Source organism: Streptomyces sp. NPDC017993 (assembly GCF_044328065.1).
Lineage (GTDB): Bacteria > Actinomycetota > Actinomycetes > Streptomycetales > Streptomycetaceae > Streptomyces.
On the sequence record NZ_JBIRGO010000007.1, the window covers coordinates 1 to 230686 of the forward strand.

Annotated in this window: 196 protein-coding genes, 1 tRNA gene, 1 pseudogene and 2 riboswitches (1 of these 200 cut by a window edge); of the genes and pseudogenes, 126 read left to right on the plus strand and 72 right to left on the minus strand. The window is 71.8% G+C overall.

Annotated features, from left to right (window positions below):
* The 3 genes from ACH4FH_RS14140 to ACH4FH_RS14150 form a co-directional block, all read left to right on the plus strand.
* Positions 1-624, plus strand: a 624-nt coding sequence (locus tag ACH4FH_RS14140) for a cbb3-type cytochrome c oxidase subunit I (protein WP_398556084.1), incomplete at its 5' end; no start/stop codon positions are given.
* Positions 621-1019 carry a cytochrome c oxidase subunit 4 gene (locus ACH4FH_RS14145; RefSeq protein WP_398556085.1) on the plus strand — a complete coding sequence of 133 codons (399 nt, stop codon included), beginning with the start codon at positions 621-623 and terminating at the stop codon, positions 1017-1019. The genes ACH4FH_RS14140 and ACH4FH_RS14145, both read left to right, overlap by 4 nt.
* A gap of 135 nt (positions 1020-1154) precedes the next feature.
* Positions 1155-2417 (plus strand): Ig-like domain-containing protein, encoded by a 1263-nt coding sequence (locus ACH4FH_RS14150; protein WP_398556086.1) that lies wholly within the window; start codon positions 1155-1157, stop codon positions 2415-2417.
* 19 nt (positions 2418-2436) lie between these two features.
* On the opposite strand, the gene ACH4FH_RS14155 is transcribed toward ACH4FH_RS14150, so the two are convergent.
* Complete coding sequence (locus ACH4FH_RS14155) at positions 2437-2838, minus strand: hypothetical protein (protein WP_398556087.1); 402 nt, start codon at positions 2836-2838, stop codon at positions 2437-2439.
* A 280-nt stretch (positions 2839-3118) separates the two neighbouring features.
* Between ACH4FH_RS14155 and ACH4FH_RS14160 the strand changes: the two genes are divergently transcribed.
* The 6 genes from ACH4FH_RS14160 to ACH4FH_RS14185 all read left to right on the plus strand — a co-directional run bounded on the left by ACH4FH_RS14160 (position 3119) and on the right by ACH4FH_RS14185 (position 10277).
* Positions 3119-3739 carry a heme-copper oxidase subunit III gene (locus ACH4FH_RS14160; protein WP_393892223.1) on the plus strand — a complete coding sequence of 207 codons (621 nt, stop codon included), beginning with the start codon at positions 3119-3121 and terminating at the stop codon, positions 3737-3739.
* A gap of 74 nt (positions 3740-3813) precedes the next feature.
* The gene (locus tag ACH4FH_RS14165) at positions 3814-4623 is read left to right on the plus strand and encodes a c-type cytochrome (protein ID WP_398556088.1); all 810 of its coding nucleotides are present in this window, start codon (positions 3814-3816) and stop codon (positions 4621-4623) included.
* Entirely contained in the window at positions 4620-5684 is a 1065-nt protein-coding gene (locus tag ACH4FH_RS14170) for a Rieske 2Fe-2S domain-containing protein (protein ID WP_398556089.1), read from the plus strand. The genes ACH4FH_RS14165 and ACH4FH_RS14170 overlap by 4 nt, the downstream gene beginning before the upstream one ends.
* Entirely contained in the window at positions 5681-7318 is a 1638-nt protein-coding gene (locus ACH4FH_RS14175) for a cytochrome bc complex cytochrome b subunit (RefSeq protein WP_398556090.1), read from the plus strand. Before ACH4FH_RS14170 ends, ACH4FH_RS14175 begins: the two co-directional genes overlap by 4 nt.
* A gap of 138 nt (positions 7319-7456) precedes the next feature.
* The gene (gene trpD / locus ACH4FH_RS14180; protein WP_398556091.1) at positions 7457-8521 is read left to right on the plus strand and encodes an anthranilate phosphoribosyltransferase; all 1065 of its coding nucleotides are present in this window, start codon (positions 7457-7459) and stop codon (positions 8519-8521) included.
* Between the two features lie 85 nt (positions 8522-8606).
* Positions 8607-8724, plus strand: a riboswitch (SAM riboswitch).
* A gap of 170 nt (positions 8725-8894) precedes the next feature.
* Positions 8895-10277 carry an aminotransferase class V-fold PLP-dependent enzyme gene (locus tag ACH4FH_RS14185; RefSeq protein ID WP_398556092.1) on the plus strand — a complete coding sequence of 461 codons (1383 nt, stop codon included), beginning with the start codon at positions 8895-8897 and terminating at the stop codon, positions 10275-10277.
* A gap of 40 nt (positions 10278-10317) precedes the next feature.
* On the opposite strand, the gene ACH4FH_RS14190 is transcribed toward ACH4FH_RS14185, so the two are convergent.
* On the minus strand, positions 10318-10599 hold the full coding sequence (locus tag ACH4FH_RS14190) for an Lrp/AsnC family transcriptional regulator (protein WP_398556093.1): 282 nt from the start codon (positions 10597-10599) through the stop codon (positions 10318-10320).
* Positions 10596-11354, minus strand: a complete 759-nt coding sequence (locus ACH4FH_RS14195) for a rhomboid family intramembrane serine protease (protein WP_398556094.1) — start codon at positions 11352-11354, stop codon at positions 10596-10598. Before ACH4FH_RS14195 ends, ACH4FH_RS14190 begins: the two co-directional genes overlap by 4 nt.
* A gap of 195 nt (positions 11355-11549) precedes the next feature.
* On the opposite strand from ACH4FH_RS14195, the gene ACH4FH_RS14200 reads away from it, so the two are divergent.
* The 5 genes from ACH4FH_RS14200 (at position 11550) to ACH4FH_RS14220 (ending at position 17198) form a co-directional block, all read left to right on the plus strand.
* Positions 11550-11789, plus strand: a complete 240-nt coding sequence (locus ACH4FH_RS14200; protein ID WP_398556095.1) for a hypothetical protein — start codon at positions 11550-11552, stop codon at positions 11787-11789.
* Between the two features lie 18 nt (positions 11790-11807).
* Positions 11808-13181, plus strand: a complete 1374-nt coding sequence (locus ACH4FH_RS14205) for an NYN domain-containing protein (protein ID WP_398556096.1) — start codon at positions 11808-11810, stop codon at positions 13179-13181.
* Between the two features lie 292 nt (positions 13182-13473).
* Positions 13474-14499 (plus strand): NlpC/P60 family protein, encoded by a 1026-nt coding sequence (locus ACH4FH_RS14210; RefSeq protein ID WP_398556097.1) that lies wholly within the window; start codon positions 13474-13476, stop codon positions 14497-14499.
* Positions 14500-14720: 221 nt separating this feature from the next.
* Positions 14721-15761 (plus strand): NlpC/P60 family protein, encoded by a 1041-nt coding sequence (locus ACH4FH_RS14215; RefSeq protein WP_398556098.1) that lies wholly within the window; start codon positions 14721-14723, stop codon positions 15759-15761.
* Between the two features lie 51 nt (positions 15762-15812).
* Positions 15813-17198, plus strand: coding sequence for a hypothetical protein (locus ACH4FH_RS14220; RefSeq protein ID WP_398556099.1), 1386 nt, complete (start codon positions 15813-15815; stop codon positions 17196-17198).
* A 22-nt stretch (positions 17199-17220) separates the two neighbouring features.
* On the opposite strand, the gene ACH4FH_RS14225 is transcribed toward ACH4FH_RS14220, so the two are convergent.
* On the minus strand, positions 17221-18588 hold the full coding sequence (locus ACH4FH_RS14225) for a glycosyltransferase 87 family protein (RefSeq protein WP_398556400.1): 1368 nt from the start codon (positions 18586-18588) through the stop codon (positions 17221-17223).
* A 254-nt stretch (positions 18589-18842) separates the two neighbouring features.
* Between ACH4FH_RS14225 and ACH4FH_RS14230 the strand changes: the two genes are divergently transcribed.
* Entirely contained in the window at positions 18843-19985 is a 1143-nt protein-coding gene (locus tag ACH4FH_RS14230; protein WP_398556100.1) for a glycosyltransferase family 4 protein, read from the plus strand.
* Between the two features lie 64 nt (positions 19986-20049).
* On the opposite strand, the gene ACH4FH_RS14235 is transcribed toward ACH4FH_RS14230, so the two are convergent.
* Positions 20050-21846: an AMP-dependent synthetase/ligase gene (locus ACH4FH_RS14235; protein WP_398556101.1), complete on the minus strand. Its 1797-nt coding sequence runs from the start codon at positions 21844-21846 to the stop codon at positions 20050-20052.
* Positions 21847-22119: 273 nt separating this feature from the next.
* On the opposite strand from ACH4FH_RS14235, the gene ACH4FH_RS14240 reads away from it, so the two are divergent.
* The 6 genes from ACH4FH_RS14240 (at position 22120) to ACH4FH_RS14265 (ending at position 27160) form a co-directional block, all read left to right on the plus strand.
* A complete protein-coding gene (locus ACH4FH_RS14240) occupies positions 22120-22896 on the plus strand; it encodes a metallophosphoesterase (RefSeq protein WP_398556102.1) in 777 nt (258 codons plus the stop codon).
* A 188-nt stretch (positions 22897-23084) separates the two neighbouring features.
* Entirely contained in the window at positions 23085-23567 is a 483-nt protein-coding gene (locus tag ACH4FH_RS14245) for an SRPBCC family protein (protein WP_398556103.1), read from the plus strand.
* Positions 23568-23569: 2 nt separating this feature from the next.
* On the plus strand, positions 23570-24769 hold the full coding sequence (locus ACH4FH_RS14250; RefSeq protein ID WP_398556104.1) for an ArsA family ATPase: 1200 nt from the start codon (positions 23570-23572) through the stop codon (positions 24767-24769).
* A gap of 103 nt (positions 24770-24872) precedes the next feature.
* Positions 24873-25364, plus strand: coding sequence for a DUF5304 domain-containing protein (locus ACH4FH_RS14255; protein ID WP_398556105.1), 492 nt, complete (start codon positions 24873-24875; stop codon positions 25362-25364).
* Between the two features lie 90 nt (positions 25365-25454).
* Positions 25455-26396, plus strand: a complete 942-nt coding sequence (locus ACH4FH_RS14260) for an ROK family glucokinase (RefSeq protein WP_393892242.1) — start codon at positions 25455-25457, stop codon at positions 26394-26396.
* A gap of 5 nt (positions 26397-26401) precedes the next feature.
* Entirely contained in the window at positions 26402-27160 is a 759-nt protein-coding gene (locus tag ACH4FH_RS14265; protein ID WP_398556106.1) for an endonuclease/exonuclease/phosphatase family protein, read from the plus strand.
* Between the two features lie 20 nt (positions 27161-27180).
* Here the strand turns inward: ACH4FH_RS14265 and ACH4FH_RS14270 are convergent, their stop codons facing one another.
* Positions 27181-27921: a hypothetical protein gene (locus ACH4FH_RS14270; protein WP_398556107.1), complete on the minus strand. Its 741-nt coding sequence runs from the start codon at positions 27919-27921 to the stop codon at positions 27181-27183.
* Positions 27908-28705: an alpha/beta hydrolase gene (locus ACH4FH_RS14275; protein WP_398556108.1), complete on the minus strand. Its 798-nt coding sequence runs from the start codon at positions 28703-28705 to the stop codon at positions 27908-27910. Before ACH4FH_RS14275 ends, ACH4FH_RS14270 begins: the two co-directional genes overlap by 14 nt.
* Positions 28706-28924: 219 nt before the next feature.
* Here ACH4FH_RS14275 and ACH4FH_RS14280 point away from each other — a divergent pair, with 219 nt between their 5' ends.
* The 5 genes from ACH4FH_RS14280 (at position 28925) to ACH4FH_RS14300 (ending at position 34063) form a co-directional block, all read left to right on the plus strand.
* Positions 28925-29698, plus strand: a complete 774-nt coding sequence (locus ACH4FH_RS14280) for a lysophospholipid acyltransferase family protein (RefSeq protein WP_398556109.1) — start codon at positions 28925-28927, stop codon at positions 29696-29698.
* A gap of 30 nt (positions 29699-29728) precedes the next feature.
* Positions 29729-31030: a MacS family sensor histidine kinase gene (macS, locus tag ACH4FH_RS14285; protein ID WP_398556110.1), complete on the plus strand. Its 1302-nt coding sequence runs from the start codon at positions 29729-29731 to the stop codon at positions 31028-31030.
* A 23-nt stretch (positions 31031-31053) separates the two neighbouring features.
* On the plus strand, positions 31054-31698 hold the full coding sequence (locus tag ACH4FH_RS14290; RefSeq protein WP_398556401.1) for a response regulator: 645 nt from the start codon (positions 31054-31056) through the stop codon (positions 31696-31698).
* Between the two features lie 200 nt (positions 31699-31898).
* Positions 31899-32927 (plus strand): 6-phosphofructokinase, encoded by a 1029-nt coding sequence (locus ACH4FH_RS14295; RefSeq protein ID WP_398556111.1) that lies wholly within the window; start codon positions 31899-31901, stop codon positions 32925-32927.
* A 119-nt stretch (positions 32928-33046) separates the two neighbouring features.
* Positions 33047-34063, plus strand: a complete 1017-nt coding sequence (locus tag ACH4FH_RS14300) for a 2-hydroxyacid dehydrogenase (protein WP_398556112.1) — start codon at positions 33047-33049, stop codon at positions 34061-34063.
* Here ACH4FH_RS14300 and ACH4FH_RS14305 read toward each other — a convergent pair.
* Together ACH4FH_RS14305 and ACH4FH_RS14310 are read right to left on the minus strand one after the other, a co-directional pair.
* On the minus strand, positions 34029-35978 hold the full coding sequence (locus tag ACH4FH_RS14305; RefSeq protein ID WP_398556113.1) for an anthranilate synthase family protein: 1950 nt from the start codon (positions 35976-35978) through the stop codon (positions 34029-34031). The two genes, ACH4FH_RS14300 and ACH4FH_RS14305, sit on opposite strands and share 35 nt — an antisense overlap.
* Positions 35979-36215: 237 nt before the next feature.
* Positions 36216-37064: an alpha/beta fold hydrolase gene (locus ACH4FH_RS14310; RefSeq protein ID WP_398556402.1), complete on the minus strand. Its 849-nt coding sequence runs from the start codon at positions 37062-37064 to the stop codon at positions 36216-36218.
* A gap of 148 nt (positions 37065-37212) precedes the next feature.
* On the opposite strand from ACH4FH_RS14310, the gene ACH4FH_RS14315 reads away from it, so the two are divergent.
* The 3 genes from ACH4FH_RS14315 (at position 37213) to ACH4FH_RS14325 (ending at position 40573) form a co-directional block, all read left to right on the plus strand.
* On the plus strand, positions 37213-38655 hold the full coding sequence (locus ACH4FH_RS14315) for a PLP-dependent aminotransferase family protein (protein WP_398556114.1): 1443 nt from the start codon (positions 37213-37215) through the stop codon (positions 38653-38655).
* 140 nt (positions 38656-38795) lie between these two features.
* Complete coding sequence (locus ACH4FH_RS14320) at positions 38796-40145, plus strand: class II 3-deoxy-7-phosphoheptulonate synthase (protein ID WP_398556115.1); 1350 nt, start codon at positions 38796-38798, stop codon at positions 40143-40145.
* A 173-nt stretch (positions 40146-40318) separates the two neighbouring features.
* The gene (locus ACH4FH_RS14325) at positions 40319-40573 is read left to right on the plus strand and encodes a bacterioferritin-associated ferredoxin (protein WP_398556403.1); all 255 of its coding nucleotides are present in this window, start codon (positions 40319-40321) and stop codon (positions 40571-40573) included.
* Between the two features lie 49 nt (positions 40574-40622).
* On the opposite strand, the gene bfr is transcribed toward ACH4FH_RS14325, so the two are convergent.
* On the minus strand, positions 40623-41099 hold the full coding sequence (bfr, locus tag ACH4FH_RS14330) for a bacterioferritin (RefSeq protein WP_398556116.1): 477 nt from the start codon (positions 41097-41099) through the stop codon (positions 40623-40625).
* Between the two features lie 148 nt (positions 41100-41247).
* On the opposite strand from bfr, the gene ACH4FH_RS14335 reads away from it, so the two are divergent.
* Positions 41248-41880 carry a sulfite oxidase-like oxidoreductase gene (locus ACH4FH_RS14335; protein ID WP_398556117.1) on the plus strand — a complete coding sequence of 211 codons (633 nt, stop codon included), beginning with the start codon at positions 41248-41250 and terminating at the stop codon, positions 41878-41880.
* A 36-nt stretch (positions 41881-41916) separates the two neighbouring features.
* Here the strand turns inward: ACH4FH_RS14335 and ACH4FH_RS14340 are convergent, their stop codons facing one another.
* The 6 genes from ACH4FH_RS14340 to thiO form a co-directional block, all read right to left on the minus strand.
* Entirely contained in the window at positions 41917-42453 is a 537-nt protein-coding gene (locus tag ACH4FH_RS14340) for a DUF4396 domain-containing protein (RefSeq protein WP_398556118.1), read from the minus strand.
* 68 nt (positions 42454-42521) lie between these two features.
* Complete coding sequence (locus tag ACH4FH_RS14345) at positions 42522-43424, minus strand: deoxyribonuclease IV (protein ID WP_398556119.1); 903 nt, start codon at positions 43422-43424, stop codon at positions 42522-42524.
* Between the two features lie 82 nt (positions 43425-43506).
* Positions 43507-45480: a Stk1 family PASTA domain-containing Ser/Thr kinase gene (gene pknB / locus ACH4FH_RS14350; protein WP_398556120.1), complete on the minus strand. Its 1974-nt coding sequence runs from the start codon at positions 45478-45480 to the stop codon at positions 43507-43509.
* Positions 45481-45626: 146 nt separating this feature from the next.
* Positions 45627-46421, minus strand: a complete 795-nt coding sequence (locus ACH4FH_RS14355; protein ID WP_398556121.1) for a thiazole synthase — start codon at positions 46419-46421, stop codon at positions 45627-45629.
* A 9-nt stretch (positions 46422-46430) separates the two neighbouring features.
* Positions 46431-46646: a sulfur carrier protein ThiS gene (gene thiS / locus ACH4FH_RS14360; RefSeq protein WP_398556122.1), complete on the minus strand. Its 216-nt coding sequence runs from the start codon at positions 46644-46646 to the stop codon at positions 46431-46433.
* Positions 46643-47869, minus strand: coding sequence for a glycine oxidase ThiO (gene thiO / locus ACH4FH_RS14365; RefSeq protein WP_398556123.1), 1227 nt, complete (start codon positions 47867-47869; stop codon positions 46643-46645). Before thiO ends, thiS begins: the two co-directional genes overlap by 4 nt.
* Positions 47867-47979: riboswitch (TPP riboswitch) on the minus strand. It overlaps the preceding gene by 3 nt.
* 155 nt (positions 47980-48134) lie before the next feature.
* On the opposite strand from thiO, the gene ACH4FH_RS14370 reads away from it, so the two are divergent.
* The 5 genes from ACH4FH_RS14370 to ACH4FH_RS14390 all read left to right on the plus strand — a co-directional run bounded on the left by ACH4FH_RS14370 (position 48135) and on the right by ACH4FH_RS14390 (position 52968).
* On the plus strand, positions 48135-49376 hold the full coding sequence (locus tag ACH4FH_RS14370; protein WP_398556124.1) for an NAD(P)/FAD-dependent oxidoreductase: 1242 nt from the start codon (positions 48135-48137) through the stop codon (positions 49374-49376).
* A 146-nt stretch (positions 49377-49522) separates the two neighbouring features.
* A complete protein-coding gene (locus tag ACH4FH_RS14375; protein ID WP_398556125.1) occupies positions 49523-49888 on the plus strand; it encodes an Rv2175c family DNA-binding protein in 366 nt (121 codons plus the stop codon).
* A gap of 124 nt (positions 49889-50012) precedes the next feature.
* Positions 50013-50663 (plus strand): thiamine phosphate synthase, encoded by a 651-nt coding sequence (gene thiE, locus ACH4FH_RS14380; RefSeq protein ID WP_398556126.1) that lies wholly within the window; start codon positions 50013-50015, stop codon positions 50661-50663.
* Positions 50664-50838: 175 nt separating this feature from the next.
* Entirely contained in the window at positions 50839-51756 is a 918-nt protein-coding gene (gene metF / locus ACH4FH_RS14385; RefSeq protein ID WP_398556127.1) for a methylenetetrahydrofolate reductase [NAD(P)H], read from the plus strand.
* A gap of 36 nt (positions 51757-51792) precedes the next feature.
* On the plus strand, positions 51793-52968 hold the full coding sequence (locus tag ACH4FH_RS14390; RefSeq protein WP_398556128.1) for a hypothetical protein: 1176 nt from the start codon (positions 51793-51795) through the stop codon (positions 52966-52968).
* 285 nt (positions 52969-53253) lie between these two features.
* Here the strand turns inward: ACH4FH_RS14390 and ACH4FH_RS14395 are convergent, their stop codons facing one another.
* The 5 genes from ACH4FH_RS14395 to ACH4FH_RS14415 all read right to left on the minus strand — a co-directional run bounded on the left by ACH4FH_RS14395 (position 53254) and on the right by ACH4FH_RS14415 (position 59693).
* Entirely contained in the window at positions 53254-54777 is a 1524-nt protein-coding gene (locus ACH4FH_RS14395) for a phytoene desaturase family protein (protein ID WP_398556129.1), read from the minus strand.
* Positions 54778-54835: 58 nt separating this feature from the next.
* Positions 54836-55456 (minus strand): DUF4126 domain-containing protein, encoded by a 621-nt coding sequence (locus tag ACH4FH_RS14400; RefSeq protein WP_398556130.1) that lies wholly within the window; start codon positions 55454-55456, stop codon positions 54836-54838.
* Between the two features lie 358 nt (positions 55457-55814).
* Complete coding sequence (locus ACH4FH_RS14405) at positions 55815-56429, minus strand: TetR/AcrR family transcriptional regulator (protein ID WP_398556131.1); 615 nt, start codon at positions 56427-56429, stop codon at positions 55815-55817.
* A gap of 35 nt (positions 56430-56464) precedes the next feature.
* Positions 56465-58675 (minus strand): YhgE/Pip family protein, encoded by a 2211-nt coding sequence (locus tag ACH4FH_RS14410; protein WP_398556132.1) that lies wholly within the window; start codon positions 58673-58675, stop codon positions 56465-56467.
* Positions 58647-59693, minus strand: a complete 1047-nt coding sequence (locus ACH4FH_RS14415) for an ATP-binding cassette domain-containing protein (RefSeq protein WP_398556133.1) — start codon at positions 59691-59693, stop codon at positions 58647-58649. Before ACH4FH_RS14415 ends, ACH4FH_RS14410 begins: the two co-directional genes overlap by 29 nt.
* A 151-nt stretch (positions 59694-59844) precedes the next feature.
* Here ACH4FH_RS14415 and ACH4FH_RS14420 point away from each other — a divergent pair, with 151 nt between their 5' ends.
* From ACH4FH_RS14420 to ACH4FH_RS14430, 3 genes are all read left to right on the plus strand, one after another.
* Positions 59845-60330: an SAV_6107 family HEPN domain-containing protein gene (locus ACH4FH_RS14420; RefSeq protein ID WP_398556134.1), complete on the plus strand. Its 486-nt coding sequence runs from the start codon at positions 59845-59847 to the stop codon at positions 60328-60330.
* Between the two features lie 728 nt (positions 60331-61058).
* Positions 61059-61814: a methyltransferase gene (locus ACH4FH_RS14425; protein ID WP_398556135.1), complete on the plus strand. Its 756-nt coding sequence runs from the start codon at positions 61059-61061 to the stop codon at positions 61812-61814.
* A 258-nt stretch (positions 61815-62072) separates the two neighbouring features.
* Complete coding sequence (locus ACH4FH_RS14430) at positions 62073-62483, plus strand: DUF3040 domain-containing protein (RefSeq protein ID WP_398556136.1); 411 nt, start codon at positions 62073-62075, stop codon at positions 62481-62483.
* Positions 62484-63380: 897 nt separating this feature from the next.
* On the opposite strand, the gene ACH4FH_RS14435 is transcribed toward ACH4FH_RS14430, so the two are convergent.
* The 4 genes from ACH4FH_RS14435 to ACH4FH_RS14450 form a co-directional block, all read right to left on the minus strand.
* Positions 63381-65816: a DUF3488 and DUF4129 domain-containing transglutaminase family protein gene (locus ACH4FH_RS14435; RefSeq protein WP_398556137.1), complete on the minus strand. Its 2436-nt coding sequence runs from the start codon at positions 65814-65816 to the stop codon at positions 63381-63383.
* Positions 65813-67201 carry a DUF58 domain-containing protein gene (locus ACH4FH_RS14440; RefSeq protein WP_398556138.1) on the minus strand — a complete coding sequence of 463 codons (1389 nt, stop codon included), beginning with the start codon at positions 67199-67201 and terminating at the stop codon, positions 65813-65815. Before ACH4FH_RS14440 ends, ACH4FH_RS14435 begins: the two co-directional genes overlap by 4 nt.
* On the minus strand, positions 67201-68223 hold the full coding sequence (locus ACH4FH_RS14445; RefSeq protein ID WP_398556139.1) for an AAA family ATPase: 1023 nt from the start codon (positions 68221-68223) through the stop codon (positions 67201-67203). Before ACH4FH_RS14445 ends, ACH4FH_RS14440 begins: the two co-directional genes overlap by 1 nt.
* A 396-nt stretch (positions 68224-68619) precedes the next feature.
* Positions 68620-69180, minus strand: coding sequence for a beta-class carbonic anhydrase (locus ACH4FH_RS14450; RefSeq protein WP_398556140.1), 561 nt, complete (start codon positions 69178-69180; stop codon positions 68620-68622).
* 419 nt (positions 69181-69599) lie between these two features.
* Here ACH4FH_RS14450 and rsmH point away from each other — a divergent pair, with 419 nt between their 5' ends.
* From rsmH to ACH4FH_RS14535, 17 genes are all read left to right on the plus strand, one after another.
* Positions 69600-70559 (plus strand): 16S rRNA (cytosine(1402)-N(4))-methyltransferase RsmH, encoded by a 960-nt coding sequence (gene rsmH, locus ACH4FH_RS14455; protein ID WP_398556141.1) that lies wholly within the window; start codon positions 69600-69602, stop codon positions 70557-70559.
* Complete coding sequence (locus tag ACH4FH_RS14460) at positions 70556-71155, plus strand: septum formation initiator family protein (protein ID WP_398556142.1); 600 nt, start codon at positions 70556-70558, stop codon at positions 71153-71155. The genes rsmH and ACH4FH_RS14460 overlap by 4 nt, the downstream gene beginning before the upstream one ends.
* Positions 71156-71159: 4 nt before the next feature.
* On the plus strand, positions 71160-71297 hold the full coding sequence (locus ACH4FH_RS14465) for a hypothetical protein (RefSeq protein WP_398556143.1): 138 nt from the start codon (positions 71160-71162) through the stop codon (positions 71295-71297).
* Positions 71294-73345, plus strand: coding sequence for a peptidoglycan D,D-transpeptidase FtsI family protein (locus tag ACH4FH_RS14470; protein ID WP_398556144.1), 2052 nt, complete (start codon positions 71294-71296; stop codon positions 73343-73345). Before ACH4FH_RS14465 ends, ACH4FH_RS14470 begins: the two co-directional genes overlap by 4 nt.
* An 18-nt stretch (positions 73346-73363) precedes the next feature.
* The gene (locus tag ACH4FH_RS14475; RefSeq protein WP_398556145.1) at positions 73364-75106 is read left to right on the plus strand and encodes a UDP-N-acetylmuramoyl-L-alanyl-D-glutamate--2,6-diaminopimelate ligase; all 1743 of its coding nucleotides are present in this window, start codon (positions 73364-73366) and stop codon (positions 75104-75106) included.
* Positions 75107-75168: 62 nt separating this feature from the next.
* Positions 75169-76614 carry a UDP-N-acetylmuramoyl-tripeptide--D-alanyl-D-alanine ligase gene (gene murF, locus ACH4FH_RS14480; RefSeq protein WP_398556146.1) on the plus strand — a complete coding sequence of 482 codons (1446 nt, stop codon included), beginning with the start codon at positions 75169-75171 and terminating at the stop codon, positions 76612-76614.
* Between the two features lie 5 nt (positions 76615-76619).
* Positions 76620-77684, plus strand: coding sequence for a phospho-N-acetylmuramoyl-pentapeptide-transferase (gene mraY, locus ACH4FH_RS14485; RefSeq protein ID WP_393892378.1), 1065 nt, complete (start codon positions 76620-76622; stop codon positions 77682-77684).
* Positions 77681-79177 carry a UDP-N-acetylmuramoyl-L-alanine--D-glutamate ligase gene (murD, locus tag ACH4FH_RS14490; protein ID WP_398556147.1) on the plus strand — a complete coding sequence of 499 codons (1497 nt, stop codon included), beginning with the start codon at positions 77681-77683 and terminating at the stop codon, positions 79175-79177. Before mraY ends, murD begins: the two co-directional genes overlap by 4 nt.
* Before the next feature lie 64 nt (positions 79178-79241).
* Positions 79242-80591, plus strand: coding sequence for a putative lipid II flippase FtsW (gene ftsW, locus ACH4FH_RS14495; protein ID WP_398556148.1), 1350 nt, complete (start codon positions 79242-79244; stop codon positions 80589-80591).
* A 6-nt stretch (positions 80592-80597) separates the two neighbouring features.
* Complete coding sequence (murG, locus tag ACH4FH_RS14500; protein WP_398556149.1) at positions 80598-81689, plus strand: undecaprenyldiphospho-muramoylpentapeptide beta-N-acetylglucosaminyltransferase; 1092 nt, start codon at positions 80598-80600, stop codon at positions 81687-81689.
* A 21-nt stretch (positions 81690-81710) separates the two neighbouring features.
* A complete protein-coding gene (locus tag ACH4FH_RS14505; RefSeq protein WP_398556150.1) occupies positions 81711-82538 on the plus strand; it encodes a cell division protein FtsQ/DivIB in 828 nt (275 codons plus the stop codon).
* Between the two features lie 283 nt (positions 82539-82821).
* Positions 82822-84051 carry a cell division protein FtsZ gene (gene ftsZ / locus ACH4FH_RS14510; RefSeq protein WP_398556151.1) on the plus strand — a complete coding sequence of 410 codons (1230 nt, stop codon included), beginning with the start codon at positions 82822-82824 and terminating at the stop codon, positions 84049-84051.
* A 12-nt stretch (positions 84052-84063) separates the two neighbouring features.
* The gene (pgeF, locus tag ACH4FH_RS14515; protein ID WP_398556152.1) at positions 84064-84828 is read left to right on the plus strand and encodes a peptidoglycan editing factor PgeF; all 765 of its coding nucleotides are present in this window, start codon (positions 84064-84066) and stop codon (positions 84826-84828) included.
* Positions 84780-85550, plus strand: coding sequence for a YggS family pyridoxal phosphate-dependent enzyme (locus ACH4FH_RS14520; protein ID WP_398556153.1), 771 nt, complete (start codon positions 84780-84782; stop codon positions 85548-85550). The genes pgeF and ACH4FH_RS14520 overlap by 49 nt, the downstream gene beginning before the upstream one ends.
* A gap of 123 nt (positions 85551-85673) precedes the next feature.
* A complete protein-coding gene (sepF, locus tag ACH4FH_RS14525) occupies positions 85674-86294 on the plus strand; it encodes a cell division protein SepF (protein ID WP_393892292.1) in 621 nt (206 codons plus the stop codon).
* 67 nt (positions 86295-86361) lie between these two features.
* Positions 86362-86655: a YggT family protein gene (locus ACH4FH_RS14530; RefSeq protein WP_393892293.1), complete on the plus strand. Its 294-nt coding sequence runs from the start codon at positions 86362-86364 to the stop codon at positions 86653-86655.
* 49 nt (positions 86656-86704) lie between these two features.
* The gene (locus tag ACH4FH_RS14535; RefSeq protein WP_398556154.1) at positions 86705-87841 is read left to right on the plus strand and encodes a DivIVA domain-containing protein; all 1137 of its coding nucleotides are present in this window, start codon (positions 86705-86707) and stop codon (positions 87839-87841) included.
* 235 nt (positions 87842-88076) lie between these two features.
* Here ACH4FH_RS14535 and ileS read toward each other — a convergent pair whose 3' ends face one another.
* Positions 88077-91214 carry an isoleucine--tRNA ligase gene (ileS, locus tag ACH4FH_RS14540; RefSeq protein WP_398556155.1) on the minus strand — a complete coding sequence of 1046 codons (3138 nt, stop codon included), beginning with the start codon at positions 91212-91214 and terminating at the stop codon, positions 88077-88079.
* Between the two features lie 603 nt (positions 91215-91817).
* On the opposite strand from ileS, the gene ACH4FH_RS14545 reads away from it, so the two are divergent.
* The 5 genes from ACH4FH_RS14545 (at position 91818) to ACH4FH_RS14565 (ending at position 96662) form a co-directional block, all read left to right on the plus strand.
* Positions 91818-92678, plus strand: coding sequence for a TraR/DksA family transcriptional regulator (locus tag ACH4FH_RS14545; RefSeq protein WP_398556156.1), 861 nt, complete (start codon positions 91818-91820; stop codon positions 92676-92678).
* A 166-nt stretch (positions 92679-92844) separates the two neighbouring features.
* Entirely contained in the window at positions 92845-93450 is a 606-nt protein-coding gene (gene lspA, locus ACH4FH_RS14550; RefSeq protein ID WP_398556157.1) for a signal peptidase II, read from the plus strand.
* A gap of 100 nt (positions 93451-93550) precedes the next feature.
* Positions 93551-94492, plus strand: a complete 942-nt coding sequence (locus tag ACH4FH_RS14555; protein WP_398556158.1) for an RluA family pseudouridine synthase — start codon at positions 93551-93553, stop codon at positions 94490-94492.
* Positions 94493-94508: 16 nt separating this feature from the next.
* Entirely contained in the window at positions 94509-94994 is a 486-nt protein-coding gene (locus ACH4FH_RS14560) for a GNAT family N-acetyltransferase (RefSeq protein WP_398556159.1), read from the plus strand.
* Between the two features lie 72 nt (positions 94995-95066).
* Positions 95067-96662: a Na+/H+ antiporter gene (locus ACH4FH_RS14565; RefSeq protein ID WP_398556160.1), complete on the plus strand. Its 1596-nt coding sequence runs from the start codon at positions 95067-95069 to the stop codon at positions 96660-96662.
* A 27-nt stretch (positions 96663-96689) separates the two neighbouring features.
* On the opposite strand, the gene ACH4FH_RS14570 is transcribed toward ACH4FH_RS14565, so the two are convergent.
* A complete protein-coding gene (locus tag ACH4FH_RS14570) occupies positions 96690-97781 on the minus strand; it encodes a mechanosensitive ion channel family protein (protein ID WP_398556404.1) in 1092 nt (363 codons plus the stop codon).
* 123 nt (positions 97782-97904) lie between these two features.
* On the opposite strand from ACH4FH_RS14570, the gene ACH4FH_RS14575 reads away from it, so the two are divergent.
* Entirely contained in the window at positions 97905-98516 is a 612-nt protein-coding gene (locus ACH4FH_RS14575) for a dienelactone hydrolase family protein (RefSeq protein WP_398556161.1), read from the plus strand.
* Between the two features lie 43 nt (positions 98517-98559).
* On the opposite strand, the gene ACH4FH_RS14580 is transcribed toward ACH4FH_RS14575, so the two are convergent.
* From ACH4FH_RS14580 to ACH4FH_RS14605, 6 genes are all read right to left on the minus strand, one after another.
* Positions 98560-100203 (minus strand): alkaline phosphatase D family protein, encoded by a 1644-nt coding sequence (locus tag ACH4FH_RS14580; protein WP_398556162.1) that lies wholly within the window; start codon positions 100201-100203, stop codon positions 98560-98562.
* 114 nt (positions 100204-100317) lie between these two features.
* Positions 100318-101247 carry a thioredoxin domain-containing protein gene (locus ACH4FH_RS14585; RefSeq protein WP_398556163.1) on the minus strand — a complete coding sequence of 310 codons (930 nt, stop codon included), beginning with the start codon at positions 101245-101247 and terminating at the stop codon, positions 100318-100320.
* A 91-nt stretch (positions 101248-101338) separates the two neighbouring features.
* Complete coding sequence (locus ACH4FH_RS14590) at positions 101339-102049, minus strand: hypothetical protein (protein ID WP_398556164.1); 711 nt, start codon at positions 102047-102049, stop codon at positions 101339-101341.
* A gap of 144 nt (positions 102050-102193) precedes the next feature.
* Positions 102194-103036 carry a thioredoxin domain-containing protein gene (locus ACH4FH_RS14595; protein ID WP_398556165.1) on the minus strand — a complete coding sequence of 281 codons (843 nt, stop codon included), beginning with the start codon at positions 103034-103036 and terminating at the stop codon, positions 102194-102196.
* Between the two features lie 94 nt (positions 103037-103130).
* Positions 103131-103790 (minus strand): hypothetical protein, encoded by a 660-nt coding sequence (locus ACH4FH_RS14600; RefSeq protein ID WP_398556166.1) that lies wholly within the window; start codon positions 103788-103790, stop codon positions 103131-103133.
* Between the two features lie 110 nt (positions 103791-103900).
* Entirely contained in the window at positions 103901-105259 is a 1359-nt protein-coding gene (locus ACH4FH_RS14605; RefSeq protein WP_398556167.1) for a DUF2252 domain-containing protein, read from the minus strand.
* Between the two features lie 285 nt (positions 105260-105544).
* Here ACH4FH_RS14605 and dnaE point away from each other — a divergent pair, with 285 nt between their 5' ends.
* A complete protein-coding gene (dnaE, locus tag ACH4FH_RS14610; protein WP_398556168.1) occupies positions 105545-109087 on the plus strand; it encodes a DNA polymerase III subunit alpha in 3543 nt (1180 codons plus the stop codon).
* Positions 109088-109262: 175 nt separating this feature from the next.
* Here the strand turns inward: dnaE and ACH4FH_RS14615 are convergent, their stop codons facing one another.
* On the minus strand, positions 109263-109436 hold the full coding sequence (locus ACH4FH_RS14615; RefSeq protein ID WP_398556169.1) for a hypothetical protein: 174 nt from the start codon (positions 109434-109436) through the stop codon (positions 109263-109265).
* Positions 109437-109709: 273 nt separating this feature from the next.
* Here ACH4FH_RS14615 and ACH4FH_RS14620 point away from each other — a divergent pair, with 273 nt between their 5' ends.
* The 4 genes from ACH4FH_RS14620 to ACH4FH_RS14635 all read left to right on the plus strand — a co-directional run bounded on the left by ACH4FH_RS14620 (position 109710) and on the right by ACH4FH_RS14635 (position 113789).
* The gene (locus ACH4FH_RS14620; RefSeq protein WP_398556170.1) at positions 109710-111017 is read left to right on the plus strand and encodes an NYN domain-containing protein; all 1308 of its coding nucleotides are present in this window, start codon (positions 109710-109712) and stop codon (positions 111015-111017) included.
* Between the two features lie 132 nt (positions 111018-111149).
* Complete coding sequence (locus tag ACH4FH_RS14625) at positions 111150-112121, plus strand: ABC transporter ATP-binding protein (protein WP_398556405.1); 972 nt, start codon at positions 111150-111152, stop codon at positions 112119-112121.
* Between the two features lie 73 nt (positions 112122-112194).
* A complete protein-coding gene (locus tag ACH4FH_RS14630) occupies positions 112195-113025 on the plus strand; it encodes an ABC transporter permease (RefSeq protein ID WP_398556406.1) in 831 nt (276 codons plus the stop codon).
* A gap of 68 nt (positions 113026-113093) precedes the next feature.
* A complete protein-coding gene (locus ACH4FH_RS14635) occupies positions 113094-113789 on the plus strand; it encodes an ABC transporter permease (RefSeq protein ID WP_398556171.1) in 696 nt (231 codons plus the stop codon).
* Positions 113790-113857: 68 nt separating this feature from the next.
* On the opposite strand, the gene ybaK is transcribed toward ACH4FH_RS14635, so the two are convergent.
* From ybaK to ACH4FH_RS14650, 3 genes are all read right to left on the minus strand, one after another.
* Positions 113858-114373 (minus strand): Cys-tRNA(Pro) deacylase, encoded by a 516-nt coding sequence (gene ybaK / locus ACH4FH_RS14640; protein ID WP_398556172.1) that lies wholly within the window; start codon positions 114371-114373, stop codon positions 113858-113860.
* A 17-nt stretch (positions 114374-114390) separates the two neighbouring features.
* Positions 114391-115137, minus strand: a complete 747-nt coding sequence (locus ACH4FH_RS14645; RefSeq protein ID WP_398556173.1) for an LON peptidase substrate-binding domain-containing protein — start codon at positions 115135-115137, stop codon at positions 114391-114393.
* Positions 115138-115206: 69 nt separating this feature from the next.
* Entirely contained in the window at positions 115207-116808 is a 1602-nt protein-coding gene (locus ACH4FH_RS14650) for an oxidoreductase (RefSeq protein ID WP_398556174.1), read from the minus strand.
* A gap of 255 nt (positions 116809-117063) precedes the next feature.
* Between ACH4FH_RS14650 and hisD the strand changes: the two genes are divergently transcribed.
* The 8 genes from hisD to hisF all read left to right on the plus strand — a co-directional run bounded on the left by hisD (position 117064) and on the right by hisF (position 122948).
* A complete protein-coding gene (gene hisD / locus ACH4FH_RS14655; protein WP_398556175.1) occupies positions 117064-118386 on the plus strand; it encodes a histidinol dehydrogenase in 1323 nt (440 codons plus the stop codon).
* Positions 118383-119531, plus strand: coding sequence for a histidinol-phosphate transaminase (locus ACH4FH_RS14660; RefSeq protein ID WP_398556176.1), 1149 nt, complete (start codon positions 118383-118385; stop codon positions 119529-119531). The genes hisD and ACH4FH_RS14660 overlap by 4 nt, the downstream gene beginning before the upstream one ends.
* Positions 119532-119643: 112 nt before the next feature.
* The gene (gene hisB / locus ACH4FH_RS14665; protein WP_398556177.1) at positions 119644-120237 is read left to right on the plus strand and encodes an imidazoleglycerol-phosphate dehydratase HisB; all 594 of its coding nucleotides are present in this window, start codon (positions 119644-119646) and stop codon (positions 120235-120237) included.
* Positions 120234-120398 carry a hypothetical protein gene (locus ACH4FH_RS14670; RefSeq protein WP_393892317.1) on the plus strand — a complete coding sequence of 55 codons (165 nt, stop codon included), beginning with the start codon at positions 120234-120236 and terminating at the stop codon, positions 120396-120398. Before hisB ends, ACH4FH_RS14670 begins: the two co-directional genes overlap by 4 nt.
* Positions 120389-121036: an imidazole glycerol phosphate synthase subunit HisH gene (gene hisH, locus ACH4FH_RS14675; RefSeq protein ID WP_398556178.1), complete on the plus strand. Its 648-nt coding sequence runs from the start codon at positions 120389-120391 to the stop codon at positions 121034-121036. The genes ACH4FH_RS14670 and hisH overlap by 10 nt, the downstream gene beginning before the upstream one ends.
* Entirely contained in the window at positions 121036-121767 is a 732-nt protein-coding gene (priA, locus tag ACH4FH_RS14680) for a bifunctional 1-(5-phosphoribosyl)-5-((5-phosphoribosylamino)methylideneamino)imidazole-4-carboxamide isomerase/phosphoribosylanthranilate isomerase PriA (protein ID WP_393892319.1), read from the plus strand. The genes hisH and priA overlap by 1 nt, the downstream gene beginning before the upstream one ends.
* A 24-nt stretch (positions 121768-121791) precedes the next feature.
* On the plus strand, positions 121792-122196 hold the full coding sequence (locus ACH4FH_RS14685; protein ID WP_398556179.1) for a Rid family hydrolase: 405 nt from the start codon (positions 121792-121794) through the stop codon (positions 122194-122196).
* Positions 122193-122948, plus strand: coding sequence for an imidazole glycerol phosphate synthase subunit HisF (gene hisF / locus ACH4FH_RS14690; RefSeq protein WP_398556180.1), 756 nt, complete (start codon positions 122193-122195; stop codon positions 122946-122948). The genes ACH4FH_RS14685 and hisF overlap by 4 nt, the downstream gene beginning before the upstream one ends.
* Before the next feature lie 39 nt (positions 122949-122987).
* Here hisF and ACH4FH_RS14695 read toward each other — a convergent pair whose 3' ends face one another.
* From ACH4FH_RS14695 to ACH4FH_RS14705, 3 genes are read right to left on the minus strand one after another with little or no spacing between them, the layout of a single operon-like run.
* Positions 122988-123731, minus strand: a complete 744-nt coding sequence (locus ACH4FH_RS14695; RefSeq protein ID WP_398556181.1) for a succinate dehydrogenase/fumarate reductase iron-sulfur subunit — start codon at positions 123729-123731, stop codon at positions 122988-122990.
* Positions 123728-125677 (minus strand): fumarate reductase/succinate dehydrogenase flavoprotein subunit, encoded by a 1950-nt coding sequence (locus tag ACH4FH_RS14700; RefSeq protein ID WP_398556182.1) that lies wholly within the window; start codon positions 125675-125677, stop codon positions 123728-123730. Before ACH4FH_RS14700 ends, ACH4FH_RS14695 begins: the two co-directional genes overlap by 4 nt.
* Before the next feature lies 1 nt (position 125678).
* Positions 125679-126404 carry a succinate dehydrogenase gene (locus tag ACH4FH_RS14705; RefSeq protein ID WP_398556183.1) on the minus strand — a complete coding sequence of 242 codons (726 nt, stop codon included), beginning with the start codon at positions 126402-126404 and terminating at the stop codon, positions 125679-125681.
* A gap of 95 nt (positions 126405-126499) precedes the next feature.
* On the opposite strand from ACH4FH_RS14705, the gene ACH4FH_RS14710 reads away from it, so the two are divergent.
* The gene (locus tag ACH4FH_RS14710) at positions 126500-127396 is read left to right on the plus strand and encodes a LysR family transcriptional regulator (RefSeq protein ID WP_398556184.1); all 897 of its coding nucleotides are present in this window, start codon (positions 126500-126502) and stop codon (positions 127394-127396) included.
* 108 nt (positions 127397-127504) lie between these two features.
* Here ACH4FH_RS14710 and ACH4FH_RS14715 read toward each other — a convergent pair whose 3' ends face one another.
* Positions 127505-128137, minus strand: coding sequence for a TIGR03085 family metal-binding protein (locus ACH4FH_RS14715; RefSeq protein ID WP_398556185.1), 633 nt, complete (start codon positions 128135-128137; stop codon positions 127505-127507).
* 116 nt (positions 128138-128253) lie between these two features.
* Positions 128254-128391, minus strand: coding sequence for a hypothetical protein (locus ACH4FH_RS14720; RefSeq protein ID WP_398556186.1), 138 nt, complete (start codon positions 128389-128391; stop codon positions 128254-128256).
* A gap of 24 nt (positions 128392-128415) precedes the next feature.
* On the opposite strand from ACH4FH_RS14720, the gene hisI reads away from it, so the two are divergent.
* The 11 genes from hisI (at position 128416) to lgt (ending at position 138058) form a co-directional block, all read left to right on the plus strand.
* A complete protein-coding gene (gene hisI, locus ACH4FH_RS14725) occupies positions 128416-128829 on the plus strand; it encodes a phosphoribosyl-AMP cyclohydrolase (RefSeq protein ID WP_398556187.1) in 414 nt (137 codons plus the stop codon).
* An 11-nt stretch (positions 128830-128840) separates the two neighbouring features.
* Positions 128841-130394, plus strand: coding sequence for an anthranilate synthase component I (locus tag ACH4FH_RS14730; RefSeq protein WP_398556188.1), 1554 nt, complete (start codon positions 128841-128843; stop codon positions 130392-130394).
* 98 nt (positions 130395-130492) lie between these two features.
* Entirely contained in the window at positions 130493-131143 is a 651-nt protein-coding gene (locus ACH4FH_RS14735) for a TIGR02234 family membrane protein (protein ID WP_398556189.1), read from the plus strand.
* A gap of 85 nt (positions 131144-131228) precedes the next feature.
* A complete protein-coding gene (locus tag ACH4FH_RS14740; RefSeq protein ID WP_398556190.1) occupies positions 131229-131480 on the plus strand; it encodes an HGxxPAAW family protein in 252 nt (83 codons plus the stop codon).
* Between the two features lie 166 nt (positions 131481-131646).
* On the plus strand, positions 131647-132168 hold the full coding sequence (locus ACH4FH_RS14745) for a DUF2752 domain-containing protein (protein WP_398556191.1): 522 nt from the start codon (positions 131647-131649) through the stop codon (positions 132166-132168).
* Between the two features lie 199 nt (positions 132169-132367).
* Positions 132368-133177 carry an indole-3-glycerol phosphate synthase TrpC gene (gene trpC / locus ACH4FH_RS14750; RefSeq protein WP_398556192.1) on the plus strand — a complete coding sequence of 270 codons (810 nt, stop codon included), beginning with the start codon at positions 132368-132370 and terminating at the stop codon, positions 133175-133177.
* A gap of 34 nt (positions 133178-133211) precedes the next feature.
* A complete protein-coding gene (trpM, locus tag ACH4FH_RS14755; RefSeq protein WP_398556193.1) occupies positions 133212-133451 on the plus strand; it encodes a tryptophan biosynthesis modulator TrpM in 240 nt (79 codons plus the stop codon).
* A gap of 294 nt (positions 133452-133745) precedes the next feature.
* A complete protein-coding gene (gene trpB / locus ACH4FH_RS14760) occupies positions 133746-135026 on the plus strand; it encodes a tryptophan synthase subunit beta (protein ID WP_398556194.1) in 1281 nt (426 codons plus the stop codon).
* Positions 135026-135844 carry a tryptophan synthase subunit alpha gene (gene trpA / locus ACH4FH_RS14765; RefSeq protein ID WP_398556195.1) on the plus strand — a complete coding sequence of 273 codons (819 nt, stop codon included), beginning with the start codon at positions 135026-135028 and terminating at the stop codon, positions 135842-135844. Before trpB ends, trpA begins: the two co-directional genes overlap by 1 nt.
* Positions 135845-135966: 122 nt before the next feature.
* On the plus strand, positions 135967-136785 hold the full coding sequence (locus ACH4FH_RS14770) for a DsbA family protein (RefSeq protein ID WP_398556196.1): 819 nt from the start codon (positions 135967-135969) through the stop codon (positions 136783-136785).
* 115 nt (positions 136786-136900) lie between these two features.
* Positions 136901-138058 carry a prolipoprotein diacylglyceryl transferase gene (gene lgt / locus ACH4FH_RS14775; RefSeq protein ID WP_398556197.1) on the plus strand — a complete coding sequence of 386 codons (1158 nt, stop codon included), beginning with the start codon at positions 136901-136903 and terminating at the stop codon, positions 138056-138058.
* 97 nt (positions 138059-138155) lie between these two features.
* Here the strand turns inward: lgt and ACH4FH_RS14780 are convergent, their stop codons facing one another.
* The 6 genes from ACH4FH_RS14780 to ACH4FH_RS14805 all read right to left on the minus strand — a co-directional run bounded on the left by ACH4FH_RS14780 (position 138156) and on the right by ACH4FH_RS14805 (position 146490).
* Positions 138156-139178: an HpcH/HpaI aldolase/citrate lyase family protein gene (locus ACH4FH_RS14780; RefSeq protein WP_398556198.1), complete on the minus strand. Its 1023-nt coding sequence runs from the start codon at positions 139176-139178 to the stop codon at positions 138156-138158.
* Positions 139175-140428: a CaiB/BaiF CoA transferase family protein gene (locus ACH4FH_RS14785; RefSeq protein WP_398556199.1), complete on the minus strand. Its 1254-nt coding sequence runs from the start codon at positions 140426-140428 to the stop codon at positions 139175-139177. Before ACH4FH_RS14785 ends, ACH4FH_RS14780 begins: the two co-directional genes overlap by 4 nt.
* Complete coding sequence (locus tag ACH4FH_RS14790) at positions 140425-141882, minus strand: ADP-ribosylglycohydrolase family protein (RefSeq protein WP_398556200.1); 1458 nt, start codon at positions 141880-141882, stop codon at positions 140425-140427. The genes ACH4FH_RS14785 and ACH4FH_RS14790 overlap by 4 nt, the downstream gene beginning before the upstream one ends.
* Before the next feature lie 65 nt (positions 141883-141947).
* On the minus strand, positions 141948-143168 hold the full coding sequence (locus tag ACH4FH_RS14795) for an ADP-ribosylglycohydrolase family protein (protein ID WP_398556201.1): 1221 nt from the start codon (positions 143166-143168) through the stop codon (positions 141948-141950).
* Positions 143165-144430, minus strand: a complete 1266-nt coding sequence (locus ACH4FH_RS14800; RefSeq protein ID WP_398556407.1) for an ADP-ribosylglycohydrolase family protein — start codon at positions 144428-144430, stop codon at positions 143165-143167. Before ACH4FH_RS14800 ends, ACH4FH_RS14795 begins: the two co-directional genes overlap by 4 nt.
* 875 nt (positions 144431-145305) lie before the next feature.
* Positions 145306-146490, minus strand: coding sequence for an ADP-ribosylglycohydrolase family protein (locus ACH4FH_RS14805; RefSeq protein ID WP_398556408.1), 1185 nt, complete (start codon positions 146488-146490; stop codon positions 145306-145308).
* 523 nt (positions 146491-147013) lie between these two features.
* Between ACH4FH_RS14805 and ACH4FH_RS14810 the strand changes: the two genes are divergently transcribed.
* The 3 genes from ACH4FH_RS14810 (at position 147014) to ACH4FH_RS14820 (ending at position 154098) form a co-directional block, all read left to right on the plus strand.
* Positions 147014-147745: a VIT1/CCC1 transporter family protein gene (locus tag ACH4FH_RS14810; RefSeq protein WP_398556409.1), complete on the plus strand. Its 732-nt coding sequence runs from the start codon at positions 147014-147016 to the stop codon at positions 147743-147745.
* Between the two features lie 289 nt (positions 147746-148034).
* The gene (gene gltB / locus ACH4FH_RS14815; RefSeq protein ID WP_398556202.1) at positions 148035-152645 is read left to right on the plus strand and encodes a glutamate synthase large subunit; all 4611 of its coding nucleotides are present in this window, start codon (positions 148035-148037) and stop codon (positions 152643-152645) included.
* Positions 152638-154098: a glutamate synthase subunit beta gene (locus ACH4FH_RS14820; RefSeq protein WP_398556203.1), complete on the plus strand. Its 1461-nt coding sequence runs from the start codon at positions 152638-152640 to the stop codon at positions 154096-154098. Before gltB ends, ACH4FH_RS14820 begins: the two co-directional genes overlap by 8 nt.
* A 114-nt stretch (positions 154099-154212) precedes the next feature.
* On the opposite strand, the gene ACH4FH_RS14825 is transcribed toward ACH4FH_RS14820, so the two are convergent.
* Positions 154213-154782 (minus strand): hypothetical protein, encoded by a 570-nt coding sequence (locus ACH4FH_RS14825; protein WP_398556204.1) that lies wholly within the window; start codon positions 154780-154782, stop codon positions 154213-154215.
* Positions 154783-154849: 67 nt separating this feature from the next.
* Between ACH4FH_RS14825 and ACH4FH_RS14830 the strand changes: the two genes are divergently transcribed.
* On the plus strand, positions 154850-155611 hold the full coding sequence (locus ACH4FH_RS14830) for an ArsR/SmtB family transcription factor (protein WP_398556205.1): 762 nt from the start codon (positions 154850-154852) through the stop codon (positions 155609-155611).
* 45 nt (positions 155612-155656) lie between these two features.
* Here ACH4FH_RS14830 and ACH4FH_RS14835 read toward each other — a convergent pair whose 3' ends face one another.
* Entirely contained in the window at positions 155657-156151 is a 495-nt protein-coding gene (locus ACH4FH_RS14835) for a PPOX class F420-dependent oxidoreductase (protein WP_398556206.1), read from the minus strand.
* A 71-nt stretch (positions 156152-156222) separates the two neighbouring features.
* On the minus strand, positions 156223-156753 hold the full coding sequence (locus ACH4FH_RS14840) for a hypothetical protein (RefSeq protein WP_398556207.1): 531 nt from the start codon (positions 156751-156753) through the stop codon (positions 156223-156225).
* 134 nt (positions 156754-156887) lie between these two features.
* On the opposite strand from ACH4FH_RS14840, the gene ACH4FH_RS14845 reads away from it, so the two are divergent.
* The gene (locus ACH4FH_RS14845) at positions 156888-157616 is read left to right on the plus strand and encodes an MBL fold metallo-hydrolase (RefSeq protein WP_398556208.1); all 729 of its coding nucleotides are present in this window, start codon (positions 156888-156890) and stop codon (positions 157614-157616) included.
* A gap of 49 nt (positions 157617-157665) precedes the next feature.
* On the plus strand, positions 157666-158142 hold the full coding sequence (locus ACH4FH_RS14850) for a GNAT family N-acetyltransferase (protein ID WP_398556209.1): 477 nt from the start codon (positions 157666-157668) through the stop codon (positions 158140-158142).
* A 93-nt stretch (positions 158143-158235) separates the two neighbouring features.
* Here the strand turns inward: ACH4FH_RS14850 and ACH4FH_RS14855 are convergent, their stop codons facing one another.
* A complete protein-coding gene (locus tag ACH4FH_RS14855) occupies positions 158236-159279 on the minus strand; it encodes a LacI family DNA-binding transcriptional regulator (RefSeq protein WP_398556210.1) in 1044 nt (347 codons plus the stop codon).
* Between the two features lie 167 nt (positions 159280-159446).
* Here ACH4FH_RS14855 and ACH4FH_RS14860 point away from each other — a divergent pair, with 167 nt between their 5' ends.
* Positions 159447-160142 carry an alpha/beta fold hydrolase gene (locus ACH4FH_RS14860; RefSeq protein ID WP_398556211.1) on the plus strand — a complete coding sequence of 232 codons (696 nt, stop codon included), beginning with the start codon at positions 159447-159449 and terminating at the stop codon, positions 160140-160142.
* A gap of 85 nt (positions 160143-160227) precedes the next feature.
* Here the strand turns inward: ACH4FH_RS14860 and ACH4FH_RS14865 are convergent, their stop codons facing one another.
* Positions 160228-161127 (minus strand): hypothetical protein, encoded by a 900-nt coding sequence (locus ACH4FH_RS14865; RefSeq protein WP_398556212.1) that lies wholly within the window; start codon positions 161125-161127, stop codon positions 160228-160230.
* A 267-nt stretch (positions 161128-161394) separates the two neighbouring features.
* Between ACH4FH_RS14865 and ACH4FH_RS14870 the strand changes: the two genes are divergently transcribed.
* Both ACH4FH_RS14870 and ACH4FH_RS14875 read left to right on the plus strand, forming a co-directional pair.
* Positions 161395-162204, plus strand: coding sequence for a S1 family peptidase (locus ACH4FH_RS14870; RefSeq protein ID WP_398556213.1), 810 nt, complete (start codon positions 161395-161397; stop codon positions 162202-162204).
* A 227-nt stretch (positions 162205-162431) separates the two neighbouring features.
* The gene (locus tag ACH4FH_RS14875) at positions 162432-165518 is read left to right on the plus strand and encodes an endo-alpha-N-acetylgalactosaminidase family protein (protein ID WP_398556214.1); all 3087 of its coding nucleotides are present in this window, start codon (positions 162432-162434) and stop codon (positions 165516-165518) included.
* Between the two features lie 64 nt (positions 165519-165582).
* Here ACH4FH_RS14875 and ACH4FH_RS14880 read toward each other — a convergent pair whose 3' ends face one another.
* Positions 165583-167394 (minus strand): beta-galactosidase family protein, encoded by a 1812-nt coding sequence (locus ACH4FH_RS14880; RefSeq protein ID WP_398556215.1) that lies wholly within the window; start codon positions 167392-167394, stop codon positions 165583-165585.
* Positions 167395-167603: 209 nt separating this feature from the next.
* On the opposite strand from ACH4FH_RS14880, the gene ACH4FH_RS14885 reads away from it, so the two are divergent.
* Entirely contained in the window at positions 167604-168491 is an 888-nt protein-coding gene (locus ACH4FH_RS14885) for a helix-turn-helix domain-containing protein (protein ID WP_398556216.1), read from the plus strand.
* A 145-nt stretch (positions 168492-168636) separates the two neighbouring features.
* Here the strand turns inward: ACH4FH_RS14885 and ACH4FH_RS14890 are convergent, their stop codons facing one another.
* On the minus strand, positions 168637-170097 hold the full coding sequence (locus tag ACH4FH_RS14890) for an MFS transporter (RefSeq protein WP_398556217.1): 1461 nt from the start codon (positions 170095-170097) through the stop codon (positions 168637-168639).
* Positions 170098-170429: 332 nt separating this feature from the next.
* Here ACH4FH_RS14890 and ACH4FH_RS14895 point away from each other — a divergent pair, with 332 nt between their 5' ends.
* From ACH4FH_RS14895 to ACH4FH_RS14945, 11 genes are all read left to right on the plus strand, one after another.
* On the plus strand, positions 170430-171956 hold the full coding sequence (locus ACH4FH_RS14895) for an aldehyde dehydrogenase family protein (protein WP_398556218.1): 1527 nt from the start codon (positions 170430-170432) through the stop codon (positions 171954-171956).
* Positions 171957-172000: 44 nt separating this feature from the next.
* Positions 172001-172933, plus strand: coding sequence for a VOC family protein (locus ACH4FH_RS14900; RefSeq protein ID WP_398556219.1), 933 nt, complete (start codon positions 172001-172003; stop codon positions 172931-172933).
* Positions 172930-173817: an aspartate dehydrogenase domain-containing protein gene (locus ACH4FH_RS14905; RefSeq protein WP_398556220.1), complete on the plus strand. Its 888-nt coding sequence runs from the start codon at positions 172930-172932 to the stop codon at positions 173815-173817. The genes ACH4FH_RS14900 and ACH4FH_RS14905 overlap by 4 nt, the downstream gene beginning before the upstream one ends.
* Before the next feature lie 95 nt (positions 173818-173912).
* On the plus strand, positions 173913-174683 hold the full coding sequence (locus tag ACH4FH_RS14910; RefSeq protein ID WP_398556410.1) for an alpha/beta fold hydrolase: 771 nt from the start codon (positions 173913-173915) through the stop codon (positions 174681-174683).
* A 44-nt stretch (positions 174684-174727) separates the two neighbouring features.
* Positions 174728-175249 (plus strand): cupin domain-containing protein, encoded by a 522-nt coding sequence (locus tag ACH4FH_RS14915; protein WP_398556221.1) that lies wholly within the window; start codon positions 174728-174730, stop codon positions 175247-175249.
* The gene (locus ACH4FH_RS14920; RefSeq protein ID WP_398556222.1) at positions 175249-176001 is read left to right on the plus strand and encodes a 3-oxoacyl-ACP reductase family protein; all 753 of its coding nucleotides are present in this window, start codon (positions 175249-175251) and stop codon (positions 175999-176001) included. The genes ACH4FH_RS14915 and ACH4FH_RS14920 overlap by 1 nt, the downstream gene beginning before the upstream one ends.
* A gap of 46 nt (positions 176002-176047) precedes the next feature.
* Positions 176048-176836, plus strand: coding sequence for an SDR family oxidoreductase (locus ACH4FH_RS14925; RefSeq protein ID WP_398556223.1), 789 nt, complete (start codon positions 176048-176050; stop codon positions 176834-176836).
* Between the two features lie 45 nt (positions 176837-176881).
* Positions 176882-178540 carry a thiamine pyrophosphate-binding protein gene (locus tag ACH4FH_RS14930; RefSeq protein ID WP_398556224.1) on the plus strand — a complete coding sequence of 553 codons (1659 nt, stop codon included), beginning with the start codon at positions 176882-176884 and terminating at the stop codon, positions 178538-178540.
* A gap of 47 nt (positions 178541-178587) precedes the next feature.
* On the plus strand, positions 178588-179520 hold the full coding sequence (locus ACH4FH_RS14935; RefSeq protein ID WP_398556411.1) for a PDR/VanB family oxidoreductase: 933 nt from the start codon (positions 178588-178590) through the stop codon (positions 179518-179520).
* 44 nt (positions 179521-179564) lie between these two features.
* Positions 179565-179780, plus strand: coding sequence for a recombinase-like helix-turn-helix domain-containing protein (locus tag ACH4FH_RS14940; protein WP_398556225.1), 216 nt, complete (start codon positions 179565-179567; stop codon positions 179778-179780).
* Between the two features lie 4 nt (positions 179781-179784).
* Positions 179785-180831, plus strand: a complete 1047-nt coding sequence (locus ACH4FH_RS14945) for a Rieske 2Fe-2S domain-containing protein (RefSeq protein WP_398556226.1) — start codon at positions 179785-179787, stop codon at positions 180829-180831.
* Between the two features lie 59 nt (positions 180832-180890).
* Here the strand turns inward: ACH4FH_RS14945 and ACH4FH_RS14950 are convergent, their stop codons facing one another.
* Positions 180891-181427 (minus strand): MarR family winged helix-turn-helix transcriptional regulator, encoded by a 537-nt coding sequence (locus tag ACH4FH_RS14950; protein WP_398556227.1) that lies wholly within the window; start codon positions 181425-181427, stop codon positions 180891-180893.
* 168 nt (positions 181428-181595) lie between these two features.
* Between ACH4FH_RS14950 and pepN the strand changes: the two genes are divergently transcribed.
* The 3 genes from pepN to ACH4FH_RS14965 all read left to right on the plus strand — a co-directional run bounded on the left by pepN (position 181596) and on the right by ACH4FH_RS14965 (position 187219).
* Complete coding sequence (gene pepN, locus ACH4FH_RS14955) at positions 181596-184139, plus strand: aminopeptidase N (protein WP_398556228.1); 2544 nt, start codon at positions 181596-181598, stop codon at positions 184137-184139.
* Between the two features lie 210 nt (positions 184140-184349).
* Complete coding sequence (locus ACH4FH_RS14960) at positions 184350-185789, plus strand: pyridoxal phosphate-dependent decarboxylase family protein (protein WP_398556229.1); 1440 nt, start codon at positions 184350-184352, stop codon at positions 185787-185789.
* Entirely contained in the window at positions 185786-187219 is a 1434-nt protein-coding gene (locus ACH4FH_RS14965; protein ID WP_398556230.1) for a lysine N(6)-hydroxylase/L-ornithine N(5)-oxygenase family protein, read from the plus strand. The genes ACH4FH_RS14960 and ACH4FH_RS14965 overlap by 4 nt, the downstream gene beginning before the upstream one ends.
* A 189-nt stretch (positions 187220-187408) precedes the next feature.
* Here the strand turns inward: ACH4FH_RS14965 and ACH4FH_RS14970 are convergent, their stop codons facing one another.
* Complete coding sequence (locus ACH4FH_RS14970; protein ID WP_398556231.1) at positions 187409-189217, minus strand: bifunctional metallophosphatase/5'-nucleotidase; 1809 nt, start codon at positions 189215-189217, stop codon at positions 187409-187411.
* A 207-nt stretch (positions 189218-189424) separates the two neighbouring features.
* Between ACH4FH_RS14970 and ACH4FH_RS14975 the strand changes: the two genes are divergently transcribed.
* Both ACH4FH_RS14975 and pyk read left to right on the plus strand, forming a co-directional pair.
* Complete coding sequence (locus ACH4FH_RS14975; RefSeq protein ID WP_398556232.1) at positions 189425-190147, plus strand: SIMPL domain-containing protein; 723 nt, start codon at positions 189425-189427, stop codon at positions 190145-190147.
* Between the two features lie 145 nt (positions 190148-190292).
* Complete coding sequence (pyk, locus tag ACH4FH_RS14980) at positions 190293-191729, plus strand: pyruvate kinase (protein ID WP_398556233.1); 1437 nt, start codon at positions 190293-190295, stop codon at positions 191727-191729.
* Between the two features lie 51 nt (positions 191730-191780).
* Here pyk and ACH4FH_RS14985 read toward each other — a convergent pair whose 3' ends face one another.
* Together ACH4FH_RS14985 and ACH4FH_RS14990 are read right to left on the minus strand one after the other, a co-directional pair.
* A complete protein-coding gene (locus tag ACH4FH_RS14985) occupies positions 191781-192554 on the minus strand; it encodes a transcriptional regulator (RefSeq protein ID WP_398556234.1) in 774 nt (257 codons plus the stop codon).
* Positions 192555-192664: 110 nt separating this feature from the next.
* Positions 192665-192739, minus strand: a tRNA-Leu gene (locus ACH4FH_RS14990).
* Between the two features lie 96 nt (positions 192740-192835).
* Between ACH4FH_RS14990 and ACH4FH_RS14995 the strand changes: the two genes are divergently transcribed.
* The gene (locus tag ACH4FH_RS14995; RefSeq protein ID WP_398556235.1) at positions 192836-193489 is read left to right on the plus strand and encodes an ANTAR domain-containing response regulator; all 654 of its coding nucleotides are present in this window, start codon (positions 192836-192838) and stop codon (positions 193487-193489) included.
* 74 nt (positions 193490-193563) lie between these two features.
* Here the strand turns inward: ACH4FH_RS14995 and ACH4FH_RS15000 are convergent, their stop codons facing one another.
* From ACH4FH_RS15000 to ACH4FH_RS15030, 7 genes are all read right to left on the minus strand, one after another.
* Positions 193564-194280, minus strand: a complete 717-nt coding sequence (locus ACH4FH_RS15000) for an ABC transporter ATP-binding protein (RefSeq protein ID WP_398556236.1) — start codon at positions 194278-194280, stop codon at positions 193564-193566.
* Positions 194277-195290 carry an ATP-binding cassette domain-containing protein gene (locus ACH4FH_RS15005; RefSeq protein WP_398556237.1) on the minus strand — a complete coding sequence of 338 codons (1014 nt, stop codon included), beginning with the start codon at positions 195288-195290 and terminating at the stop codon, positions 194277-194279. Before ACH4FH_RS15005 ends, ACH4FH_RS15000 begins: the two co-directional genes overlap by 4 nt.
* A 7-nt stretch (positions 195291-195297) precedes the next feature.
* The gene (locus ACH4FH_RS15010; protein ID WP_398556238.1) at positions 195298-197103 is read right to left on the minus strand and encodes a branched-chain amino acid ABC transporter permease; all 1806 of its coding nucleotides are present in this window, start codon (positions 197101-197103) and stop codon (positions 195298-195300) included.
* A 5-nt stretch (positions 197104-197108) separates the two neighbouring features.
* The gene (locus tag ACH4FH_RS15015) at positions 197109-198038 is read right to left on the minus strand and encodes a branched-chain amino acid ABC transporter permease (protein WP_398556239.1); all 930 of its coding nucleotides are present in this window, start codon (positions 198036-198038) and stop codon (positions 197109-197111) included.
* A 126-nt stretch (positions 198039-198164) separates the two neighbouring features.
* Positions 198165-199388, minus strand: a complete 1224-nt coding sequence (locus tag ACH4FH_RS15020) for a branched-chain amino acid ABC transporter substrate-binding protein (protein WP_398556412.1) — start codon at positions 199386-199388, stop codon at positions 198165-198167.
* Positions 199389-199870: 482 nt separating this feature from the next.
* Positions 199871-200344: a PaaI family thioesterase gene (locus tag ACH4FH_RS15025; protein WP_398556240.1), complete on the minus strand. Its 474-nt coding sequence runs from the start codon at positions 200342-200344 to the stop codon at positions 199871-199873.
* A gap of 120 nt (positions 200345-200464) precedes the next feature.
* Entirely contained in the window at positions 200465-202777 is a 2313-nt protein-coding gene (locus ACH4FH_RS15030; protein ID WP_398556241.1) for an FdhF/YdeP family oxidoreductase, read from the minus strand.
* Between the two features lie 334 nt (positions 202778-203111).
* Here ACH4FH_RS15030 and polA point away from each other — a divergent pair, with 334 nt between their 5' ends.
* Complete coding sequence (polA, locus tag ACH4FH_RS15035; protein WP_398556413.1) at positions 203112-205772, plus strand: DNA polymerase I; 2661 nt, start codon at positions 203112-203114, stop codon at positions 205770-205772.
* Between the two features lie 328 nt (positions 205773-206100).
* Here polA and ACH4FH_RS15040 read toward each other — a convergent pair whose 3' ends face one another.
* On the minus strand, positions 206101-207081 hold the full coding sequence (locus ACH4FH_RS15040) for a DUF4184 family protein (protein ID WP_398556242.1): 981 nt from the start codon (positions 207079-207081) through the stop codon (positions 206101-206103).
* A 153-nt stretch (positions 207082-207234) separates the two neighbouring features.
* Here ACH4FH_RS15040 and ACH4FH_RS15045 point away from each other — a divergent pair, with 153 nt between their 5' ends.
* The 4 genes from ACH4FH_RS15045 to ACH4FH_RS15060 all read left to right on the plus strand — a co-directional run bounded on the left by ACH4FH_RS15045 (position 207235) and on the right by ACH4FH_RS15060 (position 211172).
* Positions 207235-209010, plus strand: coding sequence for a lytic transglycosylase (locus ACH4FH_RS15045; protein WP_398556243.1), 1776 nt, complete (start codon positions 207235-207237; stop codon positions 209008-209010).
* A 152-nt stretch (positions 209011-209162) separates the two neighbouring features.
* A complete protein-coding gene (locus tag ACH4FH_RS15050) occupies positions 209163-209297 on the plus strand; it encodes an SPW_0924 family protein (protein WP_398556244.1) in 135 nt (44 codons plus the stop codon).
* Between the two features lie 104 nt (positions 209298-209401).
* Complete coding sequence (locus tag ACH4FH_RS15055; RefSeq protein WP_398556245.1) at positions 209402-210427, plus strand: DUF3068 domain-containing protein; 1026 nt, start codon at positions 209402-209404, stop codon at positions 210425-210427.
* Positions 210428-210500: 73 nt separating this feature from the next.
* A complete protein-coding gene (locus ACH4FH_RS15060) occupies positions 210501-211172 on the plus strand; it encodes a hypothetical protein (RefSeq protein WP_398556246.1) in 672 nt (223 codons plus the stop codon).
* A gap of 96 nt (positions 211173-211268) precedes the next feature.
* Here the strand turns inward: ACH4FH_RS15060 and ACH4FH_RS15065 are convergent, their stop codons facing one another.
* The gene (locus tag ACH4FH_RS15065) at positions 211269-213974 is read right to left on the minus strand and encodes an ATP-dependent RNA helicase (RefSeq protein ID WP_398556247.1); all 2706 of its coding nucleotides are present in this window, start codon (positions 213972-213974) and stop codon (positions 211269-211271) included.
* 96 nt (positions 213975-214070) lie between these two features.
* Positions 214071-214913 (minus strand): class I SAM-dependent methyltransferase, encoded by an 843-nt coding sequence (locus tag ACH4FH_RS15070; protein ID WP_398556248.1) that lies wholly within the window; start codon positions 214911-214913, stop codon positions 214071-214073.
* 370 nt (positions 214914-215283) lie between these two features.
* On the opposite strand from ACH4FH_RS15070, the gene rpsA reads away from it, so the two are divergent.
* Positions 215284-216807, plus strand: a complete 1524-nt coding sequence (gene rpsA, locus ACH4FH_RS15075) for a 30S ribosomal protein S1 (RefSeq protein ID WP_398556249.1) — start codon at positions 215284-215286, stop codon at positions 216805-216807.
* Positions 216808-216928: 121 nt separating this feature from the next.
* On the opposite strand, the pseudogene ACH4FH_RS15080 reads toward rpsA, so the two are convergent.
* A pseudogene (locus tag ACH4FH_RS15080) lies at positions 216929-217947 on the minus strand (right-handed parallel beta-helix repeat-containing protein).
* A gap of 604 nt (positions 217948-218551) precedes the next feature.
* On the opposite strand from ACH4FH_RS15080, the gene ACH4FH_RS15085 reads away from it, so the two are divergent.
* The 4 genes from ACH4FH_RS15085 to ACH4FH_RS15100 all read left to right on the plus strand — a co-directional run bounded on the left by ACH4FH_RS15085 (position 218552) and on the right by ACH4FH_RS15100 (position 221542).
* Entirely contained in the window at positions 218552-219502 is a 951-nt protein-coding gene (locus ACH4FH_RS15085; RefSeq protein WP_398556250.1) for a PAC2 family protein, read from the plus strand.
* Positions 219503-219770: 268 nt separating this feature from the next.
* Entirely contained in the window at positions 219771-220361 is a 591-nt protein-coding gene (coaE, locus tag ACH4FH_RS15090; RefSeq protein ID WP_398556251.1) for a dephospho-CoA kinase, read from the plus strand.
* A 23-nt stretch (positions 220362-220384) separates the two neighbouring features.
* On the plus strand, positions 220385-220870 hold the full coding sequence (locus ACH4FH_RS15095; RefSeq protein ID WP_398556252.1) for a cupin domain-containing protein: 486 nt from the start codon (positions 220385-220387) through the stop codon (positions 220868-220870).
* Positions 220871-221080: 210 nt separating this feature from the next.
* On the plus strand, positions 221081-221542 hold the full coding sequence (locus tag ACH4FH_RS15100; RefSeq protein WP_398556414.1) for a tetratricopeptide repeat protein: 462 nt from the start codon (positions 221081-221083) through the stop codon (positions 221540-221542).
* A gap of 466 nt (positions 221543-222008) precedes the next feature.
* Here the strand turns inward: ACH4FH_RS15100 and ACH4FH_RS15105 are convergent, their stop codons facing one another.
* Together ACH4FH_RS15105 and ACH4FH_RS15110 are read right to left on the minus strand one after the other, a co-directional pair.
* Positions 222009-222323 (minus strand): DUF6343 family protein, encoded by a 315-nt coding sequence (locus ACH4FH_RS15105; protein WP_398556253.1) that lies wholly within the window; start codon positions 222321-222323, stop codon positions 222009-222011.
* Between the two features lie 78 nt (positions 222324-222401).
* Positions 222402-224033: a UvrD-helicase domain-containing protein gene (locus ACH4FH_RS15110; RefSeq protein WP_398556254.1), complete on the minus strand. Its 1632-nt coding sequence runs from the start codon at positions 224031-224033 to the stop codon at positions 222402-222404.
* Between the two features lie 640 nt (positions 224034-224673).
* Here ACH4FH_RS15110 and ACH4FH_RS15115 point away from each other — a divergent pair.
* The 3 genes in view from ACH4FH_RS15115 to ACH4FH_RS15125 are tightly spaced (at most 14 nt apart) and all read left to right on the plus strand, a layout consistent with a single transcriptional unit that may run on beyond the window.
* The gene (locus ACH4FH_RS15115) at positions 224674-227700 is read left to right on the plus strand and encodes an SNF2-related protein (protein WP_398556255.1); all 3027 of its coding nucleotides are present in this window, start codon (positions 224674-224676) and stop codon (positions 227698-227700) included.
* Positions 227697-229262, plus strand: a complete 1566-nt coding sequence (locus tag ACH4FH_RS15120; protein WP_398556256.1) for an SWIM zinc finger family protein — start codon at positions 227697-227699, stop codon at positions 229260-229262. Before ACH4FH_RS15115 ends, ACH4FH_RS15120 begins: the two co-directional genes overlap by 4 nt.
* Before the next feature lie 14 nt (positions 229263-229276).
* A protein-coding gene (locus ACH4FH_RS15125; RefSeq protein WP_398556257.1) for a helicase-associated domain-containing protein crosses the window boundary here: on the plus strand, positions 229277-230686 show its 5' portion. 528 nt of this gene lie beyond the right edge of the window; the window shows 1410 of its 1938 coding nt (coding positions 1-1410); it begins with the start codon at positions 229277-229279; its stop codon lies beyond the right edge, outside the window.

The following is a 230686-nucleotide window of genomic DNA, read 5'->3' on the forward strand; positions in this document are numbered from 1 at the left end:
ACGTTCGGTGGTCTGACGGGTGTGATCCTGGCGTCGCCGCCGATGGACTTCCATGTGTCGGACTCGTACTTCGTGGTGGCGCACTTCCACTACGTCGTCTTCGGCACGGTGGTGTTCGCGATGTTCGCCGGCTTCCACTTCTGGTGGCCGAAGTTCACCGGCAAGATGCTCGACGAGCGGCTCGGCAAGATCACGTTCTGGACGCTGTTCATCGGCTTCCACGGCACGTTCCTCGTCCAGCACTGGCTCGGCGCCGAAGGCATGCCGCGTCGTTACGCGGACTACCTCGCCGCCGACGGATTCACGGCGCTGAACACCATCTCGACGATCAGCTCGTTCCTGCTGGGCCTGTCGATCCTGCCCTTCATGTACAACGTCTGGAAGACGGCGAAGTACGGCGAGAAGATCGAGGTCGACGACCCCTGGGGCTACGGCCGTTCGCTCGAATGGGCGACGTCCTGCCCGCCGCCGCGGCACAACTTCCTCACGCTGCCGCGCATCCGGTCCGAATCCCCGGCGTTCGATCTCCACCACCCGGAGATCGCCGCTCTGGAGGAGCTGGAGAAGCCCCACGGCTCCGAGGTCGCCAAGGCCGTCATCGGCGGCAAGGAGGAGGGCAAGTGAAGATCCAGGGCAAGATGTTCATCTGGCTCGCTGTCTTCGTCCTCGCCATGGCGGTCGTCTATGGCGTCTGGTCGAAGGAGCCCGCGGGTACCACCGCACTGTTCCTCGCCTTCGGCCTGTGCATCATGATCGGCTACTACCTGGCCTTCACGGCCAAGCGGGTGGACGCGGGTGCGCAGGACAACGAGAACGCCGAGGTCTCGGACGACGCGGGCGAGCTGGGCTTCTTCAGCCCGCACAGCTGGCAGCCGCTGTCCCTGGCCATCGGTGGCGCGCTCGCCTTCATGGGCGTCATCTTCGGCTGGTGGCTGCTCTACTTCTCCGTCCCGGTGATCCTCGTCGGCCTCTTCGGATGGGTTTTCGAGTACTACCGCGGTGAGAACCGCACGCAGTAACGCGGCCCACAGGCCGTACGGGCGGGCCCGGACACCCCAACAGGTGTCCGGGCCCGCCCCTTTTGCGCCTTGAGGTGGACCCCATTTGCAGTCCTCCAGCGCGCTGAAACAGGTGATTCTTCATATTTTTGGGTCATGAGTAACAGACCTCGAACCCGGACGGTGCTGAGCTGCGGACTCCTGCTCGTGCCCCTTGCGGTGAGCGCCACCGCTTGCGGGGGCTCGTCGTCGGAACCGCTCTCCGCCAAGCCCTACGACGCGGCCGACCAGATCTCGGCCAACACCCCGGACGGCAAGCAGAAAGCGGATCCCGACAAGCCGCTTGAGGTCACCGTCAAGGGTGATGAGGCGCGGATCACGGACGTGACCGCCACCGACGCCTCCGGCCGCTACATCAGCGGCGAACTGAGCGCGGACGGCAGGCGCTGGCGCACCACTGTGCCGCTCGCCGCCGGTACCCGCTACACGGTGCGGGTGAGCACCGAGGACGAGGACGGCGCGCCAGGCCGCAAGACCCTCGTCGTCGAAACCACCGACGCCGACGACCGCCTGAGCGTCAAGTTCGGCCCGGACAGCGGCGACTACGGCGTGGGCCAGCCGGTCACCGCCGAGCTGAGCAAGCCGGTGAACGACCCGAAGGCGCGTGCCGTCATCGAGAGCGCCCTGAAGGTGGACTCCGCGCCGCGCGTCGAGGGCTCCTGGCACTGGGTGGACGGCAAGTCGCTGCACTTCCGGCCGAAGGACTACTGGCCGGCCCACGCCACCATCGCGGTGCACAGCAACCTGGACGGGCTGAAGATCACCAAGAAGCTCTACGGCGGCCCGGCCAAACCCGTTCGGCTCACCACCGGCGACCGGATCGAAGCCATCACCGACGCCGGGTCGCACCAGATGACGGTGCTGCGCAACGGGAAAGAGGTCAACACCATCCCGGTCACCACCGGCAAGCCCGGCTACGACACCCGCAACGGCGTCAAGGTGATCCTGGGCAAGGAGAGCTTCGTCCGGATGACCAGCGCCAGCATCGGCGCCTCCGACTTCTACGACCTGCCGGTCTACTGGGCCACCCGGGTCACCTGGAGCGGCGAGTACGTGCACGCCGCGCCCTGGTCGGTGGGCTCCCAGGGAGCCGCCAACGTCAGCCACGGCTGCACGGGCATGTCCACCGGCAACGCGGAGTGGTTCTTCAACATGGTGCGGGTCGGCGACATCGTCAAGGTCGTCAACAGCGACGGCGAGTCGATGACCGCATTCGACAACGGCTTCGGCGACTGGAACATGCCCTGGAAGGAATGGCGGGACGGCAGCGCGCTGAAGAACAAGGCGTCCACCACCACAGGAGCGGCTGAGCAGCAGCGGGGGACCGCTGATGCCGCACGGCTGCGTCCGCAGGTCTGAGGGCCCCTCAGCGGGCCGCTCAGGCCTGCGTGAGGAGCTTGCGGCGCAGCAGGGACGCGAGGGAGTCCGCGAACGCCACCGGGTCCACAGGGTGCGTCACAGCGGCGTCCGCGCGGCTCCAGGTGGCCAGCCAGGCGTCCTGGGGGCGGCCGATGAGCAGCAGCACCGGCGGGCAGCGGAAGATCTCGTCCTTGATCTGCCGGCAGACGCCCATCCCGCCCGCGGGCGCGGTCTCGCCGTCCAGCACGCAGACGTCGATGCCGCCCTGCTCCAGGGCCTCCAGGACGGCGGCCTGGGTGGCGCACTCCAGGATCTCGATCTGCGGAGCGTCGGGGGCGGGGCGCCGGCCGGCCGCCAGCCGGACCTGCTCCCGGGTGTGGGCGTTGTCGCTGTAGACCAGCACCGTGGCAGTCGGCTGCATCGTTCCTCCACGCTTCGTCGCGGCACAGGATGGGAGAGGCCCACCGTAGGTAGGGGACGGATGCTACTCCCGGACCGGGCGCTCGCAGGAGGGTTCGGACGGATCCAAGATCTGCCCGACGGCCCGTCAGGACCGGTCGCAAGGCGGCCGGGGGGCCGGCGCGGAGGTGTCGCTTCCCTCCTTCGAGCGACCTGCGGAATGGGCCGGACGAGCAGGGCATACGTCCTTGACACACCGAACGGCACCCCCCGGAGTGAGGGCGGGATAAGCGACCGACATAATGTCGGTCGTGGCGACAGCAACGACAGTAGAAACCGGGCACGCGCACCCGTCGGTCAATCGGCCGAACCTCACCAGCGTCGGAACCATCATCTGGCTGAGTTCCGAGCTGATGTTCTTCGCGGCCCTCTTCGCGATGTACTTCACCCTCCGATCGGTGACCGGGGCCGAGTATTGGAAGGAATCCGCCGATGCGCTGAATCTTCCGTTCTCCGCGACGAACACCACCATCCTGGTGCTCAGCTCTCTGACGTGCCAGCTCGGTGTTTTCGCGGCCGAGCGCGGTGATGTCAAGAAGCTGCGAACGTGGTTCGTGATCACCTTCATCATGGGTGCGATCTTCATCGGCGGTCAGGTCTTCGAGTACACGGAGCTGGTCAAGCACGAGGGCCTCTCGCTCTCGTCCGGCCCGTACGGCTCGGTGTTCTACCTGACCACCGGCTTCCACGGACTGCACGTGACAGGCGGTCTGATCGCCTTCCTGCTGGTCCTGGGCAGGACGTACGCGGCCAAGAGGTTCACCCACGAACAGGCCACCGCGGCCATCGTCGTGTCCTACTACTGGCACTTCGTCGATGTCGTCTGGATCGGCCTCTTCGCCACGATCTACCTGATCAAGTAACCGGTCCAGGCCGGACTCGCATTTCAGACATAGCCAAAGCATCGACGCAGAAGATCCTGACACCGGGGTAATCCGTGAAAAAGCTCTCCGCACGACGGCGCCATCCGCTGGCGGCGCTCGTCGTCCTACTCTTCGCGCTGGCGGTCACTGGGGGGCTGTACGCCGCGTTCGCGCCGGCGGACAAGGCTCAGGCCGATGACACCGCCCAGTCCCTTGCCATCAAGGAGGGCAAGAAGCTCTTCGCCGTGGGCTGCGCCAGCTGCCACGGCACCGGCGGTCAGGGCACCTCCGACGGCCCGAGCCTGGTCGGCGTGGGCGCTGCCGCCGTCGACTTCCAGGTCGGCACCGGCCGCATGCCGGCGCAGCAGCCGGGCGCCCAGGTTCCGCGGAAGAAGAACATCTACAACCAGGCCGAGATCGACCAGCTGGCCGCGTACGTCGCGTCGCTGGGCGCCGGCCCCACCGTGCCGGACAAGGAGCAGTACAGCCCCGACGGCGCCGACATCGGCAAGGGCGGCGAGCTGTTCCGCACGAACTGCGCGCAGTGCCACAACTTCACCGGTAAGGGCGGCGCCCTCACCGACGGGAAGTACGCACCGACGCTCGAGGGCGTGGACCCGAAGCACATCTACGAGGCCATGGAAACCGGCCCGCAGAACATGCCTTCGTTCGGTGACGGCTCGCTGACGAAGGAAAACAAGAAGGACATCATCGCGTACCTCGACGCCGTCAACGGCGACGAATCCGAGAGCCCCGGAGGCCTGGACCTCGGCGGTCTCGGGCCGGTCAGTGAGGGTCTCTTCGGTTACGTCTTCGGCCTTGGTGCGTTGATCGCGGTCGCCATCTGGGTCGCTGCCCGGACTACGAAGGCCAAGAAGTCATGAGTGAGACTGGACGACACCAAGACGTGCCGGAAGAAACCCTTCCCAGTGAGCGGGAGACGGCTCACGACACCGCGGTGGAGACGGCGGGCAACCCGTTCGCGGACCCGGGCCTGCCGCCTCACGAGCACCGCATCCAGGACATCGACGACAAGGCCGCGCGCCGCTCCGAGCGTGCCGTCGCCTTCCTGTTCCTGGTGTCCATGCTCGCCACGGTCGGCTTCATCGCCTCGTACGTGATCTTCCCGATCGACAAGATCGTCTACATCTGGCCGATCGGTCACATCAGCGCGCTGAACTTCGCGCTCGGTATGACCCTCGGTGTGGCGCTCTTCTGCATCGGCGCCGGCGCCGTCCACTGGGCCCGCACGCTGATGTCGGACGAGGAGGTCGCCGACGAGCGGCACCCGATCGAGGCCCCGCCCGAGGTCAAGGCCAAGGTTCTGGCGGACTTCGCGCAGGGTGCCAAGGAGTCGCAGTTCGGCCGGCGCAAGCTGATCCGCAACACGATGTTCGGCGCGCTGGCCCTGGTGCCGCTCTCCGGCGTCGTCCTGCTGCGCGACCTCGGCCCGCTGCCCGGGACGAAGCTGCGCACCACCGGCTGGAAGAAGGGCGTCCGGCTGGTCAACCAGTCGACCAACCTCCCGCTCCGTCCCGAGGACATCGCGGTCGGCTCGCTCACCTTCGCCAAGCCCGAGGGCCTGGAGGAGCACGACGAGGACTTCAACCAGCAGATCGCCAAGGACGCCCTGATGCTCGTGCGGATTCAGCCGCAGAACATCAAGGACAAGCACGAGCTGTCCTGGTCGCACGAGGGCATCGTGGCGTACTCGAAGATCTGCACCCACGTGGGTTGCCCGATCAGCCTGTACGAGCAGCAGACGCACCACGTGCTCTGCCCGTGCCACCAGTCGACCTTCGACCTCTCCGACGGCGGCCGGGTGATCTTCGGTCCGGCAGGTCACGCCCTGCCGCAGCTTCACATCACGGAGAAGGACGGCTTCCTGGAGGCCGCAAGCGGCTTCGGTGAGCCCGTCGGCCCGAGCTTCTGGGAGCGCGGATGAGTAACGAGACGAGCGCGACCACCACGCGCCGCGGCAAAGCGCCCGCGGGCGAACGGGTCGCCGACTGGGCGGACGGCCGGCTGGGCATCTACAGCCTCGCCAAGTCCAACATGCGCAAGATCTTCCCGGACCACTGGTCCTTCATGCTGGGTGAGGTCGCGCTTTACAGCTTCATCATCATCATCCTGACCGGTGTCTACCTGACGCTGTTCTTCCACCCGAGCATGGCCGAGGTCGTCTACCACGGCTCCTACGTGCCCATGCACGGGGTCCGGATGACGCAGGCCTTCGAGTCGACGCTGGAGATCAGCTTCGACGTCCGGGGCGGACTGCTCATCCGGCAGATCCACCACTGGGCGGCCCTGGTCTTCCTGGCCGCGATGATGGTCCACATGATGCGGGTGTTCTTCACCGGCGCCTTCCGCAAGCCGCGTGAGGTCAACTGGCTCTTCGGCTTCCTGCTGCTGGTGCTGGGCATGTTCACCGGCTTCACCGGCTACTCGCTCCCCGACGACCTGCTCTCCGGCACCGGCGTGCGGTTCATCGAGGGCGTCATCCTGGCGATGCCGCTGGTGGGTTCGTACCTGCAGTTCTTCATCTTCGGCGGGGAGTTCCCGGGGCACGACATCATCCCGAGGTTCTTCACGGTGCACGTACTGCTGCTGCCGGGCATCATGCTCGGCCTGCTGGTGGCGCACCTGATCCTGGTCTTCTACCACAAGCACACGCAGTTCCCGGGTGCCGGCAAGACCAACAACAACGTCGTCGGTATGCCGCTGCTGCCGGTCTACATGGCCAAGGCCGGAGGCTTCTTCTTCCTGGTCTTCGGTGTGATCTCGGTGATCTCCGCGATCGCCAGCATCAACCCGGTGTGGGCGATCGGCCCGTATCGGCCGGACCAGGTGTCCACCGGCGCCCAGCCCGACTGGTACATGGGCTTCGCCGAGGGTCTGGTGCGTGTGATGCCGGGCTGGGAGTGGAACTTCTGGGGCCACACCGTCAACTTCGGTGTGCTCATCCCGATCGTGGTCTTCCCGCTGGTCCTGGTCGCCATCGCGGTCTACCCGTTCGTGGAGTCCTGGATCTCGGGCGACAAGCGCGAGCACCACATCCTGGACCGTCCGCGCAACGTCCCGAACCGCACCGGCTTCGGCGTCGCCTGGCTGGTCGCGTACTTCGTGATGCTGATCGGTGGTGGCAACGACCTCTGGGCCACGCACTTCCACCTGTCGCTCAACTCCCTCACGTGGTTCGTCCGGATCGGCTTCTTCGTCCTTCCGGTGCTGTCCTTCATCGCCACCAAGCGGATCTGCTTGGGTCTGCAGCGTCGCGACAAGGACAAGGTGCTGCACGGGCGCGAGTCCGGCATCATCAAGCGCCTGCCGCACGGTGAGTTCATCGAGGTCCACGAGCCGCTCGACCAGGAGCAGCTGCACACGCTCACGCAGCACGAGCAGCCCAAGCCCCTGGAGCTCGGCCCCGAGGTCGACGAGAACGGCGTCGCCCGCAAGGTGTCGCGGGGGCAGAAGCTGCGCGCCAAGCTGTCGAAGTCGTACTACGGCGAGGACAGCGTCATTCCGAAGCCGACGGCCGAGGAGTACAAGGAGATCACCAGTGGCCACGGCCACCACTGATCCCCGCAGCGCCGTGTAGCCACGGCAGGTAGTACGCCACCCAGAGGGCCCCGTCCGACGAATGGACGGGGCCCTCCGGCCTGCCGGGGCCTCGGTAGGCTGACGGCATAAGCAGGAGACGATCCAGGAGTGTGGACCATGAACGTTGTGACCCCGGTCGGCGGCGACAGCGTGGCGGCCCACACCTGGCCGGACCTGCTGAATGCCCTGCTCGACGGCCGTGACCTAGCCGCGGACGACACCGCGTGGGCGATGGACCGGATCATGCGGGGCGAGGCCAGCGACGCACAGATCGCCGGGTTCGCGGTGGCACTGCGGGCCAAGGGCGAGACCGTCGCGGAGATCTCCGGGCTGGTGCGGACGATGTACCGGCACGCCCGGCTGATCGAGGTCCCCGGGCCCAGCGTCGACATCGTCGGCACCGGCGGCGACGGCGCCAAGACGGTCAATATCTCCACGATGTCCGCGATCGTGGTGGCCGGCTCCGGCGCGAAGGTCGTCAAGCACGGCAACCGCGCGGCCTCGTCCGCCAGCGGCGCGTCCGATGTGCTGGAGAAGCTCGGGGTCAACCTCGATCTCACCCCGCAGCGGGTCACCGAGGTCGCCCAGGAGGCGGGCATCACCTTCTGCTTCGCGGTGAAGTTCCACCCGTCGCTGCGGCATGTCGCGCCCGCGCGGCGCGAGCTGGGTATCCGTACCACGTTCAACGTGCTCGGCCCGCTGACCAACCCGGCGAAGGTCCGCGCGCAGGCGACCGGTGTGGCGGACGCCCGGATGGCCCCGATCCTCGCCGGGGTGCTCGCCGAGCGCGGCTCGTCGGCGCTGGTCTTCCGCGGCGACGACGGGCTGGACGAGCTGACGACGACGGCGACCTCCCGGGTGTGGATCGTGCGGGACGGCGCGGTGCGCGAGGAGCCCTTCGACCCCAGGGACGTCGGGATCCCGCTGGTGCCGGTGGAGGCGCTGCGCGGCGCGGACGCGTCGTACAACGCCGATGTGGCCCGCCGGCTGCTGGACGGCGAGACCGGGCCAGTACGCGACGCGGTGCTGCTGAACTCCGCGGCCGCCCTGGTGGCCCTGGAGCCCTCCGACGCGCCCTTGGCGGAGCAGATCCGGGCGGGCATCGACAAGGCCGCCCGGTCGATCGACTCGGGGGCGGCCAAGCGGGCCCTGGAGCGCTGGGTGGCCGCCAGCAACGCCTGACCCGGCGCGCGGTGTGACGCGGGACTCGGTCCGTCCTTCGGACCGGGTCTTGCGCCGTTCCGCCGGTGTGGCATGATTCTGCGCAGGTCACGAGTGACAGCGATGCAGGCCCCGGCCCGCTGTCCGGCAACCCTCCTTCCGTGGCGGGGTGCCCCGGGTGATGACCAGGCCGCAGGCAGCGAGGTCTGTGGCAAGCGCGGATCCCTCGCCAGGGATCCTGGTTGTCGAGGGAGATCTCTCCGTGATTCAGCGAATGCGATAGGGCCCGACGGCCCCTTTTCCGCACCCTTTTCTCTTTGCGCTGCGCCGCCGTGGCTCCTTTTGCCCACGCCCATTTCGCAGCGAATTCGCTTATCTCCCAGGGGAGTTCGCCATGTCTGTTTCCGCCGTCGCCGCCGACCGTTCGCTTTGTGCCCCGCTGCCTGTTCTGGGCCGGGATATCCTGGTGCCGCTCGTGACGGGTGGTGAGGTCGACTACGCCGCGCTGGACTACGCCGCCAGCGCGCCGACGCTGCAGCGGGTCTGGGACGACGTGGCCGGCTACGCGCCGTACTACGGCAGCGTGCACCGCGGTGCCGGGTACCTCTCGCAGCTGTCCACCGACCTGTTCGAGAACAGCCGCGCCACCATCGCCGGCTTCCTCGGCTGCCGCGCCGACGACCAGGTGGTCTTCACCCGTTCGACGACCGACTCGCTGAACCTGCTGGCGGCCGCCCTGCCGCGCGGCACCGAGGTCTTCGTCTTCGAGACCGAGCACCACGCCTCGCTGCTGCCGTGGGAGCAGCGGGCGGACACCGCCGTGACGTACCTGAACGCGCCGCGCACCCCGCGGCAGGCGGTGGAGACCCTGGAGAAGGCCCTGGCCGGCCGGGCGGCAGCAGGGACCGGCCCGGCGCTGGTGTGCGTGACGGGGGCCTCGAACGTGACCGGTGAGCTGTGGCCGGTGCGGGAGCTGGCCGCCGCGGCGCACGCGCACGGCGCCCGCATCGTGCTGGACGCGGCACAGCTCGCGCCGCACCACCCCATCGACATCGCCGCCCTGGACGTGGACTGGGTCGCCTTCTCCGGGCACAAGCTGTACGCCCCGTTCGGCGCCGGAGTGCTGGCCGGCCGCGCGGACTGGCTGCAGACCGCGGAGCCGTACCTCGCGGGCGGTGGCGCGAGCCGTAAGGTCTCGCGGCGTGCGGACGGCGGGGTGGACGTCGAGTGGCACACCACCGCGGCCCGGCACGAGGCCGGCTCGCCCAATGTCATCGGTGCCTACTCCATCGCCTCCGCCTGCCAGGCGCTGACCGAGGCAGGGTTCGAGAGCCTGGTCGCCCGCGAGCAGGCGCTGATCGCCCGCCTCCGGGAGGGCCTGGCCGAGGTGCCCGAGGTGAAGGTGCTCTCGCTCTTCGGGGAGGATGCGCCGCGGGTGGGCGTCCTGTCGTTCGTCATCGAGGGCTGGAACAGCTCGCACTTCGCGGCGGCGCTGTCGGCCGAGTACGGCATCGGCGTCCGCGACGGTCTGTTCTGCGCTCACCCGCTCGTGCGGACCCTGCTGGGCAGCGAACCGCAGGAGCCGGGCGAGTGCGGTGCGCCGGAGGCGGCGCCGGGGGAGCGGTCGCTGAACGCCATCCGGGTCAGCTTCGGCGCGGGGACGCCCGACGAGCACGTCGAGCGGTTCGTGCGGGCCGTCAAGGAACTGGTGGCGGACGGTGCGCGCTGGAACTACCGCACCGAGGACGGGCGTTGCGTGCCCGACACGTCCGCCTGACGGCGGGACCGGGCGGTCTTCGCCGCCGGCCGGACGCTCCCTAGGCGTCCAGGCCGATGGCGAAGGCCGCTTCGAGGTCGTGCTGGGAGTAGGTGCGGAAGGCGATGTGCGTCTCGGTGGAGGCGACGCCGGGCACCTTGCTGATCCGGCCGGGGATGACCTCGGCGAGGTCGTCGTGCGCGGCCACCCGCACCATCGCGATCAGGTCGTGCGCACCGGTGACGGAGTAGACCTCGCTGACACCCTCCAGCGCGGCGATCTTCTCGGCGATCTCCGGGATCTGGTCCACGCTGGTCTTGATGAGCACGATCGACGTGATCACGGCTGGCTCTCTCCCTCGGTCGCCGGTGCGTTCCCCCGGTTGGCCTCCACACTATCTCTCCCGTAGCGCACCCACGCGTACAGGAACCCGAGCGCGAATCCCACCACATGGGCGAGGTAGGCGACCCCCGGGCCGCCGGGATCGTGCCGCGCCGCCTGCCACTGCAGGCCGAACCAGAACAGCAGCACGATCCAGGCGGGGAAGCGCAGCGGCAGGAAGAACAGGAACGGGAAGAGGCTGGTCACCCGGGCCTTGGGGAAGAGGTAGAGAAAGGCCCCCAGGACCCCGGAGATCGAACCGGACGCGCCCACCAGGGTCTGGGCGGACGTCGCGTGCGCGGCCGCGTAGCCGAGCAGGGCCAGATAGCCGGTGGCGATGTAGAAGGCGGCGAACGACAGCCGGCCCATCCGCGCCTCGGTCATCCCGCCGAAGACGTACAGGAACAGCATGTTGCCGAGCAGGTGCAGCCAGCTGCCGTGGACGAAGAGGGCACTGAGCGGGGTGGCCAGCGCCGCGGCCGAGCCGCTCCACAGGTCGACGGGGATCACGCCCCACCGCTCGAAGTAGGCGGTCTGGGCCTGGAGCAGGGCGTCGCCCATGCCGTACATCCGGTTGAAGCCGGAGGCCGGGCCGATCAGGAAGACCGTGCAGCACACGCCGATCAGCACATTCGTGACCCGCGAGAACACCGTGGCGAGGGATCGGGTCGGGTGCGGGGGCCGGGGGACTCCGGGGAACAGGGACGGCGCCGTCATGAAGTGATCATGGCGCAATGCGGGCAATCGGGACAGAGTGCCTCGCCGCGTCCCGGCTCCTGGGCGGACCCGCACCGGCCCCCCGTCAGGCCGTAGGGTTACAGGCAGTACTTTGCGTACTTCCGCAGTCCGACGGCGCACCGCGTGAAACCGCACAACTGCACGAGCACGACGAGCACGAAAGAGGACGACACGATGGCTGTTCCGCTTCCGACGGCCGAGACCCGGTGGCGCTGCACGCTCTGCGGCAACCTCACGCGTTTCGATGTGACCCGCCGGTCCAAGGTGGTGGAGTACCTCCACCTCGACCTGGCCGGGGAGCCGAAGGTGGAGGAGCGCGAGGTCCTGAGTGAGAGCATCGAGTCCGTGCGCTGCCGCTGGTGCAACGCGGTCGACCAGATCGAGCTGGTGGACCGGCCGGGCGCGAGCGCCTGAGATCGGAGCGATGCAGCCGTGGTGGAGCGTCCAGAAGGGGAGCCGGGAGTGGAGCATGCCGCCGCATCCGAGGGTGCGGCCGACGACGTGCTCGACCGCCCGCTGCCCGAGGGCGTCCGGCACCGCGTCGTGGCGCTCGCCGCGGACTCGTTCGGCGCCCTGACCGTCTCCGAACTCCCGCCGCCGCTACGGCAGTACGCCCGCTTCACGCCGTCCCGCCGGGCCAAGTTCGCGGGTAACGCGATGGCCGCGGCGCTGGAGAGCGACGCGGTCTTCCGGCAGCGGATCGGGGGCAAGCTCCGCGAGGCCCAGCCCGAACTGGCCGCCGCCCTGGACCACGGCACCCCGCCCGCCGCCGCCGACCCGCTGGATGTCGCGGCGGCGGCCTACGTCCTGCGCCCGGACGGCTGGGTCAAGCTCGTCGCCGCGGCCGGCGAGGAGGCCCAGCGGGCCCGTGCCGAGCGGGCCGGTGAGGAGGCCGAGCGGGAGCTGGCCAGGCTCCGTGAGGAGCTGGGGCAGGCCCGTACGGAGGCGCGTACGGAGGCGGACCGGGTCCGGGTGGACCTCGACGCCGCCCGCAAGGAGAACGAGTCGCTCCAGCGCAAGCTGCGCAGCGCGCTGAGCGATGTCAAGCGCGGCGAGGCGGCGGTGCGCAAGGCCGAGGCCGAGCTGGAGGCCGGACGCTCCCAGGCGGCCACGGAGAAGACCGCGGCGGACAGCGAGCTGCGCCGCCTCAAGGCCCGGATCGCCGAGACCGAGGCGTCCCTGGAGACCAGCAGGCGGGCCGCCCGCGAGGGGCGCAGCGTCGAGGACATGCGGCTGCGGCTGCTCCTGGACACGGTGCTGGACGCGGCTCAGGGGCTGCGCCGCGAGCTGGCGCTGCCGCCCGCCAGCGTCCACCCCGCCGACACCGTCGAGGCGGTGGCGCCGGGCCAGATGACGCCGAAGGATGTCGCGACCCGGGCGCTTTCGGACATGGATCCGGCGCTGCTCGACCAGCTTCTGGCCCTGCCGCAGGCGCACTTGGTCGTGGACGGCTACAACGTCACCAAGACCGGCTATCCGACGATGCCGCTGGACAAGCAGCGGCTGCGGCTGCTGGGCGGGCTCGCGGTGCTCGCGGCTCAGACCGGCGCGGAGATGACCTGCGTCTTCGACGGTGCGGAGCTGGCGGCGCCGGTGCTGCTCGCGCCGCCGCGCGGGGTGCGGGTTTTGTTCAGCAAACCGGGCGTAACGGCAGATGAGTTGATTCGTCAGCTCGTAAGGGCCGAACCGCCCGGCCGGCCGGTCGTCGTGGTCTCCACCGACCGGGAAGTGGCCGACGGAGTGGCGAAGGCCGGCGCCCGGCCGGTCGCATCGGCCCTGCTCCTCAAGCGACTTGCGCGGACCTGAGTCGAGCGGAATCCGGCGGGAAAAGCGTGCCGATCCGTATCTGAGCGTCAATTGCCCATTACTGCCCGTGTGATGTTGGTAAAGCTTGGGCGTGTGGCGAAGTTTTTTCCCGTGAGGATTTGAAGCGATCACAACTCGGTTACTAAGGTCAGGCCTCGAACCTTCATGCAAGTGATCATCCAACCGGGATGAACAGTGAAGGAACCGCCGAGTCCGCAGCGTTCACGCGGAGCCGGGGTCTCACCCCCCCCACTTCCCGGTAGGCGGCTGGAGGAAGAAGGAGCTCGCCTTCGTGGCGTCCCACCGTCGACCCAAGCAGCCGAGCCGTACTCGTGTGACCGTGCTGACCGCGACCGCAGCCGCGGCCGTCGCCCTCTCGTCGCAGGCCGCCCAGGCCGATCCGCAGCAGACGAAGAAGGACGTCAAGTCCGAGGTCGACAAGCTCTACGAGCAGGCGGAGCAGGCCACCGAGAAGTACAACGGCGTCAAGGAAGACCAGGAGAAGCTCCAGAAGGAGGTCGAGGGCCTCCAGGACAAGGTCGCCCGCGGCCAGGGTGAGCTGAACCAGCTGCGCAAGGGGCTGGGCGCCGTCGCCTCCGGCCAGTACCGCAGCGGCAGCATCGACCCCTCCGTCCAGCTCTTCCTCTCCGGCGACCCGGACTCCTACCTCGAGAAGGCCGCCACCCTCGACCAGTTGAGCGGCAAGCAGGCCGAGCAGCTGAAGACCATCGCGGACAAGCAGCGCCGGCTCGCCCAGGCGCGCTCCGAGGCCGCGAGCAAGATCGAGGACCTCACCGAGACCCGCAAGGCGCTCGGTGACAAGAAGGACGAGATCAAGGGCAAGCTCGGCAAGGCGCAGGAGCTGCTCAACACCCTCACGGCCAAGGAGCGCGCCGCGCTGCAGGCCAAGGAGGACCGCGCCAACCGCAGCAACTCCCGGATCGACCTCGGCAGCGACGTGCCGGCCTCGCAGCGCGGTGCGGCCGCCCTGTCCGCCGCCCAGGCGAAGATAGGCTCGCCCTACGTCTGGGGCGCCACCGGCCCGTCCTCGTTCGACTGCTCGGGACTGACCTCCTGGGCCTACCAGCAGGCCGGCCAGTCCCTGCCGCGCACCTCCCAGGAGCAGGCCAACGCCGGCACCCGGATCCAGGGTCAGGACGCGCTCAAGCCGGGCGACCTGGTGCTGTTCTACGGCGACCTGCACCACATCGGCCTGTACGCGGGCAACGGCCAGGTCCTGCACGCCCCCAAGCCGGGCGCGGCCGTGCGCTACGAGTCGATCAACAACATGCCGTTCATGTTCGGGGTCCGCGTCTGAACCGCCCCGCTCTGCCGCCCGAACGGGCGAATTGCGGCCTGCGCCGCTGACTTCCCGCCCCGCCGGTGACCTGCACAGTCACCGGCGGGGCGGCTTTTTGCGTACGGGCGCAGGTCTTTGGCCGGGGTGGACCGGCGCGGTTACTGTCTGCCCTCGCAGCTGCCGGTCACCGATCGCCCTCCCGGGCGGCAGGGGCTGCACACGGAAGGAGTGCGGCCCTCGTGGTGTCCCATCGCCGTACCTCGCAGCCCGGCCCCGTCACCCTCACCGGAGTCACCGTCCTGTCGGCCGCCCTGGCGGCCGCGGCGCTCTCCCCGGCACCGGCCGCCGCCGACCCCGCGGACGGCCCCGCCGCCGCCCGGGGCTCGGCGGCCTCGCGGCTCACCGAGCTCTACGACCAGGCGGAGCGCGCCACCGAGAAGTACAACGGCGCCGACGAGCGGGCCCGCAGCCTCCGCGTCCAGGTGACGAACCTGCAGGACCGCACCGCCCGCGCCCAGGAGCGGGTCAACCGGATGCGCGGCCGGCTCGGCGTGCTGGCCGCCGCCCAGTACCGCGCCGGCGGCATCGATCCCACCCTGCAGCTGCTGCTCTCGGAAGGGCCGGACGGGTACCTGGAGAAGGCCTCGGCGCTCGACCGGCTCCACCGCAGCCAGGCCGGCGAGCTGCACGAACTCCAGGTCGCCCAGCGGGCCCTGGAACAGCAGCGCCGGGAGACCGTCGCCCGGCTGGCCGATCTGGAGGCCGGCCGCAAGACGGTCGCGCGCCACAAGAAAGCCGTGCAGGGCAAGCTCGCCGCCGCGCGGCGGATGCTGAACGGGCTCCCCGCGGACGTGCGAGCGGCCTACGACCGGGCTTCCAGGGCCCTCGGGCGGGACGGGATCCTCCCGGACCTCTCGGGGGTCCTGCCGTCCTCGGGGCGGGCCGCCGCGGCCGTCGCCGCGGCGCGGGCCGTCGTGGGCTCCCCGTACTCCTGGGGAGGCTCGGGCCCTTCGGCCTTCGACTGCTCCGGACTCACCCAATGGGCCTACGGCCGGGCCGGCGTCTCCATCCCGCGGACGTCCCAGGGGCAGCGGGGCGCCGGGCGGCAGGTGTCGCTTGGCGAGGCGCAGCCGGGAGACCTGGTCGTCTACCGCTCGGACGCCAGCCACGTCGGGATGTACGTCGGCAACGGTCAGGTCGTGCACGCGCCCTACCCCGGAGCGCGGGTGCGCTACGACCCCGTCGGCATGATGCCGATCTCGTCCATCACCCGGCCCTGAGGCGGATCCCCGCGGTGTTGCCCCGGCCCGGCCGCACATACGATCGGCCGCATGTCAGGTCAGCGGGCGATACGGACGCGGCCGCGAGCCGTGCCGGCGGGCTGCGCCGCGCTGCTGCTCGCGCTCCTCGCCCAGCTCGTCGGCTGCGCGCCGGCGCCGGCCTCGCGTGACCGGTTCCCGGACGTCCAGCGGATGCTCGACGCGCGGGCGCGGGCCGTCGAGGGACGGGACGCCGCCGCCTTCCTGGAGTCCGTCGACCCGCGGGCCGCCGCCTACCGCGCCCGGCAGCGGCAGCTGTTCGGCAACCTCGGGTCGGTACCGCTCGCCGACTGGCACTACGAACTCGTCTCGACCGGCGCCTTCCCGCTCCCGGGGGGCGGCAGCGGCGAGCGGCTGGCCGCGAAGGTGCGGCTGAGCTACCGCCTGAAGGGCTACGACACCGTCCCGGTCGCCTCCCTCCAGTACCTCACGCTGAGCGAGCGTGACGGCCGCTGGCGGATCTCGTCGGACACCGACGGCGCGGCGGCCGGGCGGACCGGCCCCCGTCAGCTGTGGGACCAGGGCCCGGTACGCATCGTCCACGGCCGGCACAGCCTGGTTCTCGGCGGCGCAGCCGAGCCGCGGCGGCTGCGCGAGCTGGCGGACCGGGTCGACGCGGCGGTGCCCGCGGTCGCCGCCGCCTGGCGGGGGAAGTGGGCGCGCAAGGTGGTGGTGGAGGCTCCGGACTCGGTCGTGGGGATGGCGCAGCTGCTGGGCAGCGACGACCCGTCCGGATACGAGGGGATCGCGGCCGTCACGACTGGGGAGGCGGGCGCCGCGACCAGCGCGCCGGCGGACCGGGTGATCGTCAACCCGGAGGCCTACGAAGAGCTCAACGACCTCGGCCGGGCGGTCGTCCTCACCCACGAGACCACCCACGTCGCCACCCGCACGGTCACCACGCAGACCACCCCGCTGTGGCTCTCCGAGGGCTTCGCCGACTGGGTCGCCTACCGCGGCACGCGCCGTAAGGTCGCCACCGCCGCGCCCGAGCTCTCCCGTGCCGTGGCGACCGGCCGGATCCCCGCCCGACTGCCCACCGACGACGACTTCCGCTTCGAGGCGGGCGCGGACCGGTTGGCGAAGGCGTACGAGGGCGGCTGGCTGGCCTGCCGGATGATCGCCGGCAAATGGGGCGAGAAGAAGCTCATGGCCTTCTACCGGGAGGTGGGCAGGAGCAGGGGCGCGGTCGCCGGGAGCGCGGCCGCCCCGATCGAGGCGACCCAGGCGCCGACGGCGGAAGGGTCCGCGGCGGGTGCGCCCTCCGAGGCGGGTGACGGCAAGCGGCAGCCTGCTCGCGCCGACCGCCTCGACCGCGCGATGCGCTCCCAGCTGGGCGTCGGGCTGGCGGAGTTCACGGTGCGATGGCGGGCGTACGTGAAGAGGCAGCTGCGCTGAGCAGGTGCCGGCGCCGCGTCCGTCAGCTTGTGCCGGCGGTCCGGGACGGGTCCGCGCTTCCCGGGGCGGGCGACGGCGCCGAGGCGACTGACGTACAGCGGTCCGCGTCCGCGCCGGGCTCGGTGGCGGCGGTTCGCTCCCCGGCCGCCCTCTCCCCGTCCGGCGGGGAGCCCTTCGCGGGCGCGGTCCTTCGGCCCGCGCCGGTCGACACCCACAGCCGACGGCAGGCGATCAGCGAAGCGGCTACCAGCAGTGCGTTGCGGAGCGCGAGCACGCCGACGCCCAGCCAGTCGCTCGCCACGACATGGCCGAACCAGACGGGGAACTCCAGCAGCGTGACACCGGTGGCCAGGAGCACCAGACCGGCGGGCAGCGCCTGCCGGCCGGCCCGCGCGGTCATGCACACCGCCGCGAGGCCCACCAGCCAGAGCAGGTACTGCGGGCTGATCACCCGGCTCGTGGTGGTGAACAGCAGCGTGGCGGTGAAGGCGGCGTCGGCGAGCGTCGAGGCGGTGAACTCCCGGGCGCGCAGCCGCCACAGCAGCAGCCAGCCCAGGGCCGTCGCGGTCAGCAGCTGGGCGAGGGTGCTGACGAACGGGACACCCGGCCCGAGGAACTCCACCGAGCCGTAGTTCAGCAGCACCTCGCCGGTCCAGCCGAAGTGCCGGGCGACATGGAAGACCAGCGCACCCAGCGACTCGATCTCCGTACCGCGGTCCCGCTGGAAGGTCAGGAAGGCGAGCGCGCCGGGAGCGGCGGTCACGAAGACGAGGGTCAGCGCGGCCGCGGTGCCGGCCGCGGTCAGCCACAGGGAGCGCGCCCGCCGGCCGCGCACCGCCGCCCCGCTCAGGAGCAGCACCGGCCACGCCTTCAGCAGCGTGCCGAACGCGATGAGCGCGCCCGCCACCTTGGGCCTTCGGGCCGCGGCGAAGAGGGCCGCGGCGGCGACGGCCGCGACCATCAGGTCGTAGCGGGCGTAGGCGGTCGGGCCGAGCAGCGCGACGCCCGCGATCCACACCCAGGCACCGAGCTGCCGGTTGCCGGGGCGCCGGCCTGCGCGCAGGAAGAGCGCCAGGGCCGCGGCGTCGGCGAGGAGGACCAGGACGAAGAAGGCCGAGGTGTAGTCGAGGAAGGGCAGCAGGCCGGGGCCGAGCACGGCCAGGGCGGCGGCCGGCGGGTACTGCCAGGTGACGTCGTCCAGCGGGAAGGTGCCGGTCTTGAGAACCTCGAACCAGCCCCGGTAGATCACCGTGATGTCGCTGGTGACATCCGGGCCCGGCAGCACCAGCACCCTCTCGGCGCACAGCAGGAGCACGGCGCGGGTCGCGGCCCAGGCCACGACCGGCAGCCACCGCCCTCGCGGCCCGGCGCTGGTGCTGGTGCTGGTCATCGTCACCTCGCCGGTCGTCCGCCGGTGGCCGCCGGCGCTGCCGACTGCATGATGGATCACTGGTCCCGCCTGACTGCATGATGCCTGTAGTGGCCGGTCACGACCGTAGAACAGGTGCCCGGCGTGGCGGGAGCGCCCCCTCCCGCGGCAGGCGGGCAGCCCGCTGTCGCCCGCGGGCGAAGCGGTACTGTCGGGCCCGACCCGCCGGGCCCGCCGCGCGGACCGCCCGACGCCCCGACCGCCGAGAGACCATCGTGCACAAGACCTTGATCGTCACGAACGACTTCCCGCCCCGTCCCGGCGGTATCCAGGCCTTTCTGCACAGCATGGCGCTGCGCCTGGACCCCACCCAGGTCGTCGTGTACGCCTCGACCTGGAAGCGTGGCAGGGAGGGCGCCGAGGCCACCGCCGCCTTCGACGCCGACCAGCCGTTCCCGGTGATCCGCGACCGTACGACGATGCTGCTGCCCACCCCGCGGGTGACCCGGCGGGCCACCGCTCTGCTGCGTGAGCACGGCTGCTCCTCGGTGTGGTTCGGTGCGGCGGCGCCGCTCGGGCTGATGGCGCCCGCGCTCCGCTCGGCCGGCGCCCGCCGCATCGTGGCGACCACGCACGGCCATGAGGCGGGCTGGGCGCAGCTGCCCGCCGCCCGGCAGCTGCTGCGCCGGATCGGCGAGGGCACCGACACTCTCACCTACCTCGGTGAGTACACCCGCTCGCGGATCGCCGGCGCGCTCACCGACGAGGCGGCCGCGCGGATGGTGCAGCTCCCGCCCGGCGTGGACGAGAAGACCTTCCACGCCGGCTCGGGCGGCGACGCGGTGCGTGCCCGCCTCGGGCTCGCCGGCCGGCCGGTCGTCGTGTGCGTCTCCCGTCTGGTGCCCCGCAAGGGACAGGACACGCTCATCGCGGCGATGCCCGCGATCCTGGCCGAGGTGCCCGACGCGGTACTGCTGATCGTCGGCGGCGGTCCGTACGACAAGGAACTGCGCGCCCTGGCCCGTGAGAAGGGCGTGGCGGACGCGGTGCGCTTCACCGGCGCCGTGCCCTGGGAGGAGCTGCCGGCGCACTACGGCGCGGGCGATGTCTTCGCGATGCCGTGCCGCACCCGCCGCGGCGGGCTCGACGTCGAGGGCCTGGGCATCGTCTACCTGGAGGCGTCCGCCACCGGTCTGCCCGTGGTGGCGGGCGACTCCGGCGGCGCACCCGACGCGGTGCTGGACGGCGAGACCGGCTGGGTGGTGCCCGGCGGCTCGCCGGCGGCCGCGGCCGAGCGGCTCGTCACCCTGCTCCGCGACCCGGAGCTGCGGCGCAGGATGGGCGAGCGCGGCCGGGCGTGGGTGGAGGAGAAGTGGCGCTGGGACCTGCTCGCGGAGCGCCTCAAGGAGCTGCTGTAACGAACCCCGACCGGTGCGGCCTCTGCGGCGGCACCGGTCGGGCAGACGGCACGGGAGGGCCGGTTCAGCCGCGGTAGAGCGCCTCGATGTCCTCGGAGAAGTCCTTCGCCACGACGTTCCGCTTGAGCTTCAGCGACGGCGTGACATGGCCGGACTCCTCGGTGAACTGGGTCGGCAGGATGCTGAACTTGCGCACCGACTCGGCCTTGGAGACCGCGGAGTTGCCGTCGTCGATCGCGCGCTGCACGGCGGCCAGCAGCTCCGGGTCCTCGGCGACCTGAGCCGGCGTCACATCGGCCGGGTGGCCGTGCTCCTCGGCCCAGTGGGGCAGGAACTCCTCGTCGAGGGTGATCAGCGCGCCGATGAACGGCCGGCCGTCACCGACGACCATGCACTCGGCGATCAGGGCGTGCGCCCGAATACGGTCCTCGATCACGGCCGGCGCGACGTTCTTGCCGCCCGCGGTGACCAGGATCTCCTTCTTGCGGCCGGTGATGGCGAGGTAGCCGTCCTCGTCGAGGGTGCCGATGTCGCCGGTGTGGAACCAGCCGTCGGACAGGGCCTCCTGGGTGGCCGTCTCGTTGTTCCAGTACCCCGAGAACAGGTGCTCGCCGTGCAGCAGCACCTCGCCGTCGTCGGCGATGCGCACCACGGAACCGGGCAGCGGCTGACCGACGGTGCCGATCTTCTGCCGGTCCCACGGGTTGAAGGCGGTGGCCGCACAGGACTCCGTCAGGCCGTAGCCCTCCAGTGCGGTGAAGCCGATGCCGCGGAAGAAGTGGCCCAGACGCTCACCGAGCGGGGCGCCGCCCGAAATGGCGTGGGTCGCGCGGCCGCCGAGGACGGCGCGCAGCTTGCCGTAGACCAGCCGGTCGAAGACCTTGTACTTGACCTTCAGGCCGAGCGCCGGGCCCTCGGGGGTCTCCAGCGCGCGGCTGTAGGCGATCGCGGTGTCCGCGGCCTTGTCGAAGATCTTGCCCTTGCCGTCGGCCTGGGCCTTGGCGCGCGCCGAGTTGTAGACCTTCTCGAAGACCCGCGGAACGCCCAGGACCATCGTCGGCCGGAAGGAGGCGAGATCGTCGGTGAGGTGCTTGATGTCCGGTGCGTGCCCCAGCTTGATGGGGGCCATCACCGAGGCGACCTGCACCAGCCGGCCGAAGACATGCGCGATGGGGAGGAAGAGGAGCACCGAGGAATCGCCGGTGCGGAACAGCGGGCGCAGCCGCTCGACGATGTTGCCGCACTCGGCGAAGAAGCTGCGGTGGCTGAGCACACAGCCCTTGGGGCGGCCGGTGGTGCCGGAGGTGTAGACGATGGTGGCGGGGGAGTCGGCGTCGGCGAGCGCGCTGCGCGCGTCCACCTCCTCGTCGGCGATGTCGTCACCCGCGGCCCGCAGCCGTGCGATGGCGTCCCGCTCTATCTGCCAGATGTTCTCCAGGCCGGGCAGCCGGTCGCGTACCGACTCCACGGCGGCCTCGTGCGCGGGGGACTCCACCAGGCAGGCCACCGCGCCCGAGTCGCCGAGTATCCACTGGATCTGCTCGGCGGAGCTGGTCTCGTAGACCGGGACGGTGATCGCGCCCGCGCTCCAGATGGCGAAGTCCAGCAGCGTCCACTCGTAGCGGGTGCGGGACATCAGGCCCACCCGGTCACCGGGCTGGACGCCGGAGGCCATCAGGCCTTTGGCCGCGGCACGGACCTCGGCGAGGAAGGTGGTGGCGGTGACGTCCTGCCACTCACCGTTCACCTTGCGTGCCATGACCGCAACATCCGGGTGCTGCGCGGCATTTCGGCGGATGAGATCCGTCAGATTGCCGTCCGCGGGGACCTCGTACAGGGCCGGAAGGCTGAACTCGCGCAAGACTGCTGCTCCTCATTGGCGCCGGCGCCACGACGCTGTGTGTACACCGGCTGCGGTCCATGATCATGCAAAGGGGATCGGACTGCCCGGACGTTACCCACCGGTATTGCTTCAGGGATAGGGGGTCACGCCCAGATGTTTTATGCGTCACACGCTTGGGGACACGCCTTCGGACTGCTCCGCGCAGACTAAACCAGGCCCGTGGTGACCCGAAAGTAACCGCAGGTCCAGGACCCTCTCCCGGCAGCGGCCGGGGCCCTCTAGGGTGGCGCCATGCGCGTGCATGTGGTCAGTGACGTACACGGGAACAGCCGGGACCTCGCCGAGGCCGGCACCGGCGCCGACGCCGTGGTCTGCCTCGGTGACCTCGTTCTCTTCCTCGATTACGCCGACCACTCGCGCGGCATCTTCCCCGACCTCTTCGGTGTGCAGAACGCCGACGCCCTGGTCCAACTGCGCACCGCCCGCCGCTTCGAGGAAGCCCGCGAGCTGGGCCGCCGGCTCTGGGGTGAGCTGGACCGGGCCGGCGCGAGCCGGGAGTCGGTCATCGAGGAGGCGGTCCGCAAGCAGTACGCCGATCTCTTCGCCGCCCTCCCCACCCCCACGTACGCCACCTACGGCAACGTCGACATCCCGCGCCTGTGGCCCGAGTACGCCCGGCCCGGCACCACGGTCCTCGACGGGGAGCGGGTGGAGATCGGCGGCCGGGTCTTCGGGTTCGTCGGCGGCGGTCTGACGACGCCGATGCGCACCCCCTACGAGATCAGCGACGAGGAGTACGCCGCCAAGATCGAGGCGGTGGGCGAGGTGGACGTGCTGTGCACCCACATCCCGCCGGACGTCCCGGAGCTCTGCTACGACACCGTCGCCCGCCGCTTCGAGCGCGGAAGTGCCGCGCTGCTGAACGCCATCCGCACCACCCGCCCCCGCTACTCCCTCTTCGGTCACGTCCATCAGCCGCTAGCCCGGCGGGTCCGTATCGGGGGGACGGAATGCGTCAATGTCGGGCACTTCAACGCGACCGGGACGCCGTACGTCCTGGAGTGGTGAACCCGGGCCCGAGCGGCGGGCGGCCCGCCCCGGACGCCGGGAGGCGTGGCCAGTAGTCGTCCGCCCGGTCGCGCGGGGGCCGCTGGTGTCCGCCGCCCTTTCCCCGCGCGGTAGCCTTCAGCAGCAGAGACACCGAGTTTGACGCGTGTCGGCGGACCGGCATGAATCGGCATGGAGGAGTCACGGCGATGGCCGAACACACCAGCTCGAGCATCACGATCGCGGCGGCGCCCGCCGAGGTGATGGGAGTGATCGCCGACTTCGACCGCTATCCGGAGTGGACCGGAGAGGTCAAAGAGGCAGAGGTGCTGGCCAAGGACGCGCGTGGCCGCGCCGAGCAGGTGCGCCTGCTGCTGGACGCCGGCGCGATCAAGGACGACCACACCCTCGCCTACACCTGGTCCGGTGAGAACGAGGTCAGCTGGTCGCTGGTCAAGTCGCAGATGCTGCGCGCCCTTGACGGCTCCTACCGCCTCGCCGCGCGCGACGGCGGAGCCAGCACCGAGGTGACCTACCAGCTCACCGTCGACGTCAAGATCCCCATGCTCGGCATGATCAAGCGCAAGGCCGAGAAGGTCATCATCGACCGTGCGCTGGCCGGCCTGAAGAAGCGCGTCGAGAGCGGCCCCGAGGGGCCCGAGGCGTCCGCCGACGAGGCCAAGAAGCTCTGACCGTGCGCACCGTCCTCGTCACAGGCCCCGGCGGCGCGGGCCGCACCACGCTCGCCGCCGCCACCGCCCTGGCAGGTGCCCGGCGGGGAGCGCGCGTCCTGCTGCTCACGACCGAGAGCGCCGCGCCGGAAGCGGTGCTGGGCTCCCGCCTCGCCGCCGACACGGCCACCGAGCAGGCCCCGGGTCTGCACGCCCGCCGGATCGACCCCGCCGACCGCTTCCGCCAGGAGTTCCTGGCCTTCCAGGAGCGGGCCGGCGCCGCCCTGGACCTGCTCGGTGCGGCCCCCCTCGAAGAGGACGAACTCACCGAAATCCCCGGCTCCGAGGCCTTCGCGCTGCTGCACGCCCTGCGCGTGGAGCACGCATCGGACGACTGGGACACCGTCGTCGTCGACATGCCCCCGGCCGCCGAGACGATCCAGCTGCTCGCCCTGCCCGCGCAGGTACGCCGCTACCTCCGCCGCCTGCTGCCGCCCGAACGCCAGGCCGCCCGCGCGCTGCGCCCGGTCCTGGCCCAGCTCGCCGGCGTGCCGATGCCCGCCCAGAAGCTGTACGAGGCCGCCGAGCGCTGGGAGAGCGAACTCGCCGCCGTCCAGCGGGTGATCGACGACCCCGGCACGTCCGTACGCCTGGTCACCGAGGCCGGTCCGGTCGCCGCCGCGAACCTGCGCCCGCTGCGCGCCGGGCTCGCGCTGCACGGCCGCCGCACCGACGGCGTCCTCGTCAACCGGCTGCTGCCCACCGGCTCCGCCGACCCCTTCCTCGCCGGGCTCTCCGGCAACCAGCAGAGCGCCCTCAAGGCGCTGCGCGAGGAGTTCCCCGACCTGCCGCTGCACGAAGTGCCGCACCTGGGCCGTGACCCGCAGGGCATCGAGGAACTCGACGAGCTGATCGACGGGCCCACCGGCGAGATCGGCGGGAGCGGGCCGGCCGCCGGGCACCCCGACCCCTGGACCGTCGAGGACCGCCTGACCGATGACGGCATCCTGGTGTGGCGGGTGCCGCTGCCCGGCGCCGAACGGGACACCCTGGGCCTGGTGCGGCGCGGCGACGAGATCGTCGTCAGTGCCGGGCGTTTCCGCCGCATCCGGACGCTCCCCTCCGCACTGCGCCGCTGCACCGTCTCCGGCGCCGGACTGCGGGACGGCGTGCTGGAGATCCGCTTCACCCCCGACCCCGGTCTGTGGCCGCAGAGCCACTGAACGCTCTCCCGCCATTCGGGTACCGTCGAGGGTGAGTCCCGCTCCGCAGTCCGCCCCAACCGTCGCCGCACCCGCCGCGCCGCAGGAGTCCACGGAGATCATCATGAGTGATGCCACCGAGCGCCCCGCCGACCACACGGCCGCCGAGCCCGAAGCCGACGCCTGGGAGAGGGCGTGCGCCGAGGACCTCGCGGCCGAGAAGGCGCGACGCCGTACCGAATTCGGCCCGCAGACCGGCAGCGCGGCGGAGGAGCTGCGCAAGCTCGCCGACGCCGTGACCGACAAGCTCGCCGGGATCCAGCTGCCCGGCGCCCTCGGCGGGATCGCCGCGCAGGGCGCGGTCAACCAGCTGCTGAAGCAGGCCAAGGCCGCGGTCGAGCCCGTCGTCGAGCGCAATCCGGAGATCTTCGACCACCTCGCGGCGGCTGGCTCCGAGCTGCTCGCCGCCTACCGCTCGGCCGTCGAGGGCAGCGAGCGCCGCTGGACGCGCGACGACCTCGACGACCGCCCCGGCGGCACCGGCAAGGCCACCCGCGGTGACGACCCGCGCGACGACGACGGCCCCACCGGCACCGAGCGGATCGATCTCGACTGACCTGTTCCTGAAGGCTCATGGGCCCGAGCGCCACCGTGACCTCCGGTACGGTGGTTCCCGGCGGGGTTCGAGCGAATAACTGAGGGACACATGGGACTCACCATCGGCGTTGACATCGGCGGCACGAAGATCGCGGCCGGCGTGGTCGACGAAGAGGGCTCGATCCTGGAGACGTGCAAGGTGCCGACTCCGCAGGCCACCGACGAGCTGACGGAAGCCATCGCGGACGCCGTCCGCCGGGTCGGTTCCGGCCACCAGATCGAGGCGGTCGGTATCGGTGCCGCCGGCTATGTCGACGAGAAGCGGGCCACGGTCCTCTTCGCACCGAACATCGACTGGCGCCACGAGCCGCTCAAGGACAGGGTCGAACAGCGCGTCGGCCTCCCCGTCGTCGTCGAGAACGACGCCAACGCCGCGGCCTGGGGCGAGTACAAGTTCGGCGCCGGCCAGGGCCACAGCGACGTCATCTGCATCACCCTCGGCACGGGCCTGGGCGGCGGCATCATCATCGGCAACAAGCTGCGCCGCGGCCGCTTCGGCGTCGCCGCGGAGTTCGGCCACATCCGGGTCGTCCCCGACGGCCTGCTCTGCGGCTGCGGCAGCCAGGGCTGCTGGGAGCAGTACGCCTCCGGCCGCGCCCTGCTGCGCTACGCCCGCCAGCGCGCCTTCGCCACCCCCGAGAACGCCGCGGTGCTCCTCTCGCTCGGCGACGGCACCTCCGAGGGCATCGAGGGCCGGCACATCAGCGAGGCCGCCCGCCAGGGCGACCCGGTCGCCATCGACTCCTTCCGCGAACTGGCCCGTTGGGCCGGCGCGGGCCTGGCCGACCTCGCCTCGCTCTTCGACCCGTCCGCCTTCATCGTCGGCGGCGGCGTCTCGGACGAGGGCGAGCTGGTCCTCGGCCCGATCCGCAAGTCCTTCCGGCGCTGGCTGGTCGGCAACCAGTGGCGGCCGCACGCCCAGGTGCTCGCTGCCCAGCTCGGCGGCAAGGCCGGTCTGGTCGGTGCGGCCGACCTGGCCCGGCAGGGCTGACCGCGATGGTGGCTGAGCGGCCCGGACTTCCCGCGTCCGGCACGGAGGAGGACTCCGCGATCGTCCGTGTGCTCAGCTACAACATCCGCTCGTTGCGCGACGATCGGGCGGCGCTTGCCCGGGTCATCCGGGCCTGCGCCCCCGATCTCGTGCTCATCCAGGAGGCGCCGCGGTTCTTCCGCTGGCGCAAGGCCGCGGAGCGCCTGGCCCGCTCCTGCGGTCTGGTGTACGTCACCGGCGGCGGCACCACCGCGGGCCCGATGGTCCTTTCCTCGCTGCGCGCCCAGGTGGAGCGCACCGAGGACATCCTGCTGCCCCGCACGCCCGGCCTGCACCAGCGCGGTTTCGCCACCGCCGTGGTCCGTATCGGGGGCGCCCGGCTCGGGGTGCTCAGCTGTCACCTCAGCCTCGCCGCGCAGGAGCGCTACGCGCAGGCCGGACTGCTGCTGGAGCGGCTGGCGCGCTGGGACGTGCCGTACGCCGTCGCCGCCGGGGACCTCAACGACCGGCCGCGGGGCCGCAGCTTCCGGCGGCTGGCGGGGGCGCTGACCGACGCCTGGGCGGCGAAGCCGTGGGGCGGGGAGTACACCTCGACGCCGGACGATCCGCATCAGCGCATCGACGCGGTGTTCACCACCGACGGCATCGAGGTGCTGGGCTGCGGGGTACCGCACGGGCTGCCGGGCGTGCGCGAGGCGGACCTCCGCGCGGCCAGTGACCATCTGCCGGTGCTGGCGGCCCTGCGGGTGCCGGCCGGCGCCTGAGCGCCGCGGGCCCGGCCCGCTCACACCACCGCGCCGCCGCCCGTCATCCCGTCGTCGTCCTCGTCGTCGTGCTTCATCCGGGCCACCAGGGTGGCGAAGCCGCCGAGGAAGCCGCCGATGCCCAGGACCGAGATCCACCACGTCACCGGCTGCTGGAACAGCACCATCAGCACCAGCAGCAGCGGCCCGCCGAGCACCGCGAGCCAGGCGAACTTGGTGGTGACGTCGGCCTCGGGCAGCGGAGGCGGCTCGGGCGGTGTGAAGTGTCCCTCGTCCGACTCGTCGAAGTCGTCGTCGGACGGCCGCGCGGCGTCCCAGTCGCGCGGCCCGACGCCCGGCGCGTAGACGACGAAGCTGCCCACGGCGTCGCCGGCCGAGCCGCCGGGGGTGCCGCGCTCCGGCCGCTTCTCGTCCGTGCCGCCGCTGCTCTCCGCGGCATCGCCGGACCCGGCGCCCTCGGTCGCCGTCGCGTCCGCGCCTGCGGTGCTCGTGCCCGCCTTCGTCAGATCCAGCGCGCCCGGGACACCGGGAATGCCGGCCGGGCCGGAGGAGCCGGCAGGCCGGACGGTGGCGCTCTCGTCACGTGCTCCGGCCGCGTCGTCCTGGCCGGAGGTGTCCCGGCGGGAGCCGTCCTGGTCGGGGCCCTCGTGGTCGTCGTCCGTCGGGAACCGCGGCTCCTCGCCGTAGCCCGCCACGATCTCGGCCCACGCGGCCTCTTCGTCCAGCGGGTCCCGGGGGTCGCGGGGGCTACGCTCCACCACTGGTCGCCGTCCCCTCCTCGATCGCACCCGCCCGCAGCTCCGGCGCGAGCCGGGTGAGGAAGGCGAAGGTGTCCTCGAAGATCTGCTCCGCGTCGTGATCCAGCGTCGCGACGTGGTAGCTGCGCTCGAGAAGCTTCTGCCGGACGTCCTGGGAGGACACCCGGCTCAGGATCCGCTCGGAGTCCACCGGCGGCACGACATGGTCCTGCGGGCTGGTCATCACCAGCAACGGCTGGGTGACCTGCGGGAGTTCGGAGTCGACCTGGAGGAAGAACCTGCGCACGGAGTGCGCGGCGTGCAGCGGCGTACGGTCGTAACCGACCTCCGCGGCGCCCGGCTTGGCGATGTCACTGGCCAACCCCTTGGTCGTCCGTACGACATAGCGCAGCACCGGCAGCAGGGCGCCGGCCTTGTCGTGCACCCGGTTGGCCGGGTTGACCAGGGCCAGTCCGCTGATCGCGTCGCCGTGCTTGGCGGCCAGCCGCAGTGCCAGCGCGCCGCCCATCGACAGCCCGCAGACGAAGACCTTCGTGCAGCGCTCGGACAGCGCCCGCAGCTCGCGATCGACCTCGGCGTACCAGTCCTGCCAGGTGGTGACCTGCAGGTCCTGCCAGCGGGTGCCATGGCCGGGCAGCAGCGGCAGGGAGACGGTCAGCCCGCGGTCGGCCAGATATTCCGCCCAGGGGCGTACGGACTGAGGGGAGCCGGTGAAGCCGTGGCACACAAGGACGCCGACCTCTCCGCCGTCACGGCGGAACGGTTCGGCTCCGGGAAGGAGCGGCACCGGGGAACTCCGATCGATGAGGGGGCCTGGCGAGTTACCTCAGGGTACGCGGAGTGACGGCGGTCGGATAGGTCCGGCGGAGGCGGCTCGCGGCCCCCGGGTGACCGACAACCCGTGACCGTCGCAGCCCGTCGCAGCCCCGCCGCGGCGAGGGGGGCGCCGAGGCAGGTTAAGGTCTTTGCGTCACACACAGGAGGCAGTCGGTTGATCTACGGCGCAATGAAGTTTTCCATCGGCGGGTCGCTGAAGCTTGCCTTCCGCCCCTGGGTGGAAGGCATCGAGAACATCCCCGCCGAGGGTCCGGCGATCCTCGCGAGCAACCATCTGTCCTTCTCGGACTCCTTCTTCCTGCCCGCGGTGCTGGACCGCAAGGTGACCTTCATCGCGAAGGCCGAGTACTTCACCTCCCCGGGGGTGAAGGGCAAGCTGACGGCCGCGTTCTTCAAGGGCGTGGGCCAGCTGCCGGTCGATCGCTCGGGCGCCCGCGGCGCGGGCGAGGCGGCGATCAAGAGCGGCATCGAGGTGCTGGAGCGCGGTGAGCTGTTCGGCATCTACCCGGAGGGCACCCGCTCACCGGACGGCCGGCTCTACCGCGGCAAGCCGGGCGGTCTGGCGCGGGTCGCGCTGGCCACCGGCGCCCCGGTCATCCCCGTCGCGATGATCGACACCGAGAAGGTGCAGCCTCCGGGCAAGGTCGTGCCGAAGATGATCCGGCCCGGCATTCGCATCGGCAAGCCGCTGGACTTCACCCGCTATCAGGGCATGGAGGGCGACCGCTTCATTCTGCGGTCGGTCACCGACGAGGTCATGTACGAGATCATGAAGCTCTCGGGCCAGGAGTACGTCGACGTCTACGCGACGGCCGCCAAGCGGCAGATCGCCGACCAGGCGAAGGCGGAGCAGGCCCGCAAGAAGGCCGAGGCGGAGCAGGCGGCGAAGGACGACAGCGCCGCAGGCAAGGGCAGCAGGGGCAAGGCCGAGGCCGGGGCGTAGCGCGAGCCCGGCGAGGGGTGGGGGGCCGGCATGACGGATACGGACATACGGACGGCGGGTGGCGACGCGGCCGCCAGAGGCGCGGGCAAGCGCCCGGCGGCGCTGCGGATGTCCGTCGAGCTCCCGCTGTGGCGCGCGCTCACCGGCTACCGGATCCTCACCCTCGTCTACACCCTGGGCCTGGTCGGCCTCTCCTACCGGAAGTACGAGCACCCGCTGGGCGCCGCCGCCTACATGGGCGCGCTCACCGTCTGGATGCTGCTGACCTGGCGCCGGACGACCTCGGCCGAGCGCTGCACCCGCCGGTTCCTGCTCGCCGACCTCGGCTTCGCGGTCGGCGGCATCCTCATCACGCCGCTGGTCGACACCCACGCCCGCATCATGGACGGCGCCCCCACGCTGCCCTCCATCTGGACGGCGGGCGCCGTCCTGGGCTTCGCGATCAAGGGCGGCTGGCGGTGGGCCGCCGTGGCCTCCAGCGCGGTCGCCGTGGCCAACCTCGTCGAGCGCCAGGAGCTGGCCCGCGACACCGTCCACAACGTCGTCCTGGTGTGGGTGGCCAGCGTCGCGATCGGCTACGTCGTCGAGGTGGCCCGCGCCAGTGAGCGCACCCTCGCCCGGGCCCTGCAGATCGAGGCCGCCACCCGGGAGCGGGAGCGGCTGGCCCGCGACATCCACGACAGCGTGCTGCAGGTCCTGGCGATGGTGCAGCGGCGCGGCGCCGAGATCGGCGGCGAGGCGGGCGAACTGGGCCGGATGGCGGGCGAGCAGGAGGTGGCGCTGCGCACCCTGGTCTCCAGCGGCCTGGTGCCACCGCAGCGCGAGCCCGCGCCGGCCGGGACGGCGGCGCCCGCGGCCGTCCCGGTGGCCTCGGCCGCCGCCGTGCCCCCGGAGACGGCCGGCGAGCCGTGCGACGTCCGGGCGCTGCTCGCGCCGTACGCGAGCGCCGGTGTCACCTTCTCCGAGCCCGGAGCCCCGGTCGGGCTGCCGGCCGCCGCGGCGGCGGAGCTGACGGCCGCTGTCGGTGCCGCGTTGGACAATGTGCGGGTGCACGCGGGGGCCGGTGCCCACGCGTGGATCCTGGTGGAGGACGAACCGGACGCGGTGATCGTGACGGTGCGCGACGACGGCCCCGGCATTCCCGAGGGGCGCCTTGCCGACGCCGAGCGCGAGGGCCGGCTGGGAGTCGCCCTGTCGATCCGCGGGCGGCTGCGGGAGCTGGGCGGCAGCGCCGACTGGATCTCGGTCCCCGGCCAGGGCACGGAAGTGGAGTTGAAGGTCCCCAAGGGCGCCGCGCCCGGGGGCGGAGGACGGGGGAAGGTGAGCGCGTGAGTGAGCAGGCGGCCCTGAAGGTGATGGTGGTCGACGACCACCCGATGTGGCGCGACGCGGTCGCACGGGACCTGGCGGAGGCCGGGTTCGACGTGGTGGCGACGGCCGGGGACGGCCTCCAGGCGGTGCGCAGGGCGCAGGCCGTGGCGCCCGATGTGCTGGTCCTGGACCTCAATCTGCCGGGCCTGCCCGGCGCCCAGGTGTGCAAGGAACTGGTCGGCTCCGCCCCGACGCTGCGGGTGCTGGTGCTCTCCGCGAGCGGCGAGCACGCCGATGTCCTGGAGGCGGTCAAGTCGGGGGCGACCGGCTATCTGCTGAAGTCGGCCAGTACGCAGGAGCTGTTGGACGCGGTGCGCCGTACCGCCGTGGGCGACCCGGTCTTCACCCCGGGCCTGGCCGGCCTGGTGCTGGGCGAGTACCGCAGGCTGGCGACGGAGCCGGAACCGGCGACGTCGGACGAGCCGGGCGCGCCGCAGCTGACCGAGCGGGAGACCGAGGTGCTGCGGCTGGTGGCCAAGGGCCTTTCGTACAAGCAGATCGCCGAGCGGCTGGTCATCTCGCACCGCACGGTGCAAAACCACGTCCAGAACACCCTCGGCAAGCTGCAGTTGCACAACCGCGTGGAACTGGTGCGGTACGCCATCGAGCGCGGCCTCGACGACGCGTAGCCGGCGCCGCCGTCAGCGGCCGGGCACCGGGCCCGTCGGGCGATCCGCTCGTACGGGTGAACGCCTCGCCTCAACTCCCCGGTGAATCAACGAAATCGGCGTGCGCCTTGTCCCGGAGTGCCCCAAATCACCATTAACGTGACGGGGTCGGCTCATTCATGGCCGTACGCGGCCACTGACGGGATGTAGGTGAAGCAGCGATGCGGGTCGGAGTGCTGACCGGCGGTGGCGACTGCCCCGGTCTGAACGCGGTCATCAGGGGCGTCGTCCGCAAGGGCACCCAGGAGTACGGATATGACTTCGTCGGCTTCCGGGACGGCTGGCGCGGCCCGCTGGAGAGCGACACGGTGCCGCTGGACATCGCGGCGGTGCGCGGCATCCTGCCGCGCGGAGGCACGATCCTCGGCTCCTCGCGGACCAACCCCTTCAAGGAGCCGGACGGCGTCCACCGGATCAAGGAGACGCTGGCCAAGCAGGAGGTCGACGCGCTGATCACGATCGGCGGCGAGGACACCCTGGGCGTCGCCACCCGGCTCTCCGGCGAATACGGCGTGCCCTGCGTCGGCGTCCCCAAGACGATCGACAACGACCTCTCCGCCACCGACTACACCTTCGGCTTCGACACCGCCGTCGGCGTCGCCACGGAGGCCATCGACAGGCTGCACACCACCGCCGAATCCCATATGCGGGTGCTGGTCGTCGAGGTGATGGGCCGGCATGCCGGCTGGATCGCCCTGCACTCCGGCCTGGCGGGCGGCGCGAACGTCATCCTCATCCCCGAGCAGCGCTTCGACATCGACGAGGTCTGCGGCTGGATCGAGTCGCGCTTCAAGGTCCGCTACGCCCCGATCGTGGTGGTCGCCGAGGGCGCGATGCCCAAGGACGGGCAGATGGTCCTGAAGGACGGGAGCACCGACTCCTTCGGCCATGTCCGGCTGTCCGGCGTGGGGGAGTGGCTGGCCAAGGAGATCGAGGCGCGTACCGGCAAGGAGGCCCGTACGACCGTCCTCGGGCACACCCAGCGCGGCGGCACCCCCAGCGCCTTCGACCGCTGGCTGGCCACCCGCTTCGGGCTGCACGCCATCGAGGCGGTGCGCGACGGCGACTTCGGCACGATGGTCGCGCTGCGCGGCACGGACATCGTGCGGGTGCCGATCGCGGAGGCGACGGCGAAGCTGAAGACCGTCGATCCCGCGCTCTACTCCGAGGCCGGGATCTTCTTCGGCTGAGCGGCGACAGCGTCACGCAGCTCCCGCTGCTCCCGCCACCCGGCCGCCCCTGCGCCGCCGGACGGCACCGTCGAGCGAGCGGCCGTATATTCGCAGTGAAGGGACCGGCGGGAGCAGTCGTGGAGATCTTGGCATTCGGCGTGCAGGCGGACGAGCGGCCCCTGCTGGAGAGAGCCTTCGCCGGCCGTCACCAGGTCCGCAGCCTGGACGTCTTCCTCAACCGCGACACCGTCCCCATCGCGCAGCACTACGAGATCGTCAGCACCAGCGTGAACGCCGATCTGAGCGCGGAGGTGCTGCAGTCCCTCGCGGCCGGCGGCACGAAAATGGTCGCCCAGCGCGCCACCGGCTTCAACAACATCGACCTCCAGGCGGCGGCCGACCTCGGGCTGAGTGTCGGCCGGGTCGCCTCCTACTCGCCGTACGCGGTGGCCGAGTTCGCCTGGGCCCTCGCCCTGGCGGTGAACCGGCACCTCGTACGGGCCGCCCACCGCACCCGTAACTTCGACTTCCGGCTGGACGGCCTGATGGGCCGCGATCTGCGCGGCCGTACGGCGGGCGTGCTCGGCACCGGCAAGATCGGCGAGGCGTTCACCCGGATCGCCCATGGCTTCGGTATGCACCTGCTGGGCTGGGACCTCGCCGAGAACCCGCGCTGTGTGGAGCTCGGGATGAAGTACGTCGGCCTGGAGCAGCTGTTCGCCGAGGCGGACCTGGTCACCCTGCACGTCCCGCTGGTGGCGGCCACTCGGCACCTCGTCGACGCGGCCGCGCTGGCCGCGATGAAGGACGACGCGATCCTGATCAACTCCAGCCGCGGCGGACTGGTCGACGCCGCCGCGCTCGTCGAGACGCTCAAGGCCGGCCGGCTCACCGGTGTCGGCCTGGACGTCTACGAGGAGGAGGCCGGGCTCTTCTTCTTCGACAAGTCCCTGGAGGTCATCGGCGACGACACCCTCGCCCGCCTGATGACGTTCTCCAACGTGCTGATCACCTCGCACCAGGCGTACTTCACCGAAGAGGCGGTCGGCCGGATCATCGAGACCACCGTGCGCAATGTCGAGGACCACCTGGCCGGCCGCACCAACGAGCACATGCTGGTCACACGAGGACAGCTGCCAGCAGCTGAGCGGTGACCGAGGCGCCGTCCAGGGTCAGCACCGACTCGGGGTGGAACTGCACCCCCGCGAAGCCGGGGCCGCGCAGCGCGTGCACCTCTGCGGTCTCCGCGTCCCGGCTCAACTCCACGCGGTGCATCGCCAGTTCGGCGGCCGTGGTGTCGTCGCACCGGGCCGTGAAGGTGTTGTAGAAGCCGACCGTCTCCGGGCGCCCGAAGAAGTCGATGCGCTCCTGCGCGCCCTGGAACGGCACCTCCTTGCGGACGATCTCCAGCCCCAGTTCCGCGGCGAGCAGTTCGTGCCCGAGGCAGACACCGAGCAGACCGTGCCGGTGTCCCGCGACCAGCTCCGCGGTCAGCGACCGCAGAAAACGCATCTTGGGGTCGGCGGCGTCGGACGGGTTGCCGGGGCCGGGGCCCAGCACGACCGGTCCCTGGTGCGTGCGGGCGGCCTCGCGCAGCCCCGGCTCGTCGTACCGGCGGACGGTGACGGTCAGCCCCGAGGTGCGCAGCAGGTGCGCCAGCATCGCGGTGAAGGTGTCCTCGGCGTCGATGACCAGTGCGTGGCCACTCAGCGCGGCGATCGGCGCGGTGGTCTGCATCCGCAGCCAGAACGGGGCCAGATCCGCGCGGCGGGCGTCCAGCGCGGCCCGCACCCGCGGGTCGTCCGCCAGCCGCGGGGGCAGCTCCGCGGAGCCGGGCCGCTCCGGCGCCGGCCGCGCCCCGAGGGCGGTGAGCAGGCCCGCCGCCTTGGCGTGCGTCTCGGCGACCTCGCTGTGCGGGTCGGAGGCCCGCACCAGGGTGGCGCCGACCGGGACGCGCAGCCGCCCGCCCGCCGCGATGTCGGCGGTACGGATCAGGATCGGCGAGTCCAGGGTCTGCGCGCCGCCCGCGTCGCGGCCGATCAGGGCCAGCGCGCCGGCGTAGTAGCCCCGGCCCCGCCCGTCCGTGCCGACCGGCTCGTGGCGCTCGATGACCCGGCAGGCGTTCTGCACCGGCGACCCGGTGACCGTCGCCGCGAACATCGTCTCCTTGAGGACCTCGCGCACGTCCAGGGTGGACCGGCCGCGCAGCTCGTACTCGGTGTGCGCGAGGTGGGCCATCTCCTTGAGCCGGGGCCCGATCACCACACCGCCCTTGTCGCCGACGGTGCACATCATCTTCAGTTCCTCGTCCACCACCATGGACAGCTCCTCGACCTCCTTGCGGTCGCCGAGGAAGTCCAGCAGGCTCTCGGGGGTGGGGCCCCCGGCCGGGTAGCGGTAGGTCCCGCTGATGGGGTTCATCACGACCGTGCCGCCGGTCATCCGCACATGCACCTCGGGGCTGGCGCCGACCAGCGTGCGCAGGCCGGGGCGGTGCACCACGTAGGTCCAGTACGCGCCGCGCTCGCCGGCCAGCAGGCGGCGGAACAGCGCCAGCGCGTCGGAGGCGGAGAAGTCCGCGATCTCGCCCTCGAACGTCCTGCGGATGACGAAGTTGGCGCCCTCGCCGCTGCCGATCTCCTCCCGGACCACCCGCTCGACGATCTCCGCGTACGCCGCGTCGTCCACGTCGAACGCCCCGTCCGTCACCCGCACGTCGTGCGCCGGGAGGGCCGCCAGCACGTCGTCCAGGGGCAGTTCGCAGGTTTCGCGGGGACGCAGGACGGCGAGCGGAGTGCCGTCGTCGTGGGCGCGGAAGCCGCGCTCGCGGATCTGCCGGAAGGGGATCAGCGCGAGCGCGTCGGTGACCGGCGCCTGCGGAGTCCCGTCGCCCAGGGGGATGTCGGCCAGCCGCTCGACCTCCTCGACCTCACCGATCAGCACCTCGACACGGTCGGCCGCCTCCCGGCCGGGGGAGCGGCGGCGCAACAGGGCGAACGGCGGGCAGGCGGGGTCGAGCAGCCGCTGGACGAGCGCGGTGGCATCGAGGGCAAGGGGCTCGCGGTGCATGGCGGGGTGGTTCCTTCCGGGGAGGAGGACCGGCCCGCCTTACGACGAAAGGCCGCCCCTCGGGCGGCCTTCGCGAAATCTGTGGTGTGCGCGCGAATCAGTGGGCCGCCGGATGAGCGGTCCACCACCAGTTCATGGTCGTCGTCGATTGCGCGTGCATGGACGGCACCTTACCGGATGGCGGGAGGGGCCGCGGGCCGAGTCCGGGACGCGGTCGGTGGGTGGGCGGACGCTGCCTCACGGCCGTGGCAGGAGGCGGGCCAGGAAGGCGCGCAGCGCTTCGTCGAAGCGGGCGCTCTGCTCCAGGTTCGGCAGGTGCGCGGCGTCCTCGATGACGGTGAGCGTCGCGTCGGGGAGCGCACGGTGCAGGAACTCCGCGTCCGCGACCGGCGTATAGGTGTCGTCCCGCCCGACGACCACCAGCGCCGGGACCGCGAGGCGGCTCAACGTCGAGGTGTAGTCGGGGCGCTCGGCCCGCCCGCGGAGGGCCGCCGCGGCGCCTTCGGGCGGTGCGCCGAGCATCATGCGGCGGACGTGTGCGGCGACCTCGGGCCGGCCCGTGACGGTGTACGGGGCGATCATCCTGTCCAGGACCTCTGCCGTGTAGCCGGCCATGCCCTCGCGCAGCAGCCGGTCGGCGGTGGCGTTGCGCGCCGTCCTGCCCTCGGCGCTCTCCGCCTGCGCGAAGGTGTCGGCGAGCAGCAGCCCGCGCAGCCGGCCGGGGAAGAGCCGGGCGAACTCCATGGCGATCTGGCCGCCCATGGACAGTCCGCCGAGCACGATGCGCTCCCTCGCGAGGCCCAGGCCGTCCAGCAGCGCGGCGGTGTCGCGGGCGAAGGTCTCCAGCGGCGTGACGCCGGGGACGACCGTCGAGGTGCCGTAGCCCCGCAGGTCCGGCGCGATCACGCGCACCCCGGAAGGCGCGCTCGCGTCCCCGAAGGCCGCGAGCTGCGGCGCCCACATCGTCCGGTCGAAAGGGTGCCCGTGGAGGAGGACGAGGGGGACGCCGCTGCCCCGGTTGTCGTAGCCGATGCTGATCCCGTTGACGTCCGCCGTACCCGGCGCCCCCGGCCCGCTCGATGACACACTCCGCACAACTCGCCCCTCACCCTTGCCCGTTGGGGCCGTGCCCCCTTGACGGCTCGATGCTATGAGGGACACACTCTCGGTGCAATAAAAACATTGCTCTCGGTGCAATGGTGGTGACCGGGAACCACGAGGGAAGGGTCGGGCCATGGCCGCGGAGGACTACCGGCGCATCGCCGACGCCGTCGCCGCGGAGATCGCCGACGGGCGACTGCGCCCCGGCGACCGCCTCCCCACCCAACGGGCCTTCGCCCGCGGCCGCCGGATCGCCAACTCCACCGCCACCCGCGTCTACCGCGAGCTGGCCCGCCGCGGCCTGACCGTCGGCGAGGTCGGCCGCGGCACCTACGTCCGCGCCGCCCAGCACGCACCGGGCCCCGCGCTGGCCGAACCGGCCGCGCCGGGCGCCCTGCACGTCAACCTCGAACTCAACTACCCCGTCGTCCCCGAACAGGCCGCCCTGCTCGCGACCGGCCTCACGCCGCTGCTGCGCCCGGACACCCTCGACGCGGCCCTGCGCCCGACGGGCCCGGCAGGCACCGGCGCCGCCCGCGTCGCCGCGGCCGGGCTGCTCGCCGGGACGGGCCTGCGGGCCGACCCGGACCTCATCCGCTTCGCCGGCAACGGCCGCCAGGCGGTGGCCGGAGCGCTCGCCTGCCTGGTGCCGCCCGGTGAGCGCCTGGGCGTCGAGTCCCTGACCTACCCGATGGTCAAGGGGATCGCCGCCCGGCTCGGCATCACCCTCGTCCCGCTCGCCACGGATGCGCAGGGGCTGCGCCCGGACGCCGTACGTGCCGCCCACCGCGCCGCCCCGCTGCGTGCGCTCTACCTCCAGCCGACCCTCCACAACCCGTTGGGCGTGACGATGCCCGCCGGGCGCCGCGAGGAACTCGCGGCGGTCCTGGAAGAGCTGGATCTGTGGGCGGTGGAGGACGCCATCTGGGGCTTCCTGAAGCCGGACGGCGGCCCGGGAGTCGGTCCGGGCGGCGGCCCAGGCCCCTCAATCGGCGCCGAGGGCGGACTCGGGGCCGCCGGTCCGCCGCTCGCCACCCTCGCACCCGACCGCACCTTCCTAGTCGACAGCCTGTCCAAGCGGCTGGCCCCCGGCCTGACCATCGGCCTCGCCGTCGCACCGCCCTCGCACACCGACCGGCTCGCCGCCGCCCTGCGCTCCGGCGGCTGGACCGCGACCGGCTTCGCGCTGGAGGCGACCACCCGCTGGATGACCGACGGCAGCCTGGAGCGGATCGTCGCCGCCAAGCGCCGCGACGCCGCCGCCCGCCAGGCACTGGTCCGGGAGCAACTGGCGGGCTTCTCCGTACGCGCCGACCCCGGCTCCTACTTCGCCTGGTGGGAGCTGCCCGCACCGTGGCGCGCCGAGACGTTCCTGGCGGCCGCCGCCCGCCGGGGTATCGCCGTCACCCCGGCCGCCGCGTTCGCCGTCGCCGCGGAGGGCGCCCAAGGGGCAGGCCCCGCCCCGAACGCCGTCCGGATCGCCCTCGCGAGCCCCCCGCCCGCCCTGCTCTCCCAGGCCCTGGCCACGCTCGCCGCCCTCGCCCATGGCTCCCCGGACGACTCCCTGCCGGAGTGAGCGCCACCTGTCGGCCGGGTGACCGGACGCCGAGTCCCGGCCGCGGGGATCACCGCTGGTCGGAGCGGAGTGGAGTGGAGTGTGTCTCAAACTTCGGGCGACTGGCGGACGCCCCCGCGCGACCCCGTAATGTGGGGAACGTGACCGTGAACGCTGAAACCCACGCCGGTGGCAACACCTGGCAAGACCTGCCCGCGGCGCAGCAGCCTGACTGGCCGGACCAAGAGGCTCTGCGCGATGTGATCGCGGAGCTCGAGTCCTATCCGCCGCTCGTCTTCGCGGGCGAGTGCGACCAGCTGCGCGAGCGCCTGGGAGCGGTCGCCCGTGGTGAGGCGTTCCTGCTTCAGGGCGGCGACTGCGCGGAGGCCTTCGACGCCGTATCCGCCGAGCACATCCGTAACAAGCTCAAGACGCTGCTGCAGATGGGCGCCGTGCTGACCTACGCCGGGTCCGTCCCGGTGGTCAAGGTCGGCCGGATCGCCGGTCAGTACAGCAAGCCGCGCTCCAAGCCGACCGAGACCCGCGACGGCGTGACGCTGCCGACCTACCGCGGCGACTCCGTCAACGGCTTCGAGTTCACCGAGGCGGCCCGGATCCCGGACCCGCAGCGGCTGAAGCGGATGTACCACGCCTCCGCGGCGACGCTCAATCTCGTCCGTGCCTTCACCACCGGTGGCTACGCCGACCTGCGCCAGGTGCACGCCTGGAACCAGGACTTCGTGAAGTCCTCGCCCTCCGGACAGCGCTACGAGGCGCTGGCCCGCGAGATCGACCGCGCGATGAACTTCATGAACGCCTGCGGGGTGGACCCGGAGGAGTTCCGGACCGTCGAGTTCTACGCCTCCCATGAGGCGCTCGTCCTCGACTACGAGTCGGCGCTCACCCGTGTCGACTCGCGCACCAACGACCTCTACGACGTCTCCGGCCACATGGTCTGGATCGGCGAGCGCACCCGTCAGCTGGACGGTGCGCACCTCGAGTTCGCCTCGCGCATCCGCAACCCCATCGGCGTCAAGCTCGGCCCGACCACCACTCCGGAGGACGCGCTCACGCTCATCGAGCGCATCGACCCGGACCGCGAGCCGGGCCGGCTGACCTTCATCACCCGTATGGGTGCGGACAAGGTCCGCGACAAGCTCCCCGAGCTGGTCGAGAAGGTCACCGCCTCCGGTGCCCAGGTGGCCTGGATCTGCGACCCGATGCACGGCAACACCTTCGAGGCGGCCTCGGGTCACAAGACTCGTCGCTTCGACGACGTGCTGGACGAGGTCAAGGGCTTCTTCGAGGTCCACAAGAGCCTCGGCACGCACCCGGGCGGCATCCACGTCGAGCTGACCGGCGACGACGTCACGGAGTGCGTGGGCGGCGGCGACGAGATCTTCGTCGACGATCTGCACCAGCGCTACGAGACGGCCTGCGACCCGCGGCTCAACCGCAGCCAGTCGCTCGACCTGGCGTTCCTGGTGGCGGAGATGTACCGCGATCAGTGAGGCCATCCGTCGCTGACCTGCGGCGACGGAGACAGACAGCACAACGATGGGGCGCGGATCCTGTGATCCGCGCCCCATCGCGTTGTGCAGGTCGGCCCGCTATGGGTAAGGTAAGGGTAACCTCACTCAAGATCAGCCAGATCGACGAGCCGTCCTCCCAGGGGGTGACCCGCGTGTACGTCTGCTCCTGCTTCGGCATCACCGAGCAGCAGGTCCGCGATCATGCGGGCACGGGCGCCTGTACGCCCCGCCAGATAGCGTCCGCCTGCAAGGCCGGCACCGACTGCGGCGGCTGCGTACGCCGCATCCAGGCCCTGCTCGGCCGGGGCTCCTGCCCCCGGCGTGAACTCATCGACAACGGCGCGCCCGAGCCGCTGGTCGCGGAGGTGGCCGAAGCGGCGCCCGCGGCGCTCCCGGAGGCCGCCTAGCACCTGCCGGGCGCGTGATCACCCGCCGCCGGGTGCGCATGGCCCGGTCTCAGCTCGGCTGCTCGATCAGCTGGGCGATGTAGAGCGCCTCCCCGAGCTTCTCCACCAGCTCCAGCTGGGTGTCGAGATAGTCGATGTGGTGCTCCTCGTCCGCGAGGATGTCCTCGAAGATGTTCGCCGAGGTGATGTCGCCCTTGGTACGCATGACCTCGATACCGCGCTTGAGGCGATCGATCGCCTCCACCTCGACCTGTCGGTCGGCCTGGAACATCTCGGTGACCGTCTGACCGACCCGCACATGGAACAGCCGCTGGTAGTTCGGCAGACCGTCGAGGAAGAGAATGCGGTCCGTCAGGAGTTCCGCGTGCTTCATCTCATCGAACGACTCGCTGCGCGTGTACTTCGCGAGCTTCGTCCAACCGAAATTCTCCTGCATCTTGGCGTGCAGGAAGTACTGGTTGATCGCGGTCAGCTCGGCAGTCAGCTGCTCGTTGAGAAATTCAAGGACCTCGGGGTCGCCCTGCATGGCAGCGGGCTCCTTCCACACGGAAAACTGGGCAGGTGCCGCGCATCCTCGCACCGGGCGAAGCGACCCGTCCAGTAAGTGCACGCTTAGTATGAGTTGCCCGAATCCCTGCCGCCCTGGTCATCGGCACCCCTTCCGGTCTGACAACATGGAGGGCATGGGTCAGCCGGAACGCCACGAAGAGGAGCATTCTCAGCTGCCTCCGGGGCAGCGACTGCAGCGGGGCTGGCCGGTGACGCATTACGGGCCGGTCCCCAAGTTCCGCCCCGAGCGTTGGGAGTTCCGGGCGTTCGGCGCCACCGCGGACGGCGGTAAGCACTGCTGGACGCACGAGGAATTCGCCGCGCTGCCGTACACCACGGTCGTCTCGGATATGCACTGCGTGACCAAATTCAGCATGCTGAGCGCCGAATGGGGCGGAGTGCGGACGCAGACCATCCTGGAACTCGCGCCGCCGGCGCCGGATGTCACCCATGTGATGGTCTGGGCCGAGTACGGCTTCAGTTCGAATTTGCGGCTGGAGGATTTCGCCGCGGAGAACTGCATCTTCGCCACCCACCGCTCCGGTGAACTCCTCACCGCCGAGCACGGCTTCCCGGTCCGGCTGATCGTTCCCCATCTGTACGCCTGGAAGGGCCCCAAATGGGTCCGCGGCATCGAGTACATGACGGCGGATCGCCGTGGCTTCTGGGAGGAGCGCGGCTATCACAACCTCGGCGACCCGTGGCAGGAGCAGCGGTACTCCTATCAGGAGGGGCCGGGCGACGGCCCCGAGCTCTGAGCGCGGCCGGTCCGGCCGTGGGGCGCTCCGACCGCGTCAGCCGTGGTGGCTGTGCACCACGGCGTGCCCCTTCCCGCGGCTGATCATCCAGCGGTTGACGGGCGTGGTCACGACGAACGCCACCACGAGTGAGAGCGCCAGCGCCCCCCAGAACAGCCACCGCGACAGACCGGCGTCCATCGCGCCCGGAATCAGGGCGATGACGCTGTTGTCGACGAGTTCCATCACCGCGATCGACAGGGTGTCTGCGGCCAGGGCGATCTTGACGGCGGCCTTGAGGTTCAGGCCGGTCCGTAGGACGCCGCGCAGGGTGAGCGCGTAGCCGAAAAAGAAGGCCAGCGCGATCGCGAGGATCAGCGTCGGGACGTTGGACCAGCCCAGGGCGGTGCCGATCACCATGCCGAGAACCTCGCCGATGGCGCAGCCGGTGAGGCAGTGCAGGGTGGCCCGGGCGGCCGTCCCCCAGTCCGTCGGTGGGTGATCGCCGGGGCCGCCCGGAGTGTGGGACGCGTGCGGGTCGCGTCCGGTGGGATCCGCGTGTTCGAGGTGTTCCTCGTGCCCGTGCAGCTTCATGGAAACCCCCAGGGGAGGGTGCGGTCACTTGCCGACGATCACCAAGTTATACCCCCCTAGGGTATCCATCAAGAGGTGGGAGACCAGGCTTCGCGCAGCTCCTTGAGGCGGGACACGTCCGCCGCGTGCCCCTCCTTGCCGCCCGGCGTCTCGATCACCAGCGGAACGCCATCGGTCGCGGGATGGGCGAACAGCTCCCCGAACGGCTCGGCACCGATATGGCCCGCGCCGATGTTCGCGTGGCGGTCCTTGTGGGCACCCACCACGTCCTTGGAGTCATTGGCGTGGATCAGCCGCAGCCGGCCCTCGCCCGCCACCTCCACCAGCTCGTCCAGAAGCAGCTTCGTGCCGCCCGGCGCCGCCAGGTCGTGGCCCGCCGCGAAGGCGTGGCAGGTGTCCAGGCAGACCCCGAGCTTGGGGTGCCGGTCCAGCGCGTCGAAGTACGGGCCGAGATCCTCGGCGAGCGCGCACAGCGACGCGCCCTGGCCGGCCGTCGACTCCAGCAGCAGCCACGGGTCGTCGTCGTGCGTCAGCTCGTCGAGCAGCGGCCGCATCCGCTCCCTGACCTGGGCCAGAGCCACGTCGCGGGCCCGTCCGCCGGTCGCCGAGCCGGTGTGCACGACCACGCCGAGCGCGCCGATCTCCCGTCCGCGCCGCAGCGAGTGGCGCAGCGATTCCACGGACTTGTCGACCGTCGCCTCGGTGTGCGAGCCGAAGTTGATCAGATACGGGGCGTGGACATACGCCGGGATCCCGTCCCGCGCGCAGGCCGCCCGGAACGCCTCGTCCTGGTCGGGGTTGCCGGGCGGGGTCGCCCAGCCGCGCGGGTTGGCCACGAAGACCTGCACGGTCTCGCCGCCGATCTCGCGGGCGTAGGGGAGGCCGACCTTGGCCAGGCCGCCGGCGACCGGGACATGGCCCCCGACCGGGTTACGGCGACGGGAGGGCTGCGGGGAAGAGGGAGTGCTCACCTTCCCAGGGTGCCAGGTCCGCCGCGGCCGCAGGTCGCCGGTCCGGGGCCCGGACCGGCGACCACGCTTGCACGGACCGGCGCTACAGCGCGCCCTTGAGCCTGATGGTGATCGTGTCGCCCTTGGGGGCCTGCTCCCCGGCCTCGACCGACTGGGAGTCGACCGTGTCCTGAGGGAACAGCAACGGCTTCTTCACCTCGACCGCGAACCCCAGGGCCCGCAGCTCCCGCCTGGCGTCCTCGACGTCCTTGCCGGTGACATCCGGCACGGTGATCATCTCGGGCCCCTTGGAGACCGTGAGGGTGACCGTCTCGCCCTCGCCCAGGCTTTCGCCCTCGGCCGTCGACTGCCGGGCGATGGTGCCCTTGTCCTCCTCGGAGTGGACCGGCGCCGCCGCGAACTTCACCCGGAGTCCGGCCTCGCGCAGCGTCTCCTGCGCGTCGGCCCGGTCGTCGCCGACCACATCGGGCATCTCCACCTCGGCGCCCCGGCTGATCGTGAGCGCGACGGCCGTGTCGGGCCGCCGCTTGCTGCCCGCGGCCGGGTCCGTACGGATCACCGAGCCCCTGGCGACCTCGTCGCTGAACCCCCGGGTCTCGGTGCCCGGCGTCAGGCCGAGGTCGCGCAGCCGGCGCTTGGCGTCGGCGACCGGTGTGCCCGACAGGTCCGGGATCGAGACGATCTCGGGGCCGCGGGAGACGGTGAGGGTGACCGTGCCGTTGCCCCGGATCCGCTTGCCGTTGGCCGGGTCCGTCGCCATGACATGGCCGCGCTGGACGTTCGCGCTGTAGCCGCGCGACACCTTCACGCCGAGCCCCTCGTCGCGGAGCGTCTTCTCGGCCTTGGACTGCGGCATGTCCAGCACCGCGGGGACGGTCGTGAACTGGCCGGAATTGATGTACCAGACGCCCGTGCCCACCCCGAGGAGCAGCAGCACGGCCGCGACGATGGTGGCGAACCTGCGCCGCTGCAACAGCCCGCCGCGCGGCGCCGGCGCGGACGCCCGGCGCAGCCGAGTGGTGCGGTCGGTGGGCGGCGCGGCGTCCGCCGGTGGCACCTCGAGCCGGCTGGTGCGGTTCAGCTCCGCCTCCCCGGTGGCACCGGGCAGCGGCAGCTGTACGCCGCCGGGCCGCGGCAGCACGTCCGTACGCTCCGAGCCGGCGCCGTCCGCGACCGCCTTCGCCTGCGGCGGCACCGCGTCCAGCTGCTCGTCGGTCAGCCCGGCACGGACCGCCTGCGAGCGGGACAGCATCGCCACCGCGTCCTGGGGGCGCTGCTGCGGATCGCGGGCGGTGGCCAGCGCGACCAGCTCGTCGAGCTGCCCGGCCAGGCCGGGAACGGCCTGCGAGGGCGGTGGTACGTCCTCGTGCAGATGCTGGTAGAGGACCTGCGCCGCGGAACCGCCGGTGTGCGGCTTGCCGCCGGTCAGCATCTCGTAGAGCACCACGCCGCAGGCGTAGACATCGACCCGGGCGTCGGCCGTGCCGCTGTCGATCTGCTCGGGGGCGAGGTAGGAGACGGTTCCCAGGATCGCGCCGGTGGAGGTGGTGTGGGTGTCGACGGTGCGCACCAGGCCGAAGTCGGCGACCTTGACCCGGCCGTCGTCGCCGATGAGGACGTTCTCCGGCTTCATGTCGCGGTGGACCAGGCCGGCGCGGTGCGCGGCGCCCAGGGCGGCGAGGATCGGCTCCAGAATGTCCAGCGCGGCCCGCGGCTGCAGGGCGCCCCGCTCACGCAGGACGTCGCGCAGGGTGCAGCCGGCGACGTACTCCATCGCCAGATAGACGTAGGTGCCGTCCGCGCCCTGGTCGAAGACGCCCACCACATTCGGGTGGGACAGGCGCGCGACCGACTTGGCCTCGCGGATGAAGCGCTCGACGAACGCCTGGTCCGTCGCGAGGGTCGGGTGCATGACCTTCAGCGCCAGCACGCGGTCGAGCCGGGTGTCCACCGCCCGGTAGACGGTGGCCATACCGCCGGCGGCGATGCGCGCCTGGACGCGGTAGCGGCCGTCGAGCAGCTGGCCCACGAGCGGGTCCTGAAGGGTGGTATCCACGGCAGAGAAGTCTACGAGGAACCACCGACACGTCGAACGCCGCGGCGGTCACCCGGGGCGTACTGCAGCCGAACGGTGACAGGAGCACCGGCCACGGACCGCCGCTCCGGGGTCGGAGCCCGCGAGCGGCGGGCCCGCCCGCCGGGTCAGAACGCAGGCCGCTCCGGGTCCAGCTCCGCCACGCCCTCGGTGGGCGAGGACGCGTGCGCGAAGTGCCGGCGCGGGATCCGGCCCGCGCGGTGCGCCAGCCGGCCAGCCTCGACCGCGTGCCGCATGGCGTCCGCCATCAGCTCCGGTTCCTGGGCCCGGGTCACCGCCGACGCCAGCATCACCGCCGCGCAGCCCAGCTCCATGGCGAGCGCGGCATCGGAGGCGGTGCCGGCACCGGCGTCCAGCACGACGGGGACGCCGGCCCGCTCGGTGATCAGCTGGAAGTTGTGCGGATTGCGGATGCCCAGGCCGGAGCCGATGGGGGAGCCGAGCGGCATGATCGCGGCGCACCCCACCTCCTCCAGCTTGCGGGCCAGCACCGGATCGTCGTTGGTGTACGGCAGCACCGTGAAACCGTCGTCCACCAGCGTCTCGGCGGCGTCCAGCAGCTCGATCGGGTCGGGCAGGAGGGTGCGCTCGTCGGCGACGACCTCCAGCTTGACCCAGTCCGTGCCGAGCGCCTCCCGGGCGAGCCGGGCGGTGAGCACCGCCTCGCCCGCGGTGAAGCAGCCCGCGGTGTTCGGCAGCACCTGGATGCCGTGCCGTTCCAGCACGGACAGCACCGAGCCCTGCACGGTCGGGTCCAGGCGCCGCATGGCGACCGTCGTCAGCTCCGTACCGGAGGCGAGCAGCGCGCGCTCCAGGACGTCGAGGCTGGGCGCGCCACCCGTTCCCATGATCAGACGGGATCGGAACGCGGTCCCGGCGATGGTGAGAAGATCATCGGCCATCGGTGCGGATCAGCCTCCCTGGACCGCGGTGAGCACCTCGACGCGGTCGCCGTCGCCGAGCGGGGTGAGGGGCCAGCGGGTGCGTGGCACCACGGTCTCGTTGACCGCGGCGGCCACCCCGGCGGGCGCCTTGGACAGGGTCGCGACGAGCCGGTCCAGGGTGAGGCCGGCGGGGACGTCGCGGGATTCGCCGTTGACGGACACGGACACGGTCGGGGCGCTCATACGGGCTGCTCCTGTGGGGCGCGGGCGCTTTCCGGCCGCGAGCCGGCGGTGGCGGAGAAGCGCGCGGGGGAGAAGGGGCGGGCCTCTTCCGGGAGGCTTCCGGTGGCCAGTACCTCGGCCATCGCGTCGCCGGTGACCGGGGTCAGCAGGACCCCGTTGCGGAAGTGGCCGGTGGCCAGATGGAGGCCGGGCAGCGCGGTCGGGCCCAGCATCGGCGCGTTGTCCGGCGAGGTCGGGCGCAGCCCCGCGCAGGTCTCGACGAGCGGCAGCTCGGTGATGCCGGGGACCAGCTCGTGCGCGTCCCGCAGCAGCTCGTAGACCCCGCCGGCGGTGACGGTGGTGTCCCAGCCCAGCTCCTCGCTGGTGGCGCCGACGACCAGCTCCCCGTCCTCCCGGGGCACCAGGTAAAGGGGGCCGCCGCGGACGACCGCCCGTACGGTGCGCGACAGCAAGGGGGAGCCGCCGCGCGGTGGCTCCGGCATACGCAGCCGCAGCACCTGGCCCTTGACCGGGCGCACCGGCGGCAGCACGTCCTCGGGGACACCGGCCAGCCGCCCGCTGTAGCTGCCCCCGGCCAGCACGACCTGGCCGGCCGACAGCCGTGTGCCGTCGGCGAGCTCGGCCCCGGTCGCCCGGTCGCCGTGGACCGTCAGGCGCTCCGCCCAGCTGCGGTGGAAGGTCACCCCCGCGCGTTCGCAGGCGATCAGCAGGGCGCTCGCCAGCCGGCGCGGATCCACCTGGTGATCGCCGTCCACCCGCAGCCCGCCGCGTACGCCGGGTGCGAGCATCGGCTCCAGGCGACGGCACTCGCGCCCCGTCAGCCACTGTGAATCCAGGCCCGAGCGGGTCTGCAGGGCGTGGAGCTCGCGCAGGTGGGCGCGGTCGTCGGCGTCCAGGGCGACGGCGAGGGTGCCGCACCTGCGGTAGCCGACCTGCTGTCCGCTGGACTCCTCCAGCTCCGCCGCGAAGCGCGGATAGCGTTCCGCGGAGGCGAGGTTGAGCCCGAGCAGGGTCTGCTCGCCGTAGTGCAGCTCGGTGACGGCGGCGAGCATGCCCGCCGCGACCCGGGCCGCCCCGCCGCCGGGCGCGGGGTCGGCCACGGCGGCGCGCAGCCCGCGGCCGGCCGCCCGCCAGGCGGTGACGAGTCCGATGATGCCGCCCCCGATGACGAGGACATCGGGGTGCGTGGTCGCAGCGGCCGATGGTGTGGCAGGTGGATGCATGGGCGTCCAGCCCCTCCCTTCGCCGGCATGACCCGGATCAGGTTCGTACGGTCGGAGGCCGGCCAGCCTCCCTCTCAGCCCGGTGCGTCCGGGCTCCCGCGAGTGCGTGTACCCGTCACCCTAATACGCGTCCGCGACGCGTCGTAAGGGAGCGCCCCGGGCCGTCGGCGGGCCGGCGTTCCGGCGTGACCGCCGGTGACGCTGTGTCAGAGATCTCCTTGCGCGCTGCTGCGAGCGGCGCGACCCGCCGTCCTAGAGTGATCGCGTGAGCCAGCAGAGCAAGTCTTCCCAGGCCCCTGACCGCACGCCGCGCGTGGTGATCGTCGGCGCGGGAATCGCGGGTGTGCAGACCGCGGTCGCGCTGCGCGAACAGGGTTGGCGCGGCGCCGTCACGCTGCTCGGCGACGAGCCCCACCAGCCCTACGACCGGCCCCCGCTGTCCAAGGCGGTGCTGCTCGGCAAGGCCGACGGCTCCACCTTCGACGTCGACTTCCCCGCGCTCGGCATCGATCTGCAGCTCAGCCGGCCGGTCACCGGTCTGGTGCCGGACGCCCACGTCGTCGAGACGGCCGACGGGCCCGTCCCCTATGACTACGCCGTGATCGCCACCGGCGCCGATCCGATCCACCTGCCTGGCGGCGAATCGCAGCCCGGCGTCCATCTGCTGCGCACCCTCGACGACGCGGAGCGGCTGCGGCCGGTGCTGGCCGCCCGGCAGCGCATCGTCGTCGTCGGGGCCGGCTGGATCGGCGCCGAGTTCGCGACCGCGGCACGCGAGTCCGGCTGCGCGGTCACCGTCGTCGAGGCGTCCGACCGCCCGCTGGCCGGTGCGCTGCCCGCCGAGGTCGCCGCCCACATGACCGGCTGGTACACCGAGGCGGGAGCCGAGCTGCGCACCGGCGTACCGGTCGACTCCGTGCGGCCGGGCGCGGTCGAGCTCGCGGACGGCACGACGCTGCCCGCCGACGCGGTGGTGGTCGGGATCGGCGCCAGGCCGGCGACCGGCTGGCTGGGCGGCTCGGGAATCGAGCTGTCCCCCAAGGACGGTTCCGTGCATGCCGACGAGTGGCTGCGCACCTCCGCACCCGACGTGTACGCGGTCGGCGACTGCGCGTCGTTCCCGTCCGCCCGCTACGGCCGCCGGCTGCTGATCCACCACTGGGACAACGCCCTCCAGGGGCCGCGGACGGTCGCCGAGAACATCGCCCGCGGTGCCGCGCCGGGCCTGGCCTACGACCCGGTCCCGTACTTCTGGTCCGAGCAGTTCGGCCGTTTCGTGCAGTACGCGGGCCACCACCCGGTCGCCGACACCCTGGTCTGGCGCGGCGACCCGACCGGCGCCGCCTGGACGGTGCTGTGGCTGCGCGAGGACACCCTGGTGGCGCTGCTGGCCGTGGGGCGGCCCCGGGACCTCGCCCAGGGGCGCAAGCTCATCGAGCGCGGCGCGAAGCTGGACCGCGTCCGGGCGGCCGTCGCGTCCGTATCGCTGAAGTCGGCGGTCCGGTAGGGGGCGGGCCGGGGCGCCCGCCGGGCGCCGCGCCGCCGGCACCGGGCCCCACCGAGGGCCCGCGCGGCTCACCCACCGGTGTGCCGTGGGCCCCCGATGGCGATGCCCGGCTACCGGCTGTCAGTGCGAGGTGGCACGCTTGTCCTGTGACCGAGATTGACGCAAACATCGATGGACTCGTCCCCGCCTGGCTCACCCTCCCCGACATCGCCGAGGCGTTCGGCGTCGAGGTGACGCGCGTCCGGCAGCTGGTCAAGGAGGGCCAGCTGATCGCGGTGCGCCGCGGCGAGAACAGGGCACTGCACGTGCCGGCCGATTTCATCAAGGACGGCAAGATCATCAAGGGTCTGGTCGGGACCCTGACCCTCCTGCGCGACGACGGCTTCGCCGACGAGGAGATGCTGGAGTGGCTCTTCACGCCTGACGAGAGCCTGCCCGGCACCCCCGCGCAGGCGCTGCGCGAGAATCGCGGCACGGAGGTGAAGCGCCGCGCTCAGGCGCTCGCCGTCTGACGCACCCGGCGCGAGCGCGCGCACAACAGCAAACACACCAGCATCCGTAACCGCATCCGCATCTGAGGGGCGTACGGGCCGGACCGTCCGGCCCGTACGCCACCGACCTGGGGGAAGCCGCCCGATGGACACCGCACGACAGGCCCTGGCCGACGCCCGGCTGTATCTGTGCACGGACGCCCGCAAGCGGCAGGGCGACCTCCCGCAGTTCCTGGACGCGGTGCTGTCCTCCGGCGTGGACATCGTCCAGCTGCGCGACAAGGGCATGGAGGCGGCCGAGGAGCTCGACCACCTCGAAGTCCTCGCGGACGCCTGCCGACGGCACGGCAAGCTGCTGGCGGTCAACGACCGCGCGGACGTCGCCCACGCGAGCGGCGCCGAGGTGCTGCATCTGGGACAGGGCGACCTCCCGGTGCCCGCGGCCCGCGCCATCCTCGGCGCGGGGGTGCTCATCGGCCGCTCCACCCACGCCGAGGCCGAGGTGGACGCAGCCATCGCCGAGCCGGGCGTGGACTACTTCTGCACGGGGCCCTGCTGGCCGACGCCCACCAAGCCCGGCCGCCACGCCCCCGGCCTCGACCTGGTCCGCCACACCGCCTCGCGCGCGCCCGAACGCCCCTGGTTCGCGATCGGCGGGATCGACGCCGGCAACCTGGACGAGGTGCTGGAGGCCGGCGCGCGGCGGGTCGTGGTGGTCCGTGCGCTCACCGAGGCGGACGATCCCGCCGCGGCCGCCGCGGCGCTGGCGAAGCGGGTGCGTGCCTGGGACGCATGAGCCGCGGGCGCACCGGAGCGCGGACCATCGCTCTGCGCCCTTGATCCCGGTTCCATGGCATTTTCCGGACGCCCTGATGGCCGGGAGTTGTCCAACCAGTGGACATGAACCCGGCTTACCAGGCATAACGCCGGTGCCGGTTGGAGTGTGACCGGCCGGTGGTTAACCTGCCGGTATGGCCCTAGGTACAGCTTCCACCAGGACTGATCGCGCACGGACAGTGCGCGAGCTGCTGGCTTCCGGCAAGCAGTCATATTCGTTCGAGTTCGCCGCCCCGAAGACCGAGAAGGGCGAGCGGACCCTGTGGAACGCCATTCGCCGGATCGAGGCCGTCTCCCCGACCTTCGTCTCCGTGACGTACGGCGCCGGCGGCACCTCCCGTGACGGCACGGTGCGCGCCACCGAGCGCATCGCCACGGACACCACCCTCACCCCGGTCGCCCACCTGACCGCGGTCAACCACTCCACGGCCGACCTGCGCAACATCATCGGGCAGTACGCCGACGCGGGCATCCGCAACATGCTCGCGCTGCGCGGGGACCCGCCCGGCGACCCGATGGGCGACTGGGTGCGGCACCCCGATGGTGTGGACTACGCCGCCGACCTCGTCCAGCTGATCAAGGAGTCCGGCGACTTCTGCGTCGGCGTGGCCGCCTTCCCCGAGATGCACCCGCGCTCGAAGGACTGGGACTCCGACGTCGCCCACTTCGTCAACAAGTGCCGGGCCGGCGCGGATTTCGCCATCACGCAGATGTTCTTCTACCCGGAGGACTACTTCCGGCTGCGGGACCGCGTGGCGGCGGCGGGTTGCTCGACGCCGATCATTCCGGAGATCATGCCGGTCACCAACGTGCGCCAGATCGAGCGTTTCGCGCAGCTCAGCAACGCGGCCTTCCCGCCGGAGCTGGCCGAACGCATCCTTGCCGTCAAGGATGACCCGGCCGCTGTACGCTCCATTGGCATCGAGTACGCAACGGAGTTGTGTGCGCGCTTGATGGCCGAGGACGTTCCCGGGTTGCACTTCATTACCCTGAACCACTCCACGGCGACCCTGGAAATCTACGAGAATCTGGGACTGCACCAGCAGTCCTGATGACGGTGGCCGGAAAGCGGCGGAAGAGGGGCGTATATGGGCTGGACGGTCCTCTACATCGCATTCGGCCTCGTCGCGCTGTGGCTGCTGGGTGAGGTACTGCTCCAGTACAAGGCCCGGCTGCGCTGGCGGCTGCTCGCCTTCGCGGGCTTCCTCGGCGTGGTCCTCGGCGTCATCATCCCGTCGGTGATCGTGATCGGGTTGGGTGCCATCGCCTTCGCGGTCGGGCAGACCCAGGTCACGCTCTCCTTCCGGCGGGGCTTCTCGACCGGCTGGGCACTGGGTGGCAAACCGGGCGAGAGCCGGCGGCGCAGGGCCCGCTCCTCCGCGCCGCCGGCCGCCGAGCCGACCTTGCAGGTGTCCGACCTGGAAGCGGTGCCCCTCGCCGACGCCGCAGGGGCGGGTGCGGACGACACGGCCGTCTTTCCGGGGCAGAACGGCGCCTACGCGGGCCGGAACGGCGAGGACGTCTACCAGGACCAGAACGTCTTCGTGGGCTCGTACGGCGACGACACCCTCAACGGCCCCCTGACGCAGGAGACTTACGCCGGCGACGGGTTCTACAACGCGGGCGACGGCTACCGCGCGCACGACCCCTACCAGGACCAGCAGCAGACCTACGCCGGCCAGGACGCCTACGCGCGTCACGACACCGCCGTCTACGCCCCGCAGCCGATGCCCGACGAGACCGGCCAGTACGGCATCTACAGCCCCGACGCCCGCAATCCGCAGGGCGACTACCCCGAATACCCCGACTATCCCGGCTACGACGCGTACGGCAACGCCACCGGCAACGCCACCGGTAACGGCGACGGTAACGGCTATGGATACGGCGGCAGTTACGGTCAGCCCGCCGCGGGCCAGGACGCCTACGCCGATCCGTACGGCGGGTACGGAGGGTACGGCGACGGCCAGGGGCAGCAGGCGCCCTACTCCGACCCGTACATCGGCACGCAGCAGTACTCCGCGCCGTACGACCCCTACGCGCAGCCGGACCCCTATGGCGGGGCGCCGTATGCGCAGCAGTACGACGGCCTGCCGTCCGACGGGCAGGGGCAGCCGCTGGGCCAGGACTTCGGGCAGGGCTACCACGAGACGCCGCCCGGCGGGGCCTGGGTACCGCAGCAGCGCGACGGGGAACTCCCGCCCGAGCAGCCGCCCTACCCGCCGAACTCGCCGCAGGGCTACGACGAACAGCACTACCGCTACTGAGCCACTGCCACTGAGCCACTGCCACTGAGTCATCGTCGCTGGGTCACCGCCGTGGAGCCGCTCGGGGCGCGAGCCATGGCCGCAGGCTTGGGACCTGCTGACCTGCTGACCTGGGTGCGAGCCCGCCGCGTGTGGTGACGTCCCGGCATCCCGTGGGCGCACAGTGCACTGCCTTGCGTACCGGGACGGCCGCCTCATGGCTTTCCGTACCGGGCCGGCTGTCTCCCGACGGCCTCTCGCCCGGCAGGCGACGGCCGGCGCGGCCATGCCTCACCACCGTCACCGTCAGGTCGAGCCGCGCCAGTCGTCGCCGTTCACGATCAGGCCCGCGACGATCGCGCCGGACATTCCGGCGTGCGCGAGGCCGCCGCCCGGGTGCGACCAGCCGCCGACCGCGTAGAGCCCTGGTATCCGGGTGCGGTTGGCGGGCCGCAGGAAGCGGCCTTCCGCGCCGGCCAGCGCAGGTCCCGGCACCCGCGCCTCCTCGCCGGCCGGCAGGATCTCCCGCCACCGCAGACGCTCCCGCAGCCCGGGGACCGCGGCCTCGGCGATCTCCGTCATCCGGTCGGCGAAGGACTCCGCATGCCCCGGCCCGGCGGGCGCTGTCCCCGTCCGGAGGGGAGCGGCGACGGCCGCTGTGAGCGTCACCGCCTCGTGGTCGTCATCCGGCCGGGAGCCGGGGTCGTCCGGCCGCAGGACCGTCACCGTCGGATCGGCGCAGGGGACGCCTCGAGCGGCGTCCTCACCGAATACCGCGGCCAGTTCGGCCCCGCGGTCCGCGGTGTGCAGCACCGTGCGGTGCGCGGCGTCCTGCGGGCGGCGGCCGCTCAGCGCGAGTGCGACCGTGAACCGTCCCGGCGCGCGCAGTTCCGCCGCGGTGCCGGGACGGATCTCGTCGTCGCCCCACGGCAGCGCCCCCGGCAGCATCGGCTCCAGGAGGGCCGGGGCGACGCCGGCGACGACGACATCCGCCTCCTCCACCCGGCCGTCGGCGAGTTCCACGCCCGCCGCCCGGCCGTCCTTCGCCACGATCCGGGTCACCTCGGCGCCGAAGGCGAACTCCACCTTGCGGGCCGTACAGCGCGCGAACAGCGCGTCGGCCAGGGCGCGCATGCCGCCGCGGACGTACCAACTCCCGAAGGTCTCCTCCATGTAGGGCAGCACGGCCGCGCTCGCCGGGACGCTGCGTGGGTCGAAGCCGTAAGACGTCGCGTGGCTCTCCAGCAGCGCGATGAGCCGGGGGTCGGCCAACTCGCGGCGGGCGACCTCGGCGAGGGGCGCGGTCGTCGGGCCCTTGCCCCGCCCGAACAGGCCACGTCGGCGCACCGCCGGATACGGGTCGCTCCCCAGCACCTGCCAGTCCGGTCGCAGCGGTTCCTCCAGCAGCGGCCGCCGGGTGGCGTCCCAGGTCTCGCGGGCGCGGTTGATGTACGCACTCCAGCGCTCGCCCGCCCCGGCTCCCAGGGCGGCGTCCAGTGCCTCGACGACGCCGGCCCGTGAGGCGTTCGGCAGCGAGACGGCGGTGCCGTCCGCGAAGACATGGCGGACCGCGGGATCGACCTGCGTCAGCTCGACGCAGCGCTCCAGCGGCTCACGGCCGGTCTTGACGAACAGATCGCGGTAGACCGCCGGCAGATGCAGCAGGCCGGGGCCCGTATCGAAGGCGAAGCCGTCCCGCTCGAACCGCTGCAGCGCGCCGCCGTGCGTCGCGCCGCGCTCGAACACCGCCACCCGGTGGCCCGCGACGGCCAGCCGGGCAGCGGCCGCCATCGCGCCCATCCCGGCGCCGATCACCGCAATCCGTGCCATGCCTGCGACTTTATCCGGCCCCTCTGACAACGCCCGCACGGCCGGGGGTTCAGGCGGATCAGCCTGGTGGCACCGCGCCGCGCACCACCGCCGGCTGCCGCTTCGCCGCGCGCCGCTGCCGCCGGCTCCGCAGGTACCGTCGGATCCGCGACCACAGGAAGATCACCACGGTGACGCCCGCGACCAGCAGCGCGGCGGCGATGACCGCGGCGGCCAGCGGATGGAACACCGCGAAGACGATGATCCCGGCGACGCCCAGGTCCTCGACCACGCTCAGCACGATGTTGCTCGCGGGCTCCGGCGAGGTGTTCACCGCGATCCGGGTCCCCGCCTTGACCAGGTGGCTCAGCAACGCCGTGGAGCCGCCCACCGCGCCCGCCGCCAGCTCCGGCAGCGATCCGTCGTGCCCGGCCAGCAGCGCCGCCACCACAGCGCCGGCGACCGGCCGGATCACCGTGTGCACGGTGTCCCACACCGAGTCCACGTACGGGACCTTGTCGGCGACCGCCTCGCAGAGGAACAGCACCCCCGCGACGATCAGCACATCGGGCCGCTGGAGCGCCGCGGGGACGTCGTCGCTGATCCCGGTCGCGCCGAGCAGGCCGAGGAGCAGGACGACGGCATAGGCGTTGATCCCGCTCGCCCAGCCACTGGTGAACACCAACGGGAGTACGGACACACGGGCGATCGTAGGGCAGCCCTGGGGCGCGGTGCTCAGCTTTGAGTATCCGTACTCAGGCTCCGAGATGAGTAGGTACGCGGATGGGCCGGAGGCCGCCCGGAAGGAAGAGTGGGGACCACGGAAGGGAAGCGGCGCCGCACCGCCGACACGGGGCGGCGGAACGGCGCGGCTCCCGGACGTGACGGGGGAAGTACGGGGGCTCCACGGGGGAGCACGGGGGAGCACGGGGGAAGCGCTGTCCTGGTCGGATCGATGGGGGAACGATCCGTGCCAGGGCAGCGCACTCTTTTGTGCCGGGCACCCGTACGGTGCGCGCCGTACCTGGCCGTACGGCGCGCACTGACGTCACCGCCCCTCAGGCCGGGCGGCCGCTGACCCGCCCCTGGAGCAGCCGCGACAGCGACGCGTGGACGTCGTCGATCGACCGGTCCGGCTGGTAGGACTGCCAGTCCAAAGCGGCCACCAGGACCATCCCGAACAGCGCGGACGCGGTGAGCGGAATGTCGATGTCCTCGCTCAGCTCCCCGCCGGCGACAGCCTCCCGCAGTACGTCCTCCACCACCGTGATGGCCCGTTCGCGCACCACCATCAGCGTCGACTGCCAGGCGCGATTGGTGCGCCACAGCTCCGCGACGTAGAGCTGCGTGAGCGCCGGGTAGCGGGAGATGAAGTCCAGGCCGGCCCGGATCATCGCGTCCAGGGCGTCGATCCGGCTGCCGCCCCGGTCGGCGACCTCCTCGGAGGCCGCCTGCAAGGAGGCCGCCAGCAGTTCGATGCCGTGCCGGAGCAACTCCTCGAAGAGCACATTCTTGCTGGCGAAGTTGTAGTAGACGGTGCCCTTCGCAACGCCCGCCCGCTCGGCGATCTCGTCCACCGTGGTGGACGAGAAGCCCTGTTCCGCGATGAGGGTGACCGCGGCGTCGAAGAGTTTGCGCCGGGTGGCGTCGCGGCGTGTATTGGAGCTGTCCATGGGGGCGATTGTGCCGCCCCCCGCGGTCCCGGCGCTCACAGGCTCAGCTCCGGATGCAGGTCCTTCATCCGCACGACCTGCCGTCCACGGGCCGACAGGGACGTCAGTGCGAGCGCCCCGACGGTGAACGCCAGCAGCACCAGACTGCCCTGCCACACCGGTTCCAGGCCGCCGCCCGTGATGAGCCGGCGCAGCCCCTCCACGACGTAACTCATCGGCAGGTAGGGGTGGATGGCGCCGAAGAAGCCGGGGCTTGTCTGCACCGGGTACGTGCCGCCGGCCGAGGTCAGCTGGAGCATCAGCAACGCCAGCACCAGGATCCGTCCCGCTGGTCCGAACCGGGCGTTCAGCCACTGCACGATCGCCGAGAAGCAGGCCGTCACCAGGACGAGGAATCCGACCGTGCCGGCCGCCCGCACCATCTGCAGACCGAGCGCGAAGTGCAGGACGGACATCAGGGCCGCGGTCTGCAGCACCCCGAGGGCGAACACCGGCAGCCATCCCGAGACCGCCACCCGCCAGGAGGCCGCACCCATCGCCAGGGCCCTGCGGTTGAGCGGCTGGATCAGCATGTAGGCCACCATCGCGCCCACCCACAGCGACAGCGGGATGAAGTACGGGGCGAAGCCGGTGCCGTAATTCGGCGCCCGGTGGGCGGAGTCGGACGCAAGCTGCACCGGGTCGGCCATCACCCGGGTGCGGGCGTCGCGCTCCTTCTTGTCGTAGTCGGGAATCCGCGCGGCCCCGTCGTGCAGCCCGCCGGCCAGCTTCGAGGAGCCGTCGGACAGCTTGAACATGCCGCCGTTCAGCGTCTGCGCGCCGTCCTTGAGCTTGCCCACACCGGAGTCGAGGTCGCCCGCGCCGGTGGCCGCCCGGCCGGTGCCGTCGTGCAGGTCGCGGGCGCCGTCGGCCACCTTGTCCGCGCCGTCGGCGAGCTTGTCCGTGCCGGCCGCCAGCTTCTCCGCGCCCGTGGAGACCTTGTGCGCACCGTCGTTGAGGTCGTTGATCTTCTTGACGGCCGCGTCCATGTCCGCGCCGAGAGTCGGGCCGTGCGCGGCCAGCTCGGCGGCCAGGGAGTGCAGGGTGTCCAGGTCCTTGCCGAGCCGGTCCAGATTCTTCTGGTCGTGGACGTAGCCGCTGACCTCCTCGGCCTTGTCCGCCGCGGTCGCCGCCTGCTCCTTGATCTGCTTCAGCTCGGCGCACGAGACGTCGAGGTTCACCCCGCCCTCGCCGCAGCGCAGCCGGTAGAAGGTGTCCAGGTGGTCGGAGATTCCCCGGGAGAGCCTGGCCCCGGAGTCGGCCGCGGCGGGGAGCTTGTCCAGGTGGTCGTTGACCGCCTGGGAGCCGTCGGCGACTAGCTGCGCCGCCTCGCCGATCTCCTTGCCGTGGGCCCGGATGAAGGGCCCCACCTTGCCGTCGATCCTGTTGACCGTGTCGGCGAGCTGCTGGGTGCCCTTGGCCACCTGCCCGGATCCGTCGGCGACCTTGTGCGAGCCGTCGGCCGCCGTGTCGGCGCCGCGGGCGAGATCGGAGCTGCCCCGGGTGAGCCGCCCGGCGCCCGCGTCGAGGTCGCCCAGGCCCTTGACCAGCTCACCGCTGCCGTTCTTCGCGGTGCCCAGCCCGTCGGACAGCTTGCCGGTGCCGTCCTTGGCCCGGCCGATGCCGTCCTCCAGCTTGTCGGCGCCGTCCGCGGCCTGCTCCGTCTTGCCGTGCAGCGTGGAGAAGGAGACGAAGATCTTGTCGAGGAAGGTGCGGGAGGACTTCGTGGAGGCCGCCGAGCGCACCTCGGAGAAGACCGTCCGGGAGATCTGCCCGACGATGTAGTTGTTGGCGTCGTTCGTGCGCACCTTGAGGGCGCCGGTCTCCGGATGGTCCCCGGAACTGGAGGCGATCCGCCGGCTGAAGTCCTTCGGGATCGACAGCGAGAGGTAGTACGCACCGTCCTCGACGCCCTGGTCGGCGTCGTCCGCGTCCACGGCACGCCAGTCGAAGGTGTCGCTGTCGCGCAGCCCGTCGACGATGCTGTCGCCCGCCGAGATCCGCTTCCCGTCGACGTCGGCGCCCTTGTCCTCGTTGACCAGCGCCACCGGTATCCGGTCCAGCCGGCCGTACGGGTCCCAGAAGGACCACAGATACAGGGCGCCGTACAGGAGCGGCAGCAGCAGAAGGGCGGCCAGCGCGGCGCGCGGCAGCTTCCCCCGGCCGAACCGCTTCAGCTCAAGCGCGGCGAGCTTCGGCGAGCGCATCGGCCGTCGTCCCTTCGTTGTCGTCGTGCACGGCGTCCGGGGCGGCGTCGGAGTCGGTGGTGTCCGTGGCGTCGGTGGCGCCCGTGGCGTCCTTGGGCTCCTTGGCAGCGCCGTTCGTGGCGGCGTCGGTGTCCTCGGGTGCCGCGGTGGGTTCGGGTGCCGCGGCTGAGTCCGCGGTTGCTTTGGTGCCGGTTCCGGTTCCGGTGCCGGCGTCGGTGCTGGTGTGAGTGCCGGTGGCGCCCGGTCCCTCCGCCGAGGCGTTCCGCTCCTGCCGGCCGGTGCGCACCATCACCACGCCGGCCGCATCCTCCGGCGGTTCGCTGCACACCGCGACGACGGTCGTGCCGGCCGCCGCCAGGCTGCGCAACAGCGCCCAGGCCGCCGCCCGGTCGCCGTCGGAGAGCTTCAGGTCGGTGTCGTCCACGGCGAGCAGCCGAGGTGCGCCGATCAGCGCGAGCGCGACGGACAGACGCAGCGCCTCCAGCCGCTCCAGATCGCGTACGGACGTACGGATCCCCTTGGGCAGCGAGTCCAGGTCCAGGCCGGCCGCTTCGAGCGCGGCGTCCACCAGGGCACGGGCCTCGGCCCTGCGCTCCTCGCGCGGCCGCAGCAACCCACGCAGCGCGCCCCCGAACCGGCCCTGGAGCAGGGCGCGTTCGCGAAGATGCTCGCCCACCGTCAGCACCGGATCGAGTTCGGCGACCCCCGGCACATGGGCGAGCGCGGTGACGGACCGGACGGCGGCCATCTTCTTGGGCAGCGGCACGCCGCCGATGTCCGCGGTGCCGGCGGCGGACTTCATCCGGCCGGTGAGCGCGAGCAGCAGGCAGGTGCGGCCCGAGCCCGACGGTCCCTGTACCGCGATCAGCGAACCGGGTTCCGCCGCGATGTCGATGCTCTGGAACGCCCATCCGCGGGGGCCTTTTACCCCGAATCCCGCGGCCGTGACCGACGCCCCGTGCGGGGTGCTGTCCACGATCCCCTCCTTGAACTGACTGGTCAGTTCAAAAATAGGCATCCCACCCCTCTTCCCGCAAGGGGGTGTGGGGAACCTGGCGGGATTCCGTCCCCTTTCCGGCGAAAGGGCAGGTCAGCGCCGATTGTCAGTGCCGTACCTCACGATGGGGTCATACGGTCCCGAACCGGCATGCGACGACAGGAGGTTCGTCATGGCAGCTCGTCCCACAGCGGGCAGCTCCGCTGCGTACGGTCCCCCGAGTGATGTCCACCCCGTCCTGAGGCGGACAACAGCGCCACCCGCCGCCCTCGACCTGCTGACCCAGGCCCAGTACGGCCTCGATGAAGCGCATACCCTCGAATCCGCCAATGAACGGTTCGCCACGGCCCATCTGGCCGCGCTGCGTACCGCGGCCGCCGTCCTCGCCGTGCGCGGCAGGCCCGAGAGCACCGTGCGCCGCAGGCAGCGTATCCGCAGTGCCTGGGAGGTCCTCCCCGAGGTCGCTCCCGAACTCTCCGAATGGAGCGCCCTGTTCGCCGCCGGCGCCGCCCGCCGCGCCAAGGCCGAGGCCGGCATAGCCGGTGCGGCGAGCAGCCGCGACGCCGACGACCTGCTGCGGGACGTCGCCATGTTCCTCCGCCTGGTGGAGCGGATGCTCCTCCTCCAGCCCTCCCTGCCACCCCAGCGGGCCGGCTGACGGGCCGCCTGAGGGGGGTGGCGGACGAGTGAGGGGCGGAAGGCCCGACGGGCGGGGCGTGATGCGAGGGGGCTTACGCCCGGGGGCGTGACGTGCGGGGCTCGCCGCGGTGTGGGGCGTGACGTGCGGTGCCTGACGTGCGGGGCTCGACTCGCGAGGCATACGCGCGGCGCCTGACGTGTGCGGCGGGGAGAAAGCGATCGGGGGTGAATCGGGAGGTACGGGCGCGAGAGTGGTGGCGGAGTGGGGTGGGGTGGGGGTGGGCTCGGGGGAGGGGAGGGGGGAAGGAGACGCGGGACGGTGCGGTGAGGGCGTCGCCAGGGCTTCAGTGCGCCCTGGCCCCACAGATCGACTTCGCCCGCTCTCGCCCCGCCCGCTTCCCGCCCCGCCTGCCCGCTTCCCGCCCCCGCCGGTTGCCTGCTCGCTGTCCGCCCGGCGGCCCGCTCTGCCCGTTGCCTGCCCCGCCTGCGGCCCGCGCTGCCGGGCGCCCGTGCTTGCCCGTGGCCCGTGGCCCGTGTCCAGTCGCCGGTCGCGGTCGCCGGTCGCCGGTCGCCGGTCGCCGGTCGCCAGTCGCCCGTGGCCCGTGCTTGCCCCTCGCCCGTGCTGCCCGTGTCATCCCGGACGGGGGCATGGGCGGCACAAGGGGCGCCCCAGGCGGCGGACGGCGCGGAACGCAATAGGGTGGTGGGCGCCTAGACGTTCATGCCCCCTCCGAGGAGCCACCCGCCGTGTCTGACCCGCTGCGCCCGCGCGCATCCCTTCGTACCGCCGTGGTCTGGGAGGTCCTCAAGGACGCCCTGGAGGGCCGGGTCAAGGCCGCCGGGCGCGACGCCCTTGACGTCCTCGACACCGGTGGGGGCACCGGCAACTTCGCCGTACCGGTGGCCCGCCTCGGCCACCGCGTGACGGTCGTCGACCCGAGCCCCAACGCCCTCTTCGCCCTGGAGCGCCGGGCCGCGGAGGCGGGCGTCGCCGACCAGGTGCGTGCCGTGCAGGGCGACGCCCACGGTCTGTTCGACGTCGTCGAGCGCGGCGGCTACGACGCCGTGCTCTGCCATGGCGTGCTGGAGTACGTCGACGACCCGGCCGAGGGCGTTCGTAACGCCGTCGCCGCGCTGCGCCCGGCCGGCACCCTCAGCCTTCTCGCCGCCGGCCTGGGCGGAGCCGTCCTCGCCCGCGCCCTTGCGGGGCACTTCGACGAGGCCCGCCAGGCACTCACCGACCCGGCAGGCCGCTGGGGCGACGGTGACCCGGTGCCGCGCCGTTTCACGGCCGAGCAGCTCACCGACCTGGTCTCCGCCACCGGCCTGCAGGTCGGTGGCGTGCACGGCGTCCGGGTCTTCGCCGACCTGGTCCCCGGTGTGCTCGTCGACACCGAACCGGGTGCCATGGAGGCGCTGCTGAAGCTGGAAGCGGCGGCCGCGGAACAACCCGCCTTCCACGCCGTCGCGACCCAGCTCCACGTCCTCGCCGAGCGCGACTGACCTACCCGGTCCGCACGCCTGGCGCGTGCAGTCGGCCACAGGCCACCCGATCAGCCCCTTCTCCCCGTATGATCGGGGTACGACGTTCCGGCATGACGGATAGGCGGGTGGGGAATGCAGGCAGCATCACCACGTGCCGCCGTGGCGGCCCGGACTGTGAAGTGGCGTAGAGGGGCGGGTTTCACGGGGGCGATTCCCTGCCTATCCTGAAAGGGTCGCACCCGGTCGCCCCCCGCGACCGACGAGTAGGAGGACTCCGTGCCGCTCTCGGAGCACGAGCAGCGCATGCTCGAGCAAATGGAGCGAGCGCTGTACGCCGAAGATCCCAAGTTCGCGACAGCGCTTGAGGGAAGCGGGCTGCGTACGTACACCCGGCGACGGGTCTACCAAGCGGTCGCGGGCTTCCTGGTGGGTATCGCCCTGCTCATGGCCGGAATGGTCGCGCAGCAGATCTGGATCAGTGTGGTGGGCTTCCTCGTCATGCTCGGCTGTGCGGTGCTGGCAGTCACCGGATGGCGTAAGGCCCCCAAGCCGGGCGAACAGCAGTCCGGCACGGGCTCCAAAGGCACGCCCGGCGCGCCCGCGGGCCGCCAGGCCAAGCAGCGGCGCTCGATGATGAACCGCATCGAGGACCGCTGGCAGCGCCGCCGCGACGAACAGGGCCACTGACCCCTACTTTTTCGCGTTCTTTCGCGCGTCTCAGCTTTGCGTGCCGCGGCCGCCCGACAGGATCGGGCGGCCGCGGCACGTTGTTTTTGTGCGACGGTCCCTCGCGTCCCTGGGCTCTGTCCGCCAACCGAAACGCTTGTTGGGCAACACGGCCCCGGGGGCGCCGCGCCGTCGACGGGCAGGGACCTTGTCTCCACTCCTCTGCTGCCCTGGCCCACCTCGCGCTGGGTCAGAGCGCAGACTCACCCTGGGCCCGGCCCGGCCCAGAGCCCCGACTCGCCTGAGCCCGCCCCGGCCCGGTTCCGTTAGGTGTGCAGCATGGCGCTCCGGGCGCTTCGACTTGGCTGATGCCTTCACACGCCATCCGGCGGGAGCCTGCGGCCTCGCCCAGGCAGGCCACGGACCGTCCCCGCCCCAGCCGGCCCGCCCCCGCCCCTGCCTGTCCCAGCGTCCGGCCAGTCCCACCCAGCCACCGTGACGCGGTCCAGGGCCCGCCCCGCCCACAGACACCCGGAACACGCCCTCGGCCCTGCCGGCCCTCGGCCCGCGTCTCACTCAGGGGAGACGGCTGCCTGGTCGCTTCCTTCGCCCCCGCCCGGCCCGCCCTGACCGACCCGCCCGCGCCCCGGGGGCCACAGCCGTCCGTCCCGGCCGCAGCGGCCCTGAGGCCGGCCTGAACGGGGCCGGCCGCCTGCGGGACGGCCGCAGGGGCAACCGGCCGTCCCGCCCGAATCTGAACCACGGCCGACCCCTCGGCCGGTGTTCCCGGCCCTCAGGCCTCCTGCAGCCCCTTCGCAGGCATGCGGGCATGCGGGTATGCGGGCACGCAGGCGATGCAGGCACGCTTGGGCCCCCTGCCGCCCCCGTCGCACAGGCCCCCTAGCGCCCCTAGCGCCCCTAGGCCCGCTGTCGCCCCGGGCGCAGAGCGGCTGCCGTGCGGCGGGCCGTGGTGACCGGGCGGCTGGAGGCGCAGCGGGCGAGGAGCGTGGTCCATCGGACGGATACGGCCCACAGGAGGCGTACCGCGGAGCGCGGGGCGACCAAGGCACGCAGGCGCATGCCGCGGGTCGCCTGGGCCTGCAGCTCGGCCCGTACCTCCGCCACGGCCGCGACGAGGCCGGTCGCCGGCTGCGGCTGCGGGGCGTACAGAACCTGTTCGACGGCGGTGGCCACCCGCTGGGCCGCATCGGCCGCTTCGGGCCCCAGCCTGCCGATGCGAACGATCCGGGTGGCCGCTCTGCGCGGGGTCAGGGACTCTTCGGGCAGGATGCCGAAGTCCCACGCGGTGTCGAGCAGCTCCCGCCACGCGGCGAGGGTGCGGGCCGCGATATCGCCGCCGAAGCCGTCCCCCGCCAGCCTCCGCGACCGTCTGCGGACCCGCCACAGGAGAGGGGCGAGGGGCAGCAGCAGGGCGAGTGGCGCGGCGATCGCGATACCGATGGCCGCCAGGACCGACGGTCCGTGGGACGGCGGGCGGGTGCCCGATTCGGCCGGCGTCGTCACACACCCGGTCGTCACCCCGTCCTGTTCCTGATCCGGGCCGCAGGACGGTGCAGCGGACGGCTCTGCCGACGGGGCGTCGGACGGGGCCTGCTCCGGGGCGGGGTCGACGGGATCCTCCGCGCCGGAGTTGTCGGGGTAGGTATAGTCCGGGATGCTGCCGCGGCTCGGGGTCGGCTCGAAGCGTGTCCAGCCGATGCCTTCGAAGTAGAGCTCCGGCCAGGCGTGCGCGTCCTTGAGCCCTACGGACGTCGTCCCGTCGGGCTGTTTTGTGCCCGGGGTGAAGCCGACCGCGACCCGGGCCGGTATGCCCAGGGTCCGCGCCATCGCCGCCATCGAGAAGGAGAAGTGGACGCAGAAGCCCTCCTTCTGCTCCAGGAACCGTGCGATGGCCTCGGAGCCGCTGCCGGCGCGGACATCGGTGTTGTAGCTGAAGCCGCCGTCGAGGGAGAACCACTCCTGGAGCTTCACGGCCTTGGCGTACGGCGTCGGGGCGCCCCTGGTGACCTGCCGGGCGGTGGCCCCCACCACGGGCGGCAGGGAGCGCGGCACCTTGGTGTACTCCCGCACCAACCCCGCGGGTGGTGACGGAGCGGCGGACAGCTGCCGGGCGGTGGGCCGCACCTGGAGGCTTTCGACCTGGTACTGCACGCCTCGGGTGTTCTGGCCGCGGTCACCGACGAGGGTGCGGCCCTCGGGCTCGAAGCGCCAGCGCCCGGAGATGTCCACCTTGGCCGCCGGGTAGGGGAGCGGCAGCCAGTTCTGCGCGTACCACTCGGCGGTGGAGATGGAGGTGTTGATCCGGTCGAGGGCCACTTGGGAAGAGAGTCCGGGCGGACCGGGCAGCTCGTCCGGGACATCGGTGACCGTGCGCTCGGACGGCTTCCAGGCCGTGCCGTCGAACTGGTCGAGGGCGACGATCCGCAGATACAGGTCGCGGGTGTTGTCCGCCGTCGTGCGGTAGTTGAGGACTTCCTTGTCCGACGGTTGGTTGAGGCTGTTCTGGAGTGACACCAGGGGGTTCACGGCGGAGATCGTGCCCCCGCCGCCCCCGGGGCCCCCGGCGCTGCCGGCCGGGCCGAGCAGCCCCCCGCCCAGGGAGGGCAGCGCTGCGGGCACCACCAGCGAGATGCCGAGCGCCAGCGCGCCGATCCGGCGGCCCGTACGGACCGGGGCCGTCGCCGGCCCGTCGACCCCGGATACGGGACCCTGCCCGGCGCCCTGGCCCGTCCCGCCCGTCCCGCCGAACACCCGGCCCCACTGCGAGAGCCGGTCGCGGCCCTCGGCGAGAAGCAGCAGCAGATAGCCGCTGGCGGCGATCAGGAACCACAGCCAGCCCGCGCCGCCCTGGGACAGGCCCGCCGCGACCGAATACAGCGCGAGCAGCGGCAGCCCGGCGGGCGCCGCACTGCGGTAGGTGACCGCCAGCGCGTCGACGACCAGGCCGATCAGCAGCACCCCGGCGATCAGCAGCAGCCGGATGCCGGGAGTGACGGGGGCGGGGATGGCGTACCGCCCGACGTCGTGAACGCCGTCCCGCACCAGCTGCGCGAAAGCGGTGATCGCGTCGGGGCCGGGGAGTAGCCCGAGGATCGCCCTGTCGCGGGCGCAGAGCAGGGTCAGCAGCAGCACGCCCGTCAGCGCCTGCGCGCCGATGGTCAGGGGCCTGGCCAGGGGCGCGCGCCGGGTCAGCGTGCCCACGCCGGTCATGATCGCCAGCAGGATCGCCGCCTGGATCATCCAGGTGAACGGATCCACCAGCGGCAACAGCGCGCAGGCAGCCGAGAGCGTCGCCACCATCGCGCACAGCGCCAGCCGCGCCCGGCCGCTCATGCCGTGCCCCCTGCCGCCGTCCACGAAGCTGTCGCCGCAGTCGCGGAAAATCCGGTCTCGGCCCTCAGGCCGGGGCCTGAACCGGCCCGGTCCGCGGAACGCCAGAGGTCGGCGAGGGAGGCTCCTGGGGCCACCGGCAGCGCCGTCCAGCCCGCCTCGCGGAGCATCCGCAGCCGGTTCTCCGACGAGGCGCCGGCGTCGGAGAACCGGAATCCGCCCAGGCCCCGGTTCCAGGCGTCACCGTCCAGGACGAACGCGACGGCCGTGCCGCTGCGCTGCCGCATCCGCCCGGCGACCGCCGCCTGCTCCTCGTCCAGATCGCCGAAGAAGCCCACCAGCAGTCCTTCCCTGCCGCCGCGCAGCGCCTCGTAGGCCGCGGAGAGGCCCTCCTCCTCGGATTGCTCCACCATGGCGAGGGTGTCGAGGAGCAGGCCCGCGGCGTCGGCGGCCTCGGTGCCGCCGGCACCGTCCGGGCCGGGCACCGCGGTGCCGGTGTCGGTCAGCAGCCGCACCGAGAATCCGCGTTCCAGCAGGTGCAAGGCCATCGAGGCGGCGCCGGCGACCGCCCACTCGAAGGCCGAGTCCGGCCCGGATCCCGCGTGGGCGCCGAGGCGCGTATCGAGCAGCACCGTGCAGCGGGCTTTCTGCGGCTGCTCCTCCCTGCGGACCATCAGTTCGCCGTGGCGCGCGGTGGACCTCCAGTGGACCCGCCGCAGGTCGTCCCCGTGGCGGTAGCCGCGGGGGATGAGGTCGTCGTCGCCGGCCAGGGACGGCGAGCGCTGCCGCCCGTCGCCGTAGCCGGACGCCTCGCCGGCCAGCCGGACCGGCGGCAGCGGCTCGACCCGCGGCACGACCGTGAGGGTGTCGAAGGTGGTGAAGGAGCGGGTCAGCTCGCACATGCCGAACGGGTCGGAGAGCCGCAGCTGGAGCGGTCCCAGCTCATAGCGGCCGCGCAGGTCGGAGCGGACGCGGTAGGACACCTCGCGGCGCCCGCCGGCCTCGACCCGGTCCAGGATGAAGCGCGGTCGCGGCCCGAGGACGTAGGGGACGCGGTCCTGGAGCATCAGTACGCCGGTGGGCAGCCGCGAGACGTTCTCCAGTCGCAGACCGACCCGGGTTTCGGCGGCCGCGGAGACCCGCGCGGGGGAGAGCGTCCGGCTGCCGGCGATGCGGTAGCGGGTGCGGTGCAGCACGACGACGCAGACCAGCGGCAGCGCCGCGAGCAGCAGCCCGACCCGCAGCAGATCGGCCTGCCCGAGGAGATAGGAGCACAGCGCGGCGGCGACGCCGGCCGCCAGGAACGACCGGCCGCGGGTCGTCATCCCCCGCAACGCCGACCGGAGCCCGCTCCGCTCCGCCATCCCCTCGCTCCCCCCGCCGGACATCACAACCCCCGGGCGCCGGGATGCTGCTGACCGCGCATCTGCCGCCACTGCTGGGCGGACGGCTCGGGGACCGGGACCCGCTGCAGGATCTCCAGCACGAGCTGCTCGGCCGTACGCCGGTTCAACTGGGCCTGCGCGGTGGGCAGCAGCCGGTGCGCGAGCACCGGCACCGCGAGCGCCTGCACATCGTCCGGCAGGGCGTACTCCCGGCCGGAGAGCGCCGCCGATGCTTTCGCGGCCCGCAGCAGATGGAGCGTCGCCCGGGGCGAGGCACCCAGCCGCAGCTCGGGGTGGGTGCGGGTGGCCGCGACCAGGTCGACGGCGTATCTGCGCACGGCTTCCGCGGTGTGGACCGTGCGCACCGCGTCGATCAGCTTGAGGATCTCGTGGGCGTGCGCGACGGGCTGGAGGTCGTCGAGAGGCGAGGCGCCGCCGTGCACATCCAGCATCTGCAGCTCGGCCGCGGGGCTCGGATAGCCGATCGACACCCGGGCCATGAAGCGGTCCCGCTGTGCCTCGGGAAGGGGGTAGGTGCCCTCCATCTCCAGTGGATTCTGGGTGGCGACCACCATGAAGGGGCTGGGCAGCTCATAGGTCTGCCCGTCCATCGTGACCTGCCGCTCCTCCATCGACTCCAGCAGAGCCGACTGGGTCTTGGGCGAGGCGCGGTTGATCTCGTCGCCGATCACGATCTGCGCGAAGATCGCGCCGGGCTTGAACTCGAAGTCCCGGCTCTGCTGGTCGAAGATGCTGACACCGGTGATGTCGGACGGCAGCAGGTCGGGCGTGAACTGGATGCGCCGCACCGAGCAGTCGATGGACCGGGCCAGTGCCTTGGCGAGCATGGTTTTGCCCACGCCGGGCACGTCCTCGATGAGCAGATGCCCCTCGGCGAGCAGCACGGTCAGCGAGAGCCGTACGACCTCCGGCTTGCCCTCGATCACAGCCTCCACCGACCGGTGAACCCGCTCCGCCGTGGTGGTCAGATCGCTCAGGCTCGCTCGTTCGTCATACGTCGTCACTCCGGCCCTCCTCGGCCCCTTCCCCGAGCTCACGCGGAGCAAAGGGGATTCCCCACTTCCGGGCCGGTGCCCTCTGCGCGGACCCGGCCCGCCCCGAAAGTGCGCGCCGCGCCGGCCTCGGCCGATGCGACGTCACGTACGCATTCTTGCCGTCCATCCGGCTTCGCGTCATGGCCTGTGGATAACTGGGGCGGCGATACCGTCATCTTCCCGGTCAACAAGGCGATGGCGGTGCATCAGGTCATACGGGACGAGCGTTCGATGGCGATGCCACCGGCGGAGTGCCCCGGTGGCCGGGGCGGGCCGACCCCGGCCGCCCCCGCCCCGGCACCGCAACGCCGACGGGCCGGCGGAAAGGGCTCTGCCCCGCCGCCGGCCCGTCGGCACCGGTTCGGTTCAGCTCTGGGGGTCGATCTCCCGCAGCAGCCCCGTCGTCACGTCGAAGACGAAGCCGCGGACATCGTCCGTGTGCGGCAGGAAGGGGGAGGTGCGCACCCGCTGCATCGACTGCCGGACGTCCTCGTCGAGGTCCTTGAACGCCTCGACCGCCCAGGTGGGTCGCTGGCCGACCTCGGCCGCCAGCTCGTGCCGGAAGTCCTCGGTCAGATTCAGCAGCCCGCAGCCGGTGTGGTGGATGAGGACGACCGACCGGGTCCCCAGCGCACGCTGGCTGATCGTCAGCGACCGGATGATGTCGTCGGTGACCACGCCGCCGGCATTGCGGATGGTGTGGCAGTCACCGAGTTCCAGCCCCAGGGCGTCGTGCAGATCGATCCGCGCGTCCATGCAGGCCACCACGGCGACCTTGAGGACGGGCCTGGCATCCATTCCGGGGTCCTTGAAGGCGGCGGCGTAGCGCGCGTTCGCCTCGACGAGGCGGTCGGTGACCGTGTCACCGGCCCGGACGGAGGGGCTGTCAGCGGACGAGGGCAACGGCTGCGACGCAGATATGGACATGGTCCAACGGTAATCCGCCTCGGCCCGTCCAGCCGCCTGTGAGGGCGGGCATAGGGGTCAACGTCACCCCCTGTGAGGTAATCCACACGAGTGGTCGACGGTGCCGCCATCCGGGTGAGACGGCCGTTGCGAAAGCCGTCGAGGGACGCGCGGAACCGGTTGATTGACCGAGGCAGTCGGTGGACTAAAGTGGCGCGAAGTGGGAGGCGTGACGCTCTCCTTGGATCCCGAATCCCTCGCGTGCGCGCATACGTACGTGCGGCTCGGCCTCCTCCCGCTCCAACGGTCATCCGACGTCACTTCCCCGTCGCCGGAGGACCACTTCCCCTTCAGAGCGGGCGGGGACCAAGCGGTGCGTGCGGCCATCCCCCAGCCAGCGGCCGGGGGCCCCACCTGCCGCCCAGCCCATCGGAAGGCGCATGAGCAGCAACACACGCCACGTCCCCGTCATGCTCCAGCGCTGTCTGGACATGCTCGCCCCCGCGCTCGCCGAGCCCGGTGCGGTCGTCGTCGACTGCACCCTCGGCCTCGGAGGGCACAGCGAGGCGCTGCTCTCCACGTTCCCGGCGTCCCGGCTCGTCGCCCTCGACCGCGACCCGTCCGCCCTCCGGCTCGCCGGGGAGCGGCTGGCCCCCTACGGAGAGCGCGCCACCCTGGTGCACGCCGTCTACGACGAGCTCCCTGAGGTCCTCGACCGCCTCGGGCTGCCCCGCGTCCAGGGCGTCCTGTTCGACCTCGGCGTGTCCTCCATGCAGCTGGACGAGGCCGACCGCGGCTTCGCCTACGCGCAGGACGCCCCGCTGGACATGCGGATGGACCAGACGACCGGTATCAGCGCCGCGGACGTCCTCAACACCTACGCGCCCGGTGAACTCGTGCGGATCCTGCGCGCCTACGGAGAGGAGAAGCAGGCCAAGCGGATCGTCGAGGCGGTCGTACGCGAGCGGGCCAAGGAGCCCTTCTCCAACAGCGCGCGACTGGTCGAGCTGATCAGGGACGCCCTGCCGCAGGCCGCCAAGCGCACCGGCGGCAACCCCGCCAAGCGGACGTTCCAGGCGCTGCGCATCGAGGTCAACGGTGAGCTCGCCAGTGTCGAGCGCGCCGTCCCGGCCGCCGTGAAGGCGCTGTCCGTCGGTGGCCGGATCGCCGTGCTCTCCTACCAGTCGCTGGAGGACCGCCTGGTCAAGCAGGTCTTCGCGGCCGGCGCGACCAATACCGCACCGGCCGGCCTGCCGGTCGTCCCCGAGCAGTACCAGCCCCGTCTGAAGCTGCTCACGCGCGGCGCGGAACTCCCCACGGAGGAGGAGATCGCCGAGAACAGGCGGGCGGCCCCCGCCCGTCTCCGCGGCGCCGAGCGCATCCGCGAGGACATCGCGTGAGGGGCCCGGGGCGGTCGCGCGGAGGGCCGGGACGCCTCTCCGCGCTCTTCCCCTCCAGCGCCGGCTCCGCGGCGCGCACGCCTTTCGTGCTCCTCGTCGTCGTGCTGCTCGGCTCCGGGCTGATCACGCTGCTGCTGCTGAACTCCGCCCTCAACCAAGGGTCGTTCGAACTCAGCAACCTGGAAAAAAAGACCGACGAGCTGACGGACGAACAACAGGCCCTCCAGCAGCAGGTGGACGGCTACTCCGCCCCGGGAGCCCTCGAACGGCGCGCCCGGGAGCTGGGGATGGTGCCGGGCGGCAATCCGGCGTTCCTGCTCCCGGACGGCACGGTCCTCGGCAAGCCGGGCAAGGCCGGCTCCGCGATGTCCCCGATGGGGGCCGGTGGCCCCGAGGGACTCGGCCGGCCCCTCGGCCAGGGAGTGCCCGCTGCGTCCGTTCACCGCACCCGGTCCGCCCCCGTGGGCGCCGCCGGCCGTCTCCTGCCCGAGCCCGCTCCGGGCGCACCCGCCGTGCACCCTCTCCCGCCCGGGGGCCCGACCGGATCCGCGCCGGACCTCGCGGCAGCCCCCGCTCCGACGACCTTCGGCAGGTGAACCCGTGACGCGCGAGGCCACCCACCCGTACGACACCCACGCTGCCCGAGCCACCACGCCGGACCCGGCCGCGCCCTCCCGCCCGGCCGCGACCGCCCCGCGGACCGGCACCGTCGCGCACGCCCCGGAGCACGCGGCATGACCGAGCCCAGGGATCCCCGGCGTCGCGTACCGCGCCCTGCCCAGCGCGGGCAGGCCGGCGGCCGCGCGCGGCCCGGACGCGGCGGCCCGGCCGCGCGGTCCGGGGCGGCCAAGCCCGCCGCCAAGCGGCCCGCGCCCAAGCCCGGCACGGCCCGGGCAGCAGCCGGCAAACCGCCCTTCGCCCGCCAACCTACGCGCCCCCGCCCCGGCAGCGCCGTGATCCGCCTGGGCAGCCCGCGCCCCCGGCTCCGGCTGGTCTCCCTCGCACTGACGCTGATCATGCTGGTCTTCGTCGTACGGCTCTTCCAGGTGCAGGCGGTCGACTCCGGGGCGTTCGCCGCCAAGGCCAACGAGAACCGCTACGTCCCGGTCAAGCTGGCCGCCGAACGCGGCGCGATCACCGACCGGGAGGGCGTGGACCTGGCCACGACGGTGGACGCCTACGACATCACCGCCGACCCCAGCCTGCTCGCGCCCGACAAGACCAAGATCAAGGACGCCCCGCAGCAGGCCGCGGCGCTCCTGGCGCCGATCCTCGACGAGGCCCAGTCCACGCTCGCCGCCAAGCTCGCCAAGCCCAAGGCGCGCTACGTCCTGCTCTCCCGGCAGCAGACCCCGCAGGTCTGGAAGCAGATCAAGGATCTCCGCAAGGCCCTCGACGCCAAGGCGGCCGCCGCTCCCCGGAGCGCTCCCCGCCCCAACGTCCTGGTCGGGATCTTCGCCGACAAGCACAGCAAGCGCGTCTACCCCAACAAGACCCTCGCCTCCGGCGTCCTGGGCTTCGTCAACCGCGACGGCAGGGGCGCCGGCGGCCTGGAGGCCCGGCTCGACAAGAACCTCACGGGCAAGGACGGCAAGCTCGTCTACGCCCAGTCCGGCGGCCGCCGGGTCCCCACCGCCGACGCCCAGGAGCACCCGGCCGTCCCCGGCACCGACGTCGAGCTGACGCTGAACCGCGACATCCAGTGGGCGGCGCAGCAGGCCATCAGCAAGCAGGTCGCGAAATCCAGGGCAGACCGCGGCTACGTCGTCGTCCAGGACACCAGGACCGGCGAGATCCTGGCGCTGGCGAACTCTCCCGGCTTCGATCCCAACGACATCTCCGAGGCCGATCCCGAGGCGCTGGGCAACGCCGCGCTCTCCGACGCCTTCGAGCCGGGCTCCACCAGCAAGGTCATGTCGATGGCCGCCGTCCTGGAGCAGGGCGTCGCCACCCCCGCCACCCGTGTCACGGTGCCCAACCGGCTGCACCGCGGGGACCGGCTGTTCGCGGACGACATCGACCACCCCACCTGGCATCTCACGCTCAACGGGGTGCTCGCCAAGTCCAGCAACATCGGCACGATCCTCGCGGCCGGCCAGCTGGGCAAGACGCAGCGCGAGTCCAACCAGGTGCTCTACTCCTACCTGCGGAAATTCGGGATCGGCAAGCCCACGGGGCTCAACTTTCCCGGTGAGACCGACGGCATCCTGGCCAAGCCGCAGGACTGGAACACCTCGCAGCAGTACACGATCCCCTTCGGCCAGGGACTGTCCCTCAACGCCGTCCAGGCCGCCTCCGTCTACTCCACGATCGCCAACGGCGGCGAGCGGGTCGCCCCCTCCCTCGTCCGCGGCACGACAGGGCCAGACGGGCGGTACGTGCCGGCGCCCAAGCCCGTCAAGAACCGCGTCGTCAGCCAGAAGACCGCGAGCACACTCGCCACGATGCTCGAATCCGTGGTCGACGACGAGGAAGGCACCGGCGCGAAGGCGAAGATCCCCGGCTACCGCGTGGGCGGCAAGACCGGCACGTCCAACCGGGTGGATCCCAAGACGGGCAGCTACCGCGGCTACACGGCCTCCTTCGCCGGCTTCGCGCCCGCCGACAAGCCCCGCATCACCGTCTACTGCGCCATCCAGAACCCCACCAGCGGCAGCTATTTCGGTGGCCAGATCTGTGGCCCCATTTACCAGCAGGTCATGCAGTTCGCACTGAAAACCCTCCAGGTTCCGCCGACCGGCGCCAAGCCCCCGCGGCTGCCGGTCACCTTCAAGCCAGGCGAATGAAATCGAGGCAACCCTGCCGTGACGACGATCACTCCCGATGGCACTCCAGACGGCACCCCGGAAACCGGGAACCGCTACTCCACGCGGCCCTCGCTTCGCCCCGGGCCCGTTCTGCCCGGTACGCTCACCGCCGTGTCACACGCTGATCAGTCCACCCAAGCCCAGAACGCTCAGAAGGGAAATCCCGGCACCTATCCGGGAGCGCCCCGACCCGAGCGGGTCCGCCCCACCCCCCTGGCGGACCTGGCCGAGCAGCTGGGAACCCCGGCCCCGGCCGGCAGTGCAAGCGATGTTTCGGTCACCGGCATCACGCACGACTCGCGGGCGGTCCGCCCGGGCGACGTCTACGCGGCCCTGCCGGGCGCCCGGCTGCACGGCGCCGACTTCGTCGCCCAGGCCGCCGACCTCGGCGCCGCCGCGATCCTGACCGACCCCTCGGGCGCGGACCGCGCCGCCGAGACCGGCCTGCCGGTCCTGGTGGTCGACAACCCGCGCGCCCGGATGGGCGGCCTGGCCGTGTCGATCTACGGAGCGCCCGGCGAGGACCTGCTCCAGATCGGCATCACGGGCACCTCGGGCAAGACCACCACCGCCTACCTCATCGAGGGCGGCCTGCGCGCCGCCGCCGCCAAGGCGGAGGGCTGGCTGACGGGCCTGATCGGCACCGTCGAGACCCGCATCGGCGACGAGCGCATGAAGTCCGAGCGCACCACCCCCGAGGCGACCGACCTCCAGGCGCTGTTCGGCGTCATGCGCGAGCGGGGCGTCCGCGCGGTCGCCATGGAGGTTTCCAGCCACGCGCTGGTGCTGGGCCGCGTCGACGGCTGCGTCTTCGACGTCGCGATCTTCAACAACCTCAGCCCGGAGCACATGGAGTTCCACTCCGGCATGGAGGACTACTTCCAGGCCAAGGCCCGGCTCTTCACCAAGGCCCGCAGCCGCGCCGGCGTCGTCAACCTCGACGACGAGTACGGCAAGCGGCTGGCCGACGGCGAGTCCGAGGTCCCGGTCACCACCTTCTCCGCCGAGGGCCACCCGGACGCGGACTGGCGGGCGGCGGACGTCGAGGTCGGTGCCCTCGGCTCGACCTTCACCGTGCTCGGACCGGACGGCCAACGGGTGCGTGCCGCGTCGCCGATCGCCGGCCCGTTCAACGTCGCCAACGCGCTCGCCGCCATCACCTCGCTGGTCGTCGCCGGAATCGACCCGCAGACCGCCGCCGACGGCGTCGCCGCGGTCCCCGGCGTCCCCGGCCGCCTGGAGCGCATCGACGCCGGCCAGCCCTACCTCGCGGTCGTCGACTACGCGCACAAGACCGACGCCGTCGAATCGGTGCTGCGCGCGCTGCGCAAGGTCACCGACGGCAAGCTGCACGCCGTCCTCGGCTGCGGCGGCGACCGCGACCCGCACAAGCGCGTCCCGATGGGCTCCGCGGTGGCCCGTCTCGCCGACACGGCCGTGCTGACGTCGGACAACCCCCGCAACGAGGACCCGCTCTCGATCCTCGCCACCATGCTCGCGGGCGCCGCCGAGGTGCCCATCCACGAGCGCGGCACGGTGCTGGTCGAGGAGGAGCGTTCCGCCGCCATCGCCGCCGCCGTCGCCCGCGCCGAGCCCGGCGACACCGTCATCGTCGCGGGCAAGGGCCACGAGCAGGGCCAGGACATCGCCGGAGTGGTACGCCCCTTCGACGACCGACAGGTGCTGCGCGAGGCCATCGAGGCTTCCTTGACGTCACAGCAGCCGAAACACCAGGGATGACACACCGCCATGCGCGCACAACCCTTTGACTGGCACCTCCTGCCCCTTGCCGGAGGTGACCTGTGATCTCCCTGTCCCTCGCAGAGATCGCGAGCATTGTCGGCGGGCAGCAGCACGACATACCGGATGACGGCCTCCAGGTCACCGGGCCCGTCGTGATGGACTCCCGCCAGGTGGCCCCCGGGGGCCTGTTCGTCGCCTTCGCCGGTGAACGCGTCGACGGCCACGACTTCGCCGCCGGCGCCGTCGACGACGGCGCGGTGGCCGTTCTGGCCACCCGCCCCGTGGGCACCGAAGGCCGTCCCGTCCCGGCGATCGTCGTCGACGATGTCATCGCCGCCCTCGGCGCGCTCGCCAGGGCCGTCGTCGAACGCCTGGGCACCACCGTCGTCGGGCTCACCGGCTCGGCCGGCAAGACCAGCACCAAGGACCTGATCGCCCAGCTTCTGCAGCGGCACGGCCCCACAGTTTGGCCGGAAGGCAACCTCAACAACGAGATCGGGCTGCCCCTGACCGCCCTGCGCGCCGAGTCCAGCACCCGCCACCTCGTCCTGGAGATGGGTGCCCGCGGCGTCGGCCACATCCGCTATCTCGCCGAGCTGACCCCACCCGAGATCGGCGTGGTGCTGAACGTCGGCACCGCGCACATCGGCGAGTTCGGCGGCCGCGAGCGGATCGCCGAGGCGAAGGGCGAACTCGTCGAGGCCCTCCCCGAGAAGGGGCTGGCGGTGCTCAACGCCGACGATCCGTACGTACGTGCCATGACGTCCCGTACGAAGGCGCGCACGCTGCTCTTCGGTGAGGCCGCGGACGCCGACGTACGTGCCGAGAATGTCCGGCTCACCGCCCAAGGTCAGCCTGCCTTCACGCTTCACACACCCTCCGGGTGCAGTGATGTGACCATGCGGCTGTACGGTGAGCACCACGTGTCGAACGCGCTCGCCGCGGCCGCCGTCGCCCATGAGTTGGGCATGTCCGTGGATGAGATCGCCGTGGCGCTCTCGGAAGCCGGCACGCTCTCCCGCTGGCGGATGGAGGTCACCGAGCGCGCGGACGGCGTGACGGTCGTCAACGACGCCTACAACGCGAATCCCGAGTCCATGCGAGCGGCGCTGCGAGCGCTGGTCGCGATGGGCGCAGCCCACAAGGCGACGGGCGGTCGTACGTGGGCGGTGCTCGGTGAGATGGCCGAGCTCGGCGAGGACTCACTCGCCGAACACGACGCGGTCGGACGGTTGGTCGTCCGGCTCAACGTCAGCAAGCTCGTGGCAGTCGGCGGCAGGGAAGCGGCCTGGCTCGACATGGGCGCCAAGAACGAGGGTTCGTGGGGTGAGGAGTCGGTGCACGTGTCCGACGCGCGGGCGGCGGTCGACCTGTTGCGCAGCGAGCTGCGACCGGGAGATGTCGTGCTGGTGAAGGCGTCCAGGTCGGTGGGGCTGGAGCGGGTCGCAACAGCATTGCTGGACGAGGGCGTACCGGTCGCCGAGGGCGGAGCCGCGTCCCGATGAACTCGATGAAGCAGATCCTCTTCTCCGGAATGATCGGGCTCTTCCTGACCCTGATCGGCACCCCGGTACTGATCAAGCTGCTGGCGAAGAAGGGCTACGGACAGTTCATCCGTGACGACGGCCCGCGCGATCACCACAGCAAGCGCGGTACGCCCACCATGGGTGGTATCGCCTTCATCCTGGCCACGATCATCGCGTACGCGCTGACCAAGGTGATCACGAGCAGCGACCCCACCTTCTCCGGTGTGCTGGTGCTGTTCCTGATGGCCGGCATGGGCCTGGTCGGTTTCCTCGACGACTACATCAAGATCGTCAAGCAGCGTTCGCTGGGCCTGCGGGCCAAGGCCAAGATGGCCGGACAGCTGATCGTCGGTATCGCCTTCGCGGTGCTGTCGCTGCAGTTCGCGGACCTGCGCGGGCAGACCCCGGCGTCCGACCGGCTGTCCTTCACCCAGGACTTCGGCTGGCAGGTCGGCCCGGTGATCTTCGTGATCTGGGCGCTGTTCATGATCCTGGCGATGTCCAACGGCGTGAACCTCACCGACGGCCTGGACGGGCTCGCCACCGGCGCCTCGGTGATGGTCTTCGGCGCCTACACCTTCATCGGTATCTGGCAGTACCAGGAGTCCTGCGCCAACCAGATCACCGCCGGACCCGGCTGTTACGAGGTCCGCGATCCGCTCGACCTCGCCGTCGTCGCCTCGGCGTTGATGGGTGCCTGCTTCGGCTTCCTGTGGTGGAACACCTCGCCCGCCAAGATCTTCATGGGGGACACCGGCTCGCTCGCCCTGGGCGGCGCGCTCGCCGGCCTGGCGATCTGCTCCCGCACGGAGCTGCTGCTGGCCATCCTCGGCGGCCTCTTCGTCCTCATCACGATGTCCGTGGTGATCCAGGTCGGATCGTTCCGCATGACCGGTAAGCGGGTCTTCCGCATGGCGCCACTCCAGCACCACTTCGAACTGAAGGGCTGGAGCGAAGTGCTGGTGGTGGTCAGGTTCTGGATCATCCAGGGCATGTGCGTGATCGTCGCCCTGGGCATCTTCTACGGTGGTTGGCAGGCGGCCAAGTGACCGCGCACGACCCGCAGGACTTCGCCGGCCGGCACATCACCGTCGCCGGCCTGGGCGTGAGCGGCATCAGCGCCGCCCGCGCCCTGGCCGGCCTCGGCGCCCACGTCACCGTCGTGGACGGCGGCGACGGCGACAAGCAACGGGCCGCCGCCCGCGAGCTGGAGGAAGCAGCCGCGGGCACGGCCGGCGGCGGGCAGCAGGGGAGCATTACCGTCCGCCTCGGCGACGGCGCGACCTTCCCCGAGGGCACCGACCTCGTCGTCACCTCGCCCGGCTGGAAGCCGGACAGCCCGCTGTTCGCGGCGGCCGCCGCGGCCGGCGTGGACGTCGTCGGTGACGTCGAGATCGCCTGGCGCCTGCGCGGATCGAGGGGCGAGACCCCCGCCGACTGGCTCGCCGTCACCGGCACCAACGGCAAGACCACCACGGTCCGGATGCTGGCCGCGATCCTGGAGGCCGGGGGGCTGCACACCGCCGCCGTCGGCAACATCGGCACCCCCATCATCGACCTCGTCCTGGGGCAGGGGCAGCACGGCCAACAGCCCTACGACGTCCTCGCCGTGGAGCTCTCCAGCTACCAGCTGCACTGGGCGCCGTCCCTGCGCGCCCACTCCGCCGCGGTCCTCAACCTCGCCCCCGACCACCTCGACTGGCACGGTTCCATGGAGGCGTACGCCGCCGACAAGGGCCGTATCTACGCGGGCAACGCCGTCGCCTGCGTCTACAACGTGGCCGACAAGGCGACCGAGGACCTGGTCAGGGCCGCCGACGTCGAGGAGGGCTGCCGCGCCATCGGCTTCACCCTCAACACCCCCGGCCCGTCCCAACTCGGCGTGGTCGAGGGCATCCTCGTCGACCGCGCCTTCGTGGAGAACCGGCAGCAGCAGGCCCAGGAACTCGCAGAGGTCACCGACATCGCCCCGGGCTCCGGCCCCGCGGCCCCGCACAACATCGCCAACGCCCTTGCGGCGGCGGCCCTGGCCCGCGCCTACGGCGTACAGCCCGCGGCGGTACGCGACGGACTGCGTGCCTTCCACCCGGACGCGCACCGCATCCAGCATGTCGCGGACATCGACGGCGTCACCTACATCGACGACTCCAAGGCCACCAACACCCACGCCGCGGAGGCGTCCTTGGCGGCGTACGAGCACATCGTGTGGATCGCCGGCGGCCTGGCGAAGGGCGCGACCTTCGACGAGCTGGTGCAGAGGTCGGCGTCGCGGCTGCGCGGGGCGGTGCTGATCGGCGCCGACCGGGCGCTGATTCGCGAAGCCCTGGCGCGACACGCACCCGATGTCCCGGTGGTCGACCTCGACCGGACCGACACTGGGGCGATGCCCGAGGCGGTCCGGGAAGCGACCCGTCTGGCCGAGCCCGGCGATACGGTCCTGCTGGCGCCGGCCTGCGCCTCGATGGACATGTTCGTGAACTACAACAAGCGGGGCGACGCCTTCGCCGACGCGGTCGGTGAGCTGACCGCGCGGGATCACTGAACCCACCGTTTCTCCCCGCTGTCGTCGACAACCGGCGGCGAGCGCACCCGTGGAGGGAACGAGGATGACGGCCCGATCGGCGAAGACGGCCCCGCCGCTTCCGGCGCGCCGGATCTCCCCACCGCGCCCGCCGCGCGCGGGCCGCTTCACGGGCGGCCCGCGACGCTTCTACACCCGCGCCAAACGGGCCTGGGACCGGCCGCTGACGGCCTACTACCTGATCCTGGGCGGCAGCCTCCTGATCACCGTGCTGGGCCTGGTGATGGTCTATTCCGCCTCCCAGATCAAGGCCCTGCAGTCGGGCCTCGCCCCGACGTTCTTCTTCCGCAAGCAGCTGCTCGCGGCCGCTCTCGGGGCGGGCCTGTTGCTGATCGCCTCCCGACTGCCCGTCAAACTGCACCGCGCACTGGCCTATCCGCTGCTGGCGGGGTCCGTCTTCCTGATGTGCCTGGTGCAGATTCCGGGCATAGGGGTCGAGGTCAACGGCAACCAGAACTGGATCAACCTGGGCGGCCCTTTCCAGATGCAACCGAGCGAGTTCGGCAAACTCGCGCTGGTTCTGTGGGGCGCCGACCTGCTGGCACGCAAGCAGGACAGGAAGCTGCTGGTGCAGTGGAAGCATCTGCTGGTGCCGCTGATCCCGGCGGCCTTCCTGCTGCTCGGGCTGATCATGCTGGGCGGTGACATGGGCACCGCCATCATCCTCACGGCCATCCTCTTCGGGCTGCTGTGGCTGGCCGGCGCCCCCACCCGGCTGTTCGTCGGGGTGCTTGGCGCCGCAGGAGTCATCGGGGCGCTGCTGATCAGGACCAGCGCCAACCGGATGTCCCGGCTGGCCTGCATCGGCGCGACCGATCCGGGCCCCGGCGACCAGTGCTGGCAGGCGGTTCACGGCATTTACGCCCTTGCGTCCGGCGGATTCTTCGGTTCCGGGCTCGGCGCCAGTATGGAAAAATGGGGTGAACTCCCGGAACCGCACACCGACTTCATCTTCGCCATCACCGGGGAGGAACTGGGTCTGGCGGGGACGCTGTCGGTGCTCGCACTCTTCGCGGCTCTAGGCTATGCGGGTATCCGCGTGGCCGGACGCACGGAGGATCCCTTCGTCAGGTACGCCGCGGGAGGTGTGACCACCTGGATCACGGCCCAAGCCGTGATCAACATCGGTGCGGTGCTCGGCCTGTTGCCGATCGCCGGTGTCCCGCTCCCGCTGTTCTCCTACGGAGGCTCCGCCCTGCTGCCGACGATGTTCGCCATCGGGCTGCTGATCGCCTTCGCGCGTGACGAGCCCGCTGCACGGGCGGCGTTGGCCGCGTTGGCCACGCGGAAGCCGGTTTTCGGAAGGAAACCGGCTGGGGTGAGATGGAAGACGATGAGACGGCGCGTCAAGAAGCGCCCGTCCGGAGAGCGGTGAATTTCGGTGCATGTCGTACTCGCCGGTGGGGGGACCGCCGGCCACATCGAGCCCGCGCTCGCCCTCGCGGACGCCCTGCGGAGGCAGGACCCGACCGTGGGTATCACGGCTCTCGGCACGGAGAAGGGGCTGGAGACCCGGCTCGTTCCGGAGCGGGGCTACGAACTCGGTCTGATCCCGGCCGTGCCGCTGCCCCGCAAGCCCACCCCTGAACTGATCACCGTCCCCGGGCGGCTGCGCGGCACGATCAAGGCCGCCGAGCAGATCCTGGAACGCACGAAGGCGGACTGCGTCGTCGGCTTCGGCGGCTATGTGGCGCTGCCCGGCTATCTGGCGGCCAAGCGCCTCGGCGTGCCGATCATCGTCCACGAGGCCAACGCCCGTCCCGGTCTCGCCAACAAGATCGGCTCGCGGTACGCCAAGTTCGTCGCCGTCAGCACCCCGGACAGCAAGCTGCGCGGTGCCCGCTACGTCGGCATCCCGCTGCGGCGCACCATCGCCACCCTGGACCGGGCGGCGGTCCGTCCCGAGGCGCGTGCGGCCTTCGGGCTCGACCCCAACCTGCCGACGCTGCTGGTGTCCGGCGGTTCCCAGGGCGCGCGCCGCCTCAACGAGGTCATCCAGGCCGCGGTGCCGGCGCTGCAGCGCTCCGGCATCCAGGTGCTCCACGCGGTCGGCCCGAAGAACGAACTGCCGCACGTGGACAACATGCCCGGTATGCCGCCCTACATCCCGGTACCGTACGTGGACCGGATGGATCTCGCGTACGCGGCGGCCGACATGATGCTCTGCCGCGCGGGCGCGATGACCGTCGCCGAACTGTCCGCCGTCGGGCTGCCGGCCGCCTACGTCCCGCTGCCCATCGGCAACGGCGAACAGCGGCTCAACGCCCAGCCGCTGGTCAACGCCGGCGGGGGACTGCTGGTCGATGACGCCCAGCTGACCCCGGAGTGGGTACAGAACAGCGTGCTCCCGGTGCTGGCCGATCCGCACCGGCTGTACGAGATGTCCCGCGCGGCCTCCGAGTTCGGCCGCAGGGACGCCGACGAGCTGCTCGTCGGCATGGTGTACGAGGCGATCGCCCAGCGCAACAAGTAGCCGACGAAGAGAGCAGGGAGCGTGGCCGGACCGACGACCGCCCGGCGCGGCGAGAACGACCGCAAGAAGTCGCCGTCCGGCCCGCCCTCCTCCGATGAACCTTCTCGGACGCGCCCTTTGCGGTGGTTGCGCCGCCCCTTCCGCGCACCCGGCCGGCGCGGTCTGATGATCATCCTGGCCCTCGTGGCGCTGCTCGGCGCGTTCGCGGCCTGGGCCCTCTACGGCTCGAACTGGCTTCGCACGCAGCACGTAGAGGTCACCGGCGTAACGGTGCTGACGGCCAATCAGGTCGCCGACGCGGCGGACACTCCGATGAACGCGCCGCTGGCCACCGTGGACACCGACGAGATGGCGGCTCGGCTACGCGCGCGGCTGCCACGCATCAGGACCGTTGAGATCGTGCGATCCTGGCCGCACACCATCGGTCTGAAAGTGACCGAAAGGAAGCCGGAACTCCTGATGCGATCGGGCGGAAAGTTTGTCGAAGTGGACGTGGAAGGTGTCCGTTTCGCCACTGTCGGCACCGCCCCACGCCATGTTCCGCTTCTGGAAATGGCCGCATCGGACTCCCCGAGTCTGCATCGGTTCGGAATCGACCGGTTGCGTCGCGCCGCGGTCGGCATCGCGCGGGCTCTTCCCGAGGCCGTGCGCAAGGACGTGCGGCAGATCCGCGTACAGTCCTATGACTCCATCACCCTCGAACTCGCGGGGGACCGCACGGTCGCCTGGGGGAGCGGCGAACAAGGCGCCCGGAAGGCGAAGGTGCTCACCGCACTGCTGAAAGCGGCGGGTGACGCGCGCCACTTCGACGTCTCGGTGCCCAGCGCCCCTGCGGCATCAGGGAGTTGACGTCCGTAGCCGCAGGCCAGCACCCTGGATGGCTACGGCTATGGGTGATCACATAGGGTGAAAAGAAAAACGGGAGGTTCGGCGTGTTCGTTGAACGCGCGCGCCTTGTCGACTTAGTGTCTCGTTCCAAAGGGACTATGGAACCAAGGAACACAGGCACGGGTAACCCTAAACTTCAACGTTAGGGTTCGGGTCGGCGATACGAACCGTCCCTTCGGCATCAGTCGGCGTCCACACGGAATGTGCGGCGACGACACGTAACTCGAGGCGAGAGGCCTTCGACGTGGCAGCACCGCAGAACTACCTCGCAGTCATCAAGGTCGTCGGCATCGGCGGCGGTGGCGTGAACGCCATCAACCGGATGATCGAGGTCGGGCTCAAGGGCGTCGAGTTCATCGCGATCAACACCGATGCGCAGGCGTTGCTGATGAGCGACGCCGACGTCAAGCTCGACGTCGGCCGCGAAATGACGCGCGGACTCGGCGCGGGCGCCAACCCGGATGTGGGGCGCAAGGCGGCCGAGGACCACCGCGAGGAGATCGAGGAGGTCCTCAAGGGGGCCGACATGGTCTTCGTGACCGCGGGTGAGGGCGGCGGCACCGGCACCGGCGGCGCACCCGTCGTCGCCAACATCGCCCGCTCCCTGGGCGCCCTGACGATCGGTGTGGTCACCCGGCCCTTCACCTTCGAGGGCCGCCGCCGCGCCAACCAGGCCGAGGACGGCATCGCCCAGCTGCGCGAAGAGGTCGACACCCTCATCGTGATCCCCAACGACCGGCTGCTGTCCATCTCGGACCGCCAGGTGAGCGTGCTCGACGCGTTCAAGTCCGCGGACCAGGTGCTGCTGTCGGGTGTCCAGGGCATCACCGATCTGATCACCACACCGGGCCTGATCAACCTCGACTTCGCCGACGTCAAGTCCGTGATGTCCGAGGCCGGCTCGGCGCTCATGGGTATCGGTTCGGCGCGCGGCGACGACCGCGCGGTGGCCGCCGCGGAGATGGCGATCTCCTCGCCGCTCCTGGAGGCGTCCATCGACGGCGCCCGCGGGGTGCTGCTCTCCATCTCCGGTGGCTCGGACCTCGGTCTCTTCGAGATCAACGAGGCCGCGCAACTGGTCAGCGAGGCGGCCCACCCCGAGGCGAACATCATCTTCGGCGCGGTCATCGATGACGCGCTGGGTGACGAGGTCCGGGTGACGGTCATCGCCGCGGGATTCGACGGCGGTCAGCCGCCGGCCCGCCGCGACTCGGCGTCCGCCCTGTCCGCAGCCAAGCGCGAGGAGCCCGCGCCGGCCCCGAGCCGCGCGGCCGCCCCGGCCGAGCAGCGTTCGTCGTCCTTCGGCGGACTCGGTGCGGTGCCCGTGCGGGACGAGGAGCCGGTTCCGGCCGAGTCCTCCTCCCCGCTCGGTGAGGTGCCGACGCCCCCGGCCAACGCTCCGCAGGTTCCCCCGGCCCGTCCGTACTCGGACACCGCGGCCGAGGAACTGGACGTCCCGGACTTCCTGAAGTAACCGAAGAACCACGTGATAGGGCAACAGCAGCACGAGAGCGGCGCGCACTTCGCCTTCACCGACAGGTGGGGCGGGGTGAGCGCCGCTCCGTATGACCAGCTCAATCTGGGCGGCGCGGTCGGCGACGACCCGCAGGCCGTACGGACCAACCGCGAACTCGCCGCCAAGGGCCTCGGGCTCGACCCGGCCGCGGTGGTCTGGATGCAGCAGGTCCACGGCCGGGATGTGGCGGTGGTCGACGGACCATGGCGTACGGCCGACATCCCCTGTGTGGACGCGGTGGTGACTGCGCGCCGGGGCCTGGCCCTCGCCGTTCTGACCGCCGACTGCACTCCGGTTCTGCTCGCCGACCCGGTCGCCGGGGTCACCGGAGCCGCACACGCCGGACGTCCGGGACTGGTCGCCGGAGTCGTGCCGGCCGCGGTCGAGGCGATGGGTGAACTCGGCGCGGAACCGGCCCGGATCATCGCGTTCACCGGACCCGCGATCTGCGGACGCTGCTACGAAGTCCCCGCGGACATGCGCGGCGAGGTCGCCGCGGTGGTACCGCAGGCCTGGTCGACGACCAGCTGGGGGACCCCGGCGGTCGACGTCACCGCGGGAGTGCGGGCCCAACTCGCCGCCGCGGGCGTACCGGTTCGTGAGGATTCCCACATGTGTACGCGGGAATCGGCGGATCACTTCTCTTATCGGCGCGACCGCACCACGGGGCGGCTCGCGAGTTACGTATGGCTCGGGGAGACTCCCGGCAGCGGCGCGGGGGAGGCCGAGCGGTGAGCGACGACCGCAAGACGCAACTGGCCGAGAACCTCGCGCGGGTGCAGGACCGTATCTCCACCGCCTGCGCCAAGGCCGGCCGCCCGCGGGACGACGTCACGCTGATCGTGGTCACCAAGACCTACCCCGCGAGTGATGTCCGGCTGCTCGCGGAGTTGGGCGTACGGCATGTCGCGGAAAACCGCGATCAGGATGCGGCACCCAAGGCTGCTGAATGTGCCGATCTGCCCCTTACTTGGCACTTCGTCGGTCAATTGCAGACCAACAAAGTGCGGTCAGTTGCCGGATATGCCGGAATGGTGCAGTCGATCGACCGGGCCAAGCTGGTCACCGCACTGTCCAAGGAAGCCGTTCGCTCCGGGCGTGAGTTGGGCTGCCTGATCCAGGTGGCCCTCGATGCCGAACCGGGTGTCGCCCGGGGGGAGCGCGGAGGGGTCGCACCGGAAGGCGTCGCGGCGCTCGCCGAGGTGATCGCCGGGGCCCAAGGTCTGCGGCTGGATGGAGTGATGACCGTCGCACCGCTGGCCGGGCCGTACGCCGGGCGCCAACTGGCCGCTTTCGAGCGATTGATGGAAATCTCATCCGACCTGCGCGCAACCCATCCTGCTGCCAACATGGTGTCAGCAGGGATGAGCTCGGACCTGGAGGACGCCGTGACGGCCGGGGCGACACATGTGCGCGTCGGCACTGCGGTACTCGGAGTCCGACCACGGCTCGGGTAACGTCGCCAAGCAAGTCGGACCACAGCACAAAATATGGTCATTTCCGCAAAAAGCGGGCAGACCGAGTGGATCCAAGGCACCTGCTGACGGAGCCGATCCACCACAGAGCGGAGGACGCAGAGAATGGCCGGCGCGATGCGCAAGATGGCGGTCTACCTCGGCCTCGTGGAGGACGATGGGTACGACGGCCGGGGCTTCGACCCCGACGACGAGTTCGAGCCCGAGCTGGACCCGGAGCCGGATCGGGGGCGGCGCCCACAGCACCAAGTACCCGCCGAAACGCGCCCGGAACGGGACGAACCTGTCCGAGCTGTCCAGCCTCCGGCGCAGCGTGAACCAGCCCCTCTCGCCACGGAAAACGGACGACCCGCGCGAATCGCCCCCGTGGCATCCATCACACCCGAACGTCCGAATTTGGAGAAGAACGCCCCGGTGATCATGCCCAAGGTTGTGTCCGAGCGGGAGCCCTACCGCATCACCACGCTGCACCCCCGGACCTACAACGAAGCCCGTACCATCGGGGAACACTTCCGTGAGGGCACTCCGGTGATCATGAATCTCACGGAGATGGATGACACCGACGCGAAGCGACTTGTCGACTTTGCGGCCGGTCTGGTCTTCGGTCTGCACGGAAGCATTGAACGGGTGACGCAGAAGGTGTTCCTGTTGTCGCCTGCTAACGTCGACGTCACGGCGGAGGACAAGGCCCGTATCGCAGAGGGCGGGTTCTTCAACCAGAGCTGAGACGCAACACCGGGCACACCAAGGCCGCGAGGGCCTACACGGAGCAAGGGGAGAGGGAAGCGCGAAGATGAGTGTCGCTGGTCAGGTGATCTATATCGCGCTGTACTGCTTCCTGATCGTGTTGATCTTCCGGTTGGTGATGGACTATGTGTTCCAGTTCGCCCGTTCATGGCAACCCGGTAAGGCGATGGTGGTCGTTCTTGAGGCCACCTACACTGTCACTGATCCGCCACTCAAGCTTCTGCGGCGGGTCATTCCGCCGCTGCGTCTCGGGGGCGTGGCGCTCGACCTGTCCTTCTTCGTACTGATGATCATCGTCTACATCTTGATCACCGTCGTGAGGTCGGTGTTGTTGGTGTGAACGAGACGGTCTTGCCGATTGCCGACGACTACGTTGAGGTGAAGTAGAGATGCCGTTGACCCCCGAGGACGTGCGGAACAAGCAGTTCACGACCGTCCGCCTCCGAGAAGGCTATGACGAGGACGAGGTCGATGCCTTCCTCGATGAGGTCGAAGCCGAACTGACCCGTCTTCTGCGGGAGAACGAGGACCTGCGCGCCAAGCTGGCCGCTGCCACGCGCGCCGCCGCGCAGAACCAGCAGCAGCAGGGCATGCGCAAGGGTCCGGACCAGCAGGACCAGCAGCAGCAGCAACAGCAGCGACCGGGTGCACCTGTGCCCGCCGCCATATCTGGCCCGCAGCCGGTCCCGCCGCAGCAGCAGCAGGGGATGGGTGGCCCGCCCCAACTGCCCGGTGGTGCACCGCAGCTGCCTCCTGGCCCGGGTGGTCACGGACCGCAGGGTCCGCACGGCCCCGGCCCCATGGGTCCCGGCGGTCCGCTGGGCGGTCCGATGGGTGGCCCCGGTGGTCCGCAGCAGCTGCAGCAGGCCCAGCAGCAGCAACAACAGCAGCAGGGTGGCCCCGGCGGTGACAGCGCCGCGCGCGTGCTCTCGCTGGCACAGCAGACCGCCGACCAGGCGATCGCGGAGGCGCGTTCCGAGGCCAACAAGATCGTCGGCGAGGCGCGCAGCCGCGCCGAGGGTCTGGAGCGGGATGCCCGCGCCAAGGCCGACGCGCTGGAGCGGGACGCGCAGGAGAAGCACCGCGTGGCGATGGGCTCGCTGGAGTCGGCCCGCGCCACCCTGGAGCGCAAGGTCGAGGACCTGCGCGGCTTCGAGCGCGAGTACCGCACGCGGCTGAAGTCCTACCTGGAGAGCCAGCTGCGCCAGCTGGAGAACCAGTCCGACGACTCGCTGGCCCCGCCGCGGACGCCCGCGGCCGCCTCGCTGCCGCCGTCGCCCTCGATGGCGTCGGCCGGTGCGGGCACCATGGGTGGCAACCACACCATGGGTGGCGGTCAGTCGATGGGTGGCGGCAACCACTCGATGGGCAACCCGTCCAACGGTGGTCCGTCCTACGGCGGCCAGCAGCAGATGTCGCCGGCGATGACCCAGCCGATGGCACCGGTGCGGCCTCAGGGCCCGCAGCCGATGCAGCAGGCGCCGTCGCCGATGCGTGGCTTCCTCATCGACGAGGACGACAACTGACGCCCGTGTAGGTGCACAGTCGGCAAGGGCCGGGCCCCGAGGGAATCTTCCCTCGGGGCCCGGCCCTTTTGTGCGAGTTTCTCCGGTTAGCGCGGTTCCTGCGGTTCAGGTGTTTTGGGGCGTCGATGTGTGCGGCCTTGTGAGCGACCCCTGTTGCCCACGGTCCCTGCCACGAGAGAGCCCCCCGGCGCGGGTGCGCCGGGGGGCTCGGTGCGGCGGATGCCGCCGTGGTCGCTCAGGCCTTGCGCAGCAGGAAGGTGAGGGACAGGCTCTCGTCCGTGAAGGGTGCGCCGTAGCCGTCCGTGGCCTCGCCCTCGGCGAAGTCGGTGGCGAGCACCTCGTCGGAGATCAGGCCGGCGTGGTCGGCCAGCGCGGTGCGGACCTCGGCGTCGGTGGACTGCCAGCGCAGCGCGATCCGGTCGGCGACGTCCAACCCGCTGTTCTTGCGGGCCTCCTGGATGAGCCGGATGGCGTCGCGGGCCAGGCCGGCCCGGCGCAGCTCCGGAGTGATCTCCAGGTCCAGGGCGACCGTCGCGCCGGAGTCGGAGGCCACCGACCAGCCCTCGCGCGGGGTCTCGGTGATGATGACCTCGTCGGGGGCGAGGGTCACGGTCTCGCCGTCGACCTCGACGCTCGCGGTGCCGTTGCGCAGCGCCAGCGAGAGGGTCGCGGCGTCCGCCTCGGCGACGGCCTTGGCGACCGCCTGGACGCCCTTGCCGAACCGCTTGCCCAAGGCACGGAAATTGGCCTTCGCGGTGGTGTCGACCAGCGAGCCGCCCACGTCGGAGAGCGAGGCCAGCGAGCTGACGTTGAGCTCCTCCGCGATCTGCGCGCGCAGGTCCTCGGAGAGATCCGCGAAGCCGGCGGCGGCGACCAGCGCCCGGGACAGCGGCTGGCGGGTCTTCACCCCGGACTCGGCGCGGGTCGCGCGGCCCAGCTCGACCAGACGGCGCACCAGCGCCATCCGGGCCGACAGCGCCGGGTCGATACGGTCCTGGTCGGCGACCGGCCAGTCGGTGAGGTGGACGGAGTCCGGGGCGTCCGGGACGACCGGGACGACCAGGTCCTGCCAGACCCGCTCGGTGATGAACGGGGTGAGCGGGGCCATCAGCCGGGTGACCGTCTCGATGACCTCGTGCAGGGTGCGCAGCGCGGCGGCGTCGCCCTGCCAGAAGCGGCGGCGCGAGCGGCGGACGTACCAGTTGGACAGGTCGTCCACGAAGGCGGAGAGCAGCTTGCCGGCCCGCTGGGTGTCGTAGGCCTCCATGGACTGGGTGACCTGCTCGACCAGGGTGTTCAGCTCACCGAGCAGCCAGCGGTCCAGCAGCGGGCGGTCGGCGGGGGCCGGGTCGGCGGCGGACGGCGCCCAGCCGGTGGTGCGGGCGTACAGCGCCTGGAAGGCCACGGTGTTCCAGTAGGTCAGCAGCGTCTTGCGAACGACCTCCTGGATGGTGCCGTGGCCCACCCGGCGGGCGGCCCAGGGCGAACCGCCCGCGGCCATGAACCACCGGACGGCGTCGGCGCCGTGCTGGTCCATGAGCGGGATCGGCTGGAGGATGTTGCCCAGGTGCTTGGACATCTTCCGGCCGTCCTCGGCCAGGATGTGGCCCAGGCAGACGACGTTCTCGTAGCTCGACTTCTCGAAGACGAGGGTGCCGACCGCCATCAGCGTGTAGAACCAGCCGCGGGTCTGGTCGATGGCCTCCGAGATGAACTGCGCCGGATAGCGCTTCTCGAACAGCTCCTTGTTGCGGTACGGGTAGCCCCACTGCGCGAACGGCATCGAACCGGAGTCGTACCAGGCGTCGATGACCTCCGGGACGCGGGTGGCGGTCCCCTGGCAGGTCGGGCAGGCGAAGGTGATGTCGTCGATGAACGGGCGGTGCGGGTCGAGACTCGACTGGTCGGTGCCGGTCAGCTCGGTCAGCTCGGCGAGCGAGCCGACGCAGGTGAGGTGGTCCTCCTCGCAGCGCCAGATGGGCAGCGGGGTGCCCCAGTAGCGGTTGCGGGAGAGGGCCCAGTCGATGTTGTTGTTGAGCCAGTCGCCGAACCGGCCGTGCTTGACGGAGTCCGGGTACCAGTTGGTGTTCTCGTTCTCCCGCAGGAGGGCGTCCTTGACCGCGGTGGTCCGGATGTACCAGGACGGCTGGGCGTAGTAGAGCAGCGCGGTGTGGCAGCGCCAGCAGTGCGGGTAGCTGTGCTCGTACGCCAGGTGCCGGAAGAGCAGGCCGCGCGCCTGCAGGTCGGCGACCAGGGCCTCGTCGGCCTTCTTGAAGAACTGGCCGCCGACGAGGGCGAGGTCCTCCTCGAAGGTGCCGTCCGGGCGGACCGGGTTGATCACCGGCAGGTCGTACGCCTTGCAGGTCTTGAGGTCGTCCTCACCGAAGGCGGGGGCCTGGTGGACGAGGCCGGTGCCGTCCTCCGTCGTGACGTACTCGGCGTTGACGACGATGTTGGCGCCCTCCAGCTCGACGAGGGCGAAGGGGCGGCGGTAGCCCCAGCGCTCCATCTCGCGGCCGGTGAACGACTGGCCGGTGGCCGTCCAGCCCTCGCCGAGGGCCTTCTCCAGCAGCGGCTCGGCGACGACCAGCTGCTCGGTGCCGTCGGTGGCGACGACGTAGGTGACGTCGGGGTGGGCGGCGACGGCGGTGTTGGACACCAGGGTCCAGGGCGTCGTCGTCCAGATCAGCAGCGCGGCCTCGCCGGCCAGCGGTCCGGAGGTCAGCGGGAGCCGCACGAAGACCGAGGGGTCGACGACCGTTTCGTAGCCCTGCGCCAGCTCGTGGTCCGACAGGCCGGTGCCGCAGCGGGGGCACCAGGGGGCGACGCGGTGGTCCTGGACCAGCAGGCCCTTGTTGAAGATCTCCTTCAGCGACCACCACACCGACTCGATGTAGTCCGGGTCCATGGTGCGGTACGGGTCGTCGAGGTCGGTCCAGTAGCCCATGCGGGTCGTGAGCTCGGCGAAGGCGTCGGTGTGGCGGGTCACCGACTCGCGGCACCTGGCGTTGAACTCGGCGATGCCGTACGCCTCGATGTCCTGCTTGCCGTTGAAGCCCAGCTCCTTCTCCACGGCCAGCTCGACCGGGAGGCCGTGGCAGTCCCAGCCGGCCTTGCGGCCGACGTGGTAGCCCTGCATGGTGCGGAAGCGGGGGAAGACGTCCTTGAAGACGCGCGCCTCGATGTGGTGGGCGCCGGGCATGCCGTTGGCGGTCGGGGGACCTTCGTAGAAGACCCACTCGGGCCGTCCCTCGGACTGCTGGAGGGTACGGGCGAAGACCTTCTGCTCCTGCCAGAACTCGAGCACGGCGTGCTCGAGGGCGGGGAGGTCTACCTGGGCGGGTACCTGGCGGTACTGGGGCTGCGGACTCATCGGGGCTTTCCTCCGGCGGACACCTGCTGCGTTCTCCGTCCGGAGGGACGAGAGCGTGCTCCCGCGGTACCACCCTCCTTGGCGGTGCTCACGCACCGCCCCCTCATTGGGGTAGCGCTGCCGGTTCTACTCGCCCCGGGGAACTGCGGGCATTCTTCCGGCGGCTCCGGGCTGATCTTCACGTCGCGCACGCCCCCGGGCTCACACCGTCCCCGGGTCGCTCCTGGCTGCGTACGACGCTACTCGTCCCATCGATGCCTCTCGCTGGGCCCAGTGTACGGGCCCGCGGCGACAGCGGCCGACCGGTTTTCCGCCGCCCGCGGGCACGGGCCGGCGCACCGCGCGCCGTACGTGACCCGAATGGCGATAGGCCGGGTGCCGCAGTGCGGCGGTCGGGCGGCCCCGCTGCCTGGCCCGGGCCCGGCGCGGGCTCACCAGGCGGATTAGCGGCTGGGGAGTGGGGCACAACCGGGGCAGACCGGAGTTCCGGGCGGTGCGGCCGCGCCTGCCCGGCGGTGCGTCCCGTTGCCGCAGGCCCTGCGGCGATTTATCGTTCCCGTCACGATTCGCGAACAAGATCACATATGTGAAGGGGTCGCGGCCATGGTGGCGAAGAAGACCGCCGCGGAGAAGAGCACGACGCCTGCCGGCGAGGCCGTCGCGAAGCAGCCCGAGCAGCCCGAGCAGCCCGAGCGGACCCCGGAGGCGGCGGAGAAGGCCGCGCCCGGGAAGAAGCCCGCGGCGAAGAAGGCGACCGCGAAGAAGGCGACCGCGAAGAAGACGACAGGGAAGACGGCCGCGAAGAAGACGGCCAGGAAAGCGGCGAAGAAGGCGACGAAGAAGTCCCCGGCCAAGAGGGCCGCCACGCACGCCGCCGGTACCTCGGCGGCCACGGAGACGATGGCCGCCGACGTGACGGCCGCAGAGACGACCGCGGCCAAAAAGGCCGCGGAGCCCGCGAAGAAGACGGGAGCCAAGACGGTGGTGGCGAAGAAGACCGCGGCAGTGGACGCCGGGGGACACGACCAGGACTCCGCAGTGCCCAAGGCCCGCACGGCCGCGGCGCCGGACGAACTCGCCGTACGGCCCGGCGAGGATCCCTGGACCCCGGAGGAGGTCGCGGAGGCACGGTCCGCGCTGATGAACGAGGTGGAGCGGCTGCGCAGCGAAATCACCGCGTCCGAGGACGCCATCGCCGGGCTGATGCGGGACTCCGGCGACGGGGCCGGGGACGACGAGGCGGACACCGGCAGCAAGAACATCACCCGCGAGCACGAGCTGTCGCTGGCGTCCAACGCCCGGGAGATGCTGTCGCAGACCGAGCGGGCACTGGGCCGGCTCGACGCGGGCACCTACGGGCTGTGCGAGAACTGCGGCAACGCGATCGGCAAGGCGCGGATGCAGGCGTTCCCGCGCGCGACGCTGTGCGTGGAGTGCAAGCAGAAGCAGGAGCGGCGCGGCTGACGTCGCGGGATCGGTCGCGAGGGCGGGCCGGGACCGCCCCCGCGACCGTACGGGTGTGCCGTACCCTCGTGCTCAGAGCCTGTCGTGGCCCCGGCCGGGGCTCCGCGACAGGCTCTCAGCCAGGCGTGGCCTGGCCGCGGATTCGAACGGGCTGAGGGACTCACACGTGGCAGAGGCGGAGCGCATCACCGGTACGCCGGAATCCGAGCCGGGTTCCGGAGCGGATCCCGCTGCGGGATCCGAAGAGGGACAGCCGGCGGCGGAGCCGGAGCAGGCCGGGGGCCGGGGCAAGCGGCGGATCGTCGCGCTGCTGATCGTGGCCGCCGTGGTCTATCTGCTGGACCTGGGCAGCAAGCTCCTGGTGGTGGCGAAGCTGGAGCACCACGCCCCCATCGAGGTCGTCGGGACCCTGCTGCAGTTCGAGGTGATCCGCAATCGCGGCGCCGCGTTCGGCCTGGGCGAGGCGCTGACGATCTTCCTGACGATCATCGCGGCGGCCGTGATCCTGGTGATCGCCCGGATCGCGCGCAAGCTCTACAGCCTGCCCTGGGGCATCGCCCTGGGGCTGCTGCTCGGTGGCGCCTTCGGCAACCTCACCGACCGGATCTTCCGCTCGCCCGGCGTCTTCGAGGGCGCGGTGGTCGACTTCATCGCCCCGGCGCACTTCGCGGTCTTCAACCTCGCCGACTCGGCGATCGTCTGCGGCGGCATCCTGATCGTCATCCTGTCCTTCCGCGGCCTGGACCCCGACGGCACCGTCCACAAGGACTGAGGGCGGCTTCGGCCCGCCCCGCAGGCCCTGTGGGCCCGGCCGTGGGGCCGGGGGACCGCCGCCGGGCCGGGGACCTTGGTGGGACTGCCATACTCGACGGGTGAGCACCATTCCCGAGATCCGCACCCTGCCCGTACCGGACGGCCTGGAGGGCGAGCGCGTCGACGCCGCGCTGGCCCGCATGTTCGGCTTTTCCCGTACGAAGGCGGCCGAGCTCGCCGCGGCCGGAAAGGTCCGGGTCGACGGATCCGAGGTGATGAAGTCCGAGCGGGTCCACGGCGGGGCCTGGCTGGAAGTCGAGATGCCCCGGGCCGCGCCACCGGTGGAGATCGTCGCCGAGCCCGTCGAGGGCATGGAGATCGTGCATGACGACGACGACATCGTCGTGATCGTCAAGCCCGTCGGTGTCGCCGCGCACCCCAGTCCCGGCTGGAGCGGCACCACCGTCATCGGCGGCCTCGCCGCCGCCGGCTACCGCATCTCCACCTCCGGCGCCGCCGAGCGGCAGGGCATCGTGCACCGCCTCGACGTCGGCACCTCCGGGCTGATGGTCGTCGCCAAGTCCGAGCGCGCCTACACACTGCTCAAGCAGCAGTTCCGTGAGCGCACGGTCGACAAGCGCTACCACGCCCTCGTACAGGGCCACCCCGACCCGATGAGCGGCACCATCGACGCCCCCATCGGCCGGCACCCGCAGCACGACTACAAGTGGGCGGTGACGGCGGAGGGCAAGCCGTCGGTGACGCACTACGACCTCATCGAGGCCTTCCGGGCGGCCAGCCTGCTCGACATCAAGCTGGAGACCGGACGCACCCACCAGATCCGGGTGCACATGGCCGCACACCGCCACCCCTGCGTCGGCGACCTCACCTACGGCGCCGACCCGACGCTCGGCAAGCGCCTCGGCCTCACCCGCCAGTGGCTGCACGCCATGCGGCTGGGCTTCGAGCACCCCTCCGACGGACGGTGGGTCGAGTTCGAGAGCAGCTACCCCGAGGACCTGCAGCGCGCCCTGGACACCGTGCGCGACGAGAGCGCGTGAGGCGGGGCGGCAGCGCATGAACGGGTACGCCATCGAGGTCGTCGCGGACGGCGACCTGGCGGGCTGCCACGCCGTTCGCCGCGAGGTCTTCGTCGGCGAGCAGGGCGTCCCGCTGGAGATCGAGATGGACGCCTATGACGCGTACGCCGTCCATCTGCTCGCCACCGTCCCCGACGGGCAGCCGGTCGGCACGGCCCGCTTCCTGTACGGCCCGGCCGCGCGGAAGAAGTACGAGGCCGCCGGCATCGATGACGATCTGACCGCGGTGCTCGGCCGGCTCGCCGTCGGCGCGGCCGCCCGCGGCACCGGCCTCGGCGTGGCCCTGGTGCGCGCGGTCGAGGCCGAGGCGCTGCGGCGGGGCCTGACCGAGGTCTACCTCCAGGCCCAGAGCCACGCCCTCGGGTTCTACGAGCGGCTCGGGTACACCGCCTACGGCCCGGAGTTCGACGAGGGCAGCGGTATCGCCCATCGCGCGATGCGCAGGCGGCTGCGGTCCGGCTGAGCGGGCAACGGATCGCGTCGTGGCAGGCTTGGGGCGGAAAGTGATCGAAATCGACCCCGGAGCGTAGCCACCGTGGACCAGCTGGCTCTGCTGTTCGTACTTCTTCTCGGGGCCGTGGTCATGGTTCCGGTCGGCAACCGGATGGGGATGCCCCCTCCGGTGCTGATGACCCTCGGCGGGGCCGTCCTGGCGCTGCTGCCGTTCGTGCCCAATGTCGAGGTCCCGCCCGAGTTCATCCTGCCGCTGGTGCTGCCGCCGCTGCTCTACGCCGCCGTGCAGCGCACCTCCTGGCGGCAGTTCACCGCGAACCTTCGGCCGATCTTCCTGCTCGCCGTCGCCCTGGTCTTCGCCACCACGGCCGCCGTCGCCGCGGTCGCGCAGGCCGTGGTGCCCGGATTGCCGCTGGCCGCCGCCGTGGTGCTCGGCGCACTGGTCGCGCCGCCGGACCCGGTCGCGGCGACCGCCGTCGCCGGCCGGCTCGGGCTGCCCCGCCGCATGGTGTCGATCCTGGAGGGCGAGGGGCTGTTCAACGACGTCACCGCGATCGTGCTCTACCACGTCGCGCTCGCCGCGGCGGTCAGCGGCACCTTCTCCGTGCCCGGCGCGCTCGGGTCGCTGGTGCTGTCCGCCGTGGTCGCCATAGCGGTCGGGCTGGCGATCGGCTGGATCGCCAACAAGCTGATGGGGCTGCTCGACGACCCGACGCTGCAGATCGGCCTGACCCTGCTGCTGCCGTTCGTCGCCTACGTCATGGCCGAGGAGTTCCACGGATCCGGCGTGCTGGCGGTGCTGACCACCGCGCTCTTCCTCGCCGAGTACGCGGTGGACGCCGACGACGTGATGGGCCGGCTCGCCGGATACACCTTCTGGGAGGTCGTCGACACCCTCGTCACCGGCGTCGCCTTCGGACTGATCGGGCTGGAGCTGCACAACATCTTCGGCACCGCCTCCGGGCGGTGGGGCGAGATGCTCGGCGCGGGCGCCGCAGTCGTCGCGGTGGTCATCGCCGTCCGCCTGGCGTGGCTGCTGCCCGCCGCCTGGCTGGCCAAGCGGATGCACAAGCGCCGCGACTACGACGAGGACATCCCGATGAGCTGGCGGGAGACCCTCATCATGTGGTGGTCCGGGATGCGCGGGGTGGCCTCGGTGGCGCTGGCCCTGGCCATTCCGTACTCCATCGACGGCGGCGGGGACTTCCCCGCCCGTGACGAGATCCTCTTCATCGCCTTCGCGGTGGTGCTCACCACGCTCGTCGTGCAGGGGCTGACGCTGCCCTGGCTGGTCCGCAAGCTGCGGGTGAGTGCCGACTCCGAGGTGGAGGACGCGCTGGAGCGGGAGCTGGCGATTCGGGTGATCAAGGCGTCCAAGCGGCGCCTGAAGGAGATTCTGGAGGTCGAGGAGCTGCCCGAGGAGATCAGGGACCAACTGGCGCGACGTGCCCACGACATCGGTGCCCGCATCGCGCCGGACATCGTCGACGACGAGCGGCGCGAGCACTTCGAGAAGCGCATCACCCGCATGAAGAAGGTGCAGCGCATCCAGGGCGAGATGCTCTCCGCCGCCAGGCACGAGGTGCTCTCCGCCCGCAGCGAGCCCGGCGCGGACCCGGAGGTCGTGGACCGGGTGCTGCGGCATCTGGACATGCGCAGCCTCCGCGGGACGCCGTGATGGCCGTGACAGCCGTGACCGGCGCGGTCAGCCGCCCGGTTTGCGCAGGTCAGGCTCCTCGTCCCGACGGGCCGGGGAGCGGCCGTCCGGCGCGGTCGTGGTGCTGATCCGGGGCAGCGCGTAGGCGTGCTCGGCCTGCAGCCACTCGACCATCCGCTCGCGGACCTGGCAGCGCACCGCCCAGAGGGTGTCCGCGTCCCGGGCGGTGACCAGGGCACGCACCTCGATCGTCGTCGGCGTGCTGTCGGTCACCACCAGACTCCAGGAGCGGCCGTCCCAGTCCGCGCAGTCCTGCAGGATCTCGTGGAGTCGCTGGCGCATCTTCTCCATCGGCGCGGTGTGGTCGAGGTGGAAGAAGACCGTGCCGGTCATCTGCGCGCCGCCGCGCGACCAGTTCTCGAACGGCTTGCTGGTGAAGTACGACACCGGCATGGTGATCCGGCGCTCGTCCCAGGTCCGTACGGTCAGGAACGTGAGGGTGATCTCCTCGACCGTGCCCCACTCGCCGTCCACCACGACGGTGTCGCCGATCCGCACCATGTCGCCGAAGGCGATCTGGAGACCGGCGAAGAGGTTGCCCAGGGTCGACTGGGCGGCGATACCGGCGACGATGCCCAGCAGCCCGGCCGACGCCAGCATGGACGTGCCCACCGCACGCATCTCGGGGAACGTCAGCAGCATCGAGGCCGCCGCCACCACGATCACCACGGCGGTCACCACCCGCTGGATCAACGTGACCTGGGTCCTGACCCGGCGTACCCGTGCCGCGTCCCGCGCACCCGACGCGTAGCGCGAGTAGGACGACTCGACGATCGCCGCGGAGGCCCGGACCGCAAGCCAGGCGGTGGCCGCGATCAGCACCAGGGACAGCGCCCGGCCGATTCCCGCGGTGTGCGCCTCCACCAGCTTCAGCCGCGTCTCGTCGTACGAGCCGCGCAACAGCGCCGTGCACAGCACCACTTGCAGCGGCATCCGGCAGCGCCGCAGCAGGCCCCACAGCGGGGTTTCCGGGTGCGCGTTGTCGATACGGATCAGAGCCCGGTCGGCGAGCTGGACCAGGATGAGCGTGACCACGATCGACCCGCCGATGACGGCGATCGGGCGCAGCACGTCCTCCAAGGACACAGGATCCCCTCCTCGATGTGGTGCCCGGGTGCTTCGGGCGCGTGTGATGTGCTCGTACCCGGTCCCACCGACCGTAACTGGCACGATGGGGCAGTGCGATTCAACTCCAGGGAAGTGATGTCTGTGCCGGCCTCCGCCGAGTCCTCGACCAGCGGGTCTTCGACGATTGTCCTGTTTCATTCGGTGTGCGGTCTGCGGCCGGCGGTGCATGCGGCGGCCGACCGGCTGCGCGCCGCCGGACATGAGGTGATCGTCCCCGACCTGTTCGAGGGACGGACCGCCGACTCCGTGCCGGAGGGCATCGTCATCAAGGACGACATCGGCAAGGAGGAGCTGCTCAAGCGCGCCATCACGGCCGCGGCGCCCTACTCCGAGCGCGGTCTGGTCTACGCCGGCTTCTCCTTCGGTGGCGCGGTCGCGCAGAATCTCGCGCTGGGCGACGAGAAGACCCGCGGGCTGCTCCTGCTGCACGGCACCTCCGACATCGCGGAGGGGGCCGAGGCCGACGACCTGCCGGTGCAGTTGCATGTCGCCGACCCCGACCCGTACGAGCCGCATGACTGGCTGAACGCCTGGTACCTCCAGATGCGCCGGGCCGGCGCGGACGTCGAGGTCTTCCGCTACGCCGGCGCCGGCCACCTCTTCACCGACGCCGAACTGCCGGATTACGACGCGGAGGCGGCGGAGAGCACCTGGAAGGTCGCGCTGGGCTTCCTCGCCGGGCTGTGAGCCGGGCACGGCGGCCCCGACCCGGCTCACGGGCCCGCCGGGGTCAGCCCACCGGCCGGTCCGCCCGCTCCATCCGCTGGGTGCCGGACCGCGTGCGGTAGGAACGCAGCAGTTCGCTGGTGGCGTTGGGGTCTGTTTTATCGGAGATGCCGAAATAGTCCATCTGGGTGCGCTCGGCGTCGACGTCCAGGACGCCGTAGCCGTGCGAGTCCATGTCCAGCCACTTCACATGCCGGTTGGCGGCCTTGAGGGCGGCGACCCCGACGAGCGAGACGGTGTGCGGGGCGACATGCAGGAAGTCGTCCACGTTGTCGGAGGTGACGGACGTGACCACGAACTCCGTCGCCACCGGCCGGGTGGCGGGATAGGTGGCCGCCTTGAGCGGCACCTCGTTCGCCCAGGCCATGTGGATGTCGCCGGTGAGGAAGACGGTGTTGTCGATGCCGCGGTCACTGAGGTGGCCGAGCAGCTCGCGGCGGTCGTCGGTGTAGCCGTCCCACTGGTCGGTGTTGATGGCCAGGCCCTCCTTGGGCAGGCCGAGGATCTCGGCGAGCGGGCCGAGCAGATGCGCCGGCAGCGCCCCGAACGCCACCTGCGAGATCATCACCGAGGTGCCGACCAGCCGCCAGGCGGTGTCGGAGCGCTCCAACCCGGCCTTCAGCCAGTCCAGTTGGGCCCGGCCGGTAAGCGTGCGGCCGGGGTCGTCGACCGCGCCGCTGCCCGGCGCGGCCTGCTCGTCGCGGAACGACCGCAGGTCCAGCAGGTGCAGATCGGCGAGGGTGCCGAAGCGCAGCCTGCGATAGGTGGTGCCCGCGATGGACGGGCGGACCGGCATCCACTCGAAGTAGGCCCGCTTCGCCGCCGCCATCCGCGCGGACCAGGCTCCCTCGGAGTCCGGCGTGTGGTTCACCGCGCCGCCCGACCAGGCGTTGTCGGCGAACTCGTGGTCGTCCCAGATGGCGATGACCGGGTGCGAGGCGTGCATGGCCAGCGCGTCCGGGTCGGTCTTGTGCACGCCGTGCCGGGTGCGGTAGTCGGCGAGTGTGAGCAGCTCATGGGCAGGGGAGTGCGGGCGCACGACGTACGCGAAGTCCGGGTACTCGCCGGACTTGTACTCGTAGAGGTAGTCGCCGAGGTGCAGCACCGCGTCCAGGTCGCTGCGGGCCGCCAGGTGACGGTACGGCGAGAAGTAGCCGGACTCCCAGTTGGCGCAGGAGACCACACCGAAGCGGACGTTGCCGGCCGCCACGTCGTGTGCGGGGGCGGTGCGGGTGCGGCCGACGGGGGAGTGCTCGCCGTCCACGGTGAAGCGGTAGTAGTAGGCGGTGGCGGGCCGCAGGCCGCGGACGTCAGCCTTGACGGTGTGGTCGGCGGAGACCGAGGCGGTCACGCTGCCGCGGGCGACGACGGACCCGAACTCCCGGTCCGTCGCCACCTGCCACCCCACCTCGGTGGCGGGCCCGCGGCCGGAGCCCGGGGTGGCCTCGGGTATCGGTGTGACGCGGGTCCACAGTAGGACCCCGTCCGGGAGCGGGTCGCCCGAGGCGACCCCGTGCTGGAAGAACCGGGCCTGTTCCGGGGCCTCTTGGGCACGGGCGGAGGTGGCACCGGCGAACGGCAGCAGGGCGGCGGTGGCGGCTACGGCCGTGACGGCAGTGCGGCGCGAGATCTGGTCATGATCGGTCACGGCCCATCACCTTACTGGCCGGTAGGTGGGGCCGGGAGGGCGCTGACCACTCTTCCTGAGAATTCGCCCGCCCGTTCCCCCTACGGCGTTCGGAGCACGCCGTGAAGGCGTTCCCTACGGGGCCTTCTCCCCTTCGCGGATGCCGTTGCCGGCGCCGCCGGTCCTGCCGTCGTCCGCGCCCTTGCCCTTGCCGGCGCCGGCTCCCTTCGCCGGGCCGAACTCCTGGTCGATCATCTTCTTGAAGTTGGCCAGGGCGAGCTGGTTGTACTGCGCCTGGGTCATCTGCTGCTGGGGGATCTCGGCCATGACGAGCTTCTTGTCGCCGTGGAAGAAGTTCGGCGTGCCCTTGACGCCCTTGCGGCCGAACAGAGCCGTCATCTCCATGGTCCAGCGGTCGTAGGTGCCCTTCTTGACCGCCGTCGCGAAGGACTTGTTGCCCTTGAGCTCGGGAACGTCGCCGGCGACCTTGAGCAGTTCGGCGTCCTTGGCGTAGACGTCCTCCCGCTCGTCGGGGTGGTACTTGGTGGAGTACAGCGCCGCCTTGAACTTCAAGAACGCCTCGGGGCTGACGTCCAACGCGGCGCCGAGCGCACTGAGCGCGTTCTTCGACCCCTCGCCGCTCGCCATGCCGTCGATGAACGAGTACATCGTGAAGCGGACCTTGTACCGGCCGTCCTCGACGTCCTTGAGCAGCGCCTCGCCGGAACTCTGCTCGAACGCCGCGCATGCCGGGCAGCGGATGTCCTCGAAGACCTCCAGGGTCTCCTTGGCGTTCTTGTCGCCTATCAGGATCTCGGTGCCGTTCTCGCCCTGCGTGTGGGCGGGCTTGGTGAGCTTGGCCTCCTTGGCGGCCTCCCACCCGGTGGGCTCGTTGGCCTTCATGACGGCGTAGCCGACGCCGCCCGCCAGGGCGAGGACGCCGACCACCGCGCCGGCGACGACGAGTTGGCGGCGCAGCTTCTCCCGCTTCTTCTGGCGCTCGCGCTCGGCGCGGATCCGTTCGCGGGCTGCCGACTTGTTGGCCTGGCTGTTGCGGTTGCTCATGGGTGTGTCCCGGTCCCCTCGGTGCTGCGGCTGGCTCGATGACTGTGCGACGTGTCCCGGACGGCGGGCGGCGGGAGTGCCGCCGCTGCCGTCAGGCCGTGGCGTGGGGCGGGCCGCGCCGCAGTACGCAGTGGCCGAGCAGGGGGAGCGGACGGGCAGGAAGACCCGGGTGCGGCGGCCGTATGCGGTGGCGGAGCGGCGTGAGCGCGGCGTCGGCGACCGCGGCGGCGGCCAGCAGGGGCCCGAAGGCGACGGCCGCCAGTGCGCGCAGCAGGTCGTCCAGCGCGGCGTCCCCTCGGTGCAGCCAGGCGGCCGCCAGCAGGCCGACGGCCAGATGGGCGGCGAGCAGCAGCCACGGAGTCGCCCCGGGGGTGACCGGTGGCAGCGGGCCGTGCGGGTGGGCCGCCACCCGGGCCAGTGGTGTGCCCCATTCGCCGCCCCGGCACAGCAGGTCGACGCCGACGGAGCGCAGCGGCCCGGTGAGCGGGCCACCGGCCGCGCCGTAGCAGGTGTGCTGTCCGGCGGTGAAGACGGTGTCGGCGGCCAGCTCCATTGGCACCAGGAGCGCGGCGATCGGGCCGTAGCCGCGTGGCCGGCCGGCCGCTGCGTACGCCGCGGCGAAGATCCCGGCGCAGAGCGCGGCGACCGTCACCGGGGGCAACGGCTCCCGGGAGAGCAGGACATGGGAGGCCGCGGAGAGGGTGACGCACAGGGCGGTGAAGAGTGCCGCCCGCACCGCCCTCAATTGCCCGTCCAGGCCGGCCGCCGGTCGGGCGTCCGGGTCAACTCCCGTCCCCTGCATGCCGGGAGTCTGCCATGGGCACGGCAGCGGGCCGGGTCAAGATTTGGCATCGGCCGGCGCGCGGATCGCGCGCCGGCCGTGGGTGCCGGTGTGGGTGCCGTGCCCGTGCGCACCCGAAGGCGGCACGGGCCGGACGTCATCCGGTCAGGACTTGAGGCCCTTGTCGACCATGGAGTTGAAGGCATCCACGGTGGACGGGGCGACCTTGCCCTGCCCGCTGTCCGTGCCCAGCACGGTGTTGTTGAGCTTGATGGTCGGCGTGCTGGTGACGTCCTTGACCGAGTTGAAGGCGTCGGACATCTCCAGCGCCCACCGGTCGTAGGTGCCGGCCTTCACGGCCTTCTGGAAGGCGGCGTTGCCCTTGAGCGCGGGCACCGTGTCGGCGACCTTGATCAAGTAGCTGTCGTCGGCGAACTTGTCCGGCCCGGTCTCCTCGGGGTGGAACTCCTTGGAGAACAGGGCCTCCTTGTACTTCAGGAAGGCATCCGGCCCGACGTTCAGGGCGGCACCCATCGCGCTGAGCGCGTTCTTGGAGCCGGTGCCCTTGAGGTTGCCGTCGAGGAACGTACCGAGGTGGAAGGACGCCTTGTACTTGCCGTCCTTGATGTCCTTCTGGACCGTCGCGCCGACGTTCTGCTCGAAGTTGGCGCAGCCGGGGCAGCGGGCGTCCTCGAAGAGTTCCAGGGTGTTCTTGGCGTCCGGCTTGCCGATGACGACGGTGGTGCCCTCGGCGCCGGTGGTGTTCGCGGGCTTGACGAGCTTGGCCTTCTCGGCCTTCGTCCAGGCGTCGCCGCCGGCGCCGCTGTCGTCGCCGCCCAGATTGGCGACCGCCACGCCGATACCGCCGGCGACCGCCAGCACCGCGACGATCGCACCGCCGACGATCAGCTGCCGGCGGACCCGCTCCTGCTTCTTCTGGCGCTCGCGCTCGGCGCGCAGCCGCTCGCGGGCTGCTTGCTTGTTGGCCTGGCTGTTGCGGTTGCTCATGACTGTTCCTGCTCCGTGGTGTCCGTGGGGAGGGGCGTGCTGTCGGGAGGCGTACGCGCGTCACGGGCGCTTACGCGGGCCGTGGGCCGGAGCCTCAGGCCGCGAGCGCGCAGGGCGGTCCACGGCGCACGACGCAGTGCACGAGCAGGGGGAGGTCGTGGGCCGGCGGCCCCGGCCGAACGGGGGCGGGGGCCGGGCGGCCCGGCTCCGCAACCCCGGCGGTCACCGCTACGGCGATCAGCAGCGGCCGGAAGGCGAAGCCCGCGACCGCGCTCAGCGTCTGCGTCAGCGCGGCCTCGCCGCGGCGCAGCCAGCCGGCGGCCAGCAGGCCGACGAGCAGATGTGCCCCGAGGAGCAGCAGCCAGGTCGAGGCGGAGGAGGTGTGCTCCCCCGACAGACGCACCAGGGGCGCGCCGACCTCGCCACCGCCGCAGAGCAGATCCACGCCCAGGGACCGCAGCGGGCCGGTGACCGGACCGCCGCCCTGGCCGTAGCAGGTGTGCTGGCCGATGCTGAAGACCGTGTCGGCGGCCAGCTCCAGGGGGAGCAGCAGCGCCGCGATCCGCCAGTAGCCGCGCTCCCGGCCCGCCAGGGCGTAGGCGAGGGCGAAGACGGCGGCCGTGAGGACGGCGACGGTGGTCAGCGGCAGCGGCATGCGGGACAACAGCACATGGGACGCCGAGGACAGCGTCACGCACAGCGCAGTGAAGAGCGCCGCGCGCAGTGCCCGCAGGTGTGCCGCCGAGATGTCCATTCCTGCGAGTGTGCCACGGCCCGGGATAAGCACCGCCTAAGGGGGGATGAACGGCACGTAGCCACACATACCTCCCGCACGGAAGGTACGTGTGGCGTCACCCGGGGCTTTCAGAGGCCGGGGATCCGGCCGTTGCGGAAGAGGTCCACGAAGATCTGGTGATCGGCCCGGGCGCGCGCGCCGTAGGAGTGCGCGAAGTCCACCAGGACCTCGGCGAAGCCGTCCTCGTCGGCCGCGATGGCCGCGTCGATGGCGCGTTCGGTGGAGAACGGCACGAGGGAGTGACCGCTCTCGTCGTCCGCCGCGGCGTGCATGGTGGCCGTCGCCCGCCCCAGGTCGGCCACCACGGCGGCGATCTCCTCGGGGTCGTCGATGTCCGACCAGTCCAGGTCGACGGCGTACGGCGAGATCTCGGCGACCAGCTGGCCCGCGCCGTCCAGCTCGGTCCAGCCCAGCCACGGGTCGGCGTGTGCCTGCAGGGCGCGCTGCGAGATGACCGTGCGGTGGCCCTCGTGCTGGAAATACGCGCGCGCCTCCGGATCGGTGACGTGTCGCGAGACGGCAGGGGTCTGCGCCTGCTTCATGTAGATGACGACGTCGTTCTCCAGGGCGTCGCTGTTGCCCTCCAGCAGGATGTTGTACGACGGCAGGCCGGCCGAGCCGATACCGATGCCGCGCCGCCCGACCACGTCCTTGACCCGGTAGGAGTCCGGGCGGTTCAGGCTCGACTCCGGCAGCGTCTCCAGATAGCCGTCGAAGGCCGAAAGGATCTTGTAGCGGGTCGCGGCGTCCAGCTCGACGCTGCCGCCGCCCGCCGCGAAGCGCCGCTCGAAGTCCCGGATCTCCGTCATCGAGTCCAGCAGTCCGAAGCGGGTCAGCGACCGGGCGTCGCGCAGGGCGTCCAGCAGGGGGCCCTCGGCGGTGTCCAGGGTGAAGGGCGGCACCTCGTCGTCCTTGGCGCCGGTGGCCAGGGCGTGGATGCGCTCACGGTAGGCGGCGGCGTAGGTGCGCACCACGTCGGTGATCTGCTCGTCGCTGAGGGCCTTGGCGTAGCCGATCAGCGCGGCCGAGGCGGCGAACCGCTTGACGTCCCAGAGGAAGGGCCCGACGTAGGCCTCGTCGAAGTCGTTGACGTTGAAGATCAGCCGGCCGGTGGAGTCCATGTACGTGCCGAAGTTCTCGGCGTGCAGATCGCCGTGGATCCAGACCCGGGAGGTCCGCTCGTCCAGATACGGGCCGCTGCTCGCGCCGCCGTCCGCCTCTCCGCTGCCCGCCGCCTCCAGGTCGCGGTAGAACAGGCACGCCGTCCCCCGGTAGAAGGCGAAGGCGGAGGTGGCCATCTTGCGGAATTTCACGCGGAAGGCCGCGGGGTCGGCGGAGAGCAGCTCCCCGAAGGCGGTGTCGAAGACGGCGAGAATCTCCTCGCCGCGCTGCGCGGCGTCCGGTGCCGGGGCGTGCTGGGACGACATCGCTGGGTGCCTCCTGAGGTGCGCGGACGACGCGGCGGTCCGTGTCGTGAGGACGTGATGCGGCGTCGTCACCGGCGACACGGCGACGACGAGATGTCACCCGGACCGGTTACGACGACCTGTCACTGACAACGGGCGAGGCTACTCGCGAGTGCCCGGAAGTGGTGAGGGGGGACGCGGGGGCACCGCTGTTGTCAGTGGGGAGTCGTAGACTTCGAGACCGTCTCACCCGTCCCCCGGCCGCTGCCGGAGGGGCCCGCCGACCCTTCCCGGAGGTCTTCCGCCGTGGCCAAGCCGCCCTTCACGCACCTGCACGTCCACACCCAGTACTCGCTGCTGGACGGTGCCGCGCGGCTGAAGGACATGTTCGCGGCGTGCAACGAGATGGGGATGTCACACATCGCCATGTCCGACCACGGCAACCTCCACGGCGCCTACGACTTCTTCCACTCCGCGCAGAAGGCCGGGGTGACGCCGATCATCGGGATCGAGGCGTATGTCGCGCCGGAGTCGCGGCGCAACAAGCGCAAGATCCAGTGGGGCCAGCCGCACCAGAAGCGCGATGACGTCTCCGGTTCGGGTGGTTACACCCACAAGACGATCTGGGCGGCGAACAAGACCGGTCTGCACAACCTCTTCCGGCTGTCCTCGGACGCGTACGCGGAGGGCTGGCTGACGAAGTGGCCGCGGATGGACAAGGAGACCATCGCCCAGTGGTCCGAGGGACTGATCGCCTCCACCGGCTGCCCCTCCGGTGAACTGCAGACCCGGCTCCGGCTGGGGCAGTACGACGAGGCCCGCAAGGCCGCGGGGGAGTACCAGGACATCTTCGGCAAGGACCGGTACTTCCTGGAGCTGATGGACCACGGCATCGAGATCGAGCGCCGGGTCCGCGACGACCTGCTGAAGATCGGCAAGGAACTCGGCATCCCGCCGCTGGTGACGAACGACTCGCACTACACCTACGCCCACGAGTCCACGGCGCACGACGCGCTGCTGTGCATCCAGACCGGCAAGAACCTCTCCGACCCGGACCGCTTCCGGTTCGACGGCACCGGCTACTACCTCAAGTCCACGGACGAGATGTACGCCATCGACTCCTCGGACGCCTGGCAGCAGGGCTGCGCCAACACCCGCCTGATCGCCGATCAGATCGACACCGCGGGGATGTTCGAGAAGCGCGACCTGATGCCGAAGTTCGACATCCCGGCGGGCTTCACGGAGGTCACCTGGTTCCAGGAGGAGGTCCGGGTCGGCATGCAGCGCCGCTACCCGGGCGGTGTCCCCGAGGACCGGCAGAAGCAGGCCGAGTACGAGATGGACATCATCATCCAGATGGGGTTCCCCGGCTACTTCCTCGTCGTCGCCGACTTCATCATGTGGGCCAAGAACAACGGCATCGCGGTGGGCCCCGGCCGAGGCTCCGCGGCCGGTTCGATCGTCGCGTACGCCATGGGCATCACCGACCTCGACCCGATCACCCACGGACTGATCTTCGAGCGGTTCCTCAACCCCGAGCGCGTCTCCATGCCCGATGTCGACATCGACTTCGACGAGCGCAGGCGCGTCGAAGTGATCCGTTATGTCACGGAGAAGTACGGCGCCGACAAGGTCGCCATGATCGGCACCTACGGCAAGATCAAGGCCAAGAACGCCATCAAGGACTCCGCGCGCGTCCTGGGCTATCCGTACGCGATGGGCGACCGCCTCACCAAGGCGATGCCCGCCGATGTTCTCGGCAAGGGCATCGACCTCAGCGGTATCACCGACCCCCAGCACCCGCGCTACAGCGAGGCGGGCGAGATCCGGGGGATGTACGAGAGCGAACCGGACGTGAAGAAGGTCATCGACACCGCCAAGGGCGTCGAGGGCCTGGTCCGGCAGATGGGTGTGCACGCGGCCGGCGTGATCATGTCCAGCGAGCCCATCGTCGACCACGCCCCGGTCTGGGTCCGGCACACCGACAACGTCACCATCACGCAGTGGGACTACCCGCAGTGCGAGTCGCTCGGCCTGCTGAAGATGGACTTCCTGGGCCTGCGCAACCTCACCATCATGGACGACGCCGTCAAGATGGTGCGGAAGAACAAGGGCGTCGAGCTGGAGATGCTCTCCATCCCGCTGGACGACCCCAAGACCTACGAAATGCTCTGCCGCGGTGACACGCTCGGCGTCTTCCAGTTCGACGGCGGCCCGATGCGCTCGCTGCTGCGGCTGATGAAGCCCGACAACTTCGAGGACATTTCCGCCGTCTCGGCCCTGTACCGCCCGGGCCCGATGGGCATGGACTCGCACACCAACTACGCACTGCGCAAGAACGGCCTCCAGGAGATCACCCCGATCCACCCGGAGCTGGAGGAGCCCCTCAAGGAGGTCCTCGGCCTCACCCACGGCCTGATCGTGTACCAGGAGCAGGTGCAGAAGGCCGCCCAGATCATCGCCGGGTACTCCCTCGGCGAGGCCGACATCCTGCGCCGTGTGATGGGCAAGAAGAAGCCCGAGGAGCTGGCGAAGAACTTCGTGCTCTTCCAGGAGGGCGCACGCAAGAACAACTTCTCCGACCAGGCCATCCAGGCCCTGTGGGACGTCCTGGTCCCGTTCGCCGGCTACGCCTTCAACAAGGCGCACTCCTCGGCGTACGGCCTGGTCACCTACTGGACCGCCTACCTCAAGGCCAATTACCCGGCGGAGTACATGTCCGCGCTGCTCACCTCGGTGCGCGACGACAAGGACAAGTCGGCGGTGTATCTCAACGAGTGCCGCCGCATGGGCATCAAGGTGCTGCCGCCCAACGTCAACGAGTCCGAGGCGAACTTCGCCGCCCAGGGCGACGACGTGATCCTCTTCGGCCTCACCGCGGTCCGCAACGTCGGCCAGAACGTCGTCGACTCGATCATCCGCTCCCGCAAGGCGAAGGGGAAGTACCTCTCCTTCCCCGACTACCTCGACAAGGTCGAGGCCGCCGCCTGCAACAAGCGCACCACCGAGTCGCTGATCAAGGCGGGTGCCTTCGACGAGATGGGGCACACCCGCAAGGGCCTGACCGCGCACTACGAACCGATGATCGACAACGTCGTGCAGGTCAAGCGCAAGGAGGCCGAGGGACAGTTCGACCTCTTCGGTGGCATGGGCGACGACACCGCGGACGAGGGCCCCGGCTTCGGGCTGGACGTCGAGTTCTCGGACATCGAATGGGACAAGGCCTATCTGCTCGCCCAGGAGCGCGAGATGCTCGGCCTGTACGTCTCCGACCACCCGCTCTTCGGCCTGGAGCACGTCCTGAGCGACAAGGCCGACGCGGCGATCTCCCAGCTCACCGGCGGTGACTACTCCGACGGCTCGATCGTCACCATCGGCGGCATCATCTCGGGCCTGCAGCGCAAGATGACCAAGCAGGGCAACGCCTGGGCGATCGCCACCGTCGAGGACCTCGCCGGCTCCATCGACTGCATGTTCTTCCCGGCCACCTACCAACTGGTCTCGACCCAACTCGTCGAGGACACCGTGGTGTTCGTCAAGGGGCGGCTCGACAAGCGCGAGGACATCCCGCGGCTGGTCGCCATGGAGATGATGGTTCCCGACCTGTCGGAGGCGGGCACCAACGCTCCCGTGACGATCACCATCCCGACGGTCAAGGTCACCCCGCCGATGGTCGAGAAGCTCGGCGAGGTCCTCAGCAGCCACCGAGGCTCCACGGAGGTGCGGATCAAGCTGCAGGGGGCGCGGAAGACCACGGTGCTCCGGCTCGACCGCCACCGGGTCACACCCGACCCGTCCCTGTTCGGCGATCTGAAGGTGCTGCTCGGCCCGTCCTGCCTGGCGGGCTGAGGCCGCCGACCCGCGGCGGGGACGCTCCAGGAGGGCGGCGGCCCTTCCCGGGTCCGGCGTGTCAGCCGGGGCCACGCCGCCACGCCGCGCAGGACAGCGTCGGCGGCAGCAGGGCCGCATGTGTGAGGGGCGCGCCCGCAAGTGGGCGCGCCCCTCAACTCATGCGTACACCACGTCAGTTGTGGCCGAAGCGGCGCTGGTGCCGACGGGCGACGTCTGCCGGGCTGCCCTGTGCGGGCTGCTGCGGCTGGGAGATGGCCTCGATGGCCGACTTCTGTGCCTGCTCGTGGCCGCGCTCGGCCTGGCTGGCTTTCTGCTGCTTACTTCGGTCCTTCTTGCTCTTGGCCATGGCCGGTGCCTCCTGAGGGGGATCCTGGGATCGGGGCCGGGACCAGACTTACACGCCGGACAGAAGACTGCATTTCGGACAATTACCCTGCGTGACAGGGTGGGTCGCGACCTGAGTCCTGTCGCCCCGCCGAATCCGCCACGCCGATGATCGAGTTCGGGCAGATAACCCCCGTACGGTCGGGCAGACTCGAAGGCAAGCCGAAGGAAACTCGTGCCACAGGCCGAGCCGGGGGGCGACCGGACTTCAGCACCTCAGGGAAGAGGGTGGAACGTGGATCGCTGCGTCGTCCTGGTGGACGCCGGATATTTGCTCGGCGCCGCTGCGAGTCTGCTCGCCGGAGAGCCCGCCCGGTCCCGGATCACCGTCGACCACGCCGCCCTCATCCAGGGGCTGCGGCAGCGCGCGGAAGGCGACACCGAACAGCCGCTGCTGCGGATCTACTGGTTCGACGGCGCCCCCGACCGCGTCCCGCAGCCCGAGCACCGCCGGCTGCGCGTCATGCCGCGGGTCACCGTCCGGCTCGGCGCTCTCACCCGCAGCGACGGCCGCTGGGCACAGAAGGGCGTGGACGCCGCCATGCACGCCGAGCTGACCGAACTCGCCCGCAATCGCGCCTGCTCCGACATCGTGCTCGTCACCGGCGACGGCGATCTGCTCCCGGGCCTGATGTCGGCCAAGGAGCACGGCGTCGCGGTCCACCTGTGGGCCGTACAGGCCGCGGACGGCGACTACAACCAGTCGGAGGATCTCGTCGCCGAGGCCGACGAGCGGCGGGTGCTCGACCGGGCGTGGATCACCCGCGCGGTGCGGGCCAAGGAATTCGGCGGCCCCTGCGCGCCGCCGCCCGTGCCCCGCCCGGAGATCGCCGCGATCCTCTCCGCGCCGCTGCCGGAGTCCGCGGTCGCGGCAGCGGCGGCGGCCGCCGCCTCGGCCACCGGACCGGACGCCGCCGAGCGCCCCCACGAAGGCGCCGGTTCCCGCGACGCCGCCGCGCCCGGGGCCGACGGCGACGCGGAAGCCGGCCGGGAGCCGGGTGCCGGCGCCAAGGTCGTCCCCACCCCCAAGGACCTCGCGGGACTGGGCCGCGCCCACGCCGCCGGCCAAGGCCCGGCCGCCCCGCAGAACGGCGCCCAGTCGGTGCCCGCGCCCAGTGCCACCCTGCGCTGGTCCTCCGACAAAGGGTGGGTCGAACGCGGCGGCGGTGGTCCGGTGGGGGAACCGTCCGAGACGGCGTCCTTGCCGACCCTGGCCCAGCTGACCAGTGCCGAGCAGCGCTGGGCCGACCGCGAGGAGGACATCACCGCGGTCAGCGGCGACCCCTTCGAGGTCGGCCAGGTCTTCGCCCGCCGCTGGACCGAACGGCTCTCCGACGCCGCGCATCTGCAGCAGCTGTCCACGGAGTACCCCCGCATTCCGCACCGCATCGACGGCGAACTGCTGCGCTACGCCGCCCGGTTCGGACTGCTTGCCCACAAAGACGACCAGATCGACGAACACGACCGTTACGCGATCCGTGCCGGGTTCTGGCGCGAAGTGGATCTGCGCACCGCCGCGGAGCACGCACCGGCCGGGAGCTGACGGCCCGTACCCGGGCCTCGTACCCCCGGTCACGCCCGGCCCGTGGAGCCCCGCGGGCCGGGGACGGCCTGAGGACGCGTACCCTCATAGCTCGTGAGGACGGGCGCAAAACAGGTGGAGCGCGGCGGGACGGTGTGCGCCGTGCGGGACCTGGTCAAGACGTACCCCGCGATGCGCGGGCGCCGCGGCGCGGCACAGGCGCCTGCCGTACGGGCCAGTGACGGCATCACCCTGGACGTACACCGCGGCGAGATCTTCGGGCTGCTCGGCCCCAACGGAGCCGGCAAGTCCACCCTGGTCCGTCAGCTGACCGGACTGCTGCGGCCGGACTCCGGCAGCGTCTCGGTGCTCGGCCATGACCTGGTGCGCCATCCGGAGAGAGCCTCCAGGTTGCTCGGCTACCTCGGCCAGGAGTCCACCGCGCTGGACGAGCTGACGGTCTCGCTGGCCGTGGAGACCACCGGCCGGCTGCGTGGTCTGGGCGTACGCGAGGCGCGGGCCGAGCGGGACGCCGTGGTCGGCGAACTCGGCCTCGCCGACATCGCCGGGCGCCCGCTGAAGAAACTGTCCGGCGGGCAGCGCCGGCTGGCGTGCTTCGCGACCGTCCTGATCGGCGAGCGCCCCCTGCTGGTGCTGGACGAGCCGACCACCGGCATGGACCCGGTCGCGCGGCGCGCCGTGTGGGCCGCGGTGGACCGGCGCCGGGGCGAGCGGGGTGCCACCGTGGTGCTGGTGACGCACAACGTGCTGGAGGCCGAGAGTGTGCTGGACCGGGTCGCGGTGATCGACCGGGGACGCGTCATCGCCTGCGACACGCCCGGCGGGCTGAAGGACATGGTGGGGGAGGAGGTCCGGCTGGAATTGGTGTGGCGCGATCAGCCGCCGCTGCACGTTCCCGAGATCGCCGAGCTGCACACCATCGCGCATGTCTCCGGCCGCCGCTGGACCCTGCGGCTGCCCGCCGACCGGGCCCGCGCCGCCGTGGCGACCGTCACCGCGGGACCGGCGTTCGCCGCCCTCGACGACTTCACGCTCGCGACGCCCAGCCTGGAGGATGTCTACCTCGCTCTCGGCGGGCGCGCGGAGGGGCTGGTCAAGGCGTGAGGCAGGTCGGGCCTGGAAAAGGGCCGTGGCGTACGCGGGACGTAACGAGGAAGTCTGGGGTGAAGGCGTGAGTGTGGTTCCCGCGCAGGCGGTGACCGGGGCCGAGACGGCATCCCCCGACGCCGGGGCATGGCCCGACGGCGACCCGGCCGCCCCGCTGGCGCCCCGCGCCCGCCTGGTGCCCGCACTCGGCGCCGTCTACCGTGCCCAGCTCTCCCGGGCCAGGGTCGCGCGCATCCCCCTGCTCTTCGTCGCCACCTTCCAGTCCGTCGGCATCATGGTGCTGATGCGCGGCGTCGTCGACGGCGGCGACGAGGCGCGGGCCGTGGTGTCCGGCTCCAGCGTGCTGGTCGTGGCGTTCGTGGCGCTCAACCTGCTGGCGCAGTACTTCGGCCAGCTGCGCGCCGGCGGCGGCCTCGACCACTACGCGACGCTGCCGGTGCCGCCCGCCGCCGTGGTGCTCGGCGCGGCCGGCGCGTACGCCTCGTTCACCGTGCCGGGGACGGTGGTCACCGCAGTCACCGGCTGTGTGCTCTTCCAGCTGCCGATGGCCAACCTGTGGGTACTGGCCGCGGTGATCCCGCTGTCCGGCGCCGCCCTCGCCGGCCTCGGCGCGGCCCTCGGGCTGCTCGCGCCGCGCCAGGAACTCGCCACCCTCTGCGGCCAGCTGGGCATGTCGGCCGCGTTGCTGCTGGGCGTGCTGCCCGCCGGGCGGCTGCCCGCGGTGATCGGCTACGCCCGGGACCTGCTGCCCTCCACGTACGGGGTCGAGGCGCTGACCCGCAGCTTCGACGCCCATCCGGACTGGGTGGTGATCTGCGCCGACCTGGGCGTCTGCGCGGCTGTCGGGGTGCTCTCGCTGGCCGTCGCGACCTGGGCGTACCGCAGGGCGGCGGCCCGGTGAGCGCCGCCACGGGCGGGCCGGGCCGTCCCTCTGCCGACCGCACGGCGCCGACCTGGCACGATGACGGGGTGACCGCACCGCTGACGCCACGCGACAACCAACCGCCCGAAGAGCCGCACCACCCCACGGCCACGCCTGCCGGGGGACACGGGGCCACCGCCGACCCGGGGGCGCACGGCCCGGACGGGGAACACGGCGGCCTCGGCGGCCCCGAATTCGCCCGCGAGCTGCGTGAAGCGGCCCTGATCGCGCTCGTCGTCGCGGTGAGCGGCGTGCTGCTCGGCGTGCTGTGGGCATGGCTGGCGCCGAAGGTCCCGCTGATCGCGGACACCCGCAACGTCTACCTCAAGAACACCGAGGGCGAGGAGGCGATCGGCGCGGACGGCACGTTCGTCCTGCTGTCGCTGGCCTTCGGCCTGTTCTGTGCCGCCGTGGTGTTCCTCATCCGCCGGCGGGGCGGGATTCCGCTGGTGGTGGCGCTCGTCGTGGGCGGACTGCTGGGCGCGCTGGCCGGCTGGGTGACGGGTATGTGGCTGGGCCCCGGCCCGGACGTCGCCGCGCACGCCAAGCAGGTCGGCCCGGGCGTCACCTTCTACGGCCCGCTGCGGCTCCAGGCCAAGGGCGCGCTGCTGGCCTGGCCGATCGCGGCGATGCTGGGGCAGCTGGTGCTGACCGGGCTGTTCGGACCGCGCGACCCGGAGCCCGGGGAGCCGATGGAGCCGGACTGGTCCGGTCACCGCCGGCAGGAGCCGCCGGCCGGCTGACGGCCGCAGCGACAGCCAAGCCCGGCCCGCGGCCGTCCCTCAGGAGGAGCGACGGCCGCCGCCGGGGTTCAGGCGCGGGCGATCCGCGCGATCCGGGCGCCGGTGAGAGCGGCCAGGTCCGCGGGGGACAGCTCGACCTCCAGGCCGCGCCGGCCCGCGGAGACGCAGACCGTAGGGCGCCCCTCGGCCGACGCGTCGAGGACCGTGGGCAGCCGTTTGCGCTGGCCCAGTGGGGAGATCCCGCCGAGGACGTAACCGGTGCTGCGTTCGGCCGCCGCCGGATCGGCCATGGCCGCCCGTTTGCCGCCCACCGCGGCCGCCAGCGCCTTGAGGTCCAGGGAACCGGACACCGGCACCACGGCGACCGTGAGTGCCCCGTCCACGTCCGCGAGCAGGGTCTTGAACACCTGGTCGGGCGTGACGCCGAGGGCTGTCGCCGCCTCCTCGCCGTAGGACGGCGCGGCCGGGTCGTGCGCGTAGGAGTGCACGGTGAACGGGACGCCGGAGGCGGCGAGCGCCACCGTCGCGGGCGTACCGCCGCCGGACTGCTGTGCCTTGCTGCTCTGCTTCGACTTCTTCGACAACGCTGCGGCGCCTTGCGTCAGTTGGGACTGGTCGGCTGCCGGGTCAGATCCACGGCCGGCAGTGACGGGAGCTTACCGAGCAGCGCCGACTCCTGACGAAGGAGTTTCAGCTCCTGCGCCAGCCGCGTCGCGGTGTCCGGTGCCTGGAGCAGCCGCTGCTTGGCGGGCACGTCCAGCACCGCCGCGGCGGCGACGAGATACGACAGTACGGACGGGTCCGCCGGCAGGTCCTGGCCGCTGGAAAGGGTCCGCTCGTTCGCCCAGGCCAGGCGCTTCTGGTAGGTCCGGAAGGCCCGTACGACGCCGGAGGCGAGGGCGCCCGCGCTGTCGCCCTCTTCCTCCTCCAGCTCTTCCATCTCGCCGGTCAGATACGGGCCGGTGGCGTCCACCGACAGCAGCCGGAAGCGGGTGGTGCCGGTGGCCAGCACTTCGTAGCCGGTGTCGTCATCCGTGGACTTCTCCCGGATGGTCGCCGCGTCCGCGACACAGCCCACGGCGTGGAACGCCTTCATCGGCTCGTCCCCGAAGCCCGCGGCAGGGCCTTCCGCGGCGGGCAGGGTCGCGTCCGGCATGCCCTGGGCGGTGGCCGCGACCTCGCGGCCGTCGCGGATCGCCACCACGCCGAAGCGGCGGTCGTCCTCGGGCATCGCGCTCAGGTCGCGCATCATCGCCCGGTACCGCGCCTCGAAGATGTTCAGCGGGAGCACGAGCCCCGGGAAGAGCACCGAGTTCAACGGGAAGAGCGGCAGGCGCACGGAGGTCACAGTCGGTAAGCCTAGAGGAGTGGGTCGGAAGTTCTGCCTGCGGGGAGGCGCCGAAATGCGCGTCCGCCACTACTGCCGCCGCAACAGCCGCGACGCACCCGCAGCGACCGTCGTGGCCAGCACCCAACCGGCGAGGATCAGGATCGCCGCCGCCCACTGCGCACCGCCGGCCGGCTTCCAGGCGGCGCCCTGGTAGAGGTCGATCACCGGCAGCAGCAGGTCGAGGGAGTACAGGAACGGATTCCACGGCGGCGCCTCGCCCGGCTTGAGCGGGGGCGGCGGCGACTGGCTGAAGTAGATCGTGCCGATCGCCCACAGGATGGCCATCCACACCGCGGCCCGCCCCGGGCGATAGCCGTACGCCACCGTCCAGTCCTGCAGGAAGCCCCAGGTCTTCGCCGCCACCGGGAGCGTCTCCCGGCGCCGCCGCTGCTTGGCCAGCAACACCTCCCGGGCGTCGGCGTCCTCACCGCTGCTGCGCAGGGCGGTGGCCAGCATCTCGTACGGTTCCGGCGCGTACTCCGGGGTCGCCGCGGCCACCCACTGCACCCGCAGCGGGAGCGGGAAGTGACCGCGCGGGATCAGCGTTTCGTAGGCGAAGCCGGCCATCCACAGCCCGCCCAGGCCCGGCCAGCTCGCCGACTTGTCGACCAGGTTGACGACCCGGGCGCCCGAGAGGATCACCCGGCCGCGCTGCGGCCGCTCACACAGGAACCGCAGCTCAGGGGTCTGGATCCGGCGCAGCGACAGCTCCTGGTCGGACTCCATGACGAAGCGGGCGTGCTCCAGGTCGAGCGCGTCGCCGAACCGGCCGTCGTCGAGCCGCATGCCGCCCTCGCACTCGAAGCGCTGCATGCGGGTGCCGCGTGAGGGGGTGTTGGTGACGCCGTAGGGGGGCGTGGCGTTGCTGGAGAACGGGGAGTTCGCAAGCCCGGCGGCGGTCAGGTAGAGAGTGCGCTCGACGGTCAGCTGGGGGGCGTTCAGCGCGCGGCGGCCGAAGGGGTTGCTCAGCCGGCTGCCCCGCAGGCTCAACGACACGCCGATGGTGGCGCCGCGCAGCGACAGCTCGCCGTACGACTCCATCATCTCGGCCTGGAGGTCCTGAGCGACGGTCATGCCGTCCGCCATGATCGAGCGGCCCTGCCGGTCCTTGTGCACCACCGTCTGGTTCAGCAGCAGGTCCGTGCCGATGTGCGCGTCGGTGAGGCGGATGCCGGAGTGCACCACGCAGCGCGGCAGATGCAGATCGCCTTCGGTGTGCAGCCGGGCCGCCTCCACCCGGGGTATCGCGCAGTTGACCAGCCGCAGCGTGGTGAACCTGCTCTCGGGCAGGACCACCTCGGCCTCGAAGCGGCAGTCGCGCAGCTCCACGAATGGCTTGATCGTGCCGCCCGCAAGGTCGAGAGTGTCCGTGATGTACGCGCCGGTGAGCTTGAGGGCGGAGACCCGGCCCGGCTGCGGGCTCGGCCCGTCCAGTAGCAGCAGCGCCACGACCCGGGCCCGCACCCGGCGCTCCGGGCCCCACAGGTGCTGCCCGTGCGGATCGTCCCTGGCCGGGTCGCCGATGTGCAGGTCGCAGGTGCTGCCGTTGCGAAATGCCTGCCACATGCTCCATTCCGCCGATGTCAGCTGCAGGTCGGCGGGCGCGTCGCCTTCCCCGGGCTCGGTCACAGTGGGTCCCCCTTTTTCGGTCTTCACGGCAGTGGCGACGTCCGTCGTGCGTGGTCCACACGTGTGCCACAGGTGTCCCCGTACGCCTGTACGGGGCCCTTGCCCCGCCCGTGACTGCTTGAACACGCGTGGTCAGGGCCAACTCCGGTCAACTTCGCGCGGCCGGCCCCGATGCGTGTCCGGGCTGTGTGTGGCTGTGTATCACTGAGTGATACGCCCGGTCGGGCGCGAGATCGGGTCTGAGACACTGGGAGGGTGATCTCCCGAATCGATCTGCGCGGTGACGCCCTCCCCGAGGGCGGCGCCCTGCGCGACCTGCTGCCCCGTGCCGAGTTCGACGTGGAAGCCGCCCTGGAGAAGGTGCGGCCCATCTGCGAGGACGTACGCCATCGTGGCACCGCGGCGCTGATCGATTATGCGCGGCGGTTCGACGGCGTCGAGATCGAGCGGGCGCGGGTGCCGGCCGAGGCCCTCAGCCGCGCGCTCCAGGAACTCGACCCGGCGGTCCGTGCCGCGCTGGAGGAGTCCATCCGGCGTGCCCGGATCGTCCACCGCGAGCAGCGCCGTACGGACACCACCACCAAGGTCGTCCCCGGCGGCACGGTCACCGAGCGCTGGGTGCCGGTCGAGCGGGTCGGGCTGTACGTCCCCGGCGGCCTGGCGGTCTACCCGTCGTCCGTCGTGATGAACGTCGTCCCCGCCCAGGAAGCCGGCGTCGAGGGCATCGCCGTCACCTCCCCGCCGCAGAAGGCATTCGGCGGCCTGCCGCACCCGACGATCCTCGCCGCCTGCGCCCTGCTCGGCGTCGACGAGGTCTACGCCGCCGGCGGCGCCCACGCCATCGCGATGTTCGCGTACGGCACCGAGGAGTGCCTGCCCGTCAATCTCGTCACGGGCCCCGGCAACATCTACGTCGCCTCCGCCAAGCGCCTGCTCAAGGGCCGCATCGGCATCGACGCGGAGGCCGGGCCCACCGAGATCGCGATCCTCGCCGACGACACCGCCGACCCCGAGCACGTCGCCGCCGACCTGATCAGCCAGGCCGAGCACGACACCCTCGCCGCGGCCGTCCTGGTCACCGACTCGACCGAGCTCGCCGAGGCCGTGGAGGCCGCGCTCAAGGAGCAGGTCGAGGCCACCAAGCACACCGAGCGGATCACCGAGGCGCTGGCCGGGCAGCAGTCCGCGATCGTCCTCGTCGACGGCATCGACCAGGGTCTGAAGGTCGTCGACGCCTACGGCGCCGAGCACCTCGAAATCCAGACCGCCGACGCCACCGCCGTCGCCGCCCGCGTCCGCAACGCCGGCGCGATCTTCGTCGGCCCGTACGCCCCGGTCTCGCTCGGCGACTACTGCGCGGGCTCCAACCACGTCCTGCCCACCGGCGGCTGCGCCTGCCACTCCTCGGGCCTGTCCGTGCAGTCGTTCCTGCGCGGCATCCACGTCGTGGACTACTCCCGCGACGCGCTCGCGGAGGTCGCCCACCATGTGGTGACCCTCGCCGAGGCCGAGGACCTCCCGGCCCACGGCGCCGCGCTGAAGGCCAGGTTCGACTGGAAGGTTCCGCAGAGCAAGTGAGCAGGCACGTGACCCGCACCCCCTCCTCGTCCCGCATCGACGCGCTCCCCATCCGCGACGAGCTGCGGGGCAAGTCCCCCTACGGCGCCCCGCAGCTGGACGTCCCCGTACGCCTGAACACCAACGAGAACCCCTATCCGCTGCCCGAGGCGCTGGTGCGGCGGATCGCCGAGCGGGTCACCGACGCGGCCCGGCAGCTCAACCGCTACCCCGACCGGGACGCCGTCGAGCTGCGCACCGAGCTGGCCGCGTACCTCACCCGCACCGCCGGCCACGAGGTCGGCGCCGACCAGGTCTGGGCCGCCAACGGCTCCAACGAGGTCATCCAGCAGCTGCTGCAGACCTTCGGCGGACCGGGCCGCACCGCCCTCGGCTTCGAGCCGTCGTACTCCATGCACGGCCTGATCTCGCGCGGCACGGGTACCGGCTGGATCGCCGGCGCGCGCAACGACGACTTCACCATCGATGTCGCCGCGGCCCGCGCCGAGATCGCCGAGCACCGGCCCGACGTGGTCTTCATCTGCTCGCCGAACAACCCCACCGGCACCGCCGTCGACGCCGACACCGTCCTCGCGCTGTACGACGCGGCGCAGGCGGCCAAGGCCGACAGCGCCGGGGCGCTGGTCGTGATCGACGAGGCGTACGGCGAGTTCAGCCACCGCCCTTCGCTGCTGTCGCTGATCGAGGGCCGGCCGAATCTGGTCGTCTCCCGGACCATGTCCAAGGCGTTCGGCGCCGCCGGGCTCCGGCTGGGCTACCTCGCCGCCGACGCCGCCGTCGTCGACGCCGTCCAGCTCGTCCGGCTGCCCTACCACCTCTCGTCCGTCACCCAGGCCACCGCGCTCGCCGCCCTGGAGCACACCGACACGCTCCTGAAGTACGTCGAGCAGCTCAAGACCGAACGCGACCGCCTGGTCACCGAGCTGCGCGCGGCCGGCTGCGAGGTCGTCGACTCCGACGCCAACTTCGTGCAGTTCGGCCTCTTCGAGGACTCGCACGCCACCTGGCAGGCCATCCTCGACCACGGCGTGCTGGTCCGCGACAACGGCGTACCGGGCTGGCTGCGCGTCAGCGCCGGCACCCCGGCCGAGAACGACGCGTTCCTCGACGCCGTGCGCGCGGTCCTCAAGGAGAACAGGCGATGAGCCGCACGGCAGACGTACCGCAGCTTCCGGGGCACGGGCCCCGGACCCCCAGCCGAGTCCGCGGTCACCGCGCGTCGGACCCGTACCGCCAGCACGAACCAGGAGTATCGCGATGACCCGCGTCGGACGCGTGGAGCGCACCACCAAGGAGACCTCGGTCCTCGTCGAGATCGATCTCGACGGCACCGGCCAGGTCGATGTGTCGACAGGTGTCGGCTTCTACGACCACATGCTCGACCAGCTCGGCCGGCACGGTCTCTTCGACCTCAAGGTCAAGACCGACGGTGACCTGCACATCGACACCCACCACACCATCGAGGACACCGCCCTCGCCCTGGGTGCCGCCTTCAAGCAGGCCCTCGGCGACAAGGTCGGCATCTACCGCTTCGGCAACTGCACCGTCCCGCTGGACGAGTCGCTCGCCCAGGTCACCGTCGACCTCTCCGGCCGGCCGTACCTGATCCACACCGAGCCCGAGTCGATCGCGCCGATGATCGGCAGCTACGACACGACGATGACCCGGCACATCTTCGAGTCCTTCGTCGCGCAGGCCCAGATCGCCCTGCACATCCACGTCCCGTACGGCCGCAACGCCCACCACATCGTGGAGTGCCAGTTCAAGGCCCTCGCCCGCGCCCTGCGCTACGCCAGCGAGCGCGACCCCCGTGCGGCCGGGATCCTTCCCTCGACCAAGGGTGCCCTGTGAACGGACTGTCGACCGTCTTCATCCTCGTCGGCCTCTTCCTGCTCGGTGGCGTCTACTCCTTCTGGAAGCAGCAGCTGCCCAAGAGCGTGATCACCCTGCTCGCCATCGGCTCCGCGCTGTGCCTGGTGGCGGGTGTCATGCGGCTGGAGGTGTGGAATTGACCGCCCCCAAGAAGGTCGTCGTCTTCGACTACGGCTTCGGCAACATCCGCTCCGCCGAGCGCGCCCTGGCACACGTCGGCGCCGAGGTGGAGATCACCCGGGACTATGACCGCGCGATGAACGCCGACGGCCTGCTGGTCCCCGGCGTCGGCGCGTTCGCCTCCTGCATGCAGGGTCTGAAGGACGCCCGCGGCGACTGGATCGTCGGCCGCCGGCTGTCCGGCGGCCGCCCCGTCATGGGCATCTGCGTCGGCATGCAGATCCTCTTCGGGCGCGGCATCGAGCACGGTGTGGAGGCCGAGGGCCTGGACGAGTGGCCCGGCACGGTCGGCCCGCTCAAGGCCGACGTCGTCCCGCACATGGGCTGGAACACCGTCGAGGCCGCCGAGGGCTCCCAGCTCTTCGCCGGCCTGGACCGCGACGCCCGCTACTACTTCGTGCACTCCTACGCGGTACACGACTGGGAGCTGGAGTCAGGCAACCCGCACATCGCCAGCCCCAAGGTCACCTGGACCACGCACGGCGCCCCGTTCGTGTCCGCGGTCGAGAACGGCCCGCTGTGGGCCACCCAGTTCCACCCCGAGAAGTCCGGCGACGCCGGTGCCCAGCTCCTGACCAATTGGATCGAGACCCTGTAATGCCGAACGCGTCGAAGCTCGAACTGCTCCCCGCCGTCGATGTCCGTGACGGCCAGGCCGTCCGCCTCGTCCACGGCGAGTCCGGCTCCGAGACCTCCTACGGCGACCCGCTCCAGGCGGCCCTCGCCTGGCAGCAGGCAGGCGCCGAATGGCTGCACCTCGTCGACCTCGACGCGGCCTTCGGCACCGGCGACAACCGGGCGCAGATCGCCGAGGTCGCCCGCTCGATGGACATCAAGGTCGAGCTGTCCGGCGGTATCCGCGACGACGCGTCGCTGGCCGCCGCGCTCGCCACCGGCTGCCGTCGCGTCAACCTGGGCACCGCGGCCCTGGAGACCCCCGAGTGGGTCGCCAAGGTCATCGCCGAGCACGGCGACCAGATCGCGGTCGGCCTCGACGTGCGCGGGACGACGCTGCGCGGCCGCGGCTGGACCCGGGACGGCGGCGACCTCTACGAGACGCTGGCCCGCCTGGACTCCGAGGGCTGTGCCCGCTACGTCGTCACCGACATCAACAAGGACGGCACCCTCCAGGGCCCCAACCTGGAGCTGCTCAAGAACGTCTGCGCGGCCACCGACCGGCCCGTCGTCGCCTCCGGTGGGGTCTCCTCGCTTGACGATCTGCGGGCACTTGCGACCCTGGTACCGGAAGGTGTCGAAGGCGCGATCGTCGGCAAGGCGCTCTACGCGAAGGCGTTCACGCTGGAAGAGGCCCTCGCGGCAGTGTCGTAAACGGAGTGACCGAAAGGCGGCGTGATGAGCATCGAGCGCGTACGGACCGACAGTTCCTGGGGAGAGGCCATCGGCTTCTCGCGCGCCGTGGCGGCCGGTGACCGGGTCCTGGTCGCCGGCACCATGCCGCTGATCGACGGCGTCCTGCACGGTGAGGGCGACCCCTACGAGCAGACCAGGGTCGCCCTCGCCCACGCGCTGACGGCCCTGACCCCCTTCGGTCTGGGTGCGGACGCCGTGGTGCGCACCCGCCTGTATCTCACCCACGCACGCGATGTGGACGCCGTCGGCCGCGCCCACCGGGAGGTCTTCGCCGCCGTCCCGCCCGCCACGACGCTGGTCGTGGTCTCCGGATTCGTCGACTCCCGCGTGCTGGTCGAAGTAGAACTCGAAGCCTTCCGAGAAACCCCCGAGGAGCCTGACCAATGACCCTGGCGGTCCGTGTCATCCCCTGCCTGGACGTGGACAACGGCCGGGTCGTCAAGGGCGTGAACTTCCAGAACCTCCGCGACGCCGGTGACCCCGTGGAGATGGCCAAGATCTACGGCGAGGAGGGCGCCGACGAGCTGACCTTCCTGGACATCACCGCCTCCTCCGGCAACCGCGAGACGACCTACGACGTCGTCCGCCGCACCGCCGAGCAGGTCTTCATCCCGCTCACGGTCGGCGGCGGGGTCCGCACCGCGGAGGACGTCGACAAGCTCCTGCGGGCGGGTGCCGACAAGGTGGGCGTCAACACCGCCGCCATCGCCCGGCCGGAGCTGATCCGGGAGATCGCCGAACGCTTCGGCAGCCAGGTCCTGGTGCTGTCGGTGGACGCCCGCCGCACCGACACCGGCTCCTTCGAGGTCACCACGCACGGCGGCCGCCGCTCCGCCGGCATCGACGCCGTGGAATGGGCGCACCGCGCCGCCGAGTTGGGCGCAGGCGAGATCCTGCTGAACTCCATGGACGCCGACGGCACCAAGGACGGCTACGACATCGAGATGATCGAGGCGGTACGCAAGCACGTCACCGTCCCGGTCATCGCCTCCGGCGGCGCGGGCAGGCTGGACCACTTCGCGCCGGCCGTGGCCGCCGGCGCCGACGCGGTCCTCGCCGCCTCCGTCTTCCACTTCGGCGACCTGCGCATCGGCCAGGTCAAGGACACGCTCCGCGAGGCGGGGCACCCGGTGCGGTAGCGGCGCACCCGGTACGGACGGGCGCCCCGCCCACGCCCGTCACTTCCCCTTGCGCGCCGCCCGGACGAACTCGCGGTTCATCTTCGTGATGCTGAACAGCGGGATGCCCTTGGGGCAGGCCGTGGCGCACTCGCCGGTGAGGGTGCAGCCGCCGAAGCCCTCGTCGTCCATCCGGCCGACCATGTCCAGGACGCGGGACTCGCGCTCCGGCGAGCCCTGCGGCAGGACGTTGAGGTGGTTGACCTTCGCCGAGGTGAAGAGCATCGCCGAGCCGTTGGGGCAGGCCGCCACGCAGGCGCCGCAGCCGATGCACTCGGCGTGCTCGAAGGCGGCGTCGGCCGCCGGCTTGGGGACGGCGGTGGCGTGCGCCTCGGGGGCGGCGCCGGTCGGGGCGGTGATGTAGCCGCCGGACTCGATGATCCGGTCGAAGGCGGAACGGTCGACGACCAGGTCCTTGACGACCGGGAACGCCGCGGCGCGCCAGGGCTCGATGTCGATGGTGTCGCCGTCGGCGAAGGACCGCATGTGCAGCTGGCACGTGGTGGTGCGCTCGGGGCCGTGCGCGTCGCCGTTGATGACGAGCGAGCAGGCGCCGCAGATGCCCTCGCGGCAGTCGTGGTCGAAGGCGACCGGGTCGTCACCGCCCAGGATGAGTTCCTCGTTGAGGGTGTCCAGCATCTCCAGGAAGGACATGTCGGAGGAAATGCCGTCCACCTCGTACGTGGACATGGTGCCGGCGGCGTCGGCGTTCTTCTGGCGCCAGACGCGCAGGGTGAGCTTCATGCGTAGCTCCGCTGAGTGGGGTGGACGTACTCGAAGACCAGGTCTTCCTTGTGGAGGGTGGGGGCGCCGCCGGTGGCGGTGAACTCCCAGGCGGCGGCGTAGGAGAACTCCTCGTCGCGGCGCTCGGCCTCGCCGTCCGGGGTCTGGGACTCCTCGCGGAAGTGACCGCCGCAGGACTCGGCCCGGTGCAGCGCGTCGAGGCACATCAGCTCGGCGAGTTCCAGGTAGTCGACGACGCGGTTGGCCTTCTCCAGCGACTGGTTGAACTCCGCGCCGGTGCCGGGGACCTTGATGCGGCGCCAGAACTCCTCGCGGATCTGCGGGATCCGGTCGAGGGCCTTGCGCAGGCCCTCGTCGGTACGCGCCATCCCGCAGTACTCCCACATGAGTTCGCCGATCTCGCGGTGGAAGGAGTCCGGCGTCCGGTCCCCGTCCACGGCCAGCAGCGCGGTGAGCCGTTCCTCGGTCTGCCGCACGGTCGCCGCCGCCTCCGGGTGAGAGCCGTCGACCGCGTCGTTGTGCGGATTGCGGGCGAGGTAGTCGTTGATGGTGGACGGCAGCACGAAGTATCCGTCGGCCAGCCCCTGCATCAGGGCGGAGGCACCGAGCCGGTTGGCGCCGTGGTCGGAGAAGTTGGCCTCGCCGATTGCGAACAGGCCGGGGACGGCGGTCTGGAGGTCGTAGTCGACCCAGAGCCCGCCCATCGTGTAGTGCACGGCCGGGTAGATCCGCATCGGGACCTCGTAGGGGTCCTCGTCGGTGATCCGGGCGTACATGTCGAAGAGGTTGCCGTACTTCGCCTCGACGGCCTTGCGGCCCATCCGGGCGATGGCGTCGGCGAAGTCGAGGTAGACGCCCTGGCCGCCGGGGCCCACCCCGCGCCCCTCGTCGCACACGTTCTTCGCCGCCCGGGAGGCGATGTCGCGGGGGACGAGATTGCCGAAGGCCGGGTAGATCCGCTCCAGGTAGTAATCGCGCTCGTCCTCGGGAATGTCCTTCGGCGACCGCGCGTCACCCCGGGCCTTCGGCACCCAGATGCGGCCGTCGTTACGCAGCGACTCACTCATCAGCGTCAGCTTGGACTGGTGGTCGCCGGTGCGTGGGATGCAGGTCGGGTGGATCTGGGTGAAGCAGGGGTTGGCGAAATAGGCGCCGCGCCGGTGCGCCCGCCAGACGGCGGTCGCGTTGGAGTTCATGGCGTTGGTGGAGAGGTAGAAGACGTTGCCGTAGCCACCCGAGGCCAGCACCACCGCGTCCGCGAAGTAGGTGTCGATCTTCCCGGTGATCAGGTCGCGGGCGACGATGCCGCGGGCCCGTCCGTCCACCACGATCAGGTCCAGCATCTCGGTGCGGGAGTGCATCTCCACGTTCCCCGCCGCGATCTGCCGCGACAGCGCCTGGTAGGCGCCGAGCAGCAGCTGCTGCCCCGTCTGGCCGCGGGCGTAGAAGGTCCGGGAGACCTGGACGCCGCCGAACGAGCGGGTGTCGAGCAGCCCGCCGTACTCGCGGGCGAACGGCACACCCTGCGCCACGCACTGGTCGATGATCTCCACCGAGACCTGCGCCAGCCGGTGCACGTTCGACTCGCGGGCGCGGAAGTCGCCGCCCTTGACGGTGTCGTAGAAGAGGCGGTGGATGGAGTCGCCGTCGTTGCGGTAGTTCTTGGCGGCGTTGATCCCGCCCTGCGCGGCGATGGAGTGGGCCCGGCGCGGTGAGTCCTGGTAGCAGAACTGCACGACGTGGTAGCCCTGTTCGGCGAGCGTGGCGCCGGCGGCGCCGCCCGCCAGGCCGGTGCCGACGACGATCACGGTGTGCTTGCGCCGGTTGGCCGGGTTGACCAGTTTCGCCTCGAAGCGGCGGGTGTCCCAGCGCTCGGCGATCGGGCCCTCGGGAGCCTTGGCGTCGGCGACCGGGGTGCCGGTCGCGTAGTCGGTGTATGCGGTCACGTCAGCTCACCCATCCGGTCATGACGGCGACGGGCACGGAGACGAAGCCCGCCGTCAGCAGCAGCGCGAGAACAGTGGCGGTCGTCCTGAGGACCCGGTCCCGGGCGGCGCTGCCGGCGCCGAGGGTCTGGGCCGCGCTCCAGAAGCCGTGCCGGACGTGCAGCCCCAGGGCCAGCATCGCCACGATGTAGACGGTGTTGCCGTACCAGGTCGAGAAGGTCGCCACGACGTTCTCGTACGGGTGGCCGGCCTCGGCGCGCGGATTCACCGTCAGCGTCGTCAGGTCCAGGAGGTGCCAGACGATGAACAGGCCCAGGATGACGCCGCCCCAGCGCATGGTGCGGGTGGCGTAGCTCGTCCGGCGCCGCTTGCTCCGCTGCCCTGCGGCGGGGCGGGCGTACTTCACCGGCCGGGCCGCGATGTCCCGCCGGCTGAGCTGGTAGGCGGCCACGGCATGTGTCACCACCGCGGCGACCAGCACCACCCGCGCGATCCACAGGAACCACTCGTGGTGCAGGAAGGGCTCGCCGATGGTGCGCAGCCAGGCCGCGTAGCCGTTGAAGTCCACCGACCCGAAGAAGATCTTGAGGTTGCCCAGCATGTGGACGACCAGATACAGCAGCATCACGATGCCGCTGACGGCCATGGCCGTCTTCTTGCCGACGGTCGAGCCCCACAGGAGGCCGGCGAAGGACGGCCGTCGATCCGTCCGTGTGTCCAGTGCCATGAGTCCTGACGGTAGGGACGCCGACCCCGATCAGTCCAAGACATGAAACGGCTCATCTCCATAGTCCCAGCCTATTGACGCTTACGATGGCGACCATGCAGCTCCAACAGCTCCGCTATTTCACCGCGGTGGCCGACACCCGCCACTTCACCCGCGCCGCCGAGCGCGAACATGTGGCGCAGCCCTCCCTTTCCCAGCAGATCCGCTCCCTGGAGCGGGAGTTGGGCGCCGAGCTGTTCCATCGCGCGCGCGGCCACATCACCCTCACGGACGCCGGGGAGACCCTGCTCCCGCTCGCGCGCCGCATCCTGGCCGACGCCGAGACGGCGCGCCGCGAGGTCCAGGAGGTCGCCCAGCTGCGCCGCGGGCGCCTGCGCCTCGGCGCCCCGCCCAGTCTCTGCGCGAGCCTGGTCCCCGACGTCCTCAGGGCCTTCCACGCCACCTATCCGGGGGTGGACCTGATCGTCACCGAGGACGGCTCCCAGGACCTCGTGCGCGCACTCGCCGACGGCGAACTGGACCTGGCCCTGATCATCACGCCGCTGCCCGTCCAGGCGCCCGCCCTGGCCACCTCGGAGCTGCTGCGTGAGGAACTGGTCGTGGTCTCGGCCCCCGACCGCCCGGCCCCCGGGGGCCGGGCGGTCGGCATCGGCGTCGAGGATCTGCGCGGCCGCCCGCTCGCGATGTTCCGGCGCGGCTACGACCTGCGGGAATTCACCACCGCGGCGTGCCGGGCGGCCGGCTTCGAGCCGACCTTCACCGTGGAGGGCGGCGAGATGGACGCCGTCCTCGGCTTCGTCCGGGCCGGTCTGGGCGTCGCCGTGGTCCCCAGCATGGTCGCCGAGCGCTCCGGCCTGCGGGTCACCCGCTTCTCGACCCCCGGCATGCACCGCGTGGTCTCCGTGGCGCACCGCGGCGACGTCTCCCCGCCCCGCGCCGCGCGCGAACTGGAACGCATCCTGATGGAGCACCTGGACGTGGGCCTGGCCTGACCGGGCGCAACGCGGATACGGGTGGACACCGGGCAGGGAGCTCGACATGGCGGGCCCGGCCCGGCGCGTCCCCCGCTGTCGGCGGGGGGACGCCCGGCCCGGCCACGGTCACAGCCCGAGTTCGGCCTGCCTCACCCGTGCCACCGCGTCCTTGTCGCCGTCCAGCTCCACATCGGCCACCGCCTGCCGGCCGAAGGTGAACATCGTCAGCTCTCCGGGCTCCCCGACGACCGTGACCACCGGAGTGCCCCGATGAGCCACCGCCGTCCGCCCGTCCGGCCGCCGCAGCACCAGCCCGACCGGAGACTTACGCCCCAGCACCCGGGACAACCGCTCGATCCGGGTCCACAGGGCGTCCGAGAACACCGGATCCAGCGCCCGCGGGGCCCAGTCCGGCTGCGCCCGCCGCACGTCCTCGGCGTGGACGTAGAACTCGACGGTGTTGGACGCCTCGTCGATCTGCTTCAGGGCGAACGGCGACAGCCGCGGCGGCCCGGTCCTGATGAGCTGGATCAGCTCCTCGTAGGGCTTGGCCGCGAACTCCGCCTGCACCCGCTCCAGCCGCGCGGCCAGCGGCTTGACGAGGATCCCGCCGGCCGCGTCGGCCCGCCGCTCGCGCACCACCAGATGCGCGGCCAGTTCCCGCGTCGTCCAGCCCTTGCACAGAGTCGGCGCGTCGGGGCCGGCGCTCTCCAACAGGTCGGCGAAAAGGAGTCGTTCACGCTTCGCATGGGTCGACATACGGTCAGCCTACGACCGGCCTCCCGGCACTGCCACGGCACCGCGCGTCCCGGGGCGCGCGGGTCCGGGGCCCGGACGCCGGAACGCCGCCGCTCACGGCCACCACAGCACCACGTTCACCGCCACCACAGCACCACGCTCACCACCACCGCAGCCGCGAAAACCGAGCCCAGCACGACCACCGCGACCCTGCCGGCGCGGTCCGGGTCCGGTTCCTGCGGCGGTGGCGGGCGGGGCGGCTGCTGCTGATGCATGTCAGCAGGATGCCGCACGGCACAATGGACACCATGAGCAGCCGCGCCGCCGAGCAGGACCCCGCCCCGTCCTCTCCCGCCCCCACCCTCGACCCCGCCGTCGCCGCCCGCCTCAAGCGCGGCGCCGATGGCCTCGTCCCCGCCATCGCCCAGCAGTACGACACCGGCGAGGTGCTGATGCTCGGCTGGATGGACGACGAGGCACTGCGCCGCACGCTCACCACCGGCCGCTGCACGTACTGGTCGCGCAGCCGCCAGGAGTACTGGGTCAAGGGCGACACCTCGGGCCACGTCCAGCACGTCAAGTCCGTCGCCCTGGACTGCGACGCCGACACCGTTCTGGTCAAGGTCGACCAGGTCGGCGCCGCCTGCCACACCGGCGACCGCACCTGCTTCGACGCGGATGTGCTGACCCCCACGCCCCACACGGACCAGTAGGCTCCGCTCCCATGACCACGGGAACCACCGGCACCGCCACTCCGGACCTCGACACCTTCCGCACCCTCGCCAAGGACCGGCGGGTCATCCCCGTCACCCGGCGCCTGCTGGCCGACGGTGACACCCCGGTGGGGCTGTACCGAAAACTCGCGGCCGAGCGCCCCGGAACCTTCCTGCTGGAGTCCGCGGAGAACGGCCGGACGTGGTCGCGCTACTCCTTCATCGGCGTCCGCAGCGCCGCGACGCTCACCGCGCGCGACGGCCGGGCGCACTGGCTCGGCACCCCGCCGGTCGGCGTACCCACCGACGGCGACCCGCTGGCCGCCCTGCGCGCGACCGTCGAGGCGCTGCACACCCCGCGCGACCTCATCGAGGGCGCGGGCCTGCCGCCGTTCACCGGCGGCATGGTCGGCTACCTCGGCTACGACATCGTGCGCCGGCTGGAAAAGATCGGTGACCACACCACCGACGACCTCCGGCTGCCCGAGCTGACCATGCTGCTCACCTCCGACCTCGCGGTCCTGGACCACTGGAACGGCACGGTCCTGCTGATCGCCAACGCGATCAACCACAACGACCTCGACACCGGCGTCGACGAGGCGTACGCGGACGCGGTCGCCCGGCTCGACACCATGGCCGACGACCTCGCCAGGCCCGCACACGCGAGCGCCGCGGCCCTGCCGCCCTCCGAGGTGCCCCCGTACACCGCGAAGTGGGGCGGCGAGGAATTCCAGGAGGTCGTCGAGGACATCAAGGAGCGCATCCGGGCCGGCGAGGCCTTCCAGGTCGTGCCCTCCCAACGGTTCGAAACCCCCTGCACCGCAAGCGCGTTGGACGTCTACCGCGTGCTGCGGGCGACCAATCCCAGCCCGTACATGTACCTCTTCCGTTTCGAGGGCGGCGAGGACGGTGACGGCCGGAAGCGGGCAGGCTTCGACGTGGTCGGCTCCAGCCCCGAGGCGCTGGTGAAGGTCGAGGACGGCCGGGCGATGGTGCACCCCATCGCGGGCACCCGCCCGCGCGGCGCGACCGTCCAGGAGGACCAGGCGCTCGCGGACGAGCTGATGGCCGACCCCAAGGAGCGCGCCGAGCACCTGATGCTCGTCGACCTGGGCCGCAACGACCTGGGCCGGGTCTGCGAGCCCGGCAGCGTCGAGGTCGTCGACTTCATGTCCGTGGAGCGCTACAGCCACGTGATGCACATCGTCTCCACGGTCACCGGTCAGGTCGCCGAGGGCCGCACCGCCTTCGACGTGCTCACTGCCTGCTTCCCCGCCGGCACCCTCTCCGGTGCCCCCAAGCCACGCGCCCTGCAGATCATCGAGGAGCTGGAGCCGACCCGCCGCGGGGTGTACGGCGGCTGCGTCGGCTACCTCGACTTCGCCGGGGACTCCGACACCGCCATCGCGATCCGCACCGCCCTGCTGCGGGACGGCACCGCCTACGTCCAGGCGGGCGCCGGCATCGTCGCCGACTCCGACCCGGTCGCCGAGGACACCGAGTGCCGCAACAAGGCCGCCGCGGTCCTGCGCGCGGTGCACACCGCGAACCGCATGGCGACGTAGCGGCGCACCCCGCCGGGGACGGCGGTCGGCGCCCGCGGAATCCGTCCCGCACACCCCGCGCGCCGGTCCCCACCCCGCGGTGCGCGATAGTGGTGGGCGTGAGTGCCGTACCCCAGCCCCGTACAGACGCCGAGCCCGCGCCCGCGCCGGCCGCCCCCAGCAGTGCCAAGCGCAGCCTCGCCTTCGCGCTGCTGACCGGCGCGGCGGGCGCCGGCCTCGCACTGTTGTCCTCCGGCCGGACCTGGGCCGAGGGCACCGCGGTCCTCGCCCAGGGAGAGCTGCCGCGCCGCGTGACCGGCAGCGATGTGACGGGCGTGCCCGGCGCGCTCGCCGTCGTCGGCCTGGCCGCGCTGGTGGCCGTCTTCGCGGTGCGCCGGGCGGGCCGGTTCGCCGTCGCCGCGCTGCTCGCCCTGAGCGGCCTGGGCACCGTCGTCGCCGCGGTGCTCGGCAACTCCGACACCTCGGCGCTGCGGGAGAAGGCGGCCACCGCCGTCGGCCTGACCGGAACCGATGTGCATCACGTCACGCACACCCCGTGGCCCTGGGTGGCCGCGGCCGGCGGCCTGCTGCTGCTGATCGCCGGGGTGCTGGCGCTGCTCCACGGCCGCTACTGGCCTGCGATGTCGGGCCGTTACGAGCGCACGCCGGGCGGCGGCCGCGGTCCGCGCCGTGCCCCGGTCGCGCCGGACCTGGACCGGCCGGAAGAGATCTGGAAGTCCCTGGACCGCGGTGAGGACCCCACCCGGTAGCCGTGTGCCCTCCGGCATCGGTGACAATGGACGCCGAGGATCACCGCGCCTTGACCCCGGCGCGAAAGAGCAACGAGGAGCATTCATGTCGAGCAGTGGCCACGGACACACCCCCGCCGCCTGGACCGGCGTCATCATCTCGTTCATCGGCTTCTGCGTCGCGGGCGCCTTCATCGTGCTGGCGAACGTGCCCGGTTTCTGGGCCGGCATGGCCCTGATCGGCCTCGGCGCCGTGGTCGGCGGCCTGATGCGCATGGCCGGCCTGGGCGACGCCCCCAAGCGCTCGGCGCAGCCGCGCGCGACGGCGACGGCGAAGGCACAGCCCCAGGAGGGCTGACGCTCTTCTCCGTGGCGCCGGATTCCCGGCGCCACCCGGCAGAACCTCCCGAAGGCGCCGCTTCCCGGCCCGTACGCACGCGTCGTGCCGTACCCGCCGTCCGTGCCACCCCCGTACGGCGGCCGAGAAGCTGCGCCTTCGCGCATACCGCAGGACAATCGGCAGCGTGAGCGAGCGCGCGCACCGGATCCGACCGGGAGCCCCGCCTGCTGTCCGGTGGGAGGACCGCCCGGCAGCCGGACCTCGCGGCAGGCCCCCTGCCGCGAGTGAGGCCCCCGCGGCCGCACGCCCCCCGCAGCGCCGCCTCGCGGCCCCCCTGGGCACTCTCGCCGCCGTCACGGCCGCCTTCGCCTACGTCGGCGCCGTCGACCCCCACGAGCCCGGGCACTACCCGGTCTGCCCCCTGCTGCACCTCACCGGCATCTACTGCCCGGCCTGCGGCGGGCTGCGCAGCGCGTACGCCGTCGCGCACGGTGACCTCGTGTCGGCGCTGGGCGCCAACGCCCTCGCGGTGGCCGGCTACGCCGCCTTCGCGCTCTTCTGGGCGACCTGGCTGGCCCGTGCGACGCGCGGACGGCCCACCCGGGGCCCCCGTCCGCGCGCGGGGCACTGGTGGGCTCTGGGCGGGCTGGCCCTGGCCTTCACGGTCCTGCGCAATCTGCCCTTCGGCACCGGGCTGGTCCCGTGACCGGCCGTCCGCGCCGACGGGCTGATCCCGGCCGCTCCGCGCGCCGGGGAGGGCACGCGGATGTCCAGGTTGTGGGACCACCGTCAACCGGATGCGAGACCTGCGCCCCGTGGCGGATACCATCGGAGAGCCTGCTGGGACGGATTCTCGCCCCGAGGGTCACTGTCCACCTCCACCGTTCAAGAAGGAGGCCGCTCGCGTGAGTGTGCTCGACGAGATCATCGACGGAGTCCGCGCCGACCTCGCCGAGCGGCAGGCGCGCGTCGGCCTCGACGAGCTCAAGGACCGGGCGCAGAAGGCACGACCGGCCAAGGACGGCGTCGCCGCGCTCAAGGGCGACAGCGTCACGGTGATCTGCGAGGTGAAGCGCTCCAGCCCCTCCAAGGGCGCGCTCGCCGCGATCGCCGACCCCGCAGGGCTCGCCGCCGACTACGAAGCGGGCGGTGCGGCGGTCATCTCCGTCCTCACCGAGCAGCGCCGGTTCGGCGGTTCGCTGGCCGACCTCGAAGCGGTGCGCGCGAAGGTCGACATCCCCGTCCTGCGCAAGGACTTCATCGTCACCGCCTACCAGCTCTGGGAGGCCCGTGCCTACGGCGCCGACCTCGCGCTGCTGATCGTCTCGGCGCTGGAGCAGGAAGCGCTCGTCTCGCTCATCGAGCGGGCCGAGTCGATCGGCCTGACCCCGCTGGTCGAGGTGCACGACGAGGACGAGGTCGCCCGCGCGGTCGACGCCGGCGCCAAGATCATCGGCGTCAACGCCCGCAACCTCAAGACCCTTGAGGTCGACCGCGGCAACTTCGCCCGGATCGCCCCCGAGATCCCCGACCACATCGTCAAGATCGCCGAGTCCGGCGTGCGTGGGCCGCACGACCTGATCGCGTACGCCAACGACGGCGCGGACGCCGTCCTGGTAGGCGAGTCGCTGGTCACCGGCAAGGACCCCAAGACCGCCGTCGCCGACCTGGTCGCCGCGGGCTCGCACCCGGCGATCCGCCACGGCCGGTCCTGAGCGGCCGGACAGCCAGGGCAGCCCGGACACCGACATGACCACCACCGCCGCAGGCATCCGCCGCCAGGCCCGGGGACCCCACCCGGGCCCGGCCGGTGTGCGCGCCGCGGCGGGTGGCGCCCGCGCCCCCTACCCGGCTCTCGTCCGCGGCTGTCGGCCGCGCGGCTGCCGGGCGCCCGCCCGGCGCGTCCACGGACGCCGGGTCAGGTACCACATCGGCTCCGAGCCGGGGCAGATCAACGGCATGCGATGGCGACCGGGGTCCGCGCGCTGACGCGTCGGCCCCGCACGCAAAGGCCGGAGGGCACGGCGGTCCGATGACGGCCGGCCGCCCCCCGGCCGCCGCACGTCGTCTCACCACGGCGGTGGCACCGTGCCCCTCCGGCCGACGCGGCGTACCGCGCTGCCGACCGCACCCACGCCCTGAACGGCCGCCCACGACAACGGCCCCACCGGCTCCGCGGTGGCAGCGAACGACGCCTGCGCGCGCATACCGTGATGCCTGGATGCCCACATGCCGACATAACCGGACTTCCGGGGCGACCGCCCCGGCCTAGGAGTGCGTCAGATGTCCTCCGATTTCTTCCTTCCCGACCCCGAGGGTCGTGTGCCGAACGCCGCGGGCTACTTCGGTGCCTTCGGCGGCAAGTTCATCCCCGAGGCGCTGGTCGCCGCGGTCGACGAGGTCGCCGCGGAGTACGAGAAGGCCAAGGCGGACCCCGCGTTCGCGGCCGAGCTCGACGACCTGATGGTCAACTACACCGGCCGGCCCAGCGCGCTCACCGAGGTGCCGCGGTTCGCCGAACACGCAGGCGGCGCGCGGGTGTTCCTCAAGCGCGAGGACCTCAACCACACCGGCTCGCACAAGATCAACAATGTGCTGGGCCAGGCGCTGCTCACCAAGCGGATGGGCAAGACCCGCGTCATCGCCGAGACCGGCGCCGGCCAGCACGGCGTCGCCACCGCGACCGCCTGCGCCCTCTTCGGCCTCGAATGCACCATCTACATGGGCGAGATCGACACCGAGCGCCAGGCGCTCAACGTCGCCCGGATGCGGATGCTCGGCGCCGAGGTCATCGCCGTGAAGTCCGGCAGCCGCACCCTCAAGGACGCCATCAACGAGGCGTTCCGGGACTGGGTCGCCAACGTCGACCGCACCCACTACCTCTTCGGCACGGTCGCGGGACCGCACCCCTTCCCGGCCCTGGTCCGCGACTTCCACCGCGTCATCGGCGTCGAGGCGCGCCGCCAGCTCCTGGAGCGCACCGGCCGCCTGCCCGACGCCGCAGTGGCCTGCGTCGGCGGCGGATCCAACGCCATCGGCCTCTTCCACGCCTTCCTCGGCGACGAGAGCGTCCGGCTGGTCGGCTGCGAGCCGGGCGGCCACGGCGTCGAGACCGGCGAGCACGCGGCCACCCTCACCGAGGGCACCCCGGGCATCCTGCACGGCTCCCGCAGCTACGTCCTGCAGGACGAGGACGGCCAGATCACCGAGCCGTACTCCATCTCGGCCGGCCTGGACTACCCCGGCATCGGCCCCGAGCACGCCTACCTCAAGGACGTCGGCCGGGCCGAGTACCGCGCCGTCACCGACGACGGGGCGATGCAGGCCCTGCGGCTGCTGTCGCAGACCGAGGGCATCATTCCGGCGATCGAGAGCGCGCACGCGCTGGCCGGCGCCCTGGAGCTGGGCCGCGAGCTGGGCCCGGAGGGCCTGCTGCTGGTGAATCTCTCCGGCCGCGGTGACAAGGACATGGACACCGCCGCCCGTTACTTCGGGCTGTACGACGACAAGGGCGAAGCCGACGTGGACGGCGTCGTCCGCCCCACGGGCGAAGGTGAGAAGTGATGGCAGGCAACATCGAACTGCTCAACTCGGTGCTGGCCGCGGCCCGCGCGGAGAACCGCGCCGCGCTCGTCGGCTACCTCCCGGCCGGTTTCCCGACCGTGGACGGCGGCGTTCGGGCGATGGCCGAGATGCTGGACGGCGGCTGCGACATCGTCGAGGTCGGGCTGCCGCACAGCGACCCGGTCCTGGACGGGCCGGTGATCCAGACCGCGGACGACATCGCGCTGCGCGGCGGCGTGAAGATCGTCGATGTGATCCGCACGGTCGGCGAGGTGCACGCCGCCACGGGCGCGCCGGTGCTGTGCATGACGTACTGGAACCCGGTCGACGCCTACGGCGTCGAGCGGTTCGCCGCCGATCTGGCCGAGGCGGGCGGCGCCGGCTGCATCCTGCCCGACCTGCCGGTCGAGGAGTCCGAGGTGTGGCGCAAGGCCGCCGAGCAGCACGGCCTGGCCACCGTCTTCGTGGTCGCGCCGAGCAGCCGCGACGAGCGGCTCGCCAAGATCACCGCGGCGGGCAGCGGCTTCGTCTACGCCGCCTCGCTGATGGGCGTCACCGGCACCCGCGTGTCCGTCGGTCGCGAGGCGGAAAAACTGGTCACCCGCACCCGCGCCACCACCGACCTGCCGGTCTGTGTCGGCCTGGGCGTCTCCAACCCCGAACAGGCCGCCGAGGTGGCCCGGTTCGCGGACGGCGTGATCGTCGGCTCCGCGTTCGTCAAGCGCCTGCTGGAGGAGGACGGCGACCTGACTGCGGGTCTGGCCGGGGTCCGCGCCCTGGCGGGAGAGCTGGCCGAGGGCGTGCGCAGGCGCACATAGGACGGCAGGCACGTACGCACGTCCGGGCGTGAGTGCGTGCAGCCGGTCGATCCATCCCCCAAAGGGGCGAAAAACGGTGCGGAGGGGTGCAGCGGCACCCCTCCGCTTCGTTGTCCAGGAGTGTGAGCCAAAAGAATCATGACGCGAAGAGCAGCGCCCGCGAGCGGCTGCAGGCACAGCGGGAGAAGGAAAAGGCGCGCGCCCGGCGCGGCCGTCAGGCGATCGTCGCCGGCTCGGTCGTGGCGGTGCTGGCGGTCGCCGGCGGCGTAGCGGTCTGGGCGTCCGTCGTGGGAGGCGCTGACGGCGCCGGCGCTGCCGACGCCAAGATGGCGGTGCCGAAGGCGGCCACCGACGGGGACAAGCCGGCCGTCACGGTGGGCGCGGCCAATGCCCCGTCCACCCTCACGGTCTGGGAGGACTTCCGCTGTCCCGCCTGCCGGCAGTTCGAGACCGGTTTCCGCTCGGTCATCCACGAGCTGGAGGACTCCGGCCGGATGAAGACCGAGTACCACCTCGCGACGATCATCGACGGCAACATGGGCGGCAAGGGGTCCCTCAACGCCGCCAACGCGGCGCTCTGTGCCCAGAACACCGGGAAGTTCCGCGACTACCACGACATCCTCTACACCAACCAGCCGCCCGAGCCGCAGGACAAGTTCGCCGACAAGAAGTACCTGATCCAGCTGGCGGGCAAGGTCAAGGGGCTGGTGACCGACGACTTCTCCCGGTGCGTCAACGAGGGCACCTACGACGGCTTCGTGCAGAAGTCCAACTCCGCCTTCGCCACCTCCGGTTACGGCGGCACACCGACCGTGCTGCTCAACGGCAAGGATCTCGCCAAGGCCAAGGGCGGCCGGTTCACCCCGGCGGACCTGAAGAAGATGGTGCAGGGCACCGGCAAGAGCAAGCAGGCGGGTACGCGTTCCGCGCCCGCGTCCTGACGTCCGCCGCGGTCCGTACACGCAGCGTCATGGCGTCATACGGCAGGGTCGTTACGGAGCCGTAGCCGGGTGGGTTGTCGCCGACCCCGCCCGGCGCGGTAGCGTCGACCCTGCCATGGACCTCGCATTCATTCCCAGCCCGTCGACCGGTGTCGTACATCTCGGCCCGATCCCGCTGCGCGGCTACGCATTCTGCATCATCATCGGCGTCTTCATCGGCGTCTGGCTCGGCAACAAGCGCTGGATCCAGCGCGGTGGCCGCTCCGGGACCGTCGCGGACATCGCCGTATGGGCCGTGCCCTTCGGGCTCGTCGGTGGACGCCTCTATCACGTCATCACGACGTACGAGCCGTACTTCGGCGAGGGCGGCCACCCGCTCGACGCCTTCAAGGTGTGGGAGGGCGGCCTCGGGATCTGGGGCGCCGTCGCACTCGGTGCGGTCGGCGCGTGGATCGGCTGCCGCCGGCGGGGCATCCCGCTGCCCGCCTACGCCGACGCGCTGGCGCCCGGCCTCGCTCTGGGGCAGGCGATCGGCCGCTGGGGCAACTGGTTCAACCAGGAGCTGTACGGCCGGGCCACGGACGTGCCGTGGGCGTTGGAGATCAGCTCCGACCCCGCGATCGGCCGGGTCGGCGGTACCTACCACCCCACCTTCCTCTACGAGTCCCTGTGGTGCATCGGTGTCGCGCTGCTGGTGATCTGGGCGGACAAGCGCTTCAAGATGGGCCACGGCCGGGTCTTCGCGCTCTACGTCGCCGCCTACTGCGCGGGCCGCGCCTGGATCGAGTACATGCGCGTCGACGAGGCGCACCACATCCTGGGCATGCGGCTGAACGTCTGGGTCGCGCTCCTCGTCTTCCTGGGCGCGGTCGCCTACCTGGTGATCTCCGCGAAGAAGGCACCCGGCCGCGAAGCGGTCGTCGAGCCGCTCGCGCAGGTCGCGGACGGTGCGCAGGCCGCTGACGGCGACGGTGCCACCGGTACTGCCGTGGCCGGGACGCCCGGTGCGAAGGAGACCCCGAAGGGCGACAAGGTCTCCGTCGACAAGCCGTCCGAGCCGAAGGACGAGCCGAAGACCGAGGCGGACGCCGAGGCCGACGACGGCGAGGCGGAGGTGCCGGCCGAGGAGAAGCCCGAGGCCGCGAAGCCCGATGCGGATGCCGATGCCGATGCCTCGGGCGGGACCACCGGCGCCGACGCGCCACAAGGACCGGACGACGCGCCCGCGGATTCGGCGAAGCCCGCCGGGAGCGGCAGCACGAAGAAGTCCTGACGAACCGCGGCCGCGCGTGACGCGGTCGTACGCCTGCCGGAGAGCGCCGGGCGGACTCGCAGTGTCGAGTCCGCCCGGCGCTTCGTCGTTCGGCGGCTCAGCGGCGGCGGCCCGCCAGGGCCAGCACCTGCCGGGCGCCCGCGACCACCGCCGCGTCGACGAACCGGCCGTCCGGCAGGGCCAGCGCCCCGGCGTCCGTCGCGGCGGCCCGCACGACTTCTTCCGCGGCCTCGATCTCCTCGTCGCCGGGCAGGTGAGCCGCTTCGATGACCGGCAGCTGGCGGGGGTGGATCGCCGCCCGGCCCAGGAAGCCCAGGGCGCGGCCTCGTGCGCAGGACCGGGCCAGGCCGTCCAGGTCACGGATGTCGCGGTAGACCGATTGCGGGGGCGGGGCCAGACCGGCCGCGCGGGCGGCGTTCACCGTCCGGCCGCGTGACCAGGCCAGCCCCGCCTCGTCCCGCAGTCGCAGTTCCGCGCCGAGGTCGGCCTCGCCGAGGGCGATACCGCGCACCGCGGGGTGTGCGGTGGCGATCGCGAAGGCGTGCTCGATGCCCAGCGCGGACTCCAGCAGGGCGTGCAGGGCGGGAGTCCTGGCCGTGCCGGCGGAGGAGAGGCGCCCGGGGGGCGCGGGGGCGAGGGTGGCGGTGGTGCTGCCCGTCGTGGTGGGACCGGTGGGGAGAGGGCCCACGATGGTCCGCCGGGCGGGGTGGCGGGCCGAGGTCTCCGGGGCGTACGGGACCGACGAGGGGGCCGGGACCGTCGTGGCCCAGTCGACGGCCCGGAGGATGTCGGGCGGTCCCTGCACTTTGGGCAGCCGCAGGCCGGCCAGCCCCGGCAGCCCGGCGAGGGTGCGGATCTCGGTTTCGGCGCGTGGACCGTCCAGCGCGTTGACGCGGACGTGCACCGGCACCGGCCCCGGTGCCGGATCGCTCAGCAGCTCCGCGGTGGCCCGCAGTGCGTAGTCCTTGCGGCCCGGGGCGACCGCGTCCTCCAGGTCCACCAGGACCACATCGGCGCCGCAGCCGAGCGCCTTGGCGACCACCTCGGGGCGGTCACCGGGCACATACAGCCAGGTCAGCACCACGGCGGGAGGGGCCTGGGAGGTGTGCGGGGCGGTCACAGGGCACCGGCCGCGCGCAGCTCGGCGATCTCGGTGCCGGTCATCCCGAGCCCGGCCAGCACCTCGTCGGTGTCCGCGCCGTGCGGGCGGCCCGCCCACCGGATGGCTCCGGGTGTCTCGGAGAGCCGGAAGAGCACGTTCTGCATCCGCAGCGTGCCCAGCTCCTCGTCCGGCACCTCGGTGATGGAGCCCAGGGCCTGGTACTGCGCGTCCGCCATCACGTCCCGGATGTCGTAGACGGGCGCGACGGCGGCCTCGGCCTTCTCGAAGGCGGCGAGCACCTCGGCGCGGTCGTGGCGGGCGATCCAGTCGCCGACCGCGTCATCGAGGGTGTCGGCGTGCTCGGCCCGGCCCGCGCCCGTCGCGAACCAGGGTTCGTCGATCACGTCCGGCCGGCCGACCAGCCGCAGCACCCGCTCGGCGATGGACTGGGCCGAGGTGGAGACCGCCACCCAGGAGCCGTCCGCGGTGCGGTAGGTGTTGCGGGGCGCGTTGTTGGTGGAACGGTTGCCGGTCCGCGGCTGCACATAGCCGAGCTGGTCGTACCACAGGGACTGCGGCCCGAGGACCGCGAGCATCGGTTCGATGATGGCCATGTCGACGACCTGGCCCCGGCCGGTGGTGTCCCGTCCGCGCAGCGCGGCCATCACCGCGTACGCCGTGGTGAGCGCGGCGATGGAGTCGGCGAGCCCGAACGGCGGCAGGGTCGGCGGCCCGTCCGGCTCGCCGGTGGCCGCCGCGAAGCCGCTCATCGCCTCGGCGAGGGTGCCGAATCCGGGGCGCCGGGCGTACGGGCCGAACTGCCCGAACCCGGTGACCCGGGTCAGCACCAGGCGCGGGTTGACGGCGGACAGTTCCTCCCAGCCCAGGTCCCACTTCTCCAGGGTGCCGGGGCGGAAGTTCTCGATCAGCACGTCCGCCTCGGCGACCAGCCGGAGCAGCACCGCACGGCCGCCGGGCCGGGAGAGATCGGCGGTGACGGTCTTCTTGTTGCGGCCCAGCAGCTTCCACCACAGGCCGACGCCGTCCTTGGCGGGGCCGTGTCCGCGCGACGGGTCGGGCCGGCGCGGATGCTCGATCTTGGTCACCTCGGCGCCGAAGTCCCCGAGCATGGTCGCGGCGAGCGGGCCGGCGAACAGGGTGGCGAGGTCGAGTACCCGCAGTCCGCTCAGCGGTCCGGGGGCGGGACGGGGCGCGGTGTCGTGGCGCGGTGCGGGCTCGGACTCACCGGAAAGGGAGGGGTCGGTCATGGTGCGGGGGCCTCCGGTCGTTCGGGGTGGCGGACGGCGAGGGCGGCGGTGCGCGCCGCGAGGGTGTCGAAGCCGATGCCGTCCAGCCCGCCGACACTCGTGGCGAGCCGGTTGCGCAGCGGCGCCGTCCAGCGGGCGGGCAGCGCGGCGGGTGATCCCGCGAGCAGCCCGGCGATGGAGCCGGCCGTCGCGCCGTTGGAGTCGGTGTCCCAACCGCCGGACACCGCACGGCAGATGGAGCCCTCGAAGTCGCCGTCGGCATGGGCGAGCGCGGCGGCGAGGAGCGCGGCGTTCGGGACGGCGTGCACCCAGTGGTGGTGCCCGTAGGTGGCGTGCAGCCGGTCGACGACATCCGCGAAACCGGCCGGTGTGCCCGTCGGCTCGGCGCGCGCGGCCTCGATTCCGAAGTGGACGGCCCGCGCGAGCCGGCTCCGCGCGGGGATCACCCCCAGCCCGGCCCGCAGGACGTCGTCCACCCGGGCGCTGCCACCGGCGGCCTCGGCGACGGCGGCGGCCGCGAACATCGCGGCGTACACGCCGTTCGCGGTGTGGCTGAGCGTGGCGTCCCGCCAGGCCAGCGCCGCGGCGGTCACCGGATCGCCCGGATGCGTCCAGCCGAAGACGTCCGCCCGGATCTGCGCGCCGATCCACTCCCGGAACGGGTTGCGGTACCGGGCGGTGTGCGGCGGCTCGATGCCGTCCAGGAGGTTGCGGTACGCGACGCGTTCCGCGGTGAACGTGCGGCCGGCGGGCAGCTCGTCCATCCACAGCCGCGCCACGTCCGCGGTAGCGAAGCCGTGGCCGTGGCGTTCGAGGAGCAGCAGCCCCAGGAGCGGGTAGTTGAGGTCGTCGTCCTCGGGCATGCCGTCGATGTTCTCGGCCAGTGAGGTGGCCCGGCTGCGGCGGTTCCACGGATAGCGGGCGGCCACCGAGGGATCGAGCCCGGCCTCGGTGAACCACGAGGTCAGCGGCCAGTTACCGGTCGACCGGGCGAGCGCCCGGAGCCCGTCGAGCGGGAGCTTCTCGACGGGCTTGCCGAGCAGGCAGCCGGCCGCCCGCCCCAGCCAGCCGGCTTCCAGCCGCTGCGCGGGCGAGCCACCGCTCGCGGCCTCCCCCCGATCCGAGGGCCGGTACGGGCGCGCCGCCTCGATCGCCGGGAGCTCGGTGGGCTCATCGGCATCCAACGGGCAGGGCAGCACGGCGAGTTGATCGAGGAGGTCGCCCGCGAGCGCACGCAGGGGAGGGGGGCAGGGGCCGGCGGACGCGCCTGCCCGCTCCGGCGCCGGCGTGCCGCCCGCCGCATACCACCGGCGCGCGATGGCCCCCGCGTCCCGCCCGTCCTCGGCCGCCTGCCGCAGCTCATGCCCCATCAGGTCCTCGGGCTGGACCCACGTCACCCGCAGCGCCGGACCGTACCCGGCAGGCGCCGCGGCCACCGTGTCCACGCCACTCATGAGCCCACCCGACGGACCTCCGTCGTCGGGGAGAGTCAGGGGGTAGCCCTGCGGCCGGGGTGTCATCACGTCTCCGTGAGCGCCGCGAACGCCCGCTCGTGTGCACGGTGCCGCTCCCGGTCACGGTCGAAGATCTCCCGTGCCACCGCGGCCAGCGTCGCCGCCGGGGCCCGCAGATCCAGGCGGCTGGCGCGGGCGACCTCGGTGCTCCAGTCGTCCGGCACGGTCGAAGCACCGTGCAGCGCGCCGACGAGCGCACCGCTCATCGTCGCGATCGAGTCGCAGTCGCGGCCGTAGTTGACCGCGCCGAGTACGGTGCGCCGGAAGTCGCCGCCGCCGACGAGCACCATCCCCAGGGCGACGGGCAGTTCCTCGATGGCGTGCAGCCGGGACGGGCGGCGGGCGCCCAGGGACGGGTTGCGGTAATCCGGTCCCACCGTGTCGAAGGGCGCGACGGCAGCCCGCAACGGCGCCAGCGCCGACTCGAAGTCGGAGTCGGGCACGGCGGCCTCGCACACCGCCTCGATCGCCGCGCGGGTGCCGTCCTTGGCCAGCCGCATCGCGTGCTCGACGACGCGGGCGGGCGTGGCGCCCGGTGTGCAGGCCGCGGCCACCGCGGCGGCGAAGACACCGGCCGCCTCCCGGCCGTAGGAGGACTGGTGGGTCCCGGCGATGTCCAGCGCCTCGGCGTAAGCCCGGTCCGGATTACCGGCGTTGACGATGCCCACCGGCGCCATGTACATCGCCGCACCGCAGTTGACGATGTTTCCGACGCCCGCCTCGCGCGGGTCGACATGCCCGTAGTGCAGCCGCGCCACGATCCACTTCTCGGCCAGGAAGATGCGTTGCAGGGGCAGCGCCTCGGCCTCCAGCTCCGGGATCCAGCGCGGGGTGCCGATCAGATCGGGCACCAGATGGTCGGCGATGTCATACGCGTCGAGGTGGTCGCGCACCGTCTCGTAGACCCGCACCAGCGCATGCGTCATCAAGGTGTCGTCGGTGACGTGCCCGTCGCCCTTGTGGTAGGGCGCGATGGGCCGCGCGGTGCGCCAGTCCTCGTGGAACGGGCCGACGATGCCCTCCACCCGGCCGCCGTGCCGCGCCACGATCTGGTCGGGCGTCCAGCCCTCGACCGGCCCACCGAGCGCGTCGCCGACGGCGGCGCCGACCAGACACCCCGCCGCCCGGTCCTCCAGAGGCTGCGCGGCCGCCGGCCCCGGGCCCGCGGCGGGCCCGTCCGGGGCGGTCACCTCGGCCGTGAGCGGTGTGTTCTGCGTGTACGTCATGTGCGGGCGGGTCCTTCCACGGTGAGGGAGAGCAGGGGTGCCGAGGCCGCCAGGGGGGCGGCCACGGCGTCGGCGACTGCCGGGACGGCTTCCGGGGCGGTCAGTTCCGTACCGGCGAGCAGCCCCGCGAGTTCGACGAGATCGGTGCCGGCCAGCCGCGGCAGCGCACAGCCGGACAGCACCCGGCAGGCGTCGCGCCAGGTGCGCGGCAGGTCATGGGCCTCACCGAGCGCGCCGGTCAGCGCGCCGGCGAGGGCGGGAGCGGAGTCGGCGACCCGGGACAGGCACGCGGCGGCCGGGACCGCCTCGGAGACCAGCCCGTTCGCCGCGAGTGTCAGGGCGAGCGCGACGGGGACGGTCTCGGCCGCGGCGATGCCGTAGCTGTAGACGTGATCGACGATCTCGTGCTCCAGCACCGGCACCAGAGCGAACGCGTTCCCGGGACGGCCGGGCCGGTCGGCGGCGACGGCGTGTGCGAGCCGGACGGCGTGCAGCGCGTTGCGCCGGATCTCGGTGCCCTCGGGAAGCTGGGCGAGCGCCGCCTCCACACACGCCTGCACCGCCGCCCCGCCCAGCGCCGCCGCGACCGCCGCGGCCATCGCGCGGGCCCCGTACACCCCGTCGCCGTCCTGCGTGTACCGCGCGTCGTACTCGGCGAGTTCGGCTGCCGCGGACGGCTCGCCCGGATGGACGACGGCCAGCACGGCGGCCCTGACACAGGCGGCGTCGTCGAAGAAGTGCGGATTGTCGTGTCCCGTGGCGGGCGGCCGCAGCCCCGCGGCGAGATTGCCGAGCCCGGCCCGTACGGAGATCCGGGCCCGCAGCGGCAGCACCGCAGACTCCACCTCGGGAGCCCGGTCGGCGGCCGCGGCCACCTCGCTCGCCAGCGCGTTCCACGCCAGATCGATGGCCGCCCGCATCCGGCGGTCCCGGCCGAGGTCACTGAGCAGCGCCCCGGCGGCGGTGAGCACCGACTCGGCGGTGAAGGCCGCCCACTCCGCGTCGTCGGACGGCCCCAGCCGCAGCGGCTCCGGGGGCTGGTTGAGGGCGATCGGGACCGGCAGGGTCGTGGTGGCGTTGTGCTCGGCGAAGGTGTCCAGCTCCCGGGTCAGCCGCCGGGTCCACTCGGGCATCCGGGCCGCCCGGTGCCTGGCCGCGGGCCACCCGGCGGCGTCACCCGAAGCCAGCCCGAGCAACAGTCCCTCGATCCGCCCGCCGCCTGCCCGGGCGCCCGCACCGCCGTCCGCACCGTCCGGTGCCATGGCCCCGGGCCCGCCCGGGTCCTCGTCCGGCTTCTTGCCCGGGTCCGCGCCGCCGCAGGGGCCGGCACTCCGGCCCGCCACGCCGCCCGTCACCGCGGCAGCCCCGGCACGCGGAGCCGCGCCCGCCCCCCTCGTCGGCGGACGGGCAGAGCCTGCTCCTGCCCCGGCCGCAGTCCCGCGACCCACCGGGTCGGCCCGGAGCGCCTTGTCCGCCCCGTCCACCAGGCGCGTCGTCGCCACCTCGCGCGGTGGGGCCATCGGGCCCACCGGGTCCGGTGCGATGAGCGGGGCCGGGGGCGGGCCCCACTCCGGGCCGGCCGGCCGCGACTCGTCAAAGCTCGTCGCCTCGGTGTGCCGGCACCCCGGGAGATCGAGTCCGCCCCGCGCCCCGGACCCTCCTGGCGTGTCGCCCCGCGCCCGCCGCCTTCCGTCCCGCAATTCGGCGGCGAAGGCCAGGGCCGGGCCGACCGACCGCATCGGTCCCCCCGGCCCGCCGGGCGCGGTCGGCCCGCTCGGCCCCGCCGGTCCGACGGGCCCACCGGGTTGGCCCGGACCGCCCGGTGCGACGGGTCCGCCGGGTGATCTCGGTCCGACGGGGCTGACGGGTCCGCCCGGCTCGCTGGGGGAGAGGGGGTGGTGTGCGGCGCGGTTCGGGGTGTCGGGCTCCCGGTCGGACTCGGTCTCGGGGGTGGAGGCGGTCGCGTCGCCCGTCCCGCACTTCTCGTCCGCATCGTCCCTCGTCTCCGCGGACGGGGAGCTTGCACCAGCAGCCGAGGCTGCCGCACCGCCCGAAATCTCGACCGCCGCGGCTGCCTCCGGGCATGGCGCCGGTGCCGAGCCGGTCGCCGCGGCGGCAGCCGTTCGTCGGGTGGTGGTCATCGTGCCCCCACCCCCGCGGTCGCCTCGCTCCTGGTGCCCGCTTCGGCCACCGAGGTGGTCGCCGGGAGCGCTTCGGATTCCGGACGGGCCGTCGTGGGTGCCGCTGTGGACGCCTTGGCGAATGCCTCGGCGAGTTCCTCCTCGGAAACCGTCCCGGTGCTCACGGAGGCATCCGGCCTCGCCGCGCTCCCCGTGCCCCTGTTCGGGTGGACCGCGCTCGCGGGGGCCGTCGCCCGGGGCGCCAGCAGTTCGGCGATGTCCAGGACGTGGTAGCCGGCCATCGACGGCAAGCAGCTGCCACGGGCCGGGCCGATGGCGGTGGTCCAGGCCTCGGGGATGGCGGCGGCGCCGCTCAGGGCGCCGGCCAGGGCGCCCGCCACGGCCGCCGTGGTGTCGGCGTCGCGGCCCATGTTGACGGCGGTCAGCACCGAGGTGGTGAAGTCGCCCCGGGCCGCGGCGAAGGCGCCGAAGGCCAGGCCGACGGCCTCGGGCGCCAGGTCCGTCCACGGGTAGCCGCCGATGACGACGGCGGAGCGCACCGCGCGTTCGGTGCCGAGCTGGGTGATGCCCGGATCGTGCCGCGAGCGCTGGGCGGCGCCGACCGCGCGGCGCAGTGAGCGGGCGGTCCAGGAGTCCTCGGGGACGACGGAGAGCGCGGCGGCGATCACCGCGTCGACGGAGCCGGCGACCATGGCCGCGGCGACGCCGGCGGCGACCGCCCGCCCGCCGTAGATCCCCTCGCCGTCATGGCTGACCGTGCCGTCGATGGCGACCAGCCGGGCGGCCTCGGCGGGCCGCCCGGCGGCGAACACCCCGAACGGAGCGGCGCGCATCGCCAGGCCATCGCTCCAGGCGTGCCGGTGCTGTGCGGAGATGGGGGCGGCGAGACCGCGCCGCAGGTTCTCCAGCGTTCCGCGCTCGCTGAAGCCGGCGCCGCGGAACGGCCCCTCGTCCCGGTCGGCGATCCACTGGTGCCAGGCCGCCTCGACATGGGCGACGGTCAGCGCCGAGCCGTGCGCGGCGAGCAGCAGCCCGGAGAAGATCGCGTACTCGGTGTCGTCGGTGCCCGCCGGATCGTCCTCGACGTAGCCCTCGATACGGCCCCAGCGGCTGCGGATCTGGGAGGGCTTCATGTTCTCGGCGGGGGCGCCGAGCGCGTCACCGACGGCGAGCCCCAACATCGCGCCGCGGGCCCGGTCGCGTACGGCGTCGCAGGCTCCGTCGCGTACGCCGTTGCGGGCTGCGTCCCCTGCGTCCCCTGCGTCCCCTGTGTCCCCTGCGCAGTCGGCGACGGCGGATTCCGCGGACGGAGAGTGCGGTGCGCTCATGGGGCGTGCCCTTCTGTCGTGCGGGTCGGGCCGCTGCCGTGAAGCCGGCCGCCGGCCCTGAGGGCCGCCGCCCTGCACCGGACCGCTGCGGTGTATCCGTGCCACGCCGGGGCCCGGCTCTCCTCTCCCGGACGGCAGGGTCACCCGGTCGAATCGCTCGCGCGGGCCCGGCGCACTGCCCGGCCGCCGCCCCTGAGCGGCCTGTGACCCACGTCTCACGCCGTGGTGCGCGAGAAAACCGCAGGTCAGCGGGGTAAGTACGGCCTTCCTTGCTAGCGGAGCAGGGGTGATCGCGCATAGCTTCGAGGTGTTGCAGGGGGAAGTGCCGCCATCGGCCCACACCTCGCGGAAGGGAGCAGGTCCCTCAATGTCCGTCATGGAAATCATGGATGCCGCGGCGCCGACGCATGTCGCTCACCGTGACAATCACACCCACCGCGATGTGAACGGCGGCTGGCTGCGCCCCGCGGTCTTCGGCGCCATGGACGGCCTGGTCTCGAACCTCGCGCTGATGACGGGTGTCGCGGGCGGCGCCGTGTCGCAGCAGACGATCATCATCACCGGCCTCGCGGGTCTGGCCGCCGGCGCGTTCTCGATGGCGGCGGGGGAGTACACCTCCGTCGCCTCACAGCGGGAGCTGGTGCTCGCGGAGCTGGACATCGAGCGGACCGAACTGCGCAAGCACCCCAAGGACGAGCTGGAAGAGCTGGCCGCGCTGTACGAGTCGCGCGGTGTCGAGCCCGGGCTTGCCCGGCAGGTGGCCGAGCAGCTCTCGACCGACCCTGATCAGGCGCTGGAAATTCATGCCCGCGAGGAATTGGGCATTGACCCGTCCGACCTTCCCTCGCCCACCGTCGCCGCCGTTTCTTCCTTCGGATCATTTGCCCTCGGCGCCCTTTTGCCTGTTCTTCCTTACCTCTTGGGTGCTTCCGCATTGTGGCCGGCGGTGCTGCTCGCGCTGCTCGGACTGTTCGCCTGCGGCGCGGTCGTGGCGCGGGTGACGGCGCGCTCCTGGTGGTTCAGCGGTGTCCGCCAACTGGCCCTGGGCGGCGCCGCCGCAGGTGTGACGTACGTCCTGGGAGCGGTGTTCGGAACCGTCGTAGGGTGACGTGCCATGCGGGTGGCTGCATAATTAACGCGTTACCCAGCGGTTTCGAATTGTTGACGACCGGGCATAAGGCCCAGGCGTCGCGGGCAATGTCGCCCGACGATCGCCGCTCGTGGGATGGCGAAGAGTCCGTCCGCGTCCTTGATCCACCGCTACGCCGGTGTCCGCATGCTGGAAGGCGCTATCCGCTTTTCGAGAAGCGGGCCATCCTGTAACCTGCACGAAATTTCGCGGAGGGCCAACGTCGTCCCTCGGCAATGCCTATGCCACGACGACGTTGGGAGAGCCGATGCGTTCCGCGTCCACGCACTCCGCGACCACCGGCAGCGCCAGCGCCGCCTGGTCGCCCATGGACGGGCGCCCCGCCCAGCAGGGGATGTACGACCCGCGCAACGAGCACGACGCCTGTGGCGTCGGCTTTGTGGCCACCCTCACCGGCGAGGCCAGCCACGCGTTGGTCGAGCAGGCGCTCACCGTCCTGACGAACCTGGAGCACCGCGGTGCCACCGGCTCGGAGCCCGACTCCGGCGACGGTGCCGGCATCCTGCTCCAGGTACCGGACGCGTTCCTTCGCGAGGACGTCACCTTCGAGCTTCCCGAGGCCGGCGGCTACGCCGTCGGCATCGCCTTCCTGCCCTCCGATGCCCAGGATGCGGCCGCAGCCGTCTCGCGCATCGAGACGATGGCGACCGAAGAGGGCCTGAACGTCCTCGGCTGGCGTGTCGTGCCGGTGGCCCCGCAGCTGCTCGGCAACGGCGCCCGCGCCACCATGCCTGCCTTCTCCCAGCTCTTCGTCGCCGACGGTGAGAACACCGGGCTGGCCCTGGACCGCAAGGCGTTCGTGCTGCGCAAGCGCGCCGAGCGCGAGGCCGGGGTCTACTTCCCCTCGCTGTCCGCCCGGACCATCGTCTACAAGGGCATGCTGACCACCGGCCAGCTGGAGCCCTTCTTCCCGGACCTGTCCGACCGCCGCTTCGCCACCGCCATCGCGCTGGTCCACTCGCGGTTCTCCACCAACACCTTCCCGAGCTGGCCGCTCGCCCACCCGTACCGCTTCGTCGCGCACAACGGCGAGATCAACACGGTCAAGGGCAACCGCAACTGGATGCGCGCCCGTGAGTCGCAGCTCGCCTCGAAGCGCTTCGGCAACGTGGCCGGCGACGACCTCGACCGGATCTTCCCGGTCTGCACCCCGGACGCCTCCGACTCCGCCTCCTTCGACGAGGTCCTGGAGCTGCTCCACCTCGGCGGCCGCTCGCTGCCGCACTCCGTGCTGATGATGGTCCCCGAGGCGTGGGAGAACTCCGCCTCCATGGACCCGGCCCGGCGCGCCTTCTACCAGTACCACTCCACGATGATGGAGCCCTGGGACGGCCCGGCCTGCGTCACCTTCACCGACGGCACCCAGGTCGGCGCGGTCCTCGACCGCAACGGTCTGCGCCCCGGCCGCTACTGGGTCACCGACGACGGCCTCGTCGTGCTGTCCTCCGAGGTCGGCGTCCTGGACATCGACCCGGCCAAGGTCGTCCGCAAGGGCCGGCTGCAGCCCGGCCGGATGTTCCTCGTCGACACCGCCGAGCACCGCATCATCGAGGACGACGAGATCAAGGCGCAGCTCGCCGCCGAGAACCCGTACCAGGACTGGCTGGAAGCCGGCCTGATCGACCTCGCGGACCTGCCCGAGCGCGAGCACATCGTGCACACCCACGCCTCGGTCACCCGCCGCCAGCAGACCTTCGGCTACACCGAGGAAGAGCTGCGCGTCATCCTCGCGCCGATGGCCAAGGCCGGCGCCGAGCCCATCGGCTCGATGGGCACGGACTCGCCGATCGCCGCGCTGTCCGACCGCCCCCGGCTGCTGTTCGACTACTTCACCCAGCTCTTCGCGCAGGTCACCAACCCGCCGCTGGACGCCATCCGCGAGGAGCTCGTCACCTCGCTGATCTCCTCGCTCGGCCCCCAGGGCAACATCCTGGAGCCCTCCGAGGCGTCCTGTCGCAGCGTGACCCTGCCGTTCCCGGTCATCGACAACGACGAGCTCGCCAAGCTCGTGCACATCAACGCCGACGGCGACATGCCCGGCATGAAGGCCGTGACGCTGTCCGGTCTCTACCGCGTCTCCGGCGGCGGCGAGTCCCTGGCCGCCCGGATCGCCGAGATCTGCGCCGAGGCGGACGCCGCCATCGACGACGGCGCCCGGCTGATCGTGCTCTCCGACCGTCACTCGGACGCCGAGCACGCCCCGATCCCGTCGCTGCTGCTCACCTCCGCGGTGCACCACCACCTCATCGGCACCAAGGAGCGCACCCAGGTCGGTCTGCTCGTCGAGGCCGGCGATGTGCGCGAGGTGCACCACATCGCGCTGCTCATCGGCTACGGCGCCGCGGCGGTCAACCCCTACCTGGCGATGGAGTCCGTCGAGGACCTCGTCCAGGCCGGCACCTTCCTGCCCGGCGTGGACGCCGAGACCGCCATCAAGAACCTCATCAAGGCGCTCGGCAAGGGCGTCCTGAAGGTCATGTCCAAGATGGGCATCTCGACCGTCGCCTCCTACCGCGGCGCGCAGGTCTTCGAGGCCGTCGGCCTGGACGAGGACTTCGTCGCCGAGTACTTCCACGGCACCGCCACCAAGATCGGCGGCGCCGGCCTGGACATCATCGCCAAGGAGGTCGCGGCGAGGCACGCCAAGGCCTACCCGGCCTCCGGCATCGCGGCCACGCACCGCGCGCTGGACATCGGCGGCGAGTACCAGTGGCGCCGTGAGGGCGAGCCGCACCTCTTCGACCCGGACACCGTCTTCCGGCTGCAGCACTCCACGCGCTCGCGCCGCTACGACATCTTCAAGCAGTACACCGAGCGGGTGAACGAGCAGTCCGAGCGGCTGATGACGCTGCGCGGCCTGTTCTCCTTCAGCTCCGAGCGGCCCTCGATCCCGATCGAGGAGGTCGAGTCGGCCGCCGACATCGTCAAGCGCTTCTCCACCGGCGCCATGTCGTACGGCTCCATCTCGCAGGAGGCGCACGAGACCCTCGCCATCGCGATGAACCAGTTGGGCGGCAAGTCCAACACCGGTGAGGGCGGCGAGGACCCGGACCGTCTCTACGACCCGGCGCGGCGCTCCTCGATCAAGCAGGTCGCCTCCGGCCGCTTCGGCGTGACCTCCGAGTACCTCGTCAACTCCGACGACATCCAGATCAAGATGGCGCAGGGTGCCAAGCCCGGCGAGGGCGGCCAGCTGCCCGGCCACAAGGTCTACCCGTGGGTCGCCAAGACCCGGCACTCCACCCCGGGCGTCGGCCTGATCTCGCCGCCCCCGCACCACGACATCTACTCCATCGAGGACCTCGCCCAGCTGATCCACGACCTGAAGAACGCCAACCCCCAGGCGCGCATTCACGTCAAGCTGGTCTCCGAGGTCGGTGTCGGCACCGTCGCCGCGGGTGTCTCCAAGGCGCACGCGGACGTGGTCCTCATCTCCGGCCACGACGGCGGTACGGGTGCCTCCCCGCTGACCTCCCTCAAGCACGCGGGCGGCCCCTGGGAGCTCGGCCTCGCCGAGACCCAGCAGACGCTGCTGCTCAACGGCCTGCGCGACCGCATCGTCGTGCAGACCGACGGTCAGCTCAAGACCGGCCGTGACGTCGTCATCGCCGCCCTGCTGGGCGCCGAGGAGTTCGGCTTCGCGACCGCACCGCTGGTCGTCTCCGGCTGCGTCATGATGCGGGTGTGCCACCTGGACACCTGCCCGGTCGGTATCGCCACGCAGAACCCGACGCTGCGCGAGCGGTTCAGCGGCAAGGCCGAGTACATCGTCAACTTCTTCCAGTTCATCGCCGAAGAGGTCCGCGAGCTGCTCGCCGAGCTGGGCTTCCGCACCCTCGACGAGGCCATCGGCCACGCCGAGATCCTCAACACCTCCAAGGCCGTGGACCACTGGAAGGCGCAGGGCCTGGACCTGGCCCCGCTGCTGCACGTCCCCGAGCTGACCGAGGGCGCCGTCCGCCACCAGGTCATCGTGCAGGACCACGGCCTGGAGAAGGCGCTCGACAACGAGCTGATCAAGCTGTCCGCCGACGCGCTGTCCGCGGACACCGCGGAGGCCGCCCAGCCCGTACGGGCCCAGGTCGCGATCCGGAACATCAACCGGACCGTCGGCACCATGCTCGGCCACGAGGTCACGAAGAAGTTCGGCGGTGCCGGTCTCCCCGACGACACCATCGACATCACCTTCACCGGCTCCGCCGGCCAGTCCTTCGGCGCGTTCCTGCCCCGCGGCGTCACGCTGCGCCTGGAGGGCGACGCCAACGACTACGTCGGCAAGGGCCTCTCCGGTGGCCGCGTCATCGTCCGCCCGGACCGCGGCGCCGACCACCTCGCCGAGTACTCGACCATCGCGGGCAACACCCTCGCCTACGGCGCGACCGGCGGCGAGCTGTTCCTGCGCGGCCGGGTCGGTGAGCGCTTCTGCGTCCGCAACTCCGGCGCCACGGTGGTCTCCGAGGGCGTGGGCGACCACGGCTGCGAGTACATGACCGGTGGCCACGCCGTCATCCTGGGCGAGACCGGCCGCAACCTCGCGGCGGGTATGTCCGGTGGCATCGCCTACGTCATCGACCTCGACCCGGCCAACGTCAACCGTGAACTGACCGACGCGGTCACTACGCTGGACGACACCGACAAGCAGTGGCTGCACGACGTCGTGCGCCGCCACCAGGAGGAGACCGGCTCCACCGTCGCCGAAAAGCTCCTCGCCGACTGGGACGCGGCAGCCGCGCGCTTCAGCAAGGTCGTTCCGGCCACCTACCAGGCAGTGCTCGCCGCCAAGGACGCCGCCGAGCGAGCCGGACTCTCCGAGTCCGAGACCCACGAGAAGATGATGGAGGCGGCGACCAATGGCTGACCCCAAGGGCTTCCTGACCACCGACCGCGAGGTCGCCAAGACCCGCCCCGTCGAGGAGCGCGTCAAGGACTGGAGCGAGGTCTACCAGCCCGGTTCCCTGCTGCCGATCATCAGCAAGCAGGCCGGCCGCTGCATGGACTGCGGTATCCCGTTCTGCCACAACGGCTGTCCGCTGGGGAACCTCATTCCCGAGTGGAACGACTACGCCTACCGCGAGGACTGGGGCGCCGCCAGCGAGCGGCTGCACGCCACGAACAACTTCCCGGAGTTCACCGGGCGGCTGTGCCCCGCGCCCTGCGAGTCGGCCTGTGTCCTGGGCATCAACCAGCCGGCCGTCACCATCAAGAACGTCGAAGTCACCATCATCGACAAGGCGTGGGACAACGGCGATGTCACCCCGCAGCCGCCCGAGCGGCTGTCCGGCAAGACCGTCGCCGTCATCGGCTCGGGCCCGGCGGGTCTCGCCGCCGCCCAGCAGCTGACCCGGGCCGGCCACACCGTCGCCGTCTACGAGCGCGCGGACCGGATCGGTGGACTGCTGCGCTACGGCATCCCCGAGTTCAAGATGGAAAAGCGCCACATCAACCGCCGCATCGAGCAGATGCGCGCGGAGGGCACCAAGTTCCGTACGGAGGTGGAGATCGGCCGCGACATCGACGCGAAGAAGCTGCGCAAGCGCTACGACGCCGTCGTGATCGCCGCCGGATCCACGACCTCCCGCGACCTGCCGGTGCCCGGCCGCGAGCTGAACGGCATCCACTTCGCCATGGAGTACCTGCCGCTCGCCAACAAGGTGCAGGAGGGTGACCTGACCGTCGCCCCCATCAGCGCCGAGGGCAAGCACGTCGTGGTCATCGGCGGCGGCGACACCGGCGCGGACTGCGTGGGCACCGCCCACCGCCAGGGCGCGGCCTCGGTGACGCAGCTGGAGATCATGGGCAAGCCGGGCGACGAGCGGAACCCGAACCAGCCCTGGCCGACCTTCCCCATGCTCTACAAGGTCACCTCCGCGCACGAGGAGGGCGGCGAGCGGATCTACTCCGTCTCGACCACCCACTTCGAGGGCGACGAGGACGGCAACGTCCAGTACCTGCACCTGACCGAGGTGGAGTTCAAGGACGGCAAGCCGGAGCCGAAGCCGGGCACCGAGCGCAAGCTCCCCGCCCAGCTGGTCACCCTCGCGATGGGCTTCACCGGCACCGACCAGGACAACGGACTGGTCTCCCAGTTCGGCCTGGAGCTGGACGCCCGCGGCAACGTCGCCCGCGACGGCGACTACGCCACCAACGTCCCCGGCGTGTACGTCGCCGGTGACGCCGGCCGCGGCCAGTCGCTGATCGTGTGGGCCATCGCCGAGGGCCGCTCCGCGGCCAAGGGCGTGGACCGCTTCCTCACCGGAGCCAGCGCCCTGCCGGCTCCCATCAAGCCGACGGACCGCGCGCTGAGCGTGTAGCCGTCCCCCGATGTCCCGTACAACGTCGTACGGAACAACCGCGGCGCCTGTCTCCTCCCCCCGACCGGAGGACAGGCGCCGCGACCTTTTCCCGGCCCGGCGTGACGGTGGTCGCTACGAGCCGTTGCGCTGGCCGGGGAAACGCCGGCCCAACTCCCGCGCCAGCTCCCGCGCGGGAGCCGGTACGGCCCGCGGCGGGGGAGTCCCCGGTGGCCGAAAATCGTGCACCGGCGGGCACCACGCCGACAGATCGATGCCGCGCTCACCCAGCGGCAGCACCCACCGGGCATCGGCGTGCACCCGCAAAACCTGCGCCTCGATCAGCGTCCACGCGCCGTCGGTCACCGTCCGCTCACCGGCCCGGCGCGCCTCCAACTGCACCGGGCAGTGCGCCAGCCGGGGCGGCCGCACCATCTCGGACGGCTCCGTCAACGGGACGTCCGCATCGCACCGGCCGCCGCCCGCGCCCTCCTCGAAGTCGCCGGCCGGCGGCAGGTTGAAGACCACGTCCGGGCGTACCGCCAGGTTGCGCGCGGTGCGGCCGCGGGCGGGCAGCCACGCGCTCACCACCGGGCCGAGTTCCCAGCGGATACGGAGTGTGGCCAGCGCGAAAGTCCCGTCGTCGTTCTCCGTGGACAGCAGTGCCGACGCCACCGAACTGCTCTTCTCCAGCACGCCTTTCATGCCCATGAGGATAGAAGCAGGACGATTCGGTGCTCACCAAAGTGTGATGGCCGCTTACTCTCTGCACATGAGCCAATGGGACGCCGACCACGAAAGCATCGCGGAAACCCCCGACCTGGCGGCCCTCGCCGCGCTGCTCGCGGACCGGACCCGGGCCGCCATGTGCATGGCCCTGCTGGACGGCGGCGCCTGGACCGCGGGTGAGCTGGCCGAGTACGCCGCCGTGGCGCCCTCCACGACCACCGAACACCTCAACCTCCTGGTCGCAGGCGGACTGCTGGCCGAGGAACGGCAGGGGCGGCGCCGCTACGTACGGCTGGCGGGGCCCGACACCGCCGAAGCCCTGGAGAACCTCGCCGGGCTGGCCCCCTACCGTCAGGTCCCGGTCCGCTCCCTCGCCGAGGCCAACCAGCGCAGGGCCCTGCACCACGCCAGGACCTGCTACGACCACATCGCCGGCGCGCTCGGTGTCGCGATCTGCGAGGCGATGACCGAACGCGGCCTGCTGGCCCGCGACTACGGACTCGTGCTGACCTGCGCGGGCGCCGAGTGGCTGGCCGGCCTCGGGATCCCCGACGCCGGTCCTTCGGCCGCCCACCGGGCCCACGTGCGCACCTGCCTGGACTGGACCGTGCGCAGACACCACCTCTCCGGCGCGGTCGGCGCGGCGCTGTGCCGGCACGCCCTGGAGCGGGAGTGGATCGTCAAGACCCCCGCCACCCGCATCCTCACCGTCACCGAGGCGGGACGGCAGGCGTTCCGGGGGCATCTGGGCCTGGACGGGGACGTGCTGTCGCCGTCCACGGCCCTGCTCTCGCCGCGCGCCTGACCGGGGCGGCGTTCGGCAGGTCCGGTGTTCGGGAGGGCGGGGTCGCTAGCGCGCGGCGCCGCCGCCGTCCTGCTCGCCCCCGACGAGGCCGGCCGGGAAGCCGCCGGTGGCGACCGGGCCCCAGCGCAGCGGGGTGACGCGGATCAGCGACTTGCCCTGCTTGCGCATCGCCTCGCGGTACTCGTCCCAGTCCGGGTGCTCACCGGAGATGTTGCGGAAGTACTCGACCAGCGGCTCCACCGACTCCGGGGTGTCGATGACCTCGGCCTCGCCGTCGATCTGCACCCACGGCCCGTTCCACTCGTCGGACAGCACGATGACACTGACCGACGAGACCCGGCGGGCATTGCGGACCTTGGCCCGCTCCGGATACGTCGACATCACCAGCCGCCCGGAGTCGTCCACCCCGCAGGTCAGCGGCGAGCCCTGCGGGGTCCCGTCGGAACGGCGGGTGAGCAGGATCGCGCGGTGGCGGGGCCGGACGAACTCCAGCAGCTCGGGCAGCTCGACACGGGTGTTGGTGGCGATGGAAGGGCTCATGGGCCGAGCCTAGGGCGTGGAGCGCACTCCAACGCGGCGCCGGGCTCGGCGTGCGGGGGAGTCGCCGCGGGTCAGCGGGTGAGGAGCTGCTTGCCGGTGGCGGCGTCCACGACCTTGCGGTCCTCCAGCGCGCTCTTCAGCCGCACCTTCACCTTGTCGGTGGCGAGCTGCGCGGTGCACATGCCCTTCGGGTTCTTGGGCTTGCCCCAGCCGGAGATGACCACGAAGTCCTTCGACTCGTGGGTGTGCACGCCGTAGCGCGCATCGCACCCGCCGTGGCCGACGGTCACCGTGATCTCCCGTACGCCGGTGTCCTTGGGGCGGTCCGCGCCGGCCAGCGGCAGCATCGTGTCGTGCCGCCCCGAGACCGCGGAGACCTTCGGCCAGTCCCGCTCTATCTGGTCCGCCCGCTTCTCGAACGGATCCTGCTTCTTCGGGGGCGCCGTGCCCACCGTTTGGGTGTCGCCGCCGCAGCCGGACAGCGCGAGCGTGCCGGCGGCCGCCATCGCGAGCACGACGGCGAACGGACGGAAAGGGGAGCGGACGCGGGAGGGGGTGTCGGTACCGGCCTCGATGGGCGTCTGCTGTGCGGTGGGTCGCATGACGTGCCTCCTTTGAGTCACGGATGGGACGTGGCCGGCCCGCGTCGGGTTCCGATGACCTTCGCCGCACCGCTCACTCCGCCCCCGGCGTAATCGGCGGCGCGGCCGGGGCCGCCGCCGCTGGCGTCCGCTCCATGGACTCCCTCACTCAGGTCGCGCCCCGCATCTGGCAGCTGCCGTTCCCCGTCGGGCATGTCCACGCCATCGCGCTCCCCGACAACGGGTACGCGATCGTCGACACGGCCGTCCCCGGTTCCGCCCCCGCGATCCTCGACGCGCTCGCCCGCCTGGGCGCCCGCCCCCACGACCTGCGGCAGATCGTGCTGACCCACTCCCACATCGATCACATGGGTTCCGCGGCCGACCTGGTCGAGGCCACCGGCGCCCGGGTGCTGGCGGGCGCCGCGGGCGCCCCGGTCATCCGGGGCGCCGCCCCCGAGCCGCAGCCGGTGCACGGACCCGCGGAACGCGACCTGCACGAGCAGATCACGGCGGACTTCGCCGCCGCCGGACTCCCGCCGCTGCGCCACGTCGGGGTCGATGTCGAGCTGCGCGACGGCGACACCCTGGACGGCTGGGCGGAGCCGGTGCGGGTCCTGCACGTGCCCGGCCATACCCCTGGCGGTAGCGCCCTGCACCTGCCCGGCAGCAAGGTGCTCTTCCCCGGCGACATCATCGGCCACATGGGCGGGCGCGCGGTGCTCGGCCCGTTCAACGTGGACCGCGACGGGGCCATCGCGTCCTTCCGCCGGCTGGCCGCCCTCGACGACGTCGACACGGTCTGCGTGCCGCACGGCGAACCGATCATCACCGGGGCACGGGATGTGCTGGCCTCGGCCACCCCGGAGGAGGACTGGCGATGAACGCGAACGTGGACGTACCCCCCCCGCGCCGGGGTCGGATTCCCCGGCCGTGACACTGCCGTTGACCGTGCGCGACCTGCTGCCCGCCGACCTCCCGTCGTGCGGCTGGTCCGGGTCGCCGCTCCATCTGGACGCCGTGGCAAGGGAGTTGAAGCGCGCACGGCGGGGCGAGGTGGACTACCTCGCGGTCTGCCCGCCGTCCGGCGAGCCCGTGGCGATCGGTGGCGTCGACTACCGGGCGCGTCCGGACGCCGGCCTGCTCTGGCAGCTCGGGGTCCTGCCCGCCCTTCAGTCCTGCGGTATCGGCAGTGTCCTGATAGCCGCTGCGGAACAGCGGATCCGCGGCCGGGGCCTGCACCACGCCGAACTCGCCGTCGAGGAGGACAACCCGCGGGCGCGCGCCCTGTACGAGCGGCTGGGTTACGTCGCGTACGGGCAGGAAGCCGAGGTCTGGGACGAGCAGGGGCCGGACGGCGCGGTGCGAAGCCACGAGGCGCTGTGCATCCGGATGCGCAAGACGCTGTAGCGGGGAACTCCGCGCGGCGCACCGGCCCGTGGGGACGCCGACAGGCGAGCGCCACGGGGAGACGTCGCCGGGCCTGTGCCGGACGGGCGCCGGTCAGCCGGAGTCGCGCGCCTCGATGTGGAAGGTCCCCAGGCGGTGCGGGGCCGGCTCGGTATCGGGGTCGCGAATCAGAGTGTCGACCAGTTCGGCGATCCGGTCCGGCGGGGTGATATCGGCCCGCACACTGGTCAACCGTGGCCGCAGCAGCCGGCCCAGCAGCAGGTCGTCCGCGCCGACCACCGCGATCGCGGGCAGGGCCGCGCCGATGCTGTGCCCGGCGTCCTGGAGGGCCCGCATCAGCAGCATCGCGTACTCGTCGTTGTACGCGAACACCGAGTCCAGGCCGAGGTCGGGCCAGGCGGCGGCGAGCCGCGCGGCGGACTCCTCGGTGAGCGCCAGGCCGAGCGGCCGGACCTCCGCGCCGGGGTGCCGGGCGACCGCGGCCCGGACGCCCGCAAGGCGCGGTGCGGCGAAGGCCGCAAGCCCTGGTTCGGCCGGCTCGATGACGCCGATCCGGCGCCGGCCGCGGGCCAGGAGGTGCTCACCGGCCCGCATCCCGGCCTCCCGCTGGTCCAGGACAAGGGTGTGGGCGCCGGAGGTGCCCGGCGGGCCGTGGGTGAGGACGGCGGCCGTACCCGAGCGCTTGAGGAGCGCGACGGCGGCGGCGTCCGGCGGCGGATCGTGCAGGGTCAGCACCGCGGCGGGCCGGAGTTCCGCCCAGGCCCGCGCGGCCGCGTCCGGGGAGGCGGCGGGCGCGCCGTGCAGGACCCCGGTGTAGCCGAGGCGGAGCAGCGCGGTCTGGAAACCGGCGAGGAAGGTGGTGAAGAGAGGGCCGAAGGCCGGGGCGGTGTCGGCGGGAGCGGCCATCAGCACGAGGCTGCCCCGGCCGGCACGCAGGCTGCGCGCGGCGGCGTGGGGTACGTACCCCAGCTCCTCGGCGGCGGCCCGGACCCGCTCCTGGGTACGGGCACTGACGCGTCCGGCGGCCTGTCCGTTCAGGACGTAGGAGACGGTCGCGCGGGAGACCCCGGCGCGTCGGGCAACGGCCGCGCTGGTCGGGGGTGTTGAGGTGGCCCGTGGGCCGGCTGCGTCAGTCATGTGCTGGGCATCCTCGCACAGGGGTTTGTGCGGCGGACGGGGGGTGACGCCGCTCTGGGCGTCGGCGGGTGACACGTGTAATCTCACGGCGGTTCCCCCGGTGCGGAGCCGGGGCGAGGGCCGGGGCGCAGGTCGGCCGGGGCCGGTGACGGGAGAGGGGTACGGGCATGCAGCTGCACACCCATGAATGGGGCACGGGCGACCGGATCGCGGTGCTGATCCACGGGATCATGTCCGACCACCGCACCTGGCGCCGGGTCGGTCCGGCGCTGGCCGACCGGGGCTACCGCGTCATCGGCGTCGATCTGCGCGGTCACGGCCGCAGCCCCCGCGGTGACTACACCCCGGAGCTGTTCGCCGACGACCTGGTCGACTCCCTCCCGGTCGGTGTGGAGGTGGCGCTCGGCCACTCGCTGGGCGGCCTGGCGCTGTCGCTTGCCGCGGAGCGGCTGCGGCCGCGGCGGGCCGTCTACAGCGACCCGGCGTGGTCCCTCGGTGCATCGGGGCAGGTGGTGGACCCGGCCCTGTTCGTGTCCTTCAAGAGCGCCCCCCGTGCGATGGTGCGGCAGTTCAATCCTCGCTGGGAGGAGGCCGACGTCGACATCGAGCTGGCGACGGTGGCGGCCTGGGACTCCGGCACCGCCCTCGCGCTGTCCGGCACCCGCCTGGAGGACCGCACGCCCGAGCGGCCGGTGGTGCCGTCCTTGGTGCAGATCGCGGGGGAGGGGTTCCTTTTCACCGAGCCGGCGGCGGATCGGCTGACGGACCGCGGCTTCGAGGTCCGTACGGTGCCGGGCGCGGGGCACACCATTCACCGCGACGACTTCGACGCCTTCATGGCGGGGCTGGCGGACTGGGTGTAGAGCGGCACATCGGGCGTCGTGAGTTTGCATGTCAACCACCCCATCTTCAGGGCTGGTTGAGCATGCGAGGCGACTCGCCGCTTCGTCAGGTGTCGCAGTCCAGAAGGGTCTTGCACAGGCCGCAGCGCGCCTGCAGCCGGCCGCGGACCGGTACGCGGATGCGCTGGTGGCAGGTGGGGCACGGGAACGACACCCGCTGCGGTCCGGGGCCTTCGAAGGCGTAGCCCTCACCCGCGGCCGGTGACGGGGCGCCGGGCCGCGGGGTCCGGGCCGCGCGGCGGTCCTTGGTGTAGCGGTGCCGGGCGGCCCAGCCGGCGCCGGCCAGCGGTGGCCGGCGGGCCTCCCGGCGCGCCTGCGCCTGCCCCGCCGCGTACGCGTCGTACGCCTGCGGGCTGGTGAACCACGGCGCCGGGTCCTCGCCGAAGAACTGCGCGCGCTGCGCCAGCACGTAGCCGAACTCCTCCGGCGTCAGATACCCGAGCTTCTGCGAGAACGGGCCGTGCTCGCGGTAGGCGTCCAGAAGCAGCCAGCCCGCGCCGAGATAGGTCGTGGCGGTGTCGGTGAGGATCTCGTTGTCGCGGGTGCCGGGGAAGGACAGGTCCAGGCGGTGCAGCCAGACGTGCGCCACTTCGTGGGCCAGGGCCGCGCCGATGTCCTTGCGATGGGTCTTGAAGCGCTCGTTGAGTTCGATGAAGTACTCCGGGCCCGCGGTCAGTTCGACATTCGCGGCGTGCTCCATCTCGCGGAAGCTGACGACCACCCGGGCCTCCGGCAGCCGCAGATGTCCGACCATGACCCGGGCGATACGCTGCGCTCCCGGATAGAGGTCCTCGCTGTCGTCGAAGGCGACGTCGACGGGCGGCACGCTGGTGGCGTAGGTGCTCACCGTGTCGTGACTCAGGCGCCTGTAGAGCGCCGTGACGGCCGCGCGCACCGTCTCGATATGGGGAAAGCCGTGCTCGATGTCCTTGCCGCCCGTTGCCACCGGGCCACTGTACGGCTGACCGAGATCGACCGGTATGGGCCGTACGGGGCTGTGTCATTACGGGAGTTGGCCGGATGCATCCCCTTGTCACCCTGATCGACCACTACACATAATCAACAGTGCGCTTTACGGACTCATCCCCCACTGGGTTCGGACGCCTTGCGGCGTGCTGCCGTCTTCCACGCACCTCTTGCGGCGGCCACGTCCGGCTCCGGTGGTTGGCATGGGCTCGTCACAGACGTGCAACCCCCCACGAAAGGAAGCCCGTTGCGCAGCTACCTGAAGCACCTCAAGAGAGCCACCGCCGTCGGCGCGATCGCTCTGGCCGCCTTCAGCCTCCAGCCCGGCTCCGCGTTCGCCGGCCCCGCACCCGACCCCACCGGCACCGTTGACACCAAGGTCGTCGGGGGCACCAAGGCCGAGCAGGGCGAATTCCCCTTCATGGTCCGGCTCTCGATGGGCTGTGGCGGTGCCCTCTACGCCAAGGACGTCGTGCTGACGGCGGCGCACTGCGTCGACGGCAGCGGCCCGAACACCTCCATCACCGCGACCGGGGGCGTGGTCGACCTGGAGGACGCCGGCGCGGTCACCGCCAAGTCCACCGAGGTCCTCCAGGCCCCCGGCTACAACGGCAAGGGCAAGGACTGGGCGCTGATCAAGCTCGACAAGCCGCTCGACCTGCCGACCCTGAAGATCGCCGAGGACGACAAGCTCAACAACGGCGACTTCGAGATCGCCGGCTGGGGCGCCGACAAGGAAGGCGGCGAGCAGCAGCGCTACCTCCTCAAGGCGTCCGTGCCCTTCATCGACGACGCCACCTGCGAGAAGGCGTACGGCGACTCGCTGACGCCGGGCGACGAGATCTGCGCCGGGAAGCTCGACACCGGCGGCGTCGACACCTGCCAGGGCGACTCCGGCGGCCCGATGTTCCGCAAGGACGAGGCCGGCGAGTGGCTCCAGGTGGGCATCGTCTCCTGGGGCGAGGGCTGCGCACGGCCCGGCAAGCCCGGTGTCTACAGCGAGGTGAGCACCTTCGCCGCGGACATCAAGAAGGCGGCCGGAGAGCTCGGCGGCTGACCCACTGATCGACGGAAGGGCCCGGGGACACGCTCCCCGGGCCCTTTCCGTTGCCGGAGCCCCTCCCGCACCGTGCCGTGCTCGCCCTCGCGCTCCTGGTACAGCGCTGCCGGCCACGGGCCCCGTTAGTCCAACACCTGTCCCTCCTTTGTCCATAGGCGCACGCGCCACCCGGGCAGCACGCTGTCCCGCGACAGGCAGTGCAGGTGCGAAGGAGGACAGCGCGCGTGAACGAACAGACAGGTGCCCGTCGCGGACCCAGCCGCAGAAGGGTCGTCGCCGCCACCACGCTCGCCGGGGTCGCCACCGCCCTCCCGCTCGGCGCGCAGTCCGCCGCGGCCGCACCGCGGGCAGGCGAGGCGGTGCTGCGGTCCGACGCCCTGGAGGTCCGCGTCGACACCGCCTTCCCCAGGATCGTCTCCTACACCGACCGCGGGAACGGATCCGTCCTGCACGGCGGGCAGAATCCGGTCACCCAGGTCCTCATCGACGGCACCGCCCGCACCCCCACCGTCCGGCACCGGGCCGGCGCCGACCGTGCCACCTACACCCTCACCTTCGACGGCGGCACCGAGATCACCGTGCAGATCGCCGTCGAGGGATGGCAGGTCACCTGGCGGGTCACGGGCATCGACGACACGGCGGCCCTGCGCGTCGGCACCCTGGAGATCCCCGAGCTCGCCCTGCTGAGCGTGCGCAGCGACCAGCCGGGGGCGGCGCTGCTCGCCGCCCGCATCGACCTCGACAAGGCCAAGAGCGGTGACACCCTGGTCGAGGTCACCGCCGACACCCCCGTGGAGGCGGCACCCACCGGATGCGCCTACGCGGTCGTCGCCACCGACGAGCTGGCCGCGGCCGTCGAGACCAACACCGTCCAGGACAAGCCGGCCGCCGGCACCACCTGGGAGAACGGCCGGCTGGCGCGGCAGACCGTGCGGGGCGACGGCTGGGTCGAGGCCCAACTGCGCTGCGGCCAGTGGACGTACCGGGCGGCCGGGCAGCCGTCGGCCGCCACCGACCCGCTGCCGTACGCGACGGTGATCGTCACCCGGGACCGCAACGGCGACGGCAGGACCGACTGGCAGGACGCCGCCATCGCGCTGCGGGACATCATGGTGATGCCGCTGGGCGCCGACGAGCAGCATCTGCGCGTCGTGCCGCACATCCCCTTCAACTTCGCCAGCCAGGCCACCAACCCGTTCCTCGCCACCCTCGACAACATCAAGCGGATCGCCCTGGCCACCGACGGGCTGCGGCAGTTCACCCTGCTCAAGGGCTACCAGTCCGAAGGCCACGACTCCGCGCACCCGGACTACGGGGGCAACTACAACAAGCGGGCCGGCGGGCTCGCCGACCTCAACGCGCTGGTGCGGGCCGGCAAGAAGTGGCACAGCGACTTCGCGGTGCACGTGAACGCCACCGAGTCCTACCCGGTCGCGCACGCCTTCTCCGAGACGCTCGTGAACAAGGACGACGAGCAGTGGGACTGGCTCGACCAGTCCTACCGCATCGACGCCCGGCGCGACCTGGTCTCCGGCGACATCGCCCGGCGCTTCGCACAGCTGCGCAAGGAAACCGACCCGGCACTGAACACCCTCTACATCGACGTCTTCCGTGAGTCGGGCTGGAACTCCGACCGGCTGCAACGCCACCTGCGCGACCAGGGCTGGCAGGTCACCACCGAGTGGGGGCACGGCCTGGAACGGTCCTCGCTGTGGTCGCACTGGGCGAACGAGCCCGACTACGGCGGCGACACCTCGCGCGGCATCAACTCCCGGCTGATCCGCTTCGTGCGCAACCACCACAAGGACGTCTTCGCCGACAAGTGGCCCACGCTGCTGGGCGCCGGGCGGATGGGCAACTTCGAGGGCTGGGTCGGCAAGACCGACTGGCACGCCTTTCACCGGATCATCTGGACCGACGCGCTGCCCGCCAAGTACCTCCAGGCCCACCCGATCAGGACCTGGGACGCGCACGAGATCACCTTCGAGGGCCCCACCGGGACCAGCGTCAGCGACGCGGACGGCACCCGGAAGATCACCACCGACGGGCGCCTGGTCTACGACGGCGGCACCTACCTGCTCCCGTGGCAGCCGCGCCTCGCCACCGACCCGGCCAAGCTCTACCACTACAACCCCGAGGGCGGCAGCACCAGTTGGGCCCTGCCCCGCGGCTGGTCCGGCGCCGCCGCGGTCTATGCCTACCGCCTCACCGACCAGGGACGCGCCGAGGAGACCCGGGTGCCCGTCAGCGGCGGAAAGATCACCCTCACCGCCCGTGCGGGCACCGCGTACGTCGTCTTCCGCGACAAGGCCCCCGCCCAGGAGGACCCTCGCTGGGGTGAGGGCACCCCTCTGCACGACCCCGGCTTCCACTCGGGGACGCTCGCGGGCCGGCAGGTCGGCGGCAGCGGCCCCGCCTCGGTCGAACTCAGCGAGTTGGGCGACTACGAGCTGGTCATCGGCGCGGGCGGCGCCGCCACCGTCAGCCAGCAGCTCGCCCGGCTCGAGCCGGGCAGCTACGCCGCCTCGGTGCAGATCGAGGTCGGCGCGAAGGCGGGCGAGCGGCGACGGGCGGGACTTGAGGTGCGTACCTCCGATGGCGTCACCGCGGCCAACTGGACCGAGACCTCCACCGCGGGCAACTACGTCGCCGCCGACCGCAAGTCCGGCACCCGCTTCCAGCGGCTGTTCACCTACTTCACCGTGCCCGAAGGCGGCGGCCCGGTCACCCTCACCCTCACCGCGGCGGCGGGCGCCGCACCGGTCCGGTTCGACAACGTACGGATCGCTCCCGCGGAGCGCAGCGGCAAGAAGGGCACCCTGGTCCACGAGGACTTCGAGCATGTCCCGCAGGGCTGGGGAGTCTTCGTCAAGGGCGACGCCGGAGGGGTCACCGATCCCCGCACCCACCTCGCCCAGCGGCACGCGCCGTTCACCCGGCGCGGCTGGAACGGCAAGGCGATCGACGACGTCATCGACGGCGGGGAATCGCTCAAGTCGCGCGGCGAGAACGCCGGGCTCGTCTACCGGACCGTGCCGCACACCGTGCGCTTCACCGCCGGCCGCCGCTACCGGGTCAGCTTCCGCTACGAGAACGAGAAGGCCGGCCAGTACGCCTGGGTCACCGCCGTCGACAACCCGGCGGCCCGCGAGCTGACCCGCACCCCGCTGCCGGTCGCCACCCAACCAGCCGTCCACTCCTACGAGTTCACCGCCCCGGCCGACGGCGAGGCATGGGTGGGGCTGCGCAAGGTGGGCGACGACGGGAAGGCGGAGTTCGTGCTGGACACCTTCGAGGTACGCGAGCGGTAACCAGCCGCGCGGAAGGGGCGGGCCGCAACCGGCCCGCCCCTTCATCTCCCCTGACCCGACGGCCTCAACGCGCGCACGGGTACAGGCCCGGCGGCGCTGCCCCTTCCCCGGTGAGGGGCGGGGCGCTCTCCAGCTCCCACAGCAGCAGCTCGTTCTCGCCCTCGCGCAGCACCGGGCCGGGCACGAACAGGGCGCGCTGCGGGCCGGCATCCCAATACCGGCCCAGATTGAAGCCGTTGATCCAGGCGAAGCCGCGCGTCCAGCCGGGCAGCACCAGATCGGCGTCCCCGGGGCGGCACGCCAGGGTCAGGGTGCCCCGGTAGAAGCCCGTGGCCGCCGGACCGCCCTCCGCCGGCACCGCACGGAACGGGATCCCGGCCCGCGCGCCGGCATTTTCCAGGGCGTCCAGCCGCAGCCCGCGCGCCCGGACCCCGTGCAGATACTGCCGCTCGTGCAGCAGCCCGCCGGTGATGCCCTTGGACTCCGCCAGCCGCGGGCCGTAGTTGACGCGCCCCAGCGACTCCACCCACAGCTCCACAGAAGCCGGCCCCGTCACCTCCCCGACCAGCGCGTCCTCGTCCTCCAGCACGGGCCCGCGCACCCCGTCGACGAAGACGACCGCCCGGTCCCGCAGCCCCCGCACCCGCAACGGATACGCGCCGCGCGGCCCCGGCACCTCGACCCGGTAGCGCACCACGCCCCGGTCCACGCCCAACTCCTCGAACGTGGCAGGGCACCCCGCCGTCACCTCAGGACCCCCGAGCGTCTCCAGCACGTCCTCGGCCGGCGCCCACTGCGCCACCACTGCCCGAGCCGGAGCGGCCAGCCTCCGCACCGGCTCGGGCAGCTCCGGCAGCGGCCCGTCCGCGAACTCGGCCAGCACCTCCCGGAACCGCCAGAACTTCTCCGTAGGACGGCCGCGTTCATCGATCGGCGCCTCGTAGTCGTACGAGGTGACCGTGGGCTCCAGCTCCCCGTCGTGCAGATCACCGGCGCGGTTGGCGCCCGCCCAGCCGCCGAAGCTGGTGCCGCCGTGCGCCATGTAGAGGTTCACCGACGCGCCGCACTCCAGGATCTCCCGCAGTGCCGCCGCCGCGTCCTCCGGAGGGCGCGGCACCCCGCGCTGCCCCCAGTGCGCGAACCAGCCACACCAGAACTCCATGCACATCAGCGGCCCGTCCGGCTGATGCCGGCGCAACGTCGCGAACGCCTCCCGCGCGCCGGACCCGAAGTTCACGGTCGCCGGCACGCCGGGCACGGAGCCGCCGGTCAGCATGTGGTCCTCGGGGCCGTCCGAGGTGAACAGCGGTACGCGCACCCCGTGTTCGCGGAGCATCTGCGCGATGTGCGCCAGATACTCCGCATCGCTGCCGTACGAGCCGTACTCGTTCTCCGCCTGCACCATGATCACGGGCCCGCCGCCCGGGCCGCCTGGCCCCGATGTCTCTGTGCACTGCCGGGCCACGACCTGCGGCAACAGCCGTGCGAACCAGGCGTCCACGGCCCGCAGATACGCCGCGTCCCGGGTCCGCACCCGGCGTCCCAGCGGGCCCGTCAGCCACTCCGGCAGCCCGCCGTTCTCCCACTCCGCGCAGATGTACGGACCCGGCCGGACGATCGCCCACAGCCCCGCCGCCTGCGCCGCGTCCAGGAACCGGCCCAACGCCTCCGGATCCCGGAACGCGCCGGGCCGCGGCTCGTGCAGATTCCACGGCACGTACGTCTCCACGCAGTTCAGACCCAGCGCGCGGAGCATCGCCAGCCGGTGGTCCCACTGCGCCTCGTGCACCCGGAAGTAGTGCAGCGCACCGGACAGCAGGCGCAGCGGCCGCCCGTCCAGCATGAAGTCCCGCTCGCCCACCACGAACTGCGCCACCGATTCCCGCCTCGTCTCTCCGCTGTGCCGCCGACTCGCGTGCCGCGCCCGCCGGTCACGCCGGTCGCACCCGCTCACCGGTCACCTTCGCCCTCTGGCGGTGCGGCGGTCCATGGACAAAGATCGGCATTGTTTGGACGGAGCGGCACGAGCGCTGCGGTGTTGCGGGGGGACCGCGTACCGCGGACCACGGCGACGGGAGGCCCGGCGTGTACCACACCTGGATGCGGTACTTCACTCCGAGCCCGGTCCACCAGCGGCTCGGCCTCGTCTGCCTGGGCGTCGGGCTCCAGCACGGCGCACTGCCGACGGTCGGGCCGCGCACCCTCGACCACCATGTCGCCATCGTCATCAGCGCGGGCCGCGGCTGGGTCGCCGCCCCGGACGGCTCCCGCCTGACGGTCACCGCGCCCGCGCTGCTGTGGATCCTGCCGGGCGTACCGCACCACTACGGTGCCGACCCCGAGACCGGCTGGGACGAGAGCTTCGTCGACTTCACGGGGCCCGCCGCCGACACGTACACCGAGCTGGGCTATATCGAGCCGGACCGGCCCGTGGTGCCGCTCGCCGACACCGGTCCGGCCCGTGCCGCCGTCGGCCGGATCGCCCGTGCGGCGCGGCGCGGCAACCCGCTGCTGGAGGTGGAGACCTCGGCGGTCGTCCACGAACTCCTCGTCGTGCTGCGGCGGGCACGCGCGGATACGGATGCTGACGGCGATCCGGTGCTCCAGGCGCTGGCGCGGGACGCGTTCCTTCCGCTGTCCGTGGCCGAACACGCCGCCCGGCACGGCATGACACCCGCGGAGCTGCGGACGGCCGTACGACGGGGTGCGGGGTGCAGTCCGAAGGACTACCTCCTGGGCATCCGGCTGGGGCGGGCCAAGGAACTGCTGGTGGGCACGGACCTTCCCGTCGCCGCGGTGGCCCGCCGGGTCGGCTACGACGATCCGGCCTACTTCAGCAGACTCTTCACCCGCCGGGTCGGCACCGCCCCGGTCCGCTTCCGCGACCGCCAGGTCCGCAGCGTGCCCGGTGGCTGGTCCACCCAGATCCCCGACCCGGACAATCCGCCGCTGGTCAGCGGGCACAGCACGTGAGCGGCGGGGGCGCGCCGGCCTGCGCGGTGCGCCCCCGCCGCCTCTCCGCAGCGGACAGCGCTCCCGGTAGGACGGCCGGAGCCCGGCGGCCCCGCACGACCGGCCACCGTGGTGACCTGCCGCGCGGCGCCGCCGGGCGTCCGGTTCAGGGGGAGACCTCCTCCAGAGGCCGGTCGGTGGTCTCCTCGGCGAACACCGCGGCGACCAGGGCACCGGCCAGGGCGACCGCGCCGAGCATGACGAAGACCGTGGGCAGGCCGGTGCCGCCCGCGTAGACCGCGCCGACCAGCACCGGGCCGAGGATCACGCCGACCCGGTTGAGGGCGCCGCCGACGCTGCAGCCCAGGGCGCGCATCCGCGTCGGGTACAGCTCCGGTGTGTAGAGGTAGAGGCTGATGTTGGACCCGAAGAAGCAGACGGCCGCCAGGGAGGTCCACAACAGCACCTGGACCGGTGTACGTGCCCCGAGCACGGCGAGGACGAGCAGGATGGCCGCCGCGCCGCCGAGGAAGAGCGCGAAGATCCGGCGGCGGCCGATCCGGTCGACGGTGAGCGCGGCCAGGAGGCAGCCGAGCAGACCGGCGACGGAGGTGACGGTGGAGTAGAGCAGCGCGTCGCGGAGCGAGAGGCCGAACCGGGTGCCGTAGATGGTCGGCAGCCAGGAGGTGATGCCGTAGTTCACGAAGTAGCCGGTGAACCAGAGGGTGCCGACGACCAGGGTGCGGCGGCGGTAGCGGCCGGTGAACAGGCCGCGCAGGCCGGTGGCGGCGCGCTCGGCGGGTGTCGCCGGTGCGGTGGGCGCCGTGGTCCTCAGGGCGGTGACCAGCGGGTTGTCGGCATGCTCGGGAGCGTCGCCGCCCGGGGCGGCCCCCACCGGAGGCAGCGGCTGCCCCGTCGCGGTGGCCACCTTGGCCTCGATCAGTGCCATCGTCTCGGTGGCCTCCCGCAGCCGCCCGCGGTCGGCGAGCCAGCGCGGTGATTCGGGCACCGTCCGCCGGACGAGGAGGCAGAGCAGGCCGGGGAGCGCGGCGAGCGCGTACATCCAGCGCCAGCCCAGGACCGGCACGATCCAGGCCGCGCACAGCGCGCCGAGGGTGAGACCGGCGGGAAAGACCAGTTCGTAGAGCAGGACGAAGCGGCCGCGGCCGTGGCTGCGGGTGATCTCGCTGATGAAGGTGGCCGCGACGGGCACCTCACCGCCGATGGCGAGGCCCTGGACGAAGCGCAGCAGCATGAACGGGGTCGGGCCGGGGCTGGCGGCGAGGGCCAGGGAGGCCACGCCGGAGACGCCGATGCACAGGGCGATGACCTTGACCCGGCCGATCCGGTCGGCCATCCGGCCGGAGAAGAGGGCGCCGATCAGCATGCCGATCGACCCGATGGTCAGGACGAGGGTGGACTCCGCGGTCGACAGGCTCCATTCCTGGCGCAGCTCGGGCATCGCGTAGGCGATCAGCAGTTGGTCGAAGGCTTCGAAGAAGGTCACCACGCCGATGACGACGCGGACGGTGACGTGCCAGCGGGACAGGGGGAGACGTTCGAATCGGGCGGCGATGTCGGCGCGGGTGGCGTCGGCGTCGCGGTCCGGGGAGGCGTCGAGGCTCATCCGGGATTCCTCCAGACCCGCGCGGACGGCGGGTGAGGGACAAGGGGAGAGAAGGGGGGAGAGGGCCGGGCGGTGCGCGGGCAGTGCGGGGATCTCACTCGGTGACGCACCGTCCGTAAGCGCAAAGTTTCTAAGGGCTTAAGTTCTATCGACCTGGGGGGTGTGCGCGTCAAGGGTTTGACCAACCGAACTTTTCCCGGCTCGGGTCTTGCCAGCAAATAGTTAAGTGCTTAGATTTCTAGCGCTGAAGCAAAGTGGTGGCTTCCCGACCTCGTTCGAACCCCCCGCGTCAGTGACCCCACCTCGCCCAAGTCGCCCTCAGGAGGCCGCGGATGACCGTCGAAGAGCCGACGGAGCACCTGGTGCCCGCACCGGAGCGCACCCCGGACGAAGTGCTGATCGCGGGGGAGTGGCGGCCCGGCGGCGGCGCACCCTTCGAGACCGTCGACCCCGCCACCGGGCGCACCCTCGCCGTGCTGCGCGGCGCGGACGCCGCCGACGTCGACGAGGCAGCCCGGCGCGCCGCACAGGCCGCCGCCGACCCCGCCTGGCGACGGCTGCCCGCCCACCGCCGTGCCCGGCTGCTGCACCGCATCGCCGACCTCGTCGAGGCGGCGGCCGAGCGCCTGGCGGACCTCCAGACCGCCGACACCGGCAAGTGCCGCGGTGAGACGCTCGCCCTGGTGCACAGCGCGGCGGCCACCTTCCGCTACACGGCAGCCGCCCTGGAGACCGCGGAGGACGCCCTCACGCCCGCCCGCGGCGACTGCGTCACGCTGAGCCTGCACGAGCCGATCGGCGTCATCGGCGCCATCACTCCCTGGAACTCGCCGATCGCCAGCGACGCCCAGAAGCTCGCCCCCGCCCTCGCCGCCGGCAACGCCGTCCTCCTCAAGCCCGCTGAGTGGACCCCGCTGGTGGCGCTCGCGCTCGGCCGGATCGTCCGGCAGGCGCTGGCCGAGGCGCGGCTGCCCACCGGGCTGCTGTCCGTCCTGCCCGGGCCTGGCGCGGTCACCGGCGACGCGATCGTGCGGCACCCCGCCGTCGGTAAGATCGCCTTCACCGGGGGCACCCGCACCGGCCGCGCCCTCGCGCACATCGCGGCCGACAAGCTCATGCCGGTCTCCCTGGAACTCGGCGGCAAGTCACCGACCGTCGTCCTGGAGGACGCCGACCTCGAACAGGCCCTGGCAGGCGTGATGTTCGGCATCTTCTCCTCCAGTGGGCAGAGCTGCATCGCCGGCTCCCGGCTGTTCATCGCCCGCTCCCGCTACGACGACTTCCTCGGTGAACTCGTCGCCCGTACGGAAAAGTTGCGCGTCGGCCCGGGGACCGACCCGGCCACCCAGGTCGCTCCCCTCGTCCACCACCGTCACCGCGACGGCGTCGCCGCCCACGTCGACCGGGCCCGCGCCGACGGCGCCCGGGTGCTCTGCGGCGGCGCACCGCCCGAGGGCGAGCGCTACCGCGACGGCGCCTACTACCTGCCCACCGTCCTGGACGGGCTGCCGCACTCCGCCCCCGCCTGCCAGGAGGAGATCTTCGGCCCGGTCCTGGTCGCGCTGCCCTTCGACGACGAGGACGACCTCGTCGCCCAGGCCAACGACACCGTCTACGGCCTGGCCTGCGGACTGTGGACCCGCAGCGCCGCCACCGCCTGGCGGCTCGCCCGCCGCATCGACGCCGGAACCGTCTGGGTCAACACCTACAAGCAGTTCAGCGGCTCCACCCCCTTCGGCGGCATGAAGGACAGCGGTCTCGGCCGCGAGAAGGGCCGCGACGGCCTCCGTGCCTACCAGCGCCAGAAAAGCCTCTACTGGGGCACCGCCGGCGACCCGTTGCCGTGGGCCCGGGGCTGACCTGGCCGGCCGTACCACCACCCACCCGAAGGAGACCGGAACCGATGCCGCACGAGCCCCTCGCCAGGCTCCGCGCGCTGCGCGCCGTCGAACTGCTCACCCCCGCCCTCACCGAGGCCACCGACTTCTACCGCGAGGTGTGGGGCCTGGAGGTCGTCGCCACCGAACCCGGCACGGCCGGCTGGCTGCGCGGCACCGGCGCCGAGCACCACGTCCTCGGCCTCGCCCGCGCCGACCACACCGGCCTCGGCAAGATCAGCTTCGCGGTCGTCACCCCCGCCGAGATCGACGAGGCCGCCCGCCGCCTGCTCGCCCGCGGCATCACCCCGCTGCACGGCCCCGGCCCGCTCGACCAGATCGGCGGTGGCTACGGGCTGCGCTTCACCGACCCCGAGGGCCGGCTGCTGGAGCTGAGCGCCCATGTCGAGGCCGTCGCCCCGCGCGGGCGGGACGCCGCCGTGCCCGTGGGCGTCACCCACACCGTCCTCAACACCACCGACATCGACGCCGCCGTCGCCTTCTACACCGACGTCCTCGGCCTGCGCGTCTCCGACTGGTCCGAACACCAGATGGCCTTCCTGCGCTGCAACGCCGACCACCACTGCATCGCCTTCAACCAGGCCGAGTGGACCTCGCTCAACCACGTCGCGTACGAGATGACCTCCGTCGACCACTTCATGCGCGGGCTGGGCCGGCTGCGCCACCACGGCGTCGTCCCGCAGTGGGGGCCGGGGCGGCACGGCCCCGGCGACAACACCTTCGCCTACTTCGCCGACCCCTCCGGCCTGGTCTGCGAATACACCTCCGAGGTCGCCCAGATCGTCGAGGACGCCTGGATCGCCCGGGTCTGGCGGCGCACCCCCGAACTCTCCGACCTGTGGGGCACCGCGGGACCGCCGTCCACCGAGATCCGCCGGCACATGGCGGGCACCCCCGACCCCGGACCGCTCACCACCGCCCCCGAGGTGACCGCATGACCGCCGCTTCCTCTCCCGCCGCTCCTTCCCCGGCGACGGCCCCGTCCGCTCCGACAGCCCCATCCGACCTGTCGGCCGCCGCCGCCCCCGCCCGTACCGTCCGCCGCGTCGGACTCGTCGGCTGGGGCGCCATCGGCCGGGTCGTCGGCCACTCCCTCGCCGAAGGCGACCTGCCGGGCGCGGAGTTGACGTGCATCGTCGACAACCGGCCGCTCGGTGACGTGCCCGCGCCGCAGTGCGGTGTCGAGGACGCCCTTGGCTCCTGCGACCTCATCGTCGAGGCCGCGGGACAGGCCGTCATCCGCGAATGGGGCATGCGGGTCCTCACCTCGGGCGCCGACCTGCTCATCACCTCCACCGGCGCGCTCACCGACCCCGACCTCACCTGCCGCCTCCTGGACGCCGGGCCCGGCCGGGTCTACTTCACCGGCGGCGCCGTCGGCGGCCTCGACCTCCTGCAGGCGGTCCGCGGCCTCGGCCCCCTCACCGAGGTGCGCCTGACGACCACCAAGCTGCCCGGCACTCTCGAACAGCCGTGGATGGAATCCGAGTTGCTGCACCGGATGCGTACCGCGACCGGGCCCGTCGAGGTCATGCGGGGTACCGCGCGCGAGGTGCCGGCGAAGTTCCCCCGGTCGACGAACGTCGCCGCGTCCGTGGCGCTCGCCGTCGGCGACCCGGACCGGGTCGAGGTCAGCGTCGTCGCCGACCCCGCCGCCACCCTCACCCGGCATGTCATCGAGGCCCGCGGCGCGATGGGGGACTACCGCTTCGACGTACGCCACCGTCCCGACCCGGCCAACCCCGCCACCAGCCAGGTCGTGCCCCATGCGGTGCTGCGCAGCCTGGCCGCGCTCACCGGACGTACGGGGCAGATCCTGTGACGACCGAGAACCGAACCGGCGCGGGAGCCGGGACCGCGACCGAACCCTGGAATGCGGCCGCCGCCGCCCGACCGACCGACCCCGGCCTTGACCGGCTGCACGTGGAGCAGGCGGGCGACCACGGCCCCCTGCTGCTCTGCCTGCACGGCATCGGCTCCTCGTCCGCCGCCTTCGCCCCCCAACTCGCCGCCCTGTCCGCCCATATGAGGGTCATCGCCTGGGACGCACCCGGCTACGGCCGCTCCGCGGACCCGACGCGGCCGCCCGGCCTTGACGGCTACGTCGACACCGCCGCCGCCCTCATCCGGCGCCACGGCGGCCCCGCCCACGTCCTCGGCGTCTCCTGGGGCGGCGTCATCGCCCTGCGCCTGGCCGCCCGCCACCCCGACCTCGTCGCCGGCCTCATCGTCGCCGACAGCAGCGCGGGCTCCGGCACCGACCCGGACAGGGCCGCGGCGATGCGGCGGCGCGCCACCGACCTCGCGGACCAGGGACCCGACGCCTTCGCCCGCGCCCGCGGCCCGCGGCTCGTGTCCGACCAGGCGCCGCCGGACCTCGTCCACCGGGTCACCGCCACCATGGCCGCCGCCGTACGGCTGCCCGGCTACGCCTGGGCCGCCGAATCGATGGCCACCGCCGACCTGCGCCCGCAGCTGCCCACCGTCACCGCGCCGACGCTGGTGCTGTGCGGCGACCGCGACCAGGTCACCGGCATCGAGGCGAGCCAGCTGATCGCCGGCGCCCTGCCCACCGCCGTGTTCGTCATCGTGGCCGGCGCCGGTCACCTCGCCAACCAGGAGCGGCCCGCGGCCTTCAACGCCTGGGTCCACTCCCACCTGCGGATCACCGCCCGCATCCCCGAATAGCCCCCGTGCCCCCGCACGACCCGTACACCCAGAAGGAGACGACCATGCCCCTCACCACCACCGCGTACGACGACGGCGGCGACCTCGCCCGCTACACCGACTCCCTCATCGCCACCAAGGACTCCCGCGAACCCGACTGGAACACCCTGGCCTTCCAGGCCAAGGCCGGCGACCAGTACCGCAGGGCCCAGATCCGCTACGTCGGCTCCGGCGCCACCGGCAACCACGAGGGCGACAACCGCGTCCTGCCCTCCGGCGGCTTCACCTTCTCCAACATGCTGCTGCCGCCCGGCGCCGAAGGCCCCGAGCACACCCACCACGACGTCGAGGAAGCCTTCTTCGTCCTGGAGGGCGAGGTCCGGGTCGGCATCCACCGCGGCGAAGGCGAGGCGGAGTACCGCACCCTCGGCTACCGCGACATGATCGTGGTGCCGGCCGGCGTCGCCCGCAGCCTCAAGAACGAGGGGGACACCGACGCCCTGTTCTGCGTCGTCATCGGCACCCGCAAGCCGCAGGTCCCCACCTACCCCGAGCACTCGCCGATGCACGGCGTCACCCGCGACTGATGGCCGCCGCACCGCCCCGCACCGTCGTCGTCACCGGCGCCGGCCGCGGCCTGGGACTTGCCACCGCCCGCCGGGTCGCGGCCGAAGGACACCGCGTGGTGGTCGCCGAACTCGACCCGGAGCGCGGCGAGAGCGCCGCCGCCGGCCTGCGCGCCGAGGGCCTCGACGCGCACGCCGTCCCCGTCGACGTCGCCGACCCCGCATCCGTCGAGCGGCTCGCCCGGGAGGTCGCCGCCCTCGGCCCGCTGCACGGCCTGGTGAACAACGCGGGGCTGGCCGACGCGGTCGGCGGGAAACCCTTCCACGAGATCGACGTCGCGGAGTGGGACCGCATCATGGCGGTCAACGCCCGCGGCCCCTGGCTCGTCTCGCGTGCCCTGCTGCCCCAGCTCACCGCCACCGGCAGCGGACGCATCGTCCACCTCGCCTCGGACGCCGCCCTGTACGGCTCCCCGCGCCTCGCGCACTACATCGCCTCCAAGGGAGCGGTCATCGCCCTCACCCGGGCGATGGCCCGGGAGACCGGCGACCTGGGCGTCACCGTCAACGCGGTCGCCCCCGGCCTCACCGAGAGCGAGTCGACGGTCCGCATCCCCGCCGAGCGGCACGACCTCTACCGCCTCAACCGCGCCATCAGCCGCCCCCAGACCCCGGACGACCTGGTCGGCGTCATCGCCTTCCTGCTCGGCCCGGAGTCCGGCTACCTCACCGGCCAACTCATCGCCGTCAACGGCGGATTCACCATGCACTGACCCGCCACCCGCACCCGCACCCGCACCACCGTCCGGAGGACACCCCATGGACCTCGGCCTGGCCGACCGCACCGTACTCGTCACCGGAGGCAGCTCGGGCGTCGGCCTGGCCACGGTCCGCGCCCTGCTCGCGGAGGGCGCCCGCGTCGCCACCTGCGCCCGCAACCCCGAGACCCTCGCCGCGGCCGCCGCGGACCTCGGCGCGGGCAGCGACCGGCTGCTGACCGGCACCTGCGACGTCCGCGACGCCGACGCCACCACCGCCTTCGTCCGGCGCGCCGCCGGCCACTTCGGCGGCCTGGACGGCCTCGTCAACAACGCCGGGCAGTCCCGGATGAAGCCGTTCGCACAGACCACCGCGGAGGACTGGCGCGACGAACTGGAGCTGAAGTTCGCCGGCGTGCTCCACCCGCTGCACGCCGCACTGCCGGCGCTGCGCGCCTCCTCCGCACCCGCCGTCGTCAACATCAACGCGGTCCTCGCCAAACAGCCCGAACCGCGCCTGATCACCACCAGCGCCGCCCGCGCCGGCATCCTCAACCTCTCCAAGTCCCTCTCCCGCGAACTCGCCGCCGACGGCATCCGCGTCAACTCCGTCTGCCTCGGCCTGGTCGACACCGGTCAGTGGACCCGCCGGCACGCCGACTCCGGCACCGCCGAGCCCTACGACCGGTGGCAGGCCCGCCTCGCCGCGGACCGCGGCGTCGCCCTGGGCCGCCTGGGCCGTGCCGACGAGGTCGCCTACGCCGTGCTGACGCTGCTGTCCCCCCGCGCCTCGTACATCACCGGCACCGCGATCGACGTCTGCGGCGGCGTCGGCCGCTCCGTCGCCTGACCCCCCACCTCCGGCCCCTCCCACCTCCTTCAGGAGCCCGCTTCCATGCCCCAGCCCAACGGCGGCGATCTGCTCGTCGCCCTCCTGCGCGACCTCGGCGTCGACACCGTCTTCGGCGTCGTCAGCGTGCACAACCTGCCGCTCGTCGAAGCCGTCGACCGCGATCTGCGGTTCGTGCCCGTACGTCACGAGGCCACCGCCGTGAACGCCGCGGACGGCCACGGCCGGGCCCGCGGCGGCCTCGGCTGCGCGCTGACCAGCACGGGCACCGGCGCCGGCAACGCCGCCGGCTCGCTGATCGAATCCCTCAGCGCCGGCAGCCGCGTACTGCACGTCACCGGACAGATCGACAGCCACCACCTGGGCGCCGGCCGCGGCTTCATCCACGAGACCCGCGACCAGCTCGGCATGCTGCGGGCGGTCAGCGCCCACGCCGCCACCGTCCCCGACGCGGCGAGCGCCGGCGCCGTCCTGCGGGAAGCAGCCGCCCACGCCCTCGGGCCGGCCGGCGGGCCCGCCAGCGTCGAATGGCCCATCGACCTCCAGTACGCGCCCCAGGACCCGGCCGCACTGCCCGCGCCACCCGCGCCCGCGGAGCCGCCGCTGCCCGCACCGGCCGCCCTCGACGAGGCCGCGCGGCTGCTCGCCGCCGCCCGCCGGCCACTGCTGTGGGCCGGCGGCGGCGCCACCACCGCGGGGCCCGAACTCGCCGCACTGCTGACGGAGTTGAACGCCGGCCTGGTCACCAGCAACTCCGGCCGCGGCGCCGTCCCCGAGGACCACGACCGGTGCGTCGGCAACTTCGCCACCACCCCCGCCGGCCGCGAACTCCTCGCCGAGGCCGACCTGTTGCTCACCGTCGGCACCCACTTCCGCTCCAACGAGACCGCCGACTGGAGCCTGCGGCTGCCCGCCGTGCACCTCCAGATCGACCACGACCCGGCCGCCCTCGGCCGCAGCTACCCCGCGGCACTCACCCTGCACGGCGACGCCGCCACCACCCTCACCGCACTGCGGCAGCGCCTCACGGACACACCGCCCACCGGCGGGCGGGCCGCCGACCGTGCCTGGACCGCCCGCGTCCGCGACGTCCGCGAGGAGGTCCGCGCCGCCCTGCGCGACCAGATCGGCCCGCAGGCCGCGATCTGCGACGCGATCCGTGCCGCACTGCCCCGCACCGCCGTCATCGCCCGCGATGTCACCGTCCCCGCCAGCAGTTGGGGCAACCGCCTCCTGGAGATCTACGCCCCGCACACCAACGTCTTCCCGCGCGGCGGCGGCATCGGCCAGGGCCTGGGCATGGGCATCGGCGCAGCCCTCGCCCACCCCGACGCCCCCACCCTCGTCATGGCCGGCGACGGCGGCCTCGCCGTCCACCTCGGCGAACTCCTCACCCTCGCCCAGGAACGCCCCCGGCTGACCCTCGTTGTCTTCAACGACGGCGGCTACGGCGTCCTGCGCAACATGCAGGACCGCTACTTCGACCGTCGCTCCGGAGTCGACCTGGCCACCCCCGACTTCGCCGCCCTCGCCCACGCCACCGGCCTGCCCTACGCCCGCATCGCCGCCCCGGACGACGCCGCCCCGGTTCTCGCCGCCGCCACCGCGAGCGAAGGACCGACCCTCGTCGAGGTCGACCTCACCGCCCTCGGCCCGATGAAGACCCCCTTCACCCCGCCCGTCGCGCTGCCCGCCGCCCGGTAAGGAGGACGACCGTGCCCGAACCCGCCCTCGACCTGCTCGTCCACCGCATGACCTGGGAAGCCGACGACGTCCTTGCCATCGAGCTCATCCACCCCGACGGCGCGGCGCTGCCCGCCTGGGAGCCCGGCGCCCACATCGACGTCCACGCCGGCGGACACCTCCGCCAGTACTCCCTGTGCGGAGACCCCCGGGACACCGGCCGCTACCGCATCGCCGTCCTGCACACCACCACCTCACGCGGCGGCTCCGCCCACATCCACACCACCCTCCGCCCCGGCGCCACCGTCCGGATCCAGGGCCCCCGCAACCACTTCGCCCTCGAACCCGCCGCCCGCTACCTCTTCCTCGCCGGCGGCATCGGCGTCACCCCACTCCTCGCCATGGCCCGCGCCGCCCACCGCGACGGCGTCCCCTGGCGGATGATCCACGGCGGCCGCCGCCGCGGCAGCCTCGCCTTCACCAGCGAACTGGCCGCGCTGGCCGACGGCGCGCCCGGCGACTACCAGCTCCACCCCCAGGACGAACACGGCCACCTCGACCTCGACGCCGCCCTCGACGCCCTCACCGACGACACCCTCGTCTACTGCTGCGGCCCCGAGCCGCTGCTGACCGCCGTCGAGGAACGCTGCGCCGCCCTCGGCCTCGCCGACCGGCTGCGCACCGAGCGGTTCGCCGCGCCCCCGCCCGACCGGGCGCCGGACGCCGACGACGACCGGGCCTTCGACGTCGAATGCCGCCGCACCGGCCGCACCGTACGCATCGAGGCAGACACCAGCATCCTCGACGCCGTCGAAGCCGCCGGCATCGATGTGCCGAGCTCCTGCCGCGACGGGATCTGCGGCACCTGCGAGACCCGCGTCCTGGACGGCACCCCCGACCACCGCGACTTCCTGCTCAGCGACACCGAACGCGCCGCGAACACCTCCCTGATGATCTGCGTCTCCCGCAGCGCCGGCGACCGCCTCGTCCTCGACCTGTGACCCGCCCGCGCCCCGCGCACCCCGCCCACCCGCCAGGAGCCCCCATGACCCCGTACCTGGAAATCCACCAGTCCCGCCACCGCGAGCCCACCCCCTACGAGAACAAGCTCGCCCACACCCTCGAAGAGATCTTCACCCACGTCGGCCACGAACTGGCCGACGTCATCCAGGGCCTCAACGCCCGCCAGGTGCACGCCCCCGACGGCGAACCCTGGACCGAGCAGACCTTCCGCGACGAGATGCACCGATTGGGAGCGTGACCACGTGCCGACGAACCCCACCACCAGCCCCGGCGCAGCCGCCACCGCGGCCGTCGCCGACCGCCTCTACGCCACCGGACTGCGCAACCAGTGGCACCCCGTCGTCCCGTCCCACTTCGTCGCCCCCGGCGGCATGCGCCGGGTCACCGCAATCGGCGAACACTGGCTGCTCTTCCGCCGCGCCGACGGCACCCTGCACATGCTCGCCGACCGCTGCCCGCACCGCGGCGCCCGGCTCTCCCTCGGCCGGCACCTCGGCGACCGGATCTCCTGCTGGTACCACGGCGTGGAGGTCGACGGCACCGGAACCGTCACCTCCGTACCCGGCCTGCCCGGCTGCACCCTCGAAGGCAAACAGCTCGTCCCCAGCCCCCCGGTACGCGAGATCGGCGGCGCGATCCTCGCCTACTTCGGCGACGCCCAGCACCCCGAGCCCTGCGAACTGACCCTGCCCGAACCCCTCACCGACCCCGGCACCGACGCCTTCCTGTGCTACGCCGAGTGGGACGTGCCCTGGCGCTACGGCATGGAGAACCTCCTCGACCCCATGCACGGCCAGTTCCTGCACCACGAGTCGCACACCATGGGCGACGGCGACACCACCGCGAAATTCCGTATCCGCGAGACCGAGCGCGGCTATTTCTTCGAGAAGACCGACCAGCGCGGCGTCAACTTCGACTGGGTCGAACTGTGCCGCACCGGCGTCGACTGGGTCGACCTGTCCATCCCCTACCCGCCGTCCGCGGGCCCCGGCGGCCCGTTCGGCATCGTGGGCATGGTCTGCCCCATCGACGCCGACCGCAGCGGCGTCTTCTTCTGGCGCTACCGCCGCGTCACGGGCTGGCAGCGCGACACCTGGCGCTTCCTCTACCGCACCCTCATCGAGGAACGGCACTGGCACGTCCTCGAACAGGACCGCACCATGCTCGAAGCCCTCCCGCACGACGCCGACCAGGCCGAGAACCTCTACCAGCACGACCTCGGCGTGGTCCGGCTGCGCCGCCTCTACCGCGCCGAGGCCGAACGCCAGGCCGCCGCACTCGCCACCTGAACCCCGCCCAGCAGGCCGGCGGCCCGCGCACCGGCCCCGGCCGGCCCGCACCGCCGCCCTCAGCCGCCGTCCGGCTCCTCCCGCTCCGCCTCGGTGATCGACCGCTCCAGCTTCGACAACAGCCGCGCCAACTGGCGGCACTCGGCGGGGGAGAGGCCGGCCAGCATCCGCCGCTCGTTCTCCAGATGCTCCGAGAACAACGCGTCGATCTTCGCCAGCCCCTCCTCCGTCAGCCGCGACCGCACCACCCGGCGGTCCTGCGCATCGCGCTCCCGCACGATCAGCCCGTCCTTCTCCAACCGGTCGATGCGCAGCGTCACCCCCGCCGACGAGATCAGTCCGGAGTCCGCCAACTGCCCCGCCGTACGCCGGAACGGCCTGCCCGCCCGGCGCAGCGCCGTCAGCACGTCGAACCCCGCCACCGACAGACCGTGCGCCTCCACCGACGCGGTCAGCCGCGCGCTGTAGCGCAGATACGTACGGTGCAGCCGCGCCAGCACCTCCAGCGGCGAGGTGTCCAGCTCCGGCCGCTCCCGCCGCCAGTCCTCGATGATCGACGCCACCGCGTCCGACCGCGCCGTTGTCTTCCTCGTCATGTCCCACGCCCTCCCCGAGCTCCGCCACCTGGGCCGTGGCGCGTACCCGTTCACCACGAAACTTTAGTGCTGAGAAGCCAGGCGCCTAACATTCCCGGCCCGCGCGCACCCCGCGCCCCGAACCGGGACCCACTCCCCAAGCCACCGGCCGTACGGCAGCATGACCCCATGCCCGCACTGCAGCGCGACGAGGCGCAGACCCGAGCCCGACTCATCGACGTCCACCGCTACGAGGTCGCACTGGATCTCACCCAAGGCGAGGACCACTTCGGCTCCCGAACGGTCATCCACTTCACCGCGCACGACGCAGGCGACACCTTCGTCGACATTCAGCCCGCCGAGCTGCACACCGCCACCCTCGACGGTCACCCCCTCGACCCCGCCGCCCTCTCCGGCAACCGCCTCCCGCTGACCGGCCTCACCCCCGGCGCCCACGAGCTGCGGCTGACCGCCACCATGCGCTACTCCCGCACCGGCGAAGGCATGCACCGCTTCACCGACCCCGCCGACGGCGAGGCCTACGTCTACACCCAGCTGTTCATGGAAGACGTCAAGCGCGTCTTCGCCGCCTTCGACCAGCCCGACCTCAAGGCCGTCTTCGCCCTCACCGTCACCGCGCCCCCCGGGTGGAACGTCCTCGGCAACGGCATCGCCACCCAGGGCGACCCCGGCCACTGGACCCTCGCCCCCACCCCCCTCATCAGCACCTACCTCGTCGCCGTCGCCGCCGGCCCCTGGCACTCCGTACGCACCGAACACGCCGGATTGCCCTTCGGCATCCACTGCCGACGCTCCCTGGCCCCGTACCTCGACGCCGACGCCGAGGAAATCCTCGACATCACCCGCCGCTGCTACGACCGCTACCACCAGATCTTCGACGAGCCCTACCCCTTCGACTCCTACGACCAGGCGTTCGTCCCCGAGTTCAACGCCGGCGCCATGGAGAACCCCGGACTCGTCACCTTCCGCGACGAATACGTCTTCCGCTCCGCCGTCACCGACACCGAACGCCAGACCCGCGGCGTGACCATCGCCCACGAAATGGCCCACATGTGGTTCGGCGACCTCGTCACCCTCCAGTGGTGGGACGACATCTGGCTCAACGAGTCCTTCGCCGAATACATGGGCTACCAGGTCCTGTCCGAGGCCACTGGCCACACCGATACCTGGACCGACTTCGCCGTCGCCCGCAAGGGCTGGGGATACGACGCCGACCAGCGCCCCTCCACCCACCCCGTCGCCCCCGCCCCCCAGGACGTCCCCGACACCGCCTCCGCCCTCCTCAACTTCGACGGCATCTCCTACGCCAAGGGCGCCTCCGCTCTGCGCCAACTCGTCGCCTGGATGGGCGAGAAGGACTTCCTCGCCGGCATCAACGACCACGTCGCCCGGCACCGCTTCGCAAACGCCGCCCTCGCCGACTTCCTCGACTCCCTCGCCCGCGCCACCGACCGCGACGTCCACGGCTGGGCCGAGCGCTGGCTGCGCACCACCGGAGCCGACACCCTCACCCCCGCGGTCTCCGTCGACGGCGACCGCTGGCGGCTGGACGTCCACCACACCGGCAGCCGCCCGCACCGGATCGCCGTCGGCGTCTACGACCGCGACCTCGCCGGCGCCGGACGCCTGACCCTGCGCGACCGCCACGAACTGGACATCTCCGAGGACGAAGGACACACCACGCGGACCTTCCCCACGCCCGCACCCGACCTCCTCGTCCTCAACGACGGCGACCTGACCTACACCAAGATCCGCTTCGACCCGCGCTCCTGGCAGACCGCCGCACAGTCCCTCTCCCAACTGCCCGACGCCCTCACCCGCGCCGTCGTGTGGAACGCCGCCCGCGACATGGTCCGCGACGGTGACCTCGCGCCCACCGCCTACCTCCAGGCCGCCCGCGACCACCTCCCCTACGAAACCGACCTGGCCATCGTCCGGGGCGTCCTCGCCTTCGCCCGCACCCGGATCAGCGACCACTTTCTCCCCACCGCGGACCGGCCCCAGGCCCTCGCGACCCTCACCGCCCTCAGCCGCGACATCCTGCGCCGCACCGAAGGCCCCGCGCACGGCCCGCACGCCGGCCTGCGCCTGACCGCCGTCCGCGCCCTCATCGACAGCGCCACCACCGAAGCCACCATCCAGCACTGGCTCGACGACGGCAGCGTCCCCGGCGGCCCCGCCCTCGACCCCGAACTGCGCTGGCGCATCCTCGGCCGGCTCGCCGTCCTCGGCGCCACCACCCCCGACACCATCGACGCCGAACTTGCCCGCGACCCCAGCGCCACCGGCCGCGAGGGCGCCGCCCACTGCCGCGCCGCCCTGCCCGACCCGGCCGCCAAACAAGCCGCCTGGCAGGCGCTGTTCACCACCGACGAAGAAGCCGCCCTGTCCAACTACCTCTTCACCGCCACCGCCACCGGCTTCTGGGCACCCGAACAGCACGACCTGCTCCGCCCCTACGTCGCCCGCTACTTCACCGACGCCCCGGTCCTCGCCCGCCACCGCGGCCCGGCCCTCGCCGTAGCCGCGGGCCGCGACGCCTTCCCCGCCACCTTCGTCGAGGACGACACCCGCCACCTCGGCGAAACCTGCCTCGCCGAAAGCGACCCCACCCCGGCCCTGCGCCGCAAACTCATCGACCAACTCGACGATCTGCGCCGCGCCTTGCGAGTACGCGCCGCCGCCGCACACGACCTGCCCGGAGCCGGCTGACCACCACGACGAGGCAGCACGGACGAGCAGACTTTCCGGGTGCCGCCGGGGCAGCGGCCGGCGGCACCCGAACACGTGCGGCAGATCTGTACCACGTATGGGTGGTACCACCACGACCGGTGGATACGCACCGTGCCGGGAAAGTAACTTAGGGCGGCCTAAGGTCCAGAGCGACCGCCACCCGAACTCCCCATACAGAAGAGCACTTTGATGCCCGTGCCCCCTGCCGGCACCGCCCTCGCAGGCGGCACCAACGGCCCCCGCGCGCTGCGCCCCCTCCTCGACACCGTCCTCGAAGCCCTCACCACCGGCGCCGAGGACCGAGCAGGGCCCCTCCCCGCCGGCGGCCCCGACACCGTCGCCCGGGTCGTACGCGACGCATGCAGCCCCCTGCTCCCCGACCACGGCACCGGGCCCCACGAGGCGCTCCGCACCCTCGTCCACACCCTCGCCGCCGGGGCCGCCGACCCCGCCGACCCGCACTGCGCCGCCCACCTGCACTGCCCGCCCCTCGCCCTGGCCACCGCCGCGGACCTCGCCGCCAGCGCCCTCAACCCCTCCATGGACTCCTGGGACCAGGCACCCGCCGCCTCCGAACTGGAGGCCCTCACCTGCCGCGAACTCGCCACCCAGGTCTACCCCCAGGCCACCGACCCCGACGCGCTCGTCACCACCGGCGGCACCGAATCCAACCAACTCGCCGTCCTCCTGGCCCGCGAGGCCACCCGCCGCCGCACCGGGGCCACTCCCGTACGGCGAGGCGACCCCGCCGCCCCCCTCCAGATCGTCTGCGGCGCCAACGCCCACCACAGCATCCACCGCGCCGCCTGGCTCATGGGCCTGCCCGAACCCCTCACCGTCCCCACCCCCGACGGCATCCTCACGCCCGACGCCGTCCACACCACCCTCACCAACCTCCCCGACCTCACCGGCCCCCTCCTGCTGACCGCCACAGCAGGCACCACCGACGCCGGCATCATCGACCCCCTACCGGCCCTCGCCGACCTCGCCGACCGCTACGGCGCCCGCTTCCACATCGACGCCGCCTACGGCGGGCCGCTGCTCTTCAGCGACACCCACCAGGCCGCCCTCACCGGCCTCGCCCGCGCCCACACCGTCACCCTCGACCTGCACAAACTCGGCTGGCAACCGGTCGCCGCAGGCCTCCTGGCCGTCCCCGACCCCACCACCCTCGCGCCCCTAGCCCACAGCGCCGCCTACCTCAACGCCGACGACGACACCGAAGCCGGCCTGCCCGACCTCCTCGGCCGCTCGCTGCGCACCACCCGCCGCCCCGACATCCTGAAAATCGCCGTCACCCTCAAGGCCCTGGGCCGCCACGGCCTCGGCGAACTCATCGACCGCACCCTCGCCGCCGCCCACACCCTCGCCGACCTCATCGAGGCCCACCCCCGCTACGAACTCCACTCCCGCCCCACCCTCAGCACCGTCCTCTTCCGCCCCACCGGAGCAGACGACACCGCCCTCGCCACCATCCGCCGCACCCTCCTCGCCGACGGCCACGCCGTCCTCGGCCGCGCCGCCACCAGCAGCGGCCTCTGGCTCAAGGTCACGCTCCTCAACCCCCACACCCAGCCCGGTGACCTCACAACCCTCCTCACCCTCGTGGAAGGCCACATCCCCCGATGACCACCACCCCTCCCGCACGCCCCGACACCGCGGACGACGCCGGACCGGAAGCCCCCCTCGACCTCGCCGGCATCGGCATCGGCCCCTTCAACCTCTCCCTCGCCGCCCTCGCCCAGCCCCTCACCCACCTCCGCACCGCCTTCTACGACCAGCGCCCCGACTTCCACTGGCACCCCGGCCTCCTCATCGACGGCGCCACCCTCCAAGTCCCCTTCCTCGCCGACCTCGTCACCCTCGCCGACCCCGCCAGCCCCTGGTCCTTCCTCAACTACCTCAAGACCCGCGAACGCCTCTTCCCCTTCTACTTCGCCGAGCGCTTCCACATCCAGCGCGCCGAATACGACGCCTACTGCCGCTGGGTCAGCCAATCCCTGCCCGGACTCCACTTCGGCCACCAGATCGACGCCGTCCGCTGGAACCCCGAACACGCACTCTTCGAAGTCGACTTCACCCAGCTCGACACCGAAGGCGAGGCCGAAGCCCTCGGCCGCACCTACGCCCGCAACCTCGTCCTCGGCATCGGCACCGCCCCCCACGTCCCCGAACCGCTGCGCCCCCTCGCCGAGGCCCCCACCGTCCCCGTCCTGCACTCCGCCGACTACCTCGACCACCGCGAACGCCTGCTCGCCGCCGACCACATCACCGTCATCGGCGCGGGCCAGTCCGGCGCCGAAATCTTCCTCGACCTGCTCCGCGCCCGCCCCGCAGGCCGCGAACAACTCCACTGGCTCGCCCGCACCCCCGCCTTCGCGCCCATGGAATACAGCAAACTCGGGCTGGAGCAGTTCACGCCCGACTACACCCGCTACTTCCACGCCCTCCCCGAGAGCGTCCGCGACGAGCTCGTCCCCGGCCAATGGCAGCTCTACAAAGGCATCGACCACGACACCCTCGCCGCCCTCCACGACGAGCTCTACCGCCGCACCCTGCACGGCGGCTGGCCCGACACCACCCTCACCCCCGGCGTCTCGGTACGCACCGCGGGCCGCGTCGGCACCACCAAGATCGAACTCCACCTCGATCACACCCAGCAAGGCACCCGCTCCCGCCTCACCACCGACGCCGTCGTCCTCGCCACCGGCTACCGCGAACGCCGCCTCGACACCCTCCTCGCCGCCCTCGACCCCTACCTGCGCCGCGACAACGCCGGCCGCCCCCGCATCGACGCCCACCACCGCCTCACCCTGGACCCCGCCATCACCGGCTCGGTCTACGTCCAGAACGCCGAACGCCACACCCACGGTGTCGGCGCCCCGGACCTCGGCCTCGCCGCCTGGCGTAGCGCCACCATCCTCAACTCCCTCACCGACACCCCGGCCTACCCCCTCCCCAGCCGCACCGCCTTCACCACCTTCGGCCTCCCACAGCCCTCGGCCGGCCGCACCGGCTCCGTCCCCCGCCAGGGCTCCACGCTGGTACCCCGCCACTGACCGCACCGCACCGCACCGCACCGCACCGCACAGCCACCGCTCACCGCACCGCACCGACGCTCGCGCCACGCCCACGAGGCCGCAGCGCACAGGGACGCCCAGACCCCTCCGCGCCCGGGAAACCGACCGGAAAAACGGGAGCGGGCCGCCACAACCCCGGCGCCCCGCCCCACACCCCTCACCAACCGGTCAGAACACCGGCACCCCGTCACGCGTCAACCGCCACCCCACCGACGCGAAGCGCGCGGGATCGATCTCCCCGCTCTCCTGCACCCACCCGATGATCAAATTCCGGATCTCGTCCGACGTCGACCACACCTGCTCCGCCGACGCCACATGCGGGAAATTGCCACCGCCACCGGCCCGGTAATTGTTCACCGCCAGCACGAACCGCGCCGCATCGTCCACCGGCGCACCCTCGAAGGTCAGCTTCCCGATCCGCTGTCCCACCGGCTTGGCGATATCGATCTCGTACGCCACCCCGCTCAGCGCGTCATAGTTGTAATCCGGCGTACCGTCCGCATTCGTCAGCTTCGCCGGATCCACCGGACCCCCCGCCGCCGTCTGCACGTAATACCGCGCCGAGAATTCCAGATACGCCCGCAACTGCGCACCCGTCAACACCCGGGCCTCCAACGTGTTGTCGAACGGATACAGCGCCGCCATCGCCCGGATCGTCACCTCCCCGGCCGGCACCTTCGCCGTCCGCGAAAAACACGACGCCTGCGACAACACCGGCAATTCCGCGTGCGCCGAGCCGGCAAGCGCCTTACGCACCACTTCCGCCTGCACGAACGCGATGAAATCCAGTATCGCCGTGTCCTGCACCGGCGCCTCCGCCGCCGTCATCTCCGCCTTCGACCGGCCGATCACCTGGTTGACATACGCCACCACCTTCTTCTGCTCGGCCCGCAGCAGGGTGGTGATCCGGTAATCCTCCACAGCCGTATTCGCATTCAGCACCTTCGACGCCACCGACTCCACCTGCCAACGCCCCCGGCGCCACTCCACCTCCACATCGAACAACGTCAGCCGCTGCCCCCACTTCAGCGGCTCGGAGAGCACCACCTCCCGGCCCGTCTCCTTGTTCACCACACGCCGCTCCGGAATCTCCACATGCGCGTGCCCGACCAGAATCGCGTCGATCCCCGGCACCTGCTCGGCGACCAGCACCGCCGCATTCTCCACATACGGCAACTGATCCCCGTACGAAGACGTCCCACTGGTCCCCGAATGCGCCGACACGATCACCACATCCGCGCCCATCGACCGCAGCTTCGGCACCCACTCCGCCGCCTGCTCCACCAGCCCCGGAAACGCCAGCTTCCCCTGCACATGCGCCTTGTCCCAGATCGCGATGCCCGGATTCGTCAACCCCAGCACCGCCACCCGCACATCGCGCCCGCACGGCGTCCGCAACCGCTTGATCACATACGGCGGGAACGCCGGCCGCAGAGTCTTCGCATCCACCGCGTTCGCGCCCAGCAACGGAAAATCGCAGCTCTCCTCGAACTTCCGCAGTACCGGAATTCCGTAATTGAACTCGTGATTGCCCAGCGCCGCCGCGTCATAGCCGATCACATTCATCGCCCGCGCCATCGGATGCACCGGCGCGTCCGGGCCGGTGATCGGCTCGACCTTCGCGTAGTAATACGCCAGTTGCGTCCCCTGAATGGTGTCGCCCGCGTCGATCAGCAGCGTATTGTGCCGGCCCTTTTCCCGCCGCACGCCCTCCACCAGCGTCGACACCTTCGCCAGCCCGATGTCGTTGTGCGCCGCGTCGTCGAACTCCGCGTCCGTGACGTAATCCCAGTTGAAGACATTGCCGTGCAGATCCGTGGTGCCCATGACGGTGAACGCGTGCCGGCGGTGCCCCCGCCCCGCACCCTGCCCACCGGCCTCCGCCGCCTCCGCCACCGGCGCACCGGCCCCCGCGAGCGCCACTCCGGCCCCCGCCACCACAGAACGACCCACGAACTTCCTACGGTCGAGCGACATGCCAACTCCTCCTGGACGAACGGCGCCACGCACACGGCGACGCGCGTAGATTCTGGCGCAGCCGCCCACCGGGCAACACCCCTCGCAGGTTGCGATCGCATGACCGGCCCCCGCCCCCGCACCCGGTATGCCACCCTTCAGCCCGCACACCCCGTACACCCGCGCACCCGCACGACACCCGCCGACGACGAGCCCGAGGAGCCCCCCATGACCGACCCCACCGAACACCCCACCGGGCCCCACGCCCCCCTGCCCTACGGCACCCCCGACACCCCGCGCCTCGCCGTCCGCGGCGAAGCCCGCCTCGAATTCGACCCCGAGATCGCCCGCATCAGCGTCACCGTCAGCGCCCGCGGCACCGACCGCAAAGCCGCCCTCACCGACCTCACCCGCCGCAACGAACAAGCCCTCACCCTCATCAAGAGCTACGGCCAGGCCATCGAAAAGCTCGAAACCGGCACCTTCAGCCTCACCCCGCAGCTCACCGACAAAGGCCGCCACGAACGCATCCGCGCCTATCACGGCCGCGTCAACCTCACCGCCACCCTCAACGACTTCACCACCCTCGGCGAACTCACCACCCGTCTCGGGGACCTCGAACTCACCCGCGTCGACGGCCCCTGGTGGGCCCTGCGCCCCGACTCGCCCGCCCACCGCGCCGCCCGCACCCACGCCGTCCGCGAAGCGGTCCAGCGCGCCCGCGAATACGCCGAAGCGCTCGGCGCCGGCCTCGACGCCCTCGTCGAGCTCGCCGACCTCGGGGCCGAGAACGCCGCCCCCGCGGCAGCCCCCACCATGCGCGGCTTCGCCGGCTACGGAGGCCCCCCGTCCGACCCGGGAGCACCCCCGGCCCTCGACCTCGAACCCCAGCGCCAAACCGTCTACGCCAACGTCAACGCCCGCTTCACGATGACGCGTCCCGCACTCTGAGACCCGGCCGCGCGAAGGCGGAAATCCGCTCATCGGAGCGCCTTCGCGCGCATTCCAAGACTTGTCAACAGCCTTTCATCGAGCGGACGTTGAGCAGTCACTTCCCCACACTCCCCTACCGGTGGGTAAGTCATAGGGTCGAAACATGCGCCGAGCAAAAATCGTCTGCACCCTGGGACCCGCCACCGACACGTACGAGCAGATCAAAGCACTCGTCGACGCCGGAATGGACGTGGCCCGCTTCAACCTCAGTCACGGCACCTACGCCGAACACGAGGCGCGATTCGACCGGGTCCGCAAGGCATCCGAGGAAACCGGCCGCAGCGTCGGCATCCTCGCCGACCTTCAAGGCCCGAAGATCCGCCTCGGCCGATTCCGTGAGGGGCCGGTACTACTCGAACGCGACGACGAGTTCACCATCACCGTCGAACCCTCCGTCGAAGGCGACCGCCATCTCTGCGGCACCACCTACGACGGCCTCGCCGCCGACGTCACCACCGGCGAACGCATCCTCGTCGACGACGGCAAGGTCACCCTCGAAGTCATCGGTGTCGACGGACCACGCGTCCACACCAAGGTCATCGAGGGCGGCATGGTCTCCGACCACAAGGGCCTCAACCTCCCCGGCGTCGCCGTCTCCGTCCCCGCCCTCTCCGAGAAGGACCGCGACGACCTCCGCTGGGCCCTGCGCACCGGTGCCGACGTCATCGCCCTGTCCTTCGTCCGCAGCGGCCGCGACATCGAGGACGTCCACCGCATCATGCGCGAGGAGGACCGCTTCCTCCCCGTCATCGCCAAGGTCGAAAAGCCCCAGGCCGTCGACAACATCGACGACATCGTCGCCGCCTTCGACGGCATCATGGTCGCCCGCGGCGACCTCGGCGTCGAAATGCCCCTGGAAACCGTTCCGATCGTCCAGAAGCGCGCCATCAAGCTCGCCAAGCGCAACGCCAAGCCGGTCATCGTCGCCACCCAGATGCTCGACTCGATGATCGACAACTCCCGCCCCACCCGCGCCGAGGCCTCCGACGTCGCCAACGCCGTCATCGACGGCACCGACGCCGTGATGCTCTCCGGCGAGACCAGCGTCGGCAAATACCCCACCGAGACCGTGCGCACCATGAGCCGCATCGTCGAGGCCGCCGAGGAGGACATCCTCGCCAAGGGGCTCCCGCCCCTCACCGAACGCAGCAAGCCCCGCACCCAGGGCGGCGCCGTCGCCCGCGCGGCCGCCGAAATGGGCGACTTCCTCGGCGCCAAGTTCCTCGTCGCCTTCACCCAGTCCGGCGACACCGTCCGCCGCCTCTCCCGCTACCGCTCGCCCATCCCGCTTCTCGCCTTCACCCCCGACCCCGCCACCCGCTCCCAGCTCAACCTCACCTGGGGTGTCGAGACCTTCCTCGGCCCCACCGTCGACTCCACCGACGAGATGGTCGCCCAGGTCGACGAACAGCTCCTCAAGATCGGCCGCTGCCAGAAGGGCGACGTCGTCATCATCACGGCCGGCTCCCCGCCCGGCGTCCCCGGCTCCTCCAACCTCGTCCGCGTCCACCACATCGGCGAGGACGACCACCCGAAGTAGCCCCAGCCGCACCGCGATCCCGCTGGGCCGAGGTCCTGACTGCCGTCCCCGTCAGTACTTCGGCCCGATGTGCTGGTCCATGAGGGCCACGGAGGCTTTCCTCGCGACCGAGATGTTGAACGGATCGCTGCCGCGCGCGAGAACGGTCCACTCGACGCCGACGTTCGTCATGGTGTCCGAGCAGAGCTTGCGGATGTCGTCGGACTTGTTGGTGAAGAAGTACCGCGGATACTCGTAGCGCTTGCGCTCGCCGCCGACCATGCGCGTCGTCCAATTGGTGATCCGACAGCCGTCGGAGTGGATGAGCCCGCGGAGGAACTCCCAGGGGTGATCGTCCACGATCCGCTGCTGCCAGGCTTCCAGAGCGATCAGGCGCTCATGCTTCTTACCGGGGCCGTGCTGCGGGAACAGGCAGGGCCAGTGGTGGCTGTAGCTGGTCACCATGACGCAGCCCTGCTGCTGGATCACGCAGACGCTGTTCATGGGACGTACGGCCTTGATTGCCGCGCGACACGCCCCGATCAGGCCGGGCCACGCGTCGGCGCAGGCGACCCGCAGGGCGTACCCGCCCCGGCGAGGCTGCTTGCTGAGGCAGCCGTCGCCGAGATAGAGGCCGAGTAAGTAGGCGTATGCCGCCGCGTCTTCCGGAGGCCGTGGCACCCGCTCGCACCGCACGCAATGCGTGGCGTGGGAGAGCGGTTCGATCCGGTCCTTCCAGGATCGGATTGCGTACCGGGATACGCCGGTCTGCTTGCTCACGGAGTTGAGACTGCGGCCTTGAGCGACAAGGGCGAGGGCCCGCTGGCGGGTTTCGTGGTCGTACATGCAGACGACTCTGGCCTGGAAACGAAGATTCGTGCGCCCGTTCGATCGGGCGATCACTCCATCGAGCGAACCGCTCTGAGTTTCACGTGACCATGGAATCGAAGGAAAAGTGCCCCGGGTCGGACTCGAACCGACACTGTATGGGTTTTGAATCCATTGCCTGCTGCCAATTGGGCTACCGGGGCCAGCGGAATCCAAGGCTAGTGCCTACCTGCTGTGGGACCACCTTACAGGAGCTAGGTAGGCTCATGGGGCACCACCTGCCTGTAACGAGGAGTCCCGTGAGCGCCGCCGAGCCCGAGCAGCCCGTCGCCGATGACGATCAGTCGCACGTCCCGCCGCTGACCACGCGCGTCGTGATCGCGGAGGACGAGGCGCTCATCCGTCTCGACCTCAAAGAGATGCTGGAGGAAGAGGGCTACACCGTCGTCGGCGAGGCCGGGGACGGGCAGCAGGCCGTCGAGCTGGCCCGTGAGCACCGGCCCGATCTGGTGATCCTGGATGTGAAGATGCCGGTACTGGACGGCATCTCGGCCGCCGAGGTGATCGCCGAGGAGAGCATCGCGCCGGTGCTGATGCTGACCGCGTTCTCGCAGCGTGAGCTGGTGGAGCGGGCGCGGGACGCGGGCGCGATGGCGTATCTCGTGAAGCCGTTCTCCAAGAGTGACGTCGTGCCGGCGATCGAGATGGCCGTCAGCCGGTTCACCGAGCTGCGGACGCTGGAGAAGGAGGTCGCCGACCTCACCCAGCGGCTGGAGACCCGCAAGCTGGTGGACCGGGCGAAGAGCATTCTGCAGACGCAGTACGGGCTGACCGAGCCGGCCGCGTTCCGCTGGATCCAGAAGACGTCGATGGACCGTCGGCTGTCGATGCAGCAGGTCGCCGAGGCGGTCATCGAGGACGCCGAGGAGAAGAAGCAGCAGTCGGACCAGTAGCGTCCCGCGCCGACGTGAGCGGCCCCGTACCGGTGATCATCGGTACGGGGCCGTCGGCGTTCTCGCGGGTCGGGTCAGTCCTCGCCGAGGTAGGCCTTGCGGACGGACTCGTCGTGCAGGAGTTCCGGGCCGCTGCCGGAGAGGACGATGCGGCCGATCTCCATGACGTGTCCTTGCTCGGCGAGGGAGAGCGCGGCCTGGGCGTTCTGTTCGACGAGCAGGATGGTGGTGCCCTGGGAGCGCAGTTCCCGGATGGTTTCCATGATCTTCTGCATCATGATCGGGGAGAGGCCCATGGAGGGCTCGTCGAGCATCAGCAGTTTGGGTCGGGACATCAGGGCCCGGCCCATGGCGAGCATTTGCTGCTCGCCGCCGGAGAGGGTGCCGGAGGCTTGTTTGCTGCGTTCGCCGAGGATGGGGAAGAGGTCGTAGACCCGTTGGATGTCCTTTTCTATGCCTGCGGTGTCCTTGCGGAGGAACGCTCCGAGCTTGAGGTTTTCCCCGATGGTCAGGCGGGGGAAGAGGCGCCGGCCTTCGGGGGAGTGGGCCAGGCCGCGTTCGACGATCTTGTGGGCCGGTACCCCGTTGAGGGGTTCGCCGTCGAACGTGATCTTGCCGGCGAGGGGCTTGAGCAGGCCGGAGAGGGTGCGCAGGGTGGTGGTTTTGCCTGCGCCGTTGGTGCCGATGAGGGTGACGGCCTGGCCGGCTTCGACGGAGAACGAGATGCCTTTGACGGCTTCGATCTTGCCGTAGGCGACCCGGAGATCCTCGACTTCGAGCAGTGCGGTCATGGGGTCTCTCCGGTCTCTCCTTCGGCCGGCTGGTCCGCCGGGGGTGTCGGTGCGGCGGGTCCCTTCGCCGGTCGGTCGGGCGGGTTCGCCGCGCCGGTGGTGTCGGTTCCCGGGTCCGTTGCGGTGGGAGCCGGCTCGCCGGCGGTGTCCGCCGCGGCTTTCGTCGTGCCGGCCGTGCTGGTCGCGCTTGCTGTGTTGCCGTTGGCCGAGTCGTCGACCGGGGTGCCGAGGTAGGCGGCGACGACGCGTTCGTCGGCCTGGACGACCTCGGCGGTGCCCTCGACGAGTTTCTGGCCCTGGACGAGGACGGCGACGCGGTCGCAGAGGTTGAAGATGAAGCGCATGTCGTGCTCGATGACGAGGACGGCGGTGCCCTGGTCGCGGATGGCCAGGACGAGTTCCTGGGTGGCGCGGGTCTCCTGCGGGTTCATGCCGGCGGTCGGCTCGTCCAGGAGGAGGAGGCCGGGTTCGCTGGCGAGCGCGCGGGCGATCTCCAGCTTGCGTTGCTCGCCGTAGGGGAGGTTGCGCGCGAGGTGGTCCCGTTTGTGGGCGAGGCCGGTGAATTCGAGGAGTTCCATGGCGCGTTCTTCCGAGGTGCGTTCGGCTTTCTTGAAGCCGGGGCCTCGGAGGAGGGCGGACCAGAGTCCCTCTTTGGTGCGGGTGTGGCGGCCGACGAGGGCGTTTTCCAGGACGGTCATGTTGGCGAAGAGCCGGATGTTCTGGAAGGTGCGGGCGACGCCAGCCTGGGTGACGAGGTGGGGTTTGCGGGAGAGTCGGGTGCCTCGGTAGCTGACGGTGCCTTCGGTGGGTACGTACAGGCCGGTGAGGCAGTTGAAGAAGGTGGTCTTGCCGGCGCCGTTGGGGCCGATGAGGCCCACGATTTCTCCGGCGCCGACGGTGAGGTCGACGCCCCGTACGGCGGTGAGTCCGCCGAAGCGCATGGTGACGCCGGAGGCTTCGAGGACGGTTCCGGTGTCGGCGCGGTGCGCTGCCTGGGTGGGTGTGGTCATGGTGTCGTCACGCCTTTGCCTTGGTGACGCCGATGGTCGCGTCCCCGTCGGGGAGGCGCTGATCGGGCACGTCGAGCTGGCCGGTCTCGTGGAATTCGAGCTGCTTCCTGCGGTCGGGGATGAGCCCTTCCGGCCGGTAGCGCATCAGCAGCACGAGGGCGATGCCGAAGAGCAGCAGCTGGTAGTCCTGGAGGAAGTCGAGTTTGGCCGGGATGAGGAAGAGCAGTGCCGCGCCGACGAGGGGGCCGCTGAGGGTGCCCATGCCGCCGAGGATGACGGCGGCGAGGAGGAACGCGGAGTTCGGCGGCTGGGGTCCGGCGAACTGGAACTGCTCGGGGGTGGCGGTGGTGACGACGTGGGCATGGACGGTGCCGGCGAGTCCGGCGAGCGCGGCGCCGAGGGCGAACGCGAGGAGCCGCAGCCGGAAGCTGTTGATGCCCATGGCGATGGCTGCGGTTTCGTCCTCGCGGATGGCGATCCAGGCGCGTCCGATGCGGGAGGCGGCGGCGCGGCGGAAGACGAGGACGACGAAGGCCGTCACGAGAATCATCAGCAGGTAGTAGTTGCCGTAGGTGGCGACGGGGAAGCCGAGGATGTCGTGGGATTCGCCGAAGTTGAAGCCGAAGATCTCCAGGTTGGGGATGTTCGGGATGCCCATGGCGCCGTTGGTGACGTCGGGTCCTGTGGTGCCGTTGAGGTTGAGCATGGCGATGCGGAAGATCTCACCGAAGCCGAGGGTGACGATGGCGAGATAGTCGCCGCGCAGGCGCAGGGTGGGGGCGCCGATGAGGACGCCGAAGAGGAGGGAGGCCGCGGCGCCGGTGAGGAGGGCTGCCCAGAAGGGGAAGTGGAGTCCGAGGGCCGACTCCGGGGAGCCGGAGACGAGGGCGGCCGCGTAGGCGCCGACGCCGAGGAAGGCGACGTAGCCGAGGTCGAGGAGGCCGGCGAGGCCGACGACGACGTTGAGGCCCAGGGCGACGGTGGCGAAGATCAGGATGTTGGCCCCGATGATCGTGTACTGGTCGGTGTCCTGGGTGAAGGGGAAGCAGGCGGCGGCGATGAAGCCGGCGCCGAGTGCGGGGCCGCGGTGTTTGAGGGTGAGTGCGGTGAGCCGTGCGATGACTCCGGCCCGGTTGAGGGCGGGGACGGCGAGCACCATGAAGAGCAGGTAGCCGACGAAGGGGGCGCCGTCGTCGGTGTCGATGCCGTAGGTGAAGGCGACCAGCCCGGCGGCGAACGCGGCCGCGATGAGCAGGATCTCGGCCCAGGCGGGGAGGTCGCGGCCGGGGCGTTTGACGGTGGTGGCGGCGAGGGTGCCGGTGAAGCGTTGCCAGGCGCCGGCGGGTGGCTGGTCGGGGGCGCGGTCGGCGGGCAGGCCGAGGGCGCCGAGGAGGGTGACCAGGGAGGTGACGGCCGCGACGAAGCCGCCGGGTTCGAGGTTGACCAGTCCGCCGAGTTCGATGGCGATGGCGATGAGGGTGAACCAGGTGGCCGCGAAGGTGCCGAGTGCGGCGAGGAGGACGGAGGCGTTGCGGCCCCCGGGGGTGAGCCATCGCAGGCCGCGGAGGCCGAGCCCGGAGGCGGTGAGGAGGAGGGTGAGGATGCCGCCGGCGAGGGTGACGATCTGGAGGCCGGCGGGGGACCCGTAGTAGGTGAGCTCGCCGGGGAAGTCGTTGCTCCAGGTCCAGGCGAGGCCGGTGCTGGCGGCGGTGGCGAGGGCGGCCGCGGCGGTGGTGATGCGGGCGGTGCGCTCGGGGAGGGGGAGCACGCCGGGGTGGGTGCCGGCGGTGGTCTTGGTGATGTCTGTGGTCATCGCTATCACGCCCGATCCGCGACGCGTTCGCCCAGTAGGCCCTGTGGCCTCAGGAGCAGTACGAGGATGAGGAGGACGAAGGCCCAGACGTCCTTCCAGGCTCCGCCGCCGAATTGCTGCATGCCGGGTATTTCTTCGATGTAGGCGGTGGCGAGGGCTTCGGCGACGCCCAGGACGACGCCGCCGAGCATGGCGCCGTAGATGTTGCCGATGCCGCCGAGGACGGCGGCGGTGAAGGCCTTGAGGCCCATGATGAAGCCCATGCGGAATTGCACCTCGCCGGTGCGCAGGCCGTAGGCGACGGCGGCGACGCCGGCGAACGCGGCGCCGATGGCGAAGGCGAGGACGATGATGCGGTCGGTGTTGATCCCCATCAGTTTGGCCGTGTCGGGGTCCTGTGCGGTGGCCTGCATGGCGCGGCCGCTGCGGGTCTTGGCGACGAAGAAGCCGAGGGCGACCATGCAGGCGGGGGCGGCGATGAGGACGAAGATGTCACCGCGTTGCACGGTGGCGCCGAGGATCTCGAAGGAGTCGCCCTTGAACTGGGGGAAGACGCGGGCCTGTTTGCCGTCGGGGTACCACTTCCAGATGGCTTGCTGGAGGGCGATGGAGAGGCCGATGGCGGTGATGAGGGGGGCGAGTCGGGGTGCGCCGCGGAGGGGTCGGTAGGCGAAACGTTCCGCTGCGACGCCGACGAGGACGGATACCGCGATGCCGCCGATGAGCATGACCGGCAGGGCGAGGATGAGCGAGGTGTGGGCGGGGAGGGCGAGGTAGACGCTCAGTGCTCCGAAGCCGCCGACCATGAATATCTCGCCGTGGGCGAAGTTGATGAGCTGGACAATTCCGTAGACCATCGTGTAGCCGATCGCGATGAGTCCGTACATCGCGCCGAGGATGAGTCCGTTGGCCAGCTGTTGCGGCAGTTCGTTCACCGCAGGGCCTCCGTTGTGTGGGAGTGACGAGGTGCCGGGGGGTTCCGGTGTGCCGCGGGCCGCGCCAGGGTCGTTCGTGGCGTCCTGGCGCGGCCCGGGGTCGATCAGGTGTGTCGCTTCGGTCGGTCAGCTCTTGTCGATCTTTTTGAACTCCGCGCTGAAGCGGGAGACCCAGGCGCCCTTGTCGACCTGGTAGGCGGTGATCATGGTGTTGGTGGTGTCGCCGTACTTGTCGAAGGCGATGGGGCCGGTGACACCGTCGAAGGTGACCTTGTTCATGGCCTCGGTGACCTTCTTGCGGGAGTCCTCGGGGAGCTTGCCGTCGTTGTCCTCGACGACCTTCTTGACGGCCTGGATGATGGACCAGGTGGCGTCGTAGGTGGAGCCGCCGTAGGCCTCGTAGGCCTCCTTGAAGCCGGCTGCCTTGTAGTCGGCGATGAACTTCTTCGCGGAGGGGAGTTCTTCGACGGGCTTGCCGACGGAGGAGGCGTAGTCGCCCTGGGCCTTCTTGTTGAGCTTGATGTAGTCGCCGCTGTACATGCCGTCGCCGCCCATCAGGGGGACGGTCACGCCGCCGTCCTTGAGCTGCTGGCTGAGCGGGCCCGAGGCGGGGTATTCGCCGCCGTAGAAGACCAGGTCGGGCTTGGCGGACTTGACCTTGGAGACGACGGCCTTGAAGTCACGGTCGTCGGGGCTGACGTGCTCGGTGCCCACGATCTTGCCGCCGAGCTTGGCGAACTGGTCCTTGAAGGAGGAGGCCAGGCCGACGCCGTAGGTCTTCTGGTCGTCGATGATGTAGGCCTTCTTGGCCTTCATCTTCTCCCACGCGTACTGGCCGTCGAAGGCGCCCTGCACCTCGTCGGTGGTCGCGGTGCGGAAGTAGGTGGGGAACTGGCGGACGCGCTTGTCCTGCTTCCAGTCCTTGCCCTGGGTGAGGTCGGGCGTGGTGTTCGCCGGGGAGATCAGCGTGAGGTCGTTCTGCTTGGAGACCTGCTGCATCGATTGGGCGACACCGGAGTTCAGCGGGCCGACGACGCCGAGGACGTCCTTGTCGCCGGCGAGCTTGGTGGCGTTCTGCTGGCCGACGTTGGGCAGGGCCTTGTCGTCGAGGGCTTCGAGTTTGAACGTGACGCCATCGACTTCGCCGGCTTTGTTGGCGGTGTCGACGGCGAGCTGGGCGGAGTTGCGGATGCCCAGGCCGAGGGCGGAGAGCTCCCCGGTGGTCGGGGCGTCGAGGCCGATGACGACGGTCGTCTTGGAGCCGTCGCCGCTCTTTTGGTCGTCGCCTCGGGAGCCGCACGCGGAGAGCGTGAGGGCGCCTGCGGTGACCGCGGTGGTGAGGATGAGCAAGGAACGGTGACGCACGATCAGTCCTTTCCCTGGCGCGGCCATTGCTGTCGCATGGCCGTTTCGCGCGCCGGGCTGTACGGAGTCATACCGGGTCCGTGCTCGCAGCGCGCCCGGCGGCGCGGTGACTGGCGGTGACTATAGAGGGGTGTTCGGCGCCCTGGCAGTGGCGCTGACCAGGATGTGACGCTCTTGTTATGACATGCGATGAGCGTTATGCCTCTATGGTCCTTACACCCGGTGGGCGAACATCGCGCGGAGGGCGAACTCGCACTTCCCTGGGGTGGCGCGCCGCGCTGTGACGGAACGGCGTCCGGAATCCGGACGTGATGGGCGCGGTGGGGTCGGCGCCGGTGGGGGGTCCGGGATGCGCGCACGGCGCCGCATTGCGCGCTTGTTACGCAGCGTTACGAAAATGCGTACGGCCCCGCTCCCGGTGCCGGGATGCGGGGCCGTACGGACGGCGTCGAGGTGCCGTCGGGGTGTCAGCCGCGGTACACGTCGGCGTCGACGTCGCGCAGCATGCAGGTGAGGCGGGCGGTGCAGACTCGCTTGTCCTGTTCGTCGCTGATCACGATTTCGTAGGTCGCGGTGGAGCGGCCTCGGTGTACGGGCGTGGCGACGCCGGTGACCAGGCCGGAGCGGACGCCGCGGTGGTGGGTGCAGTTGAGGTCGACGCCCACGGCGAGCTTGTGGGGGCCGCCGTGCAGCATCGAGCCGACGGAGCCGAGGGTCTCGGCGAGTACGGCGGAGGCCCCGCCGTGCAGCAGTCCGTAGGGCTGGGTGTTGCCCTCGACGGGCATGGTGCCGACGACGCGGTCGGGGGCGGCTTCGGTGACCCGCACGCTCATCCGTTCACCGAGGTGCCCGGCGGAGAAGAGGGAGGGCAGGTCCAGGCCGAGGCCGGCCCACTGGTCGAGGATGTCCTGCGGAAACATGGTCGTGCCCTGCTCGCCCATGGCCTACTGCTCCGTTCGCTCGCACGTGATCGTCGTGGATCTGTGCCTGTTCCTATCAGGCCACTGAGCAAGGCTCAGCGCGGGGTGGCCGATTCCCGCGGCGGGGTGGACCGGGGGCGGTCAGCTTCCCTGTGGGCTCTCCATGCGGATCACCACGGATTTCGAGGCGGGGGTGTTGCTGGTGTCGGCGGTGTGGTCGAGCGGGATGAGGACGTTGGTCTCCGGGTAGTAGGCGGCCGCGCAGCCGCGGGCCGTGGGGTAGTGCACGACGCGGAAACCGGGGGCGCGCCGCTCACTGCCGTCGGTCCATTCGCTGACGAGGTCGGTGTAGGCGCCGTCGGCCAGGCCCAGGGCGCGGGCGTCCTCGGGGTGGACGAGTACCACGCGGCGGCCGTTCTTGATGCCGCGGTAGCGGTCGCTGAGGCCGTAGATGGTGGTGTTGTACTGGTCGTGCGAGCGCAGGGTCTGCAGCAGCAGGCGTCCCTCGGGGACCTTGGGGTACTCCACGGGGGCCGCGGTGAAGTTGGCCTTCCCGGTGGCGGTGGGGAAGCTGCGGCTGTCCCGGGGGGCGTGCGGGAGGGCGAAGCCCTCGGGGTGGGCGACCCTGGTGTTGAAGTTCTCGAAGCCGGGAATGACGTGCGCGATGCGGTCCCGGATCGCCGCGTAGTCCCGCTCGAACTCCTCCCACGGCGTGCGGCTCGCCCCGCCCAGGACGCGGCGGGCCAGCCGGGCGACGATGGCCGGCTCCGACAGCAGGTGCGGGCTCGCGGGCTCCAGCCGGCCGCGGGAGGCGTGCACCATGCCCATGGAGTCCTCGACGGTCACGAACTGCTCGGCGCTGCCGCCGTCCGGGCCGGCCTGGAGGTCGCGTTCGGTGCGTCCGAGGGTCGGCAGGATCAGGGCGCGCGCGCCGGTGACCACGTGCGAGCGGTTGAGCTTGGTGGAGACGTGCACGGTCAGGCGGGCGCGGCGTACGGCGGCCTCGGTGACGTCGGTGTCCGGGGTGGCGGAGACGAAGTTCCCGCCCATCGCGAAGAAGACCTTGGCCTGGCCGTCGCGCAGCGCGCGGATGGCGCGGACGACGTCGAGGCCGTGCTCACGGGGCGGCGCGAAGCCGAATTCCTTCTCCAGTGCGTCGAGGAAGGCGGGGGCGGGCCGCTCGAAGATGCCCATGGTGCGGTCGCCCTGGACGTTGCTGTGGCCGCGTACGGGGCAGACGCCGGCGCCGGGGCGGCCGATGTTGCCGCGCAGCAGAAGGAAGTTGACGACTTCCTGGATGGTGGGTACCGAGTGCTTGTGCTGGGTCAGGCCCATCGCCCAGCACACGATCGTGCGGCGGGAGCCGAGGACCATGCGCAGGGCGCTCTCTATCTCCTCGCGGCTCAGGCCGGTGGCGCGCAGCGTGGCGTCCCAGTCGTCGTCGGCGCGGGCGGTGCGCGCGAACTCCTCGAAGCCGTGGGTGTGTTCGCGGATGAACTCCTCGTCGACCGAGCCGGGGTCCTGCTCCGCCGCTTCCAGGATGAGGCGGTTGAGCACCCGGAAGAGCGCCTGGTCGCCGCCGAGGCGCACCTGGAGGAAGAGGTCGGTCAGGGCGGTGCCGCCGCCGGCTATGCCGCGCGGGGTCTGCGGATTCTTGAAGCGCTCCAGGCCCGCTTCGGGCAGCGGATTGATCGAGATGATCTTTGTCCCGCCGGCTTTGGCCTGCTCCAGGGCGGTGAGCATCCGGGGGTGGTTGGTGCCCGGGTTCTGGCCGGCCACGATGATCAGGTCGGCCTGGTAGAGGTCCTTCAGCAGGACGCTTCCCTTGCCGATACCGATGGTCTCGGTGAGCGCGGAGCCCGACGACTCGTGGCACATGTTGGAGCAGTCGGGGAGGTTGTTGGTGCCGAATTCGCGGGCGAAGAGCTGGTAGAGGAAGGCGGCTTCGTTGCTGGTGCGCCCGGAGGTGTAGAAGACGGCCTCGTCGGGGGAGTCGAGGGCGGTCAGCTCTTCGCCGATGATGTCGAAGGCCCGCTCCCAGGTGACGGGTTCGTAGTGGTCCGCCCCCTCTTCCAGGTACATGGGCCGGGTGAGGCGGCCCTGCTGGCCGAGCCAGTAGCCGCTGCGTCCGGCGAGGTCGGCCACCGTGTGGGCGGCGAAGAAGTCCGGTGTGACGCGGCGGAGGGTGGCCTCCTCGGCGACGGCCTTCGCGCCGTTCTCGCAGAATTCGGCGGTGTGCCGCTTCTCGGGCTCGGGCCAGGCACAGCCGGGGCAGTCGAACCCGTCCTTCTGGTTGACCCGGAGCAGGGTGAGAGCGGTGCGGCGCACACCCATCTGCTGTTGGGAGATCCGCAGGGCGTGGGTGATGGCCGGCAGTCCGACGGCGGAGTGCTGCGGTTCGCTGACCTCGGGCGCGTCCTGGACGGGGTCCGACGCGGGCGGCTTGCCTGCCATGGCGCTCTCCCTTGAGCCTGTGCTGTGCCGTCTCCACCGGCACGCGGCGGATCGTTGCCGTGCGCATCAGATCTTGTCATGGGTGGGGCCGGGCGGAGTAGGGATGAAAGCAGGGCAGTCCGACCGCGGACCGGGGGCTGCGGAGGGTGACCGGACAGGTACGGACGCGGTGGTGGAGAGCCGGATTGGGCGGGCGCAGCCGCGGCCACGGCGACCGCGGCGGGGATTGTCAGTGGGGCGTGGCAGGATCGGGGGCGTGGCAGCAAAGGCAGCGAAGAAGAGCGAAGCGACCGGCACCGAAGCGGCGGGGGGCGGCCGTCCCCGGCTGCTCCTGATGGACGGGCATTCCATGGCGTACCGGGCGTTCTTCGCCCTGCCCGTGGAGAATTTCACGACCGCCACGGGGCAACCGACCAACGCGATCTACGGCTTCGCGTCGATGCTCGCGAACACCCTGCGCGACGAGGCGCCCACGCATTTCGCGGTGGCGTTCGACGTCTCCCGCAAGACCTGGCGCTCCGCGGAGTTCGCGGACTACAAGGCGAACCGCTCCAAGACGCCCGACGAGTTCAAGGGCCAGGTCGAGCTCATCGGCGAGCTTCTCGACGCGATGCGGGTCAAGCGCTTCGCGGTCGACGGCTTTGAGGCCGACGACGTCATCGCCACCCTCACCGAGCAGGCCACCGCGCAGGGCTTCAAGGTCTCGATCGTCACCGGCGACCGCGACGCCTTCCAGCTGGTCTCCGAGGACGTCACGGTCCTCTACCCCACCAAGGGCGTCTCGGAGCTGACCCGCTTCACCCCGGAGAAGGTCGAGGAGAAGTACGGCCTCACCCCCTCCCAGTACCCGGACTTCGCGGCCCTGCGCGGCGACCCGTCCGACAACCTGCCCGGCATTCCGGGCGTGGGCGAGAAGACCGCCACGAAGTGGATCAACCAGTTCGGGTCGTTCGCGGAGCTGGTGGAGCGCGCGGAGGAGGTCAAGGGCAAGGCGGGGCAGAATCTGCGCGAGCACCTGGAGGCCGTGAAGCTCAACCGCCGGCTGACGGAGATGGTGCGCGACGTCACCCTGCCCTGCGGCCCCGATGCCCTGGTCCGCGAGGCCTATGACCGCGACACCCTCTCGGTGTTCCTGAACGGTCTGGAGATCCGCAACCAGGGCCTGCGCGACCGGCTGCACGCCGTCGACCCGGGCGCGGAGCAGGCCGCCGAGGAGGCCGCGCCGGCCGCCGGCGCCGAGATCGACGGCACCGTGATCGCCACCGGCGAGCTCGCCCCGTGGCTGGCCGAGCACGGCGCGGGCCCGCTAGGCGTGGCGACGGTCGATGTCTGGACGCTGGGCAGCGGCAGCGTCGCCGAGGTGGCGCTTGCCACCGGCGATGGCCCCGCCGCCTGGTTCGACCCCGCCCAGCTGGACGAGGCCGACGAGCGCGCCTTCGCCGCCTGGAGCGCCGACCCGGCCCGGCCCAAGGTGATGCACAACGCCAAGGGCCTGATGCGGGTCTTCGGCGAGCACGGCTGGAGCATCGACGGCGTCTCCATGGACACGGCGCTGGCCGCCTACCTGGTCAAGCCCGGACGCCGCTCCTTCGCGCTGGACGCCCTCTCCATCGAATACCTGGGCCGCGAGGTGGCCGCCCCCGCCGCGAGCAACGGACAGCTGGCCTTCGGCGCGGACGAGCAGGCCGAGGCGGAGGCCCTGATGGGCCAGGCGCGGACGGTCCTTGATCTGGGCGAGGCGTTCGAGACCAAGCTCGCGGAGGTCGGCGCGGCCGAGCTGCTGCGCGATGTGGAGCTGCCGACCAGCGTGCTGCTGGCCCGGATGGAGCGGTCCGGTATCGCCGCCGACCGGGGCTGGCTGGAGCGCATCGAGCAGCAGTTCGCGGCAGCGGTGCAGCAGGCCGTCCAGGAGGCGCATGCCGCCGCGGGCCACGAGTTCAACCTCGGCTCGCCCAAGCAGCTCCAGGAGGTCCTCTTCGGCGAGCTGGGCCTGCCCAAGACCAAGAAGACCAAGACCGGTTACACCACCGACGCCGACGCTCTCGCGTGGCTCGCGGCACAGACCGAGAACGAACTCCCCGTGATCATGCTCAGGCACCGTGAGCAGGCCAAGCTGCGCACGACCGTCGAGGGCCTGATCAAGACCATCGGCGCCGACGGCCGGATCCACACCACCTTCAACCAGACGGTGGCGGCCACCGGCCGGCTGTCCTCGACGGACCCGAACCTGCAGAACATCCCGGTGCGGACGGACGAGGGCCGGGCGATCCGTCGCGGCTTCGTCGTCGGCGAGGGCTTCGAGACCCTGCTGACCGCCGACTACAGCCAGATCGAACTGCGTGTGATGGCCCACCTCTCCGAGGACGAGGGCCTGATCGAGGCGTTCACCACCGGCGAGGACCTGCACACCACCGTCGCCTCCCATGTCTTCTCGGTCGCCAAGGACGCGGTCGACCCGGAGATGCGCCGCAAGATCAAGGCGATGAGCTACGGCCTGGCGTACGGCCTGTCGGCGTTCGGCCTCTCCCAGCAGCTGGGCATCCAGCCGGACGAGGCCCGCAAGTTGATGGACAACTTCTTCGAGCGCTTCGGAGGGGTGCGCGACTACCTCCAGCGCGTCGTGGAGGAGGCCCGCGCCACGGGCTACACCGAGACGATCCTCGGCCGCCGCCGCTACCTCCCCGACCTCAACAGCGACAACCGCCAGCGCCGCGAAATGGCCGAGCGGATGGCGCTGAACGCCCCGATCCAGGGCACCGCCGCCGACATCGTCAAGATCGCGATGCTGAAGGTCGATGTGGCCCTGCGCGCGGCCGAGTTGAAGTCCCGGATGCTGCTCCAGGTGCACGACGAAATCGTCGTCGAGGTCGCCGGGGGCGAGCGCAAGCAGGTCGAGGAGCTGCTCCGCCGGGAAATGGCCGCAGCCGTCGAACTGAGGGCACCGCTCGACGTCTCGGTCGGCTCCGGCCAGGACTGGGAGTCGGCGGCCCACTGACCGCTGCGCCGTAGGGGGCCGGGGCGGACGCCGCTCCGGCCGGCGGTGCAGGACGCCCGGCGCACAGAGCGAGGCGCGGAGCGCGAGGGCGGTGCTGCTCGGGCGGGCGGTGACGCCGGGTTGGAGGCGGTGACGCCGGTTCAGGGGCTGTGCCACCGAGCTCGCGGCGGTGGCGCTTGGGGTGCCCAGCCGAAGCAGCCTCAGAGACGAGCTGCCCACGACGAACGAGGGTTCCGGGGGCGGGGCCGCGATAGTGAGGACCAATCGGTGAAGACCACCGAACGGTGAGAACCACCGATCGGTGGAGAGCCCCGACCAGCGGCTGCCGTCACCGTCCGGCCACACGGTCCGTCTCCGCCCCCGTCCCGGCCACCGTCTCACTATCCCTGTCTCTCTCCCACTCCCTCTCCGGCGCCGCTATCCGCCCCGGTGCGGTCTTCGCGGCCGGGCGGGCGCGGCGCGCACGGCGGTGCAGCAGACGTACGGCCACCGCGTAGACCGGTAGTCCCAGCGCGAGCCCCGCACCCGCGCCGAAGAGCACGGTGGGGATGTAGTCGAACCAGGACGCCGCGCTGCCGTAGACCTCGTGTGCACGTACCGTGCGGTGCGCGGCGCCCACGAGGAGGCAGAGGGCGAGCAGGGCCGTCAGCAGCAGTTTCTGACGGAGCGTGAGCAACGGAACGGCCTCGGGCGGCGCCCATTCCGCAGCTCCCGTATGCCCCTCAGGCCCTGTAGGTAGCGCTCCTCCCGTACGCATCGCCGACCGCAGGAACCAGCCGATCGCCACCATCGCGAGCGCGGACGTGCCGTACTGCAGGTACGTGTAGGCAGGCAGGCCGTTCACCGTCGCCTCCAGGCCCGGCACCAGCCGGGTGCCCCAGCGGCCCGGGTGGGTGAAGGCGTCCCAGACGACATGCGTCACGGAACCGAGAATCGCCGAGACGCAGAACCACCCGGCCAGTGCGGCGAGTTCACGATATCCGCGCGGGTGCCAGGGCCGCCCGCGCGCGAAGGCGTACACCCGGCCCTGCCATGGCCGGGGCAGCAGCGCCAGAAGGGGTTCGCGTAGCAGCAGCCAGCCGCCGACCAGTCCCGCGGTGATCAGGACGTCCACGGTCAGCACGCCGATCAGGGAGTGCGTGAACGCGCCGAACAGCATGGCGCCGGGCACCAGGGTGTCGGCGAAGTAGGTCATGTCCGGTGCGAAGGAGCCGGCGACGAGGGCCGAGGCGATCAGCGGTCCGCGTGCCGCACCTGTCCTGCGAAGAGCCGGGAGCACCGCAGCGGCGTGGCTGAGCGTGAACGGCATTTTCCTCTCCTTGATCGATTCAGAGCATTATGTCGGTCGATGAGAGTGGTAGATGACTGGCCCGAGTTGTCGTAGTGTCGCCTGAGTTGGAGCGCTGGGGAGTGCGATACCGCGTGACGCACGCGGTGGGGCAACGCGGAGGGGATGGCACGCATGGCAGCCACGTTCGGGCGACGACTCCGAAGGGGAGCGGCCTCGACAGCCGTGGCAGCGCTGGCGCTGGCCGCCCTGACCGCCTCTCAGGCCCCCGGTGCCGCAGGCAGTGCGGCCGCTAATGAGCGGGACAAGGCGCCGCCTGCCGACACCCCCATCGACGGCGGCTCGACGTACTACACCGACCTGCCGCCCCTCAACAGCCCCGTAAATCCCGAGGGTTCAAAGGGCGGGGGCGCCGGCCCCATAGTCACCGGGCCCGCCGAGGCCGGCATTCCCGCCACCGTCCTGGCCGCGTACAAGAAGGCCGCCTCGCAGATCGAGGCGTCCGCCCCGGGGTGCCGGCTGCCCTGGCAACTCCTGGCGGCCATCGGCAAGGTGGAGTCGGGGCAGGCACGCGGCGGATCGGTCGACGCCGAGGGCGCCACCCTCAAGCCGATTCTCGGCCCGCAGCTCAACGGCAACGGCTTCGCCCGGATCACCGACACCGACAACGGACGCTACGACGGCGACCTCACCCACGACCGCGCCGTCGGACCGATGCAGTTCATCCCCTCGACGTGGTCCAAGGGCGGCCCCGACGGCGTCGGTTGGGGCGCCGACGGCAATGGCGACGGCAAGAAGGACCCCAACAACATCTTCGACGCGGCCCTCGCCGCCGGCCGCTATCTCTGCGCCGGCGGCCGCGATATGGCGGTGCAGGGCGACCTGGACCGGGCGATCCTGGGCTACAACAACTCCGAGGAATACCTGCGGACGGTGCTGTCCTGGTACGCCTACTACCGCAAGGGCACGCACGAGGTGCCGGACGGCAAGGGCGTGCTTCCCGCACAGCGCAACGGCTCGGAGAGCGGAGCCGGCCGTGGCGGTGGCGGCACGCGCCCGGGCCATGGCGGTGCGACGGACGGTGGCAAGCCCGGCGCCGGCAGCTCGACCGGCCCCGGTGGCCAGGGCGGCTCCCACGACTCACCAGACGACAACGGCACCCCCACTCCAACGCCCCGCCCCACGCCGCCGTCCACGCCCCGCCCCACGCCGCCGGCCGAGCCCGCGCCGCTGACGGGCCTCGAACGGGTCGGCGATCAGGACCTGACGGCCACTGCGGGCACCGAGTTCGACGCGTCGCCCCAGGTGCGCGCCAAGGACGCGGAGGGCAAGCCGGTGGCGAGCGCCGCCATCCGCTTCACCATCGTCGGCAGCACGGACGCCCGCTTCCCGGGCGATGCGACCGGCGCGACCGTCACCACCGGCAAGGACGGCCTGGCCGCCGCCCCCACCCTGCGCGCGGGCGACACGGCAGGCAGCTTCACGATCCGCGCGACAGCGGTCGGCCGCAGCGTGCCCGCCGTCGACTTCGGCGTGCGCGTCAAGGCCGAACCGGCACCGCGCGCCGACGCGCTCGCCCGTACCTCCGACAAGGAGCTGACGACGGCGGCGGGCGGGGCCTTCGCGGACGGCGCGGTCGAGGTCAAGGCGACGTACCAGGGCAAGATCGCGGCGGGCGTCGCGGTCACCGCGACCGTGGTCACCGACGACCCCGACAAGCCCGTGGAGAACGACAAGGGGCCCTATTTCAAGGACCCCGAGGCCACCGGCGAGGACGCGGACAAGCCGGTCCGCACCCTCACCACCCTCACCACGGACGCCAACGGTCTGCTGAAGCTCCCGAAGATCTACACCGATGACCGGTCCGGGACGTTCCTGCTGCGGCTGACCACTGCCGACGGCGCCGTGCTGACCCTGGAGCTCCACGTCACCGCACCGTCCGGCGCGTAACTCCCAGGCCCTCGGGCCCCGTCGCCCGGCCTCGTCGCACCGCCGCTCCGCCCGCGACCGGGCAGGGCGGCGGTGCGACGTGTTCTCATCTGCGCCGCCCGTTGCTACGGTGCCCCGACCTGACGCTGCATCAGCTCTTCGGGAGGCCGGCCATGCGTGCCCTGACAGCAGCCGCGGTCGGACTGGCCGCTGCCCTCGCCCTCGTCTTCACCATCACGGCGATCGGCGCGCCCAGCGGCGAGACCTCGCCCAAGCCGCTGCTGACCACTGTCCCCAGTCACCCCTGAGGGAGGGACGCCACGCCATGCGCCGCCTCGTGCCCACCCGGACCACATCCCCCGGACCTCCGGCAGACGCCACCGGTGCCGGCCGCCGCCGAGAAGCCAAGGGCATGCGGCGGAAAGCCGGCCTGGTGCTGCTCGCCTTCGCCGTCTTCTTCACGGCCCTGGCCCCCCTCATGCGGTGGTACGCCTTTCCGCGACTCGCCAAGATCCCGCCCAGCCAGTACCAGGACATGGTCCTGGAGGCGAAACCCGCCACACTGATCAACTACGGAACGATGAAGGCCGAGCGGGTCCCCAAGGTCACCATCGTGCAGACGCTCAAGGGCAACGTGGCCGAGTCCGATCGCATCGAGAAAACCGCGGGCCGCGACGTCGTCGTCTGGGACACGCTCTCGTACGTGGCCGGACCCGACGGCGCCATGGTCTCCGAGATCCCCGAGCGCTACATCTTCGACGCGCACTCTCAGGAACCCGTGCACGCCACCGGCGAGATGGTCGACGGTGACCGGGTCCGCCGCGAAGGCATCGAGTACAAGTGGCCCTTCCTCACCGAGAAGCGCGACTACACCTACTTCGACGCCCAGACGCGCACCTCCGCACCCATCCACTACAAGGGAACACGCACCTTCCGCGGTCTGGAGGTCTACTACTTCGAGCAGACCATCCCGTGGACCAAGGTCGCGCTCCCCAAGAAGATGCCGGTCAAGGGCATCACCCCGGAGTCCGTCGAAAAGATGGGCACCACGCGCTGGTACACCACCCAGCGGATGTTCTGGGTGGACCCCGTCACCGGAGCGCCCGTCAACGGCGAGGAAATACACAAAGAGGAACTGCGCGGGGGCGACCTGCTGCCCGGCGGCGGCAAAGTCACCGCGTTCGCCGGCCACGTGAAGATGCGCGAGGACTACATCGACTCCACCGTCGCCCTCGTGACCTCCCAGCGCACCCTCGTCCTGCTGCTCACCAGCTACCTCCCCTGGGGCTTCCTGGCACTCGGCGCGGCGCTCCTCGCCCTGAGCCTGCACCTCGAAGCACGCGGCCGCCGCCCCGGGACGGGCTTCGGCAGCGACGACCGGACCGCGGACACCGGACCGGACCCGAGCCCCACGCCACGGCCGACACCCGCGGTGTGACCGCACCGGGACGCCGCGCCGGCCCTCGCGGAGCCGTCACGCCGTTGTCGGTGGCGCCCCGTAACGTGAACACATGACGCTTGCGAACTGCCCGGTCACCGACGAAGTGGTGGATCAACTCCTGGAGTTGAGTCATTTCGCCGCTGGCGACGACACACCCGACGACGAAGCCTTCGACGCCTTCCTCAACAGCCGCGGATGGCGCTACTCCGCATTCGACGACTCCTACGAAACCGCTGCCGGCCAGGTCGTCTGGTCCGGCCACTACGACGGCGACCCGGGCCCGTCCGGCCAGACGGCCTGGGCCACCTTCAGCGTCTACGACCCCGAGTACGACGGCGTGCCCGACGCCGACCACCTCGCCTCGGTCTGGGGGCGCGCCCGCGGTTGGACCCTCCGCGCCGACCAGGGCCGCGGCCAACTCGATGCGGACTGGCAGGCCGCGGCCGCACTCCTCACCGCACGTTTCGGCCGCCCCTGCGCGGTGGCCAGGTGCCCTGACCCGGCCGGCTGCAGCCCCCGTTCGGACCGCCACTACGCCCTCTGGCGCGGCGCCGACCGCCTGCTTTGCCTCGCCCAGGACCCCGACCCGTTCTGCTACGCCTGCTTCCTCCGCAATGTGCTCGTGGTCGTCCCGGCCGACACGAACAGCCCCTTGCCAGGACCGGACGCGCTCACGGACTGGTACGCGCACAAGCTTCTGGGAGAAGGAGAAGGAGAAGGGGAAGGGGAGGGACAGGGATAGGGGCAGGGGGCCTGAGGCCGTTCTGCCGGCACCGGTGTGCTGCTCCAGCCCGGCCCGGCCCGGAGCACGGCTGCCCGCCACGGTCAGGCCATGCGCTCAGCGCCGCTTGAGCCGCGCCGTCGTGTGCCGAGTCGGCTCCGCCGTCGAAGGGTCCTCCGGCCAGGGGTGCTTGGGATAGCGCCCGCGCAACTCCGCACGCACGGACCGGTATCCGCCGCTCCAGAAGGACGCCAGGTCGGCGGTGACGGCCACCGGACGGCCCGCGGGGGAGAGGAGGTGCACCAGCACGGCCACCCTGCCGTCCGCCACCCTCGGCGATTCCTGCCGGCCGAACAGCTCCTGCAGCTTGACGGCCAGCACCGGCTGCTCGCTGCTGTAGTCCACCCGCACCCGCGAACCGCTCGGCACCTCGATGCGCTCCGGCGCGAGCTCGTCGAACCGTGCCGCGTCACCGGTCGACCACGGCAGCAGCCGGGCCAGCGCCTGCCCCGCGTCGACCCGCTCCAGATCGGCACGCCGCCGCGCCCGCCCCAGCTCCACCCCCAGCCACTCCTCGACGCGCTCCAGCAGCGCCGCGTCCGACACCTCGGGCCAGGGCGCACCCAACTCCCCGTGCAGGAACGCCATCCGCTGCCGCAAGGACGTCGCGCCCGCCGACCAGCGCAGCAGACCGGGCCCCTCCTGCCGCAGGCCCGCCACCACCGCCTCCCGCAACAACGTGGGATCGGGCGCGGTCAACGGCCGGGACGCCAGCTCGATCGCCCCCAGCCGTGTCATCCTCCTGGCCACCACGTCGCCGCCCGACCAGCGCACCTCCTCGCCCGAGGAGTACAGCGCCCGCGCCGCGGCGCAGGCGGTGTCTTCGTCAATCACCGCCGCGAGACGCACCCGCGCGGACGCCGCCGCGACCGGCCGGTCCGCCACGGCGACCGCCAGCCACCCCGCGTCCCGCAGACTCGACCCGTCCCCGGCTCGCGCCCCCGGGCCCGGCCCCCCACCGGCCAGCTCGGCGCCCGTCCCCGACGCCATCAGATAGCTGCCCACACCCCGCGCCCGCGCCACCCGCTCGGGGAACGCCAGCGCCGCGACAAGCCCGGCGACCGCATCGTCACCCCGGTCCGTGCCACTGCCACTGCCGCTTCCCGGGCCGGCACCGGCTCCCGGCCCGCTCCGCGCCCGGCCGTCCGCGCGCCCGGCCACCGCCGCGTCGCTCCCGCCCGGTGCGTCGTCCCCGGCGCCCCCGGCGCTCCCCGAGCCGGTCCCGCCCACCGCCGACGCCAGCCGGCGCGCCTCCTGCCGCCACCGCGCGGCGTAGCCGTCACCGCCCCGCCGGGCCGTGCGCCAGGCGGCCGCCAGATCGTCCCCGTACGTCCGCGGCGGCTCCTCGCTCAGCAGCGCCACCACCTCCGCGGCGCGTCGCACGCCGACCTCCCGCGCGCCGTCCAGCAACGCACGGGCCAGCCGCGGATGCAGGCCGAGCCGCGCCATCCGCACTCCACGCCCGGTGGCACGGCCCTCGGTATCCACCGCGCCGATCGCCGTCAGCACCTCCCGGGCGGCGGCCAGCGCGCCGGCCGGTGGCGCGTCCAGGAGGGCGAGCCCGGTGGCCTGCGGGTCGCCCCAGCAGGCGGCCTGCAAAGCGAACGCCGTCAGATCGGCGACCTTGATCTCCGGGTCGGGGAATCGCGGCAGACGCCCGTCCTCCCCCTCCGACCAGCAGCGGTAGACCACCCCGGGCGCCTCACGTCCGGCCCGTCCGGCCCGCTGCCGGGCGGCCGCCTGCGACGCACGTACCGTCGTGAGCGCGCTGAGACCGCGCGCGTGATCCGTCCTCGGTACCCGCGCGAGACCGCTGTCCACCACCACACGTACGCCCGGAACGGTCAGACTCGACTCCGCCACCGACGTCGCGAGCACCACCCGCCGGACGCCGCCCCCGCCGCTCAGCACCGCGTCCTGCACCTCGGCCGGCGCCCGCCCGTGCACCTGCAGCACCTCGGCGTCCATCCCGGCCAGCTGCCCGGCGACCCGACCGATCTCCCCGACACCGGGGAGGAAACACAGCACGTCGCCGGACTGCTCCCGCAACGCCCGCCGCACGACCCCCGCGACGTGCGTCAGCAGCGCAGGGTCCACCCGCATCCCATGCGCAGGGCGTACTGGCCGCTCAGCCGGCGCCCACACCACCTCCACAGGATGCGACACGCCTGCCGCCTCGACCACCGGTGCCGCCCCCGCGTCGCCGCCCAGCAGCCGCGCCCAGCCCTCCGCGTCCGTCGTCGCCGACGCCGCCACCAGCCGCAGCTCCGGGCGCAGCGTCTCGCGGACGTCGAGCAGGAACGCCGCGGACGTATCGGCGTCGAGATGCCGCTCGTGGCACTCGTCGAGCATCACCACATCGATCCCGGCCAGCTCCGGATCGCGCTGCAACCGCTGGAGCAGCACGCCGGTCGTCACCACTTCCACAGCGGTACGCGGCCCCGCACGTCGCTCGCCCCGCACCGTGAAGCCGACGCGCTCTCCGACCTTCTCGCCCAGTAGCCAGGCCATCCGGCGTGCCGCGGCGCGTGCCGCGATCCGCCGGGGCTCGGCGACGAGTACCCGACGCGCCGGGCCCTCGCCCGTCAGCCCCGCCAGTTCCAGGGGCACCAAGGTCGTCTTGCCGGTTCCGGGCGGCGCGCACAGCACCGCCGTGCCGGGACCGTCGAGGGCTTCGCGCAGCGCGGGCAGCGCGGTGCGCACGGGCAACTGGGCAAGGGCGTCGCCGGCCGCACCCCCGGCCGGAGGTTGGGGGAGGATCATGACCCCAGTCTGCCGCCCCGGCCGCGCCCGCAGTCCAGGTGCTCCGCCCGGAGCGGCGACGCCCGCGACCCGGTGGGCCGGCTCAGGGGAATTGGCCTATGAACCGGCAGGCGCCCGGGAGCCGGCCACGCACACGAAGATCGCCGTGCCCGGGATGAGATGCCCGCGCAGCGGCGACCAGCCGCCCCACTCCTGGGTGTTCCATTCCGGCCATTCCGGTTCGACGAGATCCTCCAGCCGGAATCCGGCCGCGACCACGTCCCGGACCCGGTCACCGAGCGTCCGGTGGTGCTCGACGTAGACCGCCCGGCCCGTGTCGTCCTGCTCCACGTACGGCACGCGGTCGAAATAGGAGGCGGCCACCGAAAGGCCCTCGGGGCCCGGCTCGTCGGGGAAGGCCCAACGGATGGGGTGGGTGACCGAGAAGACGAACCGGCCACCGGGCCGCAGCACCCGGCGCACCTCGCTCAGCACCCGCACCGGATCGGCGACGAACGGGATCGCGCCGTACGCGGAACAGGCCAGGTCGAAGGAGCCGTCCCGGAAGGGCAGTGCCCCGGCATCCGCCTCGACCAGCTCGACGTCCCCTTCTCCAGGGGTGCCGTCGGCGATCCGCAGCGCGTGCTGGAGCTGCCGGTGCGAGAGGTCCAGCGCGACGGGGTGGGCACCCTGGGCCGCCAGCCAGCGGGAGCACTGCGCCGCGCCGGCCCCGATCTCCAGGACCCGCTGCCCCTTCAGTTCCGCCGCAGGCCCCAGCAGGCCGGCTTCCGCTTCGTCGAGCCCCTCGGGCCCCCAGACGAATCGGTCGTCCCCGAGGAACCCGCCGTGCTCGCTCTGGTACTCGTCGGCGTTGCTGTCCCACCAGCCGCGGTTGGCCCGGCTGCTCTCGGTGTCGGAGGCGTGACGTCGGGTCGCCTCCGGCTCGTGCTCTTGGTTCATCGCGCCCGTCGTCGTAGTGTTCGCTCTGCTTGTAGCTGCGGGGACTGTGAGGCCGTTCGACCTCGCGGAACAACGCGTGTGCCGGATATGGGGCGTTTGTCCCGGGTGTGCGCCTTCGCGCATTGACCGTGTCCGGCTGCCCCCGTATGCTACAAGTTGCGCTGCGGGCTTGCGCGCCTCAGACGGAGCAGGCCGCGCTCGTATCTGTATGTATGTCCCCTCGGTTTTCGAGGCGTTTCGGGTTGCTCCGGTTTTTGCGGGGCTCCGGAGGGTGCGCCTCTGACGCTGTCCGGTCCCGTGCAGAGGCGATAACGGCTCTCGGCGTAGCAGTACCTACGACTTCAATGTCCGCACCGGAGCCTTTACCCACATGACGAGCAGCACCGAGACCACCGCCACCACCCCGCAGGTTGCGGTCAACGACATCGGTAACGAGGAAGCCTTCCTCGCCGCGATCGACGAGACGATCAAGTACTTCAACGACGGCGACATCGTCGACGGCGTCATCGTGAAGGTCGACCGGGACGAGGTCCTGCTCGACATCGGTTACAAGACCGAAGGCGTCATCCCCAGCCGCGAGCTGTCGATCAAGCACGACGTCGACCCCAACGAGGTCGTCGCCGTCGGTGACGAGATCGAGGCCCTGGTTCTCCAGAAGGAGGACAAGGAAGGCCGCCTCATCCTGTCCAAGAAGCGCGCTCAGTACGAGCGTGCCTGGGGCACGATCGAGAAGATCAAGGAAGAGGACGGGATCGTCACCGGTACCGTCATCGAGGTCGTCAAGGGTGGTCTCATCCTCGACATCGGCCTCCGTGGCTTCCTCCCGGCCTCCCTGGTCGAGATGCGCCGCGTTCGCGACCTCCAGCCCTACGTGGGCAAGGAGCTCGAGGCCAAGATCATCGAGCTGGACAAGAACCGCAACAACGTGGTCCTGTCCCGCCGTGCCTGGCTGGAGCAGACCCAGAGCGAGGTCCGCCAGACCTTCCTCACCACCCTCCAGAAGGGTCAGGTGCGCTCCGGCGTCGTCTCCTCCATCGTCAACTTCGGTGCCTTCGTGGACCTGGGTGGCGTCGACGGGCTGGTGCACGTCTCCGAGCTGTCCTGGAAGCACATCGACCACCCCTCCGAGGTCGTCGAGGTCGGCCAGGAGGTCACGGTCGAGGTCCTGGACGTCGACATGGACCGCGAGCGCGTGTCCCTGTCGCTCAAGGCGACGCAGGAAGACCCGTGGCAGCAGTTCGCCCGGACCCACCAGATCGGTCAGGTCGTCCCGGGTAAGGTCACCAAGCTCGTTCCGTTCGGTGCGTTCGTGCGCGTCGACGAGGGCATCGAGGGCCTGGTCCACATCTCCGAGCTGGCCGAGCGCCACGTCGAGATCCCGGAGCAGGTTGTCCAGGTCAACGACGAGATCTTCGTCAAGGTCATCGACATCGACCTCGAGCGCCGCCGCATCAGCCTCTCGCTGAAGCAGGCCAACGAGGCCTTCGGTGCCGACCCGGCGACGGTCGAGTTCGACCCGACCCTGTACGGCATGGCCGCGTCCTACGACGACCAGGGCAACTACATCTACCCCGAGGGCTTCGACCCCGAGACCAACGACTGGCTCGAGGGCTTCGAGAGCCAGCGCGAGGTGTGGGAGAACCAGTACGCCGAGGCGCAGACCCGCTTCGAGCAGCACCAGGCTCAGGTCATCAAGTCCCGCGAGGCCGACGAGCAGGCCGCGGCCGAGGGTGCTGCGGCACCGGCGGCCCCGGGCGCCGGCAGCACCGGCGGTGGCGGCAACGCCTCCGGCGGCGGCTCCTACTCCTCGGAGTCGGCGGACAACTCCGGCGCCCTGGCGTCGGACGAGGCCCTGGCCGCGCTCCGCGAGAAGCTGGCCGGCGGCCAGAGCTGAACGCTCACCGCTAGGCACTAGCCGACAGTGGAAGGCCCGTTCCCCTCAGGGGGAGCGGGCCTTCCGCGCGTTCACCCCCTTCGCGAACGCTCCTGCCCGGCCTCTTCGCCGTCCCGTCCGGTCAGCCCACCGGGGCGTCAGGGTTGGCCACGCCGCGGCCGCCGGTGACGGTGTTGTCGCCCGCGATCGTGACCGGGCAGTCGGACGCGGCGTAGTTGGTGACGTTGAACCCGTAGCGCCCCGGCCCTGAGGCGCCGCTCAGGGCGGAGTGTTGCCGCGGAAGACCGTGCCACAGCCCCAGCCGGCCTGCTGGCTGTGGGTCTCGTACCCGTTGTCGGTGGTGTGCAGCCTTTGTTGTTCTCGACGAGGACTCCGTTGCCCTTCACGTCGACCCATGAGTCGTCGAAGTGGATGTCGGTCATCCCTCTGCCGTCGAAGGTGTTGCCGCTGATCTTCGCGCCGGTCGCGCCTTCCTTGATGTCGACCATCTCGCCACCCACCCCGGGCCCGATGGTGTTGCCGAGTATCTGGATGTCGTCGCTCTTGTCGTCGGTGCCGCCGGCGCTGCCGACGTAGACGCCTTCTCCCATGCCGCTGCCGTCCTTGCCGGTGTCGCGGATCGTGGAGTTCTTGATGACGCCGTTCTTGCTGGACTTGCGGAAGTGCACACCCTCCATGTCCAGGTCGTGGACGGTGACGGAGTCGATGACCACGCCGTTCGCGGCGTCCACCATGATCCCCTTCTGGCCGCCGGTGACGGTGATCCCCTTGACCGTCCAGTAGGAGGCGCCGTTCAGGTGCAGCCCGTAGCCGCCGCCCGCGGTGAGGACGGCCTTTGAAGAGCCGGTGAAGGTGATGCGAGCCCCGGAGCTGCGGGCGGTGGAGGTCTTGAAGTTGCCGCTGTAGGCGCCGTCGGCGAGGTGGATGGTGTCGCCGCTCCCCGGCGGTGGAGAGGGCGTCCTTGAGCTGGCCCGCGGTGGCGACCTCGATCACCCGGGCGGGAGGCGGGGCGGTCGCGCCGACCGCCGTGGTGGCGACGCCGAGGGCGCTGCCCGCCGCCACCAACAGCGCGATGCCGGAGACGGTCAGGAGGGGGCCGGTACGGACATGCCTCCGCCTGCGACCTTGCAGACTCCGCATGTGACTCGGGGGACAATTGCTCATCCGGTTCCGCACAGGCATGGGCATGCAACTCTCTTTTCATATATGAACGTTGAGCGTGAACGTGAATCACTTGAGCGCTCGTGAAGCTAAGGGGCGGCCGTACCTCGTCAAGGTGCAGAGCGAGTCGGGGGCTTGAGCCGGACAAGTGCTGAGTGGCTGCAACTCCTCCTCGCCTCTCCGGTAATTCCCTTATGGGGTAAGGCAGGTCATGAATCTGAATGGCTGATGGGGTGGGCGCTGGAGGCGGGCGTCGGCTCGACCTCCGGTTCCCTCACCTGTGCAGCTTCGGTCGGCTCGGTCGGGCCACCGGGGTGGGTCGGCGAGGGGCGCCGAAAGTGGCGGGATTCCATCCGGCGGTCGGGGCACACGGAGCCCAGGCGGGCGAGGCGGGCACGGTGCCCAGGCGGGGAGTCGAGCGACGCGCGAGGCGGAGGTGGCGGCGGCAGCGAGGGGAACAGCGGTGAGGCGAGCGGAACGGAGACGGGGTGAGGGAACGGATCGCGGGCCCGAAAGGTCTGTTCGGGAATGCGTGACCACTGCCGGACGTTGTTGCCCACGGACATGAGGAGGAGCGGTCACTGTGTTGGATCCCCAGAAGTTGTACGAATGGGAGCCGAGCGGGCTCGCGGCGGTTGAGGCGATCGCCGCGAGGGACTCCGCCGGATTGGTGCTGCTGTACCACTTCGACGGGTACATCGACGCCGGTGAGACCGGCGACCAGATCGTGGAGCGGCTGCTCGACGGGCTGACGCACCGCGTCGTCGCCCGCTTCGACCACGACCGCCTGATCGACTACCGGGCCCGCCGCCCGCTGCTCACGTTCGAAAACAACCGGTGGACCGGTTACGAGACGCCCAGCATCGAGCTGCGCCTGGTCGAGGACGCGACGGGAGCGCCCTTCCTGTTGCTCTCCGGTCCCGAGCCGGATGTGGAGTGGGAACGCTTCTCGGCGGCAGTGCGACAGATAGTGGAGCGCCTGGGCGTACGACTGGCGGTGAACTTCCACGGCATCCCCATGGGCGTTCCGCACACCCGCCCCGTCGGCATCACCCCGCACGGCAATCGCACCGACCTGATGCCGGGGCACGCCACCTTCTTCGACGAGGCGCAGGTTCCCGGCAGCGCGGCGGCGCTGATCGAGTTCCGGCTGGCCGAGGCGGGGCACGACGTTCTCGGTGTGGCGGCTCACGTACCCCACTACATCGCCAGGTCCGCCTACCCCGATGCCGCGCTCACCGTCCTGGAGGCCGTGACGGCCGCCACCGGCCTGGTGCTGCCCAGCGCCGCACACTCGCTGCGCACCGAAGCACTGCGCACCCAGGAGGAGATCGAACGGCAGATCTCGGAGGGAGACGAGGAACTGGTCGCGCTGGTCAGCGGACTGGAGCATCAGTACGACGCGGTGGCCGGCGCCGAGAGCCGCGGAAACCTGGTCGCCGAGCCGGTGGAACTGCCCTCGGCAGACGAGATCGGCAGGGAATTCGAGCGCTTCCTGGCGGAGCGTGAGAGCGAGGGCGGAAGCGGAGCCTGAAGCCCCGACCGACGGGCGCCGGAGGGTGCGCGCGGGCGCGGGTGATATTGCCGGCGGTGGTGGTTACGGGGCAGGGACTGTGGGTTGTGGCGCCGGGATGGTGTGGGGCGCGTCGAACTGGCGCGATGGCGGCGCGGCAGGCCGAACGAGCAAGGCCCGGGTCTCGGCCGAGGTCGTTGCCGTCGCTCGAAACAGCCGCCCTTGCTGCCCGTCCTCGAAGCTGCGGTCCTTCGAAGCCGCCGTTTCCGGGACCGTATAGCGTGGGCCCATGGTGAAGGTGGGGCTGACCGGCGGAATCGGTGCGGGAAAGAGTGAGGTCTCGCGATTGCTGGCGTCGTACGGCGCAGTGATCGTGGACGCGGACAGGATCGCCCGGGAGGTCGTCGAGCCCGGCACGCCCGGACTGGCGGCGGTTGTCGAGGAGTTCGGGGAGGGCGTCCTCGCGCCGGAGGGCACTTTGGACCGTCCGAAACTGGGCGGGATCGTCTTCGCCGACCCGGAAAAGCTGAAGGCCCTCAACGCGATCGTGCATCCGCTGGTGGGCGCCCGGTCGGCAGAACTCGAGGCGGCAGCGGGACCGGAGGCCGTGGTGGTCCACGACGTGCCGCTCCTGACGGAGAACGGCTTGGCCCCGCTCTATGACCTGGTCGTCGTTGTCGACGCCGCACCGGAAACTCAGCTGGACCGGCTGGTCCGGCTGCGCGGCATGTCGGAAGACGAGGCCAAGGCCCGTATGGCGGCTCAGGCGACCCGCGAGCAACGGCTGGCCGTCGCGGATCACGTCATTGACAACGATGGGCCCCTGGAAGCCCTGGAGCCGCAGGTCCGCGCGGTGTGGGAGCGCCTGCGGAGCGTTTGAGGCCGGGCTGTAGCCTCGCCGCCATGAGTGCTACCGATGCCACGCAGACGACCGTCGCCAAGAGCGCTACCGATCTTGGTCCGCAGACTCCGGACGACGGGGCCCGCCCCGGTGCAGGGGAAGGCTCCACTGTGACCTCGGGCTCGTCCGCGGCCGCTCCCGCGTCGTTCGTCGTCAACATACCCGGCTTCGCGGACGCCGAGCTCGAGCCGGAACCACTGGCCCCCGAACAGATCGTCCGCGGGGAGCCCGTGGTGACGGGCAAGGTGCTGTGGGAGTCGCCGGACGGCCGTCAGATCCGCGGCATCTGGCAGATCACGCCGGGCGTGGTGACGGACACGGAAGCCAATGAGCTCTTCGTCGTCGTCAGTGGACGCGCCACCATCGAGGTCGAGGGCGGGCCGGTGCTGAACGTGGGACCAGGTGATGCCTGCGTCCTGCGCGAAGGCGACCGTACGCAGTGGACTGTGCACGAGACGTTGCGCAAGGCGTATCACATCAGCCTCTAGCCGGGGACCCCGTTACCGAGGACACCAGTAGAAGTCGCGAGTAGAGGTCGCGCGCGACGGCCGCTGGCGACGGTGAATGGGGGGAATGAAATAGCGGGGAATGGTGGCGGGGGAATGGTGGCGGGAACGGGATTGTTTCCGCACGTAGCTCTGTAGGGCGGGACGCTCATGCCTGCCCTACCGACTATGGCTATCGGAGAGGAGGCGGCCGTGCCCGAGCACAGTCCTGAGACCCATGTCATCGACTTCCGCGCCGCGGAGCAGCTGTTGACGGCCCGCGACCCTCGCGGAGCGATTCGGCTACTGGATTCGGTCATTGCCGCACACCCCGAGAACACCGCCGCTCGGTTGCTACGCGCACGTGCCTTCTTCCTCGCCGCACAACTGCGGCCCGCGGAGCTTGAGTTCCAAATCGTGCTGGAGCGCGAGCCGGACAACGCCTTCGCGCACTTCGCGTTGGGCCGCACCCTGGAGCGCGCCAACAGGCCGGAGGAGTCGCTGCGTCACTTCCGCCTGGCGGCGGCGCTGGAGCCGCGCCCCGAGTTCATCGAAGCGGCCCGTTTCGCCCACGACGACGCCAATGGCCATGGCGACGGCAACGGGCGCGGTGGCAACCACGGGAACGGCGGCGACCATCGCGGTGGCATCGGGCCGGACCAGGGCCCCGCGTAGAGCCGGTGGCAGAAGCCGGAGCGGGCGACCTGCTTGGGCAGGACCCTCTCCTTACGCAGTCCGGCCTATGTGGGGCAGAGAGCGGGCTCTTTGCGTAGGCCGTGATCCCCGCCGGTAGGCCAGCTTGTGGATCTTGCGGCAGCTCGCCGGGCACTTGGCCTGCGTGGCCAGGCTGATGTGCGAAGTCGGGGTTGGTCTCCAACACCTCCGTCCTGTCGTGTCCGTCGTGTCGAGTGCGTCGTGTCTAGTGGTTGGACGGGGCGGTGGTCACCACGTCCGCCGCGGTGGTTGTACGTACAACCCCACGGGGCGCGCCCGCCTTGCGAATCCAGGCCAAGACTCTGCTGGCAGAGCGGCCAATGCCTCTCCGGAGGCCACCCGCCCGCTGCCAATGCGCCAGGGGCGGCGGCTCCCAGGAGCCTCCCGAGCCCGGGGCCCCGGGCACAGCCGCCGCCCGGAACGATCCCTACGGCCTGGTGTTACCTCTCCTGCCGCCGGCGTTCCGTCTGCCGAAGGCGTCGTTCCTGCCTCGGTCCGCCTCGTAGGGGGGTATGTCTCTGCCCGGCTGGAAGTGCGGCCCCTGGCGGATGTGCCGTATGACCATGACCAGATCCGTCGCGGCCACCGCCGCCAGCGCGGCACACGCCGCTGCCCACTCCGGCCGCTCGGCCGCGGCGAATGCCACTGCTCCTGCCAGGGCCCAGAGCAGACCCCACAGCGCCAGCCCGCAACGTATTCTCAGCGGGCTGCGTGCCTGTACCGGCTCATTTCCTGTACGCATCGGCACCCATCTCCCAGTTCCAGGATCCTTCACATCGACGCCCTCGTCATCCCTCCCGTGACGGAATTCGGTCGCTGCTCATGAGGCCCCTTCTCCGCGCTCCCGCCTCCCTCCGGGCCGCTCGCGTACGCGCTGGGACAGGCGCTGTGGTGGTGTCTGGGGGTGGGACTCTTCGCTGCGGTCTCCCTGTCCTGGCCGAGGTCCTGCCTCTGTGGGCTCGGGCCCTGGCGGGCGTGGATCGCCGGCGGGGTGCGAGTGGATCCACGACAGGCCACCGAGGTCGAGCCGTGAGCGTGCCCTGGTCACCGCGACGTACGCCAGGCGCGCCTCGTCTGCGTCGATCGGGCCCGGCAGCGGGATGCCGTCCTCGCCGAGCTCGTCCAGATCATCAGGGGCGGTGAAGTCGTCCGCGATACGCACGGTCGGCCACTCCCGGCCCTTTGCGCGATGGGCCGTGGACACGGTGACCTGGGCGGATGCCTCGGGTGTGAGGCGGTCCAGGGCGCGGAGCACGGCCTGTGTGCCGTGCTCGTCGACGAGCTCCACCAGCGGCAGCAGGTCCCGCCCGGCGGGGTCGAATTCCGCGTACTCCCGCAGTTCTCCCCACGACTCGAAGAGCATCAGCTCCGGGTGCGCGGTACGGCGCCCCGCGTCGAGGTCGTGCGCGGCACGGGCCAGCGCCCTCAGCACCTCGCCGCCGCCCGCCAGCGCGACGCGGCGGCCGGCCTCCAGTTGCCGTATCACCTCCACCATCGCCCCGACATTGGAGCGGCAGAGGATCGCTGCGGGTTCGCGGAGACGGCTCATCTCGGTCTTGAGCCAGGGGGAGCCCGTGAGACGGATCGGTGCGTCGACGATCGCGAGCCAGCGGTTCGCCTCCGCGGCCAGCGCCGGCCCGAAGCGAAAGGAGCGGGAGAGACTGAGCCGGGTCCCGTCGAATCCCGTCATGACGTCCCGCGCTCCACGCCAGCCGTAGATCGCTTGAGCGGAGTCCCCTACGAGTACCAGCTGCGCGTGGGCGCGCTGTGCCGTGAAGACCTGATCGACGACGGGGTTGGTGTCCTGCGCTTCGTCCAGGAGGAGGAAGTCCGCGGGAATCACGGGCTCCCGCAGGGCCCACATCTTGAGGTAATGGTCGTGTTCGAAGCGGACGACGCCATGCTTCGGATGCTGTAGATCGGCCCAGGCCTTGCGGGCGAAGGGCAGGACGAGGTCGGCGAGTTGGTCGTGCAGCGGCTGCTGTTCTGCTCCTCGCAGGGGTGGGACGTGGTGGGGAGCGATCTCCTTGTCTGCCGACTGGCAGAACCGGGTGACGGTGCGCAAGGCGCTGTTGGAGAGTGCCTTGTTGGTGACCTTGCGCGCCCCGAGACGAACGGATAAGCCGTCGTCGATGCCCAGAGCCGCACCCGTCCGCCATCCCGCTTGCCGTGGGGAGTTCATTCGGTCTCGGTATCGCCTTCCGACGGCGGTGTAGGCGAGGGCATGGGCGGTCCCGCAGGACACTCCGGCGGGAAACGTCCGGTCGGCATGGCGCGCGATGGCTCGGTTGAAGGCGATATAGCGACCGGTCCGGCCTCGGCGCCGGGCCGCATGCGCGAGCATCGCGAGGGTCGTCGTTTTGCCCGTACCGGCGCCTGCCTGAATCACCAGATGCGATCCGGCATCGAAGGCGTCGGTAGCGGCGCTCTGTTCCCGGGTCGGATGACGCATGGTGACTCCTCGCGGCGAAGTTGACTACTGAGAGTGGTTGCGTCACTCACTGTAACCGTCCTCGCGGTGAGGGTGAAGTGCGGTGGGCGGGCTGTGGACAACTGCTCTGCCACGGTTTTTCGGAACGCCTTTCTTGCAGGTCAGCAGCGCCTTGGCAGGCAGCCTTCATGCGTCGGTCGGCGGCGTTGTCAGTGCTGTCTGCTTCCATCGGTCTCAACGCAGACTGCGGCGACAGAACGTCACCGGTCGGCAGTCCGAGGTGGGGGAGTGGATCGCATGAGTGTTTCTTCGACAGGGGGCATCCGCCTGCACGACGGAGCCTGCATCAACCTGCCAACGTGCCGGCTCCGTGTATGCGGCCTCTGATCGCGACGGTGGGCCGCCGGGCCCGGGGCCGGGCCCGGCGCGCGGGAGCAAGTGGTCGGAGCGGCAGCGGATCGATGCACTGGTCGACAGGTGAGCCGTCGACTCGAGCCACGAGGCGGGCGCGGCCGCCCGGCGCGACGCAGGAGGGGCAGTGCGCACGACCGTAGACTCGCAGGTTGGGGCAACAGGAGTGGGTCAGGCGCGGCGAGCCCGGCAGGTGCCGCGAGCGGTGCGACGGACCCGGGTTCCCGAAGATCAAGCACGAGAGGACGGCATGGCAGGGCAGTGGGAGGCGACAGCGGAGGTGTCCCGGCATGCGGGCGCCTCGCTGACAACCCTGCGTGGAGCCCCAGCCACCCATGCCGGAGGAAGCGCGGCTCTGATCGGCTGCGCTGCCGTCTTCCTGCCCGCTGCATCACCGAGGGCCGGGCAGGTCGCGTTCTGGCGGCCTGACGGCGGCGAGCTTCCGTCGCATGGGGTGGCCCGAGAGCCCGGTCGGCCGCAGGCCGCGGAGGAAGCGCCGGAGCCGGCCGCTGAGCCTGCGCGGCTGACCGTCGCACGGCGTCATGGGAACGGCGCCCGCACCCGGACGGTCCCGGCGGTGCTCCTCCCGTTGGCCGAGGCCGTCCCACTCCTGATCGGCGCCCGGCACGATCCGGCTGCGCACCCGGCCGCCGCCTGCTGGGGCGCGGCCGCGCTGCACGCCCTGCATCTGGCGGGCCGGGGCAGGCTGCTGCCGGGGCTGACCATCGAGGACGGCGACGCGTGGCGTGCCGGGCCGTTGGACCCCGACGACATAGCGCACCTCCGGGCCATCGCCGCCGCCATGCCTGCCGAGGCACACGCCGTTCCGCTCCCCGGCAGCCGTCCGCTCCGGTTGCCCGACCCGGTGGGGCTGGTGCGGCTCTTCGTGGACGCGGTGGTCGACACCCTGCCGCGCACGCCCGCCGCCGGCTTCGTGGCCGGCGCGCCGTACGCGGTGACCGCGCCGCAGCACCTGCCCGGTGCCCGGGAGTGGGTCGCTGAGGTCGCGGCCGGTGTCGATGCCGGGGTGCGGCTCTCTCTGCGCCTGGACCTGGCCCCGCACAAGCTCTTCGACACCGAGCGCGATGCCGGTGGGGTAGGCCAGGACGGTGGAGAAGACGCCGTCGAACCAGGTGGTGCGGAGGGCGCTGCCCACCAGGGGCCCGGCAGCGGCGCGGTCGAGGCGAGGGGCGCGGCGGCCGCCGTTCTGCAGGTGCACAGCCTCACCGACCCGACCTTGATGGCTGATGCCCGCAGTCTGTGGGAGGGAGAAGGCCCCGACCACTTCGGCCCGCGCTCCCGTGTCGACGCCCTTCTCGCGCTGCGCCGCGTGGTCCGGGTCTGGTCCCCGCTCGGCCGCCTCCTGGAGCGGCCGGTACCCGACGTACTGGCCCTCAGCGAGAACGAGTTGTATGAGCTGCTGGGGGAGGCCGCGCCACGGCTCGCCGCCGCAGGGATGGCCGTCCACTGGCCCAAGGAGCTGGCCCGCGGTCTCACCGCCGCGGCCGTGCTGCGCCCGGCGCCCGGGTCGGCCGCGGACGGCTTCGGTTTCTTCGACACCGACGAACTGCTGCAGTTCCGCTGGCAGGTGGCGATGGACGGTGTCCCTCTGACCGAGGCGGAAATGGACGCCCTGGCCGAGGCGCACCGCCCCGTCGTGCGGCTGCGCGACCAATGGGTTCTGGTCGACCCGGCGCTGGTACGCAAGGCCCGCAAGCGGGAACTGGGCTATCTGGACCCGGTCGACGCCCTTGCGGCGACACTCAACGGCACCGCGGACGTCGACGGCGAGGAGGTCGAGGTGGTGCCGCTGGGCGCCCTCGCCGCGCTGCGCTCCCGCCTCACCACCGAAGCCCGACCGCTGCCCCAGCCTGCCGGCCTCCGGGCGACCCTCCGTGATTACCAACTGCGCGGCATGGCCTGGCTCGACACGATGATCTCGATCGGCCTGGGAGGCTGCCTCGCCGACGACATGGGCCTCGGCAAAACCATCACCGTCATCGCGCTGCACCTCCACCGGCGACCCACCGCGCCCGTCCTCGTCGTCTGCCCCGCGTCCCTCCTGGGCAATTGGCAGCGCGAGATCGAACGGTTCGCCCCCGGCACGCCCGTACACCGCTTCCACGGCACCGGCCGCAGTCTCGACGACATCGAGGGCGGCTTCGTGCTGACGACATACGGGACGATGCGTAGCAGCGCCCCCCAACTCGCCGCCCACCCCTGGGCGTGGGTCGTCGCCGACGAGGCCCAGCACGTGAAGAACCCGCGCTCGTCCACGGCCAGGGCGCTGCGCAGCATCAAGGTGCCGGCCCGTATCGCCCTCACCGGGACCCCCGTCGAGAACAACCTCTCCGAGCTGTGGGCCCTGCTCGACTGGACGACCCCGGGGCTCCTCGGTTCCCTCAAGACCTTCCGCGCGCTGCATGCGCGGGAGGTCGAGGGCGGCGGCGACCCGGAGGCGACGGAGCGACTGGCCAAGCTGGTACGTCCGTTCATCCTGCGCCGTAAGAAGTCCGACCCCGGGATCGCGCCGGAACTCCCGCCCAAGACCGAGACGGACCACCCGGTCGCCCTGGGACGGGAGCAGGCGGCGCTGTATCAAGCGGTCGTCCGCGAGACCCTCGCAAGGATCGAGACCGCCCAGGGCATCGCACGCCGCGGCCTGGTGATGAAGCTGCTCACCGCCCTCAAACAGATCTGCAACCACCCCGCGCAGTACCTCAAGGAGGCCGCCCCGGGCCTGGCCGCCCGCTCCGGGAAGCTCGAACTCCTCGACGAGCTGCTCGACACCATCCTCGCCGAGGGTGGCGCCACCTTGATCTTCACCCAGTACGTCGGCATGGCGCGGCTCCTCGAACGGCACCTCACCGCCCGAGGAATCGCACATCAACTCCTGCACGGCGGCACTCCCGTCGCCGAGCGGGAGAGGATGGTCGACCGGTTCCAGTCGGGAGAGGCCCCCGTCTTCCTGCTGTCGCTCAAGGCGGCAGGGACGGGCCTCAACCTCACCCGGGCCGGACATGTGATCCACTACGACCGCTGGTGGAACCCGGCCGTGGAGGAGCAAGCCACCGACCGCGCCTACCGCATCGGCCAGACCCAGCCCGTCCAGGTGCACCGGCTGATCGCCGAGGGCACGGTCGAGGACAACATCGCCCAGCTCCTGACCGCCAAGAGAGCCCTCGCCGACGCCGTGCTCTCCGGCGGTGAAACCGCGCTCACCGAGCTGTCCGATGCCGAGCTGGCCGACCTCGTCTCCCTGAGGAGGACCGCATGAGCCCCCGCCCCCCGTCCGGCGGCCACCGGCCCTACGGCGATCGCCCGCGCGGCGTGGCCCAAGGCCGTGCCGCCGCGTCGGACGCCGCGGCGGGTTCCGGTCTTCGGGGGCGGCCTGCCGTCTCGGGGCGCGCGGCCGCGGCGGACCGGCTGGCGCGCGCGGACCGCTCGCGTACGTTCCCGCCGCTGCCCGCCCGCACCGGCGCCCGCGGACTGTTCGCCGAATCCTGGTGGGGGAGCGCCTGGTTGGACGCACTGGAGGCCAGCGCGCTCGACAGTGCCCGGCTCGCGCGGGGCCGGACGTACGCCCGGGACGGCCATGTCGACACCATCAACGTCACGCCCGGCCGCATCCTCGCCACGGTGCGAGGCAGCAGACCCCGTCCCTACAGTGCCGACATCCGCCTCCGGACGTTCTCCGACGAGGAGTGGGACGCCCTTCTCGACGCCGTCGTCGCCGAACCCGCCCAGCTCACCGCCCTGCTGGCCAAGAAACTGCCGCGGGAGCTGGCCGAGGGGGAGGCACAGCTCCTCCCGGGGCCGGGCGACCTCGTTCCCCGCTGTACCTGTCCCGACAACGGGCGCCCCTGCAAGCACGCTGCCGCACTCTGCTTCCAAGTTGCCCGCCTGCTGGACTCGGACCCGTTCGTCCTGCTGCTGATGCGCGGCCGTGGCGAACGGGAACTCCTTGACGAACTCTCCCGCCGCAACGCCACCCACACCGCTCGCGAGACCCGCGCACACACCCTCGCGCGCACGAGGCCCGCGAGTGGGGGAGCAGGGCCGGGAGCGGCCCCGGAAGGTCCCGCTGTCGGTCCCGTCACTGTTGCCGGTCCCGATGACGCTGCCGCAGGCCCCGCCGCGATGCCCACACCGCCGGGTACGACCAGCGGTGTCCTCGCCCGGGAGTCCCTGGCCGACCGTCCGCGACCGCAGCTCCCGCCCCCGCTGCCCGCACCGGCGCAGCCCGGACAACCACTCGCCCTCCCGGACGGCGACGGTCTGCCCTTCGACCCCGCCGCGATCGAATTCCTGGCCGCCGACGCGGCGACCCGCGCTCACGCCTGCGTGACTGCCGCCGGAGCCCCTCCACCCCGTGGCATGTCGCCGTCCCCATGCACCCCGTATTCGGTGCTGCCCCCCTGGGAGGACGCCATTCGACTGGCTGCCACCGCTCACCCCACCGCCGGCCTGACCTCCGCGACCCGGGCGCTCTACCGCGACCTGGCGTCGGCAACCGGCCGGAGCGCCACGGACGTGGCGCGGGCCGTCGCGGCGTGGCGGCAGGGCGGACCCGAAGGGCTCGCCCTCCTCGAAAACCCCTGGGAGCCGCCCGCAGGCGACTTCGATCGAGCCCGCAGCGCCCTCCTGGCCGCGGACCTGCCCTCCCTGCGGCCGCGCCACAACCACCTCACCGACCCCGAGCGCGGCATCCAGCTCCGGTTCGGCCACGACAACCGCTGGTATCCGTACGAATCGGAACCCGGCGCCGAGGACTGGTGGCCCACGGGGCCGGCGGACCCTGACCCTGTGGGCGCCCTCACCGCCCTGCTCGCGCGATGACTAACCTCAGGGCCGTGGAAGGTCTCGACACACTCACCCGGTCCCTCGCCCAGCGCACCCCGGAGCAGCTCGCCGCGCTTCTCAGCCGCCACGCCGAGCCGCTCGCCCGCCGGCCCGCCCCTACCGAACTCCGTGGCCTCGCAGCCGCGTTGTGGTCATACGAAACCCTCCACCACCTCGTCCTCCACCTCGATCACCCCCGCCTCCAGGTGCTCGCCACCACAGCGCGCATCAGCCAGGAGCGCGCCGGGCGTGACGCGCCCGCTCCCGCCGCTCCAGCCTCGGGCGCCGACTACCAGTCCTTGATGGCCCACCGGCTCTCCTTCCCCCACCTGGCCACCGCGCCCGTACCGCCCGAGGACGTCTACGCCGCGCTCGGTGCCACCGCGCCCGGTCCCGAGCGCACCGTCGCCGAAACCGCCCTGCGGGCGCTGTACGACGAAGGAATTGCCGCCCCCACCGAGGAGGGCGCCATCGTCGTCCCGCCTCGGGCCCCCCAACTGCTCGCCGCCCACGACCTCGGCCCCCTCGCCACGCAGGCACCGCAGCCCGCCCTTGCGGACCCCGACGAGTCCACCGTTCGCCGCGGGATCGGTGCCGTCACCGCCACCGCTGTGGACGACGAATCCCGGGCCGCCGCGGCGACGCTCGCAGCCACCGTCGAGCGTCTCCTCGCCTCGCTGGCGACGCAGCCCGCCGCGCTTCGCAAGTCCGGGGGCCTGACCATTCGGGAGATCAAGCGCCTGGCAAAGGCAGTCGGCGCCGCCGAACCGCATACCCGTCTCCTCCTCGACCTCGTCCTTGCCGCCGACCTGATCGCCCTGACCCGCACCCCCGCAGGCATCACCGCGCTGCCCACCAGCGCCTACGACGACTGGCTCACCCGACCGTCCGACGAGCGTCTCGCCCCTGTACTGGCCGCCTGGTCCGCCCTGTGGGCCGTTCCCACCCACACCCCCTTCGGCGAGACCCCCACCGCGCTCGTGCGCGGCCAGGACCGCTACGCCCCCGCTCTTCGGCATGCCCTGCTGGCCGCACTTGCAGAAGTTCCCCCCGGGACCGGAGCCCCGTTCCCGCCCCTGCCGCCCGCCGAACCCCAACAGCAGGACGGGGAGCGGGGAGGTCCATGGAGCGCACTTCTCCGCGTCGCGGCATGGCACCGGCCCCTCGCTCTCCTCGACCAGCCGATGGCCGAGGACCGCGCCGCGCACACACTGGACGAAGCGGCCTTCCTGGGACTGGTCGCGCACAGCACCCTCACGCCTCTGGGACGTGCGCTTCTGGCCGACCCGCGAGCCCTGGACGAGCCGCTCCGCGACCTGCTCCCGCCGCAACTCGACGAGGCGCACTTCCAGGCCGACCTGACCGCCGTCGTCCCCGGCCGCCCCGGTGCCGACCTCACCGCACTGCTCGCCTCCTCGGCC

What these genes read in the sequence shown, in the direction of transcription:
- ACH4FH_RS15000 (WP_398556236.1), bottom strand. Translation starts at nt 194,280, where the DNA reads ATGACCGCACTGCTCGAAGTCGAGGATCTCCGGGTCGCCTACGGCAAG.
- ACH4FH_RS15065 (WP_398556247.1), bottom strand. Translation starts at nt 213,974, where the DNA reads ATGATCCTCCCCCAACCTCCGGCCGGGGGTGCGGCCGGCGACGCCCTT.
- ACH4FH_RS14355 (WP_398556121.1), bottom strand. Translation starts at nt 46,421, where the DNA reads ATGGCCGATGATCTTCTCACCATCGCCGGGACCGCGTTCCGATCCCGT.
- rpsA (WP_398556249.1), top strand. Translation starts at nt 215,284, where the DNA reads ATGACGAGCAGCACCGAGACCACCGCCACCACCCCGCAGGTTGCGGTC.
- ACH4FH_RS14155 (WP_398556087.1), bottom strand. Translation starts at nt 2,838, where the DNA reads ATGCAGCCGACTGCCACGGTGCTGGTCTACAGCGACAACGCCCACACC.
- ileS (WP_398556155.1), bottom strand. Translation starts at nt 91,214, where the DNA reads ATGAGTCCGCAGCCCCAGTACCGCCAGGTACCCGCCCAGGTAGACCTC.
- ACH4FH_RS14950 (WP_398556227.1), bottom strand. Translation starts at nt 181,427, where the DNA reads ATGACGAGGAAGACAACGGCGCGGTCGGACGCGGTGGCGTCGATCATC.
- ACH4FH_RS14905 (WP_398556220.1), top strand. Translation starts at nt 172,930, where the DNA reads ATGACCGCCGCTTCCTCTCCCGCCGCTCCTTCCCCGGCGACGGCCCCG.
- ACH4FH_RS14575 (WP_398556161.1), top strand. Translation starts at nt 97,905, where the DNA reads ATGTCTGTGCCGGCCTCCGCCGAGTCCTCGACCAGCGGGTCTTCGACG.
- ACH4FH_RS14895 (WP_398556218.1), top strand. Translation starts at nt 170,430, where the DNA reads ATGACCGTCGAAGAGCCGACGGAGCACCTGGTGCCCGCACCGGAGCGC.
- ACH4FH_RS14255 (WP_398556105.1), top strand. Translation starts at nt 24,873, where the DNA reads ATGAGTGATGCCACCGAGCGCCCCGCCGACCACACGGCCGCCGAGCCC.
- ACH4FH_RS14590 (WP_398556164.1), bottom strand. Translation starts at nt 102,049, where the DNA reads ATGCAGGGGACGGGAGTTGACCCGGACGCCCGACCGGCGGCCGGCCTG.
- ACH4FH_RS14800 (WP_398556407.1), bottom strand. Translation starts at nt 144,430, where the DNA reads ATGGCACCGGACGGTGCGGACGGCGGTGCGGGCGCCCGGGCAGGCGGC.
- ACH4FH_RS15055 (WP_398556245.1), top strand. Translation starts at nt 209,402, where the DNA reads ATGCGGCGGAAAGCCGGCCTGGTGCTGCTCGCCTTCGCCGTCTTCTTC.
- ACH4FH_RS14290 (WP_398556401.1), top strand. Translation starts at nt 31,054, where the DNA reads ATGGTGGTCGACGACCACCCGATGTGGCGCGACGCGGTCGCACGGGAC.
- ACH4FH_RS15110 (WP_398556254.1), bottom strand. Translation starts at nt 224,033, where the DNA reads ATGCGTCATCCGACCCGGGAACAGAGCGCCGCTACCGACGCCTTCGAT.
- ACH4FH_RS14705 (WP_398556183.1), bottom strand. Translation starts at nt 126,404, where the DNA reads ATGGCACTGGACACACGGACGGATCGACGGCCGTCCTTCGCCGGCCTC.
- ACH4FH_RS15050 (WP_398556244.1), top strand. Translation starts at nt 209,163, where the DNA reads ATGCGTGCCCTGACAGCAGCCGCGGTCGGACTGGCCGCTGCCCTCGCC.
- ACH4FH_RS15005 (WP_398556237.1), bottom strand. Translation starts at nt 195,290, where the DNA reads ATGACCACACCCACCCAGGCAGCGCACCGCGCCGACACCGGAACCGTC.
- ACH4FH_RS14420 (WP_398556134.1), top strand. Translation starts at nt 59,845, where the DNA reads ATGGCAGCTCGTCCCACAGCGGGCAGCTCCGCTGCGTACGGTCCCCCG.
- ACH4FH_RS14530 (WP_393892293.1), top strand. Translation starts at nt 86,362, where the DNA reads ATGAGTGTCGCTGGTCAGGTGATCTATATCGCGCTGTACTGCTTCCTG.
- ACH4FH_RS14160 (WP_393892223.1), top strand. Translation starts at nt 3,119, where the DNA reads ATGTCGGTCGTGGCGACAGCAACGACAGTAGAAACCGGGCACGCGCAC.
- ACH4FH_RS14730 (WP_398556188.1), top strand. Translation starts at nt 128,841, where the DNA reads ATGACCACGGGAACCACCGGCACCGCCACTCCGGACCTCGACACCTTC.
- ACH4FH_RS14785 (WP_398556199.1), bottom strand. Translation starts at nt 140,428, where the DNA reads ATGACCGACCCCTCCCTTTCCGGTGAGTCCGAGCCCGCACCGCGCCAC.
- lgt (WP_398556197.1), top strand. Translation starts at nt 136,901, where the DNA reads ATGGACCTCGCATTCATTCCCAGCCCGTCGACCGGTGTCGTACATCTC.
- trpA (WP_398556195.1), top strand. Translation starts at nt 135,026, where the DNA reads ATGGCAGGCAACATCGAACTGCTCAACTCGGTGCTGGCCGCGGCCCGC.
- coaE (WP_398556251.1), top strand. Translation starts at nt 219,771, where the DNA reads ATGGTGAAGGTGGGGCTGACCGGCGGAATCGGTGCGGGAAAGAGTGAG.
- ACH4FH_RS14935 (WP_398556411.1), top strand. Translation starts at nt 178,588, where the DNA reads ATGACCTGGGAAGCCGACGACGTCCTTGCCATCGAGCTCATCCACCCC.
- ACH4FH_RS15030 (WP_398556241.1), bottom strand. Translation starts at nt 202,777, where the DNA reads ATGGCAGGCAAGCCGCCCGCGTCGGACCCCGTCCAGGACGCGCCCGAG.
- ACH4FH_RS14340 (WP_398556118.1), bottom strand. Translation starts at nt 42,453, where the DNA reads ATGAAGCTGCACGGGCACGAGGAACACCTCGAACACGCGGATCCCACC.
- ACH4FH_RS14795 (WP_398556201.1), bottom strand. Translation starts at nt 143,168, where the DNA reads ATGACGTACACGCAGAACACACCGCTCACGGCCGAGGTGACCGCCCCG.
- polA (WP_398556413.1), top strand. Translation starts at nt 203,112, where the DNA reads ATGGACGGGCATTCCATGGCGTACCGGGCGTTCTTCGCCCTGCCCGTG.
- ACH4FH_RS14920 (WP_398556222.1), top strand. Translation starts at nt 175,249, where the DNA reads ATGGCCGCCGCACCGCCCCGCACCGTCGTCGTCACCGGCGCCGGCCGC.
- ACH4FH_RS14415 (WP_398556133.1), bottom strand. Translation starts at nt 59,693, where the DNA reads ATGCCTATTTTTGAACTGACCAGTCAGTTCAAGGAGGGGATCGTGGAC.
- hisI (WP_398556187.1), top strand. Translation starts at nt 128,416, where the DNA reads ATGGACACCATGAGCAGCCGCGCCGCCGAGCAGGACCCCGCCCCGTCC.
- trpB (WP_398556194.1), top strand. Translation starts at nt 133,746, where the DNA reads ATGTCCTCCGATTTCTTCCTTCCCGACCCCGAGGGTCGTGTGCCGAAC.
- ACH4FH_RS14825 (WP_398556204.1), bottom strand. Translation starts at nt 154,782, where the DNA reads ATGAAAGGCGTGCTGGAGAAGAGCAGTTCGGTGGCGTCGGCACTGCTG.
- ACH4FH_RS14535 (WP_398556154.1), top strand. Translation starts at nt 86,705, where the DNA reads ATGCCGTTGACCCCCGAGGACGTGCGGAACAAGCAGTTCACGACCGTC.
- ACH4FH_RS14985 (WP_398556234.1), bottom strand. Translation starts at nt 192,554, where the DNA reads ATGTACGACCACGAAACCCGCCAGCGGGCCCTCGCCCTTGTCGCTCAA.
- ACH4FH_RS14915 (WP_398556221.1), top strand. Translation starts at nt 174,728, where the DNA reads ATGCCCCTCACCACCACCGCGTACGACGACGGCGGCGACCTCGCCCGC.
- ACH4FH_RS14225 (WP_398556400.1), bottom strand. Translation starts at nt 18,588, where the DNA reads ATGACCAGCACCAGCACCAGCGCCGGGCCGCGAGGGCGGTGGCTGCCG.
- ACH4FH_RS14585 (WP_398556163.1), bottom strand. Translation starts at nt 101,247, where the DNA reads ATGAGCAACCGCAACAGCCAGGCCAACAAGTCGGCAGCCCGCGAACGG.
- ACH4FH_RS14185 (WP_398556092.1), top strand. Translation starts at nt 8,895, where the DNA reads ATGTCTGTTTCCGCCGTCGCCGCCGACCGTTCGCTTTGTGCCCCGCTG.
- ACH4FH_RS14440 (WP_398556138.1), bottom strand. Translation starts at nt 67,201, where the DNA reads ATGTCCGGCGGGGGGAGCGAGGGGATGGCGGAGCGGAGCGGGCTCCGG.
- ACH4FH_RS14520 (WP_398556153.1), top strand. Translation starts at nt 84,780, where the DNA reads ATGGCTCGGGGAGACTCCCGGCAGCGGCGCGGGGGAGGCCGAGCGGTG.
- ACH4FH_RS14960 (WP_398556229.1), top strand. Translation starts at nt 184,350, where the DNA reads ATGCCCGTGCCCCCTGCCGGCACCGCCCTCGCAGGCGGCACCAACGGC.
- pyk (WP_398556233.1), top strand. Translation starts at nt 190,293, where the DNA reads ATGCGCCGAGCAAAAATCGTCTGCACCCTGGGACCCGCCACCGACACG.
- ACH4FH_RS14615 (WP_398556169.1), bottom strand. Translation starts at nt 109,436, where the DNA reads ATGGCCAAGAGCAAGAAGGACCGAAGTAAGCAGCAGAAAGCCAGCCAG.
- ACH4FH_RS14710 (WP_398556184.1), top strand. Translation starts at nt 126,500, where the DNA reads ATGCAGCTCCAACAGCTCCGCTATTTCACCGCGGTGGCCGACACCCGC.
- metF (WP_398556127.1), top strand. Translation starts at nt 50,839, where the DNA reads ATGGCCCTAGGTACAGCTTCCACCAGGACTGATCGCGCACGGACAGTG.
- ACH4FH_RS14150 (WP_398556086.1), top strand. Translation starts at nt 1,155, where the DNA reads ATGAGTAACAGACCTCGAACCCGGACGGTGCTGAGCTGCGGACTCCTG.
- macS (WP_398556110.1), top strand. Translation starts at nt 29,729, where the DNA reads ATGACGGATACGGACATACGGACGGCGGGTGGCGACGCGGCCGCCAGA.
- ACH4FH_RS15095 (WP_398556252.1), top strand. Translation starts at nt 220,385, where the DNA reads ATGAGTGCTACCGATGCCACGCAGACGACCGTCGCCAAGAGCGCTACC.
- ACH4FH_RS14435 (WP_398556137.1), bottom strand. Translation starts at nt 65,816, where the DNA reads ATGAGCGGCCGGGCGCGGCTGGCGCTGTGCGCGATGGTGGCGACGCTC.
- ACH4FH_RS14810 (WP_398556409.1), top strand. Translation starts at nt 147,014, where the DNA reads ATGGAAATCATGGATGCCGCGGCGCCGACGCATGTCGCTCACCGTGAC.
- ACH4FH_RS14175 (WP_398556090.1), top strand. Translation starts at nt 5,681, where the DNA reads ATGAGTAACGAGACGAGCGCGACCACCACGCGCCGCGGCAAAGCGCCC.
- ACH4FH_RS15010 (WP_398556238.1), bottom strand. Translation starts at nt 197,103, where the DNA reads ATGACCACAGACATCACCAAGACCACCGCCGGCACCCACCCCGGCGTG.
- ACH4FH_RS14280 (WP_398556109.1), top strand. Translation starts at nt 28,925, where the DNA reads ATGAAGTTTTCCATCGGCGGGTCGCTGAAGCTTGCCTTCCGCCCCTGG.
- ACH4FH_RS14685 (WP_398556179.1), top strand. Translation starts at nt 121,792, where the DNA reads ATGAGCATCGAGCGCGTACGGACCGACAGTTCCTGGGGAGAGGCCATC.
- bfr (WP_398556116.1), bottom strand. Translation starts at nt 41,099, where the DNA reads ATGCAGGGCGACCCCGAGGTCCTTGAATTTCTCAACGAGCAGCTGACT.
- ACH4FH_RS14790 (WP_398556200.1), bottom strand. Translation starts at nt 141,882, where the DNA reads ATGAGTGGCGTGGACACGGTGGCCGCGGCGCCTGCCGGGTACGGTCCG.
- ACH4FH_RS14545 (WP_398556156.1), top strand. Translation starts at nt 91,818, where the DNA reads ATGGTGGCGAAGAAGACCGCCGCGGAGAAGAGCACGACGCCTGCCGGC.
- ACH4FH_RS14965 (WP_398556230.1), top strand. Translation starts at nt 185,786, where the DNA reads ATGACCACCACCCCTCCCGCACGCCCCGACACCGCGGACGACGCCGGA.
- trpD (WP_398556091.1), top strand. Translation starts at nt 7,457, where the DNA reads ATGAACGTTGTGACCCCGGTCGGCGGCGACAGCGTGGCGGCCCACACC.
- mraY (WP_393892378.1), top strand. Translation starts at nt 76,620, where the DNA reads ATGAAGCAGATCCTCTTCTCCGGAATGATCGGGCTCTTCCTGACCCTG.
- ACH4FH_RS14855 (WP_398556210.1), bottom strand. Translation starts at nt 159,279, where the DNA reads ATGACTGACGCAGCCGGCCCACGGGCCACCTCAACACCCCCGACCAGC.
- ACH4FH_RS14265 (WP_398556106.1), top strand. Translation starts at nt 26,402, where the DNA reads ATGGTGGCTGAGCGGCCCGGACTTCCCGCGTCCGGCACGGAGGAGGAC.
- ACH4FH_RS14600 (WP_398556166.1), bottom strand. Translation starts at nt 103,790, where the DNA reads ATGGACATCTCGGCGGCACACCTGCGGGCACTGCGCGCGGCGCTCTTC.
- ACH4FH_RS14315 (WP_398556114.1), top strand. Translation starts at nt 37,213, where the DNA reads ATGGCCGCGGAGGACTACCGGCGCATCGCCGACGCCGTCGCCGCGGAG.
- ACH4FH_RS14740 (WP_398556190.1), top strand. Translation starts at nt 131,229, where the DNA reads ATGTCGAGCAGTGGCCACGGACACACCCCCGCCGCCTGGACCGGCGTC.
- ACH4FH_RS14975 (WP_398556232.1), top strand. Translation starts at nt 189,425, where the DNA reads ATGACCGACCCCACCGAACACCCCACCGGGCCCCACGCCCCCCTGCCC.
- ACH4FH_RS15045 (WP_398556243.1), top strand. Translation starts at nt 207,235, where the DNA reads ATGGCAGCCACGTTCGGGCGACGACTCCGAAGGGGAGCGGCCTCGACA.
- hisF (WP_398556180.1), top strand. Translation starts at nt 122,193, where the DNA reads ATGACCCTGGCGGTCCGTGTCATCCCCTGCCTGGACGTGGACAACGGC.
- ACH4FH_RS15105 (WP_398556253.1), bottom strand. Translation starts at nt 222,323, where the DNA reads ATGCGTACAGGAAATGAGCCGGTACAGGCACGCAGCCCGCTGAGAATA.
- ACH4FH_RS15120 (WP_398556256.1), top strand. Translation starts at nt 227,697, where the DNA reads ATGAGCCCCCGCCCCCCGTCCGGCGGCCACCGGCCCTACGGCGATCGC.
- ACH4FH_RS14170 (WP_398556089.1), top strand. Translation starts at nt 4,620, where the DNA reads ATGAGTGAGACTGGACGACACCAAGACGTGCCGGAAGAAACCCTTCCC.
- ACH4FH_RS14715 (WP_398556185.1), bottom strand. Translation starts at nt 128,137, where the DNA reads ATGTCGACCCATGCGAAGCGTGAACGACTCCTTTTCGCCGACCTGTTG.
- ACH4FH_RS14335 (WP_398556117.1), top strand. Translation starts at nt 41,248, where the DNA reads ATGGAGGGCATGGGTCAGCCGGAACGCCACGAAGAGGAGCATTCTCAG.
- pepN (WP_398556228.1), top strand. Translation starts at nt 181,596, where the DNA reads ATGCCCGCACTGCAGCGCGACGAGGCGCAGACCCGAGCCCGACTCATC.
- ACH4FH_RS14260 (WP_393892242.1), top strand. Translation starts at nt 25,455, where the DNA reads ATGGGACTCACCATCGGCGTTGACATCGGCGGCACGAAGATCGCGGCC.
- ACH4FH_RS14390 (WP_398556128.1), top strand. Translation starts at nt 51,793, where the DNA reads ATGGGCTGGACGGTCCTCTACATCGCATTCGGCCTCGTCGCGCTGTGG.
- ACH4FH_RS14220 (WP_398556099.1), top strand. Translation starts at nt 15,813, where the DNA reads ATGTCAGGTCAGCGGGCGATACGGACGCGGCCGCGAGCCGTGCCGGCG.
- ACH4FH_RS14410 (WP_398556132.1), bottom strand. Translation starts at nt 58,675, where the DNA reads ATGCGCTCGCCGAAGCTCGCCGCGCTTGAGCTGAAGCGGTTCGGCCGG.
- sepF (WP_393892292.1), top strand. Translation starts at nt 85,674, where the DNA reads ATGGCCGGCGCGATGCGCAAGATGGCGGTCTACCTCGGCCTCGTGGAG.
- ACH4FH_RS14900 (WP_398556219.1), top strand. Translation starts at nt 172,001, where the DNA reads ATGCCGCACGAGCCCCTCGCCAGGCTCCGCGCGCTGCGCGCCGTCGAA.
- ACH4FH_RS14830 (WP_398556205.1), top strand. Translation starts at nt 154,850, where the DNA reads ATGAGCCAATGGGACGCCGACCACGAAAGCATCGCGGAAACCCCCGAC.
- priA (WP_393892319.1), top strand. Translation starts at nt 121,036, where the DNA reads ATGCCGAACGCGTCGAAGCTCGAACTGCTCCCCGCCGTCGATGTCCGT.
- ftsW (WP_398556148.1), top strand. Translation starts at nt 79,242, where the DNA reads ATGACGGCCCGATCGGCGAAGACGGCCCCGCCGCTTCCGGCGCGCCGG.
- ACH4FH_RS14940 (WP_398556225.1), top strand. Translation starts at nt 179,565, where the DNA reads ATGACCCCGTACCTGGAAATCCACCAGTCCCGCCACCGCGAGCCCACC.
- ACH4FH_RS14450 (WP_398556140.1), bottom strand. Translation starts at nt 69,180, where the DNA reads ATGTCCATATCTGCGTCGCAGCCGTTGCCCTCGTCCGCTGACAGCCCC.
- ACH4FH_RS14925 (WP_398556223.1), top strand. Translation starts at nt 176,048, where the DNA reads ATGGACCTCGGCCTGGCCGACCGCACCGTACTCGTCACCGGAGGCAGC.
- ACH4FH_RS14835 (WP_398556206.1), bottom strand. Translation starts at nt 156,151, where the DNA reads ATGAGCCCTTCCATCGCCACCAACACCCGTGTCGAGCTGCCCGAGCTG.
- gltB (WP_398556202.1), top strand. Translation starts at nt 148,035, where the DNA reads ATGCGTTCCGCGTCCACGCACTCCGCGACCACCGGCAGCGCCAGCGCC.
- ACH4FH_RS14245 (WP_398556103.1), top strand. Translation starts at nt 23,085, where the DNA reads ATGGCCGAACACACCAGCTCGAGCATCACGATCGCGGCGGCGCCCGCC.
- ACH4FH_RS15060 (WP_398556246.1), top strand. Translation starts at nt 210,501, where the DNA reads ATGACGCTTGCGAACTGCCCGGTCACCGACGAAGTGGTGGATCAACTC.
- ACH4FH_RS15025 (WP_398556240.1), bottom strand. Translation starts at nt 200,344, where the DNA reads ATGGGCGAGCAGGGCACGACCATGTTTCCGCAGGACATCCTCGACCAG.
- ACH4FH_RS14200 (WP_398556095.1), top strand. Translation starts at nt 11,550, where the DNA reads ATGGCTGTTCCGCTTCCGACGGCCGAGACCCGGTGGCGCTGCACGCTC.
- ACH4FH_RS14305 (WP_398556113.1), bottom strand. Translation starts at nt 35,978, where the DNA reads ATGCACCGCGAGCCCCTTGCCCTCGATGCCACCGCGCTCGTCCAGCGG.
- ACH4FH_RS14845 (WP_398556208.1), top strand. Translation starts at nt 156,888, where the DNA reads ATGGACTCCCTCACTCAGGTCGCGCCCCGCATCTGGCAGCTGCCGTTC.
- ACH4FH_RS14195 (WP_398556094.1), bottom strand. Translation starts at nt 11,354, where the DNA reads ATGACGGCGCCGTCCCTGTTCCCCGGAGTCCCCCGGCCCCCGCACCCG.
- ACH4FH_RS14240 (WP_398556102.1), top strand. Translation starts at nt 22,120, where the DNA reads ATGCGCGTGCATGTGGTCAGTGACGTACACGGGAACAGCCGGGACCTC.
- hisB (WP_398556177.1), top strand. Translation starts at nt 119,644, where the DNA reads ATGACCCGCGTCGGACGCGTGGAGCGCACCACCAAGGAGACCTCGGTC.
- ACH4FH_RS14695 (WP_398556181.1), bottom strand. Translation starts at nt 123,731, where the DNA reads ATGAAGCTCACCCTGCGCGTCTGGCGCCAGAAGAACGCCGACGCCGCC.
- thiO (WP_398556123.1), bottom strand. Translation starts at nt 47,869, where the DNA reads ATGCATCCACCTGCCACACCATCGGCCGCTGCGACCACGCACCCCGAT.
- ACH4FH_RS14720 (WP_398556186.1), bottom strand. Translation starts at nt 128,391, where the DNA reads ATGCATCAGCAGCAGCCGCCCCGCCCGCCACCGCCGCAGGAACCGGAC.
- ACH4FH_RS14860 (WP_398556211.1), top strand. Translation starts at nt 159,447, where the DNA reads ATGCAGCTGCACACCCATGAATGGGGCACGGGCGACCGGATCGCGGTG.
- ACH4FH_RS14820 (WP_398556203.1), top strand. Translation starts at nt 152,638, where the DNA reads ATGGCTGACCCCAAGGGCTTCCTGACCACCGACCGCGAGGTCGCCAAG.
- thiE (WP_398556126.1), top strand. Translation starts at nt 50,013, where the DNA reads ATGGACACCGCACGACAGGCCCTGGCCGACGCCCGGCTGTATCTGTGC.
- ACH4FH_RS14595 (WP_398556165.1), bottom strand. Translation starts at nt 103,036, where the DNA reads ATGAGCAACCGCAACAGCCAGGCCAACAAGCAAGCAGCCCGCGAGCGG.
- ACH4FH_RS14405 (WP_398556131.1), bottom strand. Translation starts at nt 56,429, where the DNA reads ATGGACAGCTCCAATACACGCCGCGACGCCACCCGGCGCAAACTCTTC.
- ACH4FH_RS14605 (WP_398556167.1), bottom strand. Translation starts at nt 105,259, where the DNA reads ATGTCGTCCCAGCACGCCCCGGCACCGGACGCCGCGCAGCGCGGCGAG.
- ACH4FH_RS14470 (WP_398556144.1), top strand. Translation starts at nt 71,294, where the DNA reads ATGACCGAGCCCAGGGATCCCCGGCGTCGCGTACCGCGCCCTGCCCAG.
- thiS (WP_398556122.1), bottom strand. Translation starts at nt 46,646, where the DNA reads ATGAGCGCCCCGACCGTGTCCGTGTCCGTCAACGGCGAATCCCGCGAC.
- trpM (WP_398556193.1), top strand. Translation starts at nt 133,212, where the DNA reads ATGACCACCACCGCCGCAGGCATCCGCCGCCAGGCCCGGGGACCCCAC.
- ACH4FH_RS15070 (WP_398556248.1), bottom strand. Translation starts at nt 214,913, where the DNA reads ATGAACCAAGAGCACGAGCCGGAGGCGACCCGACGTCACGCCTCCGAC.
- ACH4FH_RS14840 (WP_398556207.1), bottom strand. Translation starts at nt 156,753, where the DNA reads ATGCGACCCACCGCACAGCAGACGCCCATCGAGGCCGGTACCGACACC.
- ACH4FH_RS15115 (WP_398556255.1), top strand. Translation starts at nt 224,674, where the DNA reads ATGGCAGGGCAGTGGGAGGCGACAGCGGAGGTGTCCCGGCATGCGGGC.
- ACH4FH_RS14970 (WP_398556231.1), bottom strand. Translation starts at nt 189,217, where the DNA reads ATGTCGCTCGACCGTAGGAAGTTCGTGGGTCGTTCTGTGGTGGCGGGG.
- ACH4FH_RS15040 (WP_398556242.1), bottom strand. Translation starts at nt 207,081, where the DNA reads ATGCCGTTCACGCTCAGCCACGCCGCTGCGGTGCTCCCGGCTCTTCGC.
- ACH4FH_RS14930 (WP_398556224.1), top strand. Translation starts at nt 176,882, where the DNA reads ATGCCCCAGCCCAACGGCGGCGATCTGCTCGTCGCCCTCCTGCGCGAC.
- ACH4FH_RS14805 (WP_398556408.1), bottom strand. Translation starts at nt 146,490, where the DNA reads ATGTTGGGGCTCGCCGTCGGTGACGCGCTCGGCGCCCCCGCCGAGAAC.
- ACH4FH_RS14295 (WP_398556111.1), top strand. Translation starts at nt 31,899, where the DNA reads ATGCGGGTCGGAGTGCTGACCGGCGGTGGCGACTGCCCCGGTCTGAAC.
- ACH4FH_RS14560 (WP_398556159.1), top strand. Translation starts at nt 94,509, where the DNA reads ATGAACGGGTACGCCATCGAGGTCGTCGCGGACGGCGACCTGGCGGGC.
- ACH4FH_RS14890 (WP_398556217.1), bottom strand. Translation starts at nt 170,097, where the DNA reads ATGAGCCTCGACGCCTCCCCGGACCGCGACGCCGACGCCACCCGCGCC.
- rsmH (WP_398556141.1), top strand. Translation starts at nt 69,600, where the DNA reads ATGAGCAGCAACACACGCCACGTCCCCGTCATGCTCCAGCGCTGTCTG.
- ACH4FH_RS14395 (WP_398556129.1), bottom strand. Translation starts at nt 54,777, where the DNA reads ATGGCACGGATTGCGGTGATCGGCGCCGGGATGGGCGCGATGGCGGCC.